Annotated in this window: 205 protein-coding genes, 4 tRNA genes and 1 riboswitch (1 of these 210 cut by a window edge); of the genes, 110 read left to right on the forward strand and 99 right to left on the reverse strand. The window is 68.4% G+C overall.

The window, feature by feature from the left end:
• The first annotated feature begins 213 nt into the window (after positions 1 to 213).
• Positions 214 to 1,161, forward strand: a complete 948-nt coding sequence (locus E2493_RS00005) for a transposase (protein WP_135082443.1) — start codon at positions 214 to 216, stop codon at positions 1,159 to 1,161.
• Positions 1,162 to 1,223: 62 nt separating this feature from the next.
• Here E2493_RS00005 and E2493_RS00010 read toward each other — a convergent pair whose 3' ends face one another.
• From E2493_RS00010 to E2493_RS00020, 3 genes are read right to left on the reverse strand one after another with little or no spacing between them, the layout of a single operon-like run.
• The gene (locus E2493_RS00010) at positions 1,224 to 1,697 is read right to left on the reverse strand and encodes a c-type cytochrome (RefSeq protein WP_135082445.1); all 474 of its coding nucleotides are present in this window, start codon (positions 1,695 to 1,697) and stop codon (positions 1,224 to 1,226) included.
• On the reverse strand, positions 1,694 to 2,161 hold the full coding sequence (locus E2493_RS00015; protein WP_135082844.1) for an NfeD family protein: 468 nt from the start codon (positions 2,159 to 2,161) through the stop codon (positions 1,694 to 1,696). The genes E2493_RS00010 and E2493_RS00015 overlap by 4 nt, the downstream gene beginning before the upstream one ends.
• Positions 2,162 to 2,166: 5 nt before the next feature.
• Complete coding sequence (locus E2493_RS00020; protein ID WP_135082846.1) at positions 2,167 to 3,099, reverse strand: SPFH domain-containing protein; 933 nt, start codon at positions 3,097 to 3,099, stop codon at positions 2,167 to 2,169.
• Between the two features lie 126 nt (positions 3,100 to 3,225).
• Between E2493_RS00020 and E2493_RS00025 the strand changes: the two genes are divergently transcribed.
• From E2493_RS00025 to E2493_RS00040, 4 genes are all read left to right on the forward strand, one after another.
• The gene (locus E2493_RS00025; RefSeq protein WP_135082447.1) at positions 3,226 to 4,038 is read left to right on the forward strand and encodes an HpcH/HpaI aldolase/citrate lyase family protein; all 813 of its coding nucleotides are present in this window, start codon (positions 3,226 to 3,228) and stop codon (positions 4,036 to 4,038) included.
• Between the two features lie 200 nt (positions 4,039 to 4,238).
• The gene (gene guaB / locus E2493_RS00030) at positions 4,239 to 5,699 is read left to right on the forward strand and encodes an IMP dehydrogenase (protein WP_135082449.1); all 1,461 of its coding nucleotides are present in this window, start codon (positions 4,239 to 4,241) and stop codon (positions 5,697 to 5,699) included.
• A 15-nt stretch (positions 5,700 to 5,714) separates the two neighbouring features.
• Complete coding sequence (locus E2493_RS00035; RefSeq protein ID WP_135082451.1) at positions 5,715 to 6,896, forward strand: RsmB/NOP family class I SAM-dependent RNA methyltransferase; 1,182 nt, start codon at positions 5,715 to 5,717, stop codon at positions 6,894 to 6,896.
• A gap of 31 nt (positions 6,897 to 6,927) precedes the next feature.
• A complete protein-coding gene (locus tag E2493_RS00040) occupies positions 6,928 to 7,428 on the forward strand; it encodes a tetratricopeptide repeat protein (protein ID WP_135082453.1) in 501 nt (166 codons plus the stop codon).
• A gap of 3 nt (positions 7,429 to 7,431) precedes the next feature.
• Here E2493_RS00040 and rsmA read toward each other — a convergent pair whose 3' ends face one another.
• The 4 genes from rsmA to E2493_RS00060 are packed head-to-tail and all read right to left on the reverse strand — an operon-like array spanning position 7,432 to position 12,948.
• Positions 7,432 to 8,283, reverse strand: a complete 852-nt coding sequence (gene rsmA, locus E2493_RS00045) for a 16S rRNA (adenine(1518)-N(6)/adenine(1519)-N(6))-dimethyltransferase RsmA (protein WP_135082455.1) — start codon at positions 8,281 to 8,283, stop codon at positions 7,432 to 7,434.
• Position 8,284: 1 nt separating this feature from the next.
• On the reverse strand, positions 8,285 to 9,313 hold the full coding sequence (gene pdxA / locus E2493_RS00050) for a 4-hydroxythreonine-4-phosphate dehydrogenase PdxA (protein WP_135082457.1): 1,029 nt from the start codon (positions 9,311 to 9,313) through the stop codon (positions 8,285 to 8,287).
• A complete protein-coding gene (locus tag E2493_RS00055; RefSeq protein WP_135082459.1) occupies positions 9,291 to 10,631 on the reverse strand; it encodes a peptidylprolyl isomerase in 1,341 nt (446 codons plus the stop codon). Before E2493_RS00055 ends, pdxA begins: the two co-directional genes overlap by 23 nt.
• Before the next feature lie 55 nt (positions 10,632 to 10,686).
• On the reverse strand, positions 10,687 to 12,948 hold the full coding sequence (locus E2493_RS00060; protein WP_135082461.1) for an LPS-assembly protein LptD: 2,262 nt from the start codon (positions 12,946 to 12,948) through the stop codon (positions 10,687 to 10,689).
• Positions 12,949 to 13,188: 240 nt separating this feature from the next.
• Here E2493_RS00060 and E2493_RS00065 point away from each other — a divergent pair, with 240 nt between their 5' ends.
• From E2493_RS00065 to E2493_RS00075, 3 genes are all read left to right on the forward strand, one after another.
• Complete coding sequence (locus tag E2493_RS00065; protein ID WP_135082463.1) at positions 13,189 to 14,667, forward strand: leucyl aminopeptidase; 1,479 nt, start codon at positions 13,189 to 13,191, stop codon at positions 14,665 to 14,667.
• On the forward strand, positions 14,664 to 15,092 hold the full coding sequence (locus tag E2493_RS00070; protein WP_135082465.1) for a DNA polymerase III subunit chi: 429 nt from the start codon (positions 14,664 to 14,666) through the stop codon (positions 15,090 to 15,092). Before E2493_RS00065 ends, E2493_RS00070 begins: the two co-directional genes overlap by 4 nt.
• Before the next feature lie 235 nt (positions 15,093 to 15,327).
• Positions 15,328 to 15,639, forward strand: coding sequence for a hypothetical protein (locus tag E2493_RS00075; protein ID WP_135082467.1), 312 nt, complete (start codon positions 15,328 to 15,330; stop codon positions 15,637 to 15,639).
• Between the two features lie 16 nt (positions 15,640 to 15,655).
• Here the strand turns inward: E2493_RS00075 and E2493_RS00080 are convergent, their stop codons facing one another.
• A complete protein-coding gene (locus E2493_RS00080; RefSeq protein ID WP_167737305.1) occupies positions 15,656 to 16,366 on the reverse strand; it encodes a response regulator transcription factor in 711 nt (236 codons plus the stop codon).
• 470 nt (positions 16,367 to 16,836) lie between these two features.
• Between E2493_RS00080 and E2493_RS00085 the strand changes: the two genes are divergently transcribed.
• Positions 16,837 to 19,377: a M10 family metallopeptidase C-terminal domain-containing protein gene (locus E2493_RS00085; RefSeq protein ID WP_167737306.1), complete on the forward strand. Its 2,541-nt coding sequence runs from the start codon at positions 16,837 to 16,839 to the stop codon at positions 19,375 to 19,377.
• 39 nt (positions 19,378 to 19,416) lie between these two features.
• On the opposite strand, the gene E2493_RS00090 is transcribed toward E2493_RS00085, so the two are convergent.
• Positions 19,417 to 21,243 carry a di-heme-cytochrome C peroxidase gene (locus E2493_RS00090; RefSeq protein ID WP_135082473.1) on the reverse strand — a complete coding sequence of 609 codons (1,827 nt, stop codon included), beginning with the start codon at positions 21,241 to 21,243 and terminating at the stop codon, positions 19,417 to 19,419.
• A 224-nt stretch (positions 21,244 to 21,467) separates the two neighbouring features.
• Here E2493_RS00090 and E2493_RS00095 point away from each other — a divergent pair, with 224 nt between their 5' ends.
• Both E2493_RS00095 and E2493_RS00100 read left to right on the forward strand, forming a co-directional pair.
• Positions 21,468 to 22,088 carry a M12 family metallopeptidase gene (locus E2493_RS00095; RefSeq protein ID WP_167737307.1) on the forward strand — a complete coding sequence of 207 codons (621 nt, stop codon included), beginning with the start codon at positions 21,468 to 21,470 and terminating at the stop codon, positions 22,086 to 22,088.
• Between the two features lie 135 nt (positions 22,089 to 22,223).
• Positions 22,224 to 23,594, forward strand: coding sequence for a sulfatase-like hydrolase/transferase (locus tag E2493_RS00100; RefSeq protein WP_135082476.1), 1,371 nt, complete (start codon positions 22,224 to 22,226; stop codon positions 23,592 to 23,594).
• A gap of 27 nt (positions 23,595 to 23,621) precedes the next feature.
• On the opposite strand, the gene E2493_RS00105 is transcribed toward E2493_RS00100, so the two are convergent.
• A complete protein-coding gene (locus tag E2493_RS00105; protein ID WP_135082478.1) occupies positions 23,622 to 24,263 on the reverse strand; it encodes a retropepsin-like aspartic protease family protein in 642 nt (213 codons plus the stop codon).
• A 158-nt stretch (positions 24,264 to 24,421) separates the two neighbouring features.
• Here E2493_RS00105 and ndk point away from each other — a divergent pair, with 158 nt between their 5' ends.
• Complete coding sequence (gene ndk, locus E2493_RS00110; protein WP_135082480.1) at positions 24,422 to 24,844, forward strand: nucleoside-diphosphate kinase; 423 nt, start codon at positions 24,422 to 24,424, stop codon at positions 24,842 to 24,844.
• A gap of 79 nt (positions 24,845 to 24,923) precedes the next feature.
• Here ndk and purN read toward each other — a convergent pair whose 3' ends face one another.
• Both purN and purM read right to left on the reverse strand, forming a co-directional pair.
• The gene (purN, locus tag E2493_RS00115; protein WP_135082483.1) at positions 24,924 to 25,523 is read right to left on the reverse strand and encodes a phosphoribosylglycinamide formyltransferase; all 600 of its coding nucleotides are present in this window, start codon (positions 25,521 to 25,523) and stop codon (positions 24,924 to 24,926) included.
• A 17-nt stretch (positions 25,524 to 25,540) separates the two neighbouring features.
• Positions 25,541 to 26,635, reverse strand: coding sequence for a phosphoribosylformylglycinamidine cyclo-ligase (purM, locus tag E2493_RS00120; RefSeq protein WP_135082485.1), 1,095 nt, complete (start codon positions 26,633 to 26,635; stop codon positions 25,541 to 25,543).
• Between the two features lie 149 nt (positions 26,636 to 26,784).
• Here purM and E2493_RS00125 point away from each other — a divergent pair, with 149 nt between their 5' ends.
• The 7 genes from E2493_RS00125 (at position 26,785) to E2493_RS00155 (ending at position 33,393) form a co-directional block, all read left to right on the forward strand.
• Positions 26,785 to 28,032 (forward strand): heavy-metal-associated domain-containing protein, encoded by a 1,248-nt coding sequence (locus tag E2493_RS00125; protein WP_225421043.1) that lies wholly within the window; start codon positions 26,785 to 26,787, stop codon positions 28,030 to 28,032.
• A 1-nt stretch (position 28,033) separates the two neighbouring features.
• Entirely contained in the window at positions 28,034 to 28,651 is a 618-nt protein-coding gene (locus tag E2493_RS00130) for an HdaA/DnaA family protein (RefSeq protein ID WP_135082490.1), read from the forward strand.
• Positions 28,651 to 30,825 carry an RNA degradosome polyphosphate kinase gene (locus E2493_RS00135; protein ID WP_135082492.1) on the forward strand — a complete coding sequence of 725 codons (2,175 nt, stop codon included), beginning with the start codon at positions 28,651 to 28,653 and terminating at the stop codon, positions 30,823 to 30,825. Before E2493_RS00130 ends, E2493_RS00135 begins: the two co-directional genes overlap by 1 nt.
• Before the next feature lie 14 nt (positions 30,826 to 30,839).
• Positions 30,840 to 32,303: a Ppx/GppA family phosphatase gene (locus tag E2493_RS00140; RefSeq protein ID WP_225421044.1), complete on the forward strand. Its 1,464-nt coding sequence runs from the start codon at positions 30,840 to 30,842 to the stop codon at positions 32,301 to 32,303.
• 102 nt (positions 32,304 to 32,405) lie between these two features.
• Positions 32,406 to 32,612 (forward strand): hypothetical protein, encoded by a 207-nt coding sequence (locus tag E2493_RS00145; RefSeq protein WP_135082494.1) that lies wholly within the window; start codon positions 32,406 to 32,408, stop codon positions 32,610 to 32,612.
• Positions 32,557 to 32,916 (forward strand): hypothetical protein, encoded by a 360-nt coding sequence (locus tag E2493_RS21640; protein ID WP_135082496.1) that lies wholly within the window; start codon positions 32,557 to 32,559, stop codon positions 32,914 to 32,916. Before E2493_RS00145 ends, E2493_RS21640 begins: the two co-directional genes overlap by 56 nt.
• A 90-nt stretch (positions 32,917 to 33,006) precedes the next feature.
• Positions 33,007 to 33,393: a DUF1622 domain-containing protein gene (locus tag E2493_RS00155; protein ID WP_135082498.1), complete on the forward strand. Its 387-nt coding sequence runs from the start codon at positions 33,007 to 33,009 to the stop codon at positions 33,391 to 33,393.
• A gap of 31 nt (positions 33,394 to 33,424) precedes the next feature.
• Here E2493_RS00155 and E2493_RS00160 read toward each other — a convergent pair whose 3' ends face one another.
• Positions 33,425 to 34,045, reverse strand: a complete 621-nt coding sequence (locus tag E2493_RS00160) for a hypothetical protein (RefSeq protein WP_135082500.1) — start codon at positions 34,043 to 34,045, stop codon at positions 33,425 to 33,427.
• A gap of 176 nt (positions 34,046 to 34,221) precedes the next feature.
• Here E2493_RS00160 and kdgD point away from each other — a divergent pair, with 176 nt between their 5' ends.
• From kdgD to E2493_RS00175, 3 genes are read left to right on the forward strand one after another with little or no spacing between them, the layout of a single operon-like run.
• Positions 34,222 to 35,187, forward strand: coding sequence for a 5-dehydro-4-deoxyglucarate dehydratase (gene kdgD / locus E2493_RS00165; protein ID WP_318531664.1), 966 nt, complete (start codon positions 34,222 to 34,224; stop codon positions 35,185 to 35,187).
• Positions 35,188 to 35,205: 18 nt separating this feature from the next.
• Entirely contained in the window at positions 35,206 to 36,096 is an 891-nt protein-coding gene (locus tag E2493_RS00170; RefSeq protein ID WP_135082502.1) for a LysR substrate-binding domain-containing protein, read from the forward strand.
• Entirely contained in the window at positions 36,093 to 37,643 is a 1,551-nt protein-coding gene (locus tag E2493_RS00175) for a carboxylesterase/lipase family protein (RefSeq protein ID WP_135082504.1), read from the forward strand. The genes E2493_RS00170 and E2493_RS00175 overlap by 4 nt, the downstream gene beginning before the upstream one ends.
• 4 nt (positions 37,644 to 37,647) lie before the next feature.
• On the opposite strand, the gene E2493_RS00180 is transcribed toward E2493_RS00175, so the two are convergent.
• Positions 37,648 to 39,474: a hypothetical protein gene (locus E2493_RS00180; protein WP_135082506.1), complete on the reverse strand. Its 1,827-nt coding sequence runs from the start codon at positions 39,472 to 39,474 to the stop codon at positions 37,648 to 37,650.
• On the reverse strand, positions 39,471 to 40,775 hold the full coding sequence (locus E2493_RS00185) for an MFS transporter (RefSeq protein WP_318531665.1): 1,305 nt from the start codon (positions 40,773 to 40,775) through the stop codon (positions 39,471 to 39,473). The genes E2493_RS00180 and E2493_RS00185 overlap by 4 nt, the downstream gene beginning before the upstream one ends.
• A gap of 301 nt (positions 40,776 to 41,076) precedes the next feature.
• On the opposite strand from E2493_RS00185, the gene E2493_RS00190 reads away from it, so the two are divergent.
• Positions 41,077 to 43,935, forward strand: coding sequence for a TonB-dependent receptor (locus E2493_RS00190; protein WP_225421045.1), 2,859 nt, complete (start codon positions 41,077 to 41,079; stop codon positions 43,933 to 43,935).
• Positions 43,936 to 44,208: 273 nt separating this feature from the next.
• On the forward strand, positions 44,209 to 44,484 hold the full coding sequence (locus E2493_RS00195; RefSeq protein WP_135082510.1) for a hypothetical protein: 276 nt from the start codon (positions 44,209 to 44,211) through the stop codon (positions 44,482 to 44,484).
• A 15-nt stretch (positions 44,485 to 44,499) separates the two neighbouring features.
• Here the strand turns inward: E2493_RS00195 and E2493_RS00200 are convergent, their stop codons facing one another.
• Positions 44,500 to 44,796 carry a DUF3892 domain-containing protein gene (locus tag E2493_RS00200; protein WP_135082512.1) on the reverse strand — a complete coding sequence of 99 codons (297 nt, stop codon included), beginning with the start codon at positions 44,794 to 44,796 and terminating at the stop codon, positions 44,500 to 44,502.
• 78 nt (positions 44,797 to 44,874) lie between these two features.
• Positions 44,875 to 45,318 (reverse strand): GFA family protein, encoded by a 444-nt coding sequence (locus E2493_RS00205; RefSeq protein WP_135082514.1) that lies wholly within the window; start codon positions 45,316 to 45,318, stop codon positions 44,875 to 44,877.
• A gap of 346 nt (positions 45,319 to 45,664) precedes the next feature.
• On the opposite strand from E2493_RS00205, the gene E2493_RS00210 reads away from it, so the two are divergent.
• A complete protein-coding gene (locus E2493_RS00210; protein ID WP_225421046.1) occupies positions 45,665 to 47,137 on the forward strand; it encodes a phospholipase D-like domain-containing protein in 1,473 nt (490 codons plus the stop codon).
• A gap of 73 nt (positions 47,138 to 47,210) precedes the next feature.
• Here E2493_RS00210 and E2493_RS00215 read toward each other — a convergent pair whose 3' ends face one another.
• Complete coding sequence (locus E2493_RS00215) at positions 47,211 to 47,534, reverse strand: I78 family peptidase inhibitor (RefSeq protein WP_135082518.1); 324 nt, start codon at positions 47,532 to 47,534, stop codon at positions 47,211 to 47,213.
• Positions 47,531 to 48,706, reverse strand: coding sequence for a ribonuclease D (gene rnd, locus E2493_RS00220; protein ID WP_135082520.1), 1,176 nt, complete (start codon positions 48,704 to 48,706; stop codon positions 47,531 to 47,533). The genes E2493_RS00215 and rnd overlap by 4 nt, the downstream gene beginning before the upstream one ends.
• A gap of 141 nt (positions 48,707 to 48,847) precedes the next feature.
• Here rnd and aspS point away from each other — a divergent pair, with 141 nt between their 5' ends.
• The 3 genes from aspS to E2493_RS00235 all read left to right on the forward strand — a co-directional run bounded on the left by aspS (position 48,848) and on the right by E2493_RS00235 (position 51,969).
• Positions 48,848 to 50,665 (forward strand): aspartate--tRNA ligase, encoded by a 1,818-nt coding sequence (aspS, locus tag E2493_RS00225; RefSeq protein WP_135082854.1) that lies wholly within the window; start codon positions 48,848 to 48,850, stop codon positions 50,663 to 50,665.
• A 57-nt stretch (positions 50,666 to 50,722) separates the two neighbouring features.
• The gene (locus tag E2493_RS00230; protein ID WP_135082522.1) at positions 50,723 to 51,502 is read left to right on the forward strand and encodes a polyphosphate kinase 2 family protein; all 780 of its coding nucleotides are present in this window, start codon (positions 50,723 to 50,725) and stop codon (positions 51,500 to 51,502) included.
• 65 nt (positions 51,503 to 51,567) lie between these two features.
• The gene (locus E2493_RS00235; protein WP_135082524.1) at positions 51,568 to 51,969 is read left to right on the forward strand and encodes a hypothetical protein; all 402 of its coding nucleotides are present in this window, start codon (positions 51,568 to 51,570) and stop codon (positions 51,967 to 51,969) included.
• 34 nt (positions 51,970 to 52,003) lie between these two features.
• Here the strand turns inward: E2493_RS00235 and greB are convergent, their stop codons facing one another.
• Positions 52,004 to 52,498: a transcription elongation factor GreB gene (greB, locus tag E2493_RS00240; protein WP_135082526.1), complete on the reverse strand. Its 495-nt coding sequence runs from the start codon at positions 52,496 to 52,498 to the stop codon at positions 52,004 to 52,006.
• A 47-nt stretch (positions 52,499 to 52,545) separates the two neighbouring features.
• Positions 52,546 to 54,558, reverse strand: coding sequence for a lytic transglycosylase domain-containing protein (locus tag E2493_RS00245; protein ID WP_225421047.1), 2,013 nt, complete (start codon positions 54,556 to 54,558; stop codon positions 52,546 to 52,548).
• Between the two features lie 112 nt (positions 54,559 to 54,670).
• Between E2493_RS00245 and dapA the strand changes: the two genes are divergently transcribed.
• The 7 genes from dapA (at position 54,671) to recA (ending at position 61,504) form a co-directional block, all read left to right on the forward strand.
• Complete coding sequence (gene dapA, locus E2493_RS00250; protein WP_135082530.1) at positions 54,671 to 55,546, forward strand: 4-hydroxy-tetrahydrodipicolinate synthase; 876 nt, start codon at positions 54,671 to 54,673, stop codon at positions 55,544 to 55,546.
• Positions 55,547 to 55,623: 77 nt separating this feature from the next.
• The gene (gene smpB / locus E2493_RS00255; protein ID WP_135082532.1) at positions 55,624 to 56,106 is read left to right on the forward strand and encodes an SsrA-binding protein SmpB; all 483 of its coding nucleotides are present in this window, start codon (positions 55,624 to 55,626) and stop codon (positions 56,104 to 56,106) included.
• Positions 56,099 to 56,662 (forward strand): DUF2062 domain-containing protein, encoded by a 564-nt coding sequence (locus E2493_RS00260; RefSeq protein WP_135082534.1) that lies wholly within the window; start codon positions 56,099 to 56,101, stop codon positions 56,660 to 56,662. The genes smpB and E2493_RS00260 overlap by 8 nt, the downstream gene beginning before the upstream one ends.
• Positions 56,663 to 56,692: 30 nt before the next feature.
• Entirely contained in the window at positions 56,693 to 59,035 is a 2,343-nt protein-coding gene (locus E2493_RS00265) for a hybrid sensor histidine kinase/response regulator (protein ID WP_135082536.1), read from the forward strand.
• Between the two features lie 39 nt (positions 59,036 to 59,074).
• Positions 59,075 to 59,431, forward strand: a complete 357-nt coding sequence (locus E2493_RS00270) for a response regulator (protein ID WP_135082538.1) — start codon at positions 59,075 to 59,077, stop codon at positions 59,429 to 59,431.
• An 83-nt stretch (positions 59,432 to 59,514) separates the two neighbouring features.
• The gene (locus tag E2493_RS00275) at positions 59,515 to 60,339 is read left to right on the forward strand and encodes an alpha/beta hydrolase (RefSeq protein ID WP_135082540.1); all 825 of its coding nucleotides are present in this window, start codon (positions 59,515 to 59,517) and stop codon (positions 60,337 to 60,339) included.
• Positions 60,340 to 60,478: 139 nt separating this feature from the next.
• A complete protein-coding gene (gene recA / locus E2493_RS00280; RefSeq protein ID WP_263854048.1) occupies positions 60,479 to 61,504 on the forward strand; it encodes a recombinase RecA in 1,026 nt (341 codons plus the stop codon).
• Between the two features lie 75 nt (positions 61,505 to 61,579).
• Here recA and E2493_RS00285 read toward each other — a convergent pair whose 3' ends face one another.
• Both E2493_RS00285 and E2493_RS00290 read right to left on the reverse strand, forming a co-directional pair.
• Positions 61,580 to 61,813, reverse strand: a complete 234-nt coding sequence (locus E2493_RS00285) for a hypothetical protein (RefSeq protein WP_135082544.1) — start codon at positions 61,811 to 61,813, stop codon at positions 61,580 to 61,582.
• 63 nt (positions 61,814 to 61,876) lie between these two features.
• A complete protein-coding gene (locus E2493_RS00290) occupies positions 61,877 to 63,151 on the reverse strand; it encodes a multidrug effflux MFS transporter (RefSeq protein ID WP_135082546.1) in 1,275 nt (424 codons plus the stop codon).
• A gap of 137 nt (positions 63,152 to 63,288) precedes the next feature.
• Between E2493_RS00290 and E2493_RS20960 the strand changes: the two genes are divergently transcribed.
• Positions 63,289 to 63,462, forward strand: coding sequence for a hypothetical protein (locus tag E2493_RS20960; RefSeq protein WP_167737310.1), 174 nt, complete (start codon positions 63,289 to 63,291; stop codon positions 63,460 to 63,462).
• A gap of 62 nt (positions 63,463 to 63,524) precedes the next feature.
• On the opposite strand, the gene E2493_RS00295 is transcribed toward E2493_RS20960, so the two are convergent.
• Positions 63,525 to 64,082, reverse strand: a complete 558-nt coding sequence (locus E2493_RS00295) for an OsmC family protein (protein ID WP_135082548.1) — start codon at positions 64,080 to 64,082, stop codon at positions 63,525 to 63,527.
• A 28-nt stretch (positions 64,083 to 64,110) separates the two neighbouring features.
• Positions 64,111 to 65,025: a diiron oxygenase gene (locus E2493_RS00300; protein ID WP_167737311.1), complete on the reverse strand. Its 915-nt coding sequence runs from the start codon at positions 65,023 to 65,025 to the stop codon at positions 64,111 to 64,113.
• Between the two features lie 321 nt (positions 65,026 to 65,346).
• On the opposite strand from E2493_RS00300, the gene E2493_RS00305 reads away from it, so the two are divergent.
• From E2493_RS00305 to E2493_RS00320, 4 genes are all read left to right on the forward strand, one after another.
• Positions 65,347 to 66,309, forward strand: a complete 963-nt coding sequence (locus tag E2493_RS00305) for an AraC family transcriptional regulator (protein ID WP_135082552.1) — start codon at positions 65,347 to 65,349, stop codon at positions 66,307 to 66,309.
• A gap of 137 nt (positions 66,310 to 66,446) precedes the next feature.
• Positions 66,447 to 67,898, forward strand: coding sequence for a CYTH and CHAD domain-containing protein (locus E2493_RS00310; RefSeq protein WP_135082554.1), 1,452 nt, complete (start codon positions 66,447 to 66,449; stop codon positions 67,896 to 67,898).
• Between the two features lie 72 nt (positions 67,899 to 67,970).
• Entirely contained in the window at positions 67,971 to 68,594 is a 624-nt protein-coding gene (locus E2493_RS00315) for a glutathione S-transferase family protein (protein ID WP_135082556.1), read from the forward strand.
• Complete coding sequence (locus E2493_RS00320; RefSeq protein ID WP_135082856.1) at positions 68,587 to 69,849, forward strand: M24 family metallopeptidase; 1,263 nt, start codon at positions 68,587 to 68,589, stop codon at positions 69,847 to 69,849. Before E2493_RS00315 ends, E2493_RS00320 begins: the two co-directional genes overlap by 8 nt.
• Before the next feature lie 41 nt (positions 69,850 to 69,890).
• Here the strand turns inward: E2493_RS00320 and E2493_RS00325 are convergent, their stop codons facing one another.
• Both E2493_RS00325 and E2493_RS00330 read right to left on the reverse strand, forming a co-directional pair.
• A complete protein-coding gene (locus E2493_RS00325; protein ID WP_135082558.1) occupies positions 69,891 to 71,207 on the reverse strand; it encodes a dicarboxylate/amino acid:cation symporter in 1,317 nt (438 codons plus the stop codon).
• A 182-nt stretch (positions 71,208 to 71,389) separates the two neighbouring features.
• On the reverse strand, positions 71,390 to 73,417 hold the full coding sequence (locus tag E2493_RS00330; protein WP_135082559.1) for an elongation factor G: 2,028 nt from the start codon (positions 73,415 to 73,417) through the stop codon (positions 71,390 to 71,392).
• 197 nt (positions 73,418 to 73,614) lie between these two features.
• On the opposite strand from E2493_RS00330, the gene E2493_RS00335 reads away from it, so the two are divergent.
• The 5 genes from E2493_RS00335 to E2493_RS00350 all read left to right on the forward strand — a co-directional run bounded on the left by E2493_RS00335 (position 73,615) and on the right by E2493_RS00350 (position 80,545).
• The gene (locus E2493_RS00335; RefSeq protein WP_135082561.1) at positions 73,615 to 74,166 is read left to right on the forward strand and encodes a hypothetical protein; all 552 of its coding nucleotides are present in this window, start codon (positions 73,615 to 73,617) and stop codon (positions 74,164 to 74,166) included.
• Positions 74,167 to 74,237: 71 nt separating this feature from the next.
• Positions 74,238 to 76,901 carry an alanine--tRNA ligase gene (gene alaS, locus E2493_RS00340; protein WP_135082563.1) on the forward strand — a complete coding sequence of 888 codons (2,664 nt, stop codon included), beginning with the start codon at positions 74,238 to 74,240 and terminating at the stop codon, positions 76,899 to 76,901.
• 290 nt (positions 76,902 to 77,191) lie between these two features.
• A complete protein-coding gene (locus E2493_RS00345; RefSeq protein ID WP_135082565.1) occupies positions 77,192 to 77,776 on the forward strand; it encodes a hypothetical protein in 585 nt (194 codons plus the stop codon).
• Positions 77,777 to 77,789: 13 nt separating this feature from the next.
• Complete coding sequence (locus E2493_RS20965; protein ID WP_167737313.1) at positions 77,790 to 78,521, forward strand: hypothetical protein; 732 nt, start codon at positions 77,790 to 77,792, stop codon at positions 78,519 to 78,521.
• Positions 78,518 to 80,545, forward strand: coding sequence for a serine/threonine protein kinase (locus tag E2493_RS00350; protein ID WP_167737314.1), 2,028 nt, complete (start codon positions 78,518 to 78,520; stop codon positions 80,543 to 80,545). The genes E2493_RS20965 and E2493_RS00350 overlap by 4 nt, the downstream gene beginning before the upstream one ends.
• Here E2493_RS00350 and E2493_RS00355 read toward each other — a convergent pair.
• On the reverse strand, positions 80,542 to 81,810 hold the full coding sequence (locus tag E2493_RS00355; protein WP_135082569.1) for a DUF763 domain-containing protein: 1,269 nt from the start codon (positions 81,808 to 81,810) through the stop codon (positions 80,542 to 80,544). The genes E2493_RS00350 and E2493_RS00355 overlap by 4 nt on opposite strands.
• Positions 81,811 to 81,900: 90 nt before the next feature.
• Positions 81,901 to 83,685: a cation:proton antiporter domain-containing protein gene (locus E2493_RS00360; protein ID WP_135082571.1), complete on the reverse strand. Its 1,785-nt coding sequence runs from the start codon at positions 83,683 to 83,685 to the stop codon at positions 81,901 to 81,903.
• A 38-nt stretch (positions 83,686 to 83,723) separates the two neighbouring features.
• Here E2493_RS00360 and E2493_RS21645 point away from each other — a divergent pair, with 38 nt between their 5' ends.
• Together E2493_RS21645 and E2493_RS21650 are read left to right on the forward strand one after the other, a co-directional pair.
• Entirely contained in the window at positions 83,724 to 84,398 is a 675-nt protein-coding gene (locus tag E2493_RS21645; RefSeq protein WP_225421048.1) for an FAD-dependent monooxygenase, read from the forward strand.
• Entirely contained in the window at positions 84,399 to 84,941 is a 543-nt protein-coding gene (locus E2493_RS21650; protein WP_225421049.1) for an FAD-dependent monooxygenase, read from the forward strand. It begins immediately after the preceding gene.
• Here the strand turns inward: E2493_RS21650 and E2493_RS00370 are convergent.
• Positions 84,938 to 86,158, reverse strand: coding sequence for an NADP-dependent isocitrate dehydrogenase (locus E2493_RS00370; protein WP_135082573.1), 1,221 nt, complete (start codon positions 86,156 to 86,158; stop codon positions 84,938 to 84,940). The two genes, E2493_RS21650 and E2493_RS00370, sit on opposite strands and share 4 nt — an antisense overlap.
• A 126-nt stretch (positions 86,159 to 86,284) precedes the next feature.
• On the opposite strand from E2493_RS00370, the gene E2493_RS00375 reads away from it, so the two are divergent.
• Both E2493_RS00375 and E2493_RS00380 read left to right on the forward strand, forming a co-directional pair.
• Positions 86,285 to 87,022, forward strand: a complete 738-nt coding sequence (locus E2493_RS00375; protein ID WP_135082575.1) for a phosphatidylserine decarboxylase — start codon at positions 86,285 to 86,287, stop codon at positions 87,020 to 87,022.
• Positions 87,019 to 87,810, forward strand: coding sequence for a CDP-alcohol phosphatidyltransferase family protein (locus tag E2493_RS00380; protein ID WP_135082577.1), 792 nt, complete (start codon positions 87,019 to 87,021; stop codon positions 87,808 to 87,810). Before E2493_RS00375 ends, E2493_RS00380 begins: the two co-directional genes overlap by 4 nt.
• Here E2493_RS00380 and E2493_RS00385 read toward each other — a convergent pair.
• Positions 87,758 to 87,940, reverse strand: coding sequence for a hypothetical protein (locus E2493_RS00385; RefSeq protein WP_135082580.1), 183 nt, complete (start codon positions 87,938 to 87,940; stop codon positions 87,758 to 87,760). The genes E2493_RS00380 and E2493_RS00385 overlap by 53 nt on opposite strands.
• 296 nt (positions 87,941 to 88,236) lie before the next feature.
• Between E2493_RS00385 and rpsB the strand changes: the two genes are divergently transcribed.
• From rpsB to fabZ, 11 genes are all read left to right on the forward strand, one after another.
• A complete protein-coding gene (gene rpsB / locus E2493_RS00390; protein WP_135082582.1) occupies positions 88,237 to 88,995 on the forward strand; it encodes a 30S ribosomal protein S2 in 759 nt (252 codons plus the stop codon).
• Between the two features lie 180 nt (positions 88,996 to 89,175).
• Positions 89,176 to 90,105: a translation elongation factor Ts gene (tsf, locus tag E2493_RS00395; protein ID WP_135082584.1), complete on the forward strand. Its 930-nt coding sequence runs from the start codon at positions 89,176 to 89,178 to the stop codon at positions 90,103 to 90,105.
• Positions 90,106 to 90,326: 221 nt separating this feature from the next.
• Positions 90,327 to 91,049 carry a UMP kinase gene (gene pyrH, locus E2493_RS00400; RefSeq protein ID WP_135082586.1) on the forward strand — a complete coding sequence of 241 codons (723 nt, stop codon included), beginning with the start codon at positions 90,327 to 90,329 and terminating at the stop codon, positions 91,047 to 91,049.
• A 3-nt stretch (positions 91,050 to 91,052) separates the two neighbouring features.
• A complete protein-coding gene (frr, locus tag E2493_RS00405; RefSeq protein WP_135082588.1) occupies positions 91,053 to 91,610 on the forward strand; it encodes a ribosome recycling factor in 558 nt (185 codons plus the stop codon).
• Positions 91,610 to 92,377 carry an isoprenyl transferase gene (locus E2493_RS00410; protein WP_135082858.1) on the forward strand — a complete coding sequence of 256 codons (768 nt, stop codon included), beginning with the start codon at positions 91,610 to 91,612 and terminating at the stop codon, positions 92,375 to 92,377. The genes frr and E2493_RS00410 overlap by 1 nt, the downstream gene beginning before the upstream one ends.
• Positions 92,374 to 93,216 carry a phosphatidate cytidylyltransferase gene (locus E2493_RS00415; RefSeq protein WP_135082590.1) on the forward strand — a complete coding sequence of 281 codons (843 nt, stop codon included), beginning with the start codon at positions 92,374 to 92,376 and terminating at the stop codon, positions 93,214 to 93,216. The genes E2493_RS00410 and E2493_RS00415 overlap by 4 nt, the downstream gene beginning before the upstream one ends.
• Entirely contained in the window at positions 93,213 to 94,379 is a 1,167-nt protein-coding gene (locus tag E2493_RS00420; protein WP_135082592.1) for a 1-deoxy-D-xylulose-5-phosphate reductoisomerase, read from the forward strand. The genes E2493_RS00415 and E2493_RS00420 overlap by 4 nt, the downstream gene beginning before the upstream one ends.
• Entirely contained in the window at positions 94,376 to 95,512 is a 1,137-nt protein-coding gene (gene rseP / locus E2493_RS00425; protein ID WP_225421051.1) for an RIP metalloprotease RseP, read from the forward strand. The genes E2493_RS00420 and rseP overlap by 4 nt, the downstream gene beginning before the upstream one ends.
• Positions 95,513 to 95,591: 79 nt before the next feature.
• Positions 95,592 to 98,228, forward strand: a complete 2,637-nt coding sequence (bamA, locus tag E2493_RS00430) for an outer membrane protein assembly factor BamA (protein ID WP_404828280.1) — start codon at positions 95,592 to 95,594, stop codon at positions 98,226 to 98,228.
• Between the two features lie 47 nt (positions 98,229 to 98,275).
• Entirely contained in the window at positions 98,276 to 98,860 is a 585-nt protein-coding gene (locus E2493_RS00435; protein ID WP_225421052.1) for an OmpH family outer membrane protein, read from the forward strand.
• Positions 98,857 to 99,336, forward strand: coding sequence for a 3-hydroxyacyl-ACP dehydratase FabZ (gene fabZ, locus E2493_RS00440; protein ID WP_135082598.1), 480 nt, complete (start codon positions 98,857 to 98,859; stop codon positions 99,334 to 99,336). Before E2493_RS00435 ends, fabZ begins: the two co-directional genes overlap by 4 nt.
• Here the strand turns inward: fabZ and E2493_RS00445 are convergent.
• Genes E2493_RS00445 through E2493_RS00460 form a run of 4 tightly spaced genes read right to left on the reverse strand, consistent with a single transcriptional unit; the run spans position 99,333 to position 103,645 of the window.
• A complete protein-coding gene (locus E2493_RS00445; protein ID WP_135082600.1) occupies positions 99,333 to 100,037 on the reverse strand; it encodes an ABC transporter ATP-binding protein in 705 nt (234 codons plus the stop codon). The two genes, fabZ and E2493_RS00445, sit on opposite strands and share 4 nt — an antisense overlap.
• Entirely contained in the window at positions 100,034 to 100,990 is a 957-nt protein-coding gene (locus E2493_RS00450; protein ID WP_225421053.1) for a FecCD family ABC transporter permease, read from the reverse strand. Before E2493_RS00450 ends, E2493_RS00445 begins: the two co-directional genes overlap by 4 nt.
• A gap of 8 nt (positions 100,991 to 100,998) precedes the next feature.
• Positions 100,999 to 101,799: an ABC transporter substrate-binding protein gene (locus tag E2493_RS00455; RefSeq protein WP_135082604.1), complete on the reverse strand. Its 801-nt coding sequence runs from the start codon at positions 101,797 to 101,799 to the stop codon at positions 100,999 to 101,001.
• The gene (locus E2493_RS00460) at positions 101,768 to 103,645 is read right to left on the reverse strand and encodes a TonB-dependent receptor plug domain-containing protein (protein ID WP_167737315.1); all 1,878 of its coding nucleotides are present in this window, start codon (positions 103,643 to 103,645) and stop codon (positions 101,768 to 101,770) included. The genes E2493_RS00455 and E2493_RS00460 overlap by 32 nt, the downstream gene beginning before the upstream one ends.
• 88 nt (positions 103,646 to 103,733) lie before the next feature.
• Positions 103,734 to 103,904: riboswitch (cobalamin riboswitch) on the reverse strand.
• Positions 103,905 to 104,010: 106 nt separating this feature from the next.
• On the opposite strand from E2493_RS00460, the gene rpmE reads away from it, so the two are divergent.
• The gene (rpmE, locus tag E2493_RS00465) at positions 104,011 to 104,241 is read left to right on the forward strand and encodes a 50S ribosomal protein L31 (RefSeq protein WP_135082607.1); all 231 of its coding nucleotides are present in this window, start codon (positions 104,011 to 104,013) and stop codon (positions 104,239 to 104,241) included.
• Between the two features lie 70 nt (positions 104,242 to 104,311).
• Positions 104,312 to 104,776 carry a GNAT family N-acetyltransferase gene (locus tag E2493_RS00470; RefSeq protein WP_225421065.1) on the forward strand — a complete coding sequence of 155 codons (465 nt, stop codon included), beginning with the start codon at positions 104,312 to 104,314 and terminating at the stop codon, positions 104,774 to 104,776.
• Between the two features lie 3 nt (positions 104,777 to 104,779).
• Here E2493_RS00470 and E2493_RS00475 read toward each other — a convergent pair whose 3' ends face one another.
• The 6 genes from E2493_RS00475 to E2493_RS00500 form a co-directional block, all read right to left on the reverse strand.
• Positions 104,780 to 105,625: an AAA family ATPase gene (locus E2493_RS00475; RefSeq protein WP_135082862.1), complete on the reverse strand. Its 846-nt coding sequence runs from the start codon at positions 105,623 to 105,625 to the stop codon at positions 104,780 to 104,782.
• A 69-nt stretch (positions 105,626 to 105,694) separates the two neighbouring features.
• Complete coding sequence (locus E2493_RS00480; protein WP_225421054.1) at positions 105,695 to 106,366, reverse strand: DUF6975 family protein; 672 nt, start codon at positions 106,364 to 106,366, stop codon at positions 105,695 to 105,697.
• Between the two features lie 224 nt (positions 106,367 to 106,590).
• Complete coding sequence (rpoD, locus tag E2493_RS00485; RefSeq protein ID WP_135082611.1) at positions 106,591 to 108,621, reverse strand: RNA polymerase sigma factor RpoD; 2,031 nt, start codon at positions 108,619 to 108,621, stop codon at positions 106,591 to 106,593.
• Complete coding sequence (dnaG, locus tag E2493_RS00490) at positions 108,622 to 110,523, reverse strand: DNA primase (RefSeq protein ID WP_135082613.1); 1,902 nt, start codon at positions 110,521 to 110,523, stop codon at positions 108,622 to 108,624. It abuts the gene before it with no gap.
• Complete coding sequence (locus tag E2493_RS00495) at positions 110,520 to 110,909, reverse strand: endonuclease domain-containing protein (RefSeq protein WP_135082615.1); 390 nt, start codon at positions 110,907 to 110,909, stop codon at positions 110,520 to 110,522. Before E2493_RS00495 ends, dnaG begins: the two co-directional genes overlap by 4 nt.
• Before the next feature lie 43 nt (positions 110,910 to 110,952).
• Positions 110,953 to 111,408 (reverse strand): GatB/YqeY domain-containing protein, encoded by a 456-nt coding sequence (locus tag E2493_RS00500; protein WP_135082617.1) that lies wholly within the window; start codon positions 111,406 to 111,408, stop codon positions 110,953 to 110,955.
• A gap of 144 nt (positions 111,409 to 111,552) precedes the next feature.
• Between E2493_RS00500 and carA the strand changes: the two genes are divergently transcribed.
• From carA to E2493_RS00520, 4 genes are all read left to right on the forward strand, one after another.
• Entirely contained in the window at positions 111,553 to 112,719 is a 1,167-nt protein-coding gene (gene carA, locus E2493_RS00505) for a glutamine-hydrolyzing carbamoyl-phosphate synthase small subunit (RefSeq protein WP_135082619.1), read from the forward strand.
• Positions 112,720 to 112,799: 80 nt separating this feature from the next.
• Entirely contained in the window at positions 112,800 to 116,138 is a 3,339-nt protein-coding gene (gene carB, locus E2493_RS00510) for a carbamoyl-phosphate synthase large subunit (protein WP_135082621.1), read from the forward strand.
• 80 nt (positions 116,139 to 116,218) lie between these two features.
• Positions 116,219 to 116,698, forward strand: coding sequence for a transcription elongation factor GreA (greA, locus tag E2493_RS00515; RefSeq protein WP_135082623.1), 480 nt, complete (start codon positions 116,219 to 116,221; stop codon positions 116,696 to 116,698).
• 15 nt (positions 116,699 to 116,713) lie between these two features.
• Positions 116,714 to 117,355, forward strand: coding sequence for a rhomboid family intramembrane serine protease (locus E2493_RS00520; protein WP_135082625.1), 642 nt, complete (start codon positions 116,714 to 116,716; stop codon positions 117,353 to 117,355).
• A gap of 66 nt (positions 117,356 to 117,421) precedes the next feature.
• On the opposite strand, the gene E2493_RS00525 is transcribed toward E2493_RS00520, so the two are convergent.
• From E2493_RS00525 to E2493_RS00545, 5 genes are all read right to left on the reverse strand, one after another.
• Positions 117,422 to 117,640, reverse strand: a complete 219-nt coding sequence (locus E2493_RS00525) for a DUF4170 domain-containing protein (RefSeq protein ID WP_135082627.1) — start codon at positions 117,638 to 117,640, stop codon at positions 117,422 to 117,424.
• Positions 117,641 to 117,803: 163 nt separating this feature from the next.
• Positions 117,804 to 118,331 (reverse strand): hypothetical protein, encoded by a 528-nt coding sequence (locus E2493_RS00530; RefSeq protein ID WP_135082629.1) that lies wholly within the window; start codon positions 118,329 to 118,331, stop codon positions 117,804 to 117,806.
• Entirely contained in the window at positions 118,328 to 118,711 is a 384-nt protein-coding gene (locus E2493_RS00535; RefSeq protein ID WP_135082631.1) for a DUF3618 domain-containing protein, read from the reverse strand. The genes E2493_RS00530 and E2493_RS00535 overlap by 4 nt, the downstream gene beginning before the upstream one ends.
• Positions 118,708 to 119,091 (reverse strand): phage holin family protein, encoded by a 384-nt coding sequence (locus tag E2493_RS00540; RefSeq protein WP_167737316.1) that lies wholly within the window; start codon positions 119,089 to 119,091, stop codon positions 118,708 to 118,710. Before E2493_RS00540 ends, E2493_RS00535 begins: the two co-directional genes overlap by 4 nt.
• Before the next feature lie 2 nt (positions 119,092 to 119,093).
• Positions 119,094 to 119,717 carry a hypothetical protein gene (locus E2493_RS00545; RefSeq protein WP_135082635.1) on the reverse strand — a complete coding sequence of 208 codons (624 nt, stop codon included), beginning with the start codon at positions 119,715 to 119,717 and terminating at the stop codon, positions 119,094 to 119,096.
• Positions 119,718 to 119,872: 155 nt separating this feature from the next.
• Between E2493_RS00545 and eno the strand changes: the two genes are divergently transcribed.
• The 6 genes from eno to E2493_RS00575 all read left to right on the forward strand — a co-directional run bounded on the left by eno (position 119,873) and on the right by E2493_RS00575 (position 125,571).
• Positions 119,873 to 121,159 (forward strand): phosphopyruvate hydratase, encoded by a 1,287-nt coding sequence (eno, locus tag E2493_RS00550; protein WP_135082637.1) that lies wholly within the window; start codon positions 119,873 to 119,875, stop codon positions 121,157 to 121,159.
• Positions 121,160 to 121,289: 130 nt separating this feature from the next.
• Positions 121,290 to 121,607, forward strand: coding sequence for an FtsB family cell division protein (locus E2493_RS00555; RefSeq protein ID WP_135082639.1), 318 nt, complete (start codon positions 121,290 to 121,292; stop codon positions 121,605 to 121,607).
• Positions 121,608 to 121,779: 172 nt separating this feature from the next.
• Positions 121,780 to 122,841 carry a pyruvate dehydrogenase (acetyl-transferring) E1 component subunit alpha gene (pdhA, locus tag E2493_RS00560; protein ID WP_135082641.1) on the forward strand — a complete coding sequence of 354 codons (1,062 nt, stop codon included), beginning with the start codon at positions 121,780 to 121,782 and terminating at the stop codon, positions 122,839 to 122,841.
• Positions 122,841 to 124,241, forward strand: coding sequence for a pyruvate dehydrogenase complex E1 component subunit beta (locus E2493_RS00565; protein WP_135082643.1), 1,401 nt, complete (start codon positions 122,841 to 122,843; stop codon positions 124,239 to 124,241). The genes pdhA and E2493_RS00565 overlap by 1 nt, the downstream gene beginning before the upstream one ends.
• A gap of 88 nt (positions 124,242 to 124,329) precedes the next feature.
• Positions 124,330 to 124,986, forward strand: a complete 657-nt coding sequence (locus E2493_RS00570; RefSeq protein WP_135082645.1) for a squalene/phytoene synthase family protein — start codon at positions 124,330 to 124,332, stop codon at positions 124,984 to 124,986.
• Between the two features lie 126 nt (positions 124,987 to 125,112).
• Entirely contained in the window at positions 125,113 to 125,571 is a 459-nt protein-coding gene (locus tag E2493_RS00575) for an EF-hand domain-containing protein (RefSeq protein ID WP_135082647.1), read from the forward strand.
• A gap of 18 nt (positions 125,572 to 125,589) precedes the next feature.
• Here E2493_RS00575 and E2493_RS00580 read toward each other — a convergent pair whose 3' ends face one another.
• Positions 125,590 to 126,033, reverse strand: a complete 444-nt coding sequence (locus E2493_RS00580) for a GFA family protein (RefSeq protein WP_135082649.1) — start codon at positions 126,031 to 126,033, stop codon at positions 125,590 to 125,592.
• A 143-nt stretch (positions 126,034 to 126,176) separates the two neighbouring features.
• Here E2493_RS00580 and secA point away from each other — a divergent pair, with 143 nt between their 5' ends.
• Positions 126,177 to 128,915 (forward strand): preprotein translocase subunit SecA, encoded by a 2,739-nt coding sequence (gene secA, locus E2493_RS00585; RefSeq protein WP_135082651.1) that lies wholly within the window; start codon positions 126,177 to 126,179, stop codon positions 128,913 to 128,915.
• A 75-nt stretch (positions 128,916 to 128,990) separates the two neighbouring features.
• Here the strand turns inward: secA and E2493_RS00590 are convergent, their stop codons facing one another.
• From E2493_RS00590 to E2493_RS00600, 3 genes are all read right to left on the reverse strand, one after another.
• The gene (locus E2493_RS00590) at positions 128,991 to 129,626 is read right to left on the reverse strand and encodes a hemerythrin domain-containing protein (RefSeq protein ID WP_135082653.1); all 636 of its coding nucleotides are present in this window, start codon (positions 129,624 to 129,626) and stop codon (positions 128,991 to 128,993) included.
• Between the two features lie 316 nt (positions 129,627 to 129,942).
• A tRNA-Asn gene (locus E2493_RS00595) sits at positions 129,943 to 130,017 on the reverse strand.
• A 76-nt stretch (positions 130,018 to 130,093) separates the two neighbouring features.
• On the reverse strand, positions 130,094 to 130,873 hold the full coding sequence (locus E2493_RS00600) for an NAD kinase (protein ID WP_135082655.1): 780 nt from the start codon (positions 130,871 to 130,873) through the stop codon (positions 130,094 to 130,096).
• 139 nt (positions 130,874 to 131,012) lie between these two features.
• Between E2493_RS00600 and E2493_RS00605 the strand changes: the two genes are divergently transcribed.
• From E2493_RS00605 to E2493_RS00615, 3 genes are read left to right on the forward strand one after another with little or no spacing between them, the layout of a single operon-like run.
• A complete protein-coding gene (locus tag E2493_RS00605) occupies positions 131,013 to 133,055 on the forward strand; it encodes a putative bifunctional diguanylate cyclase/phosphodiesterase (protein ID WP_135082657.1) in 2,043 nt (680 codons plus the stop codon).
• The gene (locus E2493_RS00610) at positions 133,055 to 133,453 is read left to right on the forward strand and encodes a hypothetical protein (protein ID WP_135082659.1); all 399 of its coding nucleotides are present in this window, start codon (positions 133,055 to 133,057) and stop codon (positions 133,451 to 133,453) included. Before E2493_RS00605 ends, E2493_RS00610 begins: the two co-directional genes overlap by 1 nt.
• A gap of 32 nt (positions 133,454 to 133,485) precedes the next feature.
• Positions 133,486 to 134,034 carry a hypothetical protein gene (locus E2493_RS00615; protein ID WP_135082662.1) on the forward strand — a complete coding sequence of 183 codons (549 nt, stop codon included), beginning with the start codon at positions 133,486 to 133,488 and terminating at the stop codon, positions 134,032 to 134,034.
• Here E2493_RS00615 and mfd read toward each other — a convergent pair whose 3' ends face one another.
• Positions 134,035 to 137,490, reverse strand: a complete 3,456-nt coding sequence (gene mfd, locus E2493_RS00620) for a transcription-repair coupling factor (protein ID WP_135082664.1) — start codon at positions 137,488 to 137,490, stop codon at positions 134,035 to 134,037.
• Positions 137,487 to 137,753 carry an FAD assembly factor SdhE gene (locus E2493_RS00625; protein WP_135082666.1) on the reverse strand — a complete coding sequence of 89 codons (267 nt, stop codon included), beginning with the start codon at positions 137,751 to 137,753 and terminating at the stop codon, positions 137,487 to 137,489. The genes mfd and E2493_RS00625 overlap by 4 nt, the downstream gene beginning before the upstream one ends.
• A 73-nt stretch (positions 137,754 to 137,826) precedes the next feature.
• Here E2493_RS00625 and recG point away from each other — a divergent pair, with 73 nt between their 5' ends.
• Complete coding sequence (gene recG, locus E2493_RS00630) at positions 137,827 to 139,884, forward strand: ATP-dependent DNA helicase RecG (RefSeq protein WP_135082668.1); 2,058 nt, start codon at positions 137,827 to 137,829, stop codon at positions 139,882 to 139,884.
• On the opposite strand, the gene tyrS is transcribed toward recG, so the two are convergent.
• Positions 139,881 to 141,098: a tyrosine--tRNA ligase gene (gene tyrS / locus E2493_RS00635; protein ID WP_135082670.1), complete on the reverse strand. Its 1,218-nt coding sequence runs from the start codon at positions 141,096 to 141,098 to the stop codon at positions 139,881 to 139,883. The two genes, recG and tyrS, sit on opposite strands and share 4 nt — an antisense overlap.
• Before the next feature lie 117 nt (positions 141,099 to 141,215).
• Here tyrS and E2493_RS00640 point away from each other — a divergent pair, with 117 nt between their 5' ends.
• From E2493_RS00640 to E2493_RS20970, 3 genes are all read left to right on the forward strand, one after another.
• Positions 141,216 to 141,860 carry a DOMON-like domain-containing protein gene (locus E2493_RS00640; RefSeq protein WP_135082672.1) on the forward strand — a complete coding sequence of 215 codons (645 nt, stop codon included), beginning with the start codon at positions 141,216 to 141,218 and terminating at the stop codon, positions 141,858 to 141,860.
• Entirely contained in the window at positions 141,857 to 143,056 is a 1,200-nt protein-coding gene (locus E2493_RS00645) for an exo-beta-N-acetylmuramidase NamZ family protein (RefSeq protein WP_135082674.1), read from the forward strand. The genes E2493_RS00640 and E2493_RS00645 overlap by 4 nt, the downstream gene beginning before the upstream one ends.
• Before the next feature lie 68 nt (positions 143,057 to 143,124).
• Positions 143,125 to 143,280, forward strand: coding sequence for a hypothetical protein (locus E2493_RS20970; protein WP_167737317.1), 156 nt, complete (start codon positions 143,125 to 143,127; stop codon positions 143,278 to 143,280).
• On the opposite strand, the gene E2493_RS00650 is transcribed toward E2493_RS20970, so the two are convergent.
• Positions 143,271 to 144,533, reverse strand: a complete 1,263-nt coding sequence (locus E2493_RS00650; RefSeq protein WP_135082677.1) for a putative 2OG-Fe(II) oxygenase — start codon at positions 144,531 to 144,533, stop codon at positions 143,271 to 143,273. The two genes, E2493_RS20970 and E2493_RS00650, sit on opposite strands and share 10 nt — an antisense overlap.
• 67 nt (positions 144,534 to 144,600) lie before the next feature.
• On the opposite strand from E2493_RS00650, the gene E2493_RS00655 reads away from it, so the two are divergent.
• Genes E2493_RS00655 through E2493_RS00665 form a run of 3 tightly spaced genes read left to right on the forward strand, consistent with a single transcriptional unit; the run spans position 144,601 to position 147,132 of the window.
• Positions 144,601 to 145,584: a hypothetical protein gene (locus E2493_RS00655; protein ID WP_135082679.1), complete on the forward strand. Its 984-nt coding sequence runs from the start codon at positions 144,601 to 144,603 to the stop codon at positions 145,582 to 145,584.
• On the forward strand, positions 145,541 to 145,828 hold the full coding sequence (locus tag E2493_RS00660) for a PqqD family protein (RefSeq protein WP_135082681.1): 288 nt from the start codon (positions 145,541 to 145,543) through the stop codon (positions 145,826 to 145,828). Before E2493_RS00655 ends, E2493_RS00660 begins: the two co-directional genes overlap by 44 nt.
• An 8-nt stretch (positions 145,829 to 145,836) precedes the next feature.
• A complete protein-coding gene (locus E2493_RS00665) occupies positions 145,837 to 147,132 on the forward strand; it encodes a glycosyltransferase family 8 protein (RefSeq protein WP_135082683.1) in 1,296 nt (431 codons plus the stop codon).
• Here the strand turns inward: E2493_RS00665 and E2493_RS00670 are convergent.
• Positions 147,080 to 148,258: a vWA domain-containing protein gene (locus tag E2493_RS00670; protein WP_135082685.1), complete on the reverse strand. Its 1,179-nt coding sequence runs from the start codon at positions 148,256 to 148,258 to the stop codon at positions 147,080 to 147,082. The genes E2493_RS00665 and E2493_RS00670 overlap by 53 nt on opposite strands.
• A gap of 114 nt (positions 148,259 to 148,372) precedes the next feature.
• Here E2493_RS00670 and E2493_RS00675 point away from each other — a divergent pair, with 114 nt between their 5' ends.
• Entirely contained in the window at positions 148,373 to 149,812 is a 1,440-nt protein-coding gene (locus tag E2493_RS00675) for a methyl-accepting chemotaxis protein (protein ID WP_135082687.1), read from the forward strand.
• A gap of 22 nt (positions 149,813 to 149,834) precedes the next feature.
• Here E2493_RS00675 and E2493_RS00680 read toward each other — a convergent pair whose 3' ends face one another.
• The 5 genes from E2493_RS00680 to E2493_RS00695 form a co-directional block, all read right to left on the reverse strand.
• Entirely contained in the window at positions 149,835 to 150,839 is a 1,005-nt protein-coding gene (locus tag E2493_RS00680) for an inorganic phosphate transporter (RefSeq protein WP_135082689.1), read from the reverse strand.
• Between the two features lie 7 nt (positions 150,840 to 150,846).
• Positions 150,847 to 151,491 (reverse strand): DUF47 domain-containing protein, encoded by a 645-nt coding sequence (locus E2493_RS21655; RefSeq protein WP_225421055.1) that lies wholly within the window; start codon positions 151,489 to 151,491, stop codon positions 150,847 to 150,849.
• A 47-nt stretch (positions 151,492 to 151,538) separates the two neighbouring features.
• Complete coding sequence (locus E2493_RS21660; protein ID WP_225421056.1) at positions 151,539 to 151,949, reverse strand: NUDIX hydrolase; 411 nt, start codon at positions 151,947 to 151,949, stop codon at positions 151,539 to 151,541.
• Positions 151,950 to 152,030: 81 nt separating this feature from the next.
• Positions 152,031 to 152,462 carry a DoxX family protein gene (locus E2493_RS00690; RefSeq protein ID WP_135082691.1) on the reverse strand — a complete coding sequence of 144 codons (432 nt, stop codon included), beginning with the start codon at positions 152,460 to 152,462 and terminating at the stop codon, positions 152,031 to 152,033.
• A gap of 116 nt (positions 152,463 to 152,578) precedes the next feature.
• Entirely contained in the window at positions 152,579 to 153,466 is an 888-nt protein-coding gene (locus tag E2493_RS00695; RefSeq protein ID WP_135082693.1) for a LysR family transcriptional regulator, read from the reverse strand.
• A 108-nt stretch (positions 153,467 to 153,574) separates the two neighbouring features.
• Here E2493_RS00695 and gstA point away from each other — a divergent pair, with 108 nt between their 5' ends.
• Complete coding sequence (gene gstA, locus E2493_RS00700) at positions 153,575 to 154,195, forward strand: glutathione transferase GstA (RefSeq protein WP_135082695.1); 621 nt, start codon at positions 153,575 to 153,577, stop codon at positions 154,193 to 154,195.
• 18 nt (positions 154,196 to 154,213) lie between these two features.
• Here gstA and E2493_RS00705 read toward each other — a convergent pair whose 3' ends face one another.
• The 4 genes from E2493_RS00705 to E2493_RS00720 all read right to left on the reverse strand — a co-directional run bounded on the left by E2493_RS00705 (position 154,214) and on the right by E2493_RS00720 (position 158,298).
• Positions 154,214 to 155,344 carry a CaiB/BaiF CoA transferase family protein gene (locus tag E2493_RS00705; RefSeq protein ID WP_135082697.1) on the reverse strand — a complete coding sequence of 377 codons (1,131 nt, stop codon included), beginning with the start codon at positions 155,342 to 155,344 and terminating at the stop codon, positions 154,214 to 154,216.
• Positions 155,345 to 155,356: 12 nt separating this feature from the next.
• Complete coding sequence (locus tag E2493_RS00710; protein ID WP_225421057.1) at positions 155,357 to 156,547, reverse strand: acyl-CoA dehydrogenase; 1,191 nt, start codon at positions 156,545 to 156,547, stop codon at positions 155,357 to 155,359.
• A gap of 73 nt (positions 156,548 to 156,620) precedes the next feature.
• Positions 156,621 to 158,138 (reverse strand): hypothetical protein, encoded by a 1,518-nt coding sequence (locus tag E2493_RS00715; protein WP_135082701.1) that lies wholly within the window; start codon positions 158,136 to 158,138, stop codon positions 156,621 to 156,623.
• A gap of 70 nt (positions 158,139 to 158,208) precedes the next feature.
• Positions 158,209 to 158,298, reverse strand: a tRNA-Ser gene (locus E2493_RS00720).
• A 181-nt stretch (positions 158,299 to 158,479) separates the two neighbouring features.
• Between E2493_RS00720 and E2493_RS00725 the strand changes: the two genes are divergently transcribed.
• From E2493_RS00725 to E2493_RS00760, 8 genes are all read left to right on the forward strand, one after another.
• A complete protein-coding gene (locus E2493_RS00725) occupies positions 158,480 to 159,541 on the forward strand; it encodes a lytic murein transglycosylase (RefSeq protein WP_135082702.1) in 1,062 nt (353 codons plus the stop codon).
• 75 nt (positions 159,542 to 159,616) lie between these two features.
• Positions 159,617 to 160,792, forward strand: a complete 1,176-nt coding sequence (locus tag E2493_RS00730; RefSeq protein WP_135082704.1) for a D-alanyl-D-alanine carboxypeptidase family protein — start codon at positions 159,617 to 159,619, stop codon at positions 160,790 to 160,792.
• A 5-nt stretch (positions 160,793 to 160,797) separates the two neighbouring features.
• Positions 160,798 to 161,421 (forward strand): dTMP kinase, encoded by a 624-nt coding sequence (gene tmk, locus E2493_RS00735; protein WP_135082706.1) that lies wholly within the window; start codon positions 160,798 to 160,800, stop codon positions 161,419 to 161,421.
• Between the two features lie 31 nt (positions 161,422 to 161,452).
• Positions 161,453 to 162,445 (forward strand): DNA polymerase III subunit delta', encoded by a 993-nt coding sequence (locus E2493_RS00740; protein ID WP_225421058.1) that lies wholly within the window; start codon positions 161,453 to 161,455, stop codon positions 162,443 to 162,445.
• A 70-nt stretch (positions 162,446 to 162,515) separates the two neighbouring features.
• On the forward strand, positions 162,516 to 164,072 hold the full coding sequence (metG, locus tag E2493_RS00745; RefSeq protein WP_135082710.1) for a methionine--tRNA ligase: 1,557 nt from the start codon (positions 162,516 to 162,518) through the stop codon (positions 164,070 to 164,072).
• Position 164,073: 1 nt separating this feature from the next.
• Positions 164,074 to 164,847, forward strand: a complete 774-nt coding sequence (locus E2493_RS00750) for a TatD family hydrolase (protein WP_135082711.1) — start codon at positions 164,074 to 164,076, stop codon at positions 164,845 to 164,847.
• Positions 164,847 to 165,611 carry an MBL fold metallo-hydrolase gene (locus E2493_RS00755; RefSeq protein WP_135082714.1) on the forward strand — a complete coding sequence of 255 codons (765 nt, stop codon included), beginning with the start codon at positions 164,847 to 164,849 and terminating at the stop codon, positions 165,609 to 165,611. The genes E2493_RS00750 and E2493_RS00755 overlap by 1 nt, the downstream gene beginning before the upstream one ends.
• Positions 165,608 to 166,210, forward strand: a complete 603-nt coding sequence (locus E2493_RS00760; RefSeq protein ID WP_135082716.1) for a retropepsin-like aspartic protease family protein — start codon at positions 165,608 to 165,610, stop codon at positions 166,208 to 166,210. Before E2493_RS00755 ends, E2493_RS00760 begins: the two co-directional genes overlap by 4 nt.
• 163 nt (positions 166,211 to 166,373) lie before the next feature.
• Here the strand turns inward: E2493_RS00760 and E2493_RS00765 are convergent, their stop codons facing one another.
• On the reverse strand, positions 166,374 to 167,303 hold the full coding sequence (locus E2493_RS00765; RefSeq protein WP_135082718.1) for a phosphatase domain-containing protein: 930 nt from the start codon (positions 167,301 to 167,303) through the stop codon (positions 166,374 to 166,376).
• Positions 167,291 to 167,983, reverse strand: a complete 693-nt coding sequence (locus E2493_RS00770; protein WP_135082720.1) for an RNA ligase family protein — start codon at positions 167,981 to 167,983, stop codon at positions 167,291 to 167,293. Before E2493_RS00770 ends, E2493_RS00765 begins: the two co-directional genes overlap by 13 nt.
• Before the next feature lie 128 nt (positions 167,984 to 168,111).
• Between E2493_RS00770 and mazG the strand changes: the two genes are divergently transcribed.
• From mazG to E2493_RS00785, 3 genes are all read left to right on the forward strand, one after another.
• Positions 168,112 to 168,873 carry a nucleoside triphosphate pyrophosphohydrolase gene (mazG, locus tag E2493_RS00775; protein WP_225421059.1) on the forward strand — a complete coding sequence of 254 codons (762 nt, stop codon included), beginning with the start codon at positions 168,112 to 168,114 and terminating at the stop codon, positions 168,871 to 168,873.
• Positions 168,874 to 169,221: 348 nt separating this feature from the next.
• Positions 169,222 to 169,704: a hypothetical protein gene (locus E2493_RS00780; RefSeq protein ID WP_135082724.1), complete on the forward strand. Its 483-nt coding sequence runs from the start codon at positions 169,222 to 169,224 to the stop codon at positions 169,702 to 169,704.
• 19 nt (positions 169,705 to 169,723) lie between these two features.
• Complete coding sequence (locus E2493_RS00785; RefSeq protein ID WP_135082726.1) at positions 169,724 to 172,042, forward strand: TonB-dependent receptor domain-containing protein; 2,319 nt, start codon at positions 169,724 to 169,726, stop codon at positions 172,040 to 172,042.
• 30 nt (positions 172,043 to 172,072) lie between these two features.
• On the opposite strand, the gene hflX is transcribed toward E2493_RS00785, so the two are convergent.
• The 5 genes from hflX to dusB all read right to left on the reverse strand — a co-directional run bounded on the left by hflX (position 172,073) and on the right by dusB (position 178,738).
• Entirely contained in the window at positions 172,073 to 173,383 is a 1,311-nt protein-coding gene (hflX, locus tag E2493_RS00790; RefSeq protein WP_135082728.1) for a GTPase HflX, read from the reverse strand.
• On the reverse strand, positions 173,380 to 173,877 hold the full coding sequence (hfq, locus tag E2493_RS00795) for an RNA chaperone Hfq (RefSeq protein ID WP_135082730.1): 498 nt from the start codon (positions 173,875 to 173,877) through the stop codon (positions 173,380 to 173,382). The genes hflX and hfq overlap by 4 nt, the downstream gene beginning before the upstream one ends.
• 119 nt (positions 173,878 to 173,996) lie before the next feature.
• On the reverse strand, positions 173,997 to 175,385 hold the full coding sequence (gene ntrX / locus E2493_RS00800) for a nitrogen assimilation response regulator NtrX (RefSeq protein ID WP_135082732.1): 1,389 nt from the start codon (positions 175,383 to 175,385) through the stop codon (positions 173,997 to 173,999).
• A 4-nt stretch (positions 175,386 to 175,389) separates the two neighbouring features.
• Positions 175,390 to 177,639: a sensor histidine kinase gene (locus E2493_RS00805; RefSeq protein ID WP_225421060.1), complete on the reverse strand. Its 2,250-nt coding sequence runs from the start codon at positions 177,637 to 177,639 to the stop codon at positions 175,390 to 175,392.
• A 100-nt stretch (positions 177,640 to 177,739) separates the two neighbouring features.
• A complete protein-coding gene (gene dusB / locus E2493_RS00810) occupies positions 177,740 to 178,738 on the reverse strand; it encodes a tRNA dihydrouridine synthase DusB (RefSeq protein WP_135082734.1) in 999 nt (332 codons plus the stop codon).
• Positions 178,739 to 178,803: 65 nt separating this feature from the next.
• Between dusB and E2493_RS00815 the strand changes: the two genes are divergently transcribed.
• From E2493_RS00815 to E2493_RS00825, 3 genes are read left to right on the forward strand one after another with little or no spacing between them, the layout of a single operon-like run.
• Positions 178,804 to 179,982, forward strand: coding sequence for a bifunctional 2-C-methyl-D-erythritol 4-phosphate cytidylyltransferase/2-C-methyl-D-erythritol 2,4-cyclodiphosphate synthase (locus E2493_RS00815; protein WP_135082736.1), 1,179 nt, complete (start codon positions 178,804 to 178,806; stop codon positions 179,980 to 179,982).
• Positions 179,979 to 180,485 carry a hypothetical protein gene (locus tag E2493_RS00820; protein WP_135082738.1) on the forward strand — a complete coding sequence of 169 codons (507 nt, stop codon included), beginning with the start codon at positions 179,979 to 179,981 and terminating at the stop codon, positions 180,483 to 180,485. Before E2493_RS00815 ends, E2493_RS00820 begins: the two co-directional genes overlap by 4 nt.
• A complete protein-coding gene (locus tag E2493_RS00825; protein WP_135082740.1) occupies positions 180,482 to 181,030 on the forward strand; it encodes a CinA family protein in 549 nt (182 codons plus the stop codon). Before E2493_RS00820 ends, E2493_RS00825 begins: the two co-directional genes overlap by 4 nt.
• On the opposite strand, the gene E2493_RS00830 is transcribed toward E2493_RS00825, so the two are convergent.
• Both E2493_RS00830 and lipA read right to left on the reverse strand, forming a co-directional pair.
• Positions 180,955 to 181,452 (reverse strand): type II toxin-antitoxin system RatA family toxin, encoded by a 498-nt coding sequence (locus E2493_RS00830; protein WP_135082742.1) that lies wholly within the window; start codon positions 181,450 to 181,452, stop codon positions 180,955 to 180,957. The genes E2493_RS00825 and E2493_RS00830 overlap by 76 nt on opposite strands.
• An 8-nt stretch (positions 181,453 to 181,460) precedes the next feature.
• Positions 181,461 to 182,411, reverse strand: coding sequence for a lipoyl synthase (gene lipA, locus E2493_RS00835; RefSeq protein WP_191992945.1), 951 nt, complete (start codon positions 182,409 to 182,411; stop codon positions 181,461 to 181,463).
• A gap of 78 nt (positions 182,412 to 182,489) precedes the next feature.
• Here lipA and E2493_RS00840 point away from each other — a divergent pair, with 78 nt between their 5' ends.
• Positions 182,490 to 183,128 (forward strand): carbonic anhydrase, encoded by a 639-nt coding sequence (locus E2493_RS00840; RefSeq protein ID WP_135082744.1) that lies wholly within the window; start codon positions 182,490 to 182,492, stop codon positions 183,126 to 183,128.
• Positions 183,129 to 183,144: 16 nt separating this feature from the next.
• On the opposite strand, the gene E2493_RS00845 is transcribed toward E2493_RS00840, so the two are convergent.
• Positions 183,145 to 184,566: an amino acid permease gene (locus tag E2493_RS00845; RefSeq protein WP_404828281.1), complete on the reverse strand. Its 1,422-nt coding sequence runs from the start codon at positions 184,564 to 184,566 to the stop codon at positions 183,145 to 183,147.
• A 106-nt stretch (positions 184,567 to 184,672) separates the two neighbouring features.
• Between E2493_RS00845 and E2493_RS00850 the strand changes: the two genes are divergently transcribed.
• A complete protein-coding gene (locus tag E2493_RS00850; RefSeq protein WP_135082746.1) occupies positions 184,673 to 185,014 on the forward strand; it encodes a hypothetical protein in 342 nt (113 codons plus the stop codon).
• Between the two features lie 73 nt (positions 185,015 to 185,087).
• Here E2493_RS00850 and E2493_RS00855 read toward each other — a convergent pair whose 3' ends face one another.
• The 3 genes from E2493_RS00855 to ettA all read right to left on the reverse strand — a co-directional run bounded on the left by E2493_RS00855 (position 185,088) and on the right by ettA (position 188,150).
• Positions 185,088 to 185,747 (reverse strand): J domain-containing protein, encoded by a 660-nt coding sequence (locus E2493_RS00855; RefSeq protein WP_167737319.1) that lies wholly within the window; start codon positions 185,745 to 185,747, stop codon positions 185,088 to 185,090.
• An 88-nt stretch (positions 185,748 to 185,835) separates the two neighbouring features.
• Positions 185,836 to 186,357, reverse strand: a complete 522-nt coding sequence (locus tag E2493_RS00860; protein ID WP_135082750.1) for a ferritin-like domain-containing protein — start codon at positions 186,355 to 186,357, stop codon at positions 185,836 to 185,838.
• A 113-nt stretch (positions 186,358 to 186,470) separates the two neighbouring features.
• A complete protein-coding gene (ettA, locus tag E2493_RS00865) occupies positions 186,471 to 188,150 on the reverse strand; it encodes an energy-dependent translational throttle protein EttA (RefSeq protein WP_135082752.1) in 1,680 nt (559 codons plus the stop codon).
• A gap of 155 nt (positions 188,151 to 188,305) precedes the next feature.
• Between ettA and E2493_RS00870 the strand changes: the two genes are divergently transcribed.
• Entirely contained in the window at positions 188,306 to 189,691 is a 1,386-nt protein-coding gene (locus E2493_RS00870) for a M20/M25/M40 family metallo-hydrolase (RefSeq protein WP_135082755.1), read from the forward strand.
• A gap of 37 nt (positions 189,692 to 189,728) precedes the next feature.
• Here E2493_RS00870 and E2493_RS00875 read toward each other — a convergent pair whose 3' ends face one another.
• Positions 189,729 to 190,130: a plastocyanin/azurin family copper-binding protein gene (locus E2493_RS00875; protein ID WP_135082757.1), complete on the reverse strand. Its 402-nt coding sequence runs from the start codon at positions 190,128 to 190,130 to the stop codon at positions 189,729 to 189,731.
• A 154-nt stretch (positions 190,131 to 190,284) separates the two neighbouring features.
• On the opposite strand from E2493_RS00875, the gene E2493_RS00880 reads away from it, so the two are divergent.
• Positions 190,285 to 190,677: a hypothetical protein gene (locus tag E2493_RS00880; RefSeq protein WP_135082759.1), complete on the forward strand. Its 393-nt coding sequence runs from the start codon at positions 190,285 to 190,287 to the stop codon at positions 190,675 to 190,677.
• Positions 190,678 to 190,711: 34 nt separating this feature from the next.
• Here the strand turns inward: E2493_RS00880 and E2493_RS00885 are convergent, their stop codons facing one another.
• The 11 genes from E2493_RS00885 to E2493_RS00935 form a co-directional block, all read right to left on the reverse strand.
• Positions 190,712 to 191,677, reverse strand: a complete 966-nt coding sequence (locus E2493_RS00885) for a sulfotransferase (protein ID WP_135082761.1) — start codon at positions 191,675 to 191,677, stop codon at positions 190,712 to 190,714.
• Complete coding sequence (locus tag E2493_RS21665) at positions 191,665 to 192,072, reverse strand: hypothetical protein (protein ID WP_135082763.1); 408 nt, start codon at positions 192,070 to 192,072, stop codon at positions 191,665 to 191,667. The genes E2493_RS00885 and E2493_RS21665 overlap by 13 nt, the downstream gene beginning before the upstream one ends.
• A gap of 304 nt (positions 192,073 to 192,376) precedes the next feature.
• Positions 192,377 to 193,681 carry a glycosyltransferase gene (locus E2493_RS00895; RefSeq protein ID WP_167737321.1) on the reverse strand — a complete coding sequence of 435 codons (1,305 nt, stop codon included), beginning with the start codon at positions 193,679 to 193,681 and terminating at the stop codon, positions 192,377 to 192,379.
• Positions 193,678 to 194,649 (reverse strand): glycosyltransferase family 2 protein, encoded by a 972-nt coding sequence (locus E2493_RS00900; protein ID WP_167737322.1) that lies wholly within the window; start codon positions 194,647 to 194,649, stop codon positions 193,678 to 193,680. Before E2493_RS00900 ends, E2493_RS00895 begins: the two co-directional genes overlap by 4 nt.
• 312 nt (positions 194,650 to 194,961) lie before the next feature.
• Positions 194,962 to 197,433, reverse strand: a complete 2,472-nt coding sequence (locus tag E2493_RS00905) for a beta strand repeat-containing protein (RefSeq protein WP_167737323.1) — start codon at positions 197,431 to 197,433, stop codon at positions 194,962 to 194,964.
• 302 nt (positions 197,434 to 197,735) lie between these two features.
• Complete coding sequence (locus E2493_RS00910) at positions 197,736 to 198,419, reverse strand: class I SAM-dependent methyltransferase (RefSeq protein WP_135082771.1); 684 nt, start codon at positions 198,417 to 198,419, stop codon at positions 197,736 to 197,738.
• Between the two features lie 128 nt (positions 198,420 to 198,547).
• Positions 198,548 to 198,624, reverse strand: a tRNA-Pro gene (locus E2493_RS00915).
• Positions 198,625 to 198,747: 123 nt separating this feature from the next.
• Positions 198,748 to 198,822, reverse strand: a tRNA-Ile gene (locus tag E2493_RS00920).
• Positions 198,823 to 198,874: 52 nt separating this feature from the next.
• Entirely contained in the window at positions 198,875 to 200,566 is a 1,692-nt protein-coding gene (locus E2493_RS00925; protein WP_135082773.1) for a sensor histidine kinase, read from the reverse strand.
• Positions 200,567 to 200,697: 131 nt separating this feature from the next.
• Positions 200,698 to 201,930 (reverse strand): hypothetical protein, encoded by a 1,233-nt coding sequence (locus E2493_RS00930; RefSeq protein WP_135082775.1) that lies wholly within the window; start codon positions 201,928 to 201,930, stop codon positions 200,698 to 200,700.
• 25 nt (positions 201,931 to 201,955) lie between these two features.
• Positions 201,956 to 203,179 carry a hypothetical protein gene (locus E2493_RS00935; protein ID WP_135082777.1) on the reverse strand — a complete coding sequence of 408 codons (1,224 nt, stop codon included), beginning with the start codon at positions 203,177 to 203,179 and terminating at the stop codon, positions 201,956 to 201,958.
• A gap of 201 nt (positions 203,180 to 203,380) precedes the next feature.
• On the opposite strand from E2493_RS00935, the gene yaaA reads away from it, so the two are divergent.
• The 3 genes from yaaA to trmFO all read left to right on the forward strand — a co-directional run bounded on the left by yaaA (position 203,381) and on the right by trmFO (position 208,551).
• Positions 203,381 to 204,139 (forward strand): peroxide stress protein YaaA, encoded by a 759-nt coding sequence (yaaA, locus tag E2493_RS00940; protein WP_135082779.1) that lies wholly within the window; start codon positions 203,381 to 203,383, stop codon positions 204,137 to 204,139.
• 129 nt (positions 204,140 to 204,268) lie between these two features.
• On the forward strand, positions 204,269 to 206,992 hold the full coding sequence (gene gyrA / locus E2493_RS00945) for a DNA gyrase subunit A (protein WP_135082781.1): 2,724 nt from the start codon (positions 204,269 to 204,271) through the stop codon (positions 206,990 to 206,992).
• 200 nt (positions 206,993 to 207,192) lie between these two features.
• Complete coding sequence (gene trmFO / locus E2493_RS00950) at positions 207,193 to 208,551, forward strand: methylenetetrahydrofolate--tRNA-(uracil(54)-C(5))-methyltransferase (FADH(2)-oxidizing) TrmFO (RefSeq protein WP_135082783.1); 1,359 nt, start codon at positions 207,193 to 207,195, stop codon at positions 208,549 to 208,551.
• Between the two features lie 194 nt (positions 208,552 to 208,745).
• Here trmFO and trxA read toward each other — a convergent pair whose 3' ends face one another.
• Both trxA and addA read right to left on the reverse strand, forming a co-directional pair.
• Positions 208,746 to 209,066: a thioredoxin gene (gene trxA / locus E2493_RS00955; protein WP_135082785.1), complete on the reverse strand. Its 321-nt coding sequence runs from the start codon at positions 209,064 to 209,066 to the stop codon at positions 208,746 to 208,748.
• Positions 209,067 to 209,114: 48 nt separating this feature from the next.
• Positions 209,115 to 212,561, reverse strand: coding sequence for a double-strand break repair helicase AddA (addA, locus tag E2493_RS00960; RefSeq protein ID WP_135082787.1), 3,447 nt, complete (start codon positions 212,559 to 212,561; stop codon positions 209,115 to 209,117).
• Between the two features lie 143 nt (positions 212,562 to 212,704).
• Here addA and E2493_RS00965 point away from each other — a divergent pair, with 143 nt between their 5' ends.
• Both E2493_RS00965 and E2493_RS00970 read left to right on the forward strand, forming a co-directional pair.
• Complete coding sequence (locus E2493_RS00965) at positions 212,705 to 213,763, forward strand: NAD(P)-dependent alcohol dehydrogenase (protein WP_135082789.1); 1,059 nt, start codon at positions 212,705 to 212,707, stop codon at positions 213,761 to 213,763.
• 65 nt (positions 213,764 to 213,828) lie between these two features.
• Positions 213,829 to 214,692, forward strand: coding sequence for an endonuclease/exonuclease/phosphatase family protein (locus E2493_RS00970; RefSeq protein WP_167737325.1), 864 nt, complete (start codon positions 213,829 to 213,831; stop codon positions 214,690 to 214,692).
• Positions 214,693 to 214,886: 194 nt separating this feature from the next.
• On the opposite strand, the gene E2493_RS00975 is transcribed toward E2493_RS00970, so the two are convergent.
• Complete coding sequence (locus tag E2493_RS00975; protein ID WP_225421061.1) at positions 214,887 to 215,654, reverse strand: TonB-dependent receptor; 768 nt, start codon at positions 215,652 to 215,654, stop codon at positions 214,887 to 214,889.
• A 345-nt stretch (positions 215,655 to 215,999) separates the two neighbouring features.
• Positions 216,000 to 216,323, reverse strand: coding sequence for a YciI family protein (locus tag E2493_RS00980; protein WP_135082791.1), 324 nt, complete (start codon positions 216,321 to 216,323; stop codon positions 216,000 to 216,002).
• Positions 216,324 to 216,456: 133 nt separating this feature from the next.
• Here E2493_RS00980 and E2493_RS00985 point away from each other — a divergent pair, with 133 nt between their 5' ends.
• Together E2493_RS00985 and E2493_RS00990 are read left to right on the forward strand one after the other, a co-directional pair.
• Complete coding sequence (locus E2493_RS00985) at positions 216,457 to 216,696, forward strand: hypothetical protein (protein ID WP_135082793.1); 240 nt, start codon at positions 216,457 to 216,459, stop codon at positions 216,694 to 216,696.
• A 112-nt stretch (positions 216,697 to 216,808) separates the two neighbouring features.
• The gene (locus E2493_RS00990) at positions 216,809 to 217,114 is read left to right on the forward strand and encodes a glycine zipper 2TM domain-containing protein (protein WP_135082795.1); all 306 of its coding nucleotides are present in this window, start codon (positions 216,809 to 216,811) and stop codon (positions 217,112 to 217,114) included.
• Positions 217,115 to 217,210: 96 nt separating this feature from the next.
• Here the strand turns inward: E2493_RS00990 and addB are convergent, their stop codons facing one another.
• The 6 genes from addB to E2493_RS01020 all read right to left on the reverse strand — a co-directional run.
• Positions 217,211 to 220,162, reverse strand: a complete 2,952-nt coding sequence (gene addB, locus E2493_RS00995; RefSeq protein ID WP_135082797.1) for a double-strand break repair protein AddB — start codon at positions 220,160 to 220,162, stop codon at positions 217,211 to 217,213.
• Between the two features lie 41 nt (positions 220,163 to 220,203).
• Positions 220,204 to 220,902: a nucleotidyltransferase family protein gene (locus tag E2493_RS01000; protein ID WP_135082876.1), complete on the reverse strand. Its 699-nt coding sequence runs from the start codon at positions 220,900 to 220,902 to the stop codon at positions 220,204 to 220,206.
• A gap of 62 nt (positions 220,903 to 220,964) precedes the next feature.
• Positions 220,965 to 221,963, reverse strand: coding sequence for an aminoglycoside phosphotransferase family protein (locus E2493_RS01005; protein ID WP_135082800.1), 999 nt, complete (start codon positions 221,961 to 221,963; stop codon positions 220,965 to 220,967).
• Positions 221,948 to 222,388 (reverse strand): tRNA (adenosine(37)-N6)-threonylcarbamoyltransferase complex ATPase subunit type 1 TsaE, encoded by a 441-nt coding sequence (gene tsaE, locus E2493_RS01010; protein WP_135082802.1) that lies wholly within the window; start codon positions 222,386 to 222,388, stop codon positions 221,948 to 221,950. The genes E2493_RS01005 and tsaE overlap by 16 nt, the downstream gene beginning before the upstream one ends.
• Positions 222,385 to 224,715 carry a sensor histidine kinase gene (locus E2493_RS01015; protein WP_225421063.1) on the reverse strand — a complete coding sequence of 777 codons (2,331 nt, stop codon included), beginning with the start codon at positions 224,713 to 224,715 and terminating at the stop codon, positions 222,385 to 222,387. The genes tsaE and E2493_RS01015 overlap by 4 nt, the downstream gene beginning before the upstream one ends.
• A 147-nt stretch (positions 224,716 to 224,862) precedes the next feature.
• Positions 224,863 to 227,263, reverse strand: partial view of a TonB-dependent receptor plug domain-containing protein gene (locus E2493_RS01020; protein ID WP_135082804.1) — the 3' portion only. It continues 587 nt past the right edge of the window; the window shows 2,401 of its 2,988 coding nt (coding positions 588–2,988); its start codon lies off the right edge, out of view — the gene reads right to left on this strand; it ends in the stop codon at positions 224,863 to 224,865.

Below are 227,263 nucleotides of genomic sequence, written 5' to 3' on the forward strand. Positions count from 1 at the left end.
TCAGCCGATCGCGCTTGTCTTATGAGAGTCTGCCCGTTCGTGGCAAAACGGACCGCCGTTGGCGGCTGTACCCACCAACGGCGGAAGGGGTCGGATCGAGATCGCGCTGGTCGTCGCGGACCGAGCTAGAGTTTGATCACCCCTTTCTTTTCCTTGAGCCCTGAACGGATACCCGAGGTGCCGCCTCGGATGACAAGCAGAGGGGAGGAAAAGATGAGCAAGAGCCTACCACAGGTCCTCGGCGTCGACATCTCCAAAGACCATCTCGACGTGTGCCTCAATCCCGGCGGCAGCACCTTGCATGTCGCGAATATCGCGGCAGGCCACGCACAGCTGTTGGCTTGGCTCGATCGTGTCTCGATCGACCTGGTCGTCTTCGAGCCCACCGGGCCCTATCATCGCCTGTTTGAACGTACGCTCGTCCGGAGCGGTCTGCCCTATGCCAAGGTCAATCCGAGGCAGGCGCGCCGCTTCGCTGAGGCAACAGGTCAAATAGCAAAGACGGATCGCGTCGATGCCGCCATGCTCGCCCGCTTCGGAGCGGTGCTCAGGCCTGCCGCGCATGTACCCAAAGGCGCCATTCTCGACGAGCTGACGGAACTGGTCGCCGCCCGCAGAGGACTGATGCGCGACCGTACCGCCTCTCTCAATCGCGCCAAAAGCCAACAGATCGCGCTCCTCAAACACCAGGCCGCGCAGCGGCTCAACCAAATCGAGCGTCAGGTCGCAGCCATCGACCGGCAGTGCAGGCAGCTGATCGCACGCGAGACCGGCCTCGCCCATCGGCTCGCAATCCTGAGCAGTATTCCCGGTATCGGCGAAACGACCGCCATAGCCATCCTCGCGGACATGCCAGAGCTCGGACAGCTCGAGCCGAAACAGGCCGCCAGCCTCGCCGGCCTCGCGCCCGTCACCCGCCAGTCCGGCGCCTGGCGCGGCAGAAGCTCAATCCGCGGAGGGCGCGCCCACCTCCGCCAGGCGCTCTACATGCCAGCCCTCGTCGCCTTGCGCTTCAACCCACCCCTGAAAGCCAAATACCAGGCGCTTACCAAGGCAGGAAAGCCCGCCAAAATTGCGATCACGGCCATCATGCGAAAGCTGATCATCCTCGCCAATGCTCTGTTGCGCGATGAACGAAAATGGACCCCGACTATCGCTTGACCAAAACGGATACTCTAGGTGCTGGCGGGCCGCGCGTCTTCCGAAGCCGACGCGGCCCGCCCTCAGTGATGGTCCTCCAGGCGGTAGAGGTCGTGGCACGCCTTGCAGGCCGCGCCGGTGGCGCCATAGGCCGACTTGAAGGCGGCCGCGTCCCCGGCCTGAGCGGCCTGGACGAGCGACGCGGTCGCGGCCTGGAACGCCGCCGCCTTCGCCTCGAAATCGGCGCGGTTCTGCCAAACCGCGGGCTTTGCGTGGCTCGACGGGAGCTGCGTGCCCTGTGGGAACATGGTCGGCAGGGTCTGGGCCCAGGCGGCGAGGCCGCGCGCGCCGAAGGCGAGGGGCTTCACGTCGCCGCCTTGCTCCACCGTCGCCCGCATCCCGCCGAACGTGGCGGCCGACAGCATGAAAGAGGCGTGGCGCGCGGCGACGATCTGCTCGGCGGTGAGACTCGGCGCAACCGGCGCGGCGCTTTGCGAGGCGGTGGTGGCGGCGCAGGCGGCGAGCGGCAGGCAGAGGATCAGGAGCGGACGCTTCACGGATGTTCCCCGGTGGCTGGAGGTTCGATGGCGATCGGTTCGGCGAGGGTGACCTTGAGGCAGGACCCATCGGCCCCGACCACGCGCACGCGGCTGCCGATCGCGCAATCCGGGCCCCGGCAGGCCCAGACGCTGTCTCCGACGCGGACCCGGCCGCGCCCGTTCTCGATCGCTTCGACGACGACCAGGGTCTCGCCCCGGAGGCGCGCGGCGCGATCGTTGAGCAAGGGGTCGCTGCTCGGCAGGGGATTGCGCACATACCAGCGCCGGCCGGCGTAGACGGTGGCGACCGAGAGCAAGGCGAAGAGCAGCAGCTGCGCGGCCGCGGGCAGGCCGAACATCAGGGTGGCGAGGCCGGTGAGTGCGGCCGCCGACGCGAGAAAGATCAGAAAGACGCCCGGCACGAGGAGCTCGGCGATGCCGAGCACCACGGCGGCGAGCAGCCAGAGCCACTGCGGTTCCATGCCGCTCACCGGCCGGCGCCTCCCGGTCCCTCGAATGGACTGCGCGGCCGCGCCGTGATCGTCGCCGGCGCCGCCTCGTCGCCGCGGCCCAGCGCTTCGCGGGCGAGCTCGCCGATGCCGCCGAGGGTGCCGATCAGCTGGGTCGCCTCGACCGGGAACAGGATCGTCTTGGCGTTGGGCGAGGTGGCGAACTGGCCCACCGCCTCGACATATTTCTGCGCGATGAAATAGTTGATCGCCTGCGTGTTGCCGCCGGCGATCGCGTCGGAGACGAGCTGGGTCGCCTTGGCCTCCGCCTCCGCGGCGCGCTCGCGGGCTTCGGCGTCGCGGAAAGCAGATTCGCGGCGGCCCTCGGCCTCGAGGATCTGCGACTGCTTCTCGCCCTCGGCCCTGAGGATCGCGGAGGCGCGCGAGCCTTCCGCCTCGAGAATGACGGCGCGCTTCTCGCGCTCGGCCTTCATCTGCCGGCCCATCGCGTTGACGATGTCGGCCGGCGGGCGGATGTCCTTGATCTCGACCCGGGTGATCTTGACGCCCCAGCTCTCGGTCGCCTGGTCGACCACGGAGAGCAGGCGGGCGTTGATCTCGTCGCGCTTCGACAAAGTCTCGTCGAGGTCCATCGACCCCATCACGGTGCGCAGGTTCGTCGTCGTCAGCTGCATGATCGCGACGTAGAGATCGGAGACTTCATAGGCCGCCTTGGCGGCGTCGAGCACCTGGAAGAAGACGACGCCGTCGGTCGAGACCATGGCATTGTCCTTGGTGATGATCTCCTGACCCGGGATGTCGAGCACCTGCTCCATCATGTTCACCCGGCGCCCGACCCGGTAGAAGAAGGGCATGTAGAAATTGAAGCCCGGGTGGGCGACGGTGGTGAACCGTCCGAAATGCTCGATCGTGTAGTGATACCCCTGGCGGACGATCTTGATGCCCGACATCAGGAACAGGATGACGAGCACCACCAACAGGGCGATGATGAATTCTAGCACGGCGCTGCTCTCCCCCTTGCGTCTGGAGGCATAATGTCGGCAGACGGGCGGCCTTCCAAGCGAAATCGAGAGACGATGGCCGCCGATCTCCGCCTCTGCCGCTCCCTGCTGTTCCTGCCCGCCTCGAATCCGCGGGCCATCGAGAAGGCGCGAGGGCTCGCCGCCGACATGATCTTCCTCGATCTCGAGGACGCCGTGAAACCGGCGGACAAGGCTTCGGCGCGCGCTGCGGCCGTGGCGGCGGCCGCCGACGGCTTCGGCGGCCGGCCTGTCGCCATCCGCGTCAACAAGATCGGGGATCCGTGGCACGACGAGGACATCGCCGCAGTCTCGGCGAGCGCCGCCGACGTGATGATCGTGCCCAAGGTGGACAGCGCCGGCGAGGTCGCGGCGATCACCGGCCGCTCCGCCAAGCCCGTCCTGGCGATGATCGAGACGGCGGCGGGGGTGCTCGACGCGCACCGCATCGCGCCGCACACCGCGGGCCTCATCGCCGGCACCAACGATCTCGCGGCGGACCTCGGCATTCCGCCGGGCGCCGGACGGGCCGGTCTTCTCCACGCGCTGCAGGCGGTCGTGCTCGCCGCCCGTGCGGCCGGCGTCGCCGCCTTCGACGGAGTCTACAACCGGCTCGAGGATCAGGACGGACTCGCCGCCGAATGCCGCGAGGGCAGGGCCTTCGGCTTCGATGGCAAGACCCTGATCCACCCGAACCAGATCGAGGCGGCGAACCGGCTGTTCGGCCCTTCGCCCGACGAGCTCGACACGGCGCGCCGGCTGATCGCCGCGGCGACAGGCGGCGCGGAGCGGTTCGAGGGACGGATGATCGAGAGCATGCACGTCGAGCAGGCGCGCTGGCTGCTCGCCCGCGCCCGCGCGGAAGGCTGATCGCCTCGCCGGCAACGCCGCCTTCGGCAGGGTTGAAGCGTCCCGAACGCTGCTCTAAGCGGCGGGATGGCCCCCGGACTCGCCCGCATCTCCATCGCCCGCTCGCCCGCAGCGGCGCGAGCCGCGCGCGCGCAGGCCGTCGCCGCGATCGGCTCCAACCGTCGTTCGCCCGCGCAACCCCTTCTTTCGACGAGGCTTTCATGAACATCCGCCTGGGACTTACCTTCGACGACGTGCTCCTGCAGCCGGCCGAGTCGAGCGTCCTTCCCAGCCAGGCCGACACGCGCACGCGGGTGACCCGCGACATCGCGCTCAACATCCCGATCCTCTCCGCGGCGATGGACACGGTCACCGAGGCGGACATGGCGATCGTGATGGCACAGCTCGGCGGCCTCGGCGTCCTGCATCGCAACATGACCGTGGACGAGCAGGCCGCCGCGGTGCGCGCGGTCAAGCGCTTCGAGAGCGGCATGGTGGTCAACCCGATCACGATGACGGCCGATCAGACGCTTGCCGACGCGCTCGAGCTGATGGAGCGTCACCGCATCTCGGGCATCCCGGTCACGGACGAGAGCGGGCGACTTTGCGGTATCCTCACCAACCGCGACGTGCGTTTCGCGGAAAACCCGAAACAGCCGGTCTCCGAGCTGATGACCCGTGACAATCTGGTCACCGTCGCCCCGGGCGTCAGCCAGGACGAGGCCAAGCGCCAGCTCCACCAGAACCGGATCGAGAAGCTGCTGGTGGTGGACCAGGATCGCCGCTGCGTCGGCCTGATCACCGTGAAGGACATGGAGAAAGCGGTCACCTATCCGGAGGCGACCAAGGATGCCTCCGGCCGCCTGCGCGTCGCCGCCGCGACCACGGTCGGAGAGAAGGGCTTCGAGCGCACCGCCGCACTGATCGACGCCGAGTGCGATCTCATCGTCATCGACACGGCGCACGGCCACAATCGCGACGTCGCCGCCGCGGTCGAGCGGGTCAAGAAGCTCTCCAACCATGTCCAGGTCGTGGCCGGCAATGTCGCGACGGCGGAGGCGACCCGCGCGCTGATCGGCGCCGGCGCCGATGCGGTGAAGGTCGGCATCGGGCCAGGCTCGATCTGCACGACCCGGATCGTCGCCGGAGTCGGCGTCCCCCAGCTGACCGCGATCATGGATGCTGCGGAGGAGGCGGCGAAGAGCGACACGCCGATCATCGGCGACGGCGGCCTTCGCACCAGCGGCGACATCGCCAAGGCGCTCGCCGCGGGGGCGTCGGCGGTCATGGTCGGATCCCTGCTCGCCGGCACCGAGGAAGCGCCGGGCGAGACCTTCCTCTATCAGGGCCGCGCCTTCAAATCGTACCGCGGCATGGGGTCGGTCGGGGCGATGGCGCGCGGCTCGGCCGACCGCTACTTCCAGCAGGACATCAAGGACCAGCTCAAGCTGGTGCCGGAGGGCATCGAAGGGCAGGTCGCCTACAAGGGCCCGGCCCGCGAGGTCATCCACCAGCTGGTCGGCGGGGTGAAGGCGGCGATGGGCTATACCGGCTCGGAGACGCTGGCGACGCTGCGCGAGCGGGCCGAGTTCGTCCGCATCACCAACGCCGGGCTGCGCGAGAGCCACGTCCACGACGTGTCGATCACCCGCGAGGCGCCGAACTATCCGACGCGCGGCTGAACCGGGAGCGGCCGCATGACTCCCGCTGCGCGCGTCCAGGCGGCAATCGAGCTGCTCGACGAGATCATCGTCGCGGCGCGCACCGCCGGGCCCGCCGCCGACACGCTGATCGGCCGCTGGTTCAAGACCCGCCGTTATGCCGGATCGAAGGACCGGCGTGCGGTGCGCGAGCTCGTCTATCGCGCCATCCGCCGTTCGGGCACGCCTCCTGCATCGGGACGCGCCGCGATGTTGGGGCTCGCCGGCGACGATCCCGATCTCGCCGCCTTGTTCGACGGGTCGGCCCACGGACCGTCGCCGCGCCAGGAAGGGGAGGCGGCGTCACCTGCCGCCGTCGCGCCGCAATGGCTCGACGGGCGGTTCGATCCGTTGCTCGACGGCGATGCGATCGCCGCGTTGCTCGCGCGGGCCCCGCTCGATCTCCGCGTCAATCGTCTGAAAGGGGATCGCGAGCAGGCGGGCGCCGCGCTTCCCGATGCCCAGCCTGCGCCGCTGTCGCCGATCGGGCTGCGACTTCCGGAGGGCTGGCGTGTCGAGGAGAGCGATGCCTGGGCCACCGGACTTGTCGAGGTCCAGGACGAGGGCAGCCAGTTGCTCTCCCTCGCCTGCGAGGCCGCGCCCGGCCAGCTGGTCCTCGATCTGTGCGCCGGGGCCGGTGGCAAGACGCTGGCACTCGCCGCCGAGATGGCGAACCAGGGCCGTCTGATCGCCTGCGACACCGACCGCGCACGCCTCTCCCGCATGCCGCCGCGCCTGGCGCGGGCCGGCGTCACGATCGTCGAGCCACGGCTGCTCGACGGCGGGCGCGAGCGGGAGGCACTGGCCGACCTTCGCGGCTCCGCGGACGTGGTGCTGGTCGATGCGCCCTGCTCCGGAACCGGCACATGGCGCCGCAACCCCGAGACGCGCTGGCGCCTGACTCCCGAGCGGCTCGCCCGCCTGGTGACGCTGCAGGCGCATCTGATGGATCTCGCCGCCGAGCTCGTCCGGCCGGGCGGCACGCTCGTCTATGCGGTTTGCTCGCTTCTCGCCGAGGAAGGGCGCGGCCAGGCCGAGCAATTTTCCGCGCGTTCATGGCTGGTTCCGGAGACCCTCCCTATGACGGCGGGCCAGGTTGCGGGGAGCGGGCGAATTCTCGGTCCGGCCCATGACGGAACCGACGGCTTTTTCGTCGCGCGGTGGCGGGCGCCATGCTAAGCCTCCTCGTGGCCGGCTTATGGAGACTCTGATGCGCATCACCCCAATCGCCCTCTCGGCAGCGATCGCTCTTGCGACGATGGCGAGCGCCGGCCATGGCCAGAAGCCGGACGACCAGATCAATCCGCGTTCGGTCGCGCTGACCGAGCAGGCGCGTACACTCCATTCCGGCGCCCGCTATCAGGAAGCGATCGACCTGCTGGAGAGCGCGCTCGCGGTCGATCCGCGCAACCGCCAGGCCTATATCGGCCTCGCCCGCGTCGCCCAGAGCCAGAAGCTGCCTGGCAAGGCCGTGCGCTTCTACGACGAGGCGCTGAAGCTCGAGCCGAACGACGTCAATGCGCTCGCGGGGCAGGGCGAGGCGCTCGTCCAGCGTGGCGCGGTCGAGCGGGCCAAGCAGAATCTGGAGCGGCTGAAGAGCGTCTGCGCCAATCCCTGCGCGCAGGCCACGACGCTCGCGTCGGTCATCGCCAAGGGTCCGCCGCCCGAAGTGCTGACCGCCCAGGCGCCGACCCCGACGGCGAAGCCCTGACCTTCATTCCTCCCCCGAGGGGGAGGATTGTCTTCCCATCTCCCGCGCCACCGCCACGAACTCGTCGACGCTCAGCGTCTCGGCCCGGCGTTGCGCGTCGATGCCGACGTGCTCCAGCGCCTCCAGAGCGCCATGCAGGCTCTTGAGGCTCTGACGCAGCATCTTGCGGCGCTGGCCGAACGCGGCGGCGGTGAGCGCTTCCAGCGTCGCTGGGCGGACACCCTCGGGAGCGGCCTTGGGCACGATGTGGACCACGGCGGACATCACCTTGGGCGGTGGCACGAAGGCCGAGCGATGGACCTTCATGGCGAGCTTCGCCTCGCTCCGCCACTGGGCGAGGACGGCCAGCCGGCCGTAGGCCGCGCTGCCGGGGCGCGCCGCGATCCGCTCCGCGACCTCGAGCTGGAACATCAGGGTCAGCGACGCCCAGAAGGGCGGCCACGCCTCGCCGCCGAGCCAGCGGACGAGCAACGGCGTGCCGACATTGTAGGGTAGATTGGCGACAATATGCGCGCCCACGCCCGCTTCGGCGGCCTCGTCGACCGCCAGAGCATCGCCTTCGATCACCCGCAAACGCCCGCCCGACGCCTCGTTGACCTCTGCCAGCGCGGGAAGGCAGCGCCGGTCCCGCTCCACCGCGACCACGTCGGCGCCGGCGCGCAACAGGGCTCGGGTCAGCCCGCCCGGCCCCGGGCCGACCTCATAGGCGCGGCGCCCTTCGAGGCGACCGGGGACGCGGGCGATCCGATCGAGCAATTGCTCGTCGAGCAGGAAGTTCTGGCCGAGCGCCTTGGACGCGCTCAGCCCGTGACGCGCGATGACCTCGCGAAGCGGTGGGAGATCCTGGAGCGGCACGTCACGCCTGGCCGATACGCCGTGCGCAGTCCGCGGCCATCGACAATGCTGCAATCATCGCGCCCGGTTCGGCCTTGTCCTGGCCGGCGATCGCGAAGGCGGTGCCGTGATCCGGCGAGGTCCGCACGATCGGCAGACCGAGGGTGATGTTGACGCCCTCGTCGAAGTGAAGGGTCTTCAACGGGACGAGGGCCTGATCGTGGTAGAGGCACAAAGCGGCATCGTAGGTCGCGCGCATGCGCGGATGGAACATCGTGTCGGCCGCGAGCGGCCCTATGATCTCGGCATCTTCCTCCTCGCGCAGCCGCTCGATCGCGGGAATGACGATGTCGATCTCCTCGCGGCCGAGGGCGCCGTTCTCGCCGGCATGGGGGTTGAGCCCGGCAACGGCGATCCGCGGCCGCTCGATCCCGAACTGGCGGCGCAGGCCGCGGATGGTGGTGCGGCCGCGCGTCGCGATCAGCTCGGTCGTGAGGACCTCGGGAACGTCCCTGAGCGCGATGTGGGTGGTGACCGGCACCGTACGCAAGGTCGGACCGGCAAGCATCATCGCGACCATGCCGCTGGCGATGCCGCACCGCTCGGCGACGAACTCGGTCTGGCCTGGGTGGACGAAACCGATCGCGTAGAGCTGCGCCTTCGACACGGGTCCGGTGATCACGGCCGAGGCCGCGCCCGAGCGGGTGAGGCCGACGGCGATCTCGAGCGCGTCGAGGGAGTTGCGGGCGCCGTCGAGCGTCGGCCTGCCGGGGGCGCTGTCGGCCGCGCCCTCGACCCGGATCAGCGGAAGCGCCCGATCGAAGCAGGCGGCAGCCTCGTCGGGGCCGGAAACGACGGCGACCGGTCCGCTCCACACCGCCCGCAACGCCTCCGGCGAGCCGACGGCGAAGAAGGGCGCGAGGCCTTCCGCCTCACGCCTCTCCCAGGCCTTGGCCGTTATTTCCGGACCGATGCCGGCGGGATCGCCGAGCGCTACGGCGAGCGGTGTGCTCAACGGAGCCGCCGCGTCAGCGATAGTCGACCACCGCATCACGCCGCAGGTCGCGCAGGTAGCGCATCGCCCGCAGGTTCACGCGCGACTCGGTGAGGCGCGCATAGACATCGTCGAACGAGACTTCGCGCGTCGGTGCGGGATCGTCGCGGCCGCACAGCACGAGAACGCTGATCCGGTCATTGACGGCGCCGAACGGCGGGGTGGCTTCGCCGATCGAGAGGTTGAGCAGGCTCTGCTGCATCTGCGCCGGCAGGGTGCGCACCGGCACCTGGTCGTTGGTGACGACTTCGGCGCCGATCGACGTCGCCGCCGCTTCCGCCCCGCCGCAGCCGCCCATCGAGCGGCTGGTGCGCACGAGGCTCTGCACCTTCTCCTCGATCTGGGAGCGCGGCGTCCCCTCAGCGAAGCGAAGCGTCATCTGCTTCAGGCTGAGCACGGCGTCGCGCGGATCGGAGGTGAGGAACTGGCGGCTGTCCTCGACATAGATGATCGAGAATCCGCCGGGGATGGCGATCGGCTCGCTGATCGTGCCGACCGGCATCTGCTTGAGGTTCGCGGCAATCGGCTCGGGCAGCTGCTCCGGCCGGACCCAGTCGAGATCTCCGCCGACCGCGGCGGTCGACGCTTCCGAGAATTGCCGGGCATAGGCGCGGAACGAGGCGCCCTGGCGCAGCTGCTCGATGATGCGCATCGCGTTGGCGCGCGCCTCCGCGGCGGTCTCCGGCGTGGCCGACAGGAAGATCTCGGAGACCTTGTACTCCTGGGCGCCGCGCGACGCGTTGAGCCGCTCGATGACGGCCTGGACCTCTTCCTCGGCGACGTTGACGAACGGCTCGATCTTGTTGCGCTGCAGGCGCTGCCAGGCGAGCTCGCCCTGGATCTGGCGCTTCACCGACGTGTCCGACGATCCGCTGCTGCGAAGGAAGGCGGCGAATTGCTGCGGGGTCTGGCGGAACTGCTGGGCGTAGCGCGCGAAATAGGCGTCGACGTCCTTCTGCTCGACCTTCATGTCCTGGGCTTCGGCGGCCTGGATCTGCAGGGTCTCGTCGACGAGGTTGCGCAGCACCTGGGCGCGCAGTCGCGCCTCTTCCTCGGGGGGAATCTCGTTGTTGTTGGCGATCCGAATGAGAGCCATGCGGTGATCGATGTCGGTGCCGGTGATCACGGTGCCGTTGACGATCGCGGTCGCCTTGCGGACCGACGGATCCTCCTTGGCCAGGAAGCGGGCGTCTTGCGGAATGTCGAGACCGGTCTGGACGCCGGCCGAAGGGGCGCCTCCCTGGGCCAGCGCGGCGGCTGCGGCCATCGTGCCGGCGAGCGTCAACGCCGCCCTGTGAAAAGTCCCGAGCTTCATCAATCCTCCAATGAAAGCAGGCACTAACAATGCCTTGCCCTTGCTGAACCCCAGCTTAGCGGCCCAGATTCTTCAGCGCCACCCGGAACAGGAATGTGTTCCCGCGCCGGAAGTCCCCGGTGGTGTCATAATCGCGCCGCCACGTCACGCCAATTTCGATGCAATCGTCGTCGTAGCTGAGCCCGATCCGGTGGCGGACGGGCTCGTAGCCGTCGGCTCCGGACGCCGGGTCCTCCTCGCTGTCGGTGAGATCGATGATCGTCGAGCCGAACAGCGACCAGTAGCGCGCGAACTTGATCCGGCCGCCGAGCCGGATCTCCTCGCGGTCGCGCAGATCCTCGAACGCCGGATCGATGTCGCGATTGAGCCGCAGATAGCCGATCGTGGCATAGGTCTGGTGGCCGCCGACCACGGCGTCGATCTCGTTGCGGCGAAGCTCGAGGTCGTCCTTGTCGAGGCGGAAACGGTGGACGAAGCTGAGCTTGTGGCCGACCTTCACCGTGGTCCGTCCGACATAGTCGGAGAAGCGGTCCGAAAGGCCGGTGCCGGGCGGCAGGATGGTTTCCTTCTCGCTCAGCCGATAGCTCTGGCCGATCGTCGTGCGCGCGGTGACGCCCGGAAGGTCGAACCCCCAGTCCACGCCGTAGGTGACCCGCGCCCCGTCTTCCCAGCGGTCGTAGCCCGGGAAACGGTTGAGCGCGAACAGGTTCGAATCCTCGAGATCGACCGCGCGCGCATCCTCGTTCGGAATTTCCAGATTGTTGGTCGGCGGCGAGGCAACGACCTGGATCCGGGGAGTGAGGCGCTGGGTGCCGCCCATGAAGCTGCCGATCAGCGGCCAGCGCAATTCGGCGGCTGCCGCGGCGATGCCGCGTCCGTGCCACCCGGGCTCGCCGCGATAGAGCGGGTTGCCGGTCAGCGCGGTGTCGCTGGTGTGGTAGAGATCGCCGCGCGCATAGCCGGTGAGCACCAGCTCCTGGCCGAGCGAGGTGATGCTGCGCCGTTCCCAGCGCGCGGAGGCGAAGGCGCGCTGCGTGTCCTGCCCCTCGGTGCGCAGGACCGCGAGGCTGTTCGCCTGCAGCTCGATCTTGCCGTCCCAGATCGGATCATCGAGCCGGAAGCGCGCGTCGATCGCCGGCAGGACGATCGGCTGCGACCCCGCGACGTCGCTGATCCGGAGGCCCTGGAACGCCCAGCCCGCGATCGAGACATAGCTGTCGTGGGTGATCCGCTCGGCATCGACCATCGAGCGGAGCCTGGTGTCGCGCGAGATGTCGTAGCGGCGCAGGAAGGTCCGGTCGGTCACGTAGCGACCCGACGCGGTCACGCTCCACTTGGGATCGAGCTGGAAGCGGCCGTTGCCCTCGATATACGCGCGGATCCCCTCGTCGCGATCGGTGCGCGACAGATCGTCGAGCGGGATTCGGGAGCCATGGGTAATGTAGCCGCCGATCTGGAAGGCGCCACGGCTGGTCAGCTGCCGGTACCGGCCTTCCAGCATCGGCAGCACATCCGTGTAGATGTGCGGCGTGAGCGTCGCGTCCTTGTCCGGTGCGAGCTTGAAATAATAAGGCGCGGAGAGCTCGACGCCGTTCGACTGGCTGATCCTGAGCTCCGGCACCAGCAGGCCGCTGCCGCCGCCTTCGCTTCCGTCCGGATGCGAGAGCCAGGGGAGGGCGATGATCCGCGCTCCGAACAGGTTCACCGCCGCGCCTTCATAGCGGATCCTGTTGCGGAATGGGTCGTGCACGACCTTTACCGCAGTGATCTGCCAGGTCGGGTTCTTCGGACAGCCATTGGGATGGGTAACGGCGCACGGCGTGTAGGCCGCCCGGTACAGCGTGGTGAAACCGTTCTTGCGCTCGGCGCGCTCCGCCGCCAGGCGGCCGCCGCCTTCGAGCACGAGCAGCAGGTTCTGGGCGACGGCATCGCGCATGCTGTCGGAAAGAAGGACGCTGTCGCCATAAGCGACGTCGCCTTCCGGCGTGACCAGCCGGACGTTGCCTTCCGCCCGGATCTCGTCCGTCTTGCGGGTCCAGACGATCCGATCGGCGCGAAGATTGTTGCCTTCGCTGTTCATCCGCACGTCGCCGCGCGCGGTGACCGTCTCGTTGTCGCTGTCGTAGGCGAGCTCGTCCGCGCTGAACGCCACGTCGCGCGACTCGGTTGCCCCGGCGGCAGTCCCCGTCGCGCTCTGCGTGGTCTCGTCGGCGGCGGCGGGCGCAGCCGGCGGCGCATCGTCCTGCGCCTGCGCCGCTACGGGAGCACACAGCAGGAGCGGCAGGGCCGTCAGGCAGGTTAGGCTGGCTTTCTTCACGTTCCCCGCGGCGTCACAAGGCGAGGCCGAGCCTATTGCATCGGACGCGCCGCGCCGCAATGCCGCGCGGGCAAGGTCGTCCTTGTGCGGCACGAGCGTGGCGGCGCCGCATCGACCCCGATCCTGGCGGCGCGCGCTTCGGCCGCGCTGCAATGCCCACCGGGCGCGCCGGAAGCGCTTCCCCGTCGCGCGATCAGGCTCTAGAGGGACGGCACCCCTGTCGCCTTGAGGAGTCCACCCTTGAAGATCAGCTTCGCCGCTCAGCGCCCCACCGGCTCCTACACTCTCGCCATTCCCCTGTGGAGCGAGGACATGCTCGCCGATCGGCTGAGCGGGCTGGGAGATGGTGCGCGGGCCCTGGCCGCGGGCGCGGCACAGGCGCAGCGCTTCGAGCGCGAGGCCGCGAGCGTGGCCGAGCTGTTCGTCGAGGACAATGGCGGCGCACGCCGGCTGCTGCTCGTCGGGCTCGGCGGGAGCCGCAGCGACGATGCCCTGTTCGAGAAGGTGGGCGGCGCGCTCACCGCGCGCCTGCTCGCCTCGGGCGAGACGCGGCTGGTCGTCGATCTTTCCGGCCTCGGCATCGATGCGGCGGCAGCGGCGCGGCTCGCTTATGGCGCGTCCGCCCGGGCATGGCGCTACGACGTCTATCGCACCAAGCTGCCCCGCAAGCAGAAGCCGACCCTCGAGGAAGTGGTGATCGTCGGCGCCGGGGAAGGGGTAGAGGCCGCCTGGGAGCGGATGTCGGCTCTGCTCGCCGGCGTCGAGTTCACCCGCGAGCTGGTGACCGAGCCTGCCAACATCATCTTCCCGGTGAGCTTCGTCGAGCGCTGCCGCAGCCGTCTCGAGCCGCTCGGCGTGGAGTTCGAGGTCCTGGAGGAGGAGCAGATGCGCGCGCTCGGCATGCTCGCCCTGCTCGGCGTCGGACAGGGCTCGCAGCAGCCGTCGCGCCTGCTCGTCATGCGCTGGAACGGCGGCGCGGCCTCGGCCAAGCCCGTGGTCTTCGTCGGCAAGGGCATCACCTTCGATACCGGCGGCATCTCGATCAAGCCGGCCGCCGGCATGGAGGCGATGAAATGGGACATGGGCGGCGCCGGCGCCGTCGCCGGCGCGATGCTGGCGATCGCCGGCCGCAAGGCGAAGGCCAACGTCGTCGGCATCTGCGCGCTTGCCGAGAACATGCCGGACGGCACGGCGCAGCGCCCGGGCGACGTCGTGACTTCGATGTCGGGGCAGACGATCGAGGTGATCAACACCGACGCCGAGGGGCGCCTGGTCCTCTGTGACGCGATTACCTGGGCGCAGCGCAACATCCGGCCGGACGTGCTCGTCGATCTCGCGACCCTGACCGGCGCGATGATCATCTCGCTCGGTCATGAATATGCCGGCCTCTTCTCGAACGACGACGGCCTCGCCGCGCAACTCCAGGCCGCCGGGCAGGCGACCGGCGACCGGCTGTGGCGGATGCCGGTAGGCGAGAATTACGACAAGCTGATCGATTCGCCGATCGCCGACATCAAGAACGTCGGCCCGCGCGAGGGCGGCTCGATCACCGCCGCGACCTTCCTCCAGCGCTTCGTCGAACCGGGCGTGAAATGGGCGCATCTCGACGTCGCCGGGACGGTCTGGTCCGACAAGGCCGGCCACCTCCACGACAAGGGTGCGACCGGATACGGCGTCGCCCTGCTGGACCGCCTGATCGCCGACAATTTCGAGAGGTGATCGTCAACTTCTACCACCTCGCCCGCGCACCGCTTGAACGGGTGCTGCCCAGCATCTGCGAAAAGCTGCTCGGCAGCGGAGTGCGGGTGCTGGTGGTGGCGGGTGAGGACATGCTCGGCCGCCTGGACGAACAGCTCTGGACCTATGCGAAGGACAGCTTCCTGCCGCATGGCCGCGAGCGCGCCGCCACCCAGCCGGTGTTGCTGGCCTCGGAGCCGGCGGCCGCGAACGGCGCGCGCGCCATCGCTCTGGCGGACGGCGTCTGGCGGGAGGAAGCGCTCGGCTTCGAGCGCATCTACTACTTCTTCGACGAGGCCGGCCTCGACGAGGCGCGCGGCCTGTGGCGCCGGCTGAACGGCCTCAGCGAGATCGAGCCGCGCTATTGGAAGCAGGACGAAAACGGCCGCTGGGTGCAAGGACCCTAGCCCAAGGTGGCCTCGGACGGATTCAGCCTGAGGCGAGTCCTGGCCTCACGCTCTGGATAAAGAGCGGTTCATGCCATCGGCGGAAGCGGAGCGCTTCCACCTCGGCCGATCGCGCTCCAGCCGAGGCGCCGATGCGACCGGACGGTGCGGAGGCGCGACGTGGCGGCAGGCGCCGCCGGTCCGGGGTTGCTATTCGCGGGTTGAACTTACCACCTCAAGTCCTGCGAGTAACATCATGAGTAGCTTCCTTTTCGGCCGGCAGTCGGCCTCCTCCAGGACCAATGGCGCGGCGGCGACTGCTTCGTCCGCCGAGCGCGCGCCAGCGCTGCCGGAGTCGGTCCGCGCCGCCATCGAGGTGCAGTCGATCACCGCCTCGGCGATCTTCGCGATGCTCGTATCGAAGGGCGTGCTCTCGGCGACTGAAGCCGCCGACTATATGCGTGAGATCGGTGACGCCCTGCGCCGCGACGTCTCGGGTGCGGCGGGAGACCTCGCCGGCCGGACGCTCGGCGCCTATGGCGAGGCGCTGGCGGCGGCCGAGAGCTGACAGCCGCTGCCTTCGTTCAGGCGGGCAGCTCGAGCTTCCAGCCGCGGCCGCGCGCGTTGAGGATCAATTCGTCCTCGCAAAGGCCGCGCAGCTTGCGCCGGATGTTCGAGATGTAGACCTCGACGATCCGCGTCTCCGCCGGCGGCTCCTCGTCGCAATAGAGCGCGCGGAGCAGGGTCTCCTTGGCGACGAACGTGCCCGCCGCCTGGATCAGCGCCTTCAGCACGGTGAACTCTCCGTCGGTGAGCAACGCCGTCTCGGCGCCCATTCCGATCGTCCGATGGAAGGGGTCGAGGGTGAGCGCGCCGGCCCGGATCGGGTCGCGGTCGTCCTCGGCGCGCGGGGTGCCGGGTGCACCCGAGGCCCGGTGACGGCGCAGCGCGGCGCGGATGCGGGCGAGCAATTCTCCGGGCAGGAACGGCTTCGCGATATAGTCGTCCGCACCGAGATCGAGCAGCGCGATCTTGTCATGCTCGCCGCCGCGGCCGGAGACGACGATGATCGGCACGTCCGAGAGCCGCCGCAGCGAGAGAAGCACCTCTGTCCCGTCGAGATCCGGCAGCCCGAGATCGACCAGCACGGCGTCGAAGCGCTCACGCTCGAACAAGGCGATGGCCTCGCGGCCGCTTGCCGCCGATTCCTCGCTGAAGCCGCCGAAGGCGATGGCCGCGCGCAGGACGGACAGTAGGGCGGGGTCGTCTTCGACGAGGAGGATGCGGGCACTCATCGCGGCGGGACAGTAAGAGGAGGCGAGGGGCCGGGGCAAGGGCTTCGCGCACCGGCGGACCTTCGCGCTCTTTTGCCGAGCAGCCATAGATGGAACCCGGAGTCACCTTGAATGTTAGTCAATGTGATGAGCAGAAACATTGTTAAAGCGGATATTGCATAAATAAAAGTCTAGTTTAACTTTGATGAAGTAACCAGTAGCGTATGCGTTCCTCTGTCGCCGCTGGGATGGCGGCGCTGCGGCTGCACGGCGAACCTGGCGTTTTGACTGGCGCCGGCGCCGAACGATGGCGGGACGACGTGTTCCTTGCCGAAGCGCTGCGCCTGCCGGGCGCCGCTGCCTCGGCGGGCAGGCCCCGGCCGAGCCGCTCTGCTCACGCCTTTTGCCGGCCGCGAGGCGGGATGCTCATCGTCCGCCGCCGTCCGGTGCGCGGGTTCTTCCCCTGAGACAGGAGACGCAGGATGCGCTGGATGAATGATCTTTTGAAAAAGCCGATGATCGCCGAAGGCTATGCCGCGACGCTCGCCGGCTTCGATCTGAGGCACCCGGCCGTCAAGGCGACCGACGCCTTCTTCCCAGATGGCGTCGGAGACCTGAAGCCGGTGCCGGGTGACCATTTCCTGATCCTGACCAGCGACGAGGTCGCGGACGACACCTCGACGACCCGGACGGTCGAGGTCGACGGAGCCTCGGTCGTCTCCACGATCGATACGGTCGGCGATCAGGATTTCTTCCGGGTCGAACTGACCGCCGGTCACACCTACGACATCGGCCAGTATCTGGTGATGGGCGGTCCCAGCGGCGTGCCGCTCAACGATGCCTATGTCGAGCTCTACGGGCCGGACGGGCAGTTGATCACCCAGGCGGACGGCGGCGGGCCGGACACCCCCTCGGGTCTCGACGCCCTGCTGACGTTCACGCCCAAGACCAGCGGGACCTATTTCATCAATGCCCGGGCATTCGATCAGGAAGCGCTGAACGGCACGACCGGAGACGGCGTGGGCGACTATCAGCTGTTCGTCGACGACGTCACCGGGCGGCCGAGCTACATCCCCTATTACGACGTCGAGAGCCCGCTCCATTCGATCGACTGGGGCGCGCAGGTCGACAGAACCTCGCGTAACCCGGACGGCGAGGAAGGGCCGCGGATCACCGGCAACGACTTCACCGGAGTCGGCGGAAACCCGTTCGGCATCGAGGGCAAGAACGTCATCACCGTCTATTTCGCCAAGGCGGGCGACGTCTTCGTCAGCGAGGATCCAACCAGTCCCGGGACGACCGAGAACATGATCGCGATCGGCATGCAGGATTGGGAGAAGGCGGCCTTCTACAACGCCTTCGAGCTCTACTCGCAGGTCGCCGACCTCGTCTTCGTCGAGGTCGACAGCCGCGCCGAAGCCGATTTCAAGATCGTCACCTACAAGGGCACGCCGGGTGCAGGCGCCTCCCTGCTGGGCCGCATGAGCCCGCCGAACGAGCAGAATGAAGGGCAGGCGGAGTTCAACGCCGGCGATGTCCGCTGGACCCAGGAGGGGCTCCAGCCCGGCGGCTTCTACTTCCCGACCCTGTTGCACGAGCTTGGCCATGGCCTCGGAATGGCCCATCCGCACGATAACGGCGGGCGGTCGAGCATCATGCGCGGAGCCGACGGCGGCACCGCCGGCATCGGCGGCGGCCTCGGCGATTTCGACCTCAGCCAGCAGGTCCACACCGTGATGTCGTACAACGACGGCTGGGCGACCTCACCCTATGGCCAGGCACGATCCGGAGGTCTCACCGGCCTGGAGGTCGATCACTTCGGCTGGGTGGCTTCGCTCAGCCCGCTCGACATGGCGGTGATCCAGGACAAATATGGCGTCAACGAGGACACCCGCGTCGGCGACGACGTCTATTCGCTCAAGGACGTCAACGCCGCCGGCACCGCCTACACGGCGATCTGGGACTCGGGCGGCATCGACACGATCGCCTATGACGGCGCCCGTGACGCCTCGATCGATCTCCGGCCGGCGACGCTCCAATATGAGGAAGGGGGCGGCGGCCGCGTCTCTTACGCCTGGGGCATCTATGGCGGCTTCACCATCGCCAACGCGGTGACCATCGAGAACGCGCGCTCGGGGGCCGGCAACGACACGCTGACGGGCAACGACGCCGGGAACCTGCTCGACGGCGGCGCCGGCAACGACGTGCTGATCGGTGGCGCAGGTGCCGATCGGCTCGTCGGTGGCCTGGGGCAAGATCGCCTCGACGGGGGCGCGGGCGCGGACCTCTTCGTGTTCGCGGCAGGAGACAGCGCGGTCGGGCTGTCGCGAGACACGATCGTCGGCTTCGACCAGGGCAGCGACCGGATCGATCTTACCGGCGCGGGCGCCACGCAGTTCATCGGCGGCGCGCTCTTCTCCGGTGAGGCCGGACAGGTGCGCGCCGTCGTCACTGCCGGCTCCACGATCGTCGAGCTGGACGGCAACGGCGATGGACTCGCCGACTTCCAGCTCGAGCTCGACGGCGCCTTCAATCTCGAGCTCGGCGACTTCGCCGGTCTCGCCGACGCCAACGGCGCCAGCATGGCCGACGATGTCCTCGCCGGTACCGCCCTTGCAGACGTCCTCTTCGGCTACGGTGGGGACGATTCGATCAATGGCGGCGGCGGCAACGATCGCCTGATCGGCGGCGGCGGCGCCGACAGCATGAGCGGCGGCAGCGGGGCCGATCGCTTCGTCTACGAGGCCGCGTCGGACAGCGGCGTCGCGGCGAGCGACGTGATCACCGATTTTCGTTCGCGCAGCGACCAGATCGATCTCGGCGCGCTCGACGCAAATATCTCGACGGCCGCAGACGACGCGTTTGCGTTCATCGGCAAGTCGGCTTTCTCCGGATCTGCCGGAGAGCTGCGCTACCAATCGGGAACCTACGGGACGCTGATCCAGGCGGATCTCGACGGCGACGCCGTGGCCGATCTCCAGATCAGGCTGGACGACCGCATGTCGCTGGTGGTTGCGGACTTCGTCCTCTGAAGCCGCTGGCGGGGGGCGGTGCGGCCGCCCCCCGAAGCGTCACAGCGTCTTGAGGAATTCCAGCAGCGCCAGGCGTTCCTCCTCGCTCAGCCCGCCGACGTTATAGTCATGTCCGCGGTTCGAGTTTCCGTCGCCGCTGGCGGTGAAGGTGAAGCCGTTGCCGGCTGCGTCTGCGCCGGTGCGGTAGCCGACCTTCGCCGGGTCGAACTCGCGCGTCCCGACGTTGAAGCTCGCCGGCCGCTTCTCCGGCGGAAGCAGCAGATCATAGAGGGTCGGGACGGAGCCGTTGTGAAGGTAGGGCGCCGTCGCCCAGATGCCGTCGAGCGGACGCGCCTTGTAGGCGAAGAGGGGGTTCTTCGAGTTGAAGCATTGCTCGAGCCGGCCCGCCTTGCGCTCCGCCGGACTGACCTCGGTGCCCGCGCCGACGACCCGCGGCAGCTTCTCGGTGCCGATGAAGATGTCGGCCGCCGTGCTGAGGATCTGCTTCCACTTGCCCACCAGCGTGCCGATCACCGTGGTGCTCAGCATCGTCGCCAGCGGCTCGTTCTTCTCGAGCGGATCGCCCCGGAAGTAGTTTTCCGGCTGTCCCTCCAGCTTGCCCGTGTTGCTCGTGTAGCTGATCGCGTTGCAGGCCATCCACGGATCGGTGTTGTTGCGGTTCTCCTGCTTCTGGCTGTCGCGGGTGAGCGGGATCATGTGCACCTGGTAGATCGACGTGCCCGGAGCCTCGATCTGGTGACAACCCGCGCAGCCCTTGTTCTGGAAGAGCGCGCCGCCGGCCTTGATCCGGTCCTGGTTGAGGGCGCCGAGCGACTCGGGCCATTTCGGCGGCTCGAGCTTGCGCAGCACATTCTCGAGTCGGTCGAGGTTCGAAGCCTCGATGCTCGACGGGAAACCCATCTTGTTCGAGTTGGCGACGATGTCGACATCGCCGAAGACGCCGATCACCTCGCCAGTGTTGCGGCCGAGCGCGCCGTAATCGAGATAGCCTTTGCCGAGGTTCAGCCGCTTCGCCTCGACGATGCCGTTCCACTGCAGTTTGTTCTGCCGGAAGATGTTCCACAGAAACGGATAGCTGACCGGCGCATCCGCCGCATTGGGAGTAGCGCGTACCCGGGTGCCGTAGACGGCGAGCTGCGCGACCTTGTTGAAGATGTGCCCGAACGCGTCGAGGCGCCCGTAGCCGTAGCGCAGCGGCGTGTCGTTGAGCCGCGCATTGTCCTTGTACCAGGCGACGAGCGAGTCGAAGGAGGTCTTCAGCGCGGCGCGGTTCTGCGCATTGTCCTTTCCGGCCAGGACCTTCGCGGCGAAGCGGTCCCACTTCGCAGGGTCGTTCTGGGTGGAGGCCATGGCCGAGTCCACGCCTTCGATGAAGGCCTGGAAGTCGACCAGGCTCGGGCCGCCGTCGATCGTCATGGTCTGGCCCTGGTGGGTGATCTGCGCCGTGTGGCAGGCGGAGCAGTTCAGCCCGACCCAGCGTTCGTTGGCGGGCTGCCCCTGGTACCAGCGAAGCTTGCTGAAGGTGAGCTTGCTGTCGTCCTGCTGGTCGATCGCAAAGCCGATCGGCAGTTTCGCCACGGACTTCTCGAGCGGCACGAAGCGGTAGGTCGCGAGATGCTCGGGCGTGAAGAACAGCTGGTTGCCGCCGGCCTGCTCGAGCGCCTGGGCCCAGCTGAGCGGCATCAGCCGCGAGCCCTGCGTGCCCTGGTACCAGGACAGGCGCTGCTCCTCGCCCCAGCCCTGGGTGGATGCCTTGGCCGGAGGCGCCGTTTCCTCGTGCGGCCCGCTCCGGCAGGCGGCGACGGCGAGCACGAGCCCGGTCCCCAGAACGATCGATGCGGTACCGAGCCTGCTTCCTGCCGCCATGACAGCCCCCCTGCTGTTGCGCCTAACGTCGCCGCTCGTTGCAAGAAGCGGCCACGATGAGGGAAGACGTTAGCATGCCGGGCGCGGATCAGGAATGCCTCGCTTCTTCTTGCGTCCAAGTCATTGCCGCCGAAGTGGATTTATTCTTGTTGCGAGCTATTGCGCCGGGCGCGGCTTCAAAGCAGTCTCGGAGGCTCGCGCAGGGGAGCGAACGGGAGGGCACGATGGGGGTCGCCATTGCAGGACAGCAATTTCGCTGGCCGAACCGCACGATAGCCTATGTGATCGATCCCGACCTCGGCTGCGACGAGGAAGCGGCCGAGGCGATCGAGCATTGGCACAGCCATAGTTCGATCCGATTCGTGCCGCGCACGAACGAAACCGATTTCGTGCGCCTGGTGCGCCTGCCCGGCTTCGCGCTGTCGGACGTCGGCCGCCGCGGCGGCGAGCAGAAGGTCTCGCTGGGCGACAGCTGCTCCGCCGGCATCATCATTCACGAGCTCGGCCACGCCGTCGGCCTCTGGCACGAGCATTGCCGCGACGATCGCGATCAATGGGTCGAGGTCGACTGGACGAACATCGAGGATGGCTGCGAGGACAATTTCAAGCAAAGGTGGATCGATCAGGCCCCGGCGCAGACGGAGGACATCGGCGCCTATGACTATGGATCGATCATGCACTATCCGCCCGGCTGCTTCGCGATCGACGACCGCGACCCCACCCTGAAGCTGCTCAAGCCGGTGCCGGCGGGCGTCTCCGTCGGCCAGCGCGACGGCCTCAGCGCCGGCGATGTCGCCGCGGTGGAGCAGATGTACCAAGGCATCGCGCCGCCGATTGCCGGCTGAACCGGCGCCGGACGCTTCCCTCGCGGCGGAGGATTCGCGGCTCTCCGGCGACGCTTCCCGGCCGGCTGCCCACGTTTACTTGTTCTTCACCATGATCGCGCACGATATTGTCAGCATTGGCGAAGGGGGCCGATCATGGACGTTGCACTCGACGTGGGGACCTGGGATCGTCAGCCGAACTCGGTCCGCTCCCTGCTGAACTGGCTGCTCTGCTGGATCGTGCTGCCGAACCTCAGCTTCTGCCTGATATGGATCGTCGGCGGGCCGCCGCGCTCCTGGCCGGTGATCGTCACCGCCGTCGTCGGCATCCTGCTCCACCGTGCCCCGTTCCCGCTGAAATTCGCCGGCTTTCTCGGGGCCCTGACCTATTCGGTGCTCCAGTACATCAGCGGCATCTTCAATCTGAGCATCGCCTCGCTGGCCTTCTCGCTGAAGTTCGCGGCCGAGCTGTCGCCGTCGGCGTCGCCCGAATATGTCGCGGCACTGTTCGCGCTCGCCGGCACCCTCGTCGGCGCGTTCTTCGCCCTGCGGCGCTCGACCGTCCTCGCCAAGCCGACCTGGATCGTCGGGGTCGCCTGCCTCGCCTACACCTTCGGCGCGTTCGACGTGTACATGGCCCAGGGCAAGCGCGGGACCTACAAGCGCGTCCCCGAAGCCGGTGCCCCGTTCGATTCGGCCGCGCACGAGACCGGGCTGCTGCAGCTCGCCGACGGCCGCCGCCACGTCCTGGTGGTGATCGTCGAATCGTTCGGCCTGCCCGTCGACGCTCCGCTGCGCAACAAGCTGCTTTCCACCTTCGTCAGGCCGGAGCTGCGCGGCCGCTACGACGTCACGACCGGCGACACGCTCTTCTACGGCTCGACGACCAACGGCGAGGTGCGCGAGATGTGCGGCCGCTGGGGTGACTATCCGGCGCTGATGAACGCCAAGGATTCCGGCTGCCTGCCGGCGCAGCTCGCCGCCAAAGGCTATGAGACCCAGGCATGGCACAGCTTCGAAGGCTATATGTTCGATCGCACGGCCTGGTATCCGAACATCGGCTTTCAGCAGTCCCATTTCGCCACCGAGATCAGGCGCGGCGGCGCAAAGCCGTGCCCGGGCGTTTTCGCCGGCGTCTGCGACCGCGACGTTCCGGCGCAGATCGCCCGTACGCTCAAGTTCGCCAAGCAGCCGCAGTTCGCTTATTGGCTGACCGTCAACTCGCACCTGCCGGTGGTGGAATCGACCCAGCTCGAGACCGACAATTGCGTGCGGTACGACCCGGAGCTCAACCGCGATTTCCCGATGATCTGCCGGCAGCTCGCAATCTTCGACGAGATCGGGAAGGCGCTGTCGCGCCAGATCACCGCCCCGGATTTCCCGCCGACCGACATCCTGATCGTGGGGGATCATATTCCGCCCTTCTTCGATCGCCATCATCGCGAGCAGTTCGCCGGAGACCGCGTGCCCTGGATCCTGTTGAAGGCCCGTGCTCCCGCGGCGGGAGCCGGGCCGCCGCACGCCTGAGCCGGCTGCGGCAGGGAAGGGGCCGGCTCACCGCGTGCCGGCGTCTCCAGCCGGAGCGACCGGCTGCGGATGGTGCGGAACGAGCACAAGGGTGCGGCCCTCGACCCGCCAGGACTGCAGCTTCGACAGAAAGTTCATGCCGAGCACGTCGAAGCCGCCGAGCGCGGGCGAGATCACGACCTTCAGCCCGGACGCCTTGATGTTGCCGAGACGCAGCTCCTCCACGGTTCCAGTGCGCGCCTGCGCGAGGCCGTTGGCGGTGCGCAGCACGACCGGAACGACGGTCGAATCGCGGCCGATCGACGCGGCGGCGGCGGTCTCCTCGGAGACTGCGGTCACGGTTGCGCCGCTGTCGATCAGCATCCGCCGCTTGACCCCGTTGAGCGTCGCGTTCGCCCAGAAATGGCCGTCGGACGCCATCTTGATCCGCACCTCGGCCCCGACGACCTGCTGCTGGTCCAGCCCGAGCTTGCCGGCGATGCTGCCGAGCAGGGGCTGGTAGGGCGCCTGCTGGATCAGCAGGAAGATGCAGAAGGCGAGCAGGGTGAGCGAGAGCGCAAAGCGGATGATCCTGCCGACGAACGGAATTCTCTGCAGGAGGATGAGCGCGAGCGCCGCCAGCACCGCATAAACGGCGAGCTGTTGCCATTCTGGGATCACTGTCGGCATTTCGTCACGTCCCGCTCTCTCTGTCGGTTCAACCGCCGCCCGGCCCGATTCGATCCACGACCGGGGCGGCCGGTGGAAGCCCCTTCCACCGCGGCCGATCTGCCTCTAGAGAGCCGCGCAATTCCTTCCCACACTGACAGTATTGGAGCTTCACGGCCATGGCGACCGAACGCACTTTCTCGATCATCAAGCCCGATGCCACCCGGCGCAACCTGACCGGCGCGATCACCGCCAAGCTCGAGGAGGCCGGCCTGCGCGTCGTCGCTTCGAAGCGGATCCAGATGAGCCGCGAACAGGCCGAGGGCTTCTACGGCGTTCACCGCGAGCGGCCGTTCTTCAACGACCTGGTGACCTTCATGATCTCCGGCCCGGTCGTCGTGCAGGTCCTCGAGGGCGACAACGCCGTCGCCCGCAACCGCGAGGTGATGGGCGCGACCAACCCGGCCAATGCCGATGCCGGGACGATCCGCAAGGAATTCGCGGAATCGATCGAGGCAAACTCGGTCCACGGCTCCGACAGCCTGGAAAATGCGAAGATCGAGATCGACTTCTTCTTCAAGCCGGAAGAGATCGTCGGCTAAGGCCTGCTCGAGTAGCGATAGGAGAGACCCTCTCCCGCACCGGCGGGGGAGGGTCTTTTGATTCCTGCGCGGCAAAGCCCTAGCGGGGCGCGGCGCCTCTGAGCTCCGCGCAGAATTCGTCCAGCGCCTTCGGATAGAGCCGATGCTCCTCCTCGAGCACGCGCGCCGCGAGGGTCTCGGCGTCGTCCCGCTCGCGGATGCGGACGCGCGCCTGGGCGAGCACCGGGCCGTCGTCGAGCGCGTCGGTGACCAGATGGACCGAGCAGCCCGCCCACATGTCTCCCGCCGCCAGCGCGCGGGCGTGGGTGTCGAGCCCCTTGTAGAGCGGGAGCAGCGAGGGGTGGATGTTGAGGATCCGTCCTTCCCAGCCGCGGATGAACTCGGGCGAGAGCAGGCGCATGTAGCCGGCAAGGGCGACGACCTCGACGTCGTGGCGACGAAGCTCCGCGTCGATCAGCCGATCGAACTCGGCGCGCGCAATGTCCCTGTGGCTCCGGGCCCAGGTCTTGAGGCCCAAAGTGCGGGCGACCACCAGCCCCCGTGCCTCCGGCACGTTCGACGCGGCAAGGACGAGATCGTAGGCGCGGTCCTGGCGCCGCCGGTATTCGGACAAGGCGGCGAGATTGGTGCCGCGCCCGGAGAGCAGGACGCCGACGCGGATCCGTTGCCGCTCAGCCATGGCGCGACGCCGCCCGCTCAGCCCTGGTGCGTCGCGGTCCAGTCGGCGCGCGCCGACCAGCTGCCCTGCGAACCCGAGACGGTGCAGCCCTTGCCGCCGGCCGCGATCCGGCCGATCCGGTGGACCGTCTCGCCGGCCTCCGCCAGCGCGGCGGCGACGCCGGAGGCTTCCGCCTCGCGAACGATCACGGCCATGCCGATGCCGCAGTTGAAGGTTCGGGCCATTTCCTCCGGCTCGATATTTCCCTGGGCCTGAAGAAAGGCCATCAGCCGCGGCTGCGGCCAGGCGTCTGCATCGACGAAGGCGTGCAGCCCTTCCGGCAGCACGCGGGGAATGTTTTCCAGCAGGCCGCCCCCGGTGATATGCGCCAGTGCCGCCACCCGCCCGGCGCGGACCAGCGGCAGCAAAGCGCGCACGTAGATCCGGGTCGGAGCGAGCAGCGCGTCGATCAGCAGCAGGTCCTGATCGAACAGGGCCGGCCGGTCGAGCTTCCAGCCCTTATCCGAGGCGAGGCGCCGGACGAGCGAGAATCCGTTCGAATGCACGCCCGAGGAGGCGAGGCCGAGAATGACGTCGCCCTCCTCGACGCGGTTGGCGGTCAGGGCCTCGTCGCGCTCGACGGCGCCGACACAGAAACCGGCAAGATCATAGTCTCCGGGCGCATACATGCCCGGCATTTCCGCGGTTTCGCCGCCGATCAGCGCGCAGCCCGCCTCGCGGCAGCCGTCGGCGATCGATGCGATCACCCGCCCGGCGACGCCGCTCTCCAGCTTCCCGGTTGCGAAATAGTCGAGGAAGAAGAGTGGCTCCGCTCCCTGCACGATCAGATCGTTGACGCACATCGCGACCAGATCGACGCCCACTCCATCGTGGCGTCCGCTGTCGATTGCCAGCTTGAGCTTGGTGCCGACTCCGTCGTTGGCGGCGACCAGCAACGGATCCCGGTAACCGGCCGCCTTCAGGTCGAAAAAGCCGCCGAAGCCGCCCAGCGATGCATCGGCGCCGGGACGCGCGGTTGCCTTGGCCAGCGGCGCGATCGCCTTCACCAGCGCATTGCCCGCCGCGATCGAGACTCCGGCCTTGGCGTACGTATAGCTTTCCTGTTCGCTCATGGCTGCGCCCTAGACGGTGATCGGGCGGAGGGAAAGCGCCCAGCGCGAACCCCGGTCGGCGCGCGGCACGAGCCGCTCTTCACGCCGGAGGGCGACGCCTTGCCCACATCGCGCTTGGATTTCGGCGCCATAGTCGCCAAAAGGCGGGCGTGAAGCGTCTCCCTCGTCTCCCCCTGATCCTCGGCCTTTCCGCGGCGCTCGGCGTCGGCGGCGCCGTCTACGCCCAGCTCGAAGGTGCCGACCGCGGCGTGCCGCCGATCGACAGCGCCTCCACCTTCGAGGTGACGAACGTCGAGATCGACGTCTCGGCGCCGAGCGCCGACAAGGCACGGGAGGAAGGCTGGCGCCAGGCCCAGGCCAAGGCGTGGCGCGCGCTCTGGGCGAGCACCAACAAGCGCCCGCAATCGGAAGCGCCCGCTCTGCCCGAATCGGTCCTGAACGGAATGGTCTCGGGGATCGTCATCGAGCAGGAGCAGATCGGCCCGAAACGCTACATCGCGACTTTGGGCGTGCTGTTCGATCGCGCGCGCACCGGTCAGCTGCTCGGAGTCAGCGGCCCCGTCCAGCGCTCGGCACCGCTGCTCGTCGTTCCGGTGATGCTGACCGGATCTTCGTTCCAAAGCTTCGAATCGCGCAACGAATGGCAGAAGGCCTGGGCGCGCTTCCGCACCGGTAACAGCCCCGTCGACTACGTCCGGCCGACCGGCGCGGGCATCGATCCACTGCTGCTCAACGTCGCGCAGACGCGGCGGCCCGGCCGTGGCTGGTGGCGCCTGCTGCTCGATCAATATGGCGCCGCCGACGTCATCGTTCCCGAGGTCCATCTGCACAGGCTCTATCCGGGCGGTCCGGCGACGGCGACCTTCACCGCCCGCCAAGGGCCGGACAACCGGATCCTCGGCCGCGTGACCCTGAAGGCGACCGGAGGCGCGACGATCGCGCGGCTGCTCGACGAGGGCGTCCGGCGCCTCGACCAGATCTACACCCAGGCGCTCGCGGCCGGCGCCCTGAGCCCCGATCCATCGCTGATCGTCCCCGAGCCGCCGCCGATCGAGGAATTCGTGCCGGAGACGCCGCTGGCGCCGGAACGGCCGACGCCGACGACTCCGCTCCCCGGCGGCGAAACCACCCCGGTTCCGACCGGCGCCGTCACCAGCTTCAGCATCCAGGTCCCCACGCCGGATGCAGGGGCGGTGAGCCGTGCGGAGCTGTCGGTCAGCCGAATCCGCGGCGTCACCTCCGCGCTGACGACCAGCCTGGCGCTGGGCGGCACATCGGTGATGCGCGTCACCTTCGCCGGGGACAGCGACGCTTTCCGCCAGGCGCTGGAGGCGCAGGGCTGGCAGGTCTCCGGCTCCGGCTCGAGCCTCAGAATCTCCCGCGGGGGAGGGGACTGAGGTGGGCCAGATCGCGCTGCCGTTCGATTGGCCGGTGGCGGACAAGGACGAGGATTTCCTGCTTTCAGACGCCAATCGGACGGCCATCGAGCACCTCAAGCGTTGGACGGTCTGGCCGGTCGCAGCGACGCTGATTACCGGGCCCCGCAAATCGGGGCGAAGCCTCCTCGCCGGGATCTTCGCCCGCAAGACCGGAGGACGGCTGTTCGACAATGCCGAACGGCATGACGAGGAGGCGCTGTTCCACGCCTGGAACCAGGCCCAGGAGACTCGGCGGCCGCTGCTGATGGTCGCGGATGCACCGCCGCCGGCGTGGGAGATAAGGCTGCCCGATCTGCGCTCGCGTCTCGCGGCGACACCGCAGATCGCGATCGGTCCGCCCGACGACGACCTGATAACCAATTTGATCCTAAAACTACTGGGGGACAGGGGCATTGCCGCCCCGCCAGAAGTGGCCGAATTCATCGTGCCCCGGATCGAAAGAAGCTATGTCGCCGTTCAACAGGTCGTGGATGCACTCGATCGGGCCCTTCTCTCCGGCCATGGCCGAATGACCGTGCCGCTGGCACGCCGGGCGCTGTCCGACGCCGGCCTCATTCGCCGCGCCCGGGGCGCCTGATGGACGGCCCCGCCACATCCGCCGGCGCGGCCGCCGAGCCGTCGGTCCCGGAACCCGCGCTGACGCTCGCGCCGCAGGACCGCTTCTTCAACCGGGAGCTGAGCTGGCTGGCGTTCAATCGCCGGGTGCTCGAGGAGGCGTGCAACCCCGCCCACCCGCTGCTCGAGCGGCTCCGGTTCCTGTCCATCTCGGGTAACAATCTCGACGAATTCTTCATGGTGCGGGTGGCGGGCCTCAAGGGCCAGCAGCTGCTCGGCGTCGAGGAGCCGTCCGCCGACGGACTGACGCCGGCGCAGCAGCTCGAGGCCATCGCCGTCGCCGCGGACGGGCTGACCCGCAACCAGCAGCAGGTATGGCGTCAGCTCCGCAGCGACCTCGCCGAGGCGGGCGTGACCGTGATCCGCAGCGCCGAGATCGACGATGCCGAAGGCGAATGGATCGATCGCCATTTTCGCGAGCAGATCTTTCCGATCCTGACGCCGCAGGCGATCGACCCTGCCCATCCGTTCCCCTTCATCCCCAACAAGGGCTTCTCGCTGATCTTCGATCTGAAGCGCCTGTCCGACGGCGAATCGATCCACGAGCTGCTGATGGTCCCGCCGACGGTATCGCGCTTCGTGCGGCTGCCGGGGAAGAGCGCCCGCTACGTGGCCATCGAGACCCTGATCCGGCGCCACATCGCGACCCTGTTTCCTGGCTACGAGCTGCTCGGCGGCGGTGCGTTCCGCATCATCCGCGACAGCGACATAGAGGTCGAGGAAGAGGCCGAGGATCTCGTCCGCTTCTTCCGCAGCGCGATCAAGCGCCGCCGCCGCGGCCGCGTCGTGCGCCTGGCATTCGAGGCGGACATGCCGGAGGACCTGAAGACGCTGGTCAGCGCCGGGCTCGATGCGAAGGATGCCCTGGTCTATTCGTCGAGCGGCTTCCTCGGCATCGCGGATCTCGACACGCTGGTCGAGGAGGATCGCGCGGACCTCAAGTTCCGGCCGTTCGATCCGCGCTTCCCGGAGCGGATCCGCGAGCATGGCGGCGATTGCTTCGCCGCGATCCGCAGCAAGGACATCGTCGTCCACCATCCGTACGAGAGTTTCGAGGTGGTGGTCGAGTTCCTGAAACAGGCCGCCGCCGACCCCGACGTCGTGGCGATCAAGCAGACGCTCTACCGGGCCGGCAAGCAGTCCGCGATCATCCGCGCGCTGATCGACGCCGCCGAAGCCGGCAAGTCGGTCACCGCGGTGGTGGAACTGAAGGCACGTTTCGACGAGGAGCAGAACCTGCTTTGGGCCAATGCGCTGGAGCGCGCCGGCGTGCAGGTCGTCTACGGCTTCATCGACTGGAAGACCCACGCCAAGGTTTCGATGGTGATCCGCCGCGAGGAGAAGGGCTACCGGACCTACTGCCATTTCGGCACCGGCAACTACCATCCGGTCTCGGCGCGGGTGTACACCGATCTGAGCTTCTTCACGGCGGATCCGCGGGTCGGCCGGGACGTCAGCCAGCTGTTCAACTACATCACCGGCTATGTCGAGCCGCAGGGGCTGGAGCTGGTGACCATGTCGCCCCATGGCCTGCGCGAGGAGCTCACCGCATTGATCGACCGCGAGATCGAGCACGTGCGGCACGGCCGTCCCGGCGCGATCTGGGCGAAGATGAACTCGCTGGTCGATCCGGCGATCATCGACCGGCTCTACGCCGCGAGCAGCGCCGGGGTCGACATCGAGCTCGTGGTCCGCGGCATCTGCTGTCTGAGGCCAGGCGTGGCCGGCCTTTCCGAGCATATCCGGGTGAAGTCGATCGTCGGCCGCTTCCTCGAGCACAGCCGGATCTGGTGCTTCGGCAATGGCGAGGAGCTGCCGAGCAAGAAGGCTCTGGTCTATATCAGCTCGGCCGACTGGATGCCGCGCAACTTCGACCGCCGCGTCGAGTACATGCTCCGGGTCGAGAACCCGACGGTCCATGCCCAGGTCGTCGACCAGGTCCTGGTCGCCAATCTGATCGACAACGAGCAGAGCTGGCGTCTCCATCCCGACGGCCGCTACGAGCGGCTCTCCCCGGACGGCGAGCCGCCGTTCAACCTGCACGATTACTTCATGACCAATCCGTCCCTGTCCGGCCGCGGCGCGGCCCTGCGCAGCGGCGCCGTGCCGAAGCTCCGCCTGCGTCGCGCTCACTGAGGAATCCAGGAACAGTGCCCCACACCGAACCGGTCGCGATCGTCGACATCGGCTCGAACTCGGTTCGTCTCGTCGTCTATTCGGGATCGCCGCGGATCCCCTCGATCATCTTCAACGAAAAGGTGCTGGCCGGCCTCGGCGCCAGCCTCGCCAAGACCGGACGGCTCGGGGAGGAGGCGCAGGAGCGGGCGCTTGAGGCGATGCGTCGCTTCCGCCTCCTGATCGGCCAGATGGACGTGAAGCGCACCCGGGTCGTCGCCACTGCGGCCGCGCGCGACGCCGAGAACGGCGATGCCTTTCTCGACCGCATCCGCGCGCTCGGCTTCGATCCGGAGGTGATCTCGGGCGAGATGGAGGGCATCCTGGCCGGGGAAGGCGTGCTGTCCGGCATCCCCGAGGCCGAGGGGGTGATCGGCGATCTCGGCGGCGGCAGCCTCGAGCTGGCCGAGGTCGGCGGCGGCAAGGTCGGCCGCAGCGTCTCGCTTCCGCTCGGCGTGCTGCGAATCGGGGAGCCGAACAGGAAGGCGGAGGCGCGGGTCCGCGCCACGCTACGCGAGGCGCTGGAGGACACCGGCCTCGGCGCGCGCGGCAGAGGGAGGCCCTTCTACATGGTCGGCGGTTCCTGGCGCGCGCTCGCCCGCCTCGACCTGATCGCGACCAATTATCCTCTGGCCATCACCCACCAATATCGGATGGCGCCGTCGCGGCCCGAGGAGCTGCGGAAGATGATCCGGCTGCTTGACAAGGCGGATCCGCGCAGCATCCCGACGTTGACCGCGTCGCGCATTCCAACCCTGCCGGCGGCCAAGCTGATCCTCTCTTCGGTGGCCGACGAGCTGGAGCCGAGCGAGCTCGTCGTCTCGAGCTTCGGCATCCGCGAAGGCCTGCTCTACCATCAGCTCACCGAGGAGGAGCGAAAGCTCGATCCTCTCGTCGAGGCGGCGCGCGACGCCGGGCGGGGGCTGAGCCGCTTCGGCGAGCATGGCGATCTGCTCGATCGCTGGATCGCGCCGATCTTCGACGATCCGCCCGAGCGGGCTCGGCTTCGCCTCACCGCCTGCCTGCTGGCGGACGTGGCCTGGCAGGCGCACCCGGATTTCCGGGCCGAGCGGGGACTCGAGATGGCGCTGCACGGCAATTGGGTCGGCGTCGATGCGCCGGAGCGCGTGATGATCGCGCAGGCGCTCTGGGCCAATTTCGGCGGCGGCCGCAGCCTGCCCGACAAGGCCGTCGCCGCGCTGTGCACCGAGGCGGAGCTCGAACGCGCCGCGCTCTGGGGCCTGGCGATGCGTCTCGGCCAGCGGCTGAGCGGCGGCCTCGCGGCGGCGCTCGAGCGTAGCCGCCTCGGCTGCGCCGACGGCACGCTGACCTTGTGCCTGCGCGCGGGGGAGGAGGCGCTCTACGGCGAGACGGTGGACCGCCGCTTCCGCCGCCTCGGCTCCGCCCTGGGGTGCAGGACCCGCGTCTCCACCCTCTGAAGTCGCTCGGGCCGGGGGGCTGAACGGGGCCGAGGCACGCCTCGTCGCTGCGGACGTGGCAGCGTCCGCGCTCTGTCTTAAGATCGTCCTATACAGGGGAGAGTGCGAACCAACCGAAGGGTGACGATCGTGATGACCGCCGACACCGAGACTGCCTTCCTGCTTCGGCGCGCCGAGGAAGAGGCGGTGCAGGCAATTCGGACGGAGACCACCCCGGCCGCGGCTGCCCATTATCACCTCGCGCTTCTCTACAGTGAACGCGCCCGCGTCGCGCTCGCCAACCTGCCGCGCAGCTACGCCGCCCGGTGATCCCCGGCGGGCGAAGGCCTCCGGCACCGCCGGCCGCGGCTGCGCGGCGCTGATCGCCGCCGTCTCCGCGATCCTGATCGTGCCGGCCTTGCCGAGGGCAATGGTGGCGCCGCTCGTTATCGAGACGGGCTCGGCGTTCGGCTGGATCGCCGTCTACCTGCTGTTCTTCAGTCCGTTGCTGCTGCTCGTCGCCGCGATCGCGGGTCTGTTCGCCTGGCGCCGCTACAACCGGACGCGGCTTGCAATCGCGCTGATCTTCTTCCTGCCTGCAGTAGTCGTTCTTGCCGGAACGCTCAGCCTCTGACCTCTCGGCCCACGGGGCGGATCGGTTCTGGAGGCGGCACGTTCCGTGCGCAGGGCGCGCGGCCCGGACCAAGACCGAGGGGAGCAGGAAATGGAGCAGGGCAGCGGGTTCGCGGCAGGTCTGGCGCAGATGATGGAGCCGGTCGCCAAGGGCCTCGAACTGTTCGGAGTGGTCGTAATCGTCCTCTCGGTCGTGCTGGCGACGGTGCGGTTTGCGATCGACCTGCGCGGCACCACTCGCAAGACCGCTTATGATTCCTACCGCGCCAATCTCGGCCGCGGCATCCTGCTCGGCCTGGAGCTGCTGGTCGGCGCCGACATCATCGCCACTGTGACGGCGCCGCTTACCTGGGAGAGCGTGGGCCTGCTCGGGCTCATCGTGCTGATCCGCACCTTCCTCAGCTTCTCGCTGGAGACCGAGATCGAGGGCGTCGTGCCCTGGCGGCGGCGTGCCGTGGGCGAGCGCGAAGCGCGCTGACCTGCAAGCCGGGCGGCGGAGCCGCACGGATCTAGCGTAGCGGGGGCGCGGTGGACGCGGCCTTTTCGACCGGCTGGAACAGAGTGATCGAGACGATTCGAAGATGCGCCATGCGCTGGTCCGGCGGCACCAGCATCTCGAGCTGCGACAGGCGGCCGGGAAGCAGTCGGCAGGCCTGTGCGTCGAGCTGCGGGCCGATCGGCCCGACATGCACCGGCAACGGCCGCGTCACCTCATAGGTCACGACGCGGTCGACCAGCGGTTTCCATTTCTCCTTCACCGCCAGGCCCAGGCGCAAATCTTCGACGTGGAGGATGTCGTCGAACGTGCCGAAACCGCCGGGACGCGTCGGCGGCTGGTAGGCTCCGAGCACCATCTTGAAGCGCGTGCCGACGGGCAGCTCCTGCTGCGTCGGCACGAACCAATCCGGCCAGGGAGACGGAGAGTCCGAAGTGAGGCGCTGGAAAGCGATCTGCGCCTCTTCGTCCGAATGATAGCGCCAGCGGTTCGCCTGTCTCCACTGACGACCCGGCGGCGAATTCCACGAAGGCCACCCGGCGCAGGACGGCATGGCGGGCGCCGACGACTGCGCGGCCGAGGCGGCCGACGTCGTGACCAGCCACCACGCCAGGATGATCGTCGCCGTTCTCATCGCAAGCTCTCCCCCAAAGAGTGACGCCGGCGAGGATAAGCGAGAAGCGCGTCGGGCGCACGGCGGCGTTTCGGACCTGGCGCCGCCGCGGATCGAGCCACGTCTTGCATCGATCGAGTGCGCCTTTGGCTTGGCCTCTCGGCGCGGTCATCCCGTAAACGAAGACGAAGCCCGACGTGGACAGCGGGCATTGGGAGATGGATGTGACCAGCATGAGCCCCGTGGACATGGCCCGCCGATTGGGCGGCGGCCTGCTCTCCTTTCCGGTGACCCACTTCGGCGACGATGGCCGGTTTCGCGAGCAGAGCTATCGCGAGCATTGCGCCTGGATGCTGAGCCACGAGCTCAGCGGCCTGTTTCCCGCCGGCGGCACCGGCGAATTCTTCTCGTTGACCCCGGCCGAGGTGAAGACGGTCGTCGCCGCCGCCGTCGCCGAGGCGGGCGGGCGCCTGCCGGTGATCTCCGGCTGCGGCTATGGCACCGCGATCGCGGTGGAGATCGCCCGCGACGCCGAGCAGGCCGGAGCGGACGGGCTGCTGTTGCTGCCGCCCTATCTCGTCGGCGCCAAGCAGGAAGGCCTCGAACGGCACATCGAGGCGGTGTGCCGCGCCACCGGCCTCGGCGTCATCGTCTACAATCGCGACAATGCTGTGGTGGACGACGAGACGCTCGCGCGGCTGTGCGAGCGCAACCCCAATCTGGTCGGCTACAAGGACGGTGTGGGCGACATCGAGCTGATGACGCGCATCTTCGCCCGCATGGGTGATCGCCTGACCTATGTCGGCGGCCTCCCGACCGCCGAGACCTTCGCAATTCCCTATCTGACGATGGGCGTCACGACCTATTCGTCGGCGATCTTCAACTTCATGCCGGAGTGGGCGCTCGCCTTCTACCGTGCCGTCCGCGCCGACGATCGCCAGGAGGTGCTGAAGCAGCTCCGCCAGTTCGTCCTGCCCTATATCGCGCTGCGCAACCGCGGCCGGGGCTATGCCGTGTCGATCGTCAAGGCGGGTTGCCGGCTCGTAGGCCGCGATCCGGGGCCGGTGCGCAGCCCGCTGACCGATCTCAGCCCGGGCGAGCATGAGGAGCTGCGCATGCTGATCGAGGTCGCAGCGCCGGACGAACTCGCCGCCGCCGCCTGAAGCGGCTAGGCTGGGATCATGTTCGAGCTCAGCCAGCTCCGCTGCTTCGTCGCCGCCGCCGAGGAACTGCACTTCGGCCGCGCGGCGCAGCGGCTCAACATGACCCAATCGCCGCTCAGCCGGCAGATCCAGCTGCTCGAGCGCATTCTCGGCGTTATGCTGCTGGAGAGGACGAGCCGAAACGTAGCCCTCACGCCGGCCGGGCGGGTCTTCCTGATCGAGGCGCGGCGCATCGTCCGGCTTGCCGAAAGCGCCGCCTTGTCGGCGCGGCGCGTGGCGCAGGGCGAGGGCGGCAAGGTGGCGATCGGCTTCACCGCCGTGTCCGGCTACGGGCTGGTGCCGCAGATCGTCGCCCAGGCGCGTGCCTCGCTTCCGAATATCGAGATCGAGCTGCGCGAGATGGTCACGGTCGATCAGGTCGAGTCGCTGCTCACCGGGCTGATCGACATCGCCTTCGTCCGGCCGCCGCTCGAGCGGCAGGAGTTCGAGGCGATCCATGTTCGCGGCGAGCCGTTGCTGGTCGCGCTTCCGCCCGGCGACCCGCGCCAGGGGCAATCCACCTTCGAGGTCGGCGATCTCGATGGCCAGCCGTTGATCATGTACGCCCGCCAGGGCGCCGGCTATTTCCACGATCTTCTCATCCGGCTGTTCGCCGAGGCCGAGATCGCGCCGCTCTACGTCCAGCATGTCACGCAGATCCATTCGATGCTCGGCCTGGTCCGGGCAGGCATCGGCGCGGCGCTCGTTCCCGAATCGGCCGTCGAGCTCCATTTCCAGGACGTCCAGTTTCGAAGGCTGCTGACGGCCCCCGAAACGCCCGTCGAGCTGCACATGGCCTGGCACCGGGACAATCGGAACCCGGCGCTCGACAGCATCCGCAAACTCTGCGCGGACGTTCTCGGCGCATGATCGACCGGCGCGCGCTGCTTGGCGGCCTGCTCGCCGTCCCGGTCGCCGCCCACGCTGTCGGCAGACGTGGCGGCGACCCGATTGCCGCGACCCGACACGGGCGGGTGAGGGGACGCACGAAGCGGAGCGTCCTCGTCTTCCGGGGGATCCGCTACGGAGGGGACACATCCCGAACGCGCTTCCGCCGTGCCTTGCCGCCGGCGCCCTGGCCCGGGGTGGCGGACGCACTCGCCTACGGCCCGGCCGCCCCCCAGACGAGGGCGCCGGAGGCGACGAGCGAGGACTGTCTGTTCCTCAACGTCTGGACGCCTGCGCTCGACAACGGCCGCCGTCCCGTGATGGTCTATCTGCACGGCGGCGCCCATGCGCACGGCTCCGGCTCGGACCCGCTCTACGACGGCGCCAACCTGGCCCGGCGCGGGGACGTGGTGGTGCTGACGCTGAATCACCGTCTCGCCGGGCTCGGCTACGCCTATCTCGCCCAGCTCGGCGGACCGGCGGAATCGGGCAACGTCGGCAATCTCGACATCGTCCTCGCGCTGCAATGGGTGCGGGACAATATTGCGGCCTTCGGCGGCGATCCGCACCGCGTGATGATCTTCGGCCAATCGGGCGGCGGCGCGAAGGTCGTGACGCTCATGGCGATGGCCGAGGCGCGGCCTCTTTTCCATGCGGCTGCGACGATGAGCGGTCAGCACGTCACCGCCGCCGGCCCCAACCACGCGACCTTGCGCGCCAGGGCGTGGATGGAGCGTGCCGGGGCGGGCAGCGTCGCCGAACTCGAGCGGCTTCCGGTCGAGCGTCTCGTCGAGGCGATGGCGATGACCGATCCGCTCGAAGGCAAGGGTGAGATCAGCTTCACGTCCACGCTCGATCATCGCGTGCTCGTCCGCCATCCCTTCTACCCGGGCGCGCCGCGCGAGGCCGCCCACATTCCGCTGATCGTCGGCAATACCCACGACGAGACCGGCCTGTGGATCCGCGCGACGCTGGAACGCGGCGATACGACCTGGGACAACTTGCCTGCCCGGCTCGCGCGCGAGATGGTGCGGGATGTGGCGCCCGATCACGTGGTCGCGCGCTATCGTGCGCTGTATCCGGAGCGGACGCCGGGGCAGATCCTGCTCGCCGCCTCGACTGCCGGGCGCTCCTGGCCCGGCCATCTCATCCAGGCCGAGGAGCGCGCCCGGATCGAGGCGCCGACCTGGATGTACCAGCTGGATTTCCCTTCCCCGGAGGCTGGCGGCGTGTTCGGGGCCTTCCACACGCTCGACATTCCCCTGGTGTTCGACAACACCGGCGTGCCGGGCGCTGCGACGGGTAATGGGCCGGATGCGCGGCGGCTTGCCGGGCGCATGGCCGATGCGTTCATCGCGCTCGCCCGCACCGGCGATCCGAACGTGCCCGGCCTGCCGCACTGGCCGCGCTATGACCTCACCCGCCGGGCGACGATGATCTTCGACCGTGAGCCGCGGATCGAGAATGATCCCCGGCGCGAGGAGCGCTTGCTGTTCGAGGTCGCGCCCTACATCAAGCCGGGCGGCTGACGCCTCACGACCAGGGGAAGGCGAGGGAGGGGCGGTTGGCGTAGCGGGTCATGGCGAGCGCCAGGCGCGCGCCGCAGCCGGGCTCCAGGCGCAGCGTTAAATGACGACCACCGACGCGGCTGGTGCGTCCGTCGAGGGTGACGCTGTCGATGCGATGCTCGCCATAGGCGCCCCCCTGCACGACGACGTCGCGCGGCCGGGTGCCGAGGTTGACCAGCGTGACCTCGCTGCCGGTGTCGCCGAGGCTGTGAACCAGCGCCGCGACGTCGTCCGGCACACCGGCGCGGCGCTCGGCGGGATCGAAATAGCGCAGCCGGCAGTGGAGCGGCACGCCGCCCTGCGGCGGGCTGGTGGGCGACCAGGGCGGCCGGGCGATGTGAAGCCCGCCGGTCATCAGCTGGATGAGCGCCGTGGCGCTGGCCGGATTCTTGTCGAGCGGCCAATCGGCGAGCCGCGTCTCCGGGGTTGTCCGATCCGCCTCCCGGGCCGCGACCCGGTCCGCGATGCGCTTCAGGTCCGCCTCGAGCGCCGTTTCCGGATAGTTCGGGTTGCGGCCTTCGAGGAAGGAAATCCACGGGTGGTCTCCGGCCGCCTCCCGATCGGCGTGCGACTGGGTTGCGTACCAGATCTCGAAGCCGCTGGTCCGATACGGCCCCGGCTTCCAGCCGTACCAGCCTTTTTCCCCGTACATGGTGGGCGCCGAAAGGACGCCGTCGATCTTGCGCGCGGCGTCGTTGATCCGCGCGTTCTGCCGCCGCCACAGCGTCAGAAAGCTCATGTCGCCGCTGAGCAGCAGGCCGTTGTAGAAGGCGGTGATCGAGCGCGGCACGCGGTTGCGGTTCTCGCGCTCGCCGGTCTGCGGCACCACCGGCGAGAAGCCCCAGCCGTAGACTCCGCGCCACCAGTGCGGCCCGACCTCGCCGTCGAGGCCGACATAGCTCGGCAGGATTCCGTCGTTCGCCGCGGCCCGCTCTGCCCAGGCGCCGAGATAGTCCAGCGCCCAGCTGCGGTAGCGCTCGCCGGCGCCGAGCGAATAAGCGTTGAGCCCCAGTGTCGTCGACTGGAGATTGAGCGGGTTGTCGCCGACCACGTCGCCATATTCGGCGTAATGGGCGAGCGTCTGCTCGTAGCTCGTCTCGCCGTGCGCCATGTGGAAGGGGGAGACGTCGAACGGATCGCCGACCCAGTCGAGCGGCGTTGCCGTCCGCAGCATCGGGCCGCGGCTGCCGTTCATGACGCTGCGCACGATCCGTCGCTGCGGATCGTAATTGCGAGCGGTCGGATCCCGGCCGGTGTAGAAATCCGCATAGCGCCGCGTCCGCGCGATCAGCTTGCGGCTGCGCGGCGTGCTCAGCCCCATCACGTTGAACGTGGTGAGCCCTTCCGAATTGTGCTGCCAGTCCATCTGGACCGGGAACTCGCGAAAATACATGCCCTGCCGGGCGATCGGCACCGCGACCGTGCGCGCCTCGGCATATTGGCGCAGATGCCCCTCCCAGAAGCGCTCGGTCAGCGTGCGCAGCCTCTCGGGGGCGCCGAGGGCGTGGAGCGTCATCCAGTCGTTGGTGGCTTCCGCCGCATCATCCGGCCCGTCGTTCGCGCCCCAGCGCTCGAACACCTTCAGCCAGTCGCGCTCGTCGACATAGGTGCGGTAGAACGCCTCGCAGGCCTCGGCATTGGCGGCGAGCAGTCGCCGCTGCAGCTGCGCCCAGCGCGGCGCCGCCATCGGCGTCGACACCAGCAGGTCGGCGCGGCGGACTCGCGCCGAGGCGGGGAGGGCTGCCGCCGCCGCGCAGGCGCCGGCGAGCAGGGTGCGCCGGTCGACTTTCATGCGGCGAGCTCGAGCCGCCGGATCGGTCCGACGATCACCAGATAGGCGAAGATGGTCAGCAGGCAGTGCGCTCCCACGAAGACGAGGGCGAGATCGAACGACAACGTCGCCGCGACGATGTAGCCGACGACGATCGGCGTGACGATGCCCGCCGTATTGCCGAACGTGTTGAACACGCCCCCGGCGAGGCCGGCGAGCTGCTTCGGCGCGACGTCGGCCATCACCGCCCAGCCGAGCGAGCCGACACCCTTCCCGAAGAAGGCGATCGCCATCAGCGTCACCGCCAGCCATTCCGATTCCACCCAGACGCAGGCGATGATCGCGGTGGCGAGCAGCATGCCCAGCGCGATCGGCAGCTTGCGCGAGAGGGTGAGCGAGCCGGTACGCTTCAGCAGCCGGTCCGACGCGAAGCCGCCGACGAGCCCGCCGACGAAGCCGCACAGCGCCGGTGCGGCCGCCGCGAAGCCGGCTTCGAGGATGTTCAGGCCGCGCTCCTTGACCAGGTAGATCGGGAACCATGTGACGAAGAAATAGGTGAGCACGTTGATTGCATATTGGCCGAGATAGATGCCGATCATCATGCGGTTGGCGAGCAGCTGGCGGAGATTGGCCCAGGTGAAGGTCCGCGCCGCGTCCTTCGGGCGGTCCTCCATACGGACGAGGCCGCCGCCCTCCTCGATGTAGCGCAGCTCCGCCTCGTTGACGCCCTTGTGGCGCACGGGACTGTGGATGAAGGCGAGGAAGATCAGAGCCGCGAGCAAGCCCAGGGCACCCATCACCCAGAAGACGCTCCGCCAGCCGAAATCGTGGACCAGCCAACCCATCAGCGGGGCGAAGGCGACCAGCGAGAAATATTGCGCCGAGTTGAAGATCGCCGAGGCGGTGCCGCGCTCTGGCGCCGGGAACCAGGCGGCGACCAGCCGCGCGTTTCCGGGGAAAGAGGGCCCTTCCGCGAAGCCGACCAGGAAGCGAAGGCAGAACAGCATCGTCACCACCGAGCCGCCGAAGATCAGGCCTGCGGTGCCTTGGAGCGCGGTGAAGATCGACCACAAGGCGATCGCGCCCGCGTAGATGCGGCGGGTGCCGAACCGGTCGAGCAGGGCGCCGCCGGGGATCTGGGCGATCACATAGGCCCAGGCGAAGGCCGAGAGGATGTAGCCGGTCTCGATCGGCGAGAGCCCGAGTTCCCCGGCCGCCGCGTTGCCGGCGATCGAGAAGGTCGCGCGATCGGCGTAGTTGATCGTCGTGATCAGGAAGATCAGCGCGATGATGCGGTGGCGCACGCGGGTCGGTCTGGCCATCGTTGCTCTCCAGGGCATCGTCCTCTTGGCGGGATCTCTGCCGATTGTGTCGCGCGACGCTAGAGTGCGCCGTCGGCCGCGTCCAAGCTGAAAAGCGGCTCGATCAAGCCACGACTTGGCACGATCCCGCGCGACGCGTGCGGAGTGGATCAGGCGCATCAGTGCACGAAGAGCAATGATCAATGCCGGATTGGGATTGGCTTTGGCGGAGTGGGCGGAGGTACCGAAAGCTACGCGATCCGGCACCGACGAGAAGGCCGGACACACCAACGGCGGGACCCACCACGAGAGAGGAAAACCGATGGCTTTGGCTGGCATCAACAAGCTCAAGTTCGCGCTCACGGTGACGACGGCAGGGCTCGCACTGGCGATGGCACCGGCGGCGCACGCCCAGGAGGTCGCGGAGCCGGACACCGCGGCCGATGCGGCCGGCACGGAGCAAGCGACGGACTCGGCCACCGCCGATGCCGGGACCGCCAGCGCGGCCCAGCAGGATGACGGCGACATCGTCGTCACCGGTTTCCGGGCCAGCCTTGCCAATGCATTGAACATCAAGCGCCAGGAGAATGGCGTCGTCGACGCCATCTCCGCCGAGGACATCGCGGACTTTCCCGATCTCAATCTCGCCGAGTCGCTGCAGCGCATTCCCGGTGTCGCGATCACCCGCCGCTCGGGCGAAGGCCGCCAGATCTCGGTTCGCGGACTCGGCTCCGACTACACCCGCGTTCGCGTCAACGGCATGGAGGCGATCGCCACCTCGTCGGGCACCTCGAACAGCGGCGGCACCAACCGCGGTCGCGGCTTCGACTTCAACATCTTCTCGTCGGACCTGTTCTCCAACCTGATCGTCCGCAAGACGGCGTCGGCCGAGGTCGACGAAGGCTCGCTCGGCGCTACCGTCGACCTCAATGCCTCGAAGCCGTTCGACAGCAAGGGCAACAAGCTCGTCCTCTCGGCGCAGGGCAGCTACAACGATCTCGTCAAGGACGTGCAGCCGGGCCTCTCGTTCCTGGGGTCCTGGCGCTCCAAGGACGGGCGGTTCGGCGCGCTGCTGTCCGCGTCGTGGGACAAGCGGCACCTGCTCGAGGAAGGCGCGAACATCACGCGCTGGACCTATGGCGGTTCGAACGGCGGCTGGAATCCGGCCTCGACCGTCGCCGGCAAGACCATCGCCGAGATCAACCGGACACTCACCGACACCAGCGATCCCGAGACGGCGCTCTATCACCCGCGCATCCCGGCCTATGCCAGCTACGATACCAGCTCGGAGCGGCTCGGCATCGCCGGCGCTCTCCAATTCAAGCCGGCCGACAGCACGCTGATCACGGTCGAAGGCCTTTTCTCCCGCTTCGAGGGCGCCCGCAAGGAATCGCAGCTCCAGGCGCTCGGCTTGAGCCGGCCGGGGACCGGCAAGCCGCAGTCGATCATCCGCAGCGGCATCGTCGAGGGCAACAACCTCGTCCAGGCCGAGATCGACAACGTCGATCTGCGCACCCAGTCGAGCTACAACGAGCTCAACACCAATTTCCGGCAGATCACCGGCACGATCGAGCAGGAGCTCGGCGATCGCCTGCGCCTTCGCGCGATGGCGGGCCGCTCGACGTCCAAGTACGAGGATCCGGTCGCGACGATCGTGACCTTCGAGCGCCTCAATTCGCAGGATTTCATCTACGATTTCCGTCCGCGGATGATGGAGATGACGCTCAACTTCGATGCGACCAGCCCGGACGCATGGTCGATGGTCCCCGGAACGTCCGAAGTCCGCCTGACGCCCGAGAAGGTGGACAATCGCTTCACCACCTACAAGGCGTCGGGCGAGTTCGACCTGTTCGACAGCGTGACGCTGAAGGCGGGCGCGGACTACAAGCGATTCGATTATTCGACCTCCGCGCTGCAGCGGGCGAACACGTCGGTCGTGCCGGCGATCGCCGCCGGCCCGGGCATCGCCGCTTTGTCCCGAACCTTCAACTTCGACCAGGGTCTCGGCCTGCCGTCGACGGCGGTCCAATCGTGGCTCGCGCCCGATCTCGACAAGTTCATCGCGGCCTATGACATCTACAGCAACACCGGCATCTGGGCGCTGCAGGAGAATATCGGTACCACCGCCGAAGTCACCGAGACGACCAAGGGCGCCTACGTCCAGGCCGACTTCAATTTCGACGCAGGCGGTCTGCCGGTGCGCGGCGACATCGGCGTCCGCTATTTCCGCACCGATCTCGAATCGAGCGGCAACGCGGTCGTCGGCAGCGGCGTGACCTTCGTCACGGTCGAGCACGATTACGACGACTGGCTCCCTTCGGCGAACCTCTCGGTCGACGTGACTCCGAACCTGATCGCCCGCATCAGCGCCGCCAAGACGATCGCGCGCCCCGGCATCGGATCGTTGTCCCCGGGCGGCAGCGTCACCGTGCAGGGCGCCAACCGCAATTATTCCAGCGGCAATCCGGTCCTCGCGCCGACCAAGTCGACCAACCTCGATCTGTCGATCGAATGGTATCGTCAGGCCGGCGCAGTGCTCGCCCTCGGCCTGTTCTACAAGGATATCGATACCTTCGTGCAGACGCTGCGTGGCGAGGCGGTGTACAGCACGCTGGGTCTCCCGGACTCGCTGATCGCCGGCACGGTCGCGACGCCGGACATGGTTTTCGCGGTCACGCGGCCGGTCAACTCGCCGGGCGGCAAGCTCAAGGGCTTCGAGATCAACCTGCAGCAGCCGCTCACCTTTCTGCCGGGGTTCCTGTCCAACTTCGGCGTGCTCGCCAACTACACCTACGTGACGTCGAACATCGACTATCTGACCTCCACGGTGCCGGGCGCGCGGATTGTCAACGCAACCCTGATCGGGCTGTCGAAGCACGCCTATAACGGCACCCTCTACTACGAGGACAGCAAGTTCAGCGCGCGTGTCTCGCTGGCCTATCGCGACGGCTATCTGACCGCGGTTCCGGGCAACGACTTCAACAGCTGGCACGGCACCAACGCGACCACCAACGTCGACGCGCAGATCAGCTACAATCTCACCGACAACATCCGTCTGAGCCTGGAGGGCATCAACCTCACGGACGAATATGCGGATCTGTACGTCGACGCCGACAACCGCCTGAACGCCTACACCCATACCGGCCGGCAGTTCGTGGCGGGCGTCCGATACACCTTCTGATCTGATCCTCCCGGGTCTCACCTCCTGGAGATCCGATGCAGCCGCTCTCATCGCGAGGGCGGCTGCCATTTTGCGCGTGTCCGTTCCCCTTCCTCCCCGCGATGCTCCCGGAGGTCCAGCAACGCCAGGCCCGGTGCAGCGCAGACGGCGTCTCGCTGTCAGTAAACGAGCCCGGTTTCCGAGCGGCTGATGGCCGCCCTGAGGTGCGCCTTAACGTCTTGTTGAGCATGTCGGGCGCACGGTGGATCCAGGCGGTTACCGACCGTTGCGCAGGTGGAAGAGGACGCCGCAGCCATGCTCTCCTGGCTCAGCGGAAAAAAAGGCCAGGACCCCGTCGAGGACGCCCATCAGGTTCGCTGCCGGATGGGAGTGCACGAGCGTTCGGCGATCGTCGCCGAGGGCAGGGACCTCTATTCGACCTGCACCCATTGCGGCCGACGTCTCGTTCGCGTCGGCGGCGACTGGCGCGTTGCCGTCGGCGCCGGTGGAGCGGAAGGCCTGGGCGAGTCACGCCAGACAGGACAGTTGCGGCGGGGCTCCTCGCACTGACCGGTCACGGGCCCGTCAGTCGTCCTCGTCGAACGCCGGGCATTCGGGAAGCCGCATCAGATCGTCCGGCGCGCCCGGCTCGCGTTCCGTCTCGAGGAACTTGCGGCCGTTCCGGCTGACCACGATGATCGTTCGCACGCGGCCATCGACCTTTGTGTAGAACGACCAGGTGCCGTCGGAAATGTGCTCGATGGCGTCCTCGATGCCGATCCGCCACCGCCGGTCGGTATAACCGCCAATCTCGATCACCGGGTAATGAGGGTCGGGACGCGGGTTGCGGGTGATGCACTTGATCTGCACGGGAAGAGCCATGCCCCAGCCTCTGCCGCGTCCGTGCCGTCGGCGCAACCGCTGACGCGCGGCTCGCGATCGTCCGGCGGCGGATTGCCCTCAGCGGCGCCAGTCCGCGAAGGCTGCAAGCAAGCCGGGGATACTCTCTTCGGCCGGTTCGGTGGGGAAGCTGTGGACGGCCCCCGTGGCGGCTCCGGGGAGCGCTTCACGGGTCCAGGCCTCGGCGAACGGACGGTGGGCGACTGCGTCGTCAAACATCGTGGAGCGAACGTTCACATAATCGTCGAGTCCTTCCGGGCGGGTGAACAGCCAGCTCATGCAGTCCGGGCAGAAATAATGGCGCGTGGCGCCGCGCAGCCCGCCGAGCACCGGCTCGCCCGTAAGCACCGACAGAGCTCCGCTCGGATAGAGCGTGCTCAGCGAATAGGCGCCGCCGGTCATTCGCTGGCAGCCCGTGCAATGGCAGGCGAAGGTGACGAGGGGCGGACCATCGAGCCTGAAGCGGACCTTGCCGCACCGGCACCCACCCTCGCTGCTCTCCATGCGCTGCTTCCTCCCGGGTCGCGATCCTAGGCGCGGGGGAGGTCTTTCGAAAAGGGGGAAGTGGGCGGCAGCGGCTGCCGGGCGTTCTAGCGGCGCGGCAGCGACATATAGGGGAGGATCAAGGCGGCTTCCGCCTCGGAGGCCTTGCGCGCCATCAGGTCCGCGACGCTCCGGCCGCGCGAGGGCTGCTTGATGTCCTTCATGCCAATCTCCCGACTCGTTTCCACAACGCTGCGCCGGGCGAGTCGTTCCGGGTCGCGAATGGCATCGCCGCGGCCGCGCGCGTCCGTGCGTTCGGGGCAGGATGCACGACGCAACTCCGCCATCGTTGCGGAGTTGCCGTCGCGTGGCAGACGCGACTTTTCCCGGACCTCCGCTCCCGATCGAGGGGCGGGACATCTGGCGACGCACGCACGCGCGGCGCGCGGCGCTGATCGTCGACGCCGAGGATTATTATTGCTGCGCGTTCGAGGCTCTGCTCGAGGCGCGCTCGCAGATCATCCTGATCGGCTGGGACGTCGACACACGGGTCTGGCTCACCGATCGCAAGCACGCGGGCAAGGCGCCGGTCGCCCTCGGGCCGTTGCTGTTGTGGCTGGCGCGGCGACGTCCGGAACTCTCGATCTACATCCTGGCCTGGGACGAGGGGCTGATCAGCGTGCCGGGGCGGGGCACGACCCTGTTCCGCCTGCTGCGCTGGGCTGTGCAGCCGCGCGTCAGCATCAAGTGGGACAGCACCCACCCGCTCGATGCGAGCCACCATCAGAAGATCCTCGTCATCGACGATGCGCTGGGCTTCTGCGGCGGGATCGACATCACGGCCGACCGCTGGGACACGCGGCGCCACTGCGACAACGAGCCGCTGCGCAAGCGGCCGTTCACGCGGCGTGCCTACGAGCCCTGGCACGATGCGACGATGGCGGTGGACGGCGACGCCGCCTCCGCACTGGGCGACCTCGCCCGGCTGCGCTGGAGGATTGCCACCGGCGAGGATCTGCCCCGGCCGGCCTCGGCCGGCGATCCCTGGCCGAAGCGGTTGGAGCCGACCTTTCGCGACGTTCCGGCGGCGCTCGCCCGGACCCGCGGCAAGGACGGCGAAATCGGCGAGGTCCGCGAGGTCGAGGCCCTGTTCCTGAACCTGATCCGGGCGGCGCGCCGATCGGTCTACATCGAGACTCAATATTTCGCCTCGCGCGTCGTCGCCGAAGCGATTGCTGCGCGTCTCGAGGAGAAGGACGGGCCCGAGTTCGTCATCGTCAATCCGCGGACCGCGGAGGGCTGGCTGGACGAGGCGGTGATGGGTCCCGCGCGTGCCGAGCTCGTCCGCGCCCTCCACGCGCGCGATCGGCATCACCGCTTCCGCATCTACACGCCGGTGACAGAGGGGGGCGCAGACATCTACGTCCACGCCAAGATCATGATCGTCGACGACATTTTCCTGCGCGTCGGCTCGGCCAATCTCAACAACCGCTCGATGGGCCTCGACAGCGAGTGCGACCTGCTGATCGACGGGCGGGACGATGCGCGGGTGCAGGCAACGATCCGCGACGTCAGGACGGACCTGCTTGCGGAGCATCTCGGCATGGCACCGGACTCCTTCGCCGCCGCCCATGCCGAGGCAGGATCTCTGATCGGCGCAATCGAGCGGTTGCGCGGCGAGGGGAGGACGCTCTGCCCGTTCACGCCTCCGGATCCGGGCGCGGTGAAGACGGCACTGGCGCGGGGCGAGGTGCTGGATCCCGAAGCCGCGGACGAGCTGTTCGAGCGGCGGGCGCGGCCGGGGCTGCTCGCGCGGCTCGGTGGGCGGCGGCGACGCTGAGCCGCCGGGCTATTCGAGGCGCCAGGTCACGCGCGAGACGACCGCATCCGCGATCGGAGTCGTCCTACGCGGCTCAGCCGCAGCGGAGGTCGGTGATCCTGCCCTTGCCGTCGACGTGGATGTTCAGCCTGTCGGTGCGATAATCCATGGTCACCACTGATCCCGGACGAAGCCAGCGAAGCGCCCGGGCGCCGCTGAGCCGCATAGCCTCGGTCGCGACAGCCTCGCTCTGCTGACGCCCGATCAGATGCCGCACCTGCGTCGCATCGCATGCGGTACCTCCCTCAGCCTCCCCGACCGGCACGGGCGCCTGTGCATTCTGCTCGGCGCTCTCCGGAGGAACGGTGGCGCAGCCGCCCGCGGCGAAAAGCAGCAGGGGCAGCGCCCGCCGGCTCATTCGCCCTTCTCGGTCCGGGTCATCATCAGCTTGCCGCCGCGGACCGCGAAGGCGAGCCGTCCCTCGACCAGATCGAGCGCATCGCGACCGAATTCCTCGTAGCGCCAGCCATCGAGGATCGAGAGACCCTCGCGGCGGCCGGCGGCGAGCAGTTCCAGCTCCTCCGAGCGCGCGATCAGGCGCGCGGCGACATTGCCCTCGCGGGCGCGGATCTTGAGCAGCAGCTTGAGAAGATCGGCGACCAGCGCGCCTTCCTTGCCGAGCCCTGGCCCGCGTTCCTCGCGGCCGGGCATTTCTTCCGGCGGCAACGGCGCGGCAGAGGCGAGAGCGGCCATCAGCCGGCCGCCGATGTCGTTGCCCGCCCAGGCCGGCGAGAGGCCGCGGACCCGGGCGAGACCCTCCTGGCCGGACGGCGGGTGCGAGGCGATGTCGGCCAGCGTCTCGTCCTTCATGATCCGCCCGCGCGGCAGGTTCTTCGATTTGGCCTCGTTCTCCCGCCAGGCGGCGAGCGCCTTCAGGCGCCCGAGGACGTCGGCCTTGCGGCTGGAGATGCGCACCCGCTTCCAGGCGAGGTCCGGATCGTTCTCGTAATTGGACGGGTCGGCGATACGCTCCATCTCCTCGTCGAGCCAGGCACCGCGGCCGGTCCGGCGCAGCCGCTCCAGCATCTTCGGGAACAGGGTGGCGAGATGCGTGACGTCGCCGATCGCATAGTCGATCTGGCGCTTGTCGAGCGGGCGCCGCGCCCAATCGGTGAAGCGCGCGCCCTTGTCGAGCGTCTTGCCGACCAGGCTCTCGACCAGGTTCGAATAGCCGACCTGCTCGCCCAGCCCGAGCGCCATCGCGGCGATCTGCGTGTCGAACAAGGGGTGGGGCGTCTTGCCGGTGAGATTATAGACGATCTCGATGTCCTGGCCGCCGGCGTGGAAGACCTTGAGCACGTCCTCGTTGTTGACCAGGAGGTCGAGCAGCGGCGTCAGATCGAGGCCTTCCGCCTTGGGATCGATCGCGGCCGCTTCCTCGCGGTCGCCGATCTGGATCAGGCAGAGATCGGGCCAATAGCTGTTCTCGCGCATGAACTCGGTGTCCACGGCGACGAAATCGGACTGGGCAAGGCGGTCGCACAGGCTCTTCAGCGACTCGCTGTCGGTAATCAGCGGATGGATATGCATTGCGCGCCTCATAGCGGCGCCTCCGCCGGGTGGCAAAGGATGGCTTTGGTCGGTGCGCCTCACCTTGACAAAGCGCGCGTGCGCCGCGAACGCCGCAGCCGCAAAACCACCACCATTCGAGACACGGAAAGCGGCCTCTCCATGCACGCCTATCGCACCCACACTTGCGGACAGCTCCGCGCCACCAATGTCGGCGAGCGGGTGAGGCTCTCGGGCTGGATCCACCGGAAGCGCGACCATGGCGGGGTCTTGTTCGTCGATCTGCGGGACCATTATGGGATCACGCAGATTGTCGCGAAGGCGAACAGCGAGCCGCTGAAGGTGCTCGATCATCTCCGTGCGGAGAGCGTGGTGACGATCACCGGCGAAGTCGTGGCGCGCGGCGCGGAAGCGACCAACCCGAACCTCCCGACCGGCGAGATCGAGCTCTCCGCCGACGAGGTCGTGGTCCAGTCCGCCGCAGAGGAGCTGCCGCTGCCGGTCGCCGGCGAGGCCGAATATCCGGAGGACATCCGGCTCCGCTACCGCTTCCTCGACCTTCGCCGGGAGCGCATCCACAACAACATCATGCTGCGCTCGAAGGTGATCAGCTCGATCCGCCGCCGGATGATCGACCAGGGTTTCACCGAGTTCCAGACGCCGATCCTGACCGCCTCGAGCCCGGAGGGCGCGCGCGACTATCTGGTGCCCAGCCGCGTCCATCCCGGCAAGTTCTACGCGCTCCCGCAGGCGCCGCAGATGTTCAAGCAGCTGCTGATGGTCGCCGGCTTCGATCGCTATTTCCAGATCGCGCCCTGCTTCCGCGACGAGGATGCCCGCGCCGATCGCTCGCCGGGCGAATTCTACCAGCTCGACTTCGAGATGAGCTACGTCACCCAGGAGGACGTGTTCCAGGCGATCGAGCCGGTGCTCGCCGGCGTCTTCGAGGAATTCGCTAACGGCCGTGCGGTGACGCCCGCCGGCAGCTTCCCGCGGATCCCCTATCGCGAATCGATGCTGAAGTACGGCAACGACAAGCCGGATCTTCGCAATCCGATCCTGATCTCCGACGTGTCGAAGCATTTCGAGGGCTCGGGCTTCGGCCTGTTCGCCAACATCGTCGCCGGCGGCGGCGTGGTGCGGGCGATCCCCGCGCCGAACACCGCCGACAAGAGCCGTCGCTTCTTCGACGAGATGAACGAATGGGCGCGGGCCGAGGGCCATGCCGGCCTCGGCTACATCACCCAGAAGGGCGGCGAGCTCGGCGGGCCGATCGCCAAGAACCATGGCGAGGAAGCGACCCGCAAGCTGATCGCCGAGCTCGGCCTCGGACCCGATGACGGCATCTTCTTCGCCGCCGGCAAGGAAGGGCAGGCGGCCAAGCTCGCCGGTCTCGCACGCACCCGCACCGCCGAGCTGCTCGATCTCATCGACCAGAACCGCTTCGAGTTCTGCTGGATCGTCGATTTCCCGATGTTCGAATATGACGAGGACGCGAAGAAGGTCGATTTCTCCCACAATCCGTTCTCGATGCCGCAGGGCGAGCTCGAGGCGCTCGAGACCAGGGACCCGCTCGACATCCTCGCGTTCCAGTACGACATCGTCTGCAACGGCGTGGAGCTTTCGTCGGGCGCGATCCGGAACCACCGCCCGGACATCATGTACAAGGCGTTCGAGATCGCCGGCTATTCGAAGGAAGACGTCGACACCAATTTCTCGGGCATGATCAACGCCTTCAAGTTCGGCGCCCCGCCGCACGGCGGTTCGGCGCCCGGCATCGACCGGATCGTCATGCTGCTCGCCGGCGAGCCCAACATCCGCGAGGTCGTGCTCTTCCCGATGAACCAGCGCGCCGAGGATCTGATGATGGGCGCGCCGTCGGAAGTGACGGCGAAGCAGCTGCGCGAGCTCCACATCCGGATCGTCGAGCCGGCCGGCGCGGCGAAGAAGGACCCGGCCAAGGTCGTCGCTCCGGAGTAAGCGGGAACGCCCTGCGCGGAACGCCCGTTCGGCACGGACAAGCCTGGGAGCAGCACCGTGCCGATCGACCTCGCCGATTACGAGAAGGGCGCCAAATACAAGGGTGATTACGACAAGGATCTCGAGGCGCTGCAGGAGCGGCTCGGGCGCATCCTGGTGGCGCACGTCGTCCACGGCAAGCGCAGCCTGATCGTCTGCGAAGGCTGGGATGCGGCGGGGAAGGGCGGGGCGATCCAGCGCATCACCGCTGGCTGGGACCCGCGCGCCTTCCAGGTCTGGCCGATCTCCGCGCCGACCGGCGAAGAGCGCGCACGTCATTTTCTCTGGCGCTTCTGGAAGAAGCTCCCGGCGGCCGGGACGATCGCGATCTTCGATCGCAGCTGGTACGGTCGGGTCCTGGTCGAGCGGGTCGAGAGACTGACGCCGGAGCACGAATGGCGCCGCGGCTATGACGAGATCAACGAGTTCGAGGCCCAGCAGCATTTCGACGGCGCCGCGATCGTGAAGCTGTTCTTCCACGTCACCCAGGAGACGCAGGACCAGAGGCTGAAGGCGCGGCTCGAGCATTCCTGGAAGCGGTGGAAGGTCACCGCCGACGATTTCCGCAACCGCGCCCGGCGTGCCGATTATCTCGACGCCTATCGGGAGATGTTCGCCCGAACCGACACGCGCTGGGCGCCCTGGATTGCGATCGACGGCAACAACAAGAAAGCGGCGCGGATCGCCGCGCTGGCTGCGGTCGCCGACGCGCTCGAGGCCGCGGTGCCGATGAGCCCGCCGGAGGCCGATCCGAAGGTCGAAGCGCTGGCGCGCGAAGCGTTCGGAAAAGATGGTTAACGCTCCGAAACGAGCAACCTTTCACCGCGATCGCGGTTAATCGTTCGGGAACCAGGAGACCGGCAATGCGGGCGGCTGCCATTCTGACGCTCTTCGCGACGGCGCTCGGTGTCGCGGCGTGCGAGACCTACAACGATTACGATCACGGCTACGGCCGGCACGATTACGGCCGCTACGATTATTCCGGCCGCGACTATGATCGGCTCGGCAACGACTGCGGCTTCTTCGAGGGCGCCGGCGGCGACCTGCTCGATCCGTGGCTCGCCTGCACGCGCGAGGGCCAGCAGCTCGTTCGCGACCGCTACGACCAGGACGAGGATCGCCGTCTCACCGAGGCGACGGCCGAGGAGGCGAACATCTGGTTCCGCCGCTATGCCGACGAGAATGGGGACATGCGGCTGACCGATCCGGAGATCAGGGCCGCGCTGGTCACCCACGTCCGGTTCACGGGCGCGCGGCGCTACTGATCCGGCGCGCGATAGGGCTCGGGGCCGCCCAGGCTCAGCCGTCCACCTTCTCGGGATAGGCGATCGCCACGATCTCGAGCTCGCGCTCGCCGGAGGGTAGGGTGACGCGGCGCACGTCGCCGACGCCGGCGCCGCGAATCGCGCGGGCGATCGGCGAGGTCCAGGCGATCCGGCCGGCGGCGGGGTCGGTCTCGTCCTCGCCGACCAGGGTCACGATCCGCTCCTTGTCGTCCTCGTCCACCAGGGTCACGGTCGCGCCGAAGAAGACCCTGGCGCGGTCGGGCTGGGCGGCGGGATCGACCACGGTGGCGTTCTTCATCCGCTTCGACAGCCAGCCGATCCGGCGGTCGATCTCGCGCAACTTCTTGCGGCCGTAGATGTAGTCGCCATTCTCGGAGCGATCGCCGTTGCCGGCCGCCCAGCTGATCGTCTCGACCAGCTTCGGCCGCTCGTCGCCGAACAGCGTCTCATATTCGACGCGCAGCCGGCGATAGCCATCGGGCGTGATGTAATTGGGTCGTTCGGCCATGCGCTCTGGTCACCCTGCCGACGGCAAATGTCCAGCCCGGGCGCGCCTCAGCCCGGCCCGGCCTTGCCGAGATAGAAGGACAGGCGGTTGCCGGACGAGGCGCCGCCCGAGCGCTGGGCGCGGATGGCGTCGTAGACCACGGCGTTCTCGAGCACGCGCTGGACGTAATTGCGGGTCTCGGAGAAGGGGATTTCCTCGATCCAGCGGACCATGTCGACGCCGCCGCGCGGATCGCCGTTCGCGCGGAGCCATTTCGAGACGTTGCCCGCGCCGGCATTGTAGCTGGCGACGGCCAGGGGGACGCTGCCGCCCCATTGGTTCAGCAGGCGCTCGAAATAGGCGCTGCCGAGCATGACGTTGTAGCTCGGGTCGCTGGTCAGTCGGCCGAGATCGTAGGGCAAGCCGAGCTTGCCGGCCTGCTCGCGCGCCGTCCCCGGCATCAGCTGCATCATGCCGCGCGCGCCGACATGGCTGGTTGCGGCGCGATCGAACGAGCTCTCCTGGCGGGTGATGCCGTGGGCAAGGCTCCAGTTGTGCGCGTAAGCCGGCGGCAGGGAGACCTCGGGGAAAGCCGCCGGCGCATAGAAGGTCGCGCCGTTGTTGCGGGCTTCCCGGGCGACCCAGACGCCGAGATCGGGGCGTCCGATCGCGCGGCCGAGCTCGGCCGCCAGCAGACGGTCCCGATCGGTGGCGGCGCTCTCCGCCAGCGCGCGGACGAAGAGCGACTGATCGCTCCACCGTCCGAGCATGCCGAGCGCGCGCGTCGCCTGGACAAGTGGCCGCCGATCGAAATCGGTGCGATCGCTCGGCGTCAGCGCGATCGCCGAAGGAGCGGGCGGCGTGATCCGGCGGCCGAGCCGCTCGAGCGCGAGCTGACCGTAATATTGATCGGGCGCGGCGGCGGCCTGCTCGAGCAGGCTGTTCGACTGAGCGGTCTGGCGGGCGCCATCGGCGGCGCGCGCCGCCCAGTAGAAGCCCTTCGAGCGGGTCTGCGGGGACTTGGCGGCACGGGCGTAGCGCTCGAACAGGCGGGCGGCGTCGGCGGGGCGGCCAAGCTTGTTCAATGCCGCGCTGCCGCCGAGCCACGCCAGGCTCGTATAGGCGTCGCGCTCCCCATAGGAGCGGAGGCTGACGTCGGTGCCGGCGGGATAGGCATCGTCGATGCGCGAGGCGATGTCGTAGGCCGTCGACCATTGATTGTCGTTGGCCGCGCCGCGGGCGTTGGTCAGCAGGGTCTCGAACCACGTCTCGGGGTTGGCGGGACGGTCCGTGATCCTCGCGTTGGCGAGAAGCTGGCGGGCGGCGAGGCTGTTGCCGGTCGCGCGCAGATAATTGGCGCGGTCCTGGATCAGCCCCGCATTGCCCTCGAAGCCGGAGAGACCGGCGACGCGCGCCGCCGCATCGGGCGCCTTGGTCTGCAGCGCGAGCCGCGCCTCGTACAGGGGACGCTGCGCCGGAGATGCGAAGCCGATCGCACGCTGCGCGCTCTGGATCGCGCCCTCGCCGAGCAAGGCGTCGAGCCGCGCGTCGTGGTCCGCCGGGGTGAGAGCGGCGCCGAACAGGCCGAGCAGGCGGGTCTCGTCCGCCTGCACGAGGCTGCCGCCGGTCCAGGCCCGGCGCGCGGCATCCCGCGCCTGATCGGGCTGCCCCGAGGCGAGAAGCGCGAACGCCATCTTGGCGTGACCCGTGTTGCTGGTCGGCGGACGCAGGCGGAAATAGCTCAGCACCTCGCTCGGCGAGGTTGCGTCGTTGATCGCCTTCTCGGCGTTGCGGCGCATCGCTGCCTCGCCAGGCCAGCCCGGATAGCTGATCAGGAACGAGGCGTAGGACGAGAAGGGATGGTTGTCGCTCTGGCGCAGCCCGTTCCAGCGGGCGATCGCCGTCTCGATCGCGGAGGGCGCGGACTGGCGAACCGGCGCCTGCGGGAGCGCGGGCGGGACGACGGGCTGGGTCGCGACTGATTGGGCCGCAACCGGAAGCACCGGCGCCGGCTTGAGGGCTGGAACTCCGCTGGCGACCGCTCCGATGGCCGCCGCCGAGGCGCCCAACAGGCTCATCATCAACACTTTTTTCTGCATGCTGGACAGAATGGCCGAGCCCTCCTTATCAGGCCATGAACGGCCCGCCTGCGATCCTTGTCCGGAACGCCGCCCCATTTGAAGGAGATTATAGATGTTCCGCGGGTCGATCCCGGCTCTGGTGACGCCTTTCCGCGACGAAGCGTTCGACGAGGGGCGTTTCCGCGACTTCGTCGAATGGCAGATTGCCGAAGGCAGTCATGCCCTTGTGCCCGTGGGCACAACCGGCGAATCGGCGACCCTCGATGCAGAGGAACATTATCGGGTGATCGCGGCCTGCGTGGCGCAGGCGGCCGGCCGCGTCCCGGTGATCGCCGGCTGCGGCTCGAACAACACCGCGGTCGCGATCCAGAACATGAAGGCGGCCGAGGCGCGCGGCGCCGACGCGGCGCTGATCGTCCTGCCGTATTACAACCGCCCGAGCCAGGACGGCCTGATCCGCCATTTCGAGCTGCTCGCCGAGGCATGCAGCCTGCCGATCGTGGTCTACAACGTGCCGGGCCGGACGGTGACCGACATCACGGTCGAGACGCTGGCCCGGATCGCGAAGCTGCCCACCGTCATCGGTATCAAGGATGCGAGCGGCAATCTCGCCCGCGTCTCCGCCCATCGCCTCGCCTGCGGCGAGGATTTCGTCCAGCTCTCCGGCAATGACGACATGACCCTGGGTTTCATGGCGATGGGCGGCGTCGGCGCGATCTCGGTCACGGCCAATGTCGCACCCCGGCTCTGCGCCGACTTCCAGAACGCCTGCCTCGGCGGGGACTGGGGTACGGCGCTTCACCTCCAGGACCGGCTCTATCCGTTGCACGCGGCGCTCTTCTCAGACGCCTCGCCGGGGCCGACCAAATACGCTTTGTCGCGGATCTTTCCCGATTTCCCCCAGGCGCTGCGGCTGCCCATGTCGCCCCCATCGGAAGCGAGCCGCCGCGCCGTCGATGCGGCGCTCGCCCATGCGGGTCTCGTCTGATGCCGGCGTCTGAAAGTCCGAACGTTTGCCGTGCGATCCGCTTGGGCGGGCGTCCATTCGCTCCTATCTGGTAGATTATGGCCCGTCCGCGTCCCGCCACTTTCGACAAGAAGAAGATCGTCGCCGAGAACCGGCGGGCGCGCTTCGATTATGCCATCGACGACACCTATGAAGCGGGAATCGCGCTGACCGGCACCGAGGTTAAGTCGCTGCGCTTCGGCGAAGGCTCGATCGCCGAGAGCTATGCGGAGGTGAACGAGGGCGAGGTCTGGCTGGTCAACGCCAACATCCCCGAATTCAGCCACGGCAACCGCTTCAATCACGAGCCCAAGCGGCCCCGCAAGCTGCTGCTGCACGAACGCGAGATCGCCAAGCTGCACGGCGCGGTGGCGCGCCAGGGCATGACGCTCGTGCCGCTCTCCATCTACTTCAACAGCCGCGGCCGCGCGAAGGTCGAGCTGGCGCTCGCCAAGGGCCGCAAGGCGCCGGACAAGCGCGAATATCAGAAGGAGAAGGACTGGAAGCGGGAGCAGGGAAGGTTGATGCGTCAGCATGGCTGACCGATCGCGCCTCGCCCGCTGGGCCTCGAACAACATGCCGCGGCGGGAAGATCTGGCCGAGAGCCGGTGGATCAAGCCGTTCGGCCAGCGCGTGCTGCACAGCGAGTTCTGGCGCTTCACCCGCCGTTCGGTGCCTCGCGGCGTCGCGGTCGGCCTGCTGGTCGGCATTTTCGTGATGATTCCCGGCCTGCAGATCGTCGGCGCGGCGCTGATGTGCGTGCCGGTCCGCGGCAACATCCCGATCGCGGCGCTGATGACCTTCCTGTCGAACCCGCTGACGACGCCGTTCATCCTGCTGGCGTCGATCTTCATCGGCAATGCGCTCGGCTTCCATGCCGATCCGAGCACCTTCTACGCGCTCTACGACAAGGGCGCGGGCCCGGGCGAGTGGCTGGCCTGGCTTTTCTCGGACGCCGCACCGTCGCTGGTCAGCGGCCTGTTCGTCATCGCCTTCGCCTCCGCGGTCGTCGGCTACGTCCTCACCATCGGCATCTGGCGCTGGTGGCAAGGGAAGAAGTGGCGCAGGCGCGCCAGACGGCGGGGAGCGGAGATTTGAACCGCGGCACGCGGCTGCTATCCCGCTGACATGGCCACTTCCGCGTCTCCGCGTTCCGGCAATGCCGCGATGCCCGTGCTTCTCGTTCTCGGAGCGGCGGCGCTGTCCGCCGCGCTTCTCCTCTGGGCGATCGGAGACAGGATCTTCGCTTCGGTGTTCTGCGCCGGGGTGATCGGCCTTGCGGTGCCGTTCCTCCTGCTCGACCGCCGCCGAGCAGGCACGCCGGCGTTGGAGGCCGCCCCGCGCCACGACATTTCCCTGCTCCGCTCGGCGCTCGACTGCTCGGCCGATGCCGCGGCGGTCACCGACTCGGAAGGCCGGCCGCTCGCCGCCAATGCCGCCTGGCACAATTGGTTCGGCCCCGGCGGCCCGCTCGATCTCGCCGGCGGCGAGACGCTGCGCGAGGCGCTGGTCGCCGCCCGCCGCGACGGCGCCGCGGAACGGCACGGCCTCTCCCTCGGCGGCGTTCCGGCCTCGGCGGCGCTGCGAAGCGCCGGGGCGGACGGCGGCCATGTCGTCTGGACGCTATCGCGGCCGGCGGAGAAGGACATCACGGCCGACGCCCGCCGTCTCGTCGCCGGCGAGACCGGCGACCGCCTGGGCCTCGCCGGCGTGATGAGCCTCGTTGCCGATGCCGACGGCAATCTGATCGGCGCCAGCCGCGCTTTCCTGGTTCGCGCGACGGCGGACGGCAGCGCCGTTCCCGGCACGCCATTGGTCGACCTGCTGACGGTCAGCGCGGAGGGGGCGCTGCAGTTCGCGCGAGAGGGCAAGAACGGAACGCCGCTCCGGATCATCCAGGCGCCGCTCACCGACGCCGCCGAGGACGGGCCGAGCCTGTTCCTCCTGCTCGACGAGGCAGGTCCGATCGGCCGTGACGGCGGCGCGAACATCAACGCCCTGCTCGAGATCCTTCCGCTCGGCCTCGCGCTCGCCGACCGCGATGGGCGGTTCGTCTATCTGAACTCTGCGTTCCGACGCGCCGCCGGCCTGTCGCGCGACGAGGAGCCGACCTGGCCGGGCGACCTCGTCGTCGACGAGGACAAGGCCGCGGTCTCCGATTCGGTGCGGCGCTTCGCCCGTGGGCCGTCGATGTCGGGCGACATCGCGGTCCGGCTGCGCAGCAAGGCCGAGGAGCCGGTGGCGCTCACCGTCGCCGGTGCGCGCGGCCTTGGCGATGCCGCCGTCCTGCTTTCGCTCAAGGACAATACCGAGGAGGACCGGCTGAAGCGGCAGGTCGCGCAGGCGACCAAGATGCAGGCGGTCGGCCAGCTTGCCGGCGGCGTGGCCCACGACTTCAACAACATCCTGACCGCGATCATCGGCCATTGCGATCTCATGCTGATGCGCCACACGCCCGGCGACAGCGATTATGACGATATCCAGCAGATCCGCTCCAATTCGAACCGCGCGGCCGGGCTGACCCGCCAGCTGCTCGCCTTCTCGCGGCAGCAGACGCTGCGGCCGCAGGTGCTGCAGCTGCCCGACGTCATCGCAGAGGTCACGACCCTGCTGAGGCGCCTGCTCGGCGAGACGGTGAAGCTCCAGGTGAAGCACGGCCGCGCTCTCGGGCCAGTCCGCGCCGATCCGGGCCAGCTCGAACAGGTGATCGTCAACCTGGCGGTCAATGCGCGCGACGCCATGCCCGACGGCGGCACGCTCACCATACAGACCTATTCGGTCTCCGCCGACGACGTGCGGCGAATGGGGAGCGAGATCCTGCCGATCGCAGATTATACGGCGCTGCGCGTCTCCGACACCGGCACCGGCATTCCGGCGAACGTGCTGCCGAAGGTGTTCGAGCCGTTCTTCACCACCAAGGAAGTGGGCAAGGGCACGGGCCTCGGCCTCTCCACCGTCTACGGCATCGTCAAGCAATCGGGCGGCTTCATCTTCGCCGAATCGCAGCCGGGCGAGGGGACGAGCTTCGTCATCTACCTGCCGGTGAACCGCGCCGAGGCGAGCACCAGCGGCCGCAAGGCGAAGGAGACGGCCGGCGAGCTCTGGGGCAGCGGCACGATCCTGCTCGTCGAGGACGAGGCGACGGTTCGCGCGGTGGCCGAGCGGGCGCTGACCCGGCACGGCTATACCGTGCTGCTCGCCGAGAATGGCGAGGCGGCGATCGAGATCCTCGAACGCGAGCGCAAGATCGATCTGATGATCTCCGACGTGGTGATGCCGACGATGGACGGGCCGACCACCGCGCGCGAGGCGCGCAAGATGCTGCCGGACCTGCCGATCCTGTTCATTTCGGGCTATGCCGAGGAGCAATTGCGTCAGTCGATCGACCTGGAACGGGTGTCGTTTCTGGCCAAACCCTTCTCCGTCCAGAAGCTCGCCGAGGCCGCGCGCGACGCCCTTCACGCGAAATAGTTGTTTCGCAACGGTTTCAAAGCCACTAAGCGAGCAGCCGTGACCAACTCTCGTTCCGTTCTGATCGTCGAAGACGAATCGCTGATCGCGATGATGCTCGAGGACTTCCTCGACTCCATGGGCCATCAGATCGCCGGGACTTGCGAGAGCGTGCCGGAAGCGATGGACCGCGTCGGCGAAGGCGGCTTCGACGTCGCCATCCTCGACGTCAACCTGAAGGGCGAGCGCATCTGGCCCGTGGCCGACCGCCTGCTCGAGATGGGCATTCCCTACATCCTCGCGACCGGCGGCCATATCGAGCCCCCGCCCGCCGCCCATGCCTCGGCGCCGGTCCTCTCCAAGCCCTTCACCATCGACGCGATCGAGCCTGCGCTCAGCGAGGCGTTTGCGGGGTGAGCCGCGCCCTCGCGTCCGCGGGGGCTTTGCTTGCGGATGCGGCGCTCGCGGCCTTCTTCCCGTCTGCGGGAAGGATCTAGCCGATGTGGAAGCTGCTGCTCCTGCCGATCCTGGTCTACGCGGCGATCCTCGTGCTGATGTTCGCGCTGCAGACGCGGCTCGTCTTTCCCGCCGGCCTGGCCGCGCAACAGGGGCCGGTGCCGCCCGGCACCCGTGCGCTGTCGCTCGAGACGCCGGACGGCGAGACCCTGCGCGGCGTGCACATCGCCGGCGCGATGGGGAGCAGCGATCCGCTGCTGCTCGTCTTCCCGGGCAATGCCTGGAACGCCGCGGACGCCGCAGCCCTGGTCCACGACATCCTTCCCGACCACGATGTCGTCGCCTTCCACTATCGCGGCTATGCGCCGAGCGGCGGCAAGGCGAGCGGGGCGGCGCTCAAGGCCGACGCGCTGCGCGTCCACGAGGCGGTGGTACGCCGCTTTCCTGGGCGGCCGATCATCGCCTGCGGCTTCAGCGTCGGCACTGGCGTCGCTGCCTCGCTGGCCGGCAAGCGCGACCTCGCCGGGCTGGTGCTGGTCACGCCGTTCGATTCGCTCGCGCGGGTCGCCGGCGGTCATTATCGCTGGCTGCCGGTGCGCTGGCTGTTCCGTCACGCGATCAACGCGGCGGGAGCGCTGGAGGGCAGGGCGGTGCCGACCGCGATCGTCGCTGCAGGGGGCGACACGTTGATCCCTGCGGAGCGCACCGACGCGCTGCGGCGGCGCGTGCCGAAGCTGGTGTTCGACACGACGATAGAAGACGCAGGCCATAACGACATCTATGCGCATCCGCGGTTCCGCCGCGCGATGGCAGAGGCGGTTGCGGCCGTCGTGCCCCGAGCAGTGAAGACGCCCACGCCGCGACCTTAGGAGAAATAGGTGTTCTACTCTTGTTCTGGTGGAACATCCGTGGTACAAGCCTACTCACGCGTTGAATGGGCGGCGCGGCTCGCATAGGAGTGGTCACGCCATGGTGGCATCCCTCAAAGTCGTTGGATCTTCTGACAATATGGACAAGCAAAAAGCCCTCGACGCCGCCCTGGCGCAGATCGACCGCGCCTTCGGCAAGGGCAGCGCGATGCGCCTGGGGTCGCGCGAGGCGATCCAGATCGAGGCGATCTCGACCGGCTCGCTCGGCCTCGACATCGCGCTCGGCATCGGCGGCCTGCCGCGCGGCCGCATCGTCGAAATCTACGGGCCGGAGAGCTCGGGCAAGACGACGCTCGCCCTTCACGCCATCGCCGAGGCGCAGCGCAACGGCGGCACTGCCGCATTCGTCGACGCCGAGCACGCGCTCGATCCGGTCTATGCCAAGAAGCTGGGCGTCGACGTGGACGAGCTGATCGTCTCGCAGCCGGACACCGGCGAGCAGGCGCTCGAGATCACCGATACGCTCGTTCGCTCGAATGCAATCGACGTTCTCGTCGTCGATTCGGTCGCGGCGCTGGTCCCGCGGGCCGAGATCGAGGGCGAGATGGGCGACAGCCACGTCGGCCTGCAGGCGCGTCTGATGAGCCAGGCGCTGCGCAAGCTGACCGGATCGATCTCCAAGTCCAAGTGCCTGGTGATCTTCATCAACCAGGTCCGCATGAAGATTGGCGTGATGTACGGCAATCCGGAGACCACGACGGGCGGCAACGCGCTGAAATTCTACGCCTCGGTGCGTCTCGACATTCGCCGCACCGGCCAGATCAAGGACCGGGACGACATCGTCGGCAACACCACGCGCGTGAAGGTGGTGAAGAACAAGGTCGCGCCGCCGTTCAAACAGGTCGAGTTCGACATCATGTACGGCGAGGGCATCTCGAAGATCGGCGAGATCCTCGATCTCGGCGTGAAGGCCGGACTGGTCGAGAAATCGGGCGCCTGGTTCAGCTACGATTCGGTGCGGATCGGGCAGGGCCGCGAGAACGCCAAGAACTATCTCCGCGAGAACCCGGAGATGGCCGAGCGGCTCGAGCGGGCGATCCGCGGCAAGACCGAGGAAGTCGCCGACGCGTTGATGGTCGGGCCGAGCGCCGAAGACGACGTCTGATGGTCGGCGCGCGAGACGCGCGCCTGCGAGAAGGAAGGAGAGGGCGACGGGCCGGAAGGCTCCGTCGCCCTTTTCCTATTCGGGACGGATCGCGGCGATGCGATCGGCGGTGTCGTCCGAGACGACCCACGTCATCGCCTTTCGCGCGAATGCGACGTGATAGGTGCGTTGCCCTGCTCGTTCGGCGATCAGGCGGATCTCGTGGACCGGCGCGACCGAACGGAACAGGGCGGCGACGAACGCCGACGCAAGGTCTCCGGCCAGACGCCGGGCGTCCGGTGCGAACAGGGAGGCGGCATGGCTTCCCACGAGAACGGGGCGAACGCGGCCGCGGGCGCGACGAACCTGGACCGGGGTGCAATCTCGGCACAATCAGGCGGGACGGCTTTCGATCTCCTGGATTTCGACCTCGCCTTCGTCGTGCGTGTCGCGCGACGGCAGCCGGTTCGCCCAGAGCGCAACCGCGAGGGCGAGGGCGCCGCAGCTGGTGAAGCCGATCAGAAACGGCAGAGTCGTGCCGTCGAAATGCTGGCCGATGACGAAGCCGATCAGCGCGCCCCCGATCGTGGTGATCACGCCCTGCAGCGACGATGCCATTCCCGCGATATGACCGAGGGGCTCCATCGCCAGCGCGCCGGCATTGGCGCCGATCAGCCCGAAGAAGATCATCGTCCCGGCCTGGAGCGCGACGAAGCTCCACAGGCTTTCGCCGAACAGCTCACCGAGGGTGAGATGGGTAGCGGCCACCAGGGTGAAGGCGGAGAGCGCGACCAGCAGGATTCGACGCGAGCCGAGCCGCATCACCAGTTTCGAATTGGCGTAGGAGCTGAGCGCCATCGGACCCGCGATCAGCGCGAAGACCAGCGCCATCATCTCGGGGCGGTGGAAGACGTCGAAGACGATCTGCTGGATCGAGTTGATGAACGCGAACAGCGCACCCATCAGCAGCGTCTGGGCAAGAGTGTTGCCGATCGACTGGCGAGTCCGGAGGGTCGTCCACGCCGCCTCGCCGATGCTGCCGAGCGAGAGCGGCCGCCGCTTCTCGGGCGCAAGCGTCTCGGGGAGCCGCATCAGCACCCAGGTCGCGAGAACCGCGCCATAGACTCCGAGAGCGATGAAGATGTGGCGCCATTGCCCGACGGCGAGGATCGTCTGGCCGAGGCTCGGCGCGAGCACCGGCACGATCATGAAGACGATCATCGCCAGCGACATCACCTGCGCCATCGCCGGGCCCTGGTAGCGATCGCGGACGATCGCCACGACGAGCACGCGACTTGCCGCCGCGGCGATCCCCTGCAGTACGCGGGCGGCGAGCAGCAGGGTGAAACTGGACGCCACGCCGGCGACCAGGCCGAAGATGCCGTAGAAGACGAGCGCAACCGCCAGCAGCCACTTGCGCCCGAACCGGTCGGCGAGCGGCCCCCAGAGCAATTGCGCGACTCCGAAGCCGAGCAGATAGGCGGTAATGACGAGCTGGCGCCTGTTGTCTTCCACGACCCCGAGGGCGTCGCCCATCGCCGGCAAAGCGGGGAGCATCGCGTCGATCGCCAGCGCGTTCGACGCCATCAGCGCGGCGACCAAGGCAATGAACTCGCGCATGCCGGGTCCGCTCTGCTGTGCCTGGGCGGACGTGGTGCGATCGGACATGCGGGACTTCCTCGAAAGCTGGGCGGGTGCCGTGGCCGACGCGGGAGCTGGAGGCAAGTTCCAATGCGCGGGCAGCCGAGGTGCCGGGAACAAGCGCGCCGGTGCCGGATTGCCTGCAGCAGGAGAAGGAGGCGAAGATGAGCGACGCGCGCCAGAACGATCAGGCCGGAAACAGGACCAGCGGACAGGACGACGGCGAGGAGCGGCCGCGGCAGCAAGGCGGCGATGAGCCGGCGAGCGCGCTCGGCGGCGGCACCGCGACCCGCTCCAGCACGGCCGAGGGACCGGATCCCGCCGAGGCGCAGGAATAAGCGCGGCGACTGGCCACGCCGCCGGAAAGGCGGCGGGCGACCGTAAGGCCGCCCGCCGGTCGTCAGGCGAGGCGGCCGTTCATCTCGATCGGGCGAGCCATGTTGAAGTAATTGGGCGAGGTCGCCATCACCGCGCGGTGGATCTCCTCAAATTGCTCGCGGGTACCGTCGCCCTCAAGGGTGACGACGTAATCGAGACGGCGGTAGCCGGCAGGCATCTCCGGATCGAGGCCGAGGAAGCCGCGAAGGTCCAGTTCGCCGTCCATGTCGATGCGGCACGCATCGAGCGCGATGCCGCGGATCGCGGCCTGGGCGACGTAGCCGACCGTCATGCAGGCGTTCACCGCCGTCATCAGCAGTTCCTGCGGATTTGGCGCGGTGTTGGTGCCGAGCAGCTCCAGCGGCTCGTCTGCCTCGAGCGTGAAGCTGCGGGCGATCTTTTCTCCGCCGAGCCGGTAGCCCTCGACGGTCGAGGTCGACCGCGTCTGCCCTTGCCACGCCGTGCGGACGCGGAAGCCGACGATGGCGCGGCTCGGGTCCTGCTGGATGGCCTCGACGGTATTCTGCAGGGCCTCGAGGTCGAGGCCGTTGACCGGGGGATTGCTGGTCACGTCCAACATGTCGTGTCTCCTGTCTCTGGTGGGTCGCTCAGTAGAATGCCGGTGCGACCTGGTTGATGTGGGTCTGTGCTGCGCCCCCAAGGGCGGCGAGGGACGCCTGGAATTTCGGATGGGTCATGCCGGAGCCGATGTAGCTCCACCGCAACGCCTGGTGCTGCTGCGCCTGCAGCGTGGCGCGGTGGTCCGGGTCGAGCGCTCGCCCGGTCGCGGCTTCGAACGCGTCGAGGTTCAATCGGGTTTGCGAGGCAAGGCCGCCGTCGAGAAAGGCGCCCATCTCGAGATATTCGTCGACGGCGCGGGCGATGCTTTCGGCATTCCGGCCGGCGGCGAGCGCCTCGACCATCAAGGTGTCGAGCCTGGCGTGCTGGGCCTCCTCCATCCAATGGTGCTTGAGCAGGCTCTTGAACAGCGGATCGACGCCGGCGTCGTCACGAATGCTCTCCAGATAGTGGCGCTGGCTCATCCACTCGATGTGGAGGATCAGCAGGGCGACGGCGAGGACGTCGTGGCGGAGGATCTCGGCCGCGATCGCCTGGGCCGGGCCGATCATCTCGCACGGCGTTCCGAAGCTTGCGGTGAACAAGGCGTGGAACTGCCGGAACAGCTGGATGTGCTTGGCCTCCTCGCCGGCAAAGCCGAGCAGGGCCCGCACGCGCAGATCGTCGCCGTCGAGCTGCGGCCGGGCGTGGTCGAGAACGAACGGCAGGATGAATTCCTCGACCAGGCCGAAGATGCTCAGATATTCGTGGCCGCGGATGTGGTTGAGGATCCGGCGCTCGTTGCTGTCGACGCCTGGGGCGGCGTCGGTGCGCGCCAGCGCCTCGGGCATGAAGTCGCAATTGAAATCGAGCTTCGCGCCGGGCGGCAGAATGTCTTCGATCCGCCATGCTGCGCGAGCCGATGCGTCGAGCACCGCGCCGTAGGTGAAATTGTGGTGATACATCTCGATCTCCTTCGGGGACGGCCGGAGCCGCGAGCTACGCAACGGGTCCGGCCGCGGCGGCCGAACGAAACGGCAGAGGCAGCCGGGACGCGCGGCGCCCCGCGCGGAGCCTCGCTCATTCTCGACATGCTCTGGTCTGGCGTGCAGGCTCGTTGGTCCCCGCTGCATCGCCGGTTGCGCGAGCCTGGAATGTAGGACATCCTCGAAGGCGTCCGGTCCGGCAGGCTCGCGCCCTTGATATTGGATCTCCGCGGCGCGGAGAATGGCCGAGATACCGGGAAACTTGCTCCAGACGCCTCCGCGCGAGGCGGAGGCACAAGCATGGGCGTGCTGCAGGCCGTGGTCTCGGCAATGAAGCTCTCGGGGAGCGTGTTCCTCGAGGCGGAGTTCAGCTGCCCGTGGTGCGTGACCTCGCAGATCGGCCCGGAGGATTGCGCGCTCTTCTTCAGCGAGCCGGCGCACGTCATCTCTTATCATTACGTCGTCGAGGGCGCGCTGCTCTGCGCCGTCGGAGACGCTCCGCCGGTCGAGGTCCGGGCCGGCCAGGTGATGCTGGTCCCCAGGAACGAGAAGCACCGGCTCGGCAGTTGGATGGATGCGCATGCGCCGAACGCCCGCGACCTCATCCAGCCGCCTGACGAGCGCGGCCTCGTTCGCATCGCCTGGGGCGGCGGCGGCGACACGTGCCGGATGTTCTGCGGCTTTCTCGGCACGGTTGCGCCGATCAACGCTTTCCTCCTCGGCCTCCCCAGCCTGCTGGTGGTCGACCTCGACCCGGGGAGCGCCGGTTGGGTCGCGAGCTCGTTCGAGTTCGCCTCGACCGGCCTCAGCGCCCGCTCGCCCGAGCTGGTCGGGCGCCTGGCCGAATTGCTGTTCGCCGAGGCGGTGGAGCAATATGTCGACGCGCTGCCGGCGGGCCAGACGGGCTGGCTCGCGGGGCTCAAGGATCCCCATGTCAGCCGCGCCCTGGCGCTTCTCCACACGCGCTTTGCTGAACCGCTCACCACCGAGGTGCTGGCCCGGGAGGCCGGCCTCTCGCGGTCCGCGCTTGCCGAAAGGTTCACCATGCTGATCGGCGAGCCGCCGATGCGCTATCTCGGGCGGCACCGGATGAACGTCGCAGCGAACCTGCTGCAGGAATCCAGGCAGAACGCCTGCAACGTGGCCTATGCGGTCGGCTTCAACTCGGAAGCCGCCTTCAACCGCGCGTTCAAGAAGGAGTTCGGCGTCCCTCCCGGTGCGTGGCAGAAGGCGCGGTGCCAGCCCGCGGCCACGGCAGCCTGAGACGGGGCGCTGCCCCGTGACCAGGTCGTTGGGAAAGGGGTGTCCCCTTCGCCCGAGTTGCGCACCGTCACGAAGTCGTCACTTATGGCTGCTTGTCTCCGGAAGACGGATAGGGGCGACAGCATGCCGGCAGCAGCATGAACGGGAGCGAGGAGATCGAGCTGAAGCTCGAGCTGCCCGTCGATGCGGTCGACCGGCTTCGCGGCCTGTCCCTGCTCGGCCCGCCGGACGAGGGGCCGAGGACGCAGGTCTCCACCTATTTCGACACGCCCGCCGGTCATGTCCGCAAGGCCGGCTATTCGCTGCGGGTGCGGCGAAAGGGGCGGTCGTTCGTGCAGACGGTGAAGGAGAAGGGCAAGGAGACGGGCGGCTTTTCGGCCCGGGGGGAATGGGAGCGGCGGATTGCCGGCCCGGGCCTCGATCTCGAGGCGCTGGGCGAGACGCCGGTGGCCAGGCTGGTCGCCAGGAAGAAGGTCCGCAACGCTCTCGCAATCGCCTCCGAGACCGATGTGCAGCGCACCACGTGGCTGGTCAGGCGGGACGGTACGGCGATCGAGCTGATTCTCGACGTGGGCGAGGTACGCGCCGGGGCACGCCGCGACACGGTCTGCGAGATCGAGCTCGAGCTGAAAAGCGGCGAGCGCGGCATGCTGTTCGACCTGGCGCGTGAGATCGGCGCGGAGATCCCGCTACGCCTCGGCGTGCTGAGCAAGTCCGAACGTGGCTTCGAGCTGACCAAGCGACGCCCGCGCATCCACAAGGCCGAGGCGCCGCAGATTGCTCCGGAGGCCTCGATTGCCGACGCTTTCGCCGCCGTGGTGCAATCCTGCCTGCGCCATTTCCGCCGCAACGAGAGCCTGGTGGCGGAGGCGCGCGACAGCGAGGCGGTGCACCAGCTGCGCGTCGCGACGCGGCGCCTGCGCTCCGCTTTCTCGCTGTTCGAGCCCGTGCTGGCGGGGCCCGAGCAGGACGTGCTGAGAGGCGATCTGTCCCGTCTTTCCGACCTCATCGGACGCGCCCGTGATCTCGATGTCACGATCGCAGCGCTGCGGCGCCGGTCGGCGGGCAGCGTGCCGCGCGGCGAGCTGCCTCGCCTGAAGCGCGCGCGGACCGACGCTTGTGACGAGCTCCTCGCCTGCCTTCGTTCGGACGATCTCCCGAGGCTGTTCCTCGACGTGGCGGCGTGGGCGGAGGCGGGGCGATGGCGCGAGCATCCCCGCGCCAGCCGGAGCATCGAAGCCTTTGCCGAGGAGAGGCTGGGACGATTGTGGCGCAAGGTGCGCAGCAAGGGCCAGACGCCCGGCGACCTCTCTCCGGAGGAGCGGCATCGCCTCCGCATCCGCGCCAAGAAGCTGCGCTACGCGGCAGAGTTCTTCGGCGGCCTCAGCCTGGGGGGCGACCGCCGCCGCTGGAAGCATTTCCTCCACGCGCTCGAGGCGTTGCAGGAGAGCCTGGGCCGGCTCAATGACGCGGAGACGCTTCGGACGATCTCGCCCGCCGCGTCGGTGGAAGTGGATTCCCCGCGGCTGCTGCGCGAGGCCGACGAGTCGCTGGCCGCGCTCCGCAAGATCGGCCCTTATTGGCGCTGATCCATGCTGCGAACCGGCGCTTGCGGCGGTGGCCCCGATGCGGGTAGCGGGCTGCTGAGCGGAGGGCGGCCGATGATCGTTGTGCACCATCTCGAGAATTCGCGATCGCAGCGCATCCTGTGGCTGCTGGAGGAACTGGGCCTCGACTATCGGGTGCAGCGCTACGAGCGAAACCCCAGGACCTTGCTCGCCCCGGGGATGCTGCGCAGCGTCCATCCGCTCGGCAAGGCACCGGTGATCGACGACGAGGGCCAGGCGATCGCCGAGACCGGTGCCATCGTCGAATACCTTGTGGAGAAAGCGGGCGGACGTCTTGGCCCGCCGGCCCGGCGCGAGGACGTGCTGCGTTATCGCCACTTCCTCCATTATGCCGAAGGCTCGATGATGCCGCCGCTGTTCGCGATGCTGGTGGTGAAGCGGCTCGGCCTGCTCGGCCGCCCCGCGCGCGCGCCGATCCAGAAGATGCTCGACGGCCATCTCGACTGGCTGGAGAGCGAGCTCGCCGCGCGCGACTGGTTCGCCGGCGATCGCTTCACGGCCGCCGACGTGATGATGAGCTTCCCCCTCGAGGCGGCCCGTTCGCGGGCCGGGCTCGACGAGCGGCGGCCCAACCTCACCGACTGGCTCGAGAGGATCCACGCCCGCCCTGCCTATGGGGCGGCGCTGCAGAAGGGCGGACCCTATGCTTATGCCTGATCTCACCCGCCGCGGCTTCGCGCTCGCAAGTGTCGCGGGAGCGATGCTGGCCGGGCCGGGAAGGGTGCTCGCGCAGGCATTGCCGGGCGCCGACAGCGCGCTTGGTTCGATCACCGGTGACGCGGTGCCGATCGCGCCGGCGGAGAGGCTCGCGCGAATCGCCAAGGCGCAGCGGCTGATGCGCGAGCGCGGCATGGGCGCGATCCTGATCGAGCCGGGTGCTGCGCTCGATTATTTCACTGGCGTTAAATGGTGGCGGAGCGAGCGGCTGACCGCGGCCTTGCTCCCCGCTGAGGGCGATCCGGTGATCGTGACGCCGTATTTCGAGGAGCCGTCGGTCCGCGAGAGCCTCGCCATTCCGGCCGAGGTCCGAACCTGGAACGAGCATGAGGATCCGTTCGCACTGGTCGCCGGCGCGCTGCGCGATCGCAAGGCGAGCGGGCGACCGATCGGCTATGAGGAGACGGTGCGCTTCTTCGCCGTCGACGGCCTGCGCAAGGCGCTCGGCGGCGTCACCATCGAGAGCGCGGCGCCGATCGTCCGCGCCTGCCGCATGGTCAAGTCCGCGGCCGAGCTGGCGTTGATGCAGAAGGCCACCGATGTGACCATCGCCGCATACCGCCACACCTGGCCGCGCATCGAGAAGGGGATGCGCCCCTCCGACATTGCCAGGATCATGAACGCTGCGACCACCCAGCTCGGCGGCAGCCCGGAATTCGCTTTGGTCCTGCTCGGCGAAGCAAGCGCCTATCCGCACGGCAGCGGCAAGCCGCAGGAAGTGCGCGAGGGCGAGGTGGTGCTGATGGACTGCGGCTGCACCGTTCACGGTTATCAATCCGACGTCTCCCGCACCTTCGTGTTCGGCGAGCCTTCGGCCGAGCAGCGCAAGATCTGGATGCAGGTGCGTCGCGGCCAGGAGATCGCCTTCCGCTCGGCGCGCCTCGGGGCGACCGCCGGAAGCGTCGACGATGCCGTGCGCCGCCAGTATGAGGCCTGGGGCTATGGCCCCGGCTATCGCCTCCCGGGCCTGTCACACCGCACCGGCCACGGCATCGGCCTGGAAGGGCACGAGCCGGTGAACTTCGTACACGGCGAGGCGACGCCGCTCGCTCCGGGCATGTGCTTCTCGAACGAGCCCGGCCTCTATTTGCCCGGCAAGTTCGGCGTCCGGCTCGAGGACTGCCTCTACATGACCGAGGCGGGCCCGCGCTGGTTCAGCACGCCGCCGCCCTCGCTCGATCGTCCGCTCGGCTGACTGCCCACCTGCTCGCCGGCCGGCCGGCGAGAACCCCGGGGTCAGAAGGGCTCGTCTCCCGGCACGGGGGCGGGGCGGTGCGAAGGCGCGTGCGGAGGCTCGATGTCCACCGGCTCGAGAGGATCGAGCTGGCCCTCCCAGCGCGCGACCACGGTGCTGGCGACGGCGTTGCCGACGACGTTGGTCGCCGAGCGGCCCATGTCGAGGAAATGGTCGATGGCGAGGATCAGCAGCAGGCCGGCCTCGGGGATGTTGAACTGCGACAGGGTGGCGGTGATGACCACCAGGCTGGCGCGCGGCACGCCGGCGACGCCCTTCGAGGTGATCATCAGCGTCAGGAGCATCAATATCTCCTGACCCCAGGTCAGATCGATCCCGTAGGCCTGCGCGATGAAGATCGTCGCGAAGGTCATGTACATCATCGAGCCGTCGAGATTGAACGAATAGCCGAGCGGCAGGACGAAGCTGGCGATCCGCGGCGGCACCCCGAACCGATCGAGCGCCTCCAGCGTGCGCGGGAAGGCGGCCTCGGACGAAGCGGTCGAGAAAGCGAGCACGATCGGATCGCGGATGTAGCGGACCAGCAGGCCGGTGCGGCGGCCGACGATCAGGAAGCACATCCCGATCAGCAGCGCCCAGAGCAGCACCAGGCCGAGGTAGAAGGTGCTCATGAAATAGCCGTAGGTGCCGAGGATCGACGGACCGCGCTGCGCGATCGTTGCGGTCACCGCCGCGAACACGGCCACCGGCGCGAAGCGCATGACATAATCGGTGACCTGCAGCATCACCTTGACCAGGGCCTCGACCGCACGAACCAGCGGCCGGGCCGGCTCGCCCACCGCGGTGATCGCGACCCCGACGAACAATGAGAAGACGACGATCTGGAGGATGTCGTTGCTGGCCATCGCGCCGATCATCGATTCCGGGAAGATGTGCGCCACGAACTTGGCGAAGTCGAAGGCCGAGCGGTCGACGCCCGCCGAGGCGTCGGCCGGGGGCAAGGGCAGGCCGAGACCCGTGCCGGGTTCGAACACCGTCACGAGGAGCAGGCCGAGTGTCAGCGAGACGAGGCTGGCGCAGAGGAACCAGCCGATCGCCTTGACGCCGACCCTGCCGAGCGCCGCGGTATCGCCCATGTGCGCGATGCCGACGACGAGCGTGGAGAAGACCAGCGGCGCGATGATCATCTTGATCAGGTGCAGGAAGATCGTCGTCGGGATGGAGATGTAGCCGGCGATCGTCTTGAGCTGCTCGTCGCCCGCGGGCGTGCCGCCGCCGAGCCCGAAGTTCAGGCCCCAGCCGACAATGATGCCGAGCACGAGGCCGGCGAGGATGAAATAGGTCAGGCGTTTCGCCACGAGCGGCTCCCCCCAGGATGTGCGGCCCGGCCTGCGCGGGCCGGGCATGTTGCAGCGATCCGTAGAGCAAGCAGCGGGGAAGGGGCAACGGGATGTTGCCTTTCGCCGTCACACGCGCCGCCGAAGCGGCGTCTCGCCGATAAAGCGGCGGAGACGATCGCCTCCGCCGCTTCCCCCTTGGTTCAGGCGGGAACGAGAACGTGCTGGACGACCTCGTCGGCGAGCTTGCCGTTGAGGTCTGCGAGATGATCGAACTCCGCCTGATAGGTCGCCAGACCCTGGCTCAGGGAGCGAAGCTCGGCGTCGAGGCCCTGCAGCTCCGCTTCCGGCAACAGCGCTTCGACCTTGTCCCAGCGCGACCAGCCCTCGCGCGTCGCCACTCCGAGCATCTGGCCCCGGCGGCTGGCGATGGCGGAGGTGATCCGTGACGTCGCGGTGGACGGAGAGAGGATCGTCACCCGGTGCACCGGCTCCAGCAGATGGGGCGAGGCGGCGGCGAGCGCCTCGGACATGGCGATCCGCCCGGCGGTTCGGAAGGCGATCTCCGAGCTGTCGACGCTGTGATAGCTGCCGTCGACCAAGGTGACCGCCACGTCGACGACAGGGAAGCCGAGCGGCCCCTTCGCCATGGCATCGCGAACCCCCTGCTCGACCGCGGGGAACCACTGGCGCGGCACGACGCCGCCGCTGATCCGCTCGGAGAATTCGAAGCCCGAACCGCGGGGCAGGGGGTGCACCTCGATGACGACGTCGCCGAACTGCCCGTGCCCGCCGGACTGCTTCTTGTGGCGGCCGCGCTGCGTCACCGGCTTGCGGATCGACTCCTTGTAGCCGATCGCCGGCGGGCGCGAATCGACGGCGACGCCGTAGCGCCGCTTCAGCCGCGCCAGCGTCACCTTCAGATGCTCGTCGCTGATTCCGTGCAGCCGCGTCTCGTGCAGCGCCTCGTCCTGTTCCCAGCCGAGCGAAGGATCCTCCTCGCAGAGCTTGTGCAGCGCGGTGGAGAGCCGGACGTCGTCCTTACGGTCGGTGGTCGAGATCGCCAGCGCGTAGTTGGACGCGGCGCGATCGCCCGGCGAGGTCGCCGCGGGCGCGCGTCCGCGCCCCAGCCATTCGCCCGGGCCCACGCCTTCCGCCTTGGCGATGGCGACGACGTCGCCGGTCTCGCCACGCGCGAGCTTGGCCAGCTTTTCTCCCTGAACCGAGAAGAGGGTGCCGACGCGAACCGCAGTGCCGCCCGACGTGACCAGCTCAGTGCCCTCGGTGAGAGCGCCGCCGAAGACGCGGGCGAGGACGAGCCGGCCCATCGACCCGGCGTGCGAGACCTTGAAGGCATAAGCGCAGTCGCCCGCTGCGCCGAGCCGCTCGGCGGCTGCTTCGGGCGCGGGCGCATCGTGACGGAGCGCCTTCAGGAGGCGGCGCACGCCGAAACCGTTGAGCGCCGAGCCGAACAGTACGGGCACGACGAGATTCTCCCGCGTCTCGCGGGTGAGATCGGCGAAGATCGTCTCGCGATCCGGCATCTCGTCCATGAGAAGCTGCTCGAGCAGGGAATCGTCATGGTCGGCGAGCTGTTCGAGCAGGTGATAGCGGTCCTGCGCCTCGCGATCAGCGAGATTGGCGGGGATGTCGACCGGCTCGGACGCCTTACCGAGCCGGTAGAGGAAGGCGCGTTCGAGCGCGAGATCGACGAAGCCGGTGATCTTCTCGCCGTCGCGGATAGGAATCTGGCGGGCGACGAGCGGCGACGAGCTCATCGGCTGCAGCGCCTCGAGCAGCTCGCGGATGCCGCCACGGGCCTGATCGATCTTGTTGACGAAGATGAGGTGGGGAACCCGCATCGCCTCCAGCCGGCGGAGCGCCGGCTCGGCGAGATGGGCACGGGCGGCGTCTGGATCGATCACGACCACCGCGAGGTCCGCCGCGGCGATGGCGAGATCTCCGTCGGCCGCAAAGCCAACGGACCCGGGCGTGTCGACGATGGCGAAGCGATCGCCGAGGAATTCCAGGTTCGTCAGGTTGATCTCGGTCGAGCCGCGGCGGGCCCGTGCCTCGGCGCTCGCATCGCCGACGCTGTTGCCGTTTTCGACGCTGCCCTGACGGTCGATCGCGCCGGCCGCGAACAGCAGAGCCTCGGCGAGGCTCGTCTTTCCCGCGCCGCCCGGTCCAACGAGCGCAATCGTCCTGGTGCCAACCGATCTTTCGGGCATGAGCTTTCCTCCGTTCGCTGGCGCGACACGCGGAAAAGCGCATGCGCGCTTGGACCGGCGGAGACTCCTCTTATTCGGCCGCAAGCGCAAGCGAGTCGCGCTGCCGGAGAACACGCGCCGCCTCGGAACGAGGCCGCCCTGTCGCGGGTTTAGACGCGCAGCGGAATTGCCGCTCAGTGCTCCGGTGGAGATTGCTTATGTCCCTCAAGACCCTGGCGACGCTGGCGTGCCTCTCGCTCGTCGGCACGGCCGGCGGCGTGTGGCTCGGCGGAGCGGCGGTCGGCGAGATCGACCCGTTCTTCTTCTCGGTGCCCGAAAGCAGCTTCGTCAGCGACCGAATGGCCTATCGCAGCCCGGATTGGACCGAGGTCCAGATCGGCGAGTACGAGCAGGAAGGCCTCAACGCCGGGATCGGCCAGGGCCCGATGCCGGGCGCCGTCTATGCGTCTCCCGCGGTCGCGACCTATGGTGAAAGCTGGGCGAGCGCTGCCGAGGACGCCGCCGCGGACAGGACGGCCCCGGCGACCGCATGGCGGCCCCGCGAGGAGCCCGCGCGCGCCTGGACGCCGCCAGAGGAGCCGGTGCGGGTCTGGCGCGCACGCGGGCAGTTGCCCGAGGATCGCGAGGCCGAGTGGCAGCAGGTCGAGCGCTATGCCAGCTACCGCATCGCCGATGAACCAGTGGCGGCGGAAGAGCCGGACCCCGAACCGGAAATCTATGCGGCCGCCCAGGAGATCGGCGCCGAATAAGCCGACGCGCCTCGGCCGAGCACCGGACGCGGCGCTTGCCCGGGCGGGGCGCCTCCCTTACATCGCGCGGCATGACCTCGACCAACGACATCCGCCGCTCTTTCCTCGACTATTTCGGCCGCGAGGGGCATCAGATCGTGCCTTCCGCGCCGCTGGTGCCGCAGAACGATCCGACGCTGATGTTCGTCAACGCGGGCATGGTTCCTTTCAAGAACGTGTTCACCGGCCTGGAGAAGCGTCCTTATTCGACCGCCACTTCGTCGCAGAAGTGCGTCCGCGCCGGCGGCAAGCACAATGATCTCGACAATGTCGGTTACACGGCGCGGCACCACACCTTCTTCGAGATGCTCGGCAATTTCTCGTTCGGCGACTATTTCAAGGAGCAGGCGATCAGCCATGCCTGGACGCTGATCACCCGCGAATGGGGGATCTCGCCCGATCGGCTGACCGCGACCGTCTACCACACCGACGACGAGGCCTATGAGCTCTGGCGCAAGATCGCCGGGCTGCCGGAGAGCCGGATCATCCGCATTGCGACCAAGGACAATTTCTGGGCGATGGGCGACAGCGGCCCGTGCGGCCCCTGCTCGGAGATCTTCTTCGATCACGGCGATCACATCCCCGGCGGCCCTCCCGGAAGCCCGGACGAGGACGGGGACCGGTTCGTCGAGATCTGGAACCTGGTGTTCATGCAATATGAGCAGGAGGACAATCAGATCGTCCGCGACCTGCCGCGGCCATCGATCGACACCGGCATGGGCCTGGAGCGCGTCGCCGCCGTCCTGCAGGGCGTCCACGACAATTACGACACGGACACGTTCCGCGCGCTGATCCAGGCCTCCAGCGAGCTGACCCGCACCGAGACGACCGGCGTCCGCCAGGCGAGCCACCGCGTCATCGCCGACCATCTGCGCGCCTCCGGTTTCCTGATCGCCGACGGCGTTCTCCCGGCCAACGAGGGCCGCGGCTATGTCCTGCGCCGGATCATGCGCCGCGCCATGCGCCACGCCCACATCCTCGGCGCGAGCGAGCCCTTGATGTGGCGCCTTGTGCCGGCGCTGACTGCCGAGATGGGCGCGGCCTATCCCGAGCTGGTTCGCGCCCAGCCGCTGATCGAGGAGACGCTGAAGCTGGAGGAGACGCGGTTCCGCCAGACGCTCGACAAGGGCCTGCGCCTGCTCGATGAGGCGACGGCCGGCATGGCGGCGGGCGATACGCTCGCCGGCGACGTCGCCTTCCGCCTCTACGACACCTACGGCTTTCCCTACGACCTCACCGAGGATGCGCTTCGCGCCCAGGGCTTCGGCGTCGACCGCTCCGGCTTCGACGCCGCCATGGCAGAGCAGAAGGCCGCGGCGCGCGCCGCGTGGAAGGGCTCGGGCGACAAGGCCTCGGACGATCTGTGGTTCGACATCGCCGAGGAGCATGGCGCCACCGATTTCACCGGCTACTCCGGCCACGAGGGCGAGGGCCAGGTGATCGCCATCGTCAAGGACGGCGCGCGGGTCGACAGCGCCGCCGCCGGAGACAAGGTGGTGATCGTCACCAACCAGACGCCGTTTTACGGCGAGAGCGGCGGGCAGATGGGCGACGCCGGCACGATCGAGAACGACGCCGGCCTGAAGGCCCAGGTCTCCGACACGTCGAAGCCGCTCGGGCGGCTGCACGCCCACCACGCGACGATCGCCGAGGGATCGGTGAAGGTGGGCGATGCCGTGAAGCTGGTCGTCGATGCCGAGCGGCGCGGCCGCGTCCGCGCCAACCACAGCGCCACCCACCTGCTCCATGCGGCGCTGCGCCACCGGCTCGGCGGTCACGTCACGCAAAAGGGCTCGCTGGTGGCGCCGGATCGCTTCCGTTTCGACTTCTCCCACCCCAAGGCGCTGAGCGCCGAGGACATCGCCGCGATCGAGGCCGAAGTGAACGCGCACATCCGCGAGAACGACGCTGTCACCACCCGGCTGATGAGCCCGGACGAGGCGATTGCCGCCGGTGCCATGGCCCTGTTCGGCGAGAAATATGGCGACGAGGTCCGCGTGCTCTCGATGGGCCGGGGTGGCGAGGGCAGCTATTCGGTCGAGCTGTGCGGCGGCACCCACGTGTCGGCCCTCGGCGACATCGCCTTGTTCAAGATCATCGGCGAGAGCGCGGTGGCGGCCGGCGTGCGCCGCATCGAGGCGCTGACCGGCGAGGCCGCGCGCCAGTGGCTGACCGAACGCGAGAACCGCCTGAAGGAAGCCGCTTCGGCGCTGAAGGCGGCGCCGGAGGAAGTGCCGGCCCGCGTCGCCAGCCTGATCGAGGAACGGCGCCGGCTGGAGCGCGAGCTCGCCGAGGCGAAGAAGGCGCTGGCGCTCGGCGGCGGCGCCGGCAAGGCCGAGGCACACGGTCCCGAGCAGATCGGCGGCCATGGCTTCATCGGCCAGGTGATCGATGGCATGGATCCGAAGGCGCTTCGCGGCCTGGTCGACGACGCCAAGAAGCGCGTCGGTTCGGGCGTGGTGGCGCTGGTCGCGGTCAATGACGGCCGCGCCAGCGTGGCGGTGGGCGTCACCGACGATCTCGCCGGGCAGCGCAACGCCGTCGATCTCGTCCGCCGCGCCGTCGAGGCGCTCGGCGGCCAGGGCGGCGGCGGTCGTCCGGACATGGCGCAAGGCGGCGGTCCGGACGGCAGCAAGGGCGCGGACGCGCTGCAGGCGGTGCGCGAAGCTTTGCAAGCCGAGGCGGTCGCCGCCTGAACGGCGTGCCCGCCATGATCTTTGTCGCCAAATGGCGACACCATCAGTGTGACTGCGGTGGTAACGCCGCGCGCGATCGCCTCCAGCTTGGAGGGATCGCGAGCGCGCGACCAAGTGCGGGCGAGTACAGGCGCCGCCTTCGTCTCCGGGCATCTTTGCGGCCGATTGACCGCGGTTCTCGCGAGGCGTAATCTGAAGGCTTGGGGACTATGCCGTTGCATTGCGCGACCTGACGCCTGTCAGGCCGACAGGCAGTCCCTGTGCACCGGCCGATGCGACGGGAGGTCGCTATGCCGACACGTTTCACCCGACATGATTTCCTGATCAAGGACCTCGCAGTCACGATCGCCAACGGCGGCGGCGGCGCCGGCACCTGGATGCCCGGACCCGATGACGAGACTCCGCCCACGCCGATCTCGCCGATCGCCAGCGTGATCGCGAACATGGACCTGATCGAGATGGTGCGCGCCACCATGGCGGACGCGATCAAGGCGAAGAAGTTCGACGAGATCGGCCGCGCCTTCGCCAGCGACGATCCCGGCGGCAATCTGGCGATCCGCACGGCGATCCAGGAAGTGGGGCGGGCGGTCGTCGCCAGTGCGGCTTATGCCGGCCTGCGTGGCGGCTCGGCCGGCATGCCCAACCCCGATTGCGGCGGCACCTCGCTCGAGACGATCCCGCCCACTCTCACTCCCGTCGTCCATATCGGGCGGGCAATGCATCGCGTGACCGACCTGCCGCGGCTGCGCCGACAGCTCGAGCAGACGGTCGACTATCTCGACAAGACCGCGGCTGCGCAGGCGCCGCGCGGCGCCGAGGTCGCTGCGGTCAGAACCCAGCTCGAGGGCGCCCTCAAGGCGCTTCCGGTCCGCTAGGCGGGGCGGAGACGTGACCGGCCGCCTGGCGGGACTGTCGCTGGCGGGTCTGCGGCTGGCTGCCGCAGGCCTGCCGGCGCCGTCGGAAACCCTCGCCAGGCGGCTCTACCGCTTCGGTACCTATCCGCGCGGCCCGGCGATCGAGCGAGACTTCGGGCTCGACGACGAGCCGATGTCCGTGCTCGGCCTGGCGCGCGGCGGCAGCGCCCGGCGATGCCTGGAGGCGGCGTTCGAGGCGACGAGCTTCCCCGGCTGGTTCTCCTTCGCGCGCGGCGATGCGCCGCGCGTCGTGGCGACGTGCAAGCTCTACGTCAGCCCGCTGCCGCAGGCGCTTCCGGGAGCGTTCCCGGTGGTGGCGGAGGCGTTCGCGGGCGGCGGCGTGCGCTCGTTCAAGGTGGGCAGGGGCCTGGAAGGCCTGCTGCGGCCGGACAAGATCGTCGCCTATTTCGACGACCCAGGCCATCTCCGCGAGGTCGCCCGCACCCTGGGCGCGTTGCTGAGCGGCTGCCCGGCCCAGGGCACGCCCTTTACGGCAGACCTCGGCGGCGATGGACTGCTGTCGTGGGGCGCCGATCCTGCCGGCGGCGAGGGCGGCGTCAGCTGGCGAAGCTGGATCACGCGCCGGCTCGCGGCAGGGCTGACGCAGGCGGGGCCGGCGGACCCCGTCAGCGCTGCGCTTCGCGACATCGCGCAGGCCGGAGTCGATCCGGTGCGCTGGGCGCCGGCCGGGGGCTCGCTGCAATGAACGCGCCGAGCCAGCTCAGCGGCGCCGCGGACGTCACCGAGACGCTCTTCCTGCTCCCCCGGGACGTGAAGTGCCTGAAGGTGGCCGAGCTTACCGCCAGGCTCCGCGACAGGATCGGGCCGGTCGCGCCCGGGCAGACGGTGATCACGCGGCCGGGCTTTCGCCTTATCCCGCGGCTCGTTCCAGAGCCGCTGGCTGCTCTGGTCGAGGAGTTCCGGCAGCCCAGCCTGATCACCGATGCAATCCTCCGTTTCGGCCGGGAACATGGCGAGGATCCGGCGGTGATTCTGGAGCAGGCGTTCGACGCGCTGGCGACCTTGATCCAGGGGCGGATCCTCGTTCCTGCGGAGTCCGCCGCCGCCGACAGCATTGCGCCCAGCCTCGGCGCCGGCCAGGCCTTCGCCTGCTACGAGATCGACTTCCTCGTTCGCGCGCAGGACGACAGTGAGATCTACAAGGCACGCGATGCGGCGGGCGAGGCGGTCGCGCTGAAGATCGGCCGCGCCGACCGGCCCGAGATGCGCGCGGTGCTGCAGTACGAGGCGCGGGTGCTCGAATCGCTCGGTGGCGAGGTCTCGCCGCGCTTCCACGGCTGCGGCATGGACGGCGGGAGACCCTATGTCGCGATGGAATATTGCGAAGGCACCAGCATCGCGACCGCCGCGCAACAGGCACGCGCGGCCGGCGACCGCGACGCGCTCCATCATCTCGTCGGATCGCTCTTCGTGGCTTACGCGCGGCTGCACGGCGCAGGCGTCCTCCACGGCGACGTGCACACCGGCAATTGCATGGTGCGGGAGGACAAGAGCATCGTCATCCTCGACTTCGGGGCGGCGATCCGGATCGGGGAGGGCGCCGCCGCGTCGCGCGGCGGTATTCCGCACTTCCACGATCCCGACATGGCCGGAGCGATGTTGCGCGGGCGGATGCCGCCACCCGCTACGCCCGCCTCCGAGCAATATGCCCTGTGCGTGCTCGCCTATCTGCTCCTCACCGGCCTCCACCCGATGCAGAGCATTGCGGTGCAGGACGAGCTGCTCCGCCAGATCGTCCGCCGCCCACCTTTGCCATTCGCGGCGCGCGGCGTTGCCGCCTGGCCGAAGGCGGAGGCAGTGCTCGCCCGCGGGCTGGCCAAACGGTCTGAACGGCGCTTCGCCAGCGTCGCGGCGCTCGCCGCGGCCTGGCGCGCGATTTCCCTTCCGAAGGCGGCAGACCCGCGGCCGGCTCTCGATGCTGCGCTGGCCCCGCTCCGGGATACAGCTGCGTCGGCGCTGCCGCCGCTTGATCGCGCCTGGCTGGCGTTGCGGGCGGCGCTCGCCCTTGGCGACGGGGAGCTTCTCGCCGCCGCGGAGATGTGGATCGGCAAGGCCGAAGGCGGCTGGGCGGCGCAGGCGGTGGCGGCGCAGATCGCCCGGGCTCAGTCCGACCATCGTGCCGAGCAGCGCGCCATCGCAGCCTTCATCGCGGCCGCCGGCGCCGTGCGGGCCGGCGAGCGAAGGCCTGCCACGCTCGCCGCGGCGGAGGTGCTTGACGGCATCGGAGGGCGGCCCGTGGATGCCTCCGCGCTCGTCACCTGGGCGACTGTGCAGGTCGCGCGAAACGAGGTGGGCGTCGCTGACGCCAATGCGACGATAGGGCTCCGTGCCGCCCTCGCGCTCGGCCGCGCCAGAGCGTTGCCCTATCCCGAGGATCTCGGCCGCCGCCTCGGCCGTGCGGCAGCGGATGGGCGAGGCGATCCCTGGCTCTGGGCGGACGCGCATTTCGCCCTCGGCACGGCGCGCTTCCGCCGCCTGGCGCTCGCCGCGCCGCGCCCTGAGACGCGAACAGGCGCAGCGTTCGCTGCGTTGCGGCTCCACCAGCTGACCGGCAGCCCCCGCTGGATCGCGGCGGCGCGGGGAGCGCTCCTCGCTCCCGCAGAGGGAGCAGACCTGTTCGATGCCTTGCTCGCCGTTGAGCTGAAGGCGCCGGAGCGGGCGGTGCTTCCCGCTTTCCTGCTGCCGCGCGTGCTGGGCGGATCGGCTTAGCCCGACGCGGCCTCCTTCCCCGGCGAGCCGGGCTTTGCCCAGCCGAAAACGGTGCGGCCGCCATATTCGTGGCTGCGCCGCCGTTCCTCGGCAGTGAACGTTTCGAGCGACGGGCCGGTGGCGTGACGCTCCAGGCGTCGCGCCTGCTCGTCGAGGCGGCGGGTTGCGCCGAGCTTCTCCTCCTCGCCGAGCCGGGCGGCGGCGACCGCGGTCTTCAGCACGCCGATCGTCTTGTCGTAGACCTTCAGCGGAACGGGGAAGGGATGGCCATCCTTGCCGCCATGGGCGAGGGAGAAGCGGCCGGGATCGGCGAAGCGGCAGGGCGCGCCGTGGATCACCTCGGCGACCATGGCGAGCGACGCGACGGTCCGCGCGCCCACACCCGGCACGAGCAGGAGATCGGCAAAGTCCTTGGGCCCGCGGTCGGCCGCCGCGGCGAGGCTGGCGTGGAGGCGGCGCACGATGACGTCGTCGGCGCGCAGATCGTGGTGATCGGGCAGGACGAGATGAGGCAGGATCGGCTCGGCGTCCGCGGCGGGCGAGGGCGGCACCGTGGCGCGGCGCAGCGCCGCGGCTTCGCGGGCGAGCCGATCCGGGCCGAGCGCGGCCAGCAGATCGAGCTGCGCGCGGCGCGAGGCTTCGGCGCGGCGATCGGCGAGGTTGACGATATTGCCCTGCTCGCGTCCTTCGATTGCGGCATGCGGCGAGTCGACGAAGCTCTCCAGGCCTTCGGACAGCCAGTGGTAGCGGCGCGCCGTTCGGCGTGCGCCGTTCATGCCCTGCTGCACGACCGTCCATTTGCCGTCGTCGGTGACGATGAAGCCGTGGAGGTAGAGATCGAAGCCGTCCTGGACGGCGGCGCTGTCGACCTTCGCCACCAGCCGGCTCGCGGTGGCGAGGCCGCTGCCGTCGAGACCGGCCCGCTCGCTGGCGGCGACCAGCTCCGCCGGCGTCTGGCGGGAATGGCGGCCGCGGCCGCCGCAGACGTGGATGCCGAGCTCGCCGGCGAGCGGGTTGAGGCCGCGCTTCAGCGCACCGATGACGCTGGTGGTGATTCCGGAGGAATGCCAGTCCATTCCCATCACCGCCCCGAACGACTGGAACCAGAAAGGGTGGGCGAGCCGGCGCAGGAATTCGTCCCGGCCGTAATGATGGACGATCGCCTGGGTCATCACCGCGCCGAGCCGGGTCATGCGCTCGCCGAGCCAGGCGGGAACCCGGCCCCCGTGCAGCGGCAGGACGGCGCTGCCCGATCTTTGCGCCATGTCGACGGACTCCAGGAACAGAGATGGAACGGATAGCAGGCCTTCCATCGGCCCGCCAGCCCGTTCGACCTCTGACGGAGCGGGAAAAGCTCAGTTCGGCTTGAGAGCGTCCCGCAAGCGGCGGCGGCCGAGCGGCGGCTCCTGCTGGAGCTCGCCCCGGTTCATGATGTCCTGACGCAGCTCGGCGCGTTTCTCGTGGATCGAGGCGATCACCGGGCCCATCGCGATGCCCAGCTCGACCAGCACGGCTTCCGAAAGCTGGAGCGAGGCCTCGAGCGTCTCCGGTACCGCATCGGTGGCACCCGCCCGGTAGAGCTCGGCGGCATGGCCGGCGTCGCGGGCGCGTGCCACGATGGTAAGACCGGGACACCAGGCGCGAACCTTCTTGGTGAGACGGACGGTCAGCACCGGATCGTCCATCGTCAGGATCAGCGCCGCAGCATGACCGAGGTTCAGCCGGTCCATCATCTCCGGCCGCGCGACATCGCCGAACACCACCGGTACGCCGCGGCGGCGCGCCTTGGCGACGTTGTCGATGTTGGAATCGACCGCGACGAAGGTGCGGCCGTGACGGGTCAGCATGTCGGCGACGAGCCGTCCCACCCGGCCGTAGCCGATGATCACGACCCGCGGCTCCTTCAGGTCGCTGGTGACGGCCTCGCTTTCCGGATCGACATGGACGTCGACCCGGCGGGCCGCGTCGCGCCCGATCCGGGCGAGGAGCGGCGTGATGGTGAGGCCGAGCGCCGTCACGATCGTCCAGAAGGCGGCAGTGTCGGCGGCGATCAGACCGGCGGCCGAGGCGGTGGCGAGAACGATCAGCGTCGTCTCGGAGGGCGAGGCCATCAGCAGGCCGGTCTCCGCCGCAACCGATTTCCGCGAGCCGGAGAAGCGAAGCAGGGCGCCGGTGACCGCCGCCTTCACCAGCACGACGGCGACGAGGGCAAGCAGCAGTTTCTCCCACGCCGCGGCGATGGCGCGCACGTCGAGGCTCATGCCGACGGTGATCAGGAAGACGCCGAGCGCGAGACCGCGAAACGGGGCGGTGATGACCTCGACCTCGCTCGAATAATCGGTCTCGGCGATCAGGATGCCCGCCACGATCGCGCCGACGATCGGCGACAGGCCGACGGCGGTGGACGCGAGGCTCGACGCGATCACGACGAGCAGGCTGATCGACAGGAACAGCTCGGGACTCTTGGTGCGGGCGGCCTGGCCGAACAGACGCGGCAGCAGCACCCGGCCGAGGACGAGCATCGCGCCGATCAGTAGCGCGCCGAGCACGATCGTGCGGACGAGACCCGCCCATCCCGCATCCGACGCCTGCGGGGCGAGCGCGCCGAGGAAGAAGATGATCGGGACGATCGCGAGATCCTCGAACAGCAGCATCGCGAAGGCCGGACGCCCGATCGGGCCAGTCGTCCCTACCATCGGCAGCACCAGCGCCGTCGAGGAGAGGGCAAGCGCGAGGCCGAGCGCCGCCGCTCCGCCGCTGCTGTGGCCGAACAGGTAGAGCGCGCCGCCGATCAGCAGGGCGGAGAGGATCAGCTCGCCCGCGCCGAGGCCGAAGACCAGCCGGCGCATGCCCCACAGACGGCGGAAGCTGAGCTCCAGGCCGATCGAGAAGAGAAGGAGGATGAGTCCGAACTCGGCGAACGGCTCGATCGCGTGCGGATTGCTGATCGTGAGGTAGCCGAGCCAGGGCTGGTCGGCGACGAGCGAGCCGAGCCCCTTGGGACCGGCGAGGATGCCGACGAGGATGAACCCGATGACGGGGCTGACCCGGACCCGGGCGAAAGCGGGAATGACGATGCCGGCGGCGCCGAGGATGACGAGGGCGTCGCTGAGCGGAGTGGTCTGGAATTGTGCGGCCATCTTGCCTTTATGCATCCTCTCACGCGATTGTCAGCCTCATGGCGGCCGAGGTCGATCTTTGCATCGTGGGCGGCGGCCCGGCCGGCATGGTGGCGGGGCTGCTGTTCGCGCGCGCCGGCCTGCGCGTCACCGTTCTCGAGAAGCATGCGGACTTCCTGCGCGATTTCCGGGGCGACACCGTCCATCCCTCAACGCTCCGGATCTTTTCCGATCTCGGCCTGCTGGACCGCCTGCTCGCCCGTCCGCACGACAAGGTGCGCACGATCGGCGCCACTGTCGGCGGCCGCCAGCTCGCCTTCGCGGACCTCTCGGCCTTCGATCCGCGGTGGAACTTCATCGCGATGATGCCGCAATGGGAGTTTCTCGATTTCGTCGCCGAGGAGGCGCGTCGCTTCCCCGGGTTCGAGCTGATCATGGAAGCGGAGGCGACCGGCCTGGTCATGGCCGCCGACCGCGTCGCCGGCGTGCGCTACCGCGACTGCGCCGGCATAGAGCATGCGCTCACCGCGCGCCTGGTGATCGCGTCCGACGGCAGGCGCTCGGTGCTGCGCGGCGCGGCGGCGCTCCGCGTTCGCGACCTCGGTGCACCGATCGACGTTTTCTGGTTCCGTATCCCCAAGGTCCGCACCGGCGACAATCGCAGCGGCGGCATCTTCGAGCCGGGTCGGATCATCGCGATGATCGACCGCGGCGACTATTGGCAGTGCGCCTAGGTGTTTCCGAAAGGGGAAGCGGAGCGGGTGCAGGAAGAGGGGATCGAGGCCTTTCGCGCCGACGTCGCCCGCGCGGCGCCGACGCTCGGCGAGGGCGCCGATGCCCTGCGAAGCTGGGACGACGTCAAGCTGCTGACCGTTACGCTCGACCGGCTCGAGCGCTGGCACAGACCGGGCCTGCTCGTGATCGGCGATGCGGCGCACGCCATGTCCCCGATCGGCGGCGTGGGGATCAACGTCGCCATCCAGGATGCGGTCGCGGCGGCGAACATCCTGGCCGCGCCGATGGCGCGCGGCATCGATCAGGATCCGTTGCTCGCGAAGATCGAGAAGCGCCGGCTGCCCGCGGTCCGAGTGATCCAGGGGTTGCAGGCGGCCGCGCAGCGCCGGATCATCTCGCCCCTGCTGCAACGAAAAGCGGGAGCGATGAAACCACCGCTCCCGCTTCGTCTGCTCGATCGACTCCCGGTCCTGCGCCGCCTGCCTGCTGCCCTTATCGGCTTCGGCTACAGGGCGGAACGAGTCCGGTCACCCAAGGCTTAGGCGCTGGCGCCCATCTTCTTCTCGAGGTTGACGCGGATCGCCTCGAAGAACTGCTCGGTGGTCATCCACGCCTGATCCGGACCGATCAGGATGGCGAGATCCTTGGTCATCTGGCCCTGCTCGACCGTCTCGATGCAGACCCGCTCCAGCGTCTCGGCGAACTCGGTGACCTCGGGCGTTCCGTCGAACTTGCCGCGGTACTTGAGGCCGCCGGTCCAGGCGAAGATCGAGGCGATCGGGTTGGTCGAGGTCGCCTTGCCCTGCTGGTGCATGCGATAGTGGCGGGTGACCGTGCCGTGCGCCGCCTCGGCCTCCACCGTCTTGCCGTCGGGAGTCATCAGGATCGAAGTCATCAGGCCCAGCGAGCCGAAGCCCTGGGCGACCTGGTCCGACTGGACGTCACCGTCATAATTCTTGCACGCCCAGACGAACTTGCCGGACCATTTCAGGGCGGAGGCGACCATGTCGTCGATCAGGCGGTGCTGATATTCGATGCCGGCGGCGTCGAACTGCTCCTTGAACTCGGCCTCGAACGTCTCCTGGAAGATGTCCTTGAAGCGGCCGTCATAGGCCTTGAGGATCGTGTTCTTGGTCGAGAGATAGACCGGCCAGTTGCGGTTCAGGCCGTAGTTGAAGCTGGCGCGGGCGAAATCGCGGATCGACTCGTCGAGATTGTACATGCCCATGGCGACGCCGGCGGCGGGGAAGTCGAACACCTCCTCCTCGATCCGCTGGCCATCCTCGCCTTCCCAGATCATCTTCAATTTGCCCGCGCCGGGCACCTTGAAGTCGGTCGCCTTGTACTGGTCGCCGAAGGCGTGGCGGCCGACGACGATCGGGTCGGTCCAGCCCGGGATCAGGCGCGGGACGTTCTGGATGACGATCGGCTCGCGGAAGACGACGCCGCCGAGGATGTTGCGGATCGTGCCGTTGGGCGACTTCCACATCTTCTTGAGCTTGAACTCCTCGACACGCGCCTCGTCGGGGGTGATCGTCGCGCACTTCACGCCGACGCCGTACTTCTTGATCGCGTTGGCGGATTCGACCGTGATCTTGTCCTCGGTCTCGTCGCGCTTCTCCACTCCGAGATCGAAGTAGATGAGATCGACGTCGAGATAGGGGAGGATCAGCCGCTCGCGGATCCACTGCCAGATGATCCGGGTCATCTCGTCGCCGTCGAGCTCGACGACCGGGTTCTTCACTTTGATCTTGGCCATGCGGGGTGCGCTTTCCTTGGCTCGTGCTGGAGTTGCGGCGCCGTGTAGGCCGTGGCGCGCGCCCGATCAACCGGAAGGGAATCGCTTGCGGTTGTCACCCGCGGAACGCGCTTGTAGAGGCGGGCCATGACCTCGCTCGAAAAGCCGGACCTCGTCACGACGAACGTCCGCTACCGCATGCCGAACGTCCACCCGGAAGGGCGCAAGTTCGTCGTCATCGCCGCAGCGATCGCGCTCGTCTTCTTCTGGCTGATCGACTGGGACTGGATCGGCTGGATCATGACCGGCATCACTCTGTGGGTCGCCGCCTTCTTCCGCGATCCGATCCGCACCACGCCGAAAGGGGAGGGACTGGTGATCGCGCCTGCCGACGGCATGGTGACGATGATCGCGACGGTGCCGCCGCCCCCGGAAATGCGTGGTCCCGACATGCTCGGCGACGATCCCCTGACCCGGGTCTCGATCTTCATGAGCGTGTTCGACGTGCACATCAATCGCGCGCCGATCAGCGGCGAGATCAAGCGGGTGATCTATGTCGCCGGCAAGTTCCTCAACGCCGATCTCGACAAGGCCAGCGAGGACAATGAGCGCAACCACTTCCTGGTCGAGGGAGCCGACGGAACGCGGATCGGCTTCACCCAGATCGCCGGCCTCGTCGCGCGGCGGATCGTGCCCTGGTCGCGGGTCGGTGATCATGTCGTCGCCGGGCAAAGGGTGGGCCTGATCCGCTTCGGCAGCCGCGTCGATGTCTATCTTCCGGCCGGCACCTCGTCCCAGGTCCTGCTCGGCCAGCGCACCATCGCCGGTGAGACGGTGATCGCCAAAATCGGCGTCGCCCAGGCGCTGGAGGGCGTCGCTCAGTGATCGGGCCCGCGCGCGAGCGGCGGGGCATCCCGCTCCGCGCCGTCGTCCCCAACGCCGTGACGGCGCTGGCGCTCTGCTCGGGCCTCAGCGGCGTCCGCTTCGCCATCGCCGAGGATTGGGAGAAGGCGATCGCCGCGATCCTGATCGCCGCGGTGCTCGACGGCATGGACGGCCGGATCGCGCGGATGCTGAAGGGGCAGAGCCGCTTCGGAGCCGAGCTCGATTCCCTGTCCGACGTGATCGCGTTCGGCGTCTCGCCGGCGATCATCGTCCATCTCTGGGCGCTGCAATATCTGCCGCGCTTCGGCTGGCTGTTCGCCCTTGCTTATGCGGTGTGCGCAGCGCTGCGCCTGGCGCGCTTCAACGCCAATATCGACGTGGAGGAGCAGCCGCACAAATCGGCCGGCTTCCTCACCGGCGTGCCGGCGCCGGCCGGCGCCGCGCTTCTCCTGCTTCCGACCTATCTGTGGATCGCGAGCGGGCGCGAATGGGACTGGCTTCATGACCGCTACGGCATCGCGGCCTGGGCTGCGATCTGCGCCTTCCTGATGATCTCGAGCGTCGCCACCTTTTCCTGGGGATCGATCCGGTTGCGGCGAAACGTCCGCTTCACGGCGATCGTCGTGATCGCTCTGGTGGCCGGCGCGCTGGTGACGGCGCCCTGGGAGACGCTGAGCGTCGCCTCGTTCCTCTATCTGGCCTCGATCCCGTTCAGCATCGCCAGCTACGCGCGGGTCAAGAAACAGCGTGCCGCCGCGGCGTCGCCGAGGCCGCTCGCCGAGGGCTGAACTCGCGGCCGAGCTCGCCGCGAAGCGCCGCCACGATCTCGCTCCAGGAGAGCTGCACCACGACGTGAAGCGTGGTGAGGGCGGCGAGCAGAGCGAGCGTGAAGAACAATGCGGACGCGAGGTGAATCACAGCTTTTCCCCTTACTTATCCACAGCGCCCCAACGTCCGGCGCTGCCATTTTGATCCGTTTCCCGGATTGTGCGGCGATGATGTTCCTTATCCGTTCCGCTGTCAACCGTGTCGCGAACGGAATGTTCTCGTCACGTTCCACTCTACGGGTGCGGCCGCAGCCGCTTGATTTCTCAGCGATAAGCCCGTAAGTGCGCGCGCATTCCACATGCAGGGCCATCATACCGGTGGCTGGAGAGCCTGATCGGCTCCCGGTCTTCCGGCCCTGCAGAGGTACAACCGGAAGGAGAAAGACCATGGCGTCCACCGACGTCACCATGCAGCAATTGCTCGAGGCCGGAGCGCATTTCGGCCACCAGACCCACCGCTGGAACCCGAAGATGAAGCCCTACATCTTCGGCGAGCGCAACGGCGTTCACATCATCGATCTGTCGCAGACCGTGCCGCTGTTCGCGCGCGCGCTCGATTTCGTGCGTCAGACCGTCGCCCACGGCGGCAAGGTGCTGTTCGTCGGCACCAAGCGCCAGGCGCAGGATCCGATCGCCGAAGCCGCCCGCCGGTCGGGCCAGCATTTCGTCAACCATCGCTGGCTGGGCGGCATGCTCACCAACTGGAAGACGATCTCGGGGTCGATCAAGCGCTTCAAGAGCCTCGAGGAGCAGCTGTCGGGCGACACCGCCGGCCTCACCAAGAAGGAAGTGCTCCAGCTCACCCGCGAGCGCGACAAGTTCGAGCTCTCGCTCGGCGGCATTCGCGACATGGGCGGTCTTCCGGACGTGATCTTCGTGATCGACGCCAACAAGGAAGAGCTGGCGATCAAGGAAGCCAACGTGCTCGGCATTCCCGTGGTGGCGATCCTCGATTCGAACGTGAGCCCGAACGGCATTGCCTTCCCGGTTCCGGGCAATGACGACGCCAGCCGCGCGATCCGCCTCTATTGCGACGCGGTCGCGGACGCGGTCCTCGCCGGCAAGTCGGGTGGCGCCGCCAACCGCGGCGTCGACATCGGGGCGATGGCCGAGCCGCCGGCGGAAGCCGCGCTGGCCGACGCCTAAGACGTCTGGACGGGGAGGGGCCTCGCCTCTCCCCGATCCACAAATCGGGGCCTTTCGGCCCGGACCCGCCCGAGCGGGCCTTGGCTGAACGGCGGGAGCGACTATCTCCCGCGAGGCCGGCCCGAACGGGCCTTTTCGGCATTCGCGCAGCATTGCGCCGACATACAGGGGATTAGAGACATGGCGGAAATCACGGCCGCAACCGTCAAGGAACTGCGCGAGCGCACCGGCGCCGGCATGATGGACTGCAAGAAGGCGCTGGGCGAAACGCAGGGCGACATGGAAGCGGCCATCGACTGGCTGCGCACCAAGGGCCTTGCCGCGGCCGCCAAGAAGGCCGGCCGCACCGCGGCCGAGGGCCTGGTCGGCGTCGCCGTCTCCGGCACGCGCGGCTCGGTGGTCGAGGTCAATTCCGAGACCGACTTCGTCGCGAAGAACGAGCAGTTCCAGGAGTTCGTCCGCACCGTGGCCGAGCTGGCGCTGACCGCCAACCCGACCGTCGAGGGTCTGCTCGCCGCCAGCTGGCCGGCCGGCGGCACCGTCGAGGAGAAGCTGACGGGTAACATCGCCACGATCGGCGAGAACCAGTCGCTTCGCCGCGCCGCCGTCCTGCAGGTGAACGAGGGCGTCGTGGTGTCCTACGTCCACAATGCTGCGGCGCCCGGCCTCGGCAAGATCGGCGTGCTCGTCGCGCTCGAGAGCAGCGGCGACAAGGCCGCGCTCGAGACGCTCGGCAAGCAGCTCGCCATGCACATTGCCGCGGCGAACCCGCAGGCGCTGCGCGGTGAGGACCTCGATCCGGCGACTGTGGAGCGCGAGCGTGCCATCGCGACCGAGAAGGCGAGCGAGTCCGGCAAGCCGGCCGATATCGTCGCCAAGATGGTCGACGGTGCGATCGCCAAGTTCCGCAAGGAGAACGCCCTGCTCTCGCAGCTCTTCGTCATGGACAACAAGACGAAGGTCGAGGACGTGGTGAAGGCCGAGGCGAAGAACGCCGGCGCAGCCATCGAGCTGAAGGCCTACGTCCGCTTCCAGCTCGGCGAAGGCATCGAGAAGCAGGAGAGCGACTTCGCTGCCGAAGTCGCCGCGGCTGCCGGCAAGGCCGCCTGACCGATCCCCTTCCGCTTTCGGGCGGGAGGGCACTTGAGAAGGGTGGGCCGGATGCAGGAGCGGTGCTCCGCATCCGCCCACCCTTTTCCTTGCCCGCATGCACCGCCGCGGGTGCCCGCGACTTGCGCAAATTGCGTCGGGGAACATGCTTGGCACCGCGAGCTCGCCTGACTAAGGTGCGCGCCGCCTCCACCCTTATCCAGATCGGACCTCGCCCACCCATGACGCGCCCGCGCTTCAACCGCATTCTCCTGAAGCTTTCCGGCGAGGCCTTGATGGGGGAGGGGCAGTTCGGAATCGACCCCGAGACCACCTCGCGAATGGCGCGCGAGATCGCCCAGGCCAAGGAAGCGGGGCACGAGCTCTGCATCGTCGTCGGCGGCGGCAACATCTTCCGCGGGCTCGCCGGCGCCGCCAAGGGCTTCGATCGCGCCAATGCCGATTACATGGGCATGCTGGCGACCGTCATGAACGCGCTCGCGATGCAGAACGCGCTGGAGAAGATCGGCGTCGACACGCGGGTCCAGTCGGCCATTCCGATGGCCAGCATCTCCGAGCCGTACATCCGCCGGCGCGCCGCGCGCCACATGGAGAAGGGCCGGGTGGTGATCTTCGCCGCCGGCACCGGCAATCCCTATTTCACCACCGATACCGCCGCAGCGCTGCGTGCGGCCGAGATGGGCTGCGACGCTTTGTTCAAGGGCACCAGCGTCGACGGCGTCTACGATGCCGATCCCAAGAAGCAGCCGGACGCGCACCGCTACGAGCATATCGGCTTCAACCGTGTGCTCGCCGACGATCTTCGCGTCATGGATGCGAGCGCGGTGGCTTTGTGCCGAGACAACAATATCCCGATCGTCGTCTTCAACATCCGCGAGCAGGGCAATCTCGCCCGCGTGCTCGCCGGTGAGGGGACTGCGACGATCGTTCAGAACGAGGAGTGAGAGATGCCCGCTTATGACAAGGCCGATATCCAGCGGCGCATGCACGGCGCCGTCGAGGCGCTGAAGCACGATCTCGGCGGTCTCAGGACCGGCCGCGCGTCGACCAGCCTGCTCGAGCCGGTCACGGTCGAGGTCTATGGCGCCCACATGCCGCTCAACCAGGTCGCGACCATCTCGGCACCGGAGCCGCGCATGCTGTCCGTGCAGGTCTGGGACCGCTCGAACGTCAGCTCGGTCGAGAAGGCGATCCGCTCGTCCGGCCTGGGCCTCAACCCGATCTCGGAAGGCCAGACGCTGCGCCTGCCGATCCCGGACCTCACCGAGGAGCGCCGCAAGGAGCTCGCCAAGCTCGCCAGCCAATATGCGGAGAAGGCGCGCATCGCCGTCCGCAACGTTCGTCGCGACGGCATGGACGTGCTGAAGCAGGACGAGAAGAAGCACGAGATCAGCGAGGACGAGCGCAAGCGGCTCGAGACCGAGGTCCAGAAGCTGACTGACGATACGATCAAGGAGATCGACGGCGCCATGGCGGCCAAGGAAAAGGAAATCCTTCAGCGGTGATCGGAAAAGCGGCCAGCGCGTCGCAGCGGCCCGAGGCGGAAGGCGCGGAGGCCCAGGGGCCGGCCGGCGGGGGCGTGCCCCGCCACGTTGCCATCATCATGGACGGCAACGGGCGCTGGGCCAAGGCCCGCGGGCTGCCCCGCGCCGCCGGCCACCGACAGGGCGCCGAGGCCGCGCGCAAGGTGCTCCGCGCCGCGGGCGAGGCCGGGGTCGAGTGCCTGACGCTCTACGCCTTCTCGTCGGAGAACTGGCGCCGCCCGGAAGATGAGATCAACGATCTCATGGGCCTGCTGCGCCTCTACATCGCCCGCGAGCTCGGCGCCCTCCACAAGGAGGGAATCCGGATCAAGATCCTCGGCGATCACGGCGTCTTTTCTCCGGAAACGGCGCGGATGGTCGACGAGGCGGTCGCCAAGACCGCCAACAACCAGCGGATGACCCTCGCCATCGCGCTCAACTACGGCTCGCGTCTCGAGCTGGTGAAGGCGGCCCAGACGCTCGCGGCCCGCGCCGCGACAGGCGAGATCGCGCCCTCGGACATCGACGAGGCGGCGCTGGAAGCTTCGCTCGACACGGCGGACCTGCCGCCGCTCGACCTGCTCATTCGCACCTCGGGCGAGCATCGCCTGTCCAATTTCCTGCTCTGGCAGGCGGCTTATGCCGAGCTGCTGTTCGTCGACACTCTCTGGCCCGATTTCGACGGCGACGCCCTCCGGGCGGCGCTGCGGGCCTTCGCCGGCCGCGAACGCCGCTTCGGTGGCCGATGAGCGAGCCGGCGGCGAAAGCGGCATCGGACCTCACTACCCGCTTCGCGGCGGGCGTCGTGATGATCGCCGTGGCCTGCACCGCCATCTATTTCGGGGGTTGGCTGTTCAGGCTGCTGGTCGCGGCGGCCGCGGCGGTGATGCTGATCGAATGGGGCGACATGCACCGCGTCCGCAGAGGCTGGAGCTGGGCGGGGTGCGCATTGCTCGTCGCAGCCCTGCTCGGGCTCGGCGAGTGGCTCTATCCGGTCGGTGAGATCGACCTGATCGACGGGGTCGAGGCGATCAGCCTCGAGAGCTTCGACCAGATCTGGGCCGGCTTTGCGGTCCTGGCGGGCATCGCCGCGCTCTACACCGTGTTCACCCGGCGGCTGTCGATGGGCTGGGGCTTTCTCTACGTCGCCATTCCGTCGTTCGCGCTGCTGGTGCTGCAATGGGCGCGCTACGACATCGTCTTCTGGCTGATGCTGGTCACCTGGTCGACCGACATCTTCGCCTATTTCGCCGGCCGCAGCATCGGCGGACCGAAGCTCGCGCCGCGGATCAGCCCCAACAAGACCTGGTCGGGCCTGCTGGGCGGCATGGCAGGGGCGGGCGTGATCGGCGCAGTGGCCGCCATCCTGTGCGGCCTCGGCCCGGTGTTCGCGATCGCCGGCGCCCCGCTCGGGCTGCTCGCGCAGCTCGGCGATCTCTACGAGAGCAAGGTGAAGCGCCGCCTCGGCGTCAAGGACAGCGGCAGCCTGCTTCCCGGGCACGGCGGCGTTCTCGATCGCGTCGACGGGCTGCTCCCGGTAGTGTTGGCGACCCTGGGGCTTCTGCTTCTCGTCCTGGCGATGCCGTGACCGCGCCGCGCAGCGTCACGATCCTCGGGGCGACCGGCTCGGTCGGCCGCTCGACGCTCGACCTCATCGCGCGCCATCCCGAGGCTTATCGCGTGATCGCCTTGACGGCGAACCGCGACGTTGCGGGTCTTGCCGAGGCGGCCCGTCGGGTCGGCGCGTCCCGCGCCGTAGTCGCCGACTCCGCGGCGCTCCCGGCCCTGCGCGAGGCGCTGCAGGGCAGCGGCATCGCGGCCGAGGGCGGCGAGGAGGCGGTGCTCGCCGCCGCGGGGTCGGGCGCGGACTGGACGATGGCAGCGATCGTCGGCACGGCCGGTCTTCGGCCGACCATGGCTGCCCTCCGCGGCGGCCGCACCGTCGCCCTCGCCAACAAGGAATCGCTCGTCTCCGCCGGCGCCCTGATGACCGAGGCGGCAAAGGCGAGCGGCGCAACGCTGCTTCCGGTCGATTCCGAGCACAATGCGGTGTTCCAGTGCTTCGAAGCGGAGCGGCCGCAGGCGGTACGCCGCATCATCCTCACCGCCAGCGGTGGCCCGTTCCGCACGCGCAGCCTCGAAGAGATGCGCGGGATGACCCCGGCCCAGGCGGTCGCGCATCCCAATTGGTCGATGGGCGCGAAGATCTCGGTCGATTCCGCGACGCTGATGAACAAGGGGCTCGAGCTGATCGAGGCCTATCATCTGTTCCCGCTGGAGGCGGACGCGTTCGACGTCGTCATCCACCCCCAGTCGGTCATCCACAGCCTCGTCGAATATGTCGACGGATCGGTGCTGGCGCAGCTCGGCGCCCCCGACATGCGCATCCCGATCGCTTATACTCTCGCCTGGCCGGAGCGGATGGCGACACCCTGTGAGCGTCTGGACCTGGTCCGGATCGGCAGCCTTGCCTTCGAGGCGCCGGATCTCACCCGCTTCCCGGCCCTCGGACTGGCCCGCGATGCGCTGCGCGAAGGCGGTGCCGCGCCGGCGATACTCAATGCCGCCAACGAGATAGCCGTCGCCTCCTTCCTTGAAGGATCGATCGGCTTTCTCGATATTGCTTCTATCTCGGCCGAAACTTTGCGATGTTGCACGCCACCATCGCCGGCCTCGGTCGAGGAAGTGCTCGAGATCGACCGAGAGGCGCGCGCCGTGGCGGACGGCGTCAAACGAAGGTACATGCGTTGAACAGCGGCAACCCCGGCTTCCTCTGGACCGTGCTGAGCTTCCTGCTCGTCATCGGTCCGCTGATCTTCATCCACGAGCTCGGCCATTATCTCGTCGGCCGGTGGTTCGGGGTGAAGGCGGAAGTGTTCTCGATCGGCTTCGGACGCGAGCTCGCCGGCTGGACCGATCGGCGCGGCACCCGCTGGAAGCTGTGCTGGCTCCCGCTCGGCGGCTATGTGAAGTTCGCCGGCGACATGAACCCGGCCAGTCAGCCGAGCGCCGAGTGGCTCGCATTGCCTCCGGAAGAGCGAGCGCGGACCTTCCAGGCCAAACCGGTTTGGCAGCGCTTCCTGATCGTCGCGGCCGGGCCGGTGACCAATTTCCTGCTCGCCATCCTGATCTTCTGCGGCTTCCTGATGGCCTATGGCGAGCCGCGGACGCCGGCGGTAATCGCCGCCATCGAGCCGGGATCCGCCGCCGCTGCCGCCGGCCTGCGCCCGGGAGATCGCATTACCGCGATCGACGGGAGCGCGATCGGCCGCTTCGAGGACATCGCCAACTACGTCGTCCTGCGGCCGGGGGAGAGGCTTCGCATCTCTTACCAGCGTGATGGACGGGCCGGCGAGACGGTGGCGGTGGCGAAGGCGGCCGTGGAACGCGACAATTTCGGCAATCAGTTCAAGCGCGGCAAGCTCGGCGTGGGCCCCGGTGCACGGGTTCTCGAGCCGGTGTCGATCGGCGGCGCCCTGTCCGGCGGCGTGCGGATGACCGGTCAGATCGTCTCCACCACGGTCGAGGGGCTGGAGCAGATCATCACCGGGCGGCGCTCGGTGAAGGAGCTGGGCGGACCGCTGAAGATCGCCAAATTCTCGGGTGAGCAGGCCAGCCTGGGCATCCTGGCGTTCCTGTGGTTCGTGGCCGTGATCTCCATTAATCTCGGCTTCATCAACCTCTTGCCAATCCCGATGCTCGATGGTGGCCATCTGCTCCTTTACGCAATCGAGGGCGTGCGCCGGAAACCGCTCCGTCCGGAGGCTCAGGAATGGGCGTTCCGCACGGGTCTTGCGGCTCTTCTCGCGCTGATGGTCTTCGTCACGTTGAACGACCTGGCGTCTTTTGGACTGCTCACCAAGCTTGGCGGCTTGATCGACTGAGCGTGATCGGGCAGGGCTTGAGGCGACAGGGAAACGGGCTGGCCGTGAGGGCCGGCTCCATCTTTTAGGGCGGGGACCCGTGACAGCGATTACAGCATCAAACCATCGTCGGCGCCTGTGCTCCGCGCTTCTCGTCGGCACGTTCCTCTCCGGGATCGCCCTGCCGGCCTACGCGCAGCAGGCTACGGCGCCCGCGGCCGCCGCGCCGACCGCGCCGACCGCACCGACCGTGGCCCCGCAGCCGGAATCGGTGATCCGCTCTCTCGCCGTGTCCGGCAACCAGCGTCTCGAGCCCGAGACGGTGATCTCCTACATGAAGCTCCGCGTGGGCGAGACCTATACGCGCGAGCGGCTCGACGAGGCACTGCGCGATCTCTACGCGACCGAGCTTTTCGCGGACGTCCAGATCCTCGGCGGCGACACCGGAAACCTGGTCATCCAGGTGCGCGAGAATCCGGTGATCAACCGGATCATCCTCGAGGGCAACAAGCGCATCAAGGACGACAAGATCAACCCGGAGATCAGGCTCGCCCCGCGCCAGATCTTCACCCGCACCAAGGCCCGCGCCGACGTCGCCCGCATCATCGAACTCTATCGCCGCCAGGGCCGGTTCGCCGCGCAGGTCGAGCCCAAGATCGTGCAGCTCGAGCAGAACCGCGTCGACGTGGTGTTCGAGATCAGCGAGGGGCCGAAGTCCAAGGTCCGCCAGATCAACATCCTCGGCAACGAGAAATTCTCGGACAACGAGCTTCGCTCGCACATGGCGACGAAGCGCACCAACTTCCTCAGCTTCCTGAGCTCAGGCTCGGTCTATGATCCAGATCGCCTGGCCTACGACCAGCAGCAGCTGCGCCTGTTCTATCTCACCGAAGGCTATGCCGATTTCCGCGTCGTTTCCGCGGTGGCCGAGCTCACGCCGGACCGTCAGGACTTCATCATCACCTACGTGGTCGAGGAAGGCGAGCGCTATAAGTTCGGCGACGTCAAGGTCGAGAGCGAGATCCGCGACTTCAAGGGCGAGAACCTCACCCGTCTGCTGCCGATGAAGAAGGGCGATTGGTACAATGCCAAGCAGATGGAAGACACGGTCACCTCGCTGACCGAGAGCGCCGGCCTGTTCGGCTACGCCTTTGCCGACGTCAATCCGCAGATCGAGCGCGACAAGGAAACGAAGACGATGGCGGTGACCTTCCAGGTCGCCGAGAGCCCACGCGTCTACGTCGATCGCATCGACATCAACGGCAACACGGCCACCCGCGACAAGGTTATCCGCCGCGAGTTCCGCCTGGCCGAGGGCGATCCGTTCAACAGCGTGCGGGTCAAGCGCTCCAAGGACCGCATCGAATCCCTGGGATATTTCCAGGAAGACCTCGAGATCACCCAGACCCAGGGCGCGACGCCGGACCGAGTGGTGCTCGGCCTCGACGTCGAGGAGAAGGCGACCGGCGAGCTGCAGGTCTCGGCCGGTTTCTCGAGCCTCGAGCGATTCCTGGTCAACCTCTCGATCCGCCAGCGCAACTTCATGGGCAAGGGCCAGGAAGTTCGCGCCGCGGTGAATTATTCGAGCTACTCCAAGTCGATCGAGCTCGGCTTCACCGAGCCGTATCTGTTCGACCGCAACATCGCGGTCGGCGTCGACGTCTTCCGGCGCGACTACAACAGCTTCAACTATATCGGTAACGAGCGGAACAACACCTACGAGCAGCTGTCGACCGGCTTCCAGCTGCGCAGCGGCATCCCGCTCACCGAATATATGCAGCTGGCGGCGCGCTACGGCCTCAGCCAGGACAAGGTGACGCTCGACGAGAGCCTCTATTTCACCGATCCGGACGGCTCGGGGCCGCTTCCCGCCTTCTGCGATCCGCTGCGTGTCGGCCGTTATCTGTGCCAGGCGATCGGTGAGCGGACAACGTCGTCGATCGGCTATTCTTTTGCCTATGACGACACCAACAACCGGCTCCGCCCGACCAATGGCCAGCGCTTCGTCCTGAGCCAGGATTTCGCCGGTCTCGGCGGCAGCGTCCGCTACCTGCGGACCAAGGCCAATGCGGCGAAATACTGGCAGCCGTTCGGCAGCTTCGTCTTCTCGGCCTCGCTCGAGGGCGGTTACATCCACAGCTTCCAGAAGGCGCCGAGCGCCGACGAGGATCCGCTGCGCCTGATCGACCGCTTCTTCCTCGGCGAGCCGCAGATCCGCGGCTTCGACATCCGTGGCGTCGGTCCGCGCGTCGTCCGCGAATTCTTCGACGAGAACGGCCCGATCGTCGACGACAGCAACCGCCAGATCGACGACGCGCTCGGCGGACGGGCCTATTATCTCGCCCGCGCCGAGCTCGAGATTCCGGTCAGTTCCGGCCTGCGCGAGCTGGGCCTGCGCCCGTCGCTGTTCGTCGATGCCGGCGCGCTCTTCGGCCTCAGGGATCCTGCGACCACGACGGTCAGGAACTGCGTCGACGATCCCGACGTCACAGGCACCGTGGAGGGATCGCAGGTCATCGGCGACAGCGCCAGCTGCCCGACCGGCACCATCGTCGGCGCGAATTCGTTCCGCGAAGTCTTCCGGGGCGACACGCCCAAGCCGCGCGTGTCGGTCGGCTTCGGCGTCAACTGGAACTCGCCGTTCGGCCCGTTCAGGATCGATATAGCCAAGGCGCTTATCAAGGCCGAAGGCGACGATACCAAGCTCATCACCTTCAACGTAGGGACCGCATTCTAATGAATAAATTCGCTCTCGGCGCTGCTGCAGCGGCGCTTTCCCTCGGCATGTCGGGCGCCGCTCTCGCGCAGCGCAACAACAACAATGCCCCCCAGATCCTGATCGTGGACATCGCCCGCGTGTCGAGCGAGTGCACGGCCTGCCGCGCCGCATCCACCCAGCTGCAGACCCAGGCCACCGCCCTTCAGCAGCGCCAGCAGACGCTCGGCCAGCAGCTCCAGACCGCCCAGGCGCCGCTCGAGACCGCGATCAACGCGCTCAACGGCAAGCAGCCCGACGCGGCGCTGCAGTCCCGCATCACCGCGTTCGAGACCCAGCGCAACACGGCGGCGCAGGAGATCCAGCGCACGAGCCAGCAGCTGCAGTCCACCGAGATCCATGTGAACCAGCAGATCTCGACCCGCCTGCGCACCGTGCTCGAGCAGATTCGTGCTCAGCGCAACGCGACGGTGGTCGTCGCGGCCGGCACCACCTGGGCGTTCAATCCGTCGGCCGACGTGACCAATGACGCGCTCAACCTGCTGAACCAGCAGCTGCCGTCGGTCAGCGTGACCCCGCTGCCGCAGCAGCAGCAGCCGGCGCCCGCCGCCAATCCGGCGCAGCCGCAGCCGCAGCGTCCGCAGGGCCGGTGAGCACCGACGACTCCGGCAGCACCGCCATCGGCCCGCTGGACATCCGGCGGGTGATGGCGGCACTGCCGCATCGCTATCCGATGCTCCTGATCGACCGGGTCGAGGAGCTGGTCCCGAGGAAGCGGATCGTCGCCATCAAGGCGGTGACGATCAACGAGCCGTTCTTCCAGGGGCATTTCCCGACCCGGCCGATCATGCCGGGCGTGCTCCTCGTCGAGGCGATGGCGCAGGCCTCCGGCGTGCTGGCGGTCGAATCCCTCGGGCTCGCCGGTTCGGGCAAGCTGGTCTATTTCATGGCGATCGACGGCGCGAAGTTCCGCCGGCCGGTCGAGCCCGGCGTGCTGCTCCGCATCGAGGTCGATCTCGTCCAGGACCGGGGCTCGGTCTGCAAGTTCGCCGGCCGGGTGCTGATCGACGGCAAGCTCGCAGCGGAAACCAGCTTCACCGCGATGATCGCGGATCCGCCGGCGGACTAAGCCGGGCGCCAGCCCTCGCGGGTCCTTTGAATACCGAAGACGGCCGGAATGCACGGGCCGGCGATCACCTCCGCGGGGTCGCCGTCCGCGGCAATCCGGCCGTTCTTCATGATGATCAGCCGATCGGCATGGCGCGCCGCCAGATCGAGATCGTGCAACGCGACGATCGCGCCCTGGCCGCCGGCGGAGACGCTGCGGCGCAGGATGTCCATCAGCCGCAGCTGCCAGAGCGGATCGAGGTTGGCGATCGGCTCGTCGAGCAGCAGCAGCGCCGAACGCGCAGCGAAGGCGCGGGCGAGCAGCACGCGGCTGCGCTCTCCGGTGGACAGGCGGTCCACCCGCCGATCCGCCCAGCCGGTCAATTCGAACGTCTCGAGCGCGGCGTCGATCTCGTTCTCGAGCGCGGCCAGGCCGAGACGGGCAACGTCGCGTACGGTGAGGGGCCACAGCAGCTCGCGATTGGCCGGCAGATAGGAAAACAGCCGGTGGCGCACGCTGGGGGACGCAGTTCGCGCGTCGGCCCCGCCGATCCGCACCGTGCCGGAGGCGGATCCGATTCCGGCAAGCGCGTGAAGCAGGCTCGTCTTGCCGCTGCCGTTCGGTCCGACGAGGCAGACGAGCTGCGGCCCGATGATGGCGAGATCCGTCGCCGCGAGACGCCCGGCGATCTCGAGACCTTGCGCGTCGAGGAGGCGCGTCATCGTCCGAGACTCCACCGCATGTGGGCGACCAGCCACAGGAAGAACGGAGCCCCGAGCAGCGCGGTGACCACGCCGATCGGGAGCACGCGGCCGAGCGGCGCCGCTCGCGTCACGAGATCGGCCGCGAGCAGCAGGGTCCCGCCGAGCAGCGCGGCCGGGAGGATGGCCTGGCCCGGATGGCCGCGGCTGAGGCGCCGTGCGAAGATCGGGGCCACCAAGCCGACGAAGCCGATCGCGCCGCAGATCGCGACGCAGGCGCCGACGCCGATGGCGGTGAGCGCCACGATCTCGACCCTGAGGCGCCGAAGATCATGACCGAGCGACTCGGCGACATCCTCGCCGAGGGTAAGGAGGTCGAGCGGCGCCCGCAGGCGAAGCAGCAGCAGCATGGCGACGAGTGCGGGCGCTCCGGCGAACGCCGCCTGGGCGAGACTGCGGTCGACCAGCGAGCCCATCAGCCAGTCGTAGGCGTCGTAGAAGGCGAACGGGGAGGGCGCGAGGGCGAGCGCCAGGGTGGTGAGCGCGCCGGCAAGGGCGCTGATCGCGAGCCCGGAGAGCAGCAGCGTCGCCGTCTCGGCGCGGGAGCCCGCCAGCACGAGCAGGAGGAGCAGCGCGGCAAGCGCGCCGAGGATCGCGCCGATCGACAGCGCCAGCGGCGAGGCGAGGCCGATCAGATACGCTGTCACCACCGCGCCGAGCGCCGCCCCGCTGGTCGTGCCGGTCAGATCCGGGGAGGCGAGAGGGTTGGCGAACAGCGCCTGGATCGCTGCGCCGGCCGCGCCGAGCATTGCGCCATAGATCAGCGCGAGCAGGGCCCGCGGTAGCCGAAGCTCCTGCAGCACGGCGATGGCGAGTCCCCGATCCTCGGCCATCAGGGCGGCGATGCTCGACCAGGGCGTGAGGAGCGAGAGCAGGAACAGGACGCCGGCGAGCGTCGCGAGAAGGAGCGTCATCCTGGCCGTCATCGGCGAGCGCCCGGCACGCGAATGCCTTTCAGGCGCTCGATCTCGCCGACGAGCAGCGGGCCCATGCACGTCCAGGGGCGGCCGTCGGTCATGATCGTGCGCGTGCTGCGGACCTTGGCCAGCGGATGCGACAGCCATCTTTGCTCGCCGGAATATTGGCCGCTTCGATAGTCGCTGCGCAGCAGGACCGAGGGTGGGCGAACGAGCAATTGCTCGAGCGTGGCACGATCTCCGGGCAGCGCCCGCTGGCGGAAGCCGGCAAGCGCCATCCACGCTCCGGCGAGGCTCGCGGGACCCACGCTGCGTCCGCCCCCGGCGAGCCAGATCGTGTCTACGCTCCGTGCCGGAGTCCCTGTCCTCAGCCGCGCAATCCGCGCGAGGAGCGGTCGCGCGCGTTGGGCCTGGCCCAATGCGCCCGCGACGCGGGCTATGGCGGCCTCGACGTCGCCGATCGACTGCGGATAGGGTAGGTCGATCACCGCGATGCCGAGCCGCTCGGCGATCCTGATCCGATCGCGTCCGCCGCCGCCCATGGTGAGCACGAGATCCGGCTTCATCGCCGCCACCGAGACCAGGCTGCCGTCGTTGGCGCGGTGGCGGCGGGCCTCGCGCCACAGGCTCGTCTCCTCGGGCTTCTGCGCGAGATGGGTGACCGAGGCGATCTGCCGAGTATCGGCGAGCATCAGCAGCAGCTCGTCGGTGCAGAGGTTGAGCGACGCCGCCCGGCGCGGGGCCGCATCGCCTGCACCCGCGAGCGCGAGCAGACTAATGGCCGAGGCGAAAGCGAAAACCCGCATAAACCGCTCTTCCCGGCGTGTTGTAGCCGATCACGTCCTGATAATCGGAGTCGAAGCCGTTCTCCACGCGTCCATAGGCCTCGAGGCCGTCGCTGAGCGTCCAGGAGAGCCGAAGGGAGGCGAGGAGATAATCGTCCAGCCTGAAGTCGCGGGCCGGAAACGGATCGAAATCGGTATCGTGGCGCGCGCCGATATACGCCGCGGAGCCGCCCCAGCTCAACCGGCCTCGCGTGCCGCTCGCCACCAGATTGACGCTGTGCCGCGGCCGCCGGATCTCGCGAACGGCCAGATCGCCCGCGTCCTGCCGCTCCTCGGCGTCGAGCCAGCTATAGTTCAGCGCGAGGCCGAACGCGTCCGAAGGACGCCAGGCCGCCTCCGCCTCGATGCCGCGCCGCCGGCTCCTGCCCTCCGCATTGGCGGTGCTCGACTGGAAGGTCAGGGGATCGAACGTGTCGACGATCTCGTCGCGCAGGCGGTTGGAGAAGCCGGTGACCCCGAGGGTCAGCGTGCGCTTCTCCCAGCGTATGCCTGCCTCCCAACCGCGCGAGCTCTCCGGCCGCAGCGCCGGATTCCCGAGGAAGGAGCCGGGGAAGAAGCCGTAGAGATCGTAGAAGGTCGGCTGTGCGATGCCCTCGCCATAAGCGGCGTGGAGACGCCAGCCCTGCGCCGGCATCACGACGGCAGCGGCGCGAAAGGTCGTTGCGTCGGCAAAGGCGCTGAACGCATCGTGGCGAACGGCAAGGTCGGTTGAGACGAGGCCGCTCCAGCGGGCGTGCCATTCGCCGACCAAGGCGGTGAGATGGCGGCCGCGATTCTGGTCGGTTCCGCCGAGATAAACCTGGTCGCGCGCGCGGAAGTCTTCCGCCTCGTGCTCGACGGCGGCGGTCATTCGGTGTCCGCCCAAGGTGCGCGAAAGCTGGGCGCCGGCGCTGAGGCGCTCGCCGAACGTGCTGTTCAGCCGTTCGTCGTCCAGGCGGTTGCGATTGGCGCTGTCCAGCCAGCCGAGCTCGGCGAGGAGCGACCAGCCCGCCGCTTCGGCCCTGGCCCAGCCGCGCGCTGCACGGATGCGGTTGGCGGTCTCGTCGAGCGTGTCGGCCCGGCGGAAGGTGATCGGGTCGAAGCCGTCATATTCGCTCTCGCCCTCCATCCAGTGGCCGACCAGGCCGATCTCGGTGTCGGCAGAGGGATGGACGGCGCCCTTGAGGCTCGCATTCACGGTCTCGAACCCGTCACGCTCGCCGCCCGCTCCGAAGCTGTCGATGCCGTCGCTGCCGATCCAGGAGGCGGAGCCGGACAGGCCGGCCGTCTCTCCGCCCGAGGCGAATTGGAGCGCGGCGCGGCCGCTGTCGAAGCTGCCGTATTCGCCGAGGGCGCTGAGCCGCCTCGGGCCCAGTGGATCGGCGGTCTCGAGCGCAACGACGCCGCCAAGCGCCTCGGAACCCCAGAGCGCCGATTGCGGCCCCCGGACGATCTCGACCCGGGAGAGTGCGTCCGTCGTGAGCAGCTCGAAACGGGCTTCGTTGCCGGCCGCGGGATCGTTGAAGCGAATACCGTCGACGAACAGCAGGCTGTGGTTCGCCTCGGCACCCCGGATCCGCAATTGGGTCTGGGTGCCGCGCGGCCCGGTGGTGGCGACGGAGACACCCGCCGACAGGCGGAGCAGATCGGCACCGCCGGCCAGCCCCAGCCTGTCGATCGTCTCGCTGTCGAAGGTGGTAACGGAGGCCGGCGCCTCCTCCTCGGCGAGCGGTTCGCGCGCGGCGGTGACCACGATGGACTGGGTTTCATCCGTCGGTGCGGCGGCGATCGGAGCGGCGAGTGCGGAGAGCAACAGGAACGGTGACATGGATCCTCCATCGAACGACATGGCTGTCGTCTCGGAGGCCATTCGCCGGCATGGCGAAGTGCCGCGCAGCACGCTGGTCCCGGCGCGTTGCGGACGACATGCGAAGGCAGGTCTCCTGGCTCGCGGGTCCTTGCCTGATCTCACCCTTTGCGGGGGAGGGGCTCTCCGCTTACAGTTGCGGGCACAGCGCCGGTATCGCACCGGCTTCCCATTTTCACTGCGCCGTCGCCGGCGCAGCACCTTCGCTGGCGGCGTGGCTAGGCGCCCCGGCGGCACCTTGTCAATTCGGCCGGTTGCGGCTACATGCCGCCACGCCTTCCATGAGGCTGGTCGGAACCAGCCAAAGCCCAAGGAAAATCAAAGCGATGAAAGCCGATACCCATCCCGATTACCACATGATCAAGGTGCAGATGACCGACGGCACCGTGTTCGAGACCCGCTCCACCTGGGGCAAGGAAGGCGATACGCTCCAGCTCGACATCGATCCGAAGGTGCACCCGGCCTGGACCGGCGGCACGACCCGCATGCTCGATCAGGGCGGCCAGGTCGCGCGCTTCAACAAGCGCTTCGGCGGCCTTACGCTCGGCAAGAAGTAAGACGGCGGCAGCCGCGTGGTCCCGATCGTCGAGACCGCGCGGCTGCGCCTCAGGGCGCTCCGAGAGCGATCTGGTCGTCCAGGCAGAGATGCTGGGCGATCCCGACTACATGCGCCATCTCGGCGGCCACGCGCTGAGCCGCGAGGAAGCGTGGCGCAAGATCCTTTGCGGCGTCGGGCTCTGGCCGCTCTTCGGCTTCGGCTATTGGTCCGTCGAGCGGCGCGAGGACGGCGCCTATATCGGCCAGGTCGGCTTCGCCGACTTCAAGCGTGACATGACTCCCTCGATCGAGGGGCTTCCGGAGATGGGGTGGGTGCTCGCGCCCTCGGCGCACGGCCAGGGCTATGCGTCCGAAGCCGTGGCCGGCGCGCTCGATTGGGCCGAGGCGGCCCTCGCCGGGCGCGAGATCGTCGCGATCATCGATGCCGACAATGCGGCTTCGATCAGGGTCGCGGAGAAAGCCGGCTTCTCGATCCGAGAGCCCGCTACGTATCGCGACGAATCGATCCTGCTGTTCCGGCGCCCGCCGGTCTGAGTCTCAGTTGCCCGGCCGCCGCGCCATGAACGCCAGCCGCTCGAACAGCATCACGTCCTGCTCGTTCTTGAGCAGGGCGCCGTGCAGCGGCGGGATCGCCTTGGCGGGATCGCGCGACTGCAGCACCTCGAGCGGCATGTCTTCGTGCAGCAGGAGCTTCAGCCAGTCGATCAGCTCGCTGGTCGACGGTTTCTTCTTGAGGCCGGGCACGTCGCGGACCTGGTAGAAGATCTCGAGCGCCTTCGAGACGAGAATTTTCTGGATGCCGGGAAAGTGGACGTCGACGATCGCCTGCATCGTCTCGCGGTCGGGGAACTTGATGTAGTGGAAGAAGCAGCGGCGCAGGAAAGCGTCGGGCAGCTCCTTTTCATTGTTCGAGGTGATGACCACGATCGGCCGCTCCACCGCCTTCACCGTCTCGCCGGTCTCGTAGACGTGGAACTCCATTCGATCGAGCTCCTGGAGGAGATCGTTCGGGAATTCGATATCCGCCTTGTCGATCTCGTCGATCAGCAGAACCGGAAGCTGGGGGCTGGTGAACGCCTCCCATAATTTGCCGCGCCGGATGTAGTTCGAGATGTCGTGAACGCGGGGATCGCCGAGCTGGCCGTCGCGCAGGCGGGCGACCGCGTCATATTCGTAGAGCCCCTGGTGCGCCTTGGTGGTGGATTTGACGTGCCACTCGATCAGCGGCGCGCCGACGGCGCCGGCGATCTCATGGGCGAGCACCGTCTTGCCGGTTCCCGGCTCGCCCTTGACCAGCAGCGGCCGGCGGAGCGTCACCGCGGCGTTGACCGCGACCTTCAGATCCTCGGTCGCGACGTAGTTGCTGGTGCCTTCGAAGCGCATTCCCGTCCTTTCGCTCGACAGCGCGAGCGATAGGGGAGGGGCCATCGCAGGGCAAGCTGCCCAGGGCGCTCAGCCCTGGGCGCGCGCCTGGTGCCGGGCCTCGAGCAGGTCCCACAGGCCGTGGTGCTGATGAAGGATTTGCTCGGCGCCGAACAGCAAGGCGCGCTGGACGGCCGGCGAGCCGGCGTAGGCGTCGGCGAGATCGGCGATCGGGCCGGGTTCGGCGATCGTGTACGGCGGAGGCTCCACGCCGAAGCGGCGTGCACCGGCGTCGAGCACCTCGCGCAGGTGCGCCCAGTCGAGAACCAGGGCGAGGGACGCGCCGAGCGCGCAGCCGTTGCGCTCCGATTGGGCCAGCATGTCCAGAGCATGGCGCTGCGCGAGCACGGTCGAATCGGTGCCGGCGGCGCCCGGCGTGCTGGGCACGGGACCGGCAGCGACGGCAAGGCGCGCCAGATAAGCCCGCTCGCCCGCAAAGGCGTAGGTGGCTTGGGCGAACCAGCCGCGCGACGCGGGGTCGACAGCGCGCAGCGAGGCGTGATCGATCACCCCCGGATAGCGGCCGTGCAGAGTGCAGAGATAATGGATGAGATCGGCAAGGCTTCGGGCGCAATGCTCGCCGCGCAGAAGCTCCGGGTGGCGGGGCCAGGGATGAGCCGCGCTGCCCCGGTCGGCGACGCACGTCAGCAGGGTCTGCCCCGTCGGGGCGGCCCGTGCCATGCCGAGCGGAGCTGATGCCATAACCCTCATTCTCCCAAGCGTTCTCGAAGAACGGCTTACCAGCTTCACCTATATCAATGCCGTAAAAAGGAGGTTTATGGCGTGTTAGGCACAATGCGGGGACCTCGGTGAAGCGCTTCCAGGCCCCGTCCCAAGCCGTTCGAAAACGGCTCTTTTCCGGAGCGGTGCAGCGGCGCGTTGGATCACCGTCCAAAAAAAGGCCCTCCGGAGGGAGGGCCTTTCGTTCACTGATCGAGGAAGCTGCGCATCTTCCGTGAGCGGGAGGGGTGCTTCAGCTTCCTGAGCGCCTTGGCCTCGATCTGGCGGATTCGCTCGCGGGTCACCGAGAATTGCTGGCCGACCTCCTCGAGCGTGTGATCGGTGTTCATGCCGATGCCGAAGCGCATGCGCAGCACGCGCTCCTCGCGCGGCGTCAGCGAGGCGAGCACCCGGGTCACCGTCTCCTTGAGGTTCGCCTGGATCGCGGCGTCGACCGGGATCACGGCATTCTTGTCCTCGATGAAATCGCCGAGGTGCGAATCCTCCTCGTCGCCGATCGGGGTCTCGAGGCTGATCGGCTCCTTGGCGATCTTCATCACCTTGCGGACCTTCTCGAGCGGCATCGACAGGCGCTCGGCGAGCTCTTCCGGAGTCGGCTCGCGGCCGATCTCGTGAAGGATCTGGCGCGAGGTCCGGACCAGCTTGTTGATCGTCTCGATCATATGGACCGGAATGCGGATCGTGCGCGCTTGATCGGCGATCGAGCGCGTGATCGCCTGCCGGATCCACCAGGTAGCGTAGGTCGAGAACTTGTAGCCGCGGCGATACTCGAACTTGTCGACCGCCTTCATCAGACCGATGTTGCCCTCCTGGATGAGATCCAGGAACTGCAGGCCGCGGTTCGTGTACTTCTTGGCGATCGAGATCACGAGGCGGAGATTGGCCTCGACCATTTCCTTCTTCGCGATGCGCGCCTCGCGCTCGGCCTTCTGGACCTGGTTCACGATGCGGCGGAACTCGGCGAGGCTCATGCCGGTCGCCTGGGCGATCTCCGAGATCTCGGTGCGGATGCGCTCGATCGCGGACGATTCCTGCGAGCAGAAAGCGTTCCACTTCTTGTCGAGGTTGCAGACGCGGTCCGACCAGCCCTCGTCGAGCTCATGACCCATATAAGCGTCGAGGAACGCCTTGCGCGGCACCTTGTGGCGCTCGGCGAGGCGCAGCATCTGCCCACCCAGCGCGGTCAGGCGGCGGTTGTAGCTGTAGAGCTGATCGACGAGATATTCGATCTTGGCGTTGTGGAACTGGACGCTCTCCACCTCGGCGGTGAGCTGCTCGCGCAGGTCCTGATACTTGCTCTCCTGCCCGGCCGGGAAGGCCTGGCCGGCGCTCATCGCCTCCATGCGGGCGCTCTGCAGCGCCGAGAACTTCTTGTAGAGATCGGTGATGCGGGCGAAGCGCTCCAGCGCCTGCGGCTTCAGCGTCTCTTCCATCTGGGCAAGGGAGAGGGTGTTGTCCTCATCCTCTTCCTCGAACTGGTTGCGCCGGGTGACCGGGTTGCCGTCCTCATCCTCTTCCTCGACGACTTCCTCGACGTCCTCTTCCTCCTTGAAGGAGGGACCGGCCGCCGCCTCGCTGATCTCCCCGTCGGTATTCTCCTCCGCGCCGGCGACCTGTTCCGGCGTCGGACCCTTGGAGAGCATGGCGTCGAGATCGAGGATCTCGCGCAGCTGCATGTGGCCCTCGTTGAGGGCGTTCGACCACTCGATGATCGCGTTGAACGTGATCGGGCTCTCGCAGAGGCCCCAGATCATCGTGTCGCGGCCGGCCTCGATGCGCTTGGCAATGGCGATCTCGCCCTCGCGGGAGAGCAGTTCGACGGCGCCCATCTCGCGCAGGTACATGCGGACGGGATCGTCGGTGCGATCGACCGTCTCCTTCTTCTTCTCGATGACGAAGCGCTCGCCGTCGCTGCCGTCCTGCTCGTCGAGGCCGCCGTCCGAATCGGTCTCCGACGACGAATCCTCCTCGTCGCGATCGTCGTTCTCGACGATGTTGACGCCCATGTCGTTGAGCGCGGACATAATATCCTCGATCTGCTCGGACGACATCTGGTCCTGCGGGAGGGCCTCGTTGAGCTCGTCATAGGTGATGACGCCGCGCTTCTTGGCGCGGGCGAGCATCTTCTTGATCGAGGCTTCGTTGAGGTCGATCAGCGGCGCATCGCCCCCGTCCTGCTTGTCTTCCGCATCGATCGCCGTGTTCGTCTTCGCCATCTAAACGCCTTGTTCCTGTCTGGATCCCGCATCCCCTTCGATCAGGGCCGCGAGCTGCTTTTCCGCCTCATCCCGCGCTTTCCGGAGCCGCTGCTGCTCCTGGAAGGCGGCTTCGTCTCCCGTCTCCTTCAGCCGTTCGGTCGCGGCCTCAAGCGCGGAACATAGTCCCGGCTGGGCCGCTAATGTGTCGATCACCAGAACGAGATCGCGGTGGGCGCGTTCCGGATCGGCATCACGGCGGGTGAAGGAAAAGGCCAGTCCTCTCTCCTGGCGAAGCGCCTCCGCGAGAGGCGCCGCACCTTCCTCGGTCAATATGGTATTTAGACGCTCGTGATCAAGTTCGCCGTGGATCAGCGCCGCCGATAGCAAAATATCGCGGAGCCGCAACGAAGCCGGATCGCCGATCGGCAAAGCGGCGACCGCTTCCGCATGTCCGGCAATGACTTGAGGGTGGCGAACGAGACCGGCGAGCACGGCGCGCAACCAGCGTGGATCGAGGCCGGCGCTGGCCACGGCCTTCGCCTGTTCCGAAACGGGGCGCGGGATCTGGAAACGTCCGTTCTGGAAACGTCCGGGAGCGAAGCGGCCGCCGCCCTGGAAAGCGCCCCGCTGGAAGGCTGGGCGCTCGCCTCCCTGGCGCTGCGGCCGGGTGAGCGCGTCGAAGCGCTGCAGCAGCTCCATCCGATATTGCTCGCGCACGTCGGAATCCGCGATCGTCGCGGCCAGCTCGAACAGGCGGCGCTTGAGGCCGGCACGCGCCTCCGGCGTGTCGAGCGGCTCCGCGCTGGATTCGTGGCGCCAGAGGCGGTCGACCAGCGGCTCGGGCGCCTCGAGCAGGGCCTCGAAGGCGGCGCGGCCCTGGCTGCGAACGAGATCGTCGGGATCCTGGCCCGCGGGAAGGGTGACGAAGCCGAGCGAGCGTCCCGGGCCGACATGGGGAAGTGCACGATGCGCAGCGCGCACGGCGGCCTTCTGGCCGGCCGCATCGCCGTCGAAGCAGAGGATCGGGGCAGGGGCGAGGCGCCAGAGGCGCTCGAGCTGGCCCTCGGTCAGTGCCGTGCCGAGCGGCGCCACCGCCTCGCCGATCCCGGCCTGATCGAGCGCGATGACGTCGAGATAGCCTTCGACCACGACCACCCTGCGGCTGTTGCGGCTGGCGGGGGCGGCCCGGTCGAGATTGTAGAGGGTCCGGCCCTTGTCGAAGAGCGGTGTCTCCGGCGAGTTCAGATATTTCGGCTCGCCGTCGCCCAGGATGCGGCCGCCGAAGGCGATCACCCGCCCGCGCTGGTCGCGGATCGGGATCATCAACCGGCCGCGGAAGCGGTCATAGGGCTCGCGCTCGCCCTCCGGATCGATCAGCAGGCCGGTCTCGATCAACCTCTCGATGCCGCAGTCTTGGAGCGCGGACTTGAGCTTGCCACGGCTGTCGGGCGCGAAGCCGAAGCCGAAGCGGGCGATCGTCGCGTCCTTGATCCCGCGGCGCTTCAGATACTCCCGCGCCGCTGCGCCCTCGATCGAGCCGAGCTGCTCGACGAACCAGCGCTGCGCGGCCTCGGTGACGTCGTACAGCCCGGCTGCCCGCTCGGCCTTCTGTTGCGCGCGGGGATCCGGCGCGGGAACCTCGAGCCCGACCGCATCCGCGAGCTCCTTCACGGCCTCCATGAACGGCAGTCCGCGCGCATCGGTGAGGTAGCGGATCGCATCGCCGTGCGCACCGCAGCCGAAGCAGTGGTAGAAGCCCTTTTCGTCGTTGATCGTGAAGCTCGGCGTCTTCTCCTTGTGAAACGGGCAGCACGCCTTCCACTCGCGCCCCGCCTTTTGCAGCTTCACGCTCCGCCCGATCAGCGTCGACAACGAGGTGCGGGCTCGGACCTCGTCCAGGAATTGCGGGGAAAGGGTCAAAGTCCCCCCTCGCCGTCGGGGAGGGGGTTAGGGGGTGGGCAGGCGCCGAGCGCGACCCCGATCCTGTCCAAGACTCCCTCCAGAGTGTCGGTCACTTCGTTGTTCCAGAACCTGATCACACGGTAGCCGGCATGCTCGAGAAAGCGCGTTCGCTCCCGATCGGCTTCCGCATTGGCAGAGTGCTGTCCGCCGTCGAGTTCAATCACGAGCATGGCTCGTCGGCAGACAAAATCGCAAATGAACGGTCCCACAGGTATTTGGCGGCTGAACTTGAAGCCGTTCAGGCGCCGCTGCCGAAGCTGGAGCCATAGCAGACGCTCACAATCGGTGGCATTGTTGCGGAGGTTCTGAGCTCTTTTTGTCGGCCTTCGCGGCGCGTCGGGCATGCCCACCCCCTAACCCCCTCCCCGGTGGGGAGGGGGAATCTTCTTACCCCAGCCGCGCCTTCACCAGGCCGCTCGCCTTGCTCATGTCGAGGTTCGCCGCGTGGCGTTCCTTGAGGACGGCCATGACGCGGCCCATGTCCTTGACCGAGCTCGCGCCGGTCTCGGCGACGATGGCGTCGATCGCGGCCTTCGTCTCGTCCTCGCTCATCTGGCGGGGCAGGAAGGTCTCGATCACGGAGACCTCGGCCTTCTCGGCGTCGGCGAGCTCCTGGCGGCCGCCCTGCTCGTAGAGGGCGATCGATTCGCGGCGCTGCTTGATCATCTTCTGCAGCACCTCGGTGACCAAGACGTCGTCGTCGCTCGGCGCGCTGGCGGCGCCGCGCAGCTCGATGTCACGGTTCTTGAGGGTCGACTGGATCAGCCGGATGGCGGCGGTGCGCGGCTTGTCGCCCCCCTTCATCGCCGTGACCAGGGCAGCCTTGATGTCGTCGCGAATCATGATCTCTCGTCGCCAAACGTGGGGGAAAGGCGCGAAGATAGCGGCAGGCTCCGGGTTTTAATAGATTGACGCTGCGGCCCGGTCCGCCTAGCGGCTGAGCCTTAGCGACATCGCCAGAACCATCCTCAAGGAGTGCCCGCCGACATGGCTCACGCCCAGCAATCGCCTGCGCCGAACGGAGCGACGGGCGTATTGGTCCTGGCCGACGGAACGATCGTCTGGGGGCGCGGCTTCGGCGCCGAAGGGGAGGCGGTCGGCGAAATCTGCTTCAACACGGCGATGACCGGCTACCAGGAGGTGATGACCGATCCCTCCTACGCCTCGCAGATCGTCACCTTCACCTTCCCGCACATCGGCAACGTCGGCGCCAATTACGAGGATCTCGAGGCGGACAATCCCTGGGCGCTCGGCTGCATCGTTCGCCAGGACGTCAGCGCGCCGAGCAACTTCCGGGCGATCCAGGGCTTCGACGCCTGGATGAAGGCGAACGGACGGATCGGCCTCTCCGGCGTCGATACGCGGGCGCTGACCCGCAGGATCCGCGAGAAGGGGGCGCCGAACGGAGTCATCGCCCATAACGCGAAGGGCGAGTTCGACCTCGACGCGCTGCTCGAGAAGGCGCGCGCCTGGCCCGGCCTCGAAGGCATGGACCTGGCAAAGGAGGTCTCCTGCGCGCAGATGTTTCGCTGGTCGGGCGGGCGCTGGACGCTCGGCCGGGGCTATGGCGAGCATGAGGAGGACGCGAGCCGGCCGCATGTCGTCGCGATCGACTATGGCTCGAAGCGCAACATTTTCCGCAATCTCGCCGACGCCGGCGCCCGGGTCACCGTGCTGCCCGCCACCGCGACCTACGACGAGGTGATGGCGCACCGGCCCGACGGCATCTTCCTCTCGAACGGTCCCGGCGATCCGGCGGCGACCGGCGAATATGCCGTGCCGGTCATCCGGCAGCTGCTCGAGACCAGGAAGCCGTTGTTCGGCATCTGCCTCGGTCATCAGTTGCTCGGCCTCGCGGTCGGCGCGAAGACGGCGAAGATGCACCAGGGCCATCGCGGCGCGAACCATCCGGTGAAGCGGCTGGAGGACGGCCGCGTCGAGATCACCAGCATGAACCACGGCTTCGCGGTCGAGGCCGAGAGCCTGCCGGACAATGCGCGCCCGACCCACATCTCGCTGTTCGACGGGAGCCTCGCCGGCCTCGAACTCACCGACCGGCCCGCCTTCTCCGTACAATATCATCCCGAGGCGAGTCCCGGCCCTCAGGACAGCACCTATCTGTTCGAGAAGTTCGTGGACCAGCTCCAGAAGTAAGCGCGGCGGGTGACCCGCCGAACGATTGCCATTTCCACCGAGCCCCTCGGGGCGAGGACATCGAAGGTCAGATCCAGCCTATGCCCCGCCGCACCGACATTTCCTCGATCCTGATCATCGGCGCCGGGCCGATCGTCATCGGCCAGGCCTCCGAGTTCGATTATTCGGGCACCCAGGCGGTGAAGGCGCTGCGCGAGGAAGGCTATCGCATCGTCCTGGTGAACTCGAATCCGGCGACGATCATGACCGATCCCGAGCTGGCCGACGCCACCTATGTCGAGCCGATCACGCCCGAGTTCGTCGCGAAGATCATCGAGAAAGAGCGGCCGGACGCGGTGCTGCCGACGATGGGCGGGCAGACCGCGCTCAACACCGCGCTCGCGCTCTTCAAGGACGGCACGCTCGAGAAATACGGCGTCAAGATGATCGGCGCCGACGCCGAGGCGATCGAGAAGGCCGAGGATCGCCTCAAGTTCCGCGAGGCAATGGACAAGATCGGGCTCGAGAGCCCGCGCTCCCAGATCGCCCATACGCTGGAAGAAGCGATCCGCGGGCTCGATCACGTCGGCCTGCCCGCGATCATCCGACCGAGCTTCACCCTCGGCGGCACCGGCGGCGGCATCGCCTACAATCGCGACGAGTTCGTCCAGATCGTCACCGGGGGCCTCGAGGCTTCGCCGACCACTGAGGTGCTGATCGAGGAATCGGTGCTCGGCTGGAAGGAATATGAGATGGAGGTCGTCCGCGATCGGAACGACAATGCCATCATCATCTGCTCGATCGAGAACATCGATCCGATGGGCATCCACACCGGCGACTCGATCACGGTCGCGCCGGCGCTGACGCTCACCGACAAGGAATATCAGATCATGCGCAACGCGAGCATCGCGTGCCTGCGTGAGATCGGCGTCGAGACCGGCGGTTCCAACGTCCAGTTCGCGGTCAACCCCAAGGACGGGCGCCTGGTCGTGATCGAGATGAACCCGCGCGTGTCGCGCTCCTCGGCGCTCGCGTCCAAGGCGACAGGCTTTCCGATCGCCAAGGTCGCCGCCAAGCTCGCCGTCGGCTATACGCTCGACGAGATCCAGAACGACATCACCGGATCGACGCCGGCGAGCTTCGAACCGACGATCGATTATGTCGTCACGAAGATCCCGCGCTTCACCTTCGAGAAATTCAAGGGATCCGAGCCGCTCCTCTCCACCGCGATGAAGTCGGTCGGCGAGGTCATGGCGATCGGACGCTCGTTCCACGAGAGCCTGCAGAAGGCGCTGCGCAGCCTCGAGACCGGGCTGGTCGGCCTCGACGGGGTGAAGCCGCTCTACGGCGCGCCGCGCGTCGAGATCGAGGCAGCGCTCGCCCGACCGACGCCGGAGCGCCTGCTCAGCGCCGCCCAGGCGCTCCGCGAGGGTTTCACTGTCGAGGAGATCCACGCGATCACCCATTTCGACCCCTGGTTCCTCGAGCGCCTCCGCGAGATCGTCGAGGCCGAGCAGGGGATCGAGCAGGAGGGGCTTCCGCAGGATGCCGAGGGGATGCGCCGCCTGAAGGCGATGGGCTTCTCCGACAAGCGGCTGGCCGAGCTCGCCGTGCGCTCGGCGCACCTGCGCGACAGCGTCCTCGGCAAGGTGGCCGCCCGCAGCCATGGCCTGATCCACGACACGGTGAAGGCGCTGACCGGCGCCACCACCGAGGACGAGGTCCGGGCGCTGCGCCACAAGCTCGGCGTGCGCCCGGTGTTCAAGCGCATCGACAGCGTCGCCGCCGAGTTCGAGGCGCGCACCGCCTACATGTACTCGACCTACGAGGCGCCGAGCTTCGGCGCGCCGGAGGACGAGAGCGAGCCGAGCGACCGCCGCAAGGTCGTGATCCTCGGCGGCGGCCCGAACCGGATCGGGCAGGGGATCGAGTTCGATTATTGCTGCTGCCACGCCTGCTACGCGCTGGACGAAGCGGGCTTCGAGACGATCATGATCAACTGCAATCCGGAAACGGTCTCGACCGACTATGACACGTCGGACCGGCTCTATTTCGAGCCGCTGACCGTCGAGGACGTGCTCGAGATTCTCGCGGTCGAGCAGTCGAGGGGGGAATTGGTCGGCGTGATCGTCCAGTTCGGCGGGCAGACCCCGCTGAAGCTCGCCGCCGCGCTCGCCAAGGCAGGCATCCCGATCCTCGGCACCTCGCCCGACGCGATCGACCTCGCCGAGGATCGCGAGCGCTTCGCCGCGCTGGTCGAGAGGCTCGGCCTTCGCCAGCCGGAAAACGGCATCGCGCGCAGCCGCGAGGAGGCGATCGCCGTCGCCGATCGCATCGGCTATCCGGTGCTGACCCGTCCGAGCTACGTACTCGGCGGGCGTGCGATGGAGATCGTCGACGGCCCCGCGCAGCTCGACGATTACATCGTCACGGCGGTTCAGGTGTCCGGCGACAGTCCGGTGCTGATCGACCAATATCTGCGCGACGCGATCGAGGTCGACGTCGACGCGATCTGCGACGGCAAGGACGTGGTCATCGCCGGGGTGATGCAGCATATCGAGGAGGCGGGCGTGCATTCGGGCGACAGCGCCTGCTCGCTGCCGCCATACAGTCTCGATCAGGAGATCGTCGACGAGATCGAGCGGCAGGCGAGGGCGCTCGCTCTGGCGCTCGGCGTCAAGGGCCTGATGAACGCCCAGTTCGCGGTGAAAGGCGGCAAGGTCTATCTGATCGAAGTCAATCCGCGCGCCAGCCGAACCGTGCCGTTCGTCGCCAAGACGATCGGCACGCCGATCGCCAAGATCGCGGCACGGGTGATGGCGGGCGAGCCGCTGATGCACTTCCTGCCGATCCATCGTGACGTGCCGCACATCGCGGTCAAGGAAGCGGTGTTCCCCTTCGCACGCTTTCCGGGAGTCGATCCGGTGCTCTCTCCGGAAATGAAGTCGACCGGTGAAGTCATTGGCATCGACAAGGATTTTGCGACGGCGTTCCTCAAATCGCAGCTCGGCGCCGGCGTGGTTCTGCCGACCGAAGGCACTCTGTTCGTGTCGGTGAAGGACAGCGACAAGGCTCTGGTCGCGCCGGCGGTGCGGGCGATGGCGGAGATGGGCTTCCACGTCATCGCGACCAGCGGCACCGCGGACTATCTGCGCGCGCAGGGAATCGAGATCACTCACGTCAACAAGGTGGCGCAGGGGCGGCCGCACATCGTCGACAAGATCAAGGACGGCGAGGTCGCGATCATCTTCAACACCACCGAAGGCTGGCAGAGCCACAAGGACAGCGCCTCGATCCGCGCCTCCGCGCTGATGGCCAAAGTCCCGTATTTCACGACGGCTGCGTCGAGCGTAGCGGTGGTTCGCTCCATTGCCGTGCTGCGTGAGCACAGCCTTGATGTTCGCTCCCTGCAGTCCTATTATCACACCTCCAGAGCGTGAACCTTCACACAATCGAAATTAGTCGGGCCGTCGTCAGCGTGGAGGCGGTCGAAAGCAGATTTTTGACGAAAGGCTGTATTATGGCGACGGTAGACAAGATGCCGATGCTGGCTGAGGGCTATGAGAAGCTCCAGAACGAAGTGCGGCACCTGAAAACCGTCGAGCGTCCGGCGATCATCGACGCGATCGAAGAGGCGCGCGGTCACGGTGATCTTTCCGAGAACGCCGAATATCATGCCGCCAAGGAACGCCAGGGCCAGGTCGAGGCGCAGATCGCCGACATCGAGGACCGGCTCAGCCGCGCGATGGTCATCGATCCGACGACGCTGTCGGGCGACAAGGTCGTGTTCGGCGCCACCGTCCATCTGCTCGACGAAAACGACAAGCCGGTGACCTATCAGATCGTCGGCCAGACCGAGGCGGATGCGAAGGTCGGCCGGATCTCGTATAATTCGCCGCTCGGCCGCGCCCTGATCGGCCGCAACGTCGGCGACGAGGTCGAGGTCTCGACGCCCTCGGGCGATCGCTATTACGCGATCGAGAAGATCGAGTTCATCTAAGGGCCTGGCGCGAGCGTGCGTCCGCCAGCCAGCTGGAACAATGCCAGGGTCACGCTCGGCATCGCCGCGGTGACGGCATTGGCGTGGCTCCTGGTCACGACCGTCGGCGCCGAGCTCGCCGCGACCTATTGGGGCGGGTTCATCCCGGCACGCGTTTCGGGAACGCTCGCGGGCGGGCCGCTCGCGCCGGTGTGGCTGACGCCGCTCACCGCGACGCTGGTCCATGCGGACATCCTTCACCTGGCCTTCAACCTGCTGATGCTGCTCTTCTGCGGCCGCGCGATCGAGCCGATCCTCGGCGCCAAAGGCGTGCTGATCCTCTATCTGGTCGGCGCCTATGCGGCCGCGGCGGCGCAGTTCGGCTGGTCTCCGGGCGAGCGCGCGCCGATGATCGGCGCGAGCGGCGCCGTCTCGGCCCTGCTCGGCGCCTATGCGATGTTCTTCGGCCGCCACCGGATCAAGGTCGCGAACAATGCGGCGGCGGTGGCGATCAACGCCCTCTGGCTGGCCGCGGCATGGATCGGCCTCCAGCTGCTGATCGGGTTCGCCAGCGCCGGAAGCGGCATCATGATCGCGATCGCCGCCCATATCGGCGGCTTCCTTGCCGGGCTGCTGCTCGCGCGGCCCCTGCTCATGCTTCGCTGGCGCGGCGCCTGACGAGCCCGGCCGCGCTCGCCCTCCGGCGGCGCGGGTTCAGGCGTTCAGACTGAAGGCGCGCGCCTCTCAGGCGCTGCCGAGCTCCGGCTCGAGCAGGCGGTGGAGGTGGACGACGACATATTTCATCTCGGCGTCGTCGACCGTGCGCTGGGCAGCGCTCCGCCAGGCGTCGAGCGCGGTGGCATAGTTCGGGAACACGCCGACGATGTCGATCGTCGCCAGATCGAAGTCGAGGCCCTGCGGGTCGCTGACCCGGCCTCCGAACACGAGATGCATCTTGCTCATGGCCCGTCCGCTTAGCGGACAATCCTTAGAAAACAAGCGTCCGCTTGGCGGACAATCCTTGGAGAACAACCGTTGGCTTGGCGGAAACTCCCCGGAAAACAGGCGGCCGCCTTGCGGACACGCCCCGGAAGAAGAGTGCTTCCGGGGCGGTCCTGGGCCTGCGTCAAGCAGCGCCGCTGCTGACGCTGCCGGCGGCTGCGCCGGCCGACGTCTTCACTGCGCCGACCGCGCGATCGGTGAACTCGCCGAGCCGGCGCTGCACCGCGTCGCGGCTGAGCCCGAGCTCGTCGATCTGCTCGCGTCCCGCGTCCTTGGCGGCGCGGACCGCCTCGCGGGCGGTGTCGTGGATCTTGCGGCCTGCGCTGCCGAGCAGGGCCTGCTCCCGCTTTGTTTTCGGCAGGACCGCGCCGGCGACGAGGCCGATCGCGAGGCCGCCGACGACCGCCGCCATCGGGTTGGTCTCGATCCCGGCGGCGGTGCGCTGGCCGGCGCTGCGCGCGGTCTCGCGGGCGCCCTGCAGCGCCGAGCCGGCACGCTCGCGCGCCGACTGGTACGCGGCGCTGGTCCGCTCGCGGGTGCTTTCATAGGCGTCGGCCGCGCTCTGACGGACTCCGGCGAGGCGGCCGCTGCCGCTCTGCTCGGTTCCGGTGCCGCCGTTGGTGCTGCTCTCGGTCGCGCGATTGTCGCTCATGCAGTAACTCCTTCGTCCTGATGCCTGGCGACGACGGGCGTCGTCAGGTCGTAATTGTCGCTCTTGGTGTCGAGACGGGTGGTGACCAGATCCTCATCGGGCTTCCTGGAGAACAGCCAGGACGCCGCGGACTTGAGGGGCGATCGCGCGAGGAACAGGGTGACGGCGCCGAGCGCCGCCGAGGCGACGACGGGCCGCGCCTTCACCGCTTGCACGGCATCGTCGGCAAGCCCGGTCGACCGGTCCTTGACGCCTTCCCAGGCATTGTTGGCGAGCGTCCCCGGCTTGAGCCGTTCCTGGAGCTCGCCCACCGTGCCCATCAGGCGCCGGCGCGACAGCTCCGCTTCGCGCCTGGCGCGGGTGATCTCGGCGGGGGTCACGAAAGATGCTCCCCGGCGGCAAGCGCTGCGCGTTCTTCCGCATCGCCCGACAGGGCTGCCATCTTCCCGATGCCGAAGCGGACCAGGAAGAAGCCGAGGATCCCCACCGCCACGAAGACGGCGAGACCGGCGAGGAGGGGGCCGATATGGAGCGCCAGCGCCATCGCGATGCAGACCAGCAAAGTGATCAGCGCCGCATTCACCAGGAACAAGGCCGCGACCAGAGCGATCGCGCCGTTTCTGGCCTTGGACACGCGATAGCTCGCGATCGCCTTGTAAAGCCCAATCTCGCTCCTGGCGAAATCCTTCGCCTGCTCGGTGGCGCGGCCGAACAGCTCGCCTATGGAGCTCTCGCCCACGTTCCCCACGCGCGCGTCCACGGTCAGGCTCCGTTGCCGGAGCCGGAGCCGCTCTTGCCGCCGCTGCCACTCTGACCGCCGGTCGCGTCATCGAACCCGGCCTTCACCACCCGGGCCAGCGCGAAGCCGACGACAGCGGCGACGCCGATCGCGACGCCGGGGCTCTTGCGTACCGCATCGCGGACGTTGCCGTAGATCTCGTCGACGTCCTTGCTGCGCAGCGTGTCGGCGAAGCCGGAGACCGCGTCGGACGCCTTGCGCGCATATTCCGCATAGTCGCCGCCCAGCCGGTCGTTGATCGAGTCGGCCGTGTCGGCGAACACCCGGGAGAGCTCCTCGAGCGCGTCGCTGGCGCGGGTCTTGCCGCTGTCGGCGAACTCGCGAACCCGGCCGCCTGCCTGATCGCGCAGCGCATAGGCCTGCCCGCGGAGCTGCTCGACGACGGTGCCGCCATCGGACGCGGTCGTGCCGCCGGTGCCGTCCCCGCCGCCGGCGATGAAGCCGCCGCCATCGCCCGCGCCGCTGCTCGTCGAGGCCGCGCCGCTGCCGCTACCGCCGCCGACGTCGCTTCCCGTTCCGTTGGTTTCCATGGCGCCGTTGATGATGTGGTCGGTCCCTTCGGGAAGCTCGTTTTCGCGAGGAGGCATGGTCCTGTTCTCCGCTCTGTTGAGATATAGGTCTTCAGCTGTCGAAACCGGCAAGGCGGGCCAGTCGTTCCGGCCCCGTGCGACGAAAGTTGCGTCCGCGGCGTCGTCCCGATAAGCGCCCGACCATCCATATAGTTCATGACGAGGCCGTAACAATGACCGCCATCCTAGACGTCCACGCCCGTCAGATCCTCGACAGCCGCGGCAATCCCACGGTGGAGGTGGAAGTGCTGCTGGAGGACGGAAGCATGGGCCGCGCCGCGGTGCCGTCCGGCGCCTCCACCGGCGCGCACGAGGCGGTCGAGAAAAGGGACGGGGACAAGAGCCGCTATCTCGGCAAGGGCGTCACCCAGGCGGTCGAGGCGGTGCGCGGCGAGATCTTCGAGGCGGTCACGGGCCGCGATGCCGAGGATCAGGCCGAGATCGACTCGCTGCTGATCGAGCTCGACGGCACCGAGAACAAGTCGCGGCTCGGCGCCAACGCGATCCTCGGCGTCAGCCTGGCCGTCGCCAAGGCGGCCGCCGACGCCCGCGGCCTGCCGCTCTATCGCTACGTCGGCGGCGTTGCCGCCCAGGTGCTGCCGGTGCCGATGATGAACATCGTCAACGGCGGCGCCCATGCCGACAATCCGATCGACTTTCAGGAATTCATGGTAATGCCGGTCGGCGCGGCCTCGCTCAGCGAGGCGGTGCGCTGCGGTGCGGAAATCTTCCACACGCTGAAGAAGCGGCTTCACGCGGCCGGCCTCGCCACCGCCGTCGGCGACGAGGGCGGCTTCGCGCCGAACCTCGCCTCGGCGCGGGCGGCGCTGGACTTCATCATGGAGTCGGTCGGCGAGGCGGGCTACAAGGTGGGCGACGACGTCGTGCTCGCGCTCGATTGCGCGGCGACCGAATATTTCCGCGACGGCGCTTATCATCTGGAAGGCGAGGGGCGGGTGCTCTCGCCGGCCGAGATGGTCGGGTATCTCGCCGATCTCGCCCGCGACTATCCGATTCTCTCGATCGAGGACGGCATGGCCGAAGACGATCTGGAGGGTTGGAAGCTGCTCACCGATCGCATCGGCAACTCGGTCCAGCTGGTCGGCGACGATCTGTTCGTGACCAACCCCAAGCGGCTGTCGATGGGCATCGACCAGGGCCTCGCCAACTCGCTGCTGGTCAAGGTCAACCAGATCGGCACCCTGTCCGAGACGCTGGAGGCGGTGTCGACCGCGCAGCGCGCAGGCTATACGGCGGTGATGTCGCATCGCTCGGGCGAGACCGAGGACACGACGATCGCCGATCTCGCGGTCGCCACCAATTGCGGTCAGATCAAGACCGGCAGCCTCGCACGCTCCGACCGGCTCGCCAAGTACAACCAGCTGATCCGCATCGAGGAAGAGCTCGGCATGTCGGCCCATTATGCCGGCCGCGGGATCTTCCGTTCGCGCGCCGGCTGACCCCTGTTTCGCGCTGCGGGCCCGTCGGTCGGGCCCGCAGGCGGCGTCGGCGGCCGCAAACCGTCGGTATTTTCCCGTAGAGGACAGCAAAAAGCTTGATTCGCAGGCCTTTTCCTGATTCTGTGAAGCCATGAAGTCGGTGGGGCGAAATACGTTCGAAACGATCAGGCGTGCAGCGCTTCCGGCGCTGGCGATCCTTATCATCGCCAACTTCCTCGGCTACGCCGTCATCGGCGCCAACGGCATCCTCAGCTGGGGCGATTATCGCCGGCTGAAGCAGGAGCGCCAGGTCGAGCTCGCGCAGCTCCAGGTCGAGCGGGAGCGGCTCCAGCACCGTTCCGAGCTGCTCAATCCGCGCAGCGCCGATCCCGATCTGGTTGACGAGATGGTTCGCGGCCAGCTCGGCGTGATCCGCCCCGACGAAGTCATCATCCCCATCGAGCAGTGAGACCCGCCCTCTGCCGCTCGGCAGGGGGCCCGCGATCGTGCTTTTGTTGCCCGGCCGAGCCGGCGCGCGCCGTCGCCGTAGCGGAAGCGGGCGGCACAAGTTGCGCGGCGGCACGTTTGCCGCCATAGAGCCCGCACCAGAGTGACCCCCCGAAGCACAGGATAGCTCCACAGTGGCCAAGGCAGCAAAGCGCGCCAGCGAAGAGATCGGTTCACCACCCCCGCCCACCCACAACCGCGAACGCCCGCCAGAGCCGCAGCGCCACCAGGCGTCGCGCGAGGAACTGCTCGAATATTATCGGCAGATGCTGCTCATCCGCCGGTTCGAGGAGCGCGCCGGCCAGCTCTACGGGCTCGGCCTGATCGGGGGCTTCTGCCACCTCTACATCGGCCAGGAGGCGGTCGCCGTCGGCCTGCAGTCGGCGATGGAGCCGGGCAAGGATTCGGTGATCACCGGCTACCGCGACCACGGCCACATGCTCGCTTACGGTATCGATCCGCGGGTGATCATGGCCGAGCTCACCGGCCGCGCCGCCGGCATCTCGCGCGGCAAGGGCGGCTCGATGCACATGTTCAGCGTCGAGCATAAGTTCTACGGCGGCCACGGCATCGTCGGCGCCCAGGTCAGCCTCGGCACCGGTCTTGCGTTCAAGCACAAATATTCCGGCGACGGCGGCGTCTGCCTCGCCTATTTCGGCGACGGCGCGGCCAACCAGGGCCAGGTCTACGAGAGCTTCAACATGGCGGAGCTCTGGAAGCTGCCGATGATCTACGTCATCGAGAACAACCAATACGCCATGGGCACCAGCGTCAACCGCGCCTCGGCCGAGGATCAGCTCTATCGCCGCGGCGAGAGCTTCCGCATCCCCGGGATCCAGGTCGACGGCATGGACGTCCTCGCCGTGCGCGGCGCCGCGACCACCGCGCTCGACTGGGTGCGCAGCGGCAAGGGCCCGATCCTGCTCGAGCTCAAGACCTATCGCTACCGCGGCCACTCGATGTCCGATCCGGCCAAGTACCGCTCGCGCGAGGAGGTCCAGTCGGTCCGCGAGAAATCCGATCCGATCGAGGCGGTGAAGCGCGAGCTCGCCGCTGCCGGGGTCTCGGAGGACGAGCTCAAGAAGATCGATACCGAAATCAAGCGGATCGTCACCGAATCCGCGGACTTCGCCGAGCAGAGCCCGGAGCCGGACGCTGCCGAACTCTACACCGACGTACTGGTAGAGACCTACTGATGCCGATCGAATTGAAGATGCCCGCCCTCTCCCCGACGATGGAGGAGGGCACGCTCGCCAAATGGCTGGTGAAGGAGGGCGACACCGTCACCTCCGGAACCATCCTCGCCGAGATCGAAACCGACAAGGCGACGATGGAGTTCGAGGCGGTGGACGAAGGCGTCGTCGCCAAGATCCTGGTCGCCGAAGGCACGGACGAGGTGAAGGTCGGAACCGTGATCGCGGTGCTCGCCGGCGAAGGCGAGGATGCTGCCGGAGTCGCCGGCGCCGCCCATGACGGTGCGGGCGCGGCCGAGGCGATCGCGGCGTCGCCGGCCGAGGAGGCGCAGGCCCAGCAGGCGACCGTCGCCGCACGGCCCAAGCAGGAGGCCGCGCCGGCGAGCCTCCGCGTCGAGCCGGAAGTGCCGGAAGGGACCGAAATGATCCGGCAGACCGTCCGCGAGGCGCTTCGCGACGCCATGGCCGAGGAGATGCGCTCCGACGACCGCGTCTTCGTGATGGGCGAGGAAGTCGCCGAATATCAGGGCGCGTACAAGGTCACCCAGGGGCTGCTCGACGAGTTCGGGGCGCGCCGCGTGATCGACACGCCGATCACCGAATATGGCTTCGCCGGCGTCGGCACGGGCGCGGCGATGGGCGGCCTTCGCCCGATCATCGAGTTCATGACGTTCAACTTCGCCATGCAGGCGATCGATCACATCATCAACTCGGCGGCCAAGACCAACTACATGTCGGGCGGACAGATGCGCTGCCCGATCGTGTTCCGCGGCCCGAACGGCGCCGCGGCGCGGGTCGGCGCGCAGCACAGCCAGAATTACGGACCCTGGTACGCCAGTGTCCCGGGGCTGATCGTGATCGCGCCCTACACCGCGGCTGACGCCAAGGGCCTGCTCAAGGCGGCGATCCGCTCCGAAGACCCGGTTGTCTTCCTCGAGAACGAACTGCTCTACGGCCAGAGCTTCGACGTTCCCAAGCTCGACGATTACGTCCTCCCGATCGGCAAGGCGCGAGTCGCGCGCGAGGGTAAGGACGTGACCCTGGTCAGCTATTCTATCGGCGTCGGGGTCGCGCTCGACGCGGCGACCAAGCTCGCGGAGCAGGGCATCGAGGCGGAGGTCATCGACCTTCGCACCCTGCGTCCGCTCGACAAGGAGACGGTGCTTCGCTCGCTCGCCAAGACCAACCGGATGGTCTGCGTCGAGGAGGGCTGGCCGGTCTGCTCGATCTCCTCGGAGATCATGGCGACCGCCATGGAGGAAGGGTTCGACGATCTCGATGCCCCGGTGCTCCGCGTCACCGACGAGGACGTCCCGCTTCCTTACGCGGCCAATCTCGAGCGCATGGCGCTGATCGACGTCGACAAGGTCGTCGCGGCGGCGCGGAAGGTCTGCTACCGCTGAGAATGCCCGTTCGAAGCTGAACGGGCTTACCGGACGAAGGGGCGGCGCGATGCGTCGCCCCGACGTCTTTCTGGCGTCGGAACGGACCATGGCTGACCTCGACCGCGACCGGCTGCTTGCGCTGAGCTACATCGCCCTGCCGGAGCGGCTGGCGGTCGAGGCGCTGTGGCGGCTCGATCTGGCCCTGGGCGCTGTGCTGGCTGGCGGCCGCGATGCGATGCTGAGCCGGATCAAGCTCGCCTGGTGGCGGGAATCGCTCGAAAGGCTCGACCGCGAGCCTCCACCGGCCGAGCCGGCGCTCCAGGCTGCCGCGGAGCATCTCCTCCCGCGCGGCCTCAGCGGCGCCGAGCTCTCCGCGATGGAGGGCGGGTGGGCTGCGCTGCTCGACCCGGAGGTGCTGGGGGACGAGGAGATCGAACTTTATGCCGCCGAGCGCGGCGGACGGCTGTTCGGCTACAGCGCCCGCCTGCTCGGCGTCGGGGATTGGCAGGCCGCCCAGATTGCGGGCGAAGCCTGGGCGCTGGTCGATCTCGCGCGGCACAGCGCCAATCAGCCGGACGCCGAGACCGCGCTCGCCGCCGCCAGAACGCGGTTCACCGCCGAGCGCTGGCCATCGCGCCTGCGCCCGCTCGGAATGCTTGCTGCGCTCGCCCGCCGCGACGCGGAGGCGGAGCGGCGCTGGGAAGAGCCGGGCGCGCCGCGCCGGATGATGCGCATGCTGCGCCATCGCCTCACCGGGCGCTGAGCCGCGCACGAAGACGTGCGACCGAAATTGGTTTATCCTCGCGACTGAAGACGGACCTTTCGGGGTCCCATGCCGCTGCGGACGGGCGCCCGAGCCCTCCGATGCGGCCTCGGGCGGGAGAAATCCATGCTTCGCTTCGTCGTCGTTGCCGCGTCCGCACTTCTCTTCGTCCTCGCCGGCTTCTTTCTGTGGAAGGGCCGTGCGCAAGGTGACGATCCGATCCCCCGGCCGCCCGAAGCCGCCGCCGCCGCCGCGGCGTCTCCAGCCAAGGACGAGGAAGCGGCGCCATCCGGCAGCCCGCCGGCCGCGGCGGAGAAGAGCAGGGAGGAGAAGAGGTTCGGCCGTGCCGACAAGGACAAGAACGGCCGCATCACGCTCGAGGAATTGTATCAGCCGCGCCGCAAGGCGTTCGCGAAGCTCGACGCCAACCGCGACGGGCGGCTGAGCTTCGAGGAATGGGCGACGAGCACGTCGGAGAAATTTGCCAAGGCGGATTCGGATCGCTCCGCCTGGCTCAGCCCTGCCGAATTCGCCTCCACCAAGCCGAAGACCAAGGCGCGGCCGAAGCCGGCCTGCAGCTGCTGAAGGCGCAGCCTCCAGCAGTCATTCCGGTGGGTCGGTGCCGTCCAGGCCGCGCGTATCCGGGCGGAAGCGATCGTGCCGCGGCAAATCGTCGCCGGGATCGAACCAGCCGATCCGGCTGGCCCAGAAGATGTGGAAGCCGGGCGCTACCGCCTCGGGCCGATCGAGAGTGGCGACGCTGAAATCGACCGTCTCGGGTTGATGGTCGACCTCCATGGTGAACGGGGTGCCGCACGCGCCGCAGAAACGGCGATAGCCGAAGCTGCTCGAGGCGAAGCGGCGCACGTTGTCTGCGCCCTGGGTGAAGACGAAATCCCCGTGCGGTACGCTGGCGAAGACCATGGCCGGCGCCCCGGAGTTCAGCTGGCAGGTGCGGCAATGGCACCAGCCCGTGTCGAATGGTGCGCTGGTCAGTTGGTATCGCACGGCGCCGCAGGCGCATCGTCCGGTCAGGGGCTCGGCCATGTCCCTGGCTAGGCCGCACGCGCGACCCGCGTCAATTGACTTGGTCTGGGGCCAACCCTACATCGCCAGCGAAGTTGCAAGGGGGGCGGCGAGCAGGCCGCGACTTGCGCCTGGTTCGCATTCAAGAAGATTAGGATCGCCCCATGTTTGGCGGATTTGCCAAAGCCATTTTCGGATCGTCCAACGACCGCTACGTTCGCTCGCTGCGCAAGATCGTCGACCGCATCAACGGCTTCGAGCCGACCATCTCCGCGATGACCGACGAGGAGCTGCGCAGCCAGACGGCGATCTTCCGCCAACGGCTCGCCGACGGCCAGGAGCTGGACGAACTGCTCCCGGAGGCGTTCGCGACCGTCCGCGAAGCCGCCAAGCGCGTGCTCGGCCAGCGGCATTACGACGTCCAGATGATCGGCGGCATCGTGCTCCATCGCGGCGAGATCGCCGAGATGCGGACCGGCGAGGGCAAAACGCTGGTGGCGACCCTCGCCACCTACCTCAACGCTCTCGAAGGGAAGGGCGTCCACGTCGTCACCGTGAACGACTATCTCGCCCGCCGCGATGCGGACTGGATGGGTCAGGTCTACCGCTTCCTCGGCATGACCGTCGGCGTGATCGTTCCCAACCTGACCGACCATCAGCGCCGGATGGCCTATGCCTCGGACATCACCTACGCCACGAACAACGAGCTCGGCTTCGACTATCTGCGCGACAACATGAAGTACGAGCGCACGGCGATGGTCCAGCGCCCCTTCAACTTCGCGATCGTCGACGAGGTCGATTCGATCCTGATCGACGAGGCGCGGACCCCGCTGATCATCTCGGGCCCTACCGACGACAAGTCCGAGCTCTATCTCTCCGTCGATGCTCTGGTGAAGACGCTCGATCCGGTAGATTACGAGGTCGATCAGAAGCAGCGCTCGGTCGTGCTCACCGAGGACGGTACCGAGAAAGCCGAGCGCATGCTTGAGGAAGCGGGCCTGCTCGTCGGCTCGAACCTCTACGATTTCGAGAACACGCTCGTCGTCCACCATCTGAACCAGGCGCTGCGCGCCAACGTCATGTTCAAGCGCGATACCGATTATATCGTGCAGGACGGCAAGGTGGTGATCATCGACGAGTTCACCGGCCGCAAGATGGAAGGGCGCCGCTGGTCCGAGGGCCTGCACCAGGCCGTCGAGGCCAAGGAAGGGGTCAACATCGAGCCCGAGAACCAGACGCTCGCCTCGATCACCTTCCAGAACTATTTCCGCCTCTACCCCAAGCTCGGCGGCATGACCGGTACCGCGGCCACCGAGGCGGCAGAATTCTACGACATCTACAAGATGAACGTCGTCACCATCCCGACCCATGTGCCGGTCCAGCGCGTCGACGACGACGAGTTCTACAAGAACCAGAACGACAAGTTCGCCGCGATCACCAAGGCGATCAAGGAGAAGCAGGCGACCGGCCAGCCGGTCCTCGTCGGCACCGTCTCGATCGAGAAATCGGAGCTGCTCGCCAAATACCTCCAGCAGGAAGGCGTGCCGCACGAGATCCTGAACGCCCTCTATCACGAGCGCGAGGCCCATATCGTCGCCCAGGCGGGCCGGCTCGGCGCCGTCACCATCGCCACCAACATGGCCGGCCGCGGGACCGACATCCAGCTCGGCGGCAACGTCGAGTTCCGGGTCAATGACGAGCTCGCCGAGATGGAGGAAGGGCCGGAGCGGGACGCCGCGATCGAGCGGATCACCCGCGAGGTCGCCGAGGAGAAGGAGCGGGTGCTCGCCGCCGGCGGCCTGTTCGTGCTCGGCACCGAGCGCCACGAGAGCCGCCGCATCGACAACCAGCTACGCGGCCGCTCGGGCCGCCAGGGCGATCCGGGCCTCAGCCGCTTCTACCTCTCGCTCGACGATGATCTGCTGCGCATCTTCGGGCCGCAGACGATGTTCGCGCGCCTGATGAACAAGAACCTGGAGGACGGCGAGGCGATCGTCAGCCCCTGGATCTCGAAGGCCATCGAGACCGCGCAGAAGAAGGTCGAGGCGCGCAATTACGACATCCGCAAGCAGGTCGTCGAATATGACGACGTGATGAACGATCAGCGCAAGGTGATCTACGAGCAGCGCGCCGACATTATGGACGCCGAGACGATCGGCGACGTGGTCGAGGACATGCGGGCCGAGACGGTCAACGCGATCGTCGGCGAGGCCTGCCCGCCGAACACCTATCCCGAGCAATGGGACATCGCGCACCTCAAGACCCGGCTCGCCGACGTCTTCGGTCTGGAGCCGCCGGTCGAGGCGTGGATGGAGGAAGAGGCGGTCGATCCGGAGACCTTCGTGCAGCGCGTCCAAGCACTCGCCGACGCCCAGATCGAGGAGAAGAAGGGGCAGATCCCGCCGGAGAGCTTCATCCAGGTCGAGAAGTCGATCCTGCTCCAGTCGCTCGATCATCACTGGAAAGAGCATCTCGCGATGCTCGACGCGCTACGCCAGGTTATCCACCTGCGGGCTTATGCGCAGAAGAAGCCGATCGACGAGTATAAGCGCGAGGCTTTCCAGCAGTTCGAGCGCATGCTGATCGCCATTCGCGAGGACGTCACCCGCACGCTCGCGCTGGCGACCTTCACGATGCAGCAGCCCGAGCCGCCGGCCTATCCGGAGTTCCCGGACCTGCCCGACTTCATCACCCATCATATCGATCCGCTGACCGGCGACGACGATACGGCGGACCTGGACGCTGCCAGCGGCAACGTGCTGTCGCGCCTGCCGCCGCTGCAGATCGAGCGGTCTGCGCTTCCGCAAGGCGTCGATGTGGCGGAGGCGCCGGTCAGCCGCAATGCGCCGTGCCCGTGCGGATCGGGGCTCAAGTTCAAACACTGTCACGGCCAGCTCGCCTGAGCCGAGCCTCCGGGCCAAGAAAAGGGGCCGGTGCGGACTGCCGCACCGGCCCTTCTTCGTGGCGCCAGGCGCCGATCAGGCGACCTTGAAGCCTTCCTTGTTCATCATCGCCGAGAGCTTGGAATTCTGCTCGTCCGAGAGGATGTTGCGGAACGCCGGGAAGACCTCGTTTTCCTCCATCCGCATGTGCTCCTCGAGCATCGAGCGGAAGTCGCGCACCCGCGCGAGCCATTCCGCGCTGTTCTTGGGCATGTTCTCGAGCTCGTAGAGGTAGGTCTTCACGTAGCCATGCTCGGCGGTGAGGGCGTCGGCGTCGTGGGCGCTGTTGGCCTGGCGCAGCGCCGGATAGATCACGTTCTCTTCCTCGATCGCATGCTTGGTGAGCGCGTATTTCAGCTTCATCAGCAGGTGCGAGCGCATCATCGTCTGGTTGTCGGCGGTCGCTTCGATCTTGTCGAAGATCGCCAGCGTCAGCGCGTGCTCCGTCTTCAGCGCGTCGAGCCAGTCGCCGGTCGCGCCGCTGCTCATCTGGACGAACAATTTGCGCCCGACGTTGGCGGCGATGCCGACCGCGGCGCCGGCCATGGCCGCGCCCACCAGCACGCCGGTATTGCCGCTGCCCCAACCGAAGGCGTTCTGATTTTCACCGCTGCTCCCGCGGCTCGACGACCGCGATTTGCTGCTGCCCTTTGTCTCGCTCTTGCTTGCCATTTGGTCCTCCTGGTGGATGTCCCGGCTGGAACCCGCAGCGCGCGGACAATGTTCCGGCTCCGGATCGTGATCGGGAAACCGGCAAGCGCCTGAAAGCGGGGCGAATTCGCGGAGGCGGGCAGGGAAGGCGGGGTGGGTCTGCGGCAGGCCGTTCGAGGCGAGCGCCCGTCCGGCGTCGGCGGCCTCGTCGCGCGCCCAGAGACGCCGCTGCGGTCTCCGGCCACGGTCCCCGTGCGACTTCACGCCGTGTTTGTGCAGGAACAAAAAAGCCCCGGAAAACCGGGGCGATTTCGAAAACACGGGGCTGAGTGCCTGGTGGCTCCGGCGGTAGGATTCGAACCTACGACCAACGGATTAACAGTCCGCTGCGCTACCGCTGCGCCACGCCGGAATGACCAAGCCTCAGCCCGTGGCGGGGCCTATGCCGCAACTTTTCCAGACGCGCAAGCGTCCCGGCCCCGGTTTTTTCAAGCGATGAACTGCTCCATCGTGATCCGTTCGTCGAGCGCATGGTCGGGATCGAACAGCAGGGTGAGCTCGATGCTGCGATCGACCGACACCGCCACCGTCTCCACCTCGCGCACCTCCAGCTGGTCGGCGACCGCCGAGACGGGACGCTTGGTCGGGTCGATCGCGCGGAACAGGATGCTGAATTCGTCGGGGATCAGCGCGCCGTGCCAGCGGCGGGGGCGGAACGGGCTGATCGGGGTCAGCGCGACGAGGTTAGAGCCGAGCGGCAGGATCGGGCCCTGGGCGGACAGATTGTAGGCGGTCGATCCTGCCGGTGTCGCCACCAGGACGCCGTCACAGACCAGTTGCGGGAGCACGACGCGATCGTTCACCGAAATCTCGATCCAGGCGGTCTGGCGCGTCTCGCGCAGCAGCGAGACCTCGTTGATCGCGGGGTGGACGATGCGCTCGCCATCGACGGTCACGGCTTCCATCCTGAGCGGCGCCACCTTGAAGGCGCGGGCGGCATCGACCCGCTCGCGCAGTCCTTCCACCTGCCATTCGTTCATCAGGAAGCCGACCGTGCCGAGATTCATGCCGAAGATCGGCAGGATGCGCCGACCCTTCAGCATGCCGTGCAGCGTGTGGAGCAGGAAACCGTCGCCGCCCAGGGCGATGATCTGCTCGGCCTCGGCCAGGGGCACGAAATTGTAGCTCCGGCGAAGCTCGGCCTCCGCCTGCTGCGCAGCCTCGGTATCCGAGGCGAGAAGGGCGGTGGGTCTTTCCGCGGCTGTCATCGCCCGTCTTGCTAGTGGGTGCGCCCTGCCACGGCAAGCCAGGTGTCCCAGAACGAATCGCCCGATCTAAACCGATTGTTGAGGGCCCGAGCCGAGAGTAGAGCAAGGCCCGATGGATCGGGGGGACAGGAGGTTGGGAATGCGGGCTGCGGGCGGTTCTGCGCCGCTGTACATCCTGTCCTTCCGCCACCGCGACGAGCTCACGGCCACCGCCGAACGCGCGGGCTGGCAGCCGATCGCCGCGCGGCGCGCCGACAATGCCGAGAGCCGCTTCATCTCCTCCGGCTCGGCGGTCTGCGTCGTCGATGCCCGCGGCGCGCTCGCCGAAGGCCAGGATGCGGTGCGTTCGCTCGCAGATCCGGTCGAAGCCAATGCCGCCGCCTTGCTCGTCCTCCTGTCGCGAACCGACGAGGACGCGCTCGAGGACCTGTTCGCGCGCGGCGCCACCCACTTCCTGGTCAGCCCGTTCAGCGAGCAGCAGTTCCTCCAGGCGGTCCAGTTCGCCCAGCGCCATGCCGAGCGGGTCGGCGGCGGCCGCCGCGGGCGTCGCCGCGACGCCGTTTCGGCGGACGGGGCGTCCTGGCGCTGGCAGCCCGGCTCCTCGACCGTCGAGCTCAGCCCGGCGCTTGCCCGCCGGGCCGGCCTGGGCGAGGAGCAGGGGCAGCGGATCAGCCTGATGGAGCTGTTCCGCAAGCTCGACGCCGACGGCCGCCGCGCGGCGCGGGGCGCGGTCGATCGCCTGCTCGCCACCGGCCAGTCGACGGCGTTCGCCCATTCCGACCTGGCGGCCGAGAGCGCAGGGGGCGGCACCCGGCTCGCGCATCATATGCGGGTGGACGATGCCGGCGTGGTCGGGCGGACCGAGGCCATTCTCGCGCCCGAGGGCGCCGCGGCGGCCTCGGGGCGCGATCCGCTGACCGGGCTGAGGAGCGCGCGCGAGGCGCGGAGCTGGATCGAGCGGCAGCTCGCGTCCGGCGCCGAGGGCCCGCAGCCGTCGCTCATCCTGCTGCTGCTCAGCGTCAGCCGGTTCGACGCGATCAACGCCGCCTTCGGGCGGGCGATCGGGGACGACGTGCTGCAGGCCGCCGCCCGCCGGATCGAGCGGTCGGTCGATCCGGATGGGCGGACCCGCCTGGTCGCCCGCATCGCCGGGGCGGAGTTCGCGGTGCTGCTCGGGGCGCCCGCCGGCCTCGCCGAGGGACGCTTCCTCGCCGGCCAATTGGTCGAGGCGACGGCGCGTCCGTTCATGTCGGGCGATCACGTCGTGACGCTCGGCAGCCGGATCGGCGTGGTTGCGGCCGAGCCGGGCGACGACGCCGCGAGCCTCCTCCGCCGCGGCAGCGCCGCCCTCGCCGAAGCCAAGGCGGCGGAGGCCGCGCCGATCCGCGTGCTCGATTCGGATGCCGCGAACGACAGCGCGCGCGGCGACCGGCTCGAGATCGACCTGCGGCGCGCGCTCGACCAGGACGAAATCGAGATCCTGTTCCAGCCGCAGATCGCGATCGCGACCGGACGCGTGGTCGGCGCCGAGGCCCTGGCCCGCTGGCGCCACCCGCAATTCGGCGAGCTCGGCGCCGTCACCCTGTTCAGCGTCGCCGAACGCTCCGATTACCTCGTCCAGCTCTCCGATCACGTCCAGCGCAAGGCGATCGCCTCCGCCGCCGCTTGGCCGGACGCGCTCTCCGCGCTTCGCCTCGCGGTCAACATCACCGCCGCCGACATCGTCCGCCCGAATTTCGCCGATCAGTTCGTTCGTCTCGTGACCGAGACGGGCTTTCCTGCCGAGCGGTTGACGGTCGAGGTGACCGAAGGGGGGCTGATCGAGGATCTCGGCGCCGCCGGCAATCTGCTCGCGGGCCTGCGCCAGCACGGCTTCCGGGTCGCGATCGACGATTTCGGCACCGGCTATTCGAGCCTCGCCTATCTCAAGGCCCTGCCGCTCGATTATCTCAAGATCGACAAGAAGCTGGTCGAGGACATCAGCGGCTCGCCGCGGGACCGCATCGTCGTGCGCAGCGTCATCGACATGGCGCGTTCACTCGGCCTCGGCGTCGTCGCCGAAGGGGTCGAAACCGAGGAGCAGCTCGCGCTGCTCGCGCGCGAAGGCTGCAACCTCTACCAGGGCTTCCTCTGCTCGCCGCCGGTCGACGTGGAATCCCTGGCGATGCTGGCGCGTCCCTGATGGCCGATGGGCCGCTCAACCTCAGCGGTCTGTGGATGGGGCGCTTTGCCTATCCTGCTGGAGCCGGGCCGACGACGCCGTTCCTCGCGCGGATCGAGGATGACGGCGGCGCGCTCTCCGGCACGATCATCGAGCCCAACACGATGGGCCTGTCGAGCGACAGTCTGGAGGCGGTGCTCCGCGGCAGCCGCACCGGAACTGTCATCGATTTCATCAAGGTCTATGACGGCGCGAGCGATGCCGCCCACGCCGTCGATTACGTCGGCCGCGTCTCGGGAGACGGCAATACGGTCAGCGGCGTATGGAGTCTCGTGCAGCTCGACGGCACCTTCGAGATGCACCGCGAGGCGGTGTGGGAAGAGCAGGAGGGGCAGGAAGCCGAGGTGGTGAGTCTCTAGACCCGAGTGCAATGATGATATAACATCACTGTATGCGCTTGACCGTCGGTGAACATGTTGCCTCGGGTTACGGCGCCTTGTTCGGGCTTCTCCTCCTCTGGGTCGCCATGACGATGGCACTCAATGCAGGGCAATGGTGCCCGTACAGGGAGTGTCGTGGCTTCTTGCCGAGCGGAGGTGCGTCGATCCGGGTGATACCCATCTCCCAATGGAAGCCCTTCGTGGACGATCCCGGCGAGTTCCCGGTCCCGGCGGCCGCGGAACCACACTGCCCATCGCCCGCAGTCGGAAGCTCCGTCGTACTCGCCGAGGCGCCGCTGCCAGAAGGCTTCGACCCGACAGCCGACCAGGGGCGGCCGCTATTCGCCTGCGTGCGCCTCTCCGAGAGCGGCAGGGTGATCGAGGCGCGTCTGCTTGGCAGTACCAATATGCCAGGCGTGGACAAGCGCCTGACCAAGGGGATCAAGCGCACGTGGCGCTTCCGCGCAGATAATTCGCCCATCGACAGCGCGCGCTGGCATCGGGTGCGTCTCAACAAGGGCCCGGTCGGCGGCAGCTTCCCGGCGTTCTACCTCGAATGATCAGCCGACGATCCGCGCCAGCCCCTTGGAGAGCTGCAGCGCGCCATTGATCCGCGCGGCGGGATCCGGCCAGTTGCGCGCGATCACCAGCTTGCTGTCCGGCCTGAGCTTCGCCGTCCCCTTGAGGCGCTGGACATAGGCGATCAGCCCCTGGAGATCGGGGAAGTGGTCGTTGTGGAAGTGGACGAGTGCGCCCTTCGGGCCGACGTCCAGCTTTACCACCGAGGCCTTGCGGCAATTGAGCTTGATCTCGATCACCTTGAGCAGATTGTCGGTCTCCGCCGGGAGCTTGCCGAAACGGTCGATCAGCTCGGCGGCGAACGGCTCGAGCTCGGCCGCGGTCTCGAACTCGTTCATGCGCCGGTAGAGGCCCATGCGCAGGTCGAGGTCGGGAACATATTCCTCGGGGATCAGGATCGGCGCGTCGACGGTGATCTGCGGCGAGAAATCGTCGGCCGGCTTCAGCGCGCCGCCCGATTTCGCCTCGAGGATCGCGTCCTCCAGCATCGACTGGTAGAGCTCGAACCCGACCTCCTTGATATGGCCCGATTGCTCGTCGCCGAGCAGGTTCCCCGCGCCGCGGATGTCGAGGTCGTGGCTGGCGAGCTGAAAGCCGGCGCCGAGCGAATCGAGATTCGCCAGCACCTGGAGCCGCTTGTCGGCGGCTTCGGTGACGGTGCGCGTCTCCGGCGTCGTGAAATAGGCGTAGGCGCGGGTCTTCGAGCGGCCGACGCGGCCGCGCAGCTGGTAGAGCTGGGCGAGGCCGAAGCGGTCGGCGCGGTGGATGATCAGGGTGTTGGCCGAGGGGATGTCGAGTCCGCTTTCGACGATCGTGGTCGAAAGCAGCACGTCGTACTTGCGGTCGTAAAAGGCGCTCATCCTCTCCTCGACCTCGGTCGGGGCCATCTGGCCGTGCGCGGTGATGAACTTCACCTCCGGCACCTCGTCGCGCAGGAACTGCTCGATGTCGGGCAGGTCGGCGACACGCGGCGCGACGAAATAGGCCTGGCCGCCACGATAATGTTCGCGCAGCAGCGCCTCGCGCAGCACGACCGGGTCCCAGGGCATGACGTAGGTGCGCACCGCCAGGCGGTCGACCGGGGGGGTCTGGATGACCGAGAGCTCGCGCAGGCCGGACATCGCCATCTGCAGCGTGCGCGGGATCGGCGTAGCGGTGAGGGTGAGGACGTGGACGTCCGCCTTCATCGCCTTCAGCCGCTCCTTATGGGTGACGCCGAAGCGCTGCTCCTCGTCGACGATGACGAGGCCGAGGTTCTTGAACTCGACCGATTTGGCGAGCAGCGCGTGCGTGCCGATGACGATGTCGACCTTGCCGGCGGCAAGCCCATCGCGCGTCTCCTTCGCCTCCTTCGCGGTCACCAGGCGCGAGAGGCGGCCGATCTCGATCGGGAAGCCCTGAAAGCGTTCCTTGAAATTGTTGTAATGCTGGCGGGCGAGCAGCGTGGTCGGACAGACCAGGGCGACCTGCATGCCGGCCATCGCCGCAACGAAGGCGGCACGCAACGCGACCTCGGTCTTGCCGAAGCCGACGTCGCCGCAGACCAGGCGGTCCATCGGCTTGCCCGCGGCGAGATCGCCGACCACGTCGTCGATCGCCCGCTCCTGGTCCTCGGTTTCCTCGTAAGGAAAGCGGTCGACGAAGGCGGCGAAGCCGGTGTCGGTCTCGGCGACCGGCGCCGGGCGCAGGGCCCGCTCGGCCGCGGTGCGGATGAGCTCGCCCGCGATCTCGCGGATCCGCTCCTTCATCCGCGCCTTGCGCCGCTGCCAGGCCTCGCCGCCGAGACGGTCGAGCGTGACGCCGTCGCTCTCGTTGCCGTAGCGCGAGAGGATGTCGATATTCTCGACCGGCACGTAGAGCTTGTCGCCGCCGGCATATTCGAGCGCGACGCAATCGTGTGGGCTGGTGCCGACCGGGATCTGGGTTAGCCCCTCGTACCGCCCGATGCCGTGGTCGGCATGGACGACGAGATCGCCCGGAGAGAGCGTCGCCAGTTCGCTGAGAAACGCATCGGCCGATTTCTTGCGCTTGCGGCGGCGAACGAGCCGGTCGCCGAGCATGTCTTGCTCGGTGAGCAGGGCGAGGTCGCCGGTGGTGAAGCCGTGGTCGAGGGGCAGCACCGCGAGTGCGACTCCGCCCTGGGCGGCGGCGCCCTGGGCCTCCTGCCAGCTGTCCGCCTCGGCCGCCTTCTTGAGGCCGTGGTCGGCGAGCAGGCCCTTCAGCCGCTCGCGCGAGCCGACCGAGTAGCTCGCCAGCACGACCTTCTTCTTCGCGCGCCGAAGAGCGGCGACATGCTCGACCACCGCCTCGTAGACGTTGGCGTTCTGAGAGCGCTCCGGCGCGAAGTCCCGCGCGGCGTCGACCCCGAAATCGAGAACCCGCGCGCTCTCCGGCTCGTGGAACGGCGTGGCGAGGTGGAGCGGGCGGTCCTCGATCAGGCGCTGCCACTCGTCGCGGGTCAGGTAGAGGGTCTCCGGCTCGAGCGGACGGTAGCTGCCCGGGTCCGACGATTGGGCGCGGGCGCGGTTCTGGTAATAATCGGCGATCGCCTCGAACCGCGCCTCGGCGGCGCCGGCGTCATGGGTGTCGCGGACGACGATGTCGTCGGCCGAGAGATGGTCGAACAGCGTGTCGAGCCGCTCCTCGAACAGCGGCAGCCAATGGTCGAGCCCGGCCAGGCGCCGCCCTTCGGACACTGCCTGGTAGAGCGGATCGCCGGTGGCGGTGGCGCCGAACTTCTCGCGGTAATGCGAGCGGAAGCGCTTGATGCTGTCCTCGTCGAGCAAGGTCTCGGAGGCGGGAAGGAGAGTGAAGCCTTCGACGGTGCCGCTGGTCCGCTGGGTGGCGGGATCGAAGCGCCGGACGCTCTCGATCTCGTCTCCGAAGAAGTCGAGCCGCAAGCCCTCGGTCTCGCCGGCCGGGAACAGATCGACGATGCCGCCGCGTACCGCGAACTCGCCCGCATCATGGACCGTGTCGGTGCGGTGATAGCCGTTGGCGGTGAGCAGGGCCGTCAGGCGGTCGAGATCAATCCGCTCGCCCGGGGCGAGCCGTGCCACCAGCTGACGAATCCGGAAGGGGGTCAGCGTCCGCTGGGTCGCCGCATTGACGGTGGTGACGAGAAGCTGCGGCTTGCTGCTCTTGCGCTGGAGCGCGTGAAGCGTCGCCAGCCGCTCGGACGAGGCGCGCAGCGACGGCGAGCTGCGATCATAGGGAAGGCAGTCCCACGCCGGGAACGTGGGCACTTCCAGCTCCGGCGCGAAATAGGCGGCCGCATCGGCGATGTGCCGCATGGCGGCTTCGTCCGGTGCGACGAACACGGCGCGGCCTTTCGCGGCGCGCGCGAGATCGGCAGCCAGCCAGGGCAGGAACCCGGCCGGCGCTCCGGCCAGGGTGATCGGCTTGTCGGCTTTCAGAATTATTGGAAGATCAGTCACTTAGCGTGCTTTATATAATTCACGTTCTGAAGACGGCGCATCATTTCCCCATCGAAGGCAGGCGGCGGCGGCGCCGTGCCGATCGCCCAGGCCATGATGTCGACGTCCTGTTCCTCGAGCAGGGCCTCGAACCAGGCGATCTCGCTCTCGTCCCAGCTTGCAGAGCAGGCGTCGAAGAAACCGCCGATCAGCAGGTCCGCTTCCTTGGTGCCGCGGTGCCAGGCACGAAAGCGGAGACGTTTCAGGCGGGGTTCGCGATCCATGGAGCTCCACAGGAGATGGGCCCGCACGGGCTTTGCGAACCCGGCCGGCATTGGCTACGACGCCCATCTAGTTATGCGCCCCGACATACTCAATCCGCTGTTCGCCGAGGTCGAGGCGTTGAAGGGCGTCGGCCCGGGCCTGGCGAAGCCGCTCAAGCGGCTCGAGCTCGCCCGCGTCGTCGACGTGCTGTTCCACCTGCCGGTCAGCTGGATCGAGCGGAAGCGGGTGGAGCGGCTCGACATCGAGGACGCCGGGCGGATCGTGACGATCGCCGTCACGCCGGTGGAATACCGGCAGAGTGGGGGCAGGGGGCCGTTCAAGGTCCACGCCGTCGATGCCGCCGGCACACGGCTGACGCTCACCTATTTCAACAATCCCGGCTGCGGGCGCAAGCAGCTCCCGCTGGGCGAGACGAAAATCGTCTCGGGCCGGCTCGACACCTACGGGCAGGAGCTGCAGATGGTCCATCCGGACCACGTGCTTCCTCCCGAGGAAGCGGCCGATCTGCCCGAGCGGGAGCCTGTCTATCCTCTGTCCGAGGGGCTCACCAACCGGCGGCTCGGCGATTTCGCGGCGCAGGCCGTGGCGCGGGCGCCGGAGCTCGCCGAGTGGGTCGAGCCGAGCCTGCTCGCGCGGCACGGCTGGCCGGCCTGGACCGAGGCGCTGCGGCGCGCTCACAAGGATCCCGCCGAAGCCAAGGCGCGCGAGCGCCTTGCCTATGACGAGATCTTCGCCAACCAGCTCGCCCTGATGCTGGTCCGCGCGTCGTCGCGCAGGCGCAAGGGCCAGCCGCTGCAGGGCGACGGCAGGCTGCGGGCCGCGCTGAAGCTGCCTTACCGCCCGACCGGGGCGCAGAGCCGCGCTATCGCCGAGATCGAGGGCGACCTCGCGCAGCAGGTGCCGATGCTGCGGCTGCTCCAGGGGGACGTCGGATCCGGCAAGACGCTGGTCGCCGTGATGGCCATGCTTGCGGCCGTCGAGGCCGGGGCGCAGGCGGCGCTGCTGGCGCCGACGGAGATTCTCGCCCGCCAGCATTTCGAGACGATCTCGCGCCAGCTCGCCGGGCTGCCGGTCACGGTTGCGATCCTCACCGGACGCGACAAGGGCAAGGCCCGCGAATCGACGCTGATGGGCCTGGCGGACGGCTCGATCGACATCCTGGTCGGGACGCACGCCATCTTCCAGCAGGCGGTGAGCTATCGCCGCCTCGGCCTTGCCGTGATCGACGAGCAGCACCGCTTCGGCGTGGCGCAGCGAATGATGCTCGCCGAGAAAGCGGAGCGACCGCCGCATCTGCTGGTGATGACGGCGACGCCGATCCCGCGGACGCTGACGCTCACCCATTATGGCGAGATGGACGTCAGCCCGCTCGACGAGATGCCGCCCGGTCGCCAGCCGATCGAGACGCGCGTGATGAGCGTCGATCGCCTGCCGGAGATCGTCGATGCGCTCGGACGCCATGTCGTCGGCGGAGGACAGGCCTATTGGGTCTGCCCGCTGGTCGAGGAGAGCGAAGCGTCCGATCAGGCGGCGGCCGAGGATCGCGCCGAGGCGCTCGGCCGGATCTTTCCCGGCCGCGTCGGCCTCGTCCATGGCCGCATGAAGGGGCCGGAGAAGGACGCGGTGATGGCGGCCTTCCAGCGCGCGGAGCTCGCCGTGCTGGTGGCGACCACGGTGATCGAGGTCGGCGTCGACGTGCCGAACGCCACCCTGATGATCGTCGAGGGCGCCGAGCGCTTCGGGCTTGCCCAGCTCCACCAGCTTCGCGGCCGGGTCGGGCGGGGGGAGGGGCGCTCCGTCTGTCTGCTGCTGCGCGGGAACGCGCTGAGCGAGACCGGCCGTGCCCGCCTGGCGCTGATGCGCGAGACCAACGACGGCTTCCGCATCGCCGAGGAGGATTTGCGGCTGCGCGGCGCCGGCGAGATCCTCGGCACCCGCCAGTCCGGAGAGGCGCAGTTCCGCCTCGCCTCGCCCGAGCAGATCCAGGCGCTGGTACCGATCGCGAGCGACGACGCCCGCCTCCTCGTCGACCGCGACGGCGGCCTCGAGGGGCCCCGCGGGCAGGCGGCGCGGGTGCTTCTCTATCTGATGGAGCGCGACGCCGCGGTGGGGCTGCTCAGGAGCGGTTAGGCCGCCGCCACCATGCCGTGCTTCTTGCGGCCGAAGCTCACCTTGTCGCCGGGCTTCACGACATAGGTCGGGTCGCGAACCTCCTCGTCGTTGACCCGGATCGCGCCCTCGTCGAGCTTGCGCCGCACTTCCTTGTTGGACGCCGCAAAGCCGAGCGCCGTATTCGCCTGGACGATCGTGATTCCTTCGGCGGGAATTTTGATCGTCGGCAGACTCTCGCCCGCAGCCCCTTCCTCGAAGGTCCGGCGTGCGGTCTCCGCGGCGTCGCGTGCCGCGGCTTCGCCATGCGCCATGGCGGTGGCGGCGTCGGCGAGCACCTTCTTGGCGTCGTTGATCTCGCTGCCTTCGAGGCGCTCGAGCCGGGCGATCTCGTCGAGCGGCAGATCGGTGAACAGGCGCAGGAAACGACCGACGTCGGCATCCTGGGTGTTCCGCCAGAACTGCCAGTAATCATAGGGGCTGAGCTGGTCCGGGTTGAGCCACACGGCGCCGCTCGTCGTCTTGCCCATCTTGCCGCCGTCGGCGGTGGTGATCAGCGGCGTCGTCAGGCCGAATACCTGGGTCGAATCGACCCGGCGGGTGAGCTCGATGCCGTTGACGATATTGCCCCATTGGTCGGAGCCGCCGAGCTGCAGCCGGCAAGCGGCGCGCCGCGACAGCTCCAGGAAGTCGTAGCCCTGGAGAATCATGTAGTTGAACTCGAGGAAGCTCAGCGACTGCTCGCGGTCGAGGCGAAGCTTGACGCTGTCGAAGCTGAGCATCCGGTTGACCGAGAAGTGCTGGCCGATCTCCCGCAGGAACGGGATGTACTCGAGCTTGTCGAGCCACTCGGCATTGTCGACCATCACCGCGTCGCTCGGGCCATCGCCGAAGGTGAGGAAATGCTCGAACACGCGCTTGATCGACGCGATGTTGGCGTTGATCGTCTCGGCGGTGAGCAGCTTGCGGGCTTCGTCCTTGAAGCTCGGATCACCGATCTTGGACGTGCCGCCGCCCATCAGCACGATCGGCTTGTGGCCGGCCTGCTGGAGACGCCGAAGCATCATGATTTGGACGAGCGATCCGACGTGCAGCGACGGCGCCGTGGCGTCGAAGCCGATATAGCCCGGCACGACCTCCTTCGCGGCGAGGGCGTCGAGGCCCTCCGCATCGGTCACCTGATGGATATAGCCGCGCTCGTCGAGCAGGCGAAGAAGATCGGATCGGTAGGTCATGGCCGGCGCCGGTTAGCATGGGTGCGCCGCAACAGGAAAGCGCCGGAATGGGGCGCTCGGACGGACCTGGGCGACGGGCCGCTTGCCCCCGGTGGCCGCTTTTCCTACGCCGCGCACATGGTGCAGCGTCTTCAGCTCCGATGTCATCCGGACACACCGAGCGGCGCGTTCGATGCGGTAATGGTCGACGTGCGGCGAAACGGCGGCAGGCAAGGCGCGCGGCGGCTCTCCGTCCGTTACGTCCTGTCGGGAAATCTGCGGGCCCTGAAGGCGCCGCAACACGTCACGCAGAAGGCCCGGGCCGACGATCTCTGGCGCCATACCTGCTTCGAGGCGTTCGTCAGGGTCGGCGCGAGCCGGACCTATCACGAGTTCAACCTGGCGCCGTCCGGTGCCTGGTCCTGTTACCGTTTCGACGACTATCGCAGCGGCATGCAGTCGGAGAAATATGTCGGTTCGCCCGCCATCGGCACCTTCATCCACAACGATTCCGTGGATGCCGAGCGCGCCGAGGAGCTCGCCCGCATCGGCCTCGACGGCCTCGAGAACGTGCCCGCACCCTTCTTTCTGCTCACCGCGACGCTCGACATGGAGGAAACCCGGCTGCCGCTCGACGAGCCCTGGCATCTCGGCCTCTCCGCGGTGATCGAGGAACGGAACGGCACGATCTCCTACTGGGCGCTGAACCATCCACCCGGAGACCCGGATTTCCACCATCCGGATTGCTTTGCGCTCGAACTTGCCCCAGCGAGGCCCGCATGAAATTCGGAATCGACCGCCTTCTCGCCGACCCTGCGCTGCGTGCGCCTCTCGAGGGGCGCCGCGTCGCGCTTGTCGCGCACCCGGCATCCGTCACCGAGGATCTTCGCCACAGCCTCGATGCGCTCGCCGCCTGCGACGGCATCAAGCTCAGTGCCGCTTTCGGCCCGCAGCACGGCCTGCGCGGCGACAAGCAGGACAACATGGTCGAATCGCCGGACTTCAACGATCCGGTTCACGACATCCCCGTCTTCAGCCTCTATGGCGAGGTTCGCCGTCCCACCGGCCAATCGATGGGCACGTTCGACGTGGTGCTGGTCGATCTCCAGGACCTCGGCTGCCGGATTTACACCTTCATCACCACCCTGCTCTACATCCTGGAGGCGGCCGCCCAGCACAAGAAGGCGGTATGGGTGCTCGATCGTCCCAACCCGGCGGGGAGGCCGATCGAGGGAACGACGCTGAAGAGCGGCTGGGAGAGCTTCGTCGGCGCCGGGCCGATGCCGATGCGCCACGGCCTGACCCTGGGCGAGCTCGGCCGCTGGTTCATCGACACGATGAAGCTCGACGTCGACTATCGGGTCATCGAGATGGAGGATTATCGCCCCGACGAGGCGCCGGGCTTCGGCTGGCCGACCGACCGTGTGTGGATCAATCCCAGTCCGAACGCGCCCAACCTCTCCATGGCCCGGTCCTACGCCGGCACCGTCATGCTCGAGGGCGCCACATTGTCCGAGGGGCGGGGCACCACGCGCCCGCTCGAGATCTTCGGCGCGCCGGATATCGACGCGCGGGCCGTGCTCGCCGAGATGCGTCGCTTCGCCCCGCAATGGCTCGCGGGCTGCGCCTTGCGCGACATCTGGTTCGAACCGACTTTTCACAAGCATGTCGGACAGTTGTGCAGCGGCGTTCACATCCATCCCGAAGGTCGCTTCTACGATCACGAGGCGTTCCGCCCGTGGCGGCTGCAGGCCCTCGGCTTCAAGGCGATCCGCCGCCTGCAGCCGGATTATCCGCTGTGGCGCGACTTCCCGTACGAATATGAGTTCGGGAAGCTCGCCATCGACGTGATCAACGGCGGCACCGGCCTGCGCGAATGGGTCGACGATCCGGCCTCGACGCCGGCCGACCTCGAGGCGCTCGCCGGCCCCGACGAGCAGGCCTGGGCGGAAGAGCGTGCGCGCTACCTCCTCTACTGAGGCACGCCGGTTGTGCGGAAGGCGGGAACAGGGTAATTTGCGCCGCCTGGCAAGACGAGGAGGCGAGCATGAGCGAACCGACACCCTCTGCGGACCGCGAAGAGCCCACCCCCGTACCGAGCGAACGAGCGCCCTGGCAGCCGCTGGGCTATGACAAGATCGCCGCCGCTGACGCCGAAAACAGCGCTTCCTCGGGCAGTCCCGACGGTACCACCTACTCCTGATCGGTGAGCCCCGCTGCCCGGAGCAGCGCGGGATCGAGGTCGCGCGGACGCGATTCGCGGGTCGGCTTGACGTCGAACGTCACGACCACCCGATCTCCGGGTGCGTTCGTCGCATGGACGTGATGGTAGAAATAGCCGGGAAAGAGCAGGAGCAGGCCAGGCTCGGGCTTCAGCGTCAGGACCGGCCAGATGTCGCTGCCGCTCGGGAGCTTGCGCCCTGGCGGAGCGAACTCGACGCAGCCCTCCTTGCCCACCATGCCCTTCGGAACATCGACGTAATAGACCCCGCTCAGCCAGGTGCAGGCATGGGTGTGCGGCGCGACATAGCCTTGGCGGGGCGTGATCACCGTCTCGCTGTGCAGCCATGTGCCGCTCGGCTTGCTGCGCCGCTGGAGGATTTCGCCGGAGGCGGCGAGCCATTGCTCGTAATCGGCTTGCTGCGCATCGAACGTGCGGAGCAGGGCAGCGCTCGCCGGCGCGCCGGCCTCGCCGCGGGCTGCGATCGCGCCTTGCAGGCCTCCCGGCAGCCGGAAGGCGCCATGGACGACGTCGGCCGCGGCGATCCGGCTCGGCACGGCGCCGAGCGATTCCTGCTCCGCGCGAAGCGCCGCGTGAAAGCTGTCCAGCGAGTCGAAGCCCTCGGGAGCTTCAGGGTGGACGCGCCTCAGCAGGCGATCGTAATCGAGCAACGTTGCGAGCGTGCGCCGGCGGCCGAGCAGGGCAAGTGCGATCGTGTACTGGGCGAACAGCCAACCGCTCGGCGCCATTCGTTCCAGGGCCGCTTCGCAATGGCGCGCAAGGGCGGCGCCGTCGCCGCGGCGGATCAGCGCCTGGCCTACCCCTCGGGTGAGATAGGGGCTGGTGGGATCGAGCGCGAAGCCGCGTTCGAAGACCGCATCGGCGCGCTCTTGCTCTCCCCGCGTGCGCAGCGCGAATCCGAGCGCCGCGTGCACGGCGGCGTCGTCCGGGGCCAGCGCGAGCGCCTGCTCGCCGGCGGCGACCGCGCCGTCGACATCCCCGATCTCGAGCAGGGACGTGGCGAACGCCGCCCAGGCGGTCGCATCGTCGGGTGCGGCGGCGACCACGTTGCGCCACGCGCCCGGTGCCCGCTGTCGGTTGTTGCTGCGCATGCAGGCCTGGGCGAAGCGGCGCGCCGCGGTCAGGTCGTCCGGTGCGGCAGCGGCGGCCCCAGCGAGCAGCTCCAGGACCGCGCTTTGTGCGCGGGTGCGCTCAACCTCGGCGAGATAGGTCATCGGTAGCTCCCCCGCGGGCACCGTCCGGCGCTTGTGATGGACCGGAGGCGAGGATATTCTTCGCGCCGTGGACTGCCAAGGCCCGGTTCTCGATCGGGGCACTCACCCGGCTTCCGGCACCTGGCGCTACCGCGCCTTCGGCCTCACCATCGCGTCGCAGGTCCCGCTTCCGCAACTGGCGGCGTGCGCGACCGGTGGCACGGCCGACCTCGTCGTTGCGCTGGGGCAGGTCGAGCCTGGCTTCGAGTCACGCCCAGGCTACCGGCGCGGCCGGATCTACGACCAATTCCGCTACGAGGCGGTCGACGGGGTTCGGATCGTGGTCGAGCCTCTCCCCGGCTCCTCGCCCTCGAACATCGCCGACGGGCTGATGAGCCGGGTTCTCACCGCCGCGCTCTATCAGCGCGGGCTGCTGCCGCTGCACGCGAGCGCGGTAGTCCTCTCGGAAGGGGCAATCGCCGTGGCCGGGCCGTCGGGGGCCGGCAAGTCGACGCTGGCCGCGATGCTCGCCCGGCAGGGCGGCCGCGTCCTCGCCGACGACATGCTGGTGCTTGCCGACGATGTCGATCCGCGGTGTGCCTGGGGCGGGGCAGGGGGGCTGAAGCTCACCACCGGCTCGCTGGGGACGATCGGACGGGGCAGCGAGGGCCTCGCCCTGGCCAATACCGCCGAAGGAAAATACTTCCTGCCGATGGCGGCGGAGGCATCGGCGCAGCCGGTGCCGATCACCACGTTGATCTGCCTTCGCGAAGGGCCGCCGGCGCTCGAAACCGTGCCGCCGTTTCGCGCGCTCGCCGAGTGGAAGCATCGCGTGAAGATGCCGGAGCTGATCGAGAATGCGCCCTGTGCGCAGACGCTCTTTCGTCGATGGCTCGATTTCGTCGGGGCGGCGCGGGTCGTGATGGTGTCGCACGGCAGGGACATGGCGGCGCTCGCAGCCATTGCGCAGCGTCTCCCGGGCGAGTGCGGTCGACACGGCGAACATCCGGAAGGGGGAGGAGAAGACGATGGACCAATTCTCCAGCGACATGGAAGTCCAGCGCAGGCCTGAGATCCTGCACTCGCGGGTCGACGACGCGGTCTACGCGCTCGACACGGCCTCGGGCGCCTGCTTCGCCTTCCATGGGCCGAGTGCGCGGCTGTGGGAGCTGCTCGGGGAGCCGATCACCCCGGCCGCAGCCGCCCGGCGCCTGGTCGAGCAGTACCAGATCGACGAGGAGAGCTGCAGGCGGGAGGTCGCCGATCATTTCACCAGCCTTCATGGGGAAGGGCTGATCGTCGCGACCGGCCGCTGACTCGAGCGATGGCGGGCCCGATCGACGTCGCTTTCTGCTTCGACGACCACCTCGCGCTTCCCGGCGCGATCGCGATCCTGTCCTTGCTCGAGAGCCGACGGGAAGACGTTCGGCTGCACGTGCTGACCGACCCCCGCCTGGCGGCCGCACCATTGCTGCGTACGATTGCCGGTCGCCATGGCGTCTCGCTCAGGATCATCGACGCCGCACCGGAAAGCCGCGAAACGCTCGACGCGACCAGCGCCTACGGCCTGCCCTCGCTCGCGACCTACCGGCGGATATTCCTCGGCGAGTTGCTGCCGGATCTCGACCGCATCCTCTATCTCGACGCGGACGTGCTGGTGCGGCGCTGCCTGTCAGCCCTCTGGACGCTTCCGCTCGACGGCAGGACGCTGGCGGCGGTACCCGATCCCTGGATGATCACCTTGCCCGCGGTGCGGGCGGAATTCCCCGACGGCTATTTCAACGCCGGGGTTCTTCTCCTCGATCTCGAGCGCTGCCGGACGGAGCGGCTGTCGGCGCGATGCCTGGGCGAGATCCGGCGGCGGCAGGAAGAGGCGGCGGCGCGCGGCGCGACGGCCTTGTCGTACAGCAACGAGCAGACGCCGCTCAACGCCTGCCTGCGCGACGACTGGAAGGCGCTTCCCCCCTTGTGGAACTTCACCGGATTGCACGGCCCGCGCCTGGCCGGACTGCTCGGCATCCCTGGTGGCGAGCTCGCCGCAATTTCGGCCGATCCGGCGGTCGTGCATTTCCTCGGTGCATACAAGCCGTGGCTCGACGGGGTCGAGGGCCTGAGCCCGTGGCATGTCGCCTACCAGGCGTGGCGGGATCGGCTAGAGCGGGAATATGGCACCGGTGGCCTGGCCTGGCCGGGCGCGTTCACCAACGGCGCCGCCGCGGTGCGGGCGCGGCGGCTGATGGCGCTGAGGCTGGTGCACGCCGCGCGGACGCGCGGCATGGCGCATCCCGCCGTCGTGCTCACCGGCCTGCTCGGGCGCGAGATCGCGATCGTCGCGGCCGAGCAGGGGCTGAGCCTTTCGTGCTTCGCCAGCGATAATCCGCTGTTCTCGGGCGGCAGTCTCGACGGCATCCCGATCGTCTCGATCGCCGAGGCGGTCGCAGCCGGCTGTTCGGAGTTCATCCTCGGGGACTACCGGCGGCTCGACTGGAGCAAGGCGGGCGTGCGCGCCGCCGCCCGGGACGCGCCAGGGCTGCTGCACATGGTCGCGCTGGACGGCGAGAGCCGGTTCAGACCTTGCGGGTCAGCGTCCGCATCGCCTGGTCCAGCCCTTCCAGCGTGAGCGGATACATCCGGTCCTGCATCAGCTGGCGAATCATCTGGGTGGACTGGGAATAGCCCCAATATTGCTCCGCCGTCGGGTTGAGCCACACGGCCGAGGGGTAGGTGGTCACCATTCGCTGCAGCCAGGTCGCGCCCGCTTCCTCGTTATAATGCTCGACGGATCCGCCGGCGTGGCTGATCTCGTACGGGCTCATCGCCGCATCGCCGACGAACACGAGCTTGTAGTCGTGGCCGAACTTGTGGAGCACGTCCCAAGTCGGTGTCCGCTCGCTGAACCGCCGCCGGTTGTCCTTCCACAGGCTCTCGTAAACGCAATTGTGGAAGTAGAAGAACGCGAGGTTCTTGAACTCGGACGTGGCGGCCGAGAACAATTCCTCGCAGAGCGCGATGTGGGGATCCATCGATCCGCCGACGTCGAGGAAGAGCAGGAGCTTCACGGCATTGTGGCGTTCCGGGCGCATCTGGATGTCGAGCCAGCCGCGCCGGGCGGTGCCGTCGATCGTGCCCTCGAGGTCGAGCTCCTCGGCCGCGCCTTCGCGGGCGAAGCGGCGTAACCGGCGCAGCGCGACCTTGATGTTGCGCGTGCCGAGCTCGCGCGCATTGTCGAGGTTCCGGAACTCGCGCTTGTCCCACACCTTGAGCGCGCGGCCGTGCCGGCCCTCGCCGCCGATCCGCACGCCCTCCGGAGTGTAGCCGCCGTGGCCGAACGGGGAGGTGCCGCCGGTGCCGATCCACTTGCTGCCGCCCTGGTGGCGCTCCTTCTGCTCCTCCAGCCGCTTCTTCAGCGCCTCCATGATCTCTTCCCACGAGCCGAGCGACTTCACTTCCTCCATCTGCTCGGGCGTCAGATAGAGCTCGGCCAGCTTGCGCAGCCATTCCTCCGGTATCGGCACCGCGTCCGGCCCGTAGTCCGCTTCGATGCCCTTGAAGACCTTGGCGAACACCTGGTCGAAGCGATCGAGCAGCGCCTCGTCCTTCACGAAGGTCGCGCGGGCGAGGTAATAGAATTCCTCCGGCCGGGTGGAGATCACCTCGGCGTCGAGCGCCTCGAGCAGGGTGAGATGCTCCTTGAGGGACGCCGGGATGCCGGCGCTGCGGAGCTCATCGACGAACGAGAAGAACATCCCCTTGACCTAACCACTTGCCGCCGGTGGTACCAGCGGGCGGCGCGCACGGCTGGTTAACGGCCTTTCAACACTTCATCCCTAGCGTGCGCGCGAACCAATCCAGGGGGATGTGTGGCAAGTTCAGCGATCGAGGCACCGGACGGCAACGCGATCAGCACCGTCGCACGCAATTGCGGCTCGCTGGCGATCGAGTGCAGCGACGTCTCCGGCTATGTGGCGGGCGTCTCGGAGCGCATCTCGTCCAATCTGAAGATGCTCGACAGCCTCGAGGACGTCACCAGCCGGCTGTTGCTCGATCAGGCGCGGGTCGCCGAATCGACCGACGAGGCGCGGATCCTCGCCGAGCAGGCGCGCGACAAATTGGGTCAGGGCAGGGCGGCGATCGAGGATACCATCTCGATCTTCAGCGGCCTCACCGAACTGGTCGTCCAGCTCGGCGAAAGAATGGCCGGCTTCGCCGAGGCGATGAGCCAGGTCCAGAAGGTCTCGAGCACGATCGAGGGCATTGCCTACAAGACCAACATGCTGGCGCTGAACGCGACGATCGAGGCGGCGCGCGCCGGAGAGTCCGGACGCAGCTTCGCCGTCGTCGCGGCCGAGGTGAAGAAGCTTGCCCATGATACGCGCGCGGCGACCAGCGAGATCGCCGCGACGGTCGCGTCCCTCACCCATGAAGCCGAGGCCGTGACCAGCGAGATCGAGACCGGAGTCAGTCGCAGCCGCGAGGCGCAGAGCGGCTTCGCCGCGATCACCACCACCGTCCGTGACGTCGCCGACATCGTCGCAATGGTCGATCGCCAGACCGATGGCATCGCCCAGTCGACCAGCCTGATCCAGCAGAGCGTCGATCGGGTCAAATCGGGCCTCTCCAGCTTCGCGGTCGACGCACGGGAGAACGGCGGGGAGCTCCATACCGTCCACGACCGGCTCAACCGGCTCGAGCGCCTCTCGGGCGACATGCTCGATCGTCTCGCCAGTTGCGGCGTCAGGATCGACGACACCGTCTTCATCGAGCGGTCGCAGCAGGTGACCGGCGAGATCGCGTCGTTGATCGAAGCGGGCGTGGCCCGCGGCGAGGTCACGCTCGAGGACGTGTTCGACACCGATTACGTGCCCATGCCGGGAACCGATCCGGTCCAGTACACCACCCGTTTCTGCGAATGGGCGGACACCCACATCCGCGCCGTCCTCGATCGGGTCAGCGCCGAGGATCCGCGCTACATCGGCTGCGTGATGAGCGACATGAACGGCTATTTGCCGACCCATGTGACCGCCCGTTCCCAGCCGCAGAGCTCCGATCCGGCATGGAACGCCAAGAACTGCCGCAACCGCCGCAACATGATCGACGACGCCACCCGTCGGGCGATCGAGAGCGACAAGGAGGCGATGCTCGTCACCTACCGCATCAACCTCGGCGAAGGACAGTTCCTGCCGGTCAAGAACGTCTTCGTGCCGCTCTACATCGGCGGCCGGCGCTGGGGCAATTTCGAGCTCGCCTATCGCGACGAGGAGATGCGCCTCGACGCCCGCCGGGGCGAATCCTCGATCTGAGCGCCCCCGGCCTCACGGCAAGTCAGGCGAAGAGGCGCGTCACGGCGTAAGTGATCGCGGCGATCACCGCCGCCGCCGGCAGGGTGAGCACCCAGGCGACGACGATGTTGCCGGCCACGCCCCAGCGCACCGCCGAGGCCCGCCGCGCCGCACCGACGCCCATGATCGCGCCGGTGATCGTGTGGGTGGTCGACACCGGAACGCCGAGCGACGTCGCCGAAAACAGCATGATCGCGCCGCCCGTTTCGGCGCAGAAGCCCTGGTGGGGAGTGAGGCGCGTGATCTTCGATCCCATCGTATGGACGATCCGCCAGCCGCCCATCAGGGTGCCGAGACCCATCGCCGCCTGCGCCGACAGCACCACCCACAAGGGCACGTGGAACTCCCCGCCCAGATAGCCCTGCGAATAGAGCAGCACGGCGATGATCCCCATCGTCTTCTGCGCATCGTTGGCACCGTGGCCGAGCGAATAGAGCGCGGCGGAGACCAATTGCAGCCGCCGGAACGCCTTGTCCGCAGCCTTGGCGGGGGCGGGGCGCGCCACCCAGGAGGTCAGCGCCACCAGCAGGATCGCGACGATCATGCCGAGGATCGGCGACAGGAAGATCGCCACGGTTGTCTTGATCACGCCCGAGGCGACGACGACTCCGACCCCCGCCTTGGTGACTCCCGCCCCGAGCAGGCCGCCGATCAGCGCGTGGCTGGAGGAGGAGGGGATGCCGAGCGTCCAGGTGATCACGTTCCAGGCGATCGCGCCGGTCAGCGCGGCGAAGATCACCGCCGGATCGATGATGCTCGCATCGACGATGCCCTTGCCGATCGTCTCGGCGACATGGAGGCCGAAGAACAGGAAGGCGATGAAGTTGAAGAAGGCCGCCCAGACGACGGCGAGCTGCGGCGAGAGCACGCGCGTCGAGACGACCGTGGCGATCGAGTTCGCCGCGTCGTGCAGGCCGTTGATGAAATCGAAGGCGAGGGCGATGCCGATCAGCGCGATCACCAGCGGCAGTGCGAGCGTGGGTTCCATCGGCCGTTCAGGCGTGATCGATCACGATGCCCTGGATCTCGTCGGCCACGTCCTCCAGCCTGTCGAGCACGCGCTCGAGATGGCTGTAGACCTCGCGGCCGACGAAGAAGGCCATGGGCTTCGTCGTCGCATTCGTCTGGAAGAGCGTCTTCAGGCCCTCCTCGTGCAGGTCGTCGGCGCGGCCTTCGAGGTGGACGATCTGCTCGGTCAGCTCGTGGAGCTGGGTCGCATTCTTGCCGATGTTGCGGAGCAGCGGCACCGCCTGGGCGACGAGCCGCGCGGCCTCCGCGGCGAGGCTGGCGATCTCGTGCATCTGCGGCTCGAAATCGGAGACCTCGTAGAGCGTGATCGCCTTCGCGGTCTGCCACATCTCGTCCACGGCATCGTCCATCGACGAGATCAGGCCGGTGATCGCGCTGCGATCGAACGGCGTGATGAACGAGCGTCGGACGGCGAGCAGCACCTCACGCGTGACGTCGTCCGCCTCGTTCTCGTGCGTGCCGATGGCCTTGCAGCTTTCGGCGATCGGCGTTTCCCGGGCGAACATCCGGACCATCGCGTCGGCGCCGCCGACCATCGTCGCCGCGTGACGGGCGAACAGGTCGAAGAAGCGTTCTTCCTTGGGCATCAGCCGCTGGAATGCTTTGAGCATCAATTACCCCCTGGTGATCGAGCGCGCGCCTAGCAGAGTAGGTACGCTTAGCAAAGCGGGGCTTCCACGCCCCGCAGCAGGAGCTTGAGGTCGGCCTCGTGAACGGCGTCGGCCGCCTCGTCGGGAGCGAACCAGCGGCGCTCGCGCTGGTTCCGCTCCGGCCACGAGTCCAACTCTTCCTCGACCATCATCGTGAACAGCCGCACCTCGGTGGGAACCACCACGCCGCTCCGCTTTCTCTTGTCGTAGCGATAGCTGCCGAGCGGCGGCGAACGGACCGAACCGCGAACGCCGGCCTCCTCGAACGCTTCCTGGGCCGCCGTCTGCTCCGGGGAGAGATTGGGGATCGGATTGCCGCGTGGCACGACCCAGCGCCGGGTATCGCGCGAGGTGACGAGCAGGATCCGGACCTCGCCCTCGGCGATCCGGACCGGAACCACTCCGAACTGAACGGCCACGCACTCTCCTTCCGACACTCTCTGGATGCAACAAAAAGGGCGGCGGAACGATCCGCCGCCCTTCCTAGCCCGATCCGGAGCTCAGGCGGTAGCCGGATCGCTCGCCGCGTGCCTGGCCTTCGCATCATCGAGCGCGTAAGCGCCGGCGCCGAGCAAGGCCTGGACGAGCAGCAGGATCGTCCAGAAGACCGGGAATTCCCAGCCACCGCCGGGGCTGCTGAACAGCCAGCCGTTGCCGACATGCTGCAGCGCGGCCCCGATCATCAGCGGCACGAAGGCGAGGCTGACGACGCGGACCTGCACGCCGGCGATCAGCGTCAGGCCGCCGGCGATCTCAGCGGCAATCGTCGCATAGCCCAGGAAGCCCGGGTAGCCGATCGACTCGAAATAGGCGGCGGTCCCGGCCGGCGTGAAGGTCAGCACCTTCAGCACGAAGCCGTGGGCGAGGAAGAGCAGGCCCATCGAGACCCTCAGGACGAGGGCGGCGATGTCGGAAAGAGCTGTCTGGTTCATGGCGTGTCCTCATGCTGGCGCGCCAGATCGGCGGCATGGCCGCGATCTAGGCTGTCGAACCAAGCACAGGAATTCGCGAGTTGCGAAATGCGGGCTTGCAATGATGCACAGCCCGGTCAGCGTGCCTCGATCATCGCCCTCGAGCGGCCGATCGCCTCCGACACGAAGTCGAGGAAGACGCGCACCCGGGCGGTGCGGCGAAGGTCCTCATGCACGAGCAGCCACAGATCGGTGGAAACTTCGGCAAGCGGCGCGCCGACGCGCTGCAGTCCGCTTTCCTCGCCGAGATAGCAGGGGAGGACCGCGAGCCCGAGGCCGACACGCGCGGCGTCGACCAGGGCAACGAACGAGCTCGCCCGAAAGCCGATCCGCTCTCTCGGCACGTTGTCGGCGATCCAGCGATAGGCGCCCAGGTGCGAGAGGCTGTCGTCGAGGCCGCAGAACTGGTGCGTGCGATCGAGATCCGGCCCGCCGGTCGCGGCCAGATAGGACGGGGCGCCGTAGACCGCGAAGGCGATGGTGGCGAGGCGGCGGCCGTGCAGGGTCTCGGGCGGCTTGGCCGAGGGGCGGAGCGCGACGTCGGCATCGCGGCGGGTCAGGTTGAGAAACTCGTTGCCGGTGACGAGCTCGACACAGATTTCCGGATAGGCGCGCCGGAAATCGGCGCAGATCGGTATCACGGTCGAGATCATCGTGTCGGTGGTGGTGAAGCGGACGGTTCCGCTCGGCCGCAGATCCTCGCCCGCCAGCCGGCGTTCGAGGGCGATGACGTCGTCGTCGAGCCGGCCGGCGAGCGCGATCACCTCCTCGCCCGCGGCCGTGGGCGCATAGCCGTCGCGGCGCCGGTCGAAGAGCCGCACGCCGAGCTGCTCCTCGATCGCGGCGATACGCCGGAAGACGGTCGAATGGTTCACCCGCAATGTCCGTGCCGCGCCGGAGAGGGAGCCGGTGCGGCCGACGCTCAGCACGTAGAGGAGATCGTCCCAAGCCAGCCGCCTGTGCATAGGTGCAAAGCTCCGTTGCCGAAAATGCGAATATTCTGGCGGAGGCTAACAGGCGAAAAACGGTGGCGGAAGAGCGCGAGGCTCTTCGATCGCCTCAGGAGGATGATTATGCGTCTCTACTACACGCCCGGCACCTGCTCGCTCGCGCCGCACATCGTCGCCAGGGAAGCGGGGCTCCCGCTCGATCTGGTGAAGGTCGATCTCGCCACCAAGCGCGCCGAGGACGGCGGAGACTATCTCGCGGTCAATCCAAAGGGGCCGGTGCCGGCCCTCGTCCTCGACGACGGCTTCGTGCTGACCGAGGCTGCGGTGGTCATTCAGTATCTTGCCGATCTCGCGCCGCAGAGCGGGCTTCTCCCGCCGGCGGGGACCCGCGCGCGCTATGTCGCGCAGCAATGGCTGAACTATGTCGCGACCGAGCTGCACAAGGGCTTCGGGCCGCTCTGGCACAAGGAAACGCCGGCCGAGATGCGGGCGATCGTTCGCGCCCAGCTCGCCGATCGCTTCGCCTTTCTCGACCGCGAGCTTGCCGCACGCCCCTATCTGACCGGCAATGCCTTCGCCGCGCCGGACGCTTACGCCTTCACCGTGCTGAGCTGGGGTCGGTATCTCTCGATCGATCTGGCGCGCTGGCCGAACGTCGCCGCTTATGTCGATCGCATCGCCGCCCGGTCGAGAGTGCGCGAGGCGCTGATCGCCGAGGGCCTGATCGAAGCCGAGGCAGCCTGAGGCAGGGGGAGGGGGCGATCAGCGGTCGCCGAGAACCTCCTCCCGATCGCCGTCGAGTGCGGGGCTCGGCCGGCCGGCGACCTGGCGTTTGCCGTCGATCACGATCGGCGAGGCGACCGACGGGATGCCGCCCAGGTCGAGCCGCAGCCCGCGCGCCACGACCTGCGGATCGGCGAAAACCTCGGCCACCGAATTGATCGGCCCGGCGGGCACGCCGGCTGCGGCGAGGGCGGCGAGCAATTCGTCCTTGTCGTGCTGGAGCAGAAGCGGTGCGAGCGTCGCCGCCAGCGTATCGCGGTGGCCGACCCGCGCGGCGTTGTTGAGGAAGCGCGGGTCGTCGGCGATCCCGCCGCGGCCGAGCAGGGCGCAGAGCTTGCGGAACTGCCCGTCGTTGCCGACGGCGATGATCACCCAGCCGGCGCGGACCGCGAACGTCTGGTACGGTGCGATGTTGGGATGGGCGTTGCCAAGCCGGCGCGGGCTGTCGCCGGAGACGAGATAGTTCATCGCCTGGTTGGCGAGCACCGAGACCTGGGTGTCAAGCAGGGCCATGTCGATATGGCAGCCGCGGCCGCTGGCGGCGCGGCCGTGCAGCGCGGCGAGGATCGCGTTCGAGGCATAAACCCCGGTGAAGATGTCGGCGAAAGCCACCCCGATCTTCTGCGGCTCGCCGGCCGGATCACCAGTCAGGTCCATGATCCCGCCCATGCCCTGGATCATGAAGTCGTAGCCCGCTCGCGGCGCATAGGGGCCGTCCTGGCCGAAGCCGGTGATCGAGCAATAGATGATCCGCGGGTTCACCGCCGCCACCGACGCATAGTCCAGGCCGTATTTGGCGAGGCCGCCGACCTTGAAATTCTCGATCAATATGTCGGAGGCGGCGGCGAGGGTACGGATCTGCGCCCGGCCTTCCTCGCTCTCGAAGTCGATCGCCACCGATCGCTTGCCGCGGTTGCAGCTGTGGAAATAGGCCGCGCTGCCGTCTTGCTCGACGAACGGCGGCCCCCAGCCGCGCGTATCGTCGCCAGCGCCCGGACGCTCGACCTTGATCACCTCGGCGCCGAGATCGGCGAGCAATTGCCCGGCCCAGGGCCCGGCGAGAATCCGGGCGAGCTCGAGCACGCGGACGCCGGCGAGCGGCCTATCCATCGCGGCGGCCCATCAGAATGCCGGAATTCCCGTGATCGCCCGGCCGAGGATCAGGCCATGGACGTCGTGCGTGCCCTCGTAGGTGTTCACCGTCTCAAGGTTGGCGGCGTGGCGCATCACCTGGAATTCGGCCGAGATGCCGTTGCCGCCGTGCATGTCGCGCGCGGTCCGGGCGATGTCGAGCGCCTTGCCGACGTTGTTGCGCTTGATCAGGCTGACCGTCTCCGGGATCAGCTCGCCTTCGTCCATCCGCCGGCCGACGCGGAGCGCCGCCTGCAGGCCGAGGGTGATCTCGGTCAGCATGTTGGCGAGCTTCATCTGGACGAGCTGGGTGGCGGCGAGCGGGCGGCCGAACTGCTTTCGGTCCAGCGTGTAGGTCCGCGCGGCGTGGAAGCAGGCTTCGGCGGCGCCCATCGCGCCCCAGGCGATGCCGTAGCGCGCGCGGTTGAGGCAGCCGAACGGCCCCTTGAGGCCGCTGACGTGGGGGAGCAGATTCTCCTCGGGCACTTCGACGCCGTCCATGACGATCTCGCCGGTGATCGAGGCGCGCAGCGACAGCTTCTGCCGGATCTTCGGGGCGGTGAGGCCGGCCATGCCCTTCTCGAGGACGAAGCCGCGGATCGCCCCGTCATGCGCGTCCGATTTCGCCCAGACGACGAAGACGTCGGCGATCGGCGAGTTGGTGATCCACATCTTGGAGCCGCTGAGCCGGTAGCCGCCGTCCACCTTCTGCGCGCGGGTACGCATCGATCCCGGGTCGGAGCCGGCGTCGGGCTCGGTGAGGCCGAAGCAGCCGACCCATTCGCCGGTGGCGAGCCTGGGCAGATATTTGCGCTTCTGATCCTCGGAGCCGTAGGCGTTGATCGGGTGCATGACGAGCGACGACTGGACCGACATCGCCGAGCGATAGCCGCTGTCGACCCGCTCGACCTCCCGGGCGACGAGGCCGTAGCTGACGTAGTTCAGGCCGGCGCCGCCATATTCGGTGGGGATGGTCGCACCGAGCAGGCCGAGCTCGCCCATCTCGGTCATGATCGCGCGGTCGAAATCCTCGTCGAGATAGGCCTCGGTGACGCGCGGCTGCAGCCGTTCCTGGGCATAGGCCTGGGCGGTGTCGCGGACGAGCCGTTCCTCGTCGCTCAGCAGAGCATCGAGCGCGAACGGATCGGCCCAGTCGAAGCGGGCAATGGCGGGGTCGGACATGCGCATTCCTCGAAGGGAGAGATTGCCGCACCCCTTCGCGTTTCCGACGCGCGATGTCCAGCCGAGCGCGCGGTCAGCGGGTTCCTGCGCCGTCCGCTTCCGTCGGCGCCGCGACCTCCGCGGGAGCCGTATTCTTGTTTCGCGCCCGCTGGAGCAGCACGCCCGCCGCTGCGGCGAGGCCTTCATTATGAGGGTTGGACGCCAGCGGCAGCAGCAGGGTCTCCGCTTCGTCGAACCGCTTGCGTGCGATCAACAGGCTTGCGGTGTTCATCGTCACCTCGTCCACCTGCGGCGCGAGGTCGTGGGCGAGGAGGAGAATGTTCAGCGTATTGTCGGAGTCGAACCGTGCGTCGGTGCGCAGGCTCTCGGCGTAGCGCACGAGCGTCGGAAAATGGTCCTTGTCGGCCTTGTGCGCTCGGGCGAACCAGATCCGGGCTTGCTTGAACGACGGCTCCGGATCGTCGGCCTTCCGGCCGGCGACGAGATGACGCATGCCCTTCAGGTAAAGCAGCTCCGCATCCTTTGGCGTCTTGGCGAGCAGCGCGTCGAGCAGGGCATCGCCCTTGGCGCCGTCGCCGAGAAGCACTTCGGCCCTGGCGAGCACTCGCTGGGCATAAGGCTCCGACGAATGTCTTGCCGCCGCTCTGCGAACCCTCTCCAGCAGCGCCGGCGCCTCCTTGTCCCCGACCCCGATCTGCATCGTCGCCTCCGCGAGAAGGAGGTCCTCGGCCGCGCGGGGGAGAAGGGTCACCGTCATGGCCGGTGCCGCGGCGGCGCTGGCCCGCTTGCGCGAGGTGAAGGTCATGCCCTTGCGGGCATAGGCCTGCAACGCCCTGTCGAAGGCGCGTATCTCCCCGAAGGCATCGGTGAATGCCTTCCGGTTCTCGACGCCGTCGACCCGCGCCCTGATGTAGGACTTGAATTTGTTTCCCAGCGCCGGATCGCGCATCACATAATGGGCGAGGAGCCAGCTCTGCGCATAGAAAAGCGCCATCTGCGGTCCACGTCGCGGCGGGAGCGAGAACAGGACCTCCTCGATGGGGAGCCACTGCACGTTGCGCAGCCACGAGGTGCGGTTGTCGCTGGGCAGGCCGAATTCGATCGCATTCGGCTTGAACCGCGCGGTGGCGACATATTCCGCGAAGCCTTCGACGAACCACGGCGGATAAGCGGTGGGGCGATACTGCATCATGAAATGGTGGGCGATCTCGTGGAGCAGGATCTCGTCGCCGTCGAGGCCGCTGGACCGTGCCTGGGCGAAAGCCCCGATGCCGCCGGAATTCGCGGTATAGAAGCCGGCGACGCTGCTTCCGACGTCGCGCACCGTCTCGAGCTGGCGGTGGTTGCGCAGGATATACACGGGCAGCTTGTTCGGCGACGGCGGCTCGTTCACGCCCGTCAGGCTCCGCAGGAAGTCGTGATAGTCCTCGAGAAGCGCGACCTGCTCGCGCAGCTTCGGCTCGCTCTCCTCCGAATAGACGATGAAGTTCGCGCTCTCCGCGCGTCGCCACTCCGCCGCCGCCGGCGCAGTGCCGGCGAAGGCCGCTGCCAGAGCGCCCGCCACCAGGCGCGCCGTTTTCCACGAAGCCATTTTTGCCCCTCCTCAATGACTTGGCGAGGAGGCTAGCGAGGCGCCGCGGTCCGGGCAAGGTAGATGCGGCTGGCGGATGGGGTGGGATTCGAACCCACGGTGGGCTTCCACCCACGGCGGTTTTCAAGACCGCTGCCTTAAACCACTCGGCCACCCATCCGCGCCGGCGCTGCTGTAGAGGCAGAGCGCGCAACGGAGCAAGATGATTGGCGTTCGTACAAATCCTAACGCGCCTTTAACTCTATAATGCGGCATGGGGCCGCTCGTGCTCGTCGCAAGGCGAGCGGAGTTTCGAAGCGCCAGCGGCTGTGGCATCAGGTCGGCGAAGCGGAGGCAAGTTCATGCGTATTCTCGTTCACTCGGCCATTGCGGCAGCCGCCCTGACGTTCGCGCTCCCCGGCTGCGGCAACGCCGCCACCACGGTCGCGACGCAGGAGACCGGCTACACCGCGTCCGGCTTCCAGGCCTATCTTCCGGAGCTCCGCGCCCTGGCGCTCTCGCAGGGTGTCAGCCGGGCGACGATCGACCAGGTCTTCCCGACGCTCGAGTTCAGCGCCCGCACGATCCAGCTCGATCAGGCCCAGCCCGGCGGCACGTCGGGATCGACCGCGACGCCGCCGTTCGCGCCGTATCGGGAGCGCCACGTCAATCCGACGCTGATCAGCGGCGGGGCGCGGCGCTACCAGCAGAATTACTCGCGGCTGCAGGACATCGGCCGGCGCTACGGCGTCACGCCGTCGGTCCTGGTCGCGATCTGGGGCCATGAGACGAGCTACGGCGCCGTCACCGGCAATTTCGACCTGCTCAACTCGCTCGCCACCCTCGCCTACGAGGGGCGCCGCCGCGAGCTCTTCGCCAGCGAGTTCGTCGCCGCGCTGAAGATGATCGATCGCGGCGTCTCGCGCAGCCAGTTGAAGGGCAGCTGGGCAGGGGCGACCGGCTATCCGCAGTTCCTGCCCTCGGTCTACCTGCGGGTCGCGGCCGACGGAGACGGCGACGGCCGCAAGGACATCTGGAACAATCAGGCCGACGCGCTGGCCTCGATCGCCAATTATCTCAGCAACGCCGGCTGGAAGCCGAACACGCCCTGGGGCGTCGCCGTCCGGGTGCCGGCGGGCTTCGATCGTTCCGGCCTGCGCGCCCGCGTCACCGCGCCGCGCTGCCAGCGCGTCCACGAGCGCCACAGCCGCTGGCTGACCGTCGGCGAGTGGCGCCGAATGGGTCTCATCCTCGAAGGATCGCGCTGGCCGCGCGACAGCGAACTCGCCTCGCTGCTCGAGCCGGACGGCCCCGGCCAGACCGCCTATCTGCTGACCACCAACTATCGCACGATTCTCGACTACAATTGCTCGAACTTCTATGCGCTATCGGTCGGCCTGCTCGCCGACGCGGTCGCGCGCTGAGCCTCTGGCGAAGCCGAAGCCGAGCGTCTAAGAATGCTTAACGACGCCAGTCATACCGGGGAACATATCTAAGCCATGAAGCGCAATGCTCTGATTCTGCTCGCTTTCGGTGCCACGACCGCCCTTCCGGCGTCGGCTGCCGCGCCGCCCTTCGAAACCCTCGCACCCGTCGCCTACATGGTCGATCTGTCCTCGGGGGCGGTGCTCTACGCCAAGGACGCCGACCGGCGGATGCCGCCGGCCTCGATGGCCAAGATGATGACCACCCACGTCGCCTTCAACCTGCTGAAGAAGGGCGAGAAGAAGCCGACCGACATGTGCACGGTGCGCCCGGAGACGTGGCAGCGCTGGCACGGCCCGGCAGCCGGATCGACCATGTTCCTGTCGCCCGGCGAGCAGGTGAGCATCGAGAACCTCCTCCACGGCATCGTCACCCTCTCGGGCAACGACGCCTCCGTGGTGCTCGCCGAATGCATCGCCGGCACCGAGCCGGCCTTCGTCGCGCTGATGAATGCCGAGGCCAAGCGCCTGGGCATGAACAATTCGAACTTCGGCAATTCGAACGGCTGGCCGGACGAGGGCGTCACCTACACGACGGCGCGCGACCTCGGCACGCTGGCCAAGGCGACGATCGAGCAGACGCCGGATCTCTACAAGGCCTATTATCAGAAGCGGGATTTCACCTGGGGCAAGACGCTCGGTTCGGGCCAGGCGATCACCCAGGGCAACCGCAATCCGATCCTCGGCCGCATCCAGGGCGCCGACGGGCTCAAGACCGGCCATACCGAAGAGGCCGGCTACGGCTTCACCGGCTCGGCCGAGCAGAACGGCCGCCGCATCATCATGGTGGTTGCCGGCCTCGGCAGCTTCAACCAGCGCATCGAGGAATCGGTGAAGTTCATGGACTGGGGCTTCCGCGCCTGGAAGGCCCAGCCGCTGTTCCAGGCCGGCGAGAAGGTCGCCGATGCCCAGGTCCAGCTCGGCGATTCCGGGACGGTCGGACTGGTCGCGCCGCGCAACCTCGCCGTCACGCTGCCGGCCGGCCTTTCGCCGAGCGGTGCGGTCAAGGTCCGCGTCGTCTATGACGGGCCGATCAAGGCGCCCTTCAAGAAGGGCCAGCAGATCGCCCAACTCGTCGTGCAGAGCGGCGACACGCCGCCGCAGGTGATGCCGCTGGTCGCAGAGAAGGACGTCGAACAGGCCGGCTTCTTCGGGCGGATCTGGGCGGGGCTCGCCTCGCTTTTCGCCTGACCGGGGTGACCGGACGCTTCATCTCGCTCGAGGGCGGGGAAGGAGTCGGCAAGTCGACCCAGCTGCGTCGGCTCGCCGAAGCGTTGCGCGGCCGCGGGCTCGAGGTCGTCGAGACCCGCGAGCCGGGCGGCAGCCCCGGCGCCGAGGCGATTCGCCGGCTGCTGCTCGAGGGCGCGGACGAGCGCTGGACCGCGGAGGCGGAAGCCCTGTTGTTCGCCGCCGCCCGAGCCGATCACGTCGCGCGGACGATCCGCCCGGCGCTGGCGCGGGGCGCCTGGGTGCTGTGCGACCGCTTCCTCGATTCCTCGCTCGCCTATCAGGGCGGGGCCGGCGGGCTCGGCGGCGAGGCGATCCGCAGCCTGCATGAGGTCGGAAGCCACGGTTTCCTTCCGGACCGCACCCTACTGCTCGAGCTTTCGCCGGAGCGCGCCGCGGCGCGGCTGGCCGTGCGCGACGCCGCCGGATCGGACCGGATCGGCGGCCGCGGCGCCGATTATCATGCCGGCGTCGCCGCCGCCTTCGTCGCGCTCGCCGAGGCGGATCCCGCCCGATTCCGCCGCATCGATGCGAGCGGCGATGCCGATGCGGTCACGGCGCGGCTGCTCTCTGCGATCGAGGACCTGTCATGAGCCGCTCGGCGCAGCGGCCTGGGATCGGGCGGTGAGCACTCCGCTGTACGGCCATGACGAGGCTATCGCCTTCTTCCGCGACAGCCTCGACGGCGGGCGCCTCCATCATGCCTGGCTGCTCTCCGGGCCGGAGGGGATCGGCAAGGCGCTGTTCGCCGCCAAGGCCGCGCTCCGCGTGCTCGCCGGAGGCCAGGGCCGGGTCGATGCTCCGGGGCTGGACGTGCCGGACAGCCATCCTGCGGCGAAGCTGGTGGCGGCGGGCTCCCATCCCGACCTGATGACGCTGGAGCGCCTGCCCAAGGAGAACAGCAGCAGCGGCGAGCTCGCGCGCTCGATCACCGTCGACCAGGTCCGCGGCCTGCAGCGGCTGTTCGCGACGACCGCCTCGCTCTCGCCGTGGCGGGTGGTGATCATCGATTCGATCGACGATCTCGAGCGCAACGCCGCCAACGCTCTGCTCAAGAATCTGGAGGAGCCGCCGCCGCACAGCCTCTTCCTGCTGGTCAGCCACGCCTCGGAGCGGCTGCTGCCGACGATCCGCTCGCGCTGCCGGCAGCTGCGGCTGTCCTTGCTCGACGACGACGCCATGACGTCAGCCCTGCAGGCGGCGCTACCCGAGGCCGAGCCGGCGGAAATCGCGGAATTGAGGATCGCGGGGCACGGCTCGCCCGGCCGCGCTCTGGCGTTCCGCGGGCTCGACATCGCGGCGCTCGAGCAGGCGATGGAGGCGATCGCCCGGGAGGGGGATCCGACCAACGCGCGCCGGGTCGCTCTGGCCCAGGGACTCACGGCCAAGTCCGCCCAGCCGCGCTACGAGGCCTTCCTCGCCCGCGCGCCCTCGCTCGTCGCCGCGATCGCGAAGGAGAGGCGGGGAGAGGCGCTCGCCGAGGCCTTGCGCATCTGGGAGAAGACGCAGGCGCTGGCGTCGAGCGCGCGCGGCCTCTCGCTCGACGTGGAGAGCGTCGTCTTCGAGATCGGCGGGCTGCTCGCCGGCCTGGCGACGAGCAGCGCGCCGCGGCGCTGAGCAGCCTGCGGCGCGACGCCTCACATCTGTGTCTACTCAGGGGGGCGGTCAGCCGCTAAAGCCCCGATTCATGGCCGACCCTTTCTACATCACCACTGCGATCAGCTACCCCAACGGACCGCCGCACATCGGCCATGCCTATGAGGCGATCGCCGCCGACGCCGTCGCACGTTTCCAGCGCCTCGCCGGTCGCGACGTCTTCTTCCTCACAGGGACCGACGAGCACGGCCTGAAGATGGCCCAGACGGCGCGCGACCGCGGCCTCACGCCGCATGCGCTTGCCGACGAAATGTCGTCTCTTTTCAGAGCGATGGATGAGAAACTTAACGTCTCGTTCGATCGCTTCATTCGCACCACCGAGCCCGCCCACCACCGCGCCAGCCAGGCGATCTGGCAGGCGATGGTCGAACGCGGCGATCTCTATCTCGGCCGCTACGAAGGCTGGTACTCGGTTCGGGACGAAGCCTTTTACGACGAGAAGGAGCTCGTCGCAGGGGAGGGGGGCGAGAGATTGTCGCCCCAGGGGACGCCGGTCGAGTGGACGGTCGAGGAGAGCTGGTTCTTCCGCCTGTCCGCCTACCAGGAGACGCTGCTCCAGCATTATCGCGACAATCCGTCCTTCATCCGCCCGGAGGCGCGGCGCAACGAGGTGATGCGCTTCGTCGAGGGCGGTCTCTCGGACCTCTCGGTCTCGCGAACCAGCTTCGATTGGGGCGTGAAGGTGCCGGGCTCCGACGCGCATGTGATGTACGTCTGGGTCGACGCGCTCACCAACTATCTCACTGGCGTTGGATATCCCGACAATTCAGATACTTATGAGAAGTTCTGGCCGGCCGATCTGCACATTATCGGCAAGGACATCGTGCGCTTTCACACGGTCTACTGGCCGGCCTTCCTGATGTCGGCCGGCCTGCCGCTGCCGCGCCAGGTCTTCGGGCACGGCTTCCTGCTCCACCGCGGCGAGAAGATGTCGAAATCGCTTGGCAACGTCGTCGATCCCAACGAGCTGGCGGAGGCGTTCGGAGTGGATCCGCTGCGCTACTTCCTGCTGCGCGACGTGACCTTCGGCCAGGACGGGAGCTACAGCGCCGAGGCGATTGTGACCCGGGTCAATGCGGATCTGTCGAACAGCTTCGGCAATCTCGCCCAGCGAACCTTGTCGTTCATCGCCAAGAATTGCGAGGGGCAGCTGCCGCAGGGCGGGCGAGGGGAGGCGGCCGACGAGGATCTGCTCGCGCTGGTGCGCCGCACCGTCGCGGAGGAGGTGCCCGCCGCCTTCGCCGATCTGGCCCTGTCGCAGGGCATCGAGGCGTGGCTGCGGGCGGTGTTCGCCTGCAACCAATATATCGATGCCCAGGCCCCGTGGAGCCTGCGCAAGACCGATCCCGAGCGAATGCTTGCGGTGCTCGCCACGCTCTATCAGGCCATCGCGGATCTCGCCGTCGCGATTTCCCCGATCATTCCGGCGTCGGCGGCGAAGCTCCTCGACCAGATGGGCGTTGCGGAAGAGGCGCGCACGTTCGCCGCGCTGGCCGATCCGGATCGTTACGCCCGTCTCGCCGCGTCCGGCTTCACCCTCCAGCCTCCGACGCCGATCTTCCCGCGGCTCGAGGCGCCGGCAGATTGATATGTACGTCGATAGCCATTGCCACCTGAACTACGAAGGCCTCGTCGAAACGCAGGGCGCGGTGCTCGAGCGCGCCCGCGCCGCCGGCGTCGAGACGATGCTCAACATCTCCACCCGCCGCTCCGAATGGGATGCGGTGATCGGAGTCGCCGAGCGCGAGCGCGACGTCTGGGCCTCGGTCGGCATCCATCCGCACGAGGCGGATGCTCATCCCGACGTCGACACGGCGCTGCTGGTCGAGCGTGCCGGCCATGCCCGGGTCGTCGGCATTGGCGAGAGCGGCCTCGATTATTATTACGACCATTCGGACCGCGCCCGGCAGCAGGCAAGCTTCCGCGCCCATATCGCGGCGGCGCGCGAGACCGGCCTGCCGATCATCGTCCACACCCGCGACGCGGAGGCGGACACCTATGCGATCATGGCCGAGGAAATGGGGAAGGGGGCCTATACCGGCGTCATCCACTGCTTCACGGCCAGCGCCGATTTCGCCGCCAAGGCGCTCGGCCTCGGCCTCTACATCTCGATCTCCGGGATCGTCACGTTCAAGAACGCCAGGGACCTGCAGGTGACGGCGAAGGAAATTCCGGGCGAACGGCTGCTGATCGAGACCGATTCCCCGTTCCTCGCCCCGGTCCCGCACCGCGGCCGGCCGTGCGAACCGGCGTTCGTGGCCGACACCGCCCGTTTCCTCGCGGCGCTGCGCGAGGAGCCGCTCGAGGCGCTCGCGGAGCGCACCAGCGCGAACTTCCGCGCGCTCTTCACGAAAGCGGCCTGATGGACGTTCGAATCCTCGGCTGCGGCACCTCGTCCGGCGTGCCGCGCGTCGGCAACGACTGGGGCACCTGCAATCCCGCCCAGCCGCGCAACCGGCGGCGCCGCGTCTCGATCCTGGTGCGTCACGAGCGCGCCTCGATCCTCGTCGACACCGGTCCCGATCTTCGCGAGCAATTGCTCGATGCGCAGGTCTCTGCGGTCGACGCGGTGATCTGGACGCATGATCACGCCGATCATTGCCACGGCATCGACGATCTGCGGCAGCTGTTCCACGCCCGCGGCCGGCCGGTGACCGGCTATGCGCGCGAGGACACCCTCGAGGTGATCCAGAGCCGGTTCGCTTACGCCTTCGACGGGAAGGGCGGATATCCGGCCGTCGTCGAAGGCAATGTCCTGCCCGATCATCTCAACGTCAACGGCATCTCGGTCCAGACCGTGGACCTGCCGCACGGCAGTATCTCGAGCGCCGGCCTGCGCTTCGACGCGGGTGGAAGAACCATCGTCTATACCACTGACTTCAATGAGTTGACCGACCAGATGGCCTATCGCCTCGAAGAGGCGGATCTGTGGATCGTCGACGCATTGCGCCATCGGCCGCACCCGACTCATCCGCATCTCGACCAGGTGCTCGCCTGGGTCCGCCAGGTGCGACCGAAGCGAACCCTGCTGACCCACATGGACAATACCATGGACTACGATACGCTGGTCGCCGAGCTGCCGGAGGGGGTCGAGCCGGCCTATGACGGCATGGAGGTCGCCTTTTGACGGGCAACGGGGACGACGCAGCCAGCTTCCTCTATCTTCTGGGCTGCCTCGTTCTGGTCGCCAGCGCTTTCCTGGCGCGCCGCATCCCGATCGCGCAGGGACTGAAGTTGGCGCTGGCCTGGGTGCTGATCTTCGGCGCCGCGTTCGTGGCGTTCACGCTCAAGGACGATTTCGCGGCGCTCGGCCGCCGCGTGATCGGCGAGAGCGCAAGCCAGGGGCAAACCAACGGGCCGGGCCAGGCGCTTCGCATCCGCAAGTCGGAGGACGGACATTTCTGGGCGATCGCGACGATCGACGGTACGCCGGTGCGGTTCCTGATCGACAGCGGCGCCACCGTCACGAGCCTGTCGGCCGAGACCGCGCGCCGCGCCGGCATCGAGCCGTCCGGCGGGATGCCCACGCTCGTCGAGACCGCGAACGGCATCGTCCACGCCGAACGCGCCCGGATCGCCGAGCTCGCGGTCGGCGACATCCGGCGGCGCGATCTGCCGGTCCACATCTCCGAGGCGTTCGGCCGCACCAACGTGCTCGGCATGAACTTCCTGTCATCGCTGTCGAGCTGGGGCGTCGAGGGCGAATGGCTGATCCTCGAGCCGTGACCGCGGCAGGGCGCCCAGGGAAGCGCCGAGAGTGCCAAGAGCCCTAAGGTAACGTTCACCATCAGCGTCATTTTACATAATGTATATTATCGCACTTTCAGAGATGAGAAGCGGCGCGGGCCTCCGGGTCCCTCGCGTCGATAATCGTCCGCCGAACGCACTCTCAGCGCGCACGGCGGTCCTGCACCGTGACATACGAATGCTGGTCGCCGGCGAGGATCGCCTCTTCCTCCGCGCGGAACAGCCGGTGCTGCTTCATCACCAGGTCTTCCGAGCGCCAGTCGCGCTCGCGCAGCTTGTCGGCCAGGTCGCGATCGACGACGACGTAGCGCGCGAAGACGCCGCGCGGCAGCAGCTCGAGCACGCGCAGCCGATCCTTGGCCTTGAGGTTCGTCGCGTCGAGCACGGTGAACACGCCGGCCTCCAGCCGCGCCCGGATGATTCCGTGCGCAAGCTTCCAGACCCGCGCCAGCGCCTCCGGCGCATGTCCGAGGTCGCCGTAGAGCTGGATGCGGAGCGCGTCCGTCGAGACGATCTCGTGCGGCTGGTAGGTCGCCGCCGCGAAAGTCGACTTGCCCGCCGCGCACGGACCGACCAGCATGTGGAGCAGAGTCTGTCCGGCATAAGCGCTCGAGGCCGGCTCGTCCGGCGCGCATTGCAGCGTTGTGATGCCGTGTTCGCGCCACATCCGCACCACCTGCGGCCGATCGTCGATCACCAGCACGGGTTCGTAGCCGTCGTCGAGGATGCGCTGCAGCATCTCCGCCTTGACCAGATGGTCGGCGCGGATGTCGCCCTCGGGACGCATGTAGATCGCGTCATAAGGAATGTCGTGGAGCGCCAGCCAGTCCAGCGTCGTGCGGCGCCAGTCCTCGCGATCGGGCCTGGCGGTGACGATCAGCACCGCGTCGATGTCCCGCCGCGCCTCGGCATTGTGGCGGAGCATGCGGGCGAGCCGCGCGATCGGCTCGACCGGCGCATCGTCGGCCATGGCCTTGAAGAAGGCGTTCCAGTCCTTCTCTCCGTCGAGATGGTGCAGCCGGTGGGAGACGTCGGCGAGCGTCCCGTCGATGTCGAAAATCACGGCACGCACGACACACCCTCCTTCAATTCGTTGGGCACCACCGGGCCCTCCATCCAGTGGCTGTCGGTGGCGACGTGATCGCGGCGGACGTACTTCGCAACGGATGTGAAGAAGCGTCCCGCGTTGCCCGGCCCCTCGGGATAGGGAATGGGATCTGCCACGCGGACGACGAAGCCTTCCTGGCGCTGCGGGTCGATCGCCGCTGCGAGCCGATCGATCAGGCCGTCTTCATACGGGCCGTCATGAAGCACCGGCACCGGCATTATGTCTAGCAGATCGAACATCTCCAGGGTCTCGTCCCAGCCGAGAAGCCGGTTCACCGGATCCCACACGCCGAAGCCGAGGAAATAGCTCGGCAGGGCGTTGCCTAGCGCCTGCGTGTAGGCGAGCGAGTGGCGCGCGTAGAGATACTCGCCCGAGATCCGCCAGCCCGACGGTATGTCGTGCGCCTTGCGCGCATGATAGGCCTTGATCCAGTCGCGCGACGAATGCGAGCGTCCGTCCGGCGAGCGCGGATAGGTCTTGATCGGGGTGAGCGTCGTCCCCTCCCCATCCATCTTTTCCGTCACGATCACCCTGCGGCCGACGAACGGCGCCATGCTCGGCAGGCGCTTGTCGTCGCTTTGCAGGCCCGGCGAGCATGGCAGATGATAGGTGCGCGGATATTTGAGATCGTGCGACGCGGACATGATCTCCCAGCTTAATGCGCTTCCCTGCTGATTGGCAAAGCGGCGCCGCGACGCCACGCGCGAAGGGGATGGCGCCGCCTCCGCATCGCTGTAGAGCCTGTCGACCACCCCGTCATGGAGACCGCCGCGTGACAGACCTCGCCCCCCGCCCTTCCCCGCTCGGCGAGCTGGTTGCGATCATGCGCAGGCTGCGCGATCCCGAGAATGGCTGCGCCTGGGATCGCGAGCAGACGTTCGAGACGATCGCGCCCTACACGATCGAGGAGGCCTATGAGGTCGCCGACGCGATCGCTCGCGGCGACATGGCCGATCTCAGGGACGAGCTCGGCGATCTTCAGCTCCAGGTCGTCTATCACAGCCGCATCGCCGAGGAGCGCGGCGCCTTCTCGATCGATGACGTCATCGCCGGAATCTGCGCCAAGATGATCCGCCGTCACCCGCACATCTTCGGCGACGCCGGCGAATCGCCGGGCTGGGAGGCGCTGAAGGCGGCCGAGCGCGGCGTGCGCGAGGACCGTAGCGCCCTTGCCCATGTGGCGCGCGCCCTCCCCGCCCTGAAACGGGCCGAGAAGATCCAGGCCCGGGCTGCCCGGGTCGGCTTCGACTGGCCCGACGTCTCGGGCCCGCGCGCCAAGATCGACGAGGAAATCGCCGAGATCGAGGCGGCCGCGTCCGACGCCGAACGCGAGGCGGAGCTGGGAGATCTGCTCTTCTCGGTCGTGAACTACGCCCGACACCTCGGCATCGACCCGGAAGCCGCCCTCCGCGGCGCCACCGACCGCTTCGAGCAGCGCTTCAGAAAGGTTGAAGAAATCGCTGACAAGTCATTGAAGGAAATGGACTTGGAAGGTCTTGAAGCGCTCTGGCAGCAGGCCAAGAAGGCGCTTTGATGCGGGCGGGCCGAGCCATTTAGCGCAGCGGCGCCGAGCGACGCCACCTGCCCTTGCCCCGGCGCCGTACGCACGCCGAACGACGGCCTGGGCCTGGGACCTGCGGTGCGCCGCGACTCGCCCGTCTTCGAGTCGCCGTGCCGGAAACAACCCTGCAAAGCCGCCGCGCTCGCGGTCTCGCATCGGCCAGTGATGCAAGAGTCATTCAACAGCCCGCTGCAGTGGATTGAAGCAGGCGGGTTCTTCCGCCGCGACAATGGCCTGTCCCAGGTCGGGATTGGAAAGTCTATTGACCCGCCTTCTTTGGTGCTAATTTGCGGACACTCTTTGGATGAGGAGGTCTTTGACATGCGCAAGATGTATGCAGGGCTCTTGGGACTGGTGCTGATTGCCACGCCGGGGTTGGCGGCGAAGAAAGGGGACGTCCGCGTTTCGGGCCAGGGCACGATCGAAGACGGCCGCACCTTCTCCGTCAGCGCGGTCCTCTACCAGGACGGAACCGCCCGCGGTCAGGCGACTCTGATCAACCGCAATTTCAGCGGCGACAGCGGCAAGGGCCCGTACAAGCTCCACATCGACATCTCCTGCGCCAAGCAGCTCGACGACGGTACGGTGACGATCGGCGGCTTCACCCGCCGCACCAACGATTCCAGTCTGGTCGACGCGGTCTTCTTCACCGTCGAGGACAACGGCAAGGATGACCTGCTGAGCCGCGCCTTCTTCTGGGACGGCGATCCCAACACCACCGGCGATCCCGCCGCGTGCCAGCTGGTCAACAACGGCGACTTCCCGATGGAAGAGGTGATCCGAGGCAACATCAACGTTCACTGATCGCGCGGATGCCGGCGGGGTGGTCGGACGTCTGCCCCGCCGGCTCGGCTCCGCACTGACCCGGGCTGCGGCGTGCCTGCTCGCGCTGGCGTGCATCGCTCCGGCGCGTGCCGAGCCGGTGCTCGCCGATGCGAACCTGTCCGACGCGGCGCCTCCCCTCCCGGCCCAGGAACAACCCGAGATCGTCGTCACCGGCTGGCTGCCGCCGTCGTGGCGCCTGCCCGATCGGACGCTGGAGAGCGCCGAGGTCGAGGCCTATGGCCTGAGCTCGATCGGCGAGGTCATTGCCGAGATCGCCGCCGAAGAGGGCGAAACGGCGGGCGACGCCGCCTTTCTGGTCAACGGACGGAGGGTCGCGGGACTCGCCGGAGTGTCCGACCTCCCCGCCGAAGCAATCGCCCGGATCGACGTGCTGCCGGTCGGCAGCGGCGTCGGGGTCGGCGCGAGCGCACGCCAGCGAGTCTACGACATCCGGCTGAAGCGCGCGCTGGACCTCGTCGTCGCGCGCGCCGCGACGCGCGTGCCGATCGGCGGCGGCTGGAGCGCGCGGAACGCCGACCTGACCTACAGCCATCTGCGCGGCGAGCGCCGCATAGCCATCGTCGCGAAGGGCCGCGACGAGGACATGCTGCTCGAGAGCGAGCGCGACATCGTCCAGCCGATCGGGGCCGTCGCCCGCGCCGGCGCCTATCGCAGCCTGCTGCCCGCCATGGACAGGGTCGACCTCTCGCTGTCCGCGGTCGACCGGCTGACCTCGTGGCTGTCCGGCTCCCTCGTCTCCAAGGCCTCGCTCTCCCACCGGGACGCCAGGCTCGGTCCGTGGCTGGGCGACGCCGGCGTGGCGCCGCTCGACCAGCATGGCAGGATTCTGTCGGCGAGCGTCAACCTCAGCCTCGATGCCCAGGCCGGTGCGTGGCAGCTCGGCCTGTTCGGCGCTTATGGATCGGTCCACGGAAGTACGGCGACCGAGCACCTGCCGCCAGCGACGGCACGACCGCGGGTGGTCCGCACCGGATCGACGGTGACGACGCTGTCTGGCCAGCTCAGCGCCTTTGGTCCGCTCGCCGATCTCCCCGCCGGACCGATGGTGCTCAACCTCGGCGCAGGGGCGTCGCGCGACACGATCGTTGCGCGGCGCGATCCTCCGGCCTCGCCCCGGCCTCCGCCCACGATCCTGACCGCCACTACCCTCAGCGCCGCGGTCGAAGTGCCGATCGCCAGCCGCGCGGCCAACGTGCTGGCAGGGATTGGGGACCTCTCGGCGAGCGCGGAATTCGTCCGTCAGCATGCCTCGGACTTCGGCAACTTCACCAATTACACGCTCTCGCTGCAATGGCGGCCCGACTCCTGGGTCGGTCTCACCGGATCGGTCAGCCGGAGCGGCACCGCGCCGCCGGTGACCAGCCTCGACGAGCCGCCGATCGAGACTCCCGGCGTGCGCCTCTTCGATCCGGCGCGCGGCGAGACCAGCGACGTCGTCTGGATCACCGGCGGCAGCCCCGGGCTGCGCCGGCAGAGCGACGAGACCAGGCGTTTCGCCGCCAATCTGAAGCCCCTGCGCGCGGTCGCGCTGCGGCTCAACGCCGAATATGTCGAGACACGAAGCCGCAACTTCCTGTCCGAACTGCCTTCGCCGAGCCTGGCGACGATGCAGGCCTTCCCCGAGCGCTTCGTCCGGGACGTCGGCGGGCGACTCGTCACCGTCGACGCGCGGCCGGTCTCGCTGGCGAGGAGGACCGATCGCCAGCTGCGCACCGGAATCGTGCTCACGCTCCCGCTCGGACGGCGGGCGGCGCGCGACACTCGGCTGGCCGAGGACGAGGAGGAGGCATCCCGCCCGGGCGCCAATGTGGCCAGTGTCCGGCCTCGGCTGCAGCTCAGCGCATCTCACCTCTGGCTGCTCGACAGTGCGCTGACGATTCGGGCGGGCGGTCCGCCGATCGACCTGCTCTCGTCCGACGCGATCGGCTTCGGCAACCTCGGTCAGCCCCGCCACCGCTTCGACGCCAGCCTCGGCTATGCCGAGCGTGGGCTCGGCGTCCGCGCCTCGGTCCAGTCACGCGGTGCCAGCCTGATCGAGGCGAGCGGCAGCATCGCCAACACGCTCCGCTTCTACCCGCTGACCGTGTTCAGCTTCCGAGGCTGGATCCAGGGCGAGCGGCTGGCGCCCCGCTCGAGCTGGCTGAAGGGCACGCGTCTCAGCCTGACCCTGCTCAACCTCACCGCCGCGCGCGAGCGGGTGGAGGACCGCTTCGCCGTCACCCCGCTCAGCTACCAACCCGGCTATCGGGACCCGGTGGGCCGCAGCCTCGAGTTCGAGCTCAGGAAGAAATTCTAGCGCGCGGGACCTGGCTTCGTGAACCCTTCGTCAGCCCGCAGCTTGCCGCGCCTGGAAGCGCGCCCAATCGGCGTCGGAGAGACGGACTTCATATTCGGTCTGAAGTCCCTCGCTCCGCTGGCCGACCACCTCGCCATTGGCATACAGCCACGCGATCCCTTCCCCGTCGGTCGCGTCGAGGACGATCTGGCGAACCTTGGCGCCCTTGCGCAGGCAGCCGCCGGCGCAGTCGAGCAGCCCGGCGACGCCATCGCCGGTCAGGGCCGAGATCACGACCACGTCCTCGCGGCGCGCGGCCTCCGCCCGCACCCGGGCGGCGTCCTCCTCGCCGAGCGTGTCGATCTTGGTCCACGCCTCGATCAGCGGCGCGCCCCCTTCCCTGCGGGCGCCGATCTCGGTCAGCACCGCCTCGACGTCCTCGCGCTGCGCATCGCTGTCGGGGTGGGAGATGTCCCGCACGTGGATGATCAGATCGGCCGAGATCACCTCCTCCAACGTCGCCCGGAAAGCGGCGACGAGCTGGGTGGGAAGCTCCGAGATGAAGCCGACCGTGTCGCTGAGGATCGCCTTGTCGAAGCCGGGCAGCGGGATTTCGCGCATCGTCGGGTCGAGCGTCGCGAACAGCAGGTTCTCGGCCATCACGTCGGCATTGGTGACCCGGTTGAACAGGGTCGACTTGCCGGCGTTGGTGTAGCCGACCAGCGCGATCACCGGCCAGGGCGCCCGCTGCCGCCGGGCGCGGTGCAGGCTGCGCGTTCGCGTCACCTGCTCGAGCTCCTTCTTGAGCTTGGCCATGCGATCGCGGATCAGGCGGCGGTCCGCCTCGATCTGCGTCTCGCCGGGGCCGCCGAGAAAGCCGAAGCCGCCGCGCTGGCGCTCGAGGTGGGTCCAGCTCCGCACCAGCCGTCCCGCCTGATAGTCGAGATGGGCGAGCTCGACCTGCAGCCGCCCCTCGGCGGTCGCCGCGCGCTCCCCGAAGATCTCGAGGATCAGTCCGGTGCGGTCGATCACCTTGGCCTTGGTGCCGGTCTCGAGGTTCTTCTGCTGGATCGGCGTGATCGGCGCGTCGACGATCAGCAGCTCGGCGCCCTCGCTCTCCAGCACGCCGGCGATGCGCTCGACCTGGCCCTTGCCGAACAACGTGGCCGGGCGGGCGCCGCGGATCTTGAAGTGCAGCTTGTCGACGACATCGATGCCGATCGCCTCGGCCAGGCCCGCCGCCTCGTCGAGACGCGCCTCGACGTCGCGCGGATTGTCATGTCCGCCAAGGTCCGGGAGCGCGACCACGGCCCGGGCGCCGCGCGCATAATCGGCGTCGGCATCACGATTGAAGACGCTCAGGCTGCCGACTCCTCGTCTTCCTGGTCGATGAAGCTCACCGGACGCTCGGGCTGAACCGTGGATACGGCGTGCTTGTAGACGAGCTGGCTCAGTCCGTCCCGCTGGAGGAGCATGCAGAACAGGTCGAAGGCGACGATCTCGCCCTGGAGCATGACGCCGTTCACCAGGAACATGGTCACCGGCTCGCGGGCGCGCCGGACGGCGCCGAGGAAGACCTCCTGGAGCAGCGTCGGCTTGCGGCGCTCCGCCTGCTCGTCGAACGCCCGCTCGATCTCCGAAAGGTCGAGCTGATGCGACGGCATGATCGTCGAGATCGCGTGCTTGTAGACGAGCTGCGCCTGGCCGTCGCGACGGAGCAGCACCGAGAAATTGTCGAACCAGGTGATGATGCCCTGGAGCTTCACGCCCTTCACCAGGAACATGGTGACGGGCGTCTTCGAGCGCCTGAGGCTGTTGAGGAACATGTCCTGGAGGTTATTGACCTTCTCGGCCATTACCCACTCTCCTTATTGGCGGGACGAGCCCGCGGGCGGCGCCGGCTGGCGGCGTCTGTCTAACTGGGGCTGGAAGCGTCCCTGTCAATATCACGGGCGGGCTTCGGCAGCCACAATCCTCAATCGTTCTCCTCGCCGCGCGTGTCGGCGATGCCCAGCGCCTTCAGCTTGCGGTGCAGGGCCGAGCGCTCCATGCCGATGAACGTGGCGGTGCGCGAGATGTTGCCGGAGAAGCGGCGGATCTGCACCTTCAGATATTCGCGCTCGAACGTCTCGCGGGCCTCGCGCAGCGGCGTTCCCATGATCGCCTTCACCGCCTCGCCGGGGCTGAGGCTCGCCTGCTCGTTGAGGATCTCGGGCGGCAGCATGTCGATCTCGATCGAGCCGACCCGCGCACCCGGCGCGAGGATGATCGTCCGCTCGATCACGTTGCGCAGCTGGCGGACGTTGCCCGGCCAGTCATAGGCCTGGAGCGCCGCGATCGCGTCCGCCGAAAGGTTCGGCGTCTGCAGCCGCTGCTCGGCGGCGTAGCGTGCAGCGAAATGGCCGACCAGCTCCGGAATGTCCTCGCGCCGTTCGGCCAGCGCGGGAAGGTGCACCGGCACGACGTTCAGCCGATAGAAGAGGTCCTCGCGGAAACGGCCGGCGGCGATCTCCTCGGAAAGGTTGCGCGCGGTCGAGGAGACTACCCGCATGTCGACCTTGACCATCCGCTGCCCGCTGACCCGGGTGAAGCTCTGATCGGTCAGCACGCGCAGGATCTTGGCCTGCGCGGGAAGCGGCATGTCGGCGATTTCGTCGAGGAACAAGGTCCCGCCATGCGCCTGCTCGAGCAGGCCCGGCCGCGCCAGCTCGCCCCCTTCCTCGACCCCGAACAACTCCTCCTCGACCCGCTCCGGGGTCATCCGCGCCGCGCTGACGACGATGAAGGGGCCCTGGGCGCGGTTACTCCAGGCGTGGAGCAGCCGGGCGGCGACTTCCTTGCCGACGCCGGCGGGCCCGGTGATCAGCACCCTGCTGCCGGTCCCCGCCACCCTTTTCAGGGTCGCACGCACGGCATTGATCGCGATGCTCGATCCGGTCAGCTCGGTCTCCTGGCCAATCTGGGCACGCAGTGTCGCATTCTCGCGGCGCAGGCGGTCGGTCTCGGTCGCCCGCGCGACGAGGTGGAGCAGATGGCCGGCCTCGAACGGCTTTTCGATGAAATCGACCGCACCCTGGCGGATCGCGGCGACCGCGGTGTCGAGATTGCCGTGCCCGGAGATCATCAGCACCGGAAGCGTCGGATCGCGGCGCTTGATCTCCTCGAGCAATTGCAGTCCGTCGAGCTTCGAGCCCTGCAGCCAGACGTCGAGCAGCACCAGCGACGGGCGCCGCTCGGCGAGGGCTGCAAGCGCCTCGCTGCTGTTCGCGGCGGTGCGCGCCGCATAGCCTTCGTCCTCCAGAACCCCGGAGACGAGATCCCTGATATCCTGTTCGTCGTCGACTACGAGTATGTCGAGGGCCATTTCTCTAACCGTTCACCGCTTTGTCTCTGATGTCGTCGCTAATGTCCGTCCCGTCCAGCCGGGCGAGCGTCTCGGAGTCGAAGACCAGGCGGACGAGCGTGCCGCCGCCGGGAGCATCCTCGAAGGAGATGCTTCCGAAATGTTCCTCGACGATCTTCTTGACGATGGCGAGGCCGAGGCCGGTCCCTTTCACCCGCGTCGTCATATACGGCTCGGTCAGGCGGCCGCGCTCGGCGGGCAGGCCGACGCCGGTGTCGCGAACGTCCAGGCAGAGGCGCGCCGCCTCGGTCCGGATGATCATCTCGATGGCGTCGTCCTCGTCCTTGCGTCCTTCCTCGCGCTTCTGCTGGATGGCCTCGACGGCATTCTTGACGATGTTGGTCAGCGCCTGGCCGAGCTGGCGGCGATCGCAGACGAGCAGCGGCGAAGGCTCGGGCGCATCGAGGGTGAAGCGGATGTCGGGATGCGCCACCTCGTGCAGGAACAGCGCGTGGCGGGCGATCTCGGTCACCGCTTCCTCGCGGAAGACCGGCTTGGGCATGCGCGCGAAGGACGAGAATTCGTCGACCATCCGCCGCAGGTCGCCGACCTGCCGGACGATGGTTCCGGTCAGCTGCTGGAACGTCGCCGGGTCGGAGGTCACCTCGCTGCCGTAGCGCCGCTGCAGGCGCTCGGCGGCGAGCTGGATCGGGGTCAGCGGGTTCTTGATCTCATGGGCGATGCGCCGCGCCACGTCCGACCAGGCGGCACGCCTCTGGTCGAGCAGCTGCTCGGTGATGTCGTCAAAGGTCAGCACGTGGCCATCGCCGACGCGCACCGTCTTCACCGCCAGCGTCCGCGGCTCGCCCCCGCTGGCGAACTGGATGATGTCCTCGCGGCCGTCGCTGTCGAGATGCCGGTCCAGCTCCGGGGCGAGATCGGCGAGCCGGCGGCCGACCGCGTCTTCCTTGCGGATCTTGAGCAACGCCTCGGCCGAGCTGTTGATCAGCTGGACCACGCGATGCTGGTCGATCGAGAGGATGCCGGCGCTGACCCCCGAGAGCACCGCTTCGATCAGCAGTCGGCGGCTGTCGAGCTGCTGGTTGGCGGCGACCAGGGCGCCGGTCTGCTCCTCGAGGCGCCGGGTCATCCGGTTGAACGCATTGCCGAGCGTACCGACCTCGTCGCGCACGGCCGCCACTGGGACCCGCGCGGAAAGATCGCCGGCGGTGATGCGCCGGGCCGCGTCGACCAGCTGCCCGACCGGCCGCACCAGGCGATCGGCCAGCGTCAGCGCGATCCAGATCGATACGGCGACGATCAGCAGCGAGACGAGCAGCATCAGCGCGTTGAATCGGAACTGCAGCGTCGGGGCGCGGGTGAGCGTCCGCTGATATTCGCTCGCGGCAGTCCGAGCTTCCTGGATCTGGCGCAGCGCCGACGGATTCACCCGGCGCGAGACGTAAAGATAGACCTCCGCCTGCGGATCCAGTCGGATCACCGCCTCGACCCGGTCCCCGGCATCGCTGATCACCTGGGCCTCGCCCTCGCGCAGCGAGCTCAGCACCCTCGCCGTGACCCGTTTGTCGAGCGGCCGGGCGTCGAGGTTGACGCTGGCGATCATGTTGAGCCGGCCCTGCCCGCCCACGTTGATGATCGCCGCTTCCGTGAGGTCGCGAAAGACGACCTGCTGGAAAAGGAACTCCGCGAACAACGGGCTCTCGAGCCCCACCTCGTTGACGGTGGCGACGACGTCGGGGCCCATTGCGGTGACGTCCCGCTCGATCCGCTCCTTGTTTTCCTGGGCGTAGATCTGGGCGACGCGATCGGCGTTCTCGAGGACGGTCTTGGCACGGTCCGAAAACCAGAACTGCACGCCAAGCTGGAAGAGCAACGAGGCGAAGACGACCACCATGAGCGTCGTCACTGCGGCGATCAGGGAGAAGATCGCGACGAGGCGGACGTGGAGCCGTCCCCTCCCCCCGATTGGAGACCGCGCCGCACGGCGCATCGCGACTCGCCGCGCGACCAGCACCATCAGCGCCATCGCCGGCACCAGATTTGCGACCAGCAGGCCGGCGACCAGCGGCGGCGTCAGGAACGCCTGCGGCCGCCCGCTTTCCGTGACGATGAAGTAGCTGATCGTCGCGATGCCGATCAGCGCGATGACGGTGAGCAGCTCGACGAGGGGAAGGATGCGGCGGTTCAGCGTGACCGACAGGCGGCGGCGCCAACGAGGCCTCGTCTCGATCGCAACTGGCGCTTCGGCGTTCACCCGCAAGGGCTAACACAACAATGTGGCAAAAAGAACACAGTATATGCGTGCTTCGGACTCGCTCCGCCGCGCCTGTGCACGCGTTGGCCGCTGCGGTCGGTCAGGCGGCCGCCTTGCTGAGCCAGGGCGCGTAGAATTCGCCGAGCATGGCCAGGGCCTTCTTCGGATCGGCCTCCTTGTTGAAGGCGTTCCGGAATTCGGCCGAACCGTGGAAGCCTCGCGTGTACCAGCCGATGTGCTTGCGCGCGACGTTGACGCCGATCACCGGCCCGTAATGCTCCTGCATCTCGCGATACTGCTCGCAGATCACATCGAACTGCTCGTCGACCGACGGATCGGCGAGACGCTCCCCGGTCTCGAGCCAGTGCATCACCTGGCGGAGCAGCCACGGCCGCCCGTAGGTGCCGCGGCCGATCATCACCCCATCGGCGCCGGACAGCGCCAGCGCGCCCTCCACGTCCTCGACGGTGCAGATGTCGCCGTTGACGATCACCGGGAGCGAGACGGCATCCTTCACCCGGCGCACGAAGGCCCAATCCGCCGCGCCCTTGTAGAGCTGGTTGCGGGTTCGGCCGTGGACGGTGATCATCCTGACGCCGAGGTCCTCTGCGATGCGGGCGAGCTCGGGCGCGTTGAGGCTGGAATGATCCCACCCCATCCGCATCTTCAGCGTCACCGGCACCTTCACCGCCTTGACGGTCGCCTCGATGATCGACGCGGCAAGCTTCAAGTCGCGCATCAGCGCCGATCCGGCCTCGCCATTGACCACCTTCTTGACCGGGCAGCCCATGTTGATGTCGATGATCGCGGCGCCGCGGTCCTCGTTGAGCTTCGCCGCTTCCGCCATCTCTGCCGGCGAGCAGCCGGCAAGCTGCATCGAGACCGGATCCTCGATCGGATCCCAGGCGGCCTTCTGCAGCGACTGGCGGGTCTCGCGGATCATCGCCTGGCTGGCGATCATCTCGGTGACGGTGAGGCCGGCGCCGTAGCGCTTCACCATCTTGCGAAACGGCCGGTCGGTGACGCCCGTCAGGGGCGCCAGGATGACCGGCGTTTCGATCCGCACGGGACCGATCGAGATGGGCGACAGCTTCGGCATGGGAGCCCGCGAGATAGTGGCAAAGGCGCTGGCGGGCAAGGTTTGCCTCGGCTAGTCACCCGTCGATGAGTTCTGGAACCGAGACGCCGCCGAGGATTGTCGCATTGCTGGTGGCGGCCGGAAGCGGGTCGCGCGCCGGCGGCGTCGTACCGAAGCAATATCGCAAGGTGGCGGGGAAGACGCTGCTCGCCCACGCCGTGGAGCGTATGCGCCACCCGCTGATCGGCGAGATCCGGGTAGTCATCGGGCCGGGACAGCGAGCCTTGTTCGAGGAAGCGGCCGGCGCGCTTGCGCTTCCGGCTCCGATCGAGGGCGGCGCCGAGCGGTACGTCTCGGTCCGCAACGGCCTTGAGGCGATCGCTGCCGAGGGCGGGTGCGAGATCGTCCTGATCCACGACGCGGCCCGCCCCTTCCTGCCGGCGCACATCATCGAAAGCGTCGCCGCCGCGGCCGATCGGTCGGGCGGCGCAGTGCCGGTGCTCCCCGTGGTCGACACGCTCGCGCGGGCGGACGCCTTTCTTGGAGAGACGGTCTCCCGCGACGGGCTGGTGCGGGTGCAGACTCCCCAAGCCTTTCGCTTCTCCGATATTCTCGCTGCGCACCGCCGCTGGACCGGCGGCGCCGCCACCGACGATGCCCAGATCGCCCGCGCGGCCGGCGTCGCGATCGAAACGGTCCCCGGTGACCGGGCGCTCGAGAAGCTGACCTATGAGGAGGATTTCGTGCGGGCCGAAACCGGAAGCGCCCGGGCGATGGTCAGCCGGACCGGCCTGGGGTTCGACGTTCATGCCTTCGCCCCCGGCGATGGGATTTGGATGGGCGGAATCCGGATCCCGCACGGCAAGGCGCTGAAGGGCCATAGCGATGCCGACGTGGTCCTTCACGCGGTCACCGACGCGCTGCTCGGCGCGATCGGCGAGGGCGACATCGGTCAGCACTTTCCCCCGTCCGACCCGCAATGGCGCGGCGCGGCCTCGTCGCGCTTCGTCGAGCATGCCTGCGGCCTGGTCGCCGCGCGCGGCGGGCGGATCGACCATGTCGACGTCACGATCATCTGCGAGGCACCGAAGATCGGTCCCTGGCGCGACGCGATGCGCGCCTCGCTCGCAGCCTTGTTGCGGGTGCCGCTCGCGCGGACTAGCATCAAGGCCACGACGACCGAGCGGCTGGGCTTCACCGGACGGGGCGAAGGCATAGCGGCGCAGGCCGTCGCGACCGTGAGCCTGCCGGAGGAACTCTCTTGAAGTCGATCATCGCTCTTGCACTGGTGGCCAATGCGACCACTGCCGCCGCCGCCGAGCCTCCGTGCGTGACGGACGCCGAGTTCAAGTCGATGGCGCTCTTCGTCCTCCCGTCCGTGGTCTACGGCGCCGCGGACCGCTGTGCCGCGCACCTGCCCTCCGATGCCTACCTCCTGAACGGCGCGCGGCGCATGGCGGACGGCGTCGCGCGTGACCGGGCGCGGCACGAGCCGACGGCGGTCGCGGCGCTTGCGCGCCTCAGCGGCACCAAGCTCCCGAAGGGCGTCAGCGGGGAGACGCTCGGCAGCATGCTCAACGACATGCTCCGCGCGCAGCTCGTCACCAAGGTGACGCCGGGGGATTGCTCGCGGATCGACGAGGTCGCCTCCCTGCTCGCGCCGCTGCCGGCCGAGAACCTGGTCGGGCTGCTCGGCGTCCTGTTCCGGGAGGGAATGCGCCGCGGCAAGAAGCCGCCGTTCCAGATCTGTGCGGCCCAGGAGATATGAGCGATCCCCAGGACTTCGTGTTGCCGCCGCAGCTGCTCGAGGCGGCGCGCAGGGTGATCGACGCCAATCGCGCCCGCGGCAAGCGCATCGCCCTCGCGGAGAGCTGCACCGGCGGCCTCGCCGCCGCCGCGCTGACCGAGATCCCGGGCGCCTCGGACGTCTTCGAGGCCGGTTTCGTCACCTATTCGAACGAAGCGAAGATGGACCTTCTCGGTGTCAGCGAGGACGTGCTCGACACGTTCGGAGCGGTGTCGATCGCCACCGCCTGGGCAATGGCGCAGGGCGCGCTCCAGCGCAGCCGGGCGGATTCCGCCGTCGCCATCACCGGCATCGCCGGCCCGGGCGGCGGAAGCGACCGCAAACCGGTCGGAACGGTGGTTTTCGCCCGTGCGCGGCGCGGTGCCGATCCCAAAGAGATCATCGCCGATACGCGGCAGTTCGGCGACCTCGGCCGCGGCGGCATCCGCCTTCAGGCGGCGCTCTGCGCGCTCGAGCTGCTGATGCCGGTCTCCCCGGCGGCCGATTCCTCTCCGCCCGCCCCGTAGAGATTGTGGGCGCGCTCCTCGAACGCGCCGATCATCCGCCGCAACGCCCGATCGAACATCTGACCGGCGAGGCTCTCGAAGAGCCGCGAGCGGAAGGCGAAATCGACGCAGAAGTCGATCTTCGTCCCGCCGTCCGCGTCCGGGGTGAAATGCCAGTTGTTGTGGAGGTACTTCAGCGGACCCTCGACATAGTCGATCTTGATCTCGCTTGGGCGCTGCTTGTGGACGCGGGAGGTGAAGCTCTCCTTGATCGCCTTGAAGCCGACGACCAGGTCGGCGACCATCATCGTCTCGCTGTCGCTCCGGATCCGCGTCGCCGCGACCCAGGGCAGGAATTCGGGGTAGCGCTTCACGTCGGCCACCAGATCGAACATCTGGTCCGGCCGATAGGGAAGGTGTCGGGTTTCGGTATGGCGCGGCATCGCCGGGTTTAACGCCCCGCGGCCAGCTTTGCTTCGCGCGCCGCCTTCATCTTCGCGAAGTCGTCGCCCGCATGATAGCTCGACCGGGTGAGCGGCGAAGCGGCGACCAGCAGGAAGCCCTTGGCGCGGGCGATGGCCGCATAGGCCGCGAACGCCTGGGGCGTGACGAACTCCTCCACCTTCGCATGGCGCGGGGTCGGCTGGAGATACTGGCCCATGGTCAGGAAATCGACATCGGCGGAGCGCATGTCGTCCATCACCTGGTGCACCTCGAGCCTCTGCTCGCCCAGCCCCGTCATCAGCCCTGACTTGGTGAAGATCGTCGGATCGTGCCGCTTGACGCTCTCGAGCAGGCGCAGCGACGCGTAATAACGCGCGCCGGGGCGGATGGTCGGGTAGAGGCGCGGGACGGTCTCGAGATTGTGGTTGTAGACGTCCGGCCGCGCCGCGACGATCGCCTCGACCGAGGCCTCGGGCTTGTTGCGGAAATCGGGCGTCAGGATCTCGATCGTGGTCGACGGCGTATTTCGCCGGAGCGCCTCGATCACCCGCACGAACTGCTTCGCGCCGCCGTCCGGAAGATCGTCGCGGTCGACCGAGGTGATGACGATGTGCTCGAGCCCGAGCTCGGCGGCCGCGGTGGCGACATGCTCCGGCTCGAGCGGATCCACCGCCCGCGGCATGCCGGTCTTCACGTTGCAGAAGGCGCAGGCCCGCGTGCAGGTGTCGCCGAGGATCATCACCGTGGCGTGCTTCTTGGTCCAGCACTCGCCGATGTTCGGACAGGCCGCTTCCTCGCAGACGGTCGCGAGGTTGAGGCTGCGCATCAGCTTGCGCGTCTCGGAGAAGCCGACGCTGGTCGGCGCCTTCACCCGTATCCAGTCGGGCTTGCGCTGGCGGCCCTCGGCCTTCGGCGCGAGCGGCAAGGGGGAGGCGATGGGCGAGGCGGCGTCGGTCATGGCGCGCAGATAGCGAGTGCGACGGCCACTTGCCACCCCTTCCCTCCCCCGGCTAGTCGCGCGGCGAGAGGAGAGACCATGACCGACTTCGACGCGCTGATCGATGGCTACAGGCGATTCCGGGGTACCGGCTGGAGTCGCGAACGCGACCGCTGGTCGGAGCTCGCCGTCGGCCAGAGCCCCAAGGTGATGGTGATCGCCTGCTCCGACAGCCGGGTCGATCCCGCGCAGATCTTCGATGCGCGACCGGGCGAGATGTTCGTGGTCCGCAACGTCGCCGCCCTCGTCCCGCCGATGGAGCTGGGCGGCTGTCACCACGGCGTCTCGGCCGCGCTCGAGTTCGCCGTCACCCAGCTGCAGGTCGAGGAAGTGATCGTGATGGGTCACGGCTTCTGCGGCGGCTGCGCGGCGGCCCTCACCGGCCAGTTCGACGACGCCCCGCATGGCGCCGGCCATTATATCGCCGACTGGATCCAGCTCCTCGAGCCCGCCCGGGACCGGGTGCGGCAAGAGCACGGCGGCGAGCTCGACCGCAAGGCCTTCCAGGCGATGGAGATGGAAGGCGTGAAGGTGTCGCTCGACAATTTGCGCACCGTCCCTTGGGTCAGCGAGCGCGAGGCGGACGGCCGCCTGAAGCTGCGCGGCGCCTTCTTCGCGATCAGCGACGGCATCCTCTATCTGCTCGACGAGGAAAGCGGGCGCTTCTCCGCGGCCTGACCGCCTCGGCGACCCCTCACCGCGCCGGGGCGCCTGCCCCGGCGACACTCCTCCGGGCGCCGTAGAGCAGGTAGAAGACGATACCGCCGGCGTTCCAGAGCAGGAAATAGAGCTGGGTCTTCGCGGGGAGGCTCGCGAACAGGTACAGACATCCTCCGATCGCGCCGAGACCGACCACCCACGGCAGCGGCGTGCGGAACTTGCGCGGTGCGTCGGGCGCGCGCCTGCGCATGATCAGCATGCAGACCGAGACGGCGACGAATGCCGCCAGCGTCCCGGCGTTGGCCAGCGCGGCGATTTCGGCGAGCGGGAAGATGCCGGCGATCAGCCCGACGATCACCGCCGTGAACAGGGTGATCCGCACCGGCGTGCCGCGTTTCGAGACACGGGCAAGGCCGGCCGGCAGCAGCCGGTCGCGGGCCATCACGAAGAAGATCCGGCTCTGACCGTAGAAGAAGGCGAGGATCACGGTCGGCAGGGCGATCACCGCGGAGGCGGCGAGATAGCGCGCCGCCCCAATCTGGCCGAGCTCGCGCAGGATCAGCGCCAGCGGCTCGGGGCTGTTGGCGAAGCGGGTGTAGGAAATGGCGCCGATCGCGGCCGCGGCGACCGCCATGTAGATGAGCACGCACGCCAGCATTGAGCCGACGATGCCGATCGCGAGGTCTCGGCCCGGATTGCGCGCCTCCTCTGCCGCGGTCGCGATCGCGTCGAAGCCGTAGAAAGCGAAGAAGATGATCGCGGCAGCCGCCATCACGCCGCGCTCGACACCGTCGGGCGACACCTGCTTCGGGAAGCCGTGGGGCATGAACGGATCGAAATTGGCCGGATCGAAATACGGCAGGGTCACCGCGACGAAGACGATCAGGGCGATGACCTTCACCACCACCAGCAGGGCATTGAGCGTCGCGCTCTCGCGCGTGCCGTAGATGAGCAGCCCGGCGACGACGGCGATGATGAACACGGCGGGGAGATTGACGAGGCCGCCGAGTTCGGGTCCGTTGGCGAGGACATCGGGGATGGCGAAGGCAGTTCCGGAGAGGAAGCCCGAGGCATAGCCGGACCAGCCGACGGCGACCGCGCTCACCACCAGCGAATATTCGAGAATCAGGCTCCAGCCGACGATCCAGGCGATCAGCTCGCCAATCACGACGTAGGAATAGGTGTAGGCGCTGCCGGACGCCGGGATCATCGTCGCCATCTCGGCATAAGCGAGCGCGGCGCAGGCGCAGATCAGGCCCGCGATCGCGAAGGAGAGGATCACCGATGGACCGGCCTTGTCGGCGCCCACGCCGATCAGGGTGAGAATGCCGGTGCCGACGATCGCCCCGACGCCGAGGGCGACGAGGTGCGGCCAGCCGAGGCTGCGCGTCAGGCGGTGCTCGGGCGCGAGCTCGTCATCGGCGAGCACCGCCTTTTTCGCGTTCCAGTTCTTCACCCCGCTCCCTCTCCCCTCATTCGTTGCGGCGACTCAACCACGGGCGCGTGCCTTTGTGAAGGTGCGGCGGTTGCAAAGCCGCGCCTTTGGGTGCCACAACGGCGCGATGGAGAGGACGACGATGAAGCTGCCGGCGCTTCTGATGATGGCCGTTCTCGCGGGCTGCACGGCGCAGGTCACGCACCCGACGAAGAGCGTGGCGGAGATGCAGGTCGATATCGACCAGTGCACCGATCACGCGAGCCGCAAATATTGGATGGATCCGGTCGCCGCCCTCTACAACGCCTACGATTGCCTCGAGGCGATGGGCTATCAGCGCAGCCACAAGGATCTAGCCGCACGAGTCGAGCAGGCGATCGAGGGCACCGGGCCGCGGACTGAGGCCGAGGCGCAGCCCAAGGCACCGCCGGGACCATGCCGGGTTCCCTGCACCAGGCCGCGCAGCTGACACCCCGCACGGGCTCGCTCCCCCGCACGCCGGGCCTGGCCGAAATGCCTGTTCCGCGCCGCACGGCGCCGGGTCAGTAGATGTAGCCCTGACGCTCCAGGAACTCGCGCTCCTCACTGGGGGCGCTCCGCTGGGTCGGCCGTTTCGAACGGTGCGGCTTCGTCGCGGCCGAGCCGGTCTGCGCCGGGCGCTGCGTTGCACCGGCCGGCGGCAGTGCGACAGCTGCCGGCGCCTCGGCTACAGGCGCTGGCGCTTCGTTGCGCACGACCGCCGCAGGGGTGAAGAAGATCTCCTCCGCCTCGTCGGCGCCGAACCCGGGCGTCGGCGCGCCGATCTCCGCTGCGGCGGTCTGCACGGCCGCCTGCAAGGCGGGTGAGGCCTGCTTGCTGGGTCCGACGGTGACCAGCATTACGCCGCCGAGCACCGCCGCGGTCGCCCAGCCGGTCCAGCCGAAGATCCCGGTGTGGTGCTGGGCGATCTCCGCCGGTGCGTAGCGCGCGAGCAGCATTTCCTGCTGCCGCTCCCACTCCCGCCGGTCGTAGGCCGCGCGGCGCTCGGGCTCGCGAAGAGTCGCGAACGCGGCGTTGATCTCGGCGGCATCGGCGGCGTGATCCCCGCCTCCCTGGTCGGGATGGTACTTCTTCATCAGCGCGCGATAGGCTGCCTCGATCACCACCGGCTCGGCATCGGGCGAGACGTTGAGGATGTTGTAGAGACTGCGGTGCGCGGCCATCAGTTCTTTCTGCCGCAGAATTCGGCCAAGTGCCAGCCTCTTGTGCGCACCGGCCAGCCTCCGTCGGGTGCCGGCCAAACCATGCCGGTCAATGACCCGCGGAGACGCCGCTTGCGCGACGCGAGACATATTTGCGAGTGAGGTCCGGCAGGCTGTCCTGGACCCAGGCCGCCATCGCGATCTCCTCCTGCAGCGTCTCGCGCAGCAGGGCCGTCGCGGTGGGGAAGGATCCGGCCTCGCCCAGCGCGATCAGCGAGGTGTAGCTCGCGATCTCGTAATTCTCGAAAGCGGCGTTGACGAAGTGGTTCTTGAGCACTTCGTCCGCCGCCATGACGTGCCCCATCGCGGCAAGATTGCCGAGAAAGGACAAGGCCATGTCCTTCAGGCTCGATCCCTGCTCGCCGAGGGAAGCGAGGATGTCGTCGAGGCGTCGGATCTGACTCTCGGTTTCGATCCGGTGCGCCCGCAGCCGCTCGGAGATCTCCGGGTAATGCACGAGCCGGTCGAGCTGGCGGTCGAGAAGCGAGAGCGCCTGCTGCTCGACGGCGTGAACGTTCTGGAGCCCGGTGACGAAGATCATCCGGACGTGGCTGGAAGACGTGCTGGCCATGTCGACACTCCGCAAGATGCGTCGAGTTCAACACCGCCGGGACGTTCCCGATCCCGCGACACGCACCGGGTGCGCAGCGGGCGGGGCACGCGATCGGCGTGCCCCGGCCCGGCTCAGCGGGTCAGCTTGCGATAGGTCATCCGGTGCGGCCGGTCCGCTTCCGGGCCCATGCGACGGCGCTTGTCCTCCTCATAGGCTTCGAAATTGCCTTCGAACCATTCGACGTGGCTGTCGCCCTCGAACGCCAGGATGTGGGTCGCCAGGCGATCGAGGAAGAAGCGGTCGTGGCTGATCACCACGGCGCAGCCGGCGAAATTCTCCAGCGCATCCTCGAGCGCGCGCAGGGTCTCGACGTCGAGGTCGTTGGTCGGCTCGTCGAGCAAAAGGACGTTGCCGCCATCCTTCAGCATCTTCGCCATGTGGACGCGGTTGCGCTCACCGCCGGAGAGCTGGCCGACCTTCTTCTGCTGATCGGAGCCGCGAAAGTTGAACGCGCCGACATAGGCGCGGGTCGCGACCTCGTGCTTGCCGAGCTTGAAGATGTCGAGCCCGCCCGAGACTTCCTCCCAGACGTTCTTCTTGGGATCGAGCGCGTCGCGGCTCTGGTCGACATAGCCGAGATGGACGGTCTCGCCGATGCGGATCGTGCCCGCGTCCGGCTGCTCCTGGCCGGTGATCAGCTTGAACAGGGTCGATTTGCCGGCGCCGTTCGGGCCGATCACGCCGACGATGCCGCCCGGCGGAAGCGAGAATTCCAGATTTTCGAACAGCAATTTGTCGCCATAAGCCTTGGTCAGGCCCTTCGCCTCGATCACCGTGCCGCCGAGCCGTTCCGGGACCTGGATGAGGATCTGCGCCTTGGTCGGCGAGCGATTCTCCTGCGCCTCCACCAGCTCGTCGAACGCGCGGATACGCGCCTTGGACTTGGACTGGCGGGCCTTGGGCGTACGCCGGATCCAGTCGAGCTCCTCCTGAATCGCTTTCTGGCGGCCTTCCTCCTCGCGCTCCTCCTGCTCGAGGCGCTTGGCCTTTTTCTCGAGAGAGCCCGAGTAATTGCTCTCGTAGATGTAATAGCGGCCGCGATCGAGCTCGAGCACCCAGTTCACGACATTGTCGAGGAAATAGCGGTCGTGGGTGACGAGGATGACGTTGCCGGCGTAATCGACCAAATGCTTCTCGAGCCACTGGACGCTCTCGGCGTCGAGGTGGTTGGTCGGCTCGTCGAGCAGCAGGATCTCGGGCTTCTCGAGCAGCAGCCGGGTCAGCGCCACCCGGCGCCGCTCGCCGCCCGACAGATTCTCCACCGAGGCATCGCCCGGCGGGCAGCGCAGCGCGTCCATCGCGATCTCGAGCTGATTGTCGAGCGTCCACCCGTCGACGGCATCGATCTTCTCCTGGAGCTCGCCCATCTCGGTCATCAGCGCGTCGAAATCGGCGTCGGCCGGCGGATCGGCCATGATCGTCGAGATCTCGTTGAAGCGATCCATCATGTCGGCGATCGGCCGAACGCCGTCCATGACGTTCTCTTTCACCGTCTTGCTCGGGTCGAGCTGCGGCTCCTGCTCCAGATAACCGACCCGGATCCCCTCGCCCGGCCAGGCCTCGCCCTGAAACTCGGTGTCGCGGCCGGCCATGATCTTCATCAGGGTCGACTTGCCCGAGCCGTTCGGGCCGATGATCGCGATCTTCGCGTCCGGATAGAATTGCAGGTTGATGTTGTTGAGCACGGGCTTGGGCGCGCCCGGGAAGGTCTTGGTCATGTTCTTCATGACGAAGCTGTACTGTGCTGCCATGGCGGCGCTCGTCTCCGAAAGATTCTGGCGGGGAAATTCGCCGCCTACCTAGTGTCTTCCGGGCGGAATGGCAAACGGCGTGCGCACCGTTCCGGCCGGCGCGCGACCGCTTTTCGCCTTGTCCCCCGGCCGCGGGAGTGGCTATCGCAGCCGCCATGAAGAAGCAGCTCCTCCTCGCCGCCGCCCTCCCCCTCCTCAGCCTCAGCATCTCCGCCGCCGCTCCGGCGCAGCGTGTCGCCGGCCAGGCCGAGCGCCTGCGCGAAGCGGCGCTGGAGGACGATGTCGCCTGGGACATCGTCGAAGGCCTCACCACCGAGGTCGGGCCGCGCCTCGCCGGCACCGAGGCCGAGGCCCGTGCGCGGGAATGGGGCGTCCGCAAGCTGAAGAGCCTCGGCTTCTCCAACGTCCATATCGAGACCTACGACATGCCCGTCTGGGTGCGCGGCGAAGAGCGGGCCGAGATCGTCTCGCCCTTCCCGCAGAAGCTCGCCGTCACCGCCCTCGGCAACAGCGCCGCGACCCCGGCCGCCGGCCTCAGCGCCGAAGTCGTCGGCTTCGCCAGCCTGGCCGAGCTCGAGGCCGCGCCCGATTCCGCCGTCCGCGGCAAAATCGTCTTCGTCACCCATGCGATGAGCCCGACCCAGGACGGTTCCCAATACGGCTATTTCGGCGCGGTGCGCCGCACCGGCCCCTCGGTCGCAAGCCGCAAGGGCGCCGCCGCCATCGTCATCCGCTCGATCGGCACCGATCATCACCGCAATCCCCACACGGGCGTGCAGATGTGGGCCCAAGGCGTGCAGCCGATCCCCGCCGGAGCGCTGAGCGTCCCCGACGCCGAGCAGCTCGAGCGGATGCTGAAGCGCGGCAAGCCGATCACGATGCGGCTCACCCTCACCCCTCGGAACATCGGCGTGCAGCAGGGCGGCAACGTCGTCGCCGAGGTGCGCGGCACCGATCCCGACGCGGGCATCATCCTGATCGGCGGCCATCTCGATAGCTGGGATCTCGGCACCGGCGCCATCGACAATGCGGCGGGAGTCGCGATCACGGCGGCGGCCGCCAAGCGGATCATGGACGCGGGACGGCCGCGCCGCACGATCCGGGTGGTCTGGTTCGGCGCCGAGGAAGTCGGCGGCAACGGCTCCGACGCCTATCGCACCGCCCACGCCAAGGAGAAGATCGTGTTCGTCTCCGAATCCGATTTCGGCGCCGATCGCGTCTGGCGGATGGACCCGGGCTTCGCTCCGGCCAACGCAGCGCTCTCGGATCGGGTGGCCGCGGTGCTCGCGCCGCTCGGCATCTCGCGCAGCACCCAGCCCGCCAGCGGCGGCGCCGACCTCGGCGATTGGGTGCGGGCCGGCGTCGCCGGGGTCGATCTGCAGCAGGACGGCACCCGCTATTTCGATTATCACCACACGCCCGACGACACGCTCGACAAGATCGATCCGGAGCAGCTCCGCCAGAACGTCGCCGCCTGGACCGCGATGCTGTCCGTCGTCGCCGATGCGCGGGAGGAGATCGCTCGGACACCGGCGCGCTGAAGACGGCGGAGGCCGCGGCGCCGATGCGCTGCGGCCTTTACTGCACCAGGATCGTGCCTTTCATGCCCAATGTGCTGTGGAAGGCGTGGCTGCAGCGCAGCGAATAGCGTCCCGCCTTTGGCACCAGCGCCACCTCCGCGCTCTGGTGGCCGGCCACCTCGATCGACCCCTTGGAGATCTTCGCCGCGTCGCTCGAGCGGACGCTCGCGGCCGCGAAGAAGTCCTTGGCGGTGAAGTCATGTCCGCCCGAGCTCGCATTGACGAGGTGGAGCAGCACGGGCTGCCCGGCCTTCAGCCGGATCGTCGCCGGCGCGAACTTGAAGCTCGAAAGATCGACATGGACCGGCATCGGATGGCTCCAGTCCGGCTGCCCGGCCAGCGTTGCTGCCGGAAAGGTCAAGGCGAGCGAGGCGAGCATCAGGGACTCGGATCTGGTCATGGCGGCGACCTCCAGTGTTGCCGGACAGGCTACGCCCCATTGCCGCAGCCTCCAAGCCGCACATTGGGTGCCGGTCTGTAGCCCCGCGGACAGCCCCGGTTCATCCGCCCTCGGCTATGTGGCTCGAAGAGCCATTTTCCTGAAGGAACATCTCATGCGGAAGCTCATCGCTATCGGCCTCGGCGGCCTGATCGCCGCCACGAGCCCCGCCCAGGCCGCCTCCCCTGCCGATGCCGAGGCCAAGCTCTCCAGGGCACTCGAAGGCCGGGTCGCGGGCGAGCCGGTCAAGTGCATCAACCTGCGCCAGGTGCGGTCGACCCGGATCATCGAGGATACCGGCATTCTCTACGACGCCGGCAGCACCCTCTATCTCAATCGCCCGCGGGCAGGCGCCGGCTCGCTCGATGCCTGGGACACTCTCGTCACCAAGCTCCATTCCAGCCAGCTCTGCAGCATCGATACGGTGCAGCTCTACGACACGGCGTCGCGGGTGCAGACGGGCGTCGTCTTCCTCGGCGAGTTCGTCCCCTACCGCCGGGCGGAGTGATCCGGGGGCCGCTCGCGAGCAGGGCGGCCGATGATCACGGCTCCCACCAATGGTCGGCAGCGTAGAATGGGGCGCCGATGGCTTGATACCCTTCTCGTAGGTCGCGCAGCTCGGCCTGTCCCAGATCCTGCCGCCACGCCGCCCTCATCTGGCGACTGTTGCGCACGACGCCGTAGGAGTCGCGGGGCTCGTGATCGGCGACGAAGCAATCGCGCGCGACCGTCTCCTCGATCGCAGAGTCCCACGCAAGCCCCGCGAATTCACAGAGCGATCGGAAACCCGATTGAGGGGTCGTGCATAGATCTTCGTACTGCACCACCGTCGACGAGGCGACTGTCGCCAGCTGGTCGGCAGCCTGCCTGTGCACGAGGGCCTGTACGGCACCCATCCTGTGCCACACGGAGCGGAGTCGCGGGTCGGCCTGCAATTCGGCGGCCTTTCTCCTGCCGAAGCGACGCTCGAGGCCTACGGGGCCCAAGTCCTCCAGCCAGCCCATCCTCGCGAAGCTCGCCGCGACGCCGGCAGGATGCCGGACCAGGTAGACGACACGGGCACTCAGCAGTCGTGCCAGCCAGCCGATGCTCAGCGGGTTGACCTCCTTGACCACGAGCCGCTTGCGGCAGCGCCCGGTCAGCGTCCACTGGCTCGGAGAGCTGACGATATTCGGCGGAAACGCAGGCAGCGCGATCGCCGCCGCGGAGGCGGCGCCGGCATAGAGTGGCGGCGGCAATCCGGCCGCGAAGGCGAAGACCGGTGACCCCGGGTCGCGCTGAAGGTGGGAGAGTGTCAGCGGCTCGTGCAGGTAGAGCGCAGAGGCGGAGCGTCCGAGCGTGCGGCCGACCCACGTCGAGCCGCTCCGAGGGTGGGAGACGATCAGCAGCGGCTGCAGCTGCGGCACGCTCCGCTTCGCGATGAACGCACTGAATGGCCCCAGGTTCGCCCACCAGACCGGACTGAGGCGGTAACGTTCGAGAAGGCGGCGAACGGTCAATCGCGCCATGGTTCGCTCCCATAGCCGTAGCGCGCGCTCATGCTGGCCAGCGCCGCGGCACAGGGATGCTCCTGCAATTGCTGCGCGAACGCCTCTCGGCTGGGCGGTGCCGAGTAGACCGACGGCCGCTTGTTGTAGGTCGCTGAAGGAGCCGGTCCCTGACGCTCGGCGACGGCCCCGATGTGGCGCAGAATCCGGGGCATCTCCGCCTCGATCTTCTCGATTGGGACGCGATACGCGCCCAGCGCCTCGCAACGTGCATTCCAGTCCAGATACCACCGCACGCACGCATCGAAGGGATCGGAGCCGACGTCGAAATACCGTTCCGCGAAGGCGATGAAGCGGCGATGCCAGGGGCGGAAGGCGATGTCGAAGAAACCGATATTGTGGAAGGACCGGATCACGCTCGACGGTCTCCGGACAAGGTGGATGATCGGAACGGTGCCCGGCTCCAGGAAGGGAACCGCGAGCCAGGAGGCGTCGCCACGGGCCTTGAACGGACGTCCGGGATTTCGCAGCCGAGGGCCTTCCGGCGTGAAATAGCCCTCGTGGGAGCAGGCGATCCCGATGTCGGTCAGTCGGCGCGCGACATGTGCGGTCCCGCAACGGCCGGTGCCGACGATGACGAACTTGGGGGTTCCGGCGAGAATGACGTTCGTGACGCTCGCGATCAGCCGGGAAATGACGGCAGCGCGCCCGCCGACGGCGTCAGGCGGATGCCGCACGGGACATCGCGGGACCGGTGGCGCTCCACGGATGGCTTCCCGGTATGATCCCGAGCTTGGCCGCCTGCGGCTCTGCGGCGATGACCGCGTGGTAGCGCTCGATCAGCATCGGAAGCACGGCGTCCGGGCCGAACAGCCGCTCGTACCGGCGGCGTGCCGCCGCGCCGAGCCGCTCTCGCAGGGCGGAATCCTGGCCCAGCCGGCGCATCGCCGCGACGAGCGCATCCTGATCGCCTGGAGGTACGATGATCCCCGTGTCCGGAGACAGCATGTCCGGGATACCGCCCACGCCCGACGCGATGACGGGAATTCCCGCCGCCATCGCCTCGATGATGCTGTTCGGGGTGCCTTCCGTGCGGGTGGGCAGGACGAAAACGTCCAGGGTGCCGAAGAAGGCGCTCCGTCCCTCGAGCGAGTTGTATCTTCCGACATAGTCGCAGGCATCGGCTATCCCGAGATCTGAGCTGAGACGTCGCGCCTTGTAGGCTTCCGGTCCCTCGCCCGCGATGCGCAGAAACGGGCGCGCATGACTGGGCCCCAGGCGGGCGAAGGCGGCGAGAAGGGCAAGCGTGCCCTTCAACGGTTCCAGCCTGCCGGAGAAGCCGAACACTACGTCGAAGGGCATCGGCCGCCTCGGTATCGGCCAGGCTGCGGGGCGCTCGCACAGCAACGGCAGCACGCCGATCCCGCCGGGGTGTCGGAACCTTTCGGCCCATTGCTCCGCGAGCTTCGGCGACAGCGCGACAACCGACGTGCACAGCGGGATCACACGTGCCAGTCGCCGATAATGGCGGTCGGCCTCCGGATGGAGCGGCGAGCCCAGTTCCTGGTAGAGGGTGCGTATGCCTTGTGCGTGGCACGCCCGGATCAAGACCGGAGTTCCGGAATCGGGCGTCAGGATGTGCACCACGTCATAGCGGTTCGCGGTGAAGAAGCGGATGCATCTGTGCAGATAGAGGCGTGAGACGAAGTGCAGGATCGACGTCCACAGGCCGCGCATGTGGCTCGCGAAGCTGTAGAGAAGAACGAAGACGAACAGGGCGTGGGTGGCCGCCGCGCGGACCGATTGCAGCAGAGAGAAGAGCCATGCCCGCTCGACGATCGTCCGCACGGGGACGCCGGCTCGCCGCAGGCGCCGGAAATAAGGATCGCGCGTCGAATAGGGAAAGAGCGTGACGACCTCCACGTCGTGCCCGGCGGCGCAGAGCCGGCTCGCATAGGTCACGAGGGTTTCGTCGGCTCCGCTGACCGGGCCGGCGAAGCGGGCCTTGCACAGGGCGATCCTCATCCGAGACGCCTCTCGATGCTCATTACCGGTACCGTCGGCACGCGGCTCGGTTCGTACTGCAGATGCTTCTTTCGCAGATGCAGCCAAAGGAGCGACCCCGGCGCCTTCGGATGCCATGGCTTCATCCGCATCGCCGCGATCAACCAGGATCGCGCGGCCTCCACATTGCCCGTCAACAGCGATCTGGCCGCGTCGTAGACGAGCGAATCGTAGATGATCGCCATGTGCTTGCGGTGGACCCGTCGCCGCCAGCGTGCAGGTGCTTCGGCCGCGCGCGGCAGCGCGAGCAGCCGGCGATGAAGGTCCTTGTGGATTTGATCATGGACCGCACGATCCGATGTCTTTTGCCCGGATACGTCGGATCGGGCGCGATAGACGGCCACCGGCTCGTCGAGATATTCGAACCGGTACTTCTCCGCGAGGCGGACCCAAAGGTCATAATCCTCGAGCGTCGGCAGTTCGGGATCGAACAGGCCGCAGTCGAGCAGGACGCGCCGTCGTGCGACGACGGTGGAGACCACGATGAAATTGGCTTCGAGCAGCTGCCAGAACGCGTCCCCGACGACACCCTGATCAGGCACCAGCCAGCCGGTCGGAAGGCTGTATTGCGGCTCCCCGATGAAGGCACGTCCGCAGATCAGGGCCGATTCTCCAGCACGGTCGAGGATCGCGAGTTGCCGGTCGATGCTCCCGGGGAGGCGCAGGTCATCGTCGTCGAGGAATGCGACGAACTCGGCCGCGCTCGCTCTGATCGCCTCGTTGCGTGCGGTCGAGGTGCCCTTCTGCTCGCGAAGGCGGATGTAGGTCAGCCCAGGGGTGCCGCGGCAAACCGCCTCCGTGTCATCCGTGGAGGCATCGTCGACGACGATGATCTCCGCATCCGACGCCGCGGCAAAAGCGCTTTCCAGCGTCGCCGGCAGAAGCTCTGCGCGATTGCGCGTCGGTATGACAATGCTCACTTTCTTCATCGTCGCGCCGCCTCCTGGCGATACGACCACGACATCAAAGAGATCACACGCGGCATGCGCCCCTTCCGGCATGCGCAATGATTGTTCTACATTGGACCGGGTTCCGCAAGATGTTGCCGCAAGATTTTGACATCGCGCAAGACTTCCACACCGGGATCTTTCCGGATGGCATGGTCTGCACAGCTGCGCACGGTACATGCGGAAGCGGCGCGGAACGTCTTGCGTTCCGCGCATCTTTGCTCCGCCCGACCTTCAAGTCGGGCCTCAACACTCGCCTGCGTTGAACGACTCTCAGGCCGAGCAACGGGGTCTTCAGATGAAGTATGCGCTACTCGCGTTCAAAGCACTGGCTGGACTGACGAATTCGAATACGAAGTCCGCGTTCGCAGTGTAATTCCCATCGCCATTGGCATCGACCACGGCGAACATCCGACCGTTATAATCGCCCGAGGTCGGAGTGAAGAGAACCGCGGAGTTGGGCTGCAGCGCGGCGTTCACCGCGGCAGCGAGCAGGGTGTCGAAGTTGCTCGAGGTGAGATGACCGGAGGTGATGTTACCGGTCCATCCGGTCACCGCGCCCGGCAAGTCGATCATGTCTCCGGATGGATCGAAGCCGATGAGCGTGTCGAACAGCGTGCTGCTCGATTCGTTCGCCGCCCCATAGACGAAGAGGTCGTTCCCTGCGCCGCCGGTGAGCGTATCGGCGCCGGCGAAGCCGCGGAGCCGGTCCGCGCCATTGCCGCCGTTGAGGACATCGTTGCCGCCATAGCCGAGCAGATGATCGTCTCCAGCGCCTCCGAACAGGATGTCGTTCGCCGCACCGCCGAGCACCTGGAAGTAGCCGTCGGTCTCGGCCGTTCCGTCGAAGAAGAGCACCTCGGATGCGCCTAGGGTGATCCCTTCCACGACCAATCGCTGGCCGGCGGCTACGTCATTGTCGTGGCTGGTCATCGAGTAGGTGTAGGTATTGCCGGCAAGGTCGCCGAACTCGATCTGGCTGCCGCTGATCAGCCGGATCTTCTCGATGGCCGTGATGACGCCGAGATCACCGGCCAGGTTGTAATTGCCCTGCAAAATCAGGACGTCGGTGCCGCTGCCGCCGTCGAAGCTGTCGGCGAGGGTCCACGCCGCCCCGAAATAGGCGCGGTCGTCGCCGGCCTCGCCCCAGACGCCGTCGTTGCCGCCCAGCTGGGCCCAGACGAAGTCGGCGCCGCCGCCGGCCATCACCGTGTCGCCGACCGCCGTGCCGTTCAGCGTGTCGGCGTCGGCATTGCCCCAGATATCGGCCGCCGTCAGGGCGAGCGCGCCGAGGAAGGAGTTCGTCCCTCCCGGACCGTCCGTATCGGGCGTGTCGACATAGGCGCGCAACGTCCCAGTGGTGATGAATGACGCCGCCGATTGGGTGACGTCTCCGGCGGCGCGGAGGGTCAGCGTCTGTGGGGTGGTGATGTCCGCCTGGACCAGCACGTTGTCCAGCCCGCTCTCGATCGCGAGATTGTTGTTGGTGTGGGTCAGGGCGCCGACCACGCGGGCCAGCCCGGAGTTCGCCCCGCCGATCGTGAGGGTGGAGGCGACGACGCGGTCGAGCTCGGCGTCGGAGAGCTCGAGCGCGGTCACGCCGTCGGTCGCGCTGCCGATGTCGATCGCGCGGCCGAACGAGGCGCCGGTCAGGCGCGCGCTGCCGCCGCTCGAGACGTTGATCCCGGAATCGTTCTCGATCAGGATCCGATCCGCGTTGACCACGACACCGCCGGCGCCCGCGAACAGCGCGGAGCTGGAGTTCGCCGCGAGGCTGAGCGTGCCGCCCGCCCCGCTCGTCAGCACCACGGCGCCCGTGCTCGCGACCGCGCTCACGCCGACGCTTGCATCGACCCCATTGTCGTCCTCGATCAGGATGTCGCGCCCCGCGGTGATCGTGACCCCGCCGTTGCTGGCAAGGCCCTGATCGTCGGAGGCCATGTCGGAGAAGCCGTCGATGTGGAAGTCGCGTCCGGCGGTGATGTTGATGCTGCCGCCCGCCCTGACGTCGTTGTCGAAATCGGCGCCGACAGTGCCGAACAGCACGTCGCGGCCGGTGCTCAGCGCGATGTTGCCGACTGCGAGCAGCGCGTCGCGATTGACGTTGCTGCTGATGTCGGCCGCGGCGCCGATCGCGATCAGCGTCATGTTGCCGCCGCTCCGCGCCGATTCGACGCCGTCCTGGTCGCTGAGCAGGATCGCGCCCTGGTTGGTGAAGACGATGTCGCCCGACGATCCGGTCCAGAGGCCGCGCAGGTCGGACGTGCCGCCGCCGCCGCCGAGTGTGACGTCGTTGATGTTGCTGAGCCGAATGCCGCCGGTGATGCTCTCCGCCTCGAGCAGCGAGACCTGGGTCTCGATCGCGTTGCCGCCGACGCCGATGCCGGTGGCGGCATCCAGATAGAGTTTGCCGGCGACGATGTCGGTCGCGCCGTCGCTGCCCCATTCGTTGATCTGGAGCCGCGCGGCGAGCGTGACGACTCCGGAGGTCAGCACCCCGCCGATCTGGATGATGTCAGGATTCTCGGACGGAACCGTCAGGCTGCCGACGATGAAGTCCGCAGTGGTCAGCGAGTCGGTGATGTTGATGTTGATGTTCTGTCCCAGCTTGCTGATCACGCGGACCTGGTCGGCCGGGTGCATGAAGGTCTGGATGATGTTGCCGAGCGGATCGCGCACCACCGAGGTACCGTTACCCGGCGTGCCGTCGTCCTCGATCGTGTAGGTGCCGCCACCGAGGGTGGAGAGATCGATCGTGATTGCCATGGAGCTCACCCTTTCCAGAAGGCGCTCCGCCACAGCGCCGGTCGCCACCGGGGCGGGACGCATCCGGCGGAGGAAGACTCAGGCATGACCACGGAAGGAAATATCATGGCACAGACTCGGCTTGGAGGAAATAAGGTTGACGGCGGCGCGTCGGCTCGGAGCACGCGCAGAAAAGACGAGGGATTCTCGTGCGCTGTCGTTCCAGTTTCGAGGAAAGACTGGCGCGGGACTGTCTGCTGGACGACGCAGTTCGCTACCCGAAGCCTCCGAGTCGCACACACGCCGCGGCTTTACGGCGAAGATTAGCGGGGCGCCTCGTCGCGCCGGATCGCGAGCCAGGTCTGGCCTCCGAACGCAAAGGCTCGGTTGCGAACGCGATCGACGCGCAACCCGCGCGCGCTGCACGCCCGGCGTATCCAGCCGAAACTGTGCCGCACCATGTTGCCAAGGCCGGGCCGCACATTGGCCCCCGGAGGCACCCAGGACTCGCCGCGATATTCGTCGAACCAGGGAAGAGGCGGCTCGAGGAAGGAGGTGAGGAAGACGGCGTGCGGTGCGCCGTTCGTCAGGAAGCCGTCGAGCATGCTCAGAATGGCTCTCTTCGGCGCATGGGTCCAGATAGAGCGGGCGAGGACGTAGTCGAACCGTGCTCCGAATACAGAAAAGTCAACATCGCGGTTCGTGTCAAAGCGGGGACGTTTCGCGGTGACGATCTCGGCCGGCAGCAGCGCACGCAGACCGGCGTCGACCATCTCGAAACCGGGCTCGATCCCGTAGTAGCGGTCGGGGTCGAGCAGACGGATCAGCCAGTGACCTGCGCGCAGGCTGCCGCACCCGATGTCGAGCAGCCGACTGTCCGGCGTCAGCCCGTGATGGAGCAGGATCATGAGCTGCTTGCGGCCGCCCTCGTCGAACAGGTGGTCGGGTCCGCCCAGGTAGAGTCCCGCCGCCTTCAGGCGTGCGGCGGCATCTGCCATCTGGTTCACGGCCGCCCTCCCCCTTTGTGCAGCGACGCGCTATACGCGGCGATTGCGCATCACATGTCAAATCCGGAGCGGGCCCGGCGCGCGCCCCGCGGCCGGGACAATGCGGGACGGGTGAAAATGGCCATACGTGGTCGGGGAGACAGGATTCGAACCTGCGACCCTCTGCTCCCAAAGCAGATGCGCTACCAGACTGCGCTACTCCCCGACACCGTCGGCCGATTCTTCGAACGGGCCTGTCGGCCCACCTTTGCAAGGCTTCGGCGGGCAGCCTTCGCCGCCCGCACGGCCCCGCTGGCTCGCCAGCCGAAGCCGCGCAAGCGGCGAAGGCTGGTGGGCCCGGCAGGATTCGAACCCGCAACCTAGCCGTTATGAGCGGCCGGCTCTACCGTTGAGCTACAGGCCCGTGCCCCGGTGATCCGCGATTAGCGGAGGGAGCGGCGGCTTGGCAACTGCGCTCAGCCGCCCTGCCCGCTCGATCGTTCGGCCGGGCCTTCCGGCGGGAGGTAGAGGAAGAAGCGGCTCCCGCCCACCACCAGCGCGCCGCCGACCGCTTCCGCGAGGTTGCGGACCAGGCGCAACGCGAAGCCGAGCCCGAGCGCGGGCGCGCCCGGCCAGTCGCCGTCGGGGCTGTAGCCGGGGTCGAGCAGGGCGCGCTCGTCGAGCCCCTCGATCGCCTGCGGCCGGTCGATCGCGAGGCAGAGCATCTTCTGGCCGGCCATCAGCCCCATGGTCATCGACGCGGCGATCACCTCGCCTTCCCGGGCGAGGCCGATCGTCGCCGCGAGCATGCGCGCGAACATCCGCTCGGCGGCGGCGAGCTCGACCCGGGCGGCGGGGAGGTTCTGCTCGATCTCGATGGCGATGCGGCTGCCGCGCTGCCGGGCGACGCGCTCGTAAGCATCGTGGAGCCGGCACAGCAAGGCGACGGCGTCGATCGGGGCCTCGTCGAAGCTCAGCCGCCGCGTCTCGATCCGCGCCGCGGTGTCGAGATCGTCGACGGCCGAGAGCAGGCGTCCGGCCTGGTCCATGATCTCCGAGGCGCGTCCGCGATAGCTCGCCGCCGCGGGGCCCATATATTGGCCGTCGATCATCTCGGCGAAGCCGACGATGGCGTTCAACGGCGTGCGCAGCTCGTGGATCAGCTGGCGCAGCGAATCGGCGGGCAGGTTGGTGCCGAAAATGCCCGGCGTGCCGGACTCGAGCTGGGCGACCTCGTCGACACGCGGGCGCCGTGCGCTGCCGCGATATCCCAGGAAGCTGCCGTGCAGCGGATCGAAGAAGGGGACGCCCGAGATCCGCCAGTCGCCCGACACCGGCCCGCCGCCGGCGACGCTGAAGCGCGCGTCGCGGAACGGCGCGCGCTTCTCGAAGGCGCCGGCGGCCTGGCCGTCCACGCCGAACTGGCCGTTCTCGGCGATCGCCGCGATGCTCTGGCCGATCAGCGGACCACGCGGCGCGCTCTCGACCCAGACGATGATCCCGTCGGGACCGGTCTCCCACTGGAAATCGGCGGTGGAAAGCGGCTCGGGCGTCGGCGGCTGGGCGGCCGCGGCCTCGCGCTGGCGGCGGAAATTCTCGATCCGCGCGACGAGGTCCCGGATCTGGGTCTCGCCTGCATCGGCGGCGGGCGTTTCGGCCGGCGCGACCATTCCTACGGCTCCCGCCAGCGCGAAATCGGAGGGGCCGAAGCTCGCCAGGGCCTGCTCGACGTCCGGGCCCAGGTCGCGGCGGTGGCGCAGCAGCGCCCGCGCCGTCGGCGTAAGGCTCGGCAGCAGGGCGATCCACTCGTCGCGAGTGAGCAGCGCGCCGCCGATCAGCGGTCCCGCCACGGTCGGCTTGTCTTCGGCGAAGAAGCCGATCGCGATCGGCGAGACGCGCCGCCCGGCGAGGCTGCGGGCGACGGCGCAGCGGGTATCGGCGGCGACGTGCAGCCGATGCCGGCGGAGCCATTCGAGCGCTTCGATCACCTGCGGGCTGGTCCGCACCTCCCGGCGCTGCGCCAGGAGGTCGACGAGCTGCCGCCACTTGGCCGCGAGGGCGGAGGGATTCCCCTCGCCCTGCCCAAGCACCGTTGCAATCATGTCGTCGAAGCGCATCGTCCTCAGCTCACGCGAACGGCCGCACCACTGGGCGACAATCGTTAACAACGGTCCTCAAAAAGGAAAGCGCCGAATTGCGCCCGTCGCAATATGGGACGCGGCGCCGCATCGCAAAAAGGGGCGCCGGCGGCCGGGAACCTCCCGCCGCCGGCGCCCCCTCGCGCCATCCAGGCCCGTCCTCAGCCCTGCTGCGAAAGCCAGGCGAGCCAGAGCCCGGCGAGCCCCGCGCGCGGACCGGTCACGGCGCGGAACGCCGCCTCGGCCTCGGCGCGCTGGCCGGCCTGGGCATAAGCGATGCCGAGGCGGGTCCTGACCGTGTCGGCGTCGACTCCGCCCTTCTGCAGCGCCAGCTGGTAGAGTTCGATCGCCTTGGCGAAATTGCCGTAGCCGGCATGGGCCGTCGCCAGCGAGAGCGCCATGCTGCCGTTGGCGGCGCTCCGCGCCTTCGGCTCGACCGTCGACAAAGCGGCACGATCCTCGGCGATCCGGCCGTTCACCTTGGTGAGCAGCGCGGCGCCCTGCGGCCCGGTCGACTGGCCCGCGCGCGACGCCGCCTCCAGCACCGCCTTCGCCTCGCCTGGGAAATTGTCGTAATCGAGCCGCTCCGCCAGCGCGAGATAATCGCGGCCGCTGCCGAGCAGGCCGCTCATGTAGCGCAGCCGGGCGAAATCCAGCACCGTCGCGTCGTCGCCGCCGACGTTGCTGACCGCGACGAGGTTCTGGAAGTTGCGCTTGTTCGGGTAGAGCGTCACCGCCTCCCGCGCCGCCTCGAGCGCGAGCGCCGAGTTCTTCTGCTCCAGCGCCATCTTGATCACGTTCTGGAGGACGCCCTCCTCCGGCTTCTGGCCGGCCGCCTTGCTGGCCTGGATGGCCCGCTGATAGAGCGGCAGCGCCTCGCCCTGCTTGTTCAGACCGATCTTGGTGCGGGCGAGAGCGAGCAGCAGGTCGACGTCGTTCGGGGCGGCCGCGGAAAGTGCCGCATATTGCGCCTCGGCGCGGGCCCAGTCGCCGGTGCCCGCGGCTGCGCTGGCGATGCCGCGGCGCAGCCGGTCGGTCTCGGCCGCATCGGCGCCGCCGCTGGCGATGATCGCTTCCGCCGCCGCGACGACGGCGGCATTGTCCTTGATGTTGCTGGCGTGATCCAGCTGCAGCCGCGCGATGTAATAGCGGTCATCGGTGCTCTTCGCGACCGCCTGTGCGGCGGCGAGGCGCTGCGCATAATCGGGCGCATTGGCGGTGACGGCCGCCTGCAGCTCGCCGATCGCCTTCTTGGCCTCGTTGCTGAGCTTGACCTGGCGCTGCGGGGCCGGCGCCGCCTGGCCCTTGGCGTTCTGCTGCGCGAACGCCGCCGTCGCGCCGGCGCCGCCGACGATGAGCGAGGCGGCGATCGCGAGGCTGGAAACGAACTTCATGATCGGTTTCTCCTGATGGACTTGGTCAGGCACGCTGGCCGAGCCAGACGAGCCAGAGCGAGGCAAGATCGGCACGGGGGCCGGTGACGGCCCGGAAAGCGGCATCGGCCTCGGCGCGGCGGCCGGCGAGGGCCAGCGCAATGCCGAGGCGGGTATTGGCGGTGGCCGTGTCGACGCCGCTCTTGGTCAGCGCCGCGCGGTAAAGTTCGGCCGCCGCGGCATAGTCGCCGAAGCTGAGGTGCTGGTCGCCGGCGGTGAGCGCCGCCGTGCCGGTGGCAGCGGAGGCCGCCGCGGTGCGCAGGCCGGCGAGCTTCGCCTTGGCGGCGCCGGCGCGCTTGGTGCTGGTCGCGATCGCTTCCTTGAAGCTGGCCTTGGCCGGGTCGACCATCTTGGCGGCGACGCCTTCCTGGAAGACGGACTGCGCCTCGCCGGACAGATTGGCGCTCTCAAATGCCTGCGCCGCCTCGAGATAGTCGCGCTCGCCCGCCAGCGCCCTGGACAGGCGGAGGAGCCGCTCGGCGTCGAGGGTCGCAGCCTGGTCCGGCTTGGCGAAGTCGCGATAAAGGAGGATCGTGTCGCGCCAATTCTTCTCGCTCGGATAGGCAGCGACGAGCTCGCGGCTGAACTTCAGCACCTCCGGCGTCGCATTGGCGATGGTCGCGACGTTGACGCCGCGCCGGTACCAGCTTTCCGGCACCGGCTGGCCGGCAGCCTTGCGCAGGCTGATCGCCCGGTCGATCAGCGGCAGCGCTTCGGCATTCTTGCGTCGGTCGAGCTTGAGCTGGGCGAGGGCCAGCGCCGTCTCGGCGGTCGGGCTCAGCTCATAGGCGCGGGTCAGCGCCGCCTCGGCCCTGTCGCGCTTCCCGGCAAAGGTCGCCAGCGCGCCCTGCGTCGCGTAGAGCGCGCCCTGCTCGGCGGCGGGCACCCGGCCGCTCGCGACGAGGGCGTCGATCGCCGACGCCTGCAGCGCCGTGTTCGCGGTCTCGCGGCCAAGTCGCAGCTGCAGCCCGGCGAGATAGAAACGGGCATCGGCGCTCTGCGCGGCCGCTTGGGCAGGGGCGAGCGCGGCATTGGCGGCCGGATAGTTGCGCGCATTCAGCGCCGTCTCGAGGGCGGAGAGCGCCGCCCGCTCGGACTTGCTGAGCACCGGGCCGGAATAGGATTTTGCCGAGGCGGGAGCCGTAGCGACGATCGAGGCCGTGCCGAGGGCGAGAAGTGTGCCGAGCGCGAGCCGGGATGTCGAAGCCATAGGTGAATTGCCTCCTGCTGATTGCGCCCGGGAGCGATCGGCCGCCCGCGGGGAAGCGGGCTCTACTATCGCCAATCGATGCGCGTTTCTACCTATGTGCCGCTGAACGCGCGTTGAACCGCGACGAGCCGCAAAAGCCTGAGATTCGGCAATTACCGGGGAGGTTTGACAGGCAAGTGAAGGCCTCGCTAACCGCGCCCGATGCTTGCCGTCATATCCCCCGCCAAGACGCTCGATTTCAAGCGTCCCCTCCCCCCGCTCGCGCCTACCGCGCCGCGCTTCGAGACTGAGGCGGCCACGCTGGCGACCGCCGCAGCCAGGCTCTCGCGCAGGAAGCTCGGCGATCTGATGCACATCTCCGACACGCTCGCGGCGCTCAACGTCGAGCGCTACCGCAATTTTCTCGAACAGCCGGCGCGGCCCGCCATCTATGCCTTCGCCGGCGACGTCTATTCGGGCTTCGAGGTCCACAGCCTGGACGAGGAAGCGGTGCTCTTCGCCCAGGACCACCTCCGGATCCTGTCCGGCCTTTACGGCCTGCTTCGCCCGCTCGATGCTATTCGACCCTATCGGCTGGAAATGGGGACGCGCTGGGCGCCGGGGCGGAGCCGCGATCTCTATGCGTGGTGGCAGGACCGGATCGCAGCGCAGCTCGCGGAGGATCTCGGCGCCTCCGGAGGCGATACGGTGATCAATCTCGCCAGCAAGGAATATTGGCACGCGGTGGAAACCCGGCTGCCGGAAGGCGTGCAGGTGATCGAGATCGATTTTCGCGAGCAGGGCCCCGACGGCCTGCGCTTCAACACCTTCGCCGCCAAGCGCGCCCGCGGGATGATGGCGCGCTACATCTGCGAGCATCGCCTTTCCGATCCCGAGGCTCTGAAAAGCTTCGACAGCGACGGCTACGCTTTCGATCCGGAGAATAGCGACTCCGCTCGGTGGCGATTCCGCCGAGGCTGACTATCTAGGTCCTGTGCGCGCGCGTGCGCGTGCACGCGGGTGGCGCTCGCCGAAACCATCGGCTAGACCCGCCCCGCATCAACCAGGCGTCCTCCCGGGCGCACCACGCAGAACAGTCAGGAACGATTAGTGGCCAGCGTACCGCCGACCATCGACAACAGCGATATCTCCCCGATCTCCATCGTCGAGGAGATGAAGACCTCCTACCTCGACTACGCGATGTCGGTGATCGTCAGCCGCGCGCTGCCGGATGTCCGCGATGGCCTGAAGCCCGTGCATCGCCGCATCCTCTACGGCGCGCACGAGGCCGGCTTCGTCGCGGGGCGTCCGTACCGCAAGTCCGCCCGCCTGGTCGGCGACGTCATGGGTAAATACCACCCGCACGGCGATTCTTCGATTTACGACGCCCTCGCCCGAATGACGCAGGACTGGTCGATGCGGGTGCCGCTGATCGACGGCCAGGGCAATTTCGGCTCGATGGACCCCGATCCGCCGGCGGCGATGCGCTACACCGAGGCGCGCCTCGCCCGCGTCGCCTCGGCCCTGCTCGACGACATCGACAAGGATACGGTCGATTTCCAGCCGAACTACGACGCCTCGGAGCGCGAGCCTCAGGTGTTGCCGGCCCGCTTTCCCAACATCCTGGTCAACGGCGCCGGCGGCATCGCGGTCGGCATGGCGACCAACATCCCGCCGCACAATCTCGGCGAGGTGCTTGCCGCCTGCCGCGCCTATATCGAGAATCCGGCGATCACGATCGACGAGCTGATCGAGATCATCCCCGGGCCCGATTTCCCGACCGGGCCGCTGATCCTCGGCCAGGCCGGCGCGCGCAGCGCCTATCACACCGGCCGCGGCTCGATCATGATGCGGGCCCGCCACACGATCGAGACCGGGCGCGGCGACCGTCAGTCGATCGTCCTCACCGCCATCCCCTATCAGGTCGGCAAGTCCGGGCTGGTCGAGAAGATTGCCGAGGCGGCCAAGGACAAACGGATCGAGGGTATCGCGGACATCCGCGACGAATCGAGCCGCGAGGGCGTCCGCGTCGTCATCGAGCTGAAGCGCGATGCGACCGCCGAGGTCGTGCTCAACCAGCTGTGGCGCCATACGCCGGCCCAGTCGAGCTTCCCGGCCAACATGCTCGCCATCCGCGGCGGCCGGCCCGAGACGCTGAACCTGCGCGACATCATCGAATCGTTCGTCAAGTTCCGCGAGGAGGTGATCACCCGCCGGACCAAGTTCGAGCTGAACAAGGCCCGCGAGCGCGCCCACATCTTGCTCGGCCTGGTGATCGCGGTCACCAACCTCGACGAGGTGGTGCGGATCATCCGCGGCTCGGCCTCGCCGGCGGAAGCCCGCGCCTCGCTGCTCGCCCGCGAATGGCCGGTCGAGGAGATCGCGCCCTACATCAAGCTCGTCGAGGCGGTCGAATACCAGGCCGAGGGCGGCACCTACCGCCTCAGCGACACCCAGGTCCGTGCGATCCTCGAGCTTCGCCTGCACCGCCTGACCGGCCTCGGCCGCGACGAGATCGCCGGCGAGCTGCGCGAGCTCGCCACCTCGATCGCCGAATTGCTCGAGATCCTCGGCGATCGGGTGAAGCTCTATGCCGTCATGCAGGCCGAGTTCGACGAGGTCGCCGCGGCTTATGCGACGCCGCGCCTCACCGAGATCGCTCCGGCGGCGGACGGGATCGACGACGAGGATCTGATCGAGCGCGAGGACATGGTCGTCACCGTGACCCACGGCGGCTATATCAAGCGCACCCCGCTCGAGACCTTCCGCACCCAGGCGCGCGGCGGCAAGGGCCGCGCCGGCATGGCGACGAAGGACGAGGACGCGGTGATCAAGCTGTTCGTCACCTCGACTCACACGCCGGTGCTGTTCTTCTCCACTCACGGCAAGGTCTATCGCCTCAAGGTCTGGCGCCTGCCCGAGGGCGCGCCGCAGGCCCGCGGTCGGCCGATGGTCAACCTCCTGCCGCTGGCGGAAGGCGAGACGATCTCGACCGTGCTGCCGCTCCCCGAGAACGAGGAGGAGTGGAAGAACCTCCACGTCGTCTTCGCGACGGCGCACGGCAACGTCCGCCGCAACGCGATGGACGCTTTCGCCAACATCCCGTCCAACGGCAAGTTCGCGATGCGCTTCGAGGAGGATGCGAGCGACCGGCTGATCGGCGTCGCTCTGCTCACCGAGGAGGATGACGTCCTGCTCGCGACCCGCCGCGGCCGCGCGATCCGCTTCTGCGCGACCGACGTGCGCGAGTTCCAGAGCCGCACGTCCACCGGTGTGCGCGGAGTCACCCTGAAGGACGGCGACGAGGTGATCTCGCTCTCGATCCTCAAGGGCTTCGACGCGACCACCGAGGAGCGCGAGGCCTATCTCAAGTCGGCCCAGTGGAAGAACGATCCGGCCGAGCCGACCCTCCCGCCCGAGCGGATGGAGCAGTTCAAGGAGGCCGAGGAGTTCATCCTCACCGTCTGCGCGAACGGCTACGGCAAGCGCAGCTCGGCCTTCGAGTATCGCCGCACCAATCGCGGCGGTCAGGGCATCACCAACATCGACAATCTCGAGCGCAACGGTCCGGTCGTCGCCAGCTTCCCCGCCCATCGCGGCGAGCAATTGATGCTGGTCACCGACCAGGCGAAAATGATCCGGATGAGCGTCGGCGACACCCGCGTGATCGGCCGGAACAGCGCCGGCGTCCGCCTCTTCCATGTCGCCGAGGACGAGCACGTCGTCTCCGCGGCCCGCATCGAGGAGAGCGAGGAGGAAGCCGAGGCCGTCGTCGACGTCGAGGACCAGACCCTCGCCGCCAGCGACGCCGTCATCGACGGCAGCGGGGAGTAAGCCGTCAGTTCCTCCCCTTTGAGGGGAGGTGGCGCGCGCAGCGCGTCGGAGGGGTGTCAGCCTCGGCACAGGGGCGCTGACGCTGACACCCCTCCGTCAGGCTTCGCCTGACACCTCCCCCTGAGAGGGAGGATGAGAGTGACGACCAACGGTGGAGGATTGCCTTCCTCCTCTGCACCAAAGCGACTATCGCCCCGCCCATGACACAGCAGATCCACATCATCGGCGGCGGGCTCGCCGGCTCCGAGGCGGCGTGGCAGCTCGCCGAGGCCGGCGTGAAGGTCCGCCTCTCGGAAATGCGCGGCTCGGGCGAGATGACGCCCGCCCACCAGACCGACGGCCTCGCCGAGCTCGTCTGCTCGAACAGCTTCCGCAGCGACGACGCCGAGCACAATGCGGTCGGCCTGCTCCACGCCGAGATGCGCGCGCTCGGCTCGCTGATCATGGCCTCGGCCGATCTGCACAAGGTGCCCGCCGGATCGGCGCTCGCCGTGGACCGGGACGGCTTCTCGGAAGGCGTGACCGCGCGCCTTGCCGCCCACCCGAACATCGAGATCGTCCGCGAGCGGATCGACGCCCTCCCCGCGTCCGGCCCGACGATCGTCGCGACCGGTCCACTCACCGCGATGGGACTGGCCGAATCGATCGGCGCGGCGACCGGTGCCGACGCCCTCGCCTTCTTCGACGCGATCGCGCCCATCGTCCACCGCGACAGCATCGACATGGAGGTCGCCTGGTTCGCCTCCCGCTGGGATAAGGGCGACGGCAAGGACTACATCAACTGCCCGATGACCAAGGAGCAGTATCTCGCCTTCCACCAGGGTCTGCTCGACGGCGAGAAGACCGAATTTCGCGAGTGGGAGAAGGACACGCCCTATTTCGAGGGCTGCATACCGATCGAGGTGATGGCCGAGCGGGGCGTCGATACCCTGCGCTACGGCCCGATGAAGCCGGTCGGCCTCGACGATCCGAGGACGGGGCGCTGGCCCTATGCCGTCGTCCAGCTCCGCCAGGACAACGCGCTCGGCACCCTGTGGAACATGGTCGGCTTCCAGACCAAGCTCAAATATGCCGAGCAGGTCCGGCTGTTCCGCACCATCCCGGGGCTCGAGAAGGCGGAGTTCGCCCGGCTCGGCGGGCTCCACCGCAATACCTTCATCAATTCGCCGCAGCTGCTCGACCGCACGCTCAGGCTGAGGAAGGCGCCGCACATCCGCTTCGCCGGCCAGATCACCGGCTGCGAGGGCTATGTCGAATCGGCCTCGATCGGGCTGCTCGCCGGGCGCTTCGCCGCCGCCGAGCTGCTCGGCACCGAACTGGTCCCGCCGCCGCCGGAAACGGCGCTCGGCGCCCTTCTCGGCCATATCACCGGCGGCGCGGAGGCGGAGAGCTACCAGCCGATGAACGTCAACTTCGGCCTGTTCCCGCCGGTCGAGGGCAAAGCGAAGAAGGCCAACCGCAAGCGCCTCTACACGCTCCGCGCCGAAGCGGCGCTGAACCAGTGGCTGGGCCGAGAGGCGCCGGCGCCCGCCGAAGAGGAAAAAGAGGACGCCGCCTGAGCGCCGCCGGCGCTCCCTTCCTATGCCTCGTCATCCCCGCGAAAGCGGGGATCCAGCAAGCCTCGGTACCAGTCACTTGCGCTCGGCTGGATTCCCGCTTTCGCGGGAATGACGGAGACAAGCGATGGGAGAACGAAAAAGAGGGCGCAGCCTGCGCCGCGCCCTCCTCTCGTCTTCCGACCTGATGCCAGTGCTTAGAGCTGGCCTTCGAGCCAGCTCTGCAGCTGGGTCTTCGGCGCGGCGCCGACCTTGGTCGCGGCCGGCTGGCCGTCCTTGAACAGGATCATCGTCGGGATGCCGCGCACGCCGTATTTGGCCGGAGCGTCGGGATTCTCGTCGATGTTGAGCTTCAGCACCTCGACCTTCTCGCCGAGCTCGTTGCTGATCTCCTCGAGCGCCGGGGCGATCATCCTGCACGGGCCGCACCATTCCGCCCAGAAGTCGACGAGCACGGGCTTGGACGCGCCGAGCACATCGGCCTCGAAGGAAGTATCGGTGACAGTCTTGGTAGCCATTGCAGTCTCCTGAAGTTGGGCTCGATGTAGGGCGCCGGACGATCGGTCTCAAGCCGCACGAAGCAGGTGGGCGTCGAGCAATGCGTCCGGAAGCGCGTGGAGGACGGGCGCCGAGGTGTAGAGCAGCTTCACCTCGACACGACGCCCAGGAAAGATCACCCGCAGGGCGTCGGCATAAGCGGCCATCTGCCGGAGATGCGGCACCGGGATCTCGTCGAGGGCGGCGGGCGCCTTGCGGCCGGTCTTGAAGTCGGCGAGCACGATCCGGTCGGGGAGCACCAACAGCCGGTCCACCGTGCCGGCGACGACCAGGCCGTCGGGCAGCACCGCCGCGATCGGCGCTTCAGCGAGCGCGGCCGGGCCGAACAGCTCGGCGTGGCGCGGATCGTCGATCACCCTGGACGCGTCCTCGATCAGCCGCTCCCGGAATGCGGGATCGTCGACGCCGGCGGCGTGCTGCAGCCAGTGCGCGGCCCGCTCCGCGCGCTCCTCCCGCGGGACGTCGGGCAGGCGCTCGAACAATTGGTGGAGCAGCCGCCCGCGAATCGCCGCCTGGCGCAGCGCCGGGGTCGGCGGCGGATCGGTGACGTCGTCCTCCCCCAGCGCGGACGGCGCCAGCGGTCGCGGCGGCCGCGCCTCGACCGGCGCCGGGCGTCGCAACCAGGCGGGGAGCGCGAGCGGCGCTGCGGTCCGCAGCGCCTCCGCTTTGGCCGGCACGGCCGGGCTGCCGTGGCGCAGCGCGCGGCCCCAGACCGGATCCTCCTCCCACGCGGCGCCGAGGCCGGAGAGCGCCGTCTCGACCGCCCGATGCCAGCTCGCCAGCGGCGGCACCCCTTTCGCCATCGGGCCGAGCGCGCCGCCGACGTAGAGCCGCTCCTCGGCCCGGGTCAGCGCGACGTAGAGAAGCCGCCAATGCTCCTGGCGCTCGAGAGAATCGAGCGCGGCGATCTGCGAGGCGAGCGGCTCGGCGAGCTCGTCCTTGCGGGGACGGTACACCGGCACGTCGACCCCGTCCTCCAGATGGAGGCTGGTGAAGCTCCCGCCGATGCCGCCGCCCTTGCGGTCCGGATCGGCGCAGGCGTCGGCGAGGATCAGGATCGGCGACTGCAGTCCCTTCGAGCCGTGCACCGTCATCACCCGCACGGCGTCGAGCGGCGCGGACGGATCGCGGACGATCTCGACGTCGCCGCGGGCGAACCAGTCGAGGAAGCGCTGGAGCGACGGCGCCGCGGTCGCCTCGAACTCCAGCGCGGCGGCGAGCAATTCCTCAATCGGGTCGCGCGCCTCGGGCCCGAGCCGCTCGAGCAGCCGGCGCCTCGTATCCGATCCGCCGGACAGCAGGGTCTCGAGGAACTGGTGCGGGGTCGCATAATCCGCCATCGCGAGGATCTCGCCGAGCCCGCTGAGCGTCGTCGCGAGCCGCTCGCGCAGCGGCGGCGGGAGCGCCGCGCCGTCCTGCCCGAGCGCGCGCAGGCGCGGCCACAGGGCGCCCTCGCGCTCGAACGCGGCGGCGAACAGATCGTCCTGACTCCAGCCGAACAGCGGCGAGACCAGCAGGCCGGCCAGGTTGAGGTCGTCGAGCGGCTGCACGGCGAAGCGCACCGCGGCGAGCAGATCCTGGACGGCGAGCGGGGCGGTGAGCAGCAGGCGGTCGACGCCGGCGACCGGCACCCCTTCGGCATGGAGGCGCGCGACGATCAGCGACGCGAGGTCACCCCGCCGCCGGACCAGCACCAGAATATCTTCCGGACGCAGCGGCCGCTTGCGCGCCTCGACCATGAACGGCGCGTCGAGCCAGGCCCTGATCTGCCGGGCGATCTTGCCCGCATAAGCGCGCACCGTGTCGGAGACCCAGCCTTCCTCGCCCGTCTCTTCCTCGTCGCCGACCGCCTCTCCGGTGAACGGCGGCCACAGAGTGACGGCGCCGCCGCGCGCGGCATGATGGGCCTCGTGCCGGTTCGGCGGCCGAGGCAGGCCCAGCGCCTCGTGGCCGAGCGCCCCGATCGCCCGGTCGACCACCTCGAGAATCTGGGGCGACGAGCGGAAGCTGCGGTCCATCGAGAGATCGAGGAAGGCGCGGTCGACCGCCTCCGCCTCGCGCGCGAACCAGGCGCGCGCCACCTCGAAGGCGTGGGGATCGGTGCCCTGGAAGCCGAAGATCGCCTGCTTGTAGTCGCCGACCGTGAACACGCTGCGCGGGCGCTGCGAGGCGCCCTCCCCGGCGAAATACTCCAGCGCCAGGGCGCGGACGATGTTCCACTGGCGCTCGTTGGTGTCCTGCGCCTCGTCGACGAGAATGTGGTCGGTGCTCTGGTCGAGCTTGTAGCGCACCCACTCGCCCATGCCGGGCGTGAGCAGCAATTGCTCGGCCCGGCGGATCAGGTCGTCGAAATCGACCGCGCCGGCGGCGCGCTTGGCGGCGGAATAAGCGAAGGCGAAGGCCTGGCCGGCGCGCAGCCCGGCGGCGAGACCGTCAGCCAGGGCGGCGGTACGGCGCATCCCCAGCAGGCGCCGGCAGCAGTCGATCAGGCGCTCGGCATGAACGGCATAATCGGGATCGGCTTTGAGCAGCCCGGCCTGCGGCTTGCGCGGCTCGCCCGATTTGGTGAGGACGAGGCCGGCGAGCTCGTCCAGGCTGTTCCCCCGCTCGGCCTGGCCGCGGGCGCGCCAGGCCGCGACGACGTCGCAGCAGTTGAGCCCGGTGGCGGTGCCCCAGCTGCGGTTCGCCGCCACCATCCGGTCGAGCGTCGCGAGATCGAAGCTGTCGTCGCGGCAGGCGGCGGCGATCGCCTCCTCGACGTCGCCGGCCGGAAGGCCGAAGGCGCGGCGCAGGCGCGCGGCCACGCCCTCGCGCGCGCCGAGCGCCTCCATCGCCGCCGGCGCCCGCGCGCAGGCCCGCAGGAAGCCCTCCGCACCGGCCTCGCCGAGGCGGTGGCTGAGCGCCTGGACGTCGCGGATCAGCGGCAGGTCGCCGCCCTCCTCGGCCTCGACCAGCATCTCCGCCAGCGTCTGCCGGGCGAGCATCTGCTCCTCGCGGCCCTCGAGCGGCCGGAAGCCCGGGACGAGCCCGGCTTCGGCCGGGAAAGCGGCGAGCAGGCTCTGCGAGAAAGCGTGGATCGTCTGGATGCGCAGCCCGCCGCCGGCGGCGTCTAGGACCCGCGCGAACAGGGTGCGCGCCTTGGCGAGCGTCGCGTCGTCGGTGCGCTCGCCGAGCGCGAACATCTCCTTGCGAAGGTCGGCCGCCGGCAAACGCACCCAGAAGGCGAGCCGCTCGTGGATGCGATCGGCCATCTCGGCCGCGCCGGCCTTGGTGAAGGTGAGGCAGAGGATCGATGCCGGATCGACACCGGACAGCAGCAGCCGCAGCACGCGTGCGGTCAGGACGTGCGTCTTGCCGGTGCCGGCTGAGGCGGAGAGCGCGGCATGGTCGCGCGGCGAGGAGGCGCGCTCCTGCTCGCCTTGCAGCGGCGTCAGCGGGCGAAAACGGCGGGACATCGCGGCTTCTGTCGGGCAAAAGGGCAGAGTTGTGAACCCCCATCGGGACGCGCGCTGCTTTCCTCCCCCGCCCGCCGCCGCTCACCCCCTTGCCCCCGCCCCGGCCTCTGCTAAGCGCGCGCCAACCGCAAAGGAGCCACGCGATGACGATCCCCACCCGCGCCTACGCCGCCCACTCGCCCGACTCGCGCTTCGCGCCCTTCTCGTTCGAGCGCCGCGATCCCAAGCCCAACGACGTCGCCATCGCCATCTCCTGGTGCGGGGTCTGCCACTCCGATCTCCACACCGCGCGCGGCGAATGGGCCGGCACGCGCTATCCCTGCGTTCCCGGCCACGAGATTGTCGGAACCGTCACCGCCGTCGGAGATGCAGTGACGAAGTTCGCCGTCGGCGATCTCGTCGGCGTCGGCTGCATGGTCGATTCCTGCCTCACCTGCCCGTCCTGTCAGGAAGGGCTGGAGCAATATTGCGAGAAGGGCTTCACCGGCACGTACAACGGACCGACCCAGGATACCGGCGACAACACCTACGGCGGCTATTCCGACCATATCGTGGTGCGCGAGGAATTCGTGCTGAAGATCCGCCACTCGGCCGATCAGCTGGCCGGCGTCGCGCCCCTGCTCTGCGCCGGCATCACCACCTGGTCGCCGCTCCGCCACTGGAAGGTCGGGCCCGGGCACAAGGTCGGAATCGTCGGAATCGGCGGCCTCGGCCACATGGGGATCAAGCTCGCCAAGGCGCTCGGTGCCCATGTCGTCGCCTTCACCACCTCGCCCTCGAAGCGCGAGGACGCCAAGGCGCTCGGCGCGGACGAGGTCGTGGTGTCGCGCGAGCGCGCCGAGATGAAAGCGCACACCGGCAGCTTCGATTTCATCCTCAACACCGTCGCCGCGCCGCACGATCTCGACGCCTTCCTCGCTTTGTTGAAGCGCGAAGGCACGATGACCCTGGTCGGCGTGCCGGCGGAGCCGCACCCCAGCCCCTCGGTCGGCCTGCTGATCTTCCGCCGCCGCAGTCTCTCGGGCTCGCTGATCGGCGGCATCGCCGAGACCCAGGAGATGCTCGATTTCTGCGCCGAGCGCGGCATCGTCTCGGACATTGAGACGATCAAGATGCAAGACATCGACGCGGCTTACGAGCGGATGCTGAAAAGCGACGTGAAGTACCGTTTCGTCATCGACATGGCGACACTGAACGACTGAGGCCGCGCGGCCGGCGGCGGTTCCCCCGTTTGCCGGCGCCGGTTCCGCGATTACGACGAGGACGGATGAGAACATTCTCCAGGCTGCGCAGGCTGCTGCTGCTGGCCCTCTGCGCCACCGCAGTTCCAGCGGGCGGTGCCTCCCCGGCCGGAACGCTCCGGGTGATGAGCTTCAACGTCCGCGTGCCCGTCGCGCAGGACGGCCGCCACGCCTGGCCCCACCGCAGGGACCTGCTCGTCGATACGATCGCCAGCCAGTCGCCGGACGTGGTCGGGACCCAGGAGCTGACCAGGGCCCAGGGCGACTACCTGCTCGCGCGGCTGCCCGGTTATTCCTGGTTCGGGATCGACCGGCGCGGCGGCCATGACGACGAGCATATGGCGATCTTCTACCGGCGCGACCGGCTGCGCCTGGTCGAGCTGGGCAATTTCTGGCTGTCGGAGACGCCGAATGTCCCCGGAAGCATAAGCTGGGGCCATCCCTTTCCCCGGATGGTGACCTGGGGATTGTTCGAGACGATCGCCGACGGACGGCGCTTCTACGTCTACAACACGCATTTTCCGTACCGGGCCGGCGACGAGCCCGCCCGGACCCGGGCCGCGGCAGCGATCGCCGCGCGGATCGCCGCCCTCCCCGCGGCGGTTCCGGTCGTCCTCACCGGCGATTTCAACACCGAGCCGGGCAGCCCCACTTACGCCCTGCTCAGCGGGAGCCTTGCCGACGCCCGCGCCCAGGCTGGCAGCGTCGCCGGCCCGGAAGGCACCTTCCACGCCTTCACCGGCACCCCCCGCCGCCGCATCGACTGGATCCTCGCTCGCGGCCTCCGTGCCGCCCGCTTCCACACCGACGACCGCCACCGTGACGGCCTCTACCCGTCCGATCATTTCCCGGTGACGGCCGACTTCGTCCCCGAGTCCCCCGCGCCCTGACCCCGGCGCGCGGCGCACGCGAGCCACTTCCGGGCAGGTGAAGCCGTCGGAGAGATGCAGGACGACGAGCACCCCGCCCGGGTTCCGCTCGGCGGCGATCCGCGACGCCTCGCGCTTGCTGTCGGCGCCGCCGTCGATCGCCAGCAGTCGAGGCGCGATGCCTCGGCGCTCGCCGCTCCTGCGGCCGCGCCCGCTCAGTCGCCCGGACGGAAGACCATGCGGTGGGGAATGTAGAGGAACACCTCGGTCGCGCCGGCGCGGCGCCATTCGACCGGGCGGTCGAGCCCCTGCGCCTCGACCTTCTGCTGCGGCCCGAAGCGCGCCGCGATGGCAAGGGCGTCCTGCGCGATCAGGTCGAGCAGTCGCCCGCGATACTGGTCCGGCGCGACGATCGACAAGGTGAGCGGGCCGCCGGCGCGCATCTCGGCGCGCCCCGCGGCCGGCACCGAGCTGACGAACTGCTCGAGCCTGGATATCGCCTGGTTGGCCTCGTCGGCGCTGGCGCCGAGCCGGGTCTTGATGAAGAAGGCGACCCGCTCGCTGTCCGGCCGGCCGTCGCCGAGGAACGGCAGGGTTCGGTAATTGCCGGTGGTCAGCGGCACGACGAAGAAGTCGCCGATCGCCAGCTCGATGCCCGAGCGGCCGGCGAGGCTCAGCGCGCTACGGACCATGGTCAGGATTTCCTCGCGGCGCTGCTCCCGCTCGCGCGTGTCGCCGGCGACGATCACCGGCAGCAGCGCGAAGTCGGCGCGCCGCCGCAGCCCGATCGCCGGGAGCTCGCTCGCATCCTCCTCGGTCTCGATCGCCCGGTTGGTCCGCGGATCCATGTAGACCTGGCGGGCACGGGTCCCCGTCACGACCACCTCGCCCTCGTTGATGTCCTGCGCCTGCGCCGGCCACGCCGCCGCCAGCGCCAGGCCGAACGACGCCAAGCGATATGTTCCGATCCGTGCCATGTGCATCCCCCCTCCTGGTCGACGCCAGAGTGCGGTCCGCGCATCGTGAGGGTCAAGCCGCTTCTTGCCCGCGGGCCACGGCGCCAGAAGCATGCGCTGGGGATCGACAATGTTGCCGTGGCGCGGAGGTCCGCCGACAGGATCCGTGCACGCGGCCTCAGGGCGCAAGGCATTGCCCTCCGCGCCTGGCTGTGAATCAGGCCCCGGCCCCGGCGACGCTACCGCCGGCACGCCCCGCCGGCAGACGCGCTCCCGCCGCTTCCTGCGCGCATGCCGCCGGGCCTCGCCGCCGCCCTTGGCCTGTAGCCTGCCTGTTTTTTCCGATCCGCTGCGCCGCCGATCCGGCCGGGTCTATTCGGCCGCTTTGGCCCGCTCCGCTTCGGCGGCGAGGAAGCCGGGCTCACGCTCGGGAACCATCCAGCGGCTCTCATAGATCTCGATCGTCTCGAAGATCCCCTCGGCGAAATAGGGATCGCCGGCGAGGTAGGCATCGAGCGCGGCGCGGTCCGCCATGTCGAAGATGAACACGCTGCCGATCATCCGCCCGTCCTCGATCAGCGGCCCGGCATAGACGATCTTGTCCTGCTCGCCCGCGACGAAGCGCAGGTGGCTGGCGCGATGGCGGCGGCGAAGCTCGCCGGCCCCCTTGTCCTTGCCGATGACGACGAAATTCATGCCGACGGGCTAGCGCGGTTGCGCGCCGAAGGGAAGCCGCTTCCGGCCAGAGCGGGCGCCCTGCACGCCGGGCTTGGCGACGAGGCGGCAGCTCCTCTAGGAGAAAGCGAGATACCTCTTGTGGAGTGAAGACATGGCCCGCGAACCGCATTATCCCGACGACGCCCCGGTCGGCGACACTAGGAAGGCCGCCCGCACGGCTCCGCGGCGCAGCGCTTCACCCGAGGGACAGGCGCCCGCCGACGCCAAGGCGGACGAGAAATCCGGACGCACCAAGCAGATCGTGACAGGCGCGGCGATCGGCATCGGCTCGGCCGCGATCGTCGCCGCCCTCCTCTACGCCAACCGTCGCGGCAGGAACGACAAGGCCTGACCCCTGTGTAAACGGCGGCTTGACCAGCCTGAACCCGGTCTTTCGAGTGGGTTCAGGCGCGGCTCAAGCGAATCGGAATAGACACTCCTCATCGAGTTCGAAGGAGTGTCCCATGCGTAAGATCGTCCTGGCCCTGAGCGCCGCCACCCTCACCGTCCCGGCCCTGCCGGCCGACGCCGCCTTCGCGCGCAGCACCGGCGTCTACCATGGCCAGACCTGGCGCGGTGCCGATGGCCGCACCTATTGCCGCAAGCCGAACGGCACGACCGGCCTTGTCGTCGGCGGCGCCGCGGGCGCCCTCGTCGGCCGCGAGATCGACAAGCGCGGCAGCCGCGCCACCGGCACCATCCTCGGCGCCGCCGTCGGCGCCCTGGTCGGCCGCCACGTCCAGCGCAATGTGATCAGTCGCTGCCGCTAAGGCTGGCTGACCACAGGTTGGCGACAACGAGAAGGCGCTCCGGGGACCGGGGCGCCTTTTCCCACGCGCGGCGATGCCTCGGCAGGGCGGCCCGGTTCATTCCTCGCGCCCGTACCACTCATCCAGCCGCATCAGCTGGTCGTATTCGCCATAAGGCGCATATTCGGGGTGGAGCTTGGCGGTGAACGGCGCGTCCCCGGTCAGCCAGTTCTCCGCCGCCTCGCGGAAGTTGCGCGCCGCCAGCGTGGTGAAATCGGCCGGGTCGATGCCGTTGCGTCCGGCGACCGGGCTGGCGACGAAGCCGAGCTTCCCCGCCTTCTTGGCCAGCGACCAATATTCGAAGCAGGCGGGCAGCCCCTCGATCCCGTCGAAGCCGCCGCGCTCGGCGATCAGGCCGAGCAGGCCCAATTGCATCGAATAGCCCTCCCCCACCGCTTTCGGCCCCGGCGGAGTCCCGGTTTTGTAATCGACGATCGCCAGGCTGCCGTCGGCGAGCCGGTCGATGCGGTCGGCCATGCCGTGCAGCTTCACGCCCGACATCTCGGCCTCGCCCCAGGCTTCGGCGCGGAGCGGCAGGCGGCCGTTCTCCTTGTTCTCCGCCACCTGCGCGGCGATCCAGTCGATCGCCTCGAGCAGCCGCGGCTGCCAGAGCGCCCGCATCAGGGGATGGGCGTTGCTGTCGGCGAGCAATTGCTCGGCCCGCGGCCGCAGCCGTGCCGGATCGCAATCGTCCTCCTTCATCCATTTTTCGAGCACGGCGTGCACCGCCGTTCCCCGCCAGGCCGCGCCGGGATCGGCATCGGGGACGTCGAGCGCGGTGAGGCCGAGCATCCGGCGCGCGTAGAAAGCGAACGGATCGGCCTTCAGCCGGTCGACCTCGGTGACCGAGATCTTGCGCGGACGCCGCGCGGCCGGCGGCGAGGGCGCCGGGCGGGCCGCGGGCCGATAGGCCTCGGGCCGGTCGAGCACCTGCGCCCATTTGCGGTGCTGGGGCGAACGGGTCAGGCCGCCGGTCATCGCCTCCAGGCGCAGCCAGAAGCGGGAGGCGATGGCCGGGGCGCGGGCGCTGCGCCGGGCGCGGGTCACCAGCACCTGTCGTCCGCCGAGCGCGCAGGCGAGGTCGTGCGCGGACAGGCCGATGCGGCGCTCGAGGCTGGGGAGGCCGAGCTCGTGGCGAAGCCGCGGCGCGAGCCACGGGTCCGGGGTCGGCAGCTGCGGCCAGATGCCCTCGTTGAGGCCGGCGAGGATCATCAGATCGGCATGCTGGAGCCGCGCCTCGAGCAGCCCCCAGATGAAGATGCGCGGGTGCTGGCCATAAGGCGGGCGCACCGCCACCGACTGCATCAATTGGTCGAGCAGCGGCGCAAGGGTGGCGAGCACGACCCGGCGCGGCCCCTCGCCCGCCGCCGGCTCGGCCGTCGCGAGCAGCTCGGCCGCGGCCCGGCCGGCGGGACCGGCCCAGGCCGCATCGCCGGTCAGGTTCGAAGCGGTCTCCCGCAGCATCGCAAGCAAGGCGGGAAGGCTGGCGCGCTCGGAGCGGAAGGCGGCCTCCAGCGGCCGCAGCAGCGCCGCCGCCTCCTTCCACCAGGCGAGCGCCGCCTTGCGCAGTTCGCGGTCGCGTCCGGTCCAATCAGCGAGATGTTCGAACAGCCCGGCCAGCCCTGCCGGCGGGCGCGGCCCGCGCAACGCAAGATCGAGGGTACGGACGCCGTCGAGCCAGGCGAGCCGCCCCTCCCCCAGCATCACCAGCGGATGCTTGAGCAGGGCGAGCAGAGGCACCGGGGCGAATTGCTCGGCGGCCGCGCTGGCCAGAGCAAGCAGCAGCGTCCCCGGCGGGGTCTGGGACAGCGGGCGCCCGGCGCTGTCGTCCGCCTCGATGTCCCAGCGGCGCAAATGGGCCGAGACGCGCCGCGCGAGATCCCTGTCCGGCGTGACCAGGGCGGCGGTGCGCTCCGGAGTCTCGATCGCCTCGCGCAGCGCGATGGCGATCGCCTGCGCCTCCTCGGCGGGATCGGCGAGCTCGAGCGCCCGCACGCCGCTGAGCCGGCGCTCCGAAGGCGGCAGGCTCTGCCAGTTGGAGGTGAAGGCGGCCGGCGCCATCGCGTTGGCGATCGCGCGGCTGCGGACGGCCGGCGCGTCCCTGCCGCCGCCCCAGCGCCACGGCTCGACCTCGGCGCGGCCAACGCCCATCCGGTCGAGCAGCAGCTTCAGGTGGAATTGCGGATGGGTCTCGACTGCGCGGCGGCGGTGGCCGGTCTCCGGATCCGGCTCGTGCGGGCCGAGCGCCTGCCACTCCTCCTCGGGCATCGTCCGGTCGAGCCCGGGCAGCACCACCGATCCTTCCGGCAGCCGCGACACCGTGCGCAGCAGCGCGGCAATGGCCGGCGCCGTGGTGGTGATCCCCGCCGCGCAGACGAAGCCGCGCGGCGGCTGGGTCCGCCAGCGCCCTGCGACGCCGCGCAGCAGCCGATTGCGACGCTCGGCCAGGTTGATCCGCCCGCGTTCGGCGAGCACCCGCGGCCATTGGTCGAGGATTACCGTCAGGCGCTCGAGCGAGACCTGCCAATGGCTGGAAAGATCGGGCAAGTCGGCAGCGAACTCGCGCAGGCGCCCTGGCGCGATCTCCTCGATCAGCAATTGGTCCAGAGTGCGGCCGAGATCCTGGGCAAGGCGGAGCGCCTCGGCGGCGTCGATGCCCTCCATCTGCCGCTCGACCAGCCTGGCGAGGAGAAACAGCCGTTCGGTCGGGTCGATCGCCGGCGGCACGGGCTCCGCGGCACCGACAGGATCGAGCGCGCCGCCGATCCGTTCGTCGAGCTCCGGGTCTCCGACCGGAACCAGCCGCGGCAGGAGCAATCCGCGCGGCTCCGATCGCCGCACGAACGCTTCCGAGAGGGCTCGGCCGGCGCGATTGTTCGGGACGAGCACGACGCCCTGGGCGAGCCCCGTCTCGCACTGGCCGTAGCGGGCGATCAGGCCGGCGGCGAGCGCGTCGGCGAAGGCGCGATGCGGCGGGATGGTGAAGACGGTGGGGCGAGCGGCGGACACGGTCCTAGCCTAGCGGGGCGGCGCAGCCGATGGGAAGCGTTTCAGCCGCGGCCGAGGATCTCTTCGGTCTTGCGGATGTTGTCGGGCGCGCCAACGTCGAACCATAGCCCTTCGTGAACCACGCCGAACATCCGGCCCTGCTCGATCGCTCGGTCCCACAGGATGTTGGTCGAGAACGGACCCTCGGGGTGCTCGCCGGCGAGCAGCCGCTTCGAGACAATCTGGATGCCCGTGTAGACGAACGGCGCCACCGTTCCCGGCTTGCGCCGCCGCAGGGTGCCGTCGGGGCGCATGTGGAAGTCGCCCTGGCCGCGGTGGCAATGCGCCCGGGCCAGCGGCACCAGCAACAGCAGCGAGTCCATCCGTGCGTCGTCCCAGTTCGACGCCAGCAGCCGCAGCGAATCGACCGGCCCGTCGACCCACAGATTGTCGGAATTGACCACCAGGAACGGATCGGCGTCGATCAACGGCAGCGCGCGGATCAGCCCGCCGCCGGTCTCGAGCAATTGCGCCCGTTCGTCCGACACGGCGATCTCGATGTCCTTGACCCGGTGGCGCAGGTGCGCCTCGAGCGCGTCCGCGAGGTAATGGACGTTGACCACCGCCTTTCTCACCCCAGCGCCGCGGAGGCGATCGAAGCAATGGTCGATCAGCGGCTGGCCGGCGACCTCGACCAGCGGCTTGGGCCGTGTGGCGGTGAGCGGCCGCATGCGCTTGCCGAGCCCGGCAGCCATCACCATCGCCACTTCCGGCACCTTGCCGGTCGGATCGGGGCGCAGCGCCAGGGTCTTGCGCGTCCGGCTCACGCGCTCTGTTCCCAGGCCGCTGCCCGTTTCTCCGCGGGAACGTTCTCGTCGAACCAGGCGCGGACATGGGCCAGCGCCGGATGAGCGAGGTTGCGCTCGAGGTACGACCAGACGCGGGGCTGCAGCGAGAGGTAGTGCGGCTTGCCGTCGCGCTTCCACAGCCGGGTGAAGATGCCGAGGATCTTGGTGTTCCGCTGCGCGCCGAGCACTTCGTAATGGGCCCGGAACGCGTCGCGATCGACGACATTCGCCAGCGCGTAGTAGCGCTCGAGCATCTCCTCCTCGAGCTCCGGCGCGACGTCCCGGCGCGCGTCCTGAAGCAGGGAGACGAGGTCGTAGGCGGCGTGGCCGGCGAGCGCGTCCTGGAAATCGAGCAGGCCGAGTTCGGTGCGTCCCGGGATCACCATCAGATTGTCGGCATGATAGTCGCGCAGCACCATCACCGGGCGCTCCGCGACGACGCGCAGCACGTCGGCCCAAGCCTGCTGCCAGGCGGGCAGATAGGTCTGCTCGTGGATCGGCATGTCCAGCGCGGGCGCATACCATTCGGTGAACAGCAGCACCTCGCGCACCATCGCCGCCTCATCATAGGGCGGGATGTCGGCCGGCGCCGGCTGGGCGCCGAGCCGCGCGAGGATCTCGACGGCAGTGTCGTAGATCTCGTGCTCGCGGTCCGGGCGGCCCTGGAGATACGGGCCGACGCGCTCGTCGCCGAAATCCTCGAGCAGCAGCAGCCCGCGCTCGCGATCGATGCCCAGCGGCCGCGGCGGCGCGAAGCCGCGGTCGAGCAGATGGCCGGCCACCTTCAGGAACGGCCCGATGTCCTCATGCTCGGGCGGCGCGTCCATCAGCACCGCCGTTTCCGCCCCGCGATGGATGCGGAAATAGCGGCGGAAGCTGGCGTCGCCGGCGAGAGGCCGGATCTCCGCGCCCTCCCAGCCGTGCCGTGCGAGGAAATCGGGCGCCGAAGCGGGCGGAATCATCGGAGAGGCCATCGTCCTCCCCAAGCGGCGGGCACCTCGGCTGTCAAGGCGCGAGCGTCCTCTCCGTCCCTGGACAGGCTGAGCTTCAGCGCCTCTGGCCACAAGGCCGCGCCGAGACGCTCGGGCCATTCGATGACCAGCGCACCGTCCCAGAGTGCCTCCTCCAGCGCCAGCTCGCCCAATTCCTCCTCGTCCTCGATCCGGTAGAGATCGACATGCCAGACCGGCAGGCTGAGATCGTCATAGGGAAGAACGATCGGAAAGGTCGGGCTGGCGACGTCCCCCTCGAAGCCGAGGCCGCGAAGCACGCCGCGGGCGAGGCTGGTCTTGCCCGCGCCGAGATCGCCGTAGAGCGCGACCACGTCGCCCGGCCGCAAGGCGGCGGCGAGACGGCGCCCGAACGCCTCCGTCTCCGCCTGCCCCTGCAGCCGGATCACGCCGGCTTTCTCGGCAGGCGGAAGGTGACCGTCGTCCCCTCTCCCGGCTCCGAGACCAGTTCGATGCGGCCGCCATGCGCCTCGATGAACTGCTTGGCGAGCGGCAAGCCGAGGCCGAGCGCGGCCTCTTCGCCGCCTGCCGGCGCCGCGGCGCGGTTGAAGCGGTCGAAGACGCGCGTCTGGTCGGCCGGAGCGATCCCGCGACCGTTGTCCGAGACGGTGATCTCCGCCGTCGCGCGCGTGCCGCCCGCGTGGAGCAGCACCCGGCCGCGCTCGCCGGTATAAGCGAAAGCGTTCTTCAGCACGTTGTCGAGCGCCTGCCGCAGCCGGCGGCGGTCGCCGGTCACCTTCCCTGCGTGACGCTCGATCTTCACCGAGAGCTCGATTGCCTTGCGTGCGACCACCTCGCCGAAGGCCTCGGCCGATTCGCGGCACATCTGGGCGATGTCGATCTCGTCCTCGGCGAGAAGCAGGCTGCCGCTGTCGCTCTGGGTGAGATCGAGCACATTGTCGATCAGCACCCCGAGCCGGACGACCGACTCGAGGATCGCTCCGACATATTCGGCCGCCGCCGGCGGCAGCTCCCCGGCATAGCCGCCCGCCAGCATCTCGGCGAAACCGCCGATCGAGGTCAGCGGCGTCCGGAGCTCGTAGCTCATGTTGGAGACGAAGGCGGTCTTCAGGCGATCCGCTTCCTCGAGCGCCGAGGTGCGCTCGCGCAGCGCCGCCTCGACCGTCCTGCTGGCGGTGACGTCGAGCATCGTGAACAGCGCGTTGCCGTCCGGCAGCGGCACGGCGGCGAACTCGAACTCGCGCCCGTCGAGGAACGAGACGCGGCCGCCCCGCTGCTTGCGCTCGACCGTCGCGCTCCGCACCAGCTCGCGCACGAGGCTGGCATGCGCGGCCGTCTTCAGCTTGCGGCCGATGTGGCTGGTCAAGGCGTCGATCCGCGGGTGGGCGGCGAGCTGCTCCTCCTCGAACTGCCAGAGCTCGCGGAAGCGGTTGTTCCAGAGGTGGAGGCGGCCGTCGGACGCGAACACGCCGACCGCCTCGAAGAGATTGTCGAACGTGGCGGTGCGGACGCGCAGCAGGGTGTCGCGGGCGGAGGCGAGCTGAAGCTGCTCGGTGCGATCCTCGAAGATCAGCAGCAGGCCGCCGTCGGGCAGCGGCTGGGCGACGACGCGCAGGTGGCGCCCGCCCGGCAGCAGCCAGTCCTCCTCCTTGGCCGCCGCCGTCTCGGTGAACCAGCGGCCACGCTCGCGCTTCCAGTCGGGATAATCGCGCACCTCGGGGAGGTTGCCGGCCTCGCGCATGCCGTCGAGCAGGCGATTGAACTCGGGGCGGTCGGCCAGCGTCTCGGCGCGCAGCGAGAACAGCCGCGCGAACGGCTGGTTGAAGAAGATCAGGCTGCGGTCCCGTCCGAACTGGGCGACTCCCGCCGAGAGGCGATCGAGCATGTCGCGCTGCGCGCTGACGAAGCGGGCGAGGTCCGCGCGCGCCTGCTCCCGGTCCTCGACGTCGATCGCATAGCCGGCGACGCCGGTCTCGCCGAGCGGCACCTCTACCACCCGCATCATCCGGCGCTCGCCGGCGATCGTCGCGGGCACGGTCCGCGCCGAGGCCTGGCCGCTCTGGCGGACCGCTTGGGCGACGCGAAGGGCGCTGCCTTCGCTGTCGTCGACCAGCTCGATGCCGCCGTCGATCACCGCGGCGGCATCCTCCGCCTCCACCGCGGCGACATAGGCGCCGTTGACCATCGCGACCTTCAGGTCGGGCCCGCGATGCCACATCGGGAAGGGCGCGGATTCGATCAGGCCGGTGAGCGCCTCGAGCGCCGAGCCGAGCCGCTCGTTCCGGTCGCGCAGCGCATTGATCTGCTCCTCGCTTTCGGTCGCGTCGACGAACCAGAGGAGCACCGATCCCGCTGCCGCGGGGGCGGGCGCCGGAGCGCCGCGGACGAGGTAGACGCGGGCGGAGCCCTGGGCCCGCACGGCGAGCGAGAAGCTCGCTCCGGTCGTGGCGCTGGTCCCGACCTGGTCGGACAGCGCCGCGACGTCGGCCCGGGCGAGCCCGGCACCGCCGGCGGAGAGATCCTCCATCCGGGCCGGGGGAGTCTCGAGGCCGAGGGCGTGGGCGAGCCGCGTCGAAGCATCGACGCCGCCCGCTGCGTCGACCAGCAGCGGCATCGCCGGCGAGGCGGCGAGGAGCGCCCCGGCGCGATCGGCATGCGCGGTGAGACCCGCGGCCTGGTCCGCCCGTCGGGTGGCGCGCAGCGACAGCCACACGGCGACGACGAGCCACGCGCCGCAGAAGAGCGCGAGCAGCACTGCTGCGGGGGTAGAAAGCGTCACCACGCGGTCTGTCTAGCGACAAGCACGGGGTTGCGGAAGCGGCCAGCGCCGCCCCGCGAAGGGCAAAAAGAAGAGGCCCGGACCTGCCGGCCCGGGCCTCCCCCGTTTTCGCGTCTCAGGCGATCAGAAGCCCGCGAACTTCACCCGCGCGCCGGCGAAGAAGAACCGGCCGACCGAGCTCACCGGATAGGTGTTGGCGCCGATCGACGGACGCTCGCCGAGGAAGTTGTTCACGCCGCCGAAGAACTGCATGTTGTCGCCGACATCGACGCTCGCATACAGATCGTGGACCCAACGCTCCTTGTAATAGAGGTACTCGGGCGCGACGATGTCCGGATTGCCATCGACCTCCTGGTTGGTGAAGCGCAGCGTCTTGTCGAACCACGAGAGGCCGTAGTTGATCGTGTACGGGCCCTTCGTCCAGGTCAGGTCGAAATTCGCCGTATATTTGGGCGCATAGGCCTCGCCGCGCGAGTCGGTCACCGGCGCCCCGGGGGTGCCGATGAACTCGAGACGATCGAGGTAGTTGCCGACCAGGTTCAGGTTGAACTTGCCGATCTTGCCGGCATTCAGGCGGTAGTTGATGTTGACGTCAAGACCCGCGGTGACGAACTGCGCGACGTTCTGCGGGGTGACCGTGAAGCCGGTGATCTGGCCCGCGGTGGTGCCGCCGTTCTGGCGAACGATGCCGCCGCAGAACACGTTGTCGAGCGACGCCTGGTCGACGCAGAGCTCGGCCAGTTCCTCCGGATCGACGAAGTTGATCGCGTTCTTCAGCTTGATGTCATACCAGTCGGCGCGGAGCGTCAGGCCCGGGATGAAGCGCGGCTGGAACACGGCGCCCGCGGTCCAGGTCGTCGCCGCCTCCTCGCCCAGATCGGGATTGCCGCCCTGGAAGCCCGGAATGTTGGTCGAACGCGGGTCGCGGTAGCCGGCCGGATCGGCAACGCCGAGCGAGGTCAGCAGCGCGGCGCAGTTCGCCGCACGGTTGGCGGTGCCGTTCTGAATCTGGTTGCTGTTGCAGGGATCGGTGATGAACTCATAGGTCTGCGAGAGACCGCCGAAGAGCTCGCCGATGTTCGGGGCGCGAACGGCGCGTGAGTAGGTGCCGTTGAACGTGATGTCACGCACCGGCGCCCAGGTGCCGTCGACCTTCCAGGTGGTCGTCGTGCCGATCGTCGAATAATCGGACAGACGCACGGCGCCGCCGAACTCGAGGCGGCGGAAGAACGCACGGTCGCTGAGCAGCGGCACGCGGACCTCGCCGAACACTTCCTTGACGTTGAACTTGCCGTCGTCGACCGCCAGGGCGTTCGTGAAGGTCAGGCCCTGCGCCGCGATGGGATCGGGGGTGAAGTTGCTCTTCTCCTCGCGATACTCGGCGCCGACCGCGAAGCCGACGTCGCCGCCCGGCAGGGTGAACAGGCTGCCGAGATCGCCGGTCAGGGTGGCGTTGACGACGTGCTGCTCGACCTTGGAGCGATCCAGCGTGTTGACCCGGATGAAGTCGAGGGCCGCCTGGGAGGCCTGGTTCTCGCCGAACAGGTTCAGCGGCGCGCACTGGCCCGGCTGGAACGTGGTCGGATCGAACACGTCGCGGCTCTCGTACGGCTGGTTCGGCGACCAGCCCGGCTGCAGGTTCACCCGGCAGGTGACCTGGCCGTTCGGGCCGGTGACCGCGTCGAGCGCCGCGTAGAAGCGGTCGTCGTAGATGTCGCCGACATAGTGGTTACGGACCTTCGACTGGCCGTAGACGTAGGAGACCTCGTAGTTGAAGTCGTTCCCGAGATCGCCGCGCGCGCCGAGGACGCCGCGGATGGTCTCGCGCTTGATCGTCTCGCCGCGCTGGCCCAGGTCGAAATTGTCGCGGTTGAGCAGGAGGCCGCCGTTGTCGATCGCCGCCTGGCGGAGCGCCGTCGGGATGAACGGATTGTCCGGCTCGATCAGCAGGTAATAATCGAACGTCGGCTGGCCGAGCGAGTAGGATTCGATGTTCGCATACTTGCCTTCGGCGAAGAAGCTCAGCGCCGGCGAGACGTCGAAATGGCCGATGGCGTTGACGACATGGCGCTCGACGCTCGGCAGCAAGTCGTTGCCATAATCGGAGACCAGCGTGGCGTTGCCGCCCTGCTGATAATAATCGGGGATGAAGCGGCCCGGATCGAACGCGGTCAGCCCGCCGCCGGCATTGACGAAATAGTCGGGGAAGCCGTCCCAATCGACGTCGATGCCGCCCTCGCGGTTGGTGTCGAAGTAGCGAATGCCGCTGAGCGGGATGTAGTCGGCGATTCCGTCATTGTTGTTGCCGCCGGTCTCGGTGTCGTCTGGATTCAGGTAGAAGCCGGTGAGGTTGGTGCCGCGCAGGCGACGGCGGTCACGCGTGGTGAGCCGGTCTTCCTTGCCATATTCATAGGCGATGGCGAGGTTGGCGCGGTCACCGAAATTGTGGCCCGCCGTGACGGTGAAGAAGCGCTGGCCGGCGTCGCCCTGCTCGGATATGCCGGCCTGGCCGCGGGCGGTGATG

It is taken from the genome of Sphingomonas parva (ex Maeng et al. 2020) (genome assembly GCF_004564275.1).
Classification (GTDB): Bacteria; Pseudomonadota; Alphaproteobacteria; order Sphingomonadales; family Sphingomonadaceae; genus Allosphingosinicella; species Allosphingosinicella parva.

Bases quoted from the DNA above. Each gene is read 5' to 3' on its own strand.
- E2493_RS00005 (WP_135082443.1), top strand. From the start codon at position 214: ATGAGCAAGAGCCTACCACAGGTCCTCGGCGTCGACATCTCCAAAGAC.
- E2493_RS00015 (WP_135082844.1), bottom strand. From the start codon at position 2,161: ATGGAACCGCAGTGGCTCTGGCTGCTCGCCGCCGTGGTGCTCGGCATC.
- E2493_RS00020 (WP_135082846.1), bottom strand. From the start codon at position 3,099: ATGTCGGGCATCAAGATCGTCCGCCAGGGGTATCACTACACGATCGAG.
- E2493_RS00025 (WP_135082447.1), top strand. From the start codon at position 3,226: ATGGCCGCCGATCTCCGCCTCTGCCGCTCCCTGCTGTTCCTGCCCGCC.
- guaB (WP_135082449.1), top strand. From the start codon at position 4,239: ATGAACATCCGCCTGGGACTTACCTTCGACGACGTGCTCCTGCAGCCG.
- E2493_RS00035 (WP_135082451.1), top strand. From the start codon at position 5,715: ATGACTCCCGCTGCGCGCGTCCAGGCGGCAATCGAGCTGCTCGACGAG.
- E2493_RS00040 (WP_135082453.1), top strand. From the start codon at position 6,928: ATGCGCATCACCCCAATCGCCCTCTCGGCAGCGATCGCTCTTGCGACG.
- pdxA (WP_135082457.1), bottom strand. From the start codon at position 9,313: ATGCGGTGGTCGACTATCGCTGACGCGGCGGCTCCGTTGAGCACACCG.
- E2493_RS00055 (WP_135082459.1), bottom strand. From the start codon at position 10,631: ATGAAGCTCGGGACTTTTCACAGGGCGGCGTTGACGCTCGCCGGCACG.
- E2493_RS00075 (WP_135082467.1), top strand. From the start codon at position 15,328: ATGAGTAGCTTCCTTTTCGGCCGGCAGTCGGCCTCCTCCAGGACCAAT.
- E2493_RS00080 (WP_167737305.1), bottom strand. From the start codon at position 16,366: ATGAGTGCCCGCATCCTCCTCGTCGAAGACGACCCCGCCCTACTGTCC.
- E2493_RS00085 (WP_167737306.1), top strand. From the start codon at position 16,837: ATGAATGATCTTTTGAAAAAGCCGATGATCGCCGAAGGCTATGCCGCG.
- E2493_RS00090 (WP_135082473.1), bottom strand. From the start codon at position 21,243: ATGGCGGCAGGAAGCAGGCTCGGTACCGCATCGATCGTTCTGGGGACC.
- E2493_RS00095 (WP_167737307.1), top strand. From the start codon at position 21,468: ATGGGGGTCGCCATTGCAGGACAGCAATTTCGCTGGCCGAACCGCACG.
- E2493_RS00100 (WP_135082476.1), top strand. From the start codon at position 22,224: ATGGACGTTGCACTCGACGTGGGGACCTGGGATCGTCAGCCGAACTCG.
- E2493_RS00105 (WP_135082478.1), bottom strand. From the start codon at position 24,263: ATGCCGACAGTGATCCCAGAATGGCAACAGCTCGCCGTTTATGCGGTG.
- ndk (WP_135082480.1), top strand. From the start codon at position 24,422: ATGGCGACCGAACGCACTTTCTCGATCATCAAGCCCGATGCCACCCGG.
- purN (WP_135082483.1), bottom strand. From the start codon at position 25,523: ATGGCTGAGCGGCAACGGATCCGCGTCGGCGTCCTGCTCTCCGGGCGC.
- purM (WP_135082485.1), bottom strand. From the start codon at position 26,635: ATGAGCGAACAGGAAAGCTATACGTACGCCAAGGCCGGAGTCTCGATC.
- E2493_RS00135 (WP_135082492.1), top strand. From the start codon at position 28,651: ATGGACGGCCCCGCCACATCCGCCGGCGCGGCCGCCGAGCCGTCGGTC.
- E2493_RS00155 (WP_135082498.1), top strand. From the start codon at position 33,007: ATGGAGCAGGGCAGCGGGTTCGCGGCAGGTCTGGCGCAGATGATGGAG.
- E2493_RS00160 (WP_135082500.1), bottom strand. From the start codon at position 34,045: ATGAGAACGGCGACGATCATCCTGGCGTGGTGGCTGGTCACGACGTCG.
- E2493_RS00170 (WP_135082502.1), top strand. From the start codon at position 35,206: ATGTTCGAGCTCAGCCAGCTCCGCTGCTTCGTCGCCGCCGCCGAGGAA.
- E2493_RS00175 (WP_135082504.1), top strand. From the start codon at position 36,093: ATGATCGACCGGCGCGCGCTGCTTGGCGGCCTGCTCGCCGTCCCGGTC.
- E2493_RS00180 (WP_135082506.1), bottom strand. From the start codon at position 39,474: ATGAAAGTCGACCGGCGCACCCTGCTCGCCGGCGCCTGCGCGGCGGCG.
- E2493_RS00185 (WP_318531665.1), bottom strand. From the start codon at position 40,775: ATGGCCAGACCGACCCGCGTGCGCCACCGCATCATCGCGCTGATCTTC.
- E2493_RS00190 (WP_225421045.1), top strand. From the start codon at position 41,077: ATGGCTTTGGCTGGCATCAACAAGCTCAAGTTCGCGCTCACGGTGACG.
- E2493_RS00200 (WP_135082512.1), bottom strand. From the start codon at position 44,796: ATGGCTCTTCCCGTGCAGATCAAGTGCATCACCCGCAACCCGCGTCCC.
- E2493_RS00205 (WP_135082514.1), bottom strand. From the start codon at position 45,318: ATGGAGAGCAGCGAGGGTGGGTGCCGGTGCGGCAAGGTCCGCTTCAGG.
- E2493_RS00215 (WP_135082518.1), bottom strand. From the start codon at position 47,534: ATGAGCCGGCGGGCGCTGCCCCTGCTGCTTTTCGCCGCGGGCGGCTGC.
- rnd (WP_135082520.1), bottom strand. From the start codon at position 48,706: ATGCATATCCATCCGCTGATTACCGACAGCGAGTCGCTGAAGAGCCTG.
- aspS (WP_135082854.1), top strand. From the start codon at position 48,848: ATGCACGCCTATCGCACCCACACTTGCGGACAGCTCCGCGCCACCAAT.
- E2493_RS00235 (WP_135082524.1), top strand. From the start codon at position 51,568: ATGCGGGCGGCTGCCATTCTGACGCTCTTCGCGACGGCGCTCGGTGTC.
- greB (WP_135082526.1), bottom strand. From the start codon at position 52,498: ATGGCCGAACGACCCAATTACATCACGCCCGATGGCTATCGCCGGCTG.
- E2493_RS00245 (WP_225421047.1), bottom strand. From the start codon at position 54,558: ATGATGAGCCTGTTGGGCGCCTCGGCGGCGGCCATCGGAGCGGTCGCC.
- dapA (WP_135082530.1), top strand. From the start codon at position 54,671: ATGTTCCGCGGGTCGATCCCGGCTCTGGTGACGCCTTTCCGCGACGAA.
- smpB (WP_135082532.1), top strand. From the start codon at position 55,624: ATGGCCCGTCCGCGTCCCGCCACTTTCGACAAGAAGAAGATCGTCGCC.
- E2493_RS00260 (WP_135082534.1), top strand. From the start codon at position 56,099: ATGGCTGACCGATCGCGCCTCGCCCGCTGGGCCTCGAACAACATGCCG.
- E2493_RS00265 (WP_135082536.1), top strand. From the start codon at position 56,693: ATGGCCACTTCCGCGTCTCCGCGTTCCGGCAATGCCGCGATGCCCGTG.
- E2493_RS00275 (WP_135082540.1), top strand. From the start codon at position 59,515: ATGTGGAAGCTGCTGCTCCTGCCGATCCTGGTCTACGCGGCGATCCTC.
- recA (WP_263854048.1), top strand. From the start codon at position 60,479: ATGGACAAGCAAAAAGCCCTCGACGCCGCCCTGGCGCAGATCGACCGC.
- E2493_RS00290 (WP_135082546.1), bottom strand. From the start codon at position 63,151: ATGTCCGATCGCACCACGTCCGCCCAGGCACAGCAGAGCGGACCCGGC.
- E2493_RS20960 (WP_167737310.1), top strand. From the start codon at position 63,289: ATGAGCGACGCGCGCCAGAACGATCAGGCCGGAAACAGGACCAGCGGA.
- E2493_RS00295 (WP_135082548.1), bottom strand. From the start codon at position 64,082: ATGTTGGACGTGACCAGCAATCCCCCGGTCAACGGCCTCGACCTCGAG.
- E2493_RS00300 (WP_167737311.1), bottom strand. From the start codon at position 65,025: ATGTATCACCACAATTTCACCTACGGCGCGGTGCTCGACGCATCGGCT.
- E2493_RS00305 (WP_135082552.1), top strand. From the start codon at position 65,347: ATGGGCGTGCTGCAGGCCGTGGTCTCGGCAATGAAGCTCTCGGGGAGC.
- E2493_RS00310 (WP_135082554.1), top strand. From the start codon at position 66,447: ATGAACGGGAGCGAGGAGATCGAGCTGAAGCTCGAGCTGCCCGTCGAT.
- E2493_RS00315 (WP_135082556.1), top strand. From the start codon at position 67,971: ATGATCGTTGTGCACCATCTCGAGAATTCGCGATCGCAGCGCATCCTG.
- E2493_RS00320 (WP_135082856.1), top strand. From the start codon at position 68,587: ATGCCTGATCTCACCCGCCGCGGCTTCGCGCTCGCAAGTGTCGCGGGA.
- E2493_RS00330 (WP_135082559.1), bottom strand. From the start codon at position 73,417: ATGCCCGAAAGATCGGTTGGCACCAGGACGATTGCGCTCGTTGGACCG.
- E2493_RS00335 (WP_135082561.1), top strand. From the start codon at position 73,615: ATGTCCCTCAAGACCCTGGCGACGCTGGCGTGCCTCTCGCTCGTCGGC.
- alaS (WP_135082563.1), top strand. From the start codon at position 74,238: ATGACCTCGACCAACGACATCCGCCGCTCTTTCCTCGACTATTTCGGC.
- E2493_RS00345 (WP_135082565.1), top strand. From the start codon at position 77,192: ATGCCGACACGTTTCACCCGACATGATTTCCTGATCAAGGACCTCGCA.
- E2493_RS00350 (WP_167737314.1), top strand. From the start codon at position 78,518: ATGAACGCGCCGAGCCAGCTCAGCGGCGCCGCGGACGTCACCGAGACG.
- E2493_RS00355 (WP_135082569.1), bottom strand. From the start codon at position 81,810: ATGGCGCAAAGATCGGGCAGCGCCGTCCTGCCGCTGCACGGGGGCCGG.
- E2493_RS00360 (WP_135082571.1), bottom strand. From the start codon at position 83,685: ATGGCCGCACAATTCCAGACCACTCCGCTCAGCGACGCCCTCGTCATC.
- E2493_RS21645 (WP_225421048.1), top strand. From the start codon at position 83,724: ATGGCGGCCGAGGTCGATCTTTGCATCGTGGGCGGCGGCCCGGCCGGC.
- E2493_RS00370 (WP_135082573.1), bottom strand. From the start codon at position 86,158: ATGGCCAAGATCAAAGTGAAGAACCCGGTCGTCGAGCTCGACGGCGAC.
- E2493_RS00375 (WP_135082575.1), top strand. From the start codon at position 86,285: ATGACCTCGCTCGAAAAGCCGGACCTCGTCACGACGAACGTCCGCTAC.
- rpsB (WP_135082582.1), top strand. From the start codon at position 88,237: ATGGCGTCCACCGACGTCACCATGCAGCAATTGCTCGAGGCCGGAGCG.
- tsf (WP_135082584.1), top strand. From the start codon at position 89,176: ATGGCGGAAATCACGGCCGCAACCGTCAAGGAACTGCGCGAGCGCACC.
- pyrH (WP_135082586.1), top strand. From the start codon at position 90,327: ATGACGCGCCCGCGCTTCAACCGCATTCTCCTGAAGCTTTCCGGCGAG.
- frr (WP_135082588.1), top strand. From the start codon at position 91,053: ATGCCCGCTTATGACAAGGCCGATATCCAGCGGCGCATGCACGGCGCC.
- E2493_RS00415 (WP_135082590.1), top strand. From the start codon at position 92,374: ATGAGCGAGCCGGCGGCGAAAGCGGCATCGGACCTCACTACCCGCTTC.
- E2493_RS00435 (WP_225421052.1), top strand. From the start codon at position 98,276: ATGTCGGGCGCCGCTCTCGCGCAGCGCAACAACAACAATGCCCCCCAG.
- E2493_RS00445 (WP_135082600.1), bottom strand. From the start codon at position 100,037: ATGACGCGCCTCCTCGACGCGCAAGGTCTCGAGATCGCCGGGCGTCTC.
- E2493_RS00450 (WP_225421053.1), bottom strand. From the start codon at position 100,990: ATGACGCTCCTTCTCGCGACGCTCGCCGGCGTCCTGTTCCTGCTCTCG.
- E2493_RS00455 (WP_135082604.1), bottom strand. From the start codon at position 101,799: ATGCGGGTTTTCGCTTTCGCCTCGGCCATTAGTCTGCTCGCGCTCGCG.
- E2493_RS00460 (WP_167737315.1), bottom strand. From the start codon at position 103,645: ATGTCACCGTTCCTGTTGCTCTCCGCACTCGCCGCTCCGATCGCCGCC.
- rpmE (WP_135082607.1), top strand. From the start codon at position 104,011: ATGAAAGCCGATACCCATCCCGATTACCACATGATCAAGGTGCAGATG.
- E2493_RS00475 (WP_135082862.1), bottom strand. From the start codon at position 105,625: ATGCGCTTCGAAGGCACCAGCAACTACGTCGCGACCGAGGATCTGAAG.
- E2493_RS00480 (WP_225421054.1), bottom strand. From the start codon at position 106,366: ATGGCATCAGCTCCGCTCGGCATGGCACGGGCCGCCCCGACGGGGCAG.
- rpoD (WP_135082611.1), bottom strand. From the start codon at position 108,621: ATGGCGAAGACGAACACGGCGATCGATGCGGAAGACAAGCAGGACGGG.
- E2493_RS00495 (WP_135082615.1), bottom strand. From the start codon at position 110,909: ATGCCCGACGCGCCGCGAAGGCCGACAAAAAGAGCTCAGAACCTCCGC.
- E2493_RS00500 (WP_135082617.1), bottom strand. From the start codon at position 111,408: ATGATTCGCGACGACATCAAGGCTGCCCTGGTCACGGCGATGAAGGGG.
- carA (WP_135082619.1), top strand. From the start codon at position 111,553: ATGGCTCACGCCCAGCAATCGCCTGCGCCGAACGGAGCGACGGGCGTA.
- carB (WP_135082621.1), top strand. From the start codon at position 112,800: ATGCCCCGCCGCACCGACATTTCCTCGATCCTGATCATCGGCGCCGGG.
- greA (WP_135082623.1), top strand. From the start codon at position 116,219: ATGGCGACGGTAGACAAGATGCCGATGCTGGCTGAGGGCTATGAGAAG.
- E2493_RS00525 (WP_135082627.1), bottom strand. From the start codon at position 117,640: ATGAGCAAGATGCATCTCGTGTTCGGAGGCCGGGTCAGCGACCCGCAG.
- E2493_RS00530 (WP_135082629.1), bottom strand. From the start codon at position 118,331: ATGAGCGACAATCGCGCGACCGAGAGCAGCACCAACGGCGGCACCGGA.
- E2493_RS00545 (WP_135082635.1), bottom strand. From the start codon at position 119,717: ATGCCTCCTCGCGAAAACGAGCTTCCCGAAGGGACCGACCACATCATC.
- eno (WP_135082637.1), top strand. From the start codon at position 119,873: ATGACCGCCATCCTAGACGTCCACGCCCGTCAGATCCTCGACAGCCGC.
- E2493_RS00555 (WP_135082639.1), top strand. From the start codon at position 121,290: ATGAAGTCGGTGGGGCGAAATACGTTCGAAACGATCAGGCGTGCAGCG.
- E2493_RS00565 (WP_135082643.1), top strand. From the start codon at position 122,841: ATGCCGATCGAATTGAAGATGCCCGCCCTCTCCCCGACGATGGAGGAG.
- E2493_RS00570 (WP_135082645.1), top strand. From the start codon at position 124,330: ATGGCTGACCTCGACCGCGACCGGCTGCTTGCGCTGAGCTACATCGCC.
- E2493_RS00575 (WP_135082647.1), top strand. From the start codon at position 125,113: ATGCTTCGCTTCGTCGTCGTTGCCGCGTCCGCACTTCTCTTCGTCCTC.
- E2493_RS00580 (WP_135082649.1), bottom strand. From the start codon at position 126,033: ATGGCCGAGCCCCTGACCGGACGATGCGCCTGCGGCGCCGTGCGATAC.
- secA (WP_135082651.1), top strand. From the start codon at position 126,177: ATGTTTGGCGGATTTGCCAAAGCCATTTTCGGATCGTCCAACGACCGC.
- E2493_RS00590 (WP_135082653.1), bottom strand. From the start codon at position 129,626: ATGGCAAGCAAGAGCGAGACAAAGGGCAGCAGCAAATCGCGGTCGTCG.
- E2493_RS00600 (WP_135082655.1), bottom strand. From the start codon at position 130,873: ATGACAGCCGCGGAAAGACCCACCGCCCTTCTCGCCTCGGATACCGAG.
- E2493_RS00605 (WP_135082657.1), top strand. From the start codon at position 131,013: ATGCGGGCTGCGGGCGGTTCTGCGCCGCTGTACATCCTGTCCTTCCGC.
- E2493_RS00610 (WP_135082659.1), top strand. From the start codon at position 133,055: ATGGCCGATGGGCCGCTCAACCTCAGCGGTCTGTGGATGGGGCGCTTT.
- E2493_RS00615 (WP_135082662.1), top strand. From the start codon at position 133,486: ATGCGCTTGACCGTCGGTGAACATGTTGCCTCGGGTTACGGCGCCTTG.
- E2493_RS00625 (WP_135082666.1), bottom strand. From the start codon at position 137,753: ATGGATCGCGAACCCCGCCTGAAACGTCTCCGCTTTCGTGCCTGGCAC.
- recG (WP_135082668.1), top strand. From the start codon at position 137,827: ATGCGCCCCGACATACTCAATCCGCTGTTCGCCGAGGTCGAGGCGTTG.
- tyrS (WP_135082670.1), bottom strand. From the start codon at position 141,098: ATGACCTACCGATCCGATCTTCTTCGCCTGCTCGACGAGCGCGGCTAT.
- E2493_RS00640 (WP_135082672.1), top strand. From the start codon at position 141,216: ATGGTGCAGCGTCTTCAGCTCCGATGTCATCCGGACACACCGAGCGGC.
- E2493_RS00645 (WP_135082674.1), top strand. From the start codon at position 141,857: ATGAAATTCGGAATCGACCGCCTTCTCGCCGACCCTGCGCTGCGTGCG.
- E2493_RS20970 (WP_167737317.1), top strand. From the start codon at position 143,125: ATGAGCGAACCGACACCCTCTGCGGACCGCGAAGAGCCCACCCCCGTA.
- E2493_RS00650 (WP_135082677.1), bottom strand. From the start codon at position 144,533: ATGACCTATCTCGCCGAGGTTGAGCGCACCCGCGCACAAAGCGCGGTC.
- E2493_RS00660 (WP_135082681.1), top strand. From the start codon at position 145,541: ATGGACCAATTCTCCAGCGACATGGAAGTCCAGCGCAGGCCTGAGATC.
- E2493_RS00665 (WP_135082683.1), top strand. From the start codon at position 145,837: ATGGCGGGCCCGATCGACGTCGCTTTCTGCTTCGACGACCACCTCGCG.
- E2493_RS00670 (WP_135082685.1), bottom strand. From the start codon at position 148,258: ATGTTCTTCTCGTTCGTCGATGAGCTCCGCAGCGCCGGCATCCCGGCG.
- E2493_RS00680 (WP_135082689.1), bottom strand. From the start codon at position 150,839: ATGGAACCCACGCTCGCACTGCCGCTGGTGATCGCGCTGATCGGCATC.
- E2493_RS21655 (WP_225421055.1), bottom strand. From the start codon at position 151,491: ATGCTCAAAGCATTCCAGCGGCTGATGCCCAAGGAAGAACGCTTCTTC.
- E2493_RS00690 (WP_135082691.1), bottom strand. From the start codon at position 152,462: ATGAACCAGACAGCTCTTTCCGACATCGCCGCCCTCGTCCTGAGGGTC.
- E2493_RS00695 (WP_135082693.1), bottom strand. From the start codon at position 153,466: ATGCACAGGCGGCTGGCTTGGGACGATCTCCTCTACGTGCTGAGCGTC.
- gstA (WP_135082695.1), top strand. From the start codon at position 153,575: ATGCGTCTCTACTACACGCCCGGCACCTGCTCGCTCGCGCCGCACATC.
- E2493_RS00705 (WP_135082697.1), bottom strand. From the start codon at position 155,344: ATGGATAGGCCGCTCGCCGGCGTCCGCGTGCTCGAGCTCGCCCGGATT.
- E2493_RS00710 (WP_225421057.1), bottom strand. From the start codon at position 156,547: ATGTCCGACCCCGCCATTGCCCGCTTCGACTGGGCCGATCCGTTCGCG.
- E2493_RS00715 (WP_135082701.1), bottom strand. From the start codon at position 158,138: ATGGCTTCGTGGAAAACGGCGCGCCTGGTGGCGGGCGCTCTGGCAGCG.
- E2493_RS00725 (WP_135082702.1), top strand. From the start codon at position 158,480: ATGCGTATTCTCGTTCACTCGGCCATTGCGGCAGCCGCCCTGACGTTC.
- E2493_RS00730 (WP_135082704.1), top strand. From the start codon at position 159,617: ATGAAGCGCAATGCTCTGATTCTGCTCGCTTTCGGTGCCACGACCGCC.
- metG (WP_135082710.1), top strand. From the start codon at position 162,516: ATGGCCGACCCTTTCTACATCACCACTGCGATCAGCTACCCCAACGGA.
- E2493_RS00750 (WP_135082711.1), top strand. From the start codon at position 164,074: ATGTACGTCGATAGCCATTGCCACCTGAACTACGAAGGCCTCGTCGAA.
- E2493_RS00755 (WP_135082714.1), top strand. From the start codon at position 164,847: ATGGACGTTCGAATCCTCGGCTGCGGCACCTCGTCCGGCGTGCCGCGC.
- E2493_RS00770 (WP_135082720.1), bottom strand. From the start codon at position 167,983: ATGTCCGCGTCGCACGATCTCAAATATCCGCGCACCTATCATCTGCCA.
- E2493_RS00780 (WP_135082724.1), top strand. From the start codon at position 169,222: ATGCGCAAGATGTATGCAGGGCTCTTGGGACTGGTGCTGATTGCCACG.
- hfq (WP_135082730.1), bottom strand. From the start codon at position 173,877: ATGGCCGAGAAGGTCAATAACCTCCAGGACATGTTCCTCAACAGCCTC.
- ntrX (WP_135082732.1), bottom strand. From the start codon at position 175,385: ATGGCCCTCGACATACTCGTAGTCGACGACGAACAGGATATCAGGGAT.
- dusB (WP_135082734.1), bottom strand. From the start codon at position 178,738: ATGCCGAAGCTGTCGCCCATCTCGATCGGTCCCGTGCGGATCGAAACG.
- E2493_RS00815 (WP_135082736.1), top strand. From the start codon at position 178,804: ATGAGTTCTGGAACCGAGACGCCGCCGAGGATTGTCGCATTGCTGGTG.
- E2493_RS00825 (WP_135082740.1), top strand. From the start codon at position 180,482: ATGAGCGATCCCCAGGACTTCGTGTTGCCGCCGCAGCTGCTCGAGGCG.
- E2493_RS00830 (WP_135082742.1), bottom strand. From the start codon at position 181,452: ATGCCGCGCCATACCGAAACCCGACACCTTCCCTATCGGCCGGACCAG.
- lipA (WP_191992945.1), bottom strand. From the start codon at position 182,411: ATGACCGACGCCGCCTCGCCCATCGCCTCCCCCTTGCCGCTCGCGCCG.
- E2493_RS00840 (WP_135082744.1), top strand. From the start codon at position 182,490: ATGACCGACTTCGACGCGCTGATCGATGGCTACAGGCGATTCCGGGGT.
- E2493_RS00850 (WP_135082746.1), top strand. From the start codon at position 184,673: ATGGAGAGGACGACGATGAAGCTGCCGGCGCTTCTGATGATGGCCGTT.
- E2493_RS00855 (WP_167737319.1), bottom strand. From the start codon at position 185,747: ATGGCCGCGCACCGCAGTCTCTACAACATCCTCAACGTCTCGCCCGAT.
- E2493_RS00860 (WP_135082750.1), bottom strand. From the start codon at position 186,357: ATGGCCAGCACGTCTTCCAGCCACGTCCGGATGATCTTCGTCACCGGG.
- ettA (WP_135082752.1), bottom strand. From the start codon at position 188,150: ATGGCAGCACAGTACAGCTTCGTCATGAAGAACATGACCAAGACCTTC.
- E2493_RS00870 (WP_135082755.1), top strand. From the start codon at position 188,306: ATGAAGAAGCAGCTCCTCCTCGCCGCCGCCCTCCCCCTCCTCAGCCTC.
- E2493_RS00875 (WP_135082757.1), bottom strand. From the start codon at position 190,130: ATGACCAGATCCGAGTCCCTGATGCTCGCCTCGCTCGCCTTGACCTTT.
- E2493_RS00880 (WP_135082759.1), top strand. From the start codon at position 190,285: ATGCGGAAGCTCATCGCTATCGGCCTCGGCGGCCTGATCGCCGCCACG.
- E2493_RS00885 (WP_135082761.1), bottom strand. From the start codon at position 191,677: ATGGCGCGATTGACCGTTCGCCGCCTTCTCGAACGTTACCGCCTCAGT.
- E2493_RS00895 (WP_167737321.1), bottom strand. From the start codon at position 193,681: ATGAGGATCGCCCTGTGCAAGGCCCGCTTCGCCGGCCCGGTCAGCGGA.
- E2493_RS00900 (WP_167737322.1), bottom strand. From the start codon at position 194,649: ATGAAGAAAGTGAGCATTGTCATACCGACGCGCAATCGCGCAGAGCTT.
- E2493_RS00905 (WP_167737323.1), bottom strand. From the start codon at position 197,433: ATGGCAATCACGATCGATCTCTCCACCCTCGGTGGCGGCACCTACACG.
- E2493_RS00930 (WP_135082775.1), bottom strand. From the start codon at position 201,930: ATGAAGTTCGTTTCCAGCCTCGCGATCGCCGCCTCGCTCATCGTCGGC.
- E2493_RS00935 (WP_135082777.1), bottom strand. From the start codon at position 203,179: ATGGCTTCGACATCCCGGCTCGCGCTCGGCACACTTCTCGCCCTCGGC.
- yaaA (WP_135082779.1), top strand. From the start codon at position 203,381: ATGCTTGCCGTCATATCCCCCGCCAAGACGCTCGATTTCAAGCGTCCC.
- trmFO (WP_135082783.1), top strand. From the start codon at position 207,193: ATGACACAGCAGATCCACATCATCGGCGGCGGGCTCGCCGGCTCCGAG.
- trxA (WP_135082785.1), bottom strand. From the start codon at position 209,066: ATGGCTACCAAGACTGTCACCGATACTTCCTTCGAGGCCGATGTGCTC.
- addA (WP_135082787.1), bottom strand. From the start codon at position 212,561: ATGTCCCGCCGTTTTCGCCCGCTGACGCCGCTGCAAGGCGAGCAGGAG.
- E2493_RS00965 (WP_135082789.1), top strand. From the start codon at position 212,705: ATGACGATCCCCACCCGCGCCTACGCCGCCCACTCGCCCGACTCGCGC.
- E2493_RS00970 (WP_167737325.1), top strand. From the start codon at position 213,829: ATGAGAACATTCTCCAGGCTGCGCAGGCTGCTGCTGCTGGCCCTCTGC.
- E2493_RS00975 (WP_225421061.1), bottom strand. From the start codon at position 215,654: ATGCACATGGCACGGATCGGAACATATCGCTTGGCGTCGTTCGGCCTG.
- E2493_RS00980 (WP_135082791.1), bottom strand. From the start codon at position 216,323: ATGAATTTCGTCGTCATCGGCAAGGACAAGGGGGCCGGCGAGCTTCGC.
- E2493_RS00985 (WP_135082793.1), top strand. From the start codon at position 216,457: ATGGCCCGCGAACCGCATTATCCCGACGACGCCCCGGTCGGCGACACT.
- E2493_RS00990 (WP_135082795.1), top strand. From the start codon at position 216,809: ATGCGTAAGATCGTCCTGGCCCTGAGCGCCGCCACCCTCACCGTCCCG.
- E2493_RS01000 (WP_135082876.1), bottom strand. From the start codon at position 220,902: ATGGTGATGGCTGCCGGGCTCGGCAAGCGCATGCGGCCGCTCACCGCC.
- E2493_RS01005 (WP_135082800.1), bottom strand. From the start codon at position 221,963: ATGGCCTCTCCGATGATTCCGCCCGCTTCGGCGCCCGATTTCCTCGCA.